At 42.4% G+C, this 230,686-nt stretch carries 198 protein-coding genes, 4 tRNA genes and 3 rRNA genes (2 of these 205 only partly in view); 104 read left to right on the forward strand and 101 right to left on the reverse strand.

The window, feature by feature from the left end; all coding sequences use genetic code 11:
* From D9T12_RS11325 to D9T12_RS11370, 10 genes are all read left to right on the forward strand, one after another.
* A protein-coding gene (locus D9T12_RS11325; RefSeq protein WP_130538273.1) for a TonB-dependent receptor crosses the window boundary here: on the forward strand, positions 1–995 show its end. The gene continues 1,171 nt to the left of window position 1, outside the view; the window shows 995 of its 2,166 coding nt (coding positions 1,172–2,166); the start codon falls outside the window, past its left edge; its stop codon occupies positions 993–995.
* A gap of 58 nt (positions 996–1,053) precedes the next feature.
* Positions 1,054–2,088, forward strand: coding sequence for a CDF family Co(II)/Ni(II) efflux transporter DmeF (gene dmeF, locus D9T12_RS11330; RefSeq protein WP_130538274.1), 1,035 nt, complete (start codon positions 1,054–1,056; stop codon positions 2,086–2,088).
* The gene (locus D9T12_RS11335) at positions 2,078–3,310 is read left to right on the forward strand and encodes an MFS transporter (RefSeq protein ID WP_130538275.1); all 1,233 of its coding nucleotides are present in this window, start codon (positions 2,078–2,080) and stop codon (positions 3,308–3,310) included. The genes dmeF and D9T12_RS11335 overlap by 11 nt, the downstream gene beginning before the upstream one ends.
* Positions 3,303–5,084 (forward strand): ABC transporter ATP-binding protein, encoded by a 1,782-nt coding sequence (locus D9T12_RS11340; RefSeq protein ID WP_130538276.1) that lies wholly within the window; start codon positions 3,303–3,305, stop codon positions 5,082–5,084. Before D9T12_RS11335 ends, D9T12_RS11340 begins: the two co-directional genes overlap by 8 nt.
* Positions 5,084–6,877, forward strand: a complete 1,794-nt coding sequence (locus tag D9T12_RS11345; RefSeq protein WP_130538277.1) for an ABC transporter ATP-binding protein — start codon at positions 5,084–5,086, stop codon at positions 6,875–6,877. Before D9T12_RS11340 ends, D9T12_RS11345 begins: the two co-directional genes overlap by 1 nt.
* 56 nt (positions 6,878–6,933) lie before the next feature.
* Positions 6,934–7,644 (forward strand): class I SAM-dependent methyltransferase, encoded by a 711-nt coding sequence (locus D9T12_RS11350; protein WP_130538278.1) that lies wholly within the window; start codon positions 6,934–6,936, stop codon positions 7,642–7,644.
* Positions 7,645–7,758: 114 nt separating this feature from the next.
* Positions 7,759–8,949 (forward strand): MFS transporter, encoded by a 1,191-nt coding sequence (locus D9T12_RS11355; RefSeq protein ID WP_165395110.1) that lies wholly within the window; start codon positions 7,759–7,761, stop codon positions 8,947–8,949.
* A 123-nt stretch (positions 8,950–9,072) separates the two neighbouring features.
* Positions 9,073–9,201 carry a hypothetical protein gene (locus D9T12_RS12580; protein ID WP_420824247.1) on the forward strand — a complete coding sequence of 43 codons (129 nt, stop codon included), beginning with the start codon at positions 9,073–9,075 and terminating at the stop codon, positions 9,199–9,201.
* A 145-nt stretch (positions 9,202–9,346) separates the two neighbouring features.
* A complete protein-coding gene (locus tag D9T12_RS11365) occupies positions 9,347–9,955 on the forward strand; it encodes a flavin reductase family protein (RefSeq protein ID WP_130538280.1) in 609 nt (202 codons plus the stop codon).
* A gap of 2 nt (positions 9,956–9,957) precedes the next feature.
* Positions 9,958–10,413, forward strand: a complete 456-nt coding sequence (locus D9T12_RS11370; protein WP_130538281.1) for a thioesterase domain-containing protein — start codon at positions 9,958–9,960, stop codon at positions 10,411–10,413.
* A gap of 46 nt (positions 10,414–10,459) precedes the next feature.
* Here D9T12_RS11370 and D9T12_RS11375 read toward each other — a convergent pair whose 3' ends face one another.
* From D9T12_RS11375 to D9T12_RS11400, 6 genes are read right to left on the reverse strand one after another with little or no spacing between them, the layout of a single operon-like run.
* On the reverse strand, positions 10,460–11,290 hold the full coding sequence (locus D9T12_RS11375) for a heme ABC transporter ATP-binding protein (RefSeq protein ID WP_130538282.1): 831 nt from the start codon (positions 11,288–11,290) through the stop codon (positions 10,460–10,462).
* Positions 11,251–12,288, reverse strand: a complete 1,038-nt coding sequence (locus D9T12_RS11380) for a FecCD family ABC transporter permease (RefSeq protein WP_240693186.1) — start codon at positions 12,286–12,288, stop codon at positions 11,251–11,253. The genes D9T12_RS11375 and D9T12_RS11380 overlap by 40 nt, the downstream gene beginning before the upstream one ends.
* Entirely contained in the window at positions 12,285–13,205 is a 921-nt protein-coding gene (locus tag D9T12_RS11385; RefSeq protein ID WP_130538283.1) for a heme/hemin ABC transporter substrate-binding protein, read from the reverse strand. Before D9T12_RS11385 ends, D9T12_RS11380 begins: the two co-directional genes overlap by 4 nt.
* Positions 13,206–13,227: 22 nt before the next feature.
* Positions 13,228–14,262, reverse strand: a complete 1,035-nt coding sequence (locus tag D9T12_RS11390; protein ID WP_130538284.1) for a ChuX/HutX family heme-like substrate-binding protein — start codon at positions 14,260–14,262, stop codon at positions 13,228–13,230.
* 3 nt (positions 14,263–14,265) lie between these two features.
* Complete coding sequence (locus D9T12_RS11395; RefSeq protein ID WP_130538285.1) at positions 14,266–15,423, reverse strand: HmuY family protein; 1,158 nt, start codon at positions 15,421–15,423, stop codon at positions 14,266–14,268.
* A 26-nt stretch (positions 15,424–15,449) separates the two neighbouring features.
* On the reverse strand, positions 15,450–17,462 hold the full coding sequence (locus D9T12_RS11400; RefSeq protein WP_165395112.1) for a TonB-dependent receptor plug domain-containing protein: 2,013 nt from the start codon (positions 17,460–17,462) through the stop codon (positions 15,450–15,452).
* Between the two features lie 77 nt (positions 17,463–17,539).
* Between D9T12_RS11400 and D9T12_RS11405 the strand changes: the two genes are divergently transcribed.
* Positions 17,540–18,061: a HugZ family pyridoxamine 5'-phosphate oxidase gene (locus D9T12_RS11405; RefSeq protein ID WP_130538287.1), complete on the forward strand. Its 522-nt coding sequence runs from the start codon at positions 17,540–17,542 to the stop codon at positions 18,059–18,061.
* 205 nt (positions 18,062–18,266) lie between these two features.
* Here the strand turns inward: D9T12_RS11405 and D9T12_RS11410 are convergent, their stop codons facing one another.
* The 4 genes from D9T12_RS11410 to zigA all read right to left on the reverse strand — a co-directional run bounded on the left by D9T12_RS11410 (position 18,267) and on the right by zigA (position 25,125).
* Entirely contained in the window at positions 18,267–20,327 is a 2,061-nt protein-coding gene (locus D9T12_RS11410) for a methyl-accepting chemotaxis protein (protein WP_130538288.1), read from the reverse strand.
* 217 nt (positions 20,328–20,544) lie between these two features.
* Positions 20,545–22,653, reverse strand: coding sequence for a TonB-dependent receptor (locus D9T12_RS11415; protein ID WP_130538289.1), 2,109 nt, complete (start codon positions 22,651–22,653; stop codon positions 20,545–20,547).
* 111 nt (positions 22,654–22,764) lie between these two features.
* On the reverse strand, positions 22,765–23,820 hold the full coding sequence (locus D9T12_RS11420; RefSeq protein ID WP_130538290.1) for a hypothetical protein: 1,056 nt from the start codon (positions 23,818–23,820) through the stop codon (positions 22,765–22,767).
* 99 nt (positions 23,821–23,919) lie between these two features.
* Complete coding sequence (zigA, locus tag D9T12_RS11425) at positions 23,920–25,125, reverse strand: zinc metallochaperone GTPase ZigA (RefSeq protein WP_130538291.1); 1,206 nt, start codon at positions 25,123–25,125, stop codon at positions 23,920–23,922.
* A 157-nt stretch (positions 25,126–25,282) separates the two neighbouring features.
* Between zigA and D9T12_RS11430 the strand changes: the two genes are divergently transcribed.
* Positions 25,283–26,514, forward strand: a protein-coding gene (locus D9T12_RS11430; RefSeq protein WP_130536334.1) for an IS3 family transposase whose coding sequence is annotated in 2 segments (ribosomal slippage) — positions 25,283–25,637 and positions 25,637–26,514 — 1,233 coding nt in all. Because the reading frame shifts where the segments join, the coding sequence is not laid out codon by codon here.
* A 59-nt stretch (positions 26,515–26,573) separates the two neighbouring features.
* Here the strand turns inward: D9T12_RS11430 and D9T12_RS11435 are convergent.
* A complete protein-coding gene (locus D9T12_RS11435) occupies positions 26,574–27,014 on the reverse strand; it encodes a Fur family transcriptional regulator (protein WP_130538292.1) in 441 nt (146 codons plus the stop codon).
* A gap of 615 nt (positions 27,015–27,629) precedes the next feature.
* Here D9T12_RS11435 and D9T12_RS11440 point away from each other — a divergent pair.
* Together D9T12_RS11440 and D9T12_RS11445 are read left to right on the forward strand one after the other, a co-directional pair.
* The gene (locus D9T12_RS11440) at positions 27,630–27,869 is read left to right on the forward strand and encodes a hypothetical protein (protein ID WP_130538293.1); all 240 of its coding nucleotides are present in this window, start codon (positions 27,630–27,632) and stop codon (positions 27,867–27,869) included.
* Positions 27,870–28,084: 215 nt separating this feature from the next.
* Entirely contained in the window at positions 28,085–28,726 is a 642-nt protein-coding gene (locus D9T12_RS11445) for a peroxiredoxin (RefSeq protein ID WP_130538294.1), read from the forward strand.
* Positions 28,727–28,809: 83 nt separating this feature from the next.
* Here the strand turns inward: D9T12_RS11445 and D9T12_RS11450 are convergent, their stop codons facing one another.
* Positions 28,810–29,313, reverse strand: coding sequence for a ferritin (locus D9T12_RS11450; RefSeq protein WP_240693187.1), 504 nt, complete (start codon positions 29,311–29,313; stop codon positions 28,810–28,812).
* Positions 29,314–29,703: 390 nt separating this feature from the next.
* On the opposite strand from D9T12_RS11450, the gene D9T12_RS11455 reads away from it, so the two are divergent.
* The 6 genes from D9T12_RS11455 (at position 29,704) to D9T12_RS11480 (ending at position 38,366) form a co-directional block, all read left to right on the forward strand.
* Complete coding sequence (locus D9T12_RS11455) at positions 29,704–32,028, forward strand: TonB-dependent receptor (RefSeq protein ID WP_206199102.1); 2,325 nt, start codon at positions 29,704–29,706, stop codon at positions 32,026–32,028.
* Positions 32,029–32,125: 97 nt separating this feature from the next.
* Positions 32,126–33,244, forward strand: a complete 1,119-nt coding sequence (locus tag D9T12_RS11460) for an alpha-hydroxy acid oxidase (protein ID WP_130538296.1) — start codon at positions 32,126–32,128, stop codon at positions 33,242–33,244.
* Positions 33,232–33,912, forward strand: coding sequence for a Fe2+-dependent dioxygenase (locus D9T12_RS11465; RefSeq protein ID WP_130538297.1), 681 nt, complete (start codon positions 33,232–33,234; stop codon positions 33,910–33,912). The genes D9T12_RS11460 and D9T12_RS11465 overlap by 13 nt, the downstream gene beginning before the upstream one ends.
* 205 nt (positions 33,913–34,117) lie before the next feature.
* Positions 34,118–34,324, forward strand: a complete 207-nt coding sequence (locus D9T12_RS11470; RefSeq protein ID WP_130538298.1) for a cold-shock protein — start codon at positions 34,118–34,120, stop codon at positions 34,322–34,324.
* Between the two features lie 443 nt (positions 34,325–34,767).
* Positions 34,768–36,837 carry a TonB-dependent receptor family protein gene (locus tag D9T12_RS11475; protein ID WP_130538299.1) on the forward strand — a complete coding sequence of 690 codons (2,070 nt, stop codon included), beginning with the start codon at positions 34,768–34,770 and terminating at the stop codon, positions 36,835–36,837.
* 170 nt (positions 36,838–37,007) lie between these two features.
* Positions 37,008–38,366 (forward strand): sensor domain-containing diguanylate cyclase, encoded by a 1,359-nt coding sequence (locus D9T12_RS11480; protein ID WP_130538300.1) that lies wholly within the window; start codon positions 37,008–37,010, stop codon positions 38,364–38,366.
* Between the two features lie 104 nt (positions 38,367–38,470).
* Here the strand turns inward: D9T12_RS11480 and D9T12_RS11485 are convergent, their stop codons facing one another.
* The 9 genes from D9T12_RS11485 to D9T12_RS11525 form a co-directional block, all read right to left on the reverse strand.
* The gene (locus D9T12_RS11485) at positions 38,471–39,679 is read right to left on the reverse strand and encodes a molybdopterin molybdotransferase MoeA (protein ID WP_165395113.1); all 1,209 of its coding nucleotides are present in this window, start codon (positions 39,677–39,679) and stop codon (positions 38,471–38,473) included.
* A 286-nt stretch (positions 39,680–39,965) separates the two neighbouring features.
* Complete coding sequence (gene moaE / locus D9T12_RS11490) at positions 39,966–40,442, reverse strand: molybdopterin synthase catalytic subunit MoaE (protein WP_240693188.1); 477 nt, start codon at positions 40,440–40,442, stop codon at positions 39,966–39,968.
* A 3-nt stretch (positions 40,443–40,445) separates the two neighbouring features.
* Positions 40,446–40,697 (reverse strand): molybdopterin converting factor subunit 1, encoded by a 252-nt coding sequence (gene moaD, locus D9T12_RS11495; protein ID WP_130538301.1) that lies wholly within the window; start codon positions 40,695–40,697, stop codon positions 40,446–40,448.
* A 25-nt stretch (positions 40,698–40,722) separates the two neighbouring features.
* A complete protein-coding gene (gene moaA / locus D9T12_RS11500) occupies positions 40,723–41,724 on the reverse strand; it encodes a GTP 3',8-cyclase MoaA (protein WP_130538302.1) in 1,002 nt (333 codons plus the stop codon).
* A 232-nt stretch (positions 41,725–41,956) separates the two neighbouring features.
* Positions 41,957–42,316, reverse strand: a complete 360-nt coding sequence (locus D9T12_RS11505; protein WP_130538303.1) for a DUF6746 family protein — start codon at positions 42,314–42,316, stop codon at positions 41,957–41,959.
* Between the two features lie 135 nt (positions 42,317–42,451).
* Positions 42,452–43,683 (reverse strand): IS3 family transposase gene (locus D9T12_RS11510; RefSeq protein WP_130536334.1). Its coding sequence is split into 2 segments (ribosomal slippage): positions 42,452–43,329 and positions 43,329–43,683, totalling 1,233 coding nucleotides; the frame shifts between segments, so codons are not numbered across the junction.
* A 355-nt stretch (positions 43,684–44,038) separates the two neighbouring features.
* Positions 44,039–45,115, reverse strand: coding sequence for a c-type cytochrome (locus tag D9T12_RS11515; RefSeq protein WP_130538304.1), 1,077 nt, complete (start codon positions 45,113–45,115; stop codon positions 44,039–44,041).
* Positions 45,102–46,463: a sulfite dehydrogenase gene (gene soxC / locus D9T12_RS11520; RefSeq protein WP_130538305.1), complete on the reverse strand. Its 1,362-nt coding sequence runs from the start codon at positions 46,461–46,463 to the stop codon at positions 45,102–45,104. The genes D9T12_RS11515 and soxC overlap by 14 nt, the downstream gene beginning before the upstream one ends.
* 263 nt (positions 46,464–46,726) lie before the next feature.
* Positions 46,727–47,176, reverse strand: coding sequence for a hypothetical protein (locus D9T12_RS11525; protein WP_130538306.1), 450 nt, complete (start codon positions 47,174–47,176; stop codon positions 46,727–46,729).
* A 199-nt stretch (positions 47,177–47,375) separates the two neighbouring features.
* On the opposite strand from D9T12_RS11525, the gene hemB reads away from it, so the two are divergent.
* Together hemB and aroE are read left to right on the forward strand one after the other, a co-directional pair.
* Entirely contained in the window at positions 47,376–48,380 is a 1,005-nt protein-coding gene (gene hemB / locus D9T12_RS11530) for a porphobilinogen synthase (RefSeq protein ID WP_130538307.1), read from the forward strand.
* A 10-nt stretch (positions 48,381–48,390) separates the two neighbouring features.
* On the forward strand, positions 48,391–49,227 hold the full coding sequence (gene aroE, locus D9T12_RS11535; RefSeq protein WP_130538620.1) for a shikimate dehydrogenase: 837 nt from the start codon (positions 48,391–48,393) through the stop codon (positions 49,225–49,227).
* A gap of 154 nt (positions 49,228–49,381) precedes the next feature.
* On the opposite strand, the gene D9T12_RS11540 is transcribed toward aroE, so the two are convergent.
* A complete protein-coding gene (locus D9T12_RS11540; protein ID WP_130538308.1) occupies positions 49,382–50,647 on the reverse strand; it encodes an MgtC/SapB family protein in 1,266 nt (421 codons plus the stop codon).
* A 37-nt stretch (positions 50,648–50,684) separates the two neighbouring features.
* Complete coding sequence (locus tag D9T12_RS11545) at positions 50,685–51,212, reverse strand: gamma carbonic anhydrase family protein (protein ID WP_130538309.1); 528 nt, start codon at positions 51,210–51,212, stop codon at positions 50,685–50,687.
* 242 nt (positions 51,213–51,454) lie between these two features.
* Between D9T12_RS11545 and D9T12_RS11550 the strand changes: the two genes are divergently transcribed.
* The 18 genes from D9T12_RS11550 (at position 51,455) to D9T12_RS11635 (ending at position 72,930) form a co-directional block, all read left to right on the forward strand.
* Positions 51,455–51,832: a PilZ domain-containing protein gene (locus tag D9T12_RS11550; RefSeq protein WP_130538310.1), complete on the forward strand. Its 378-nt coding sequence runs from the start codon at positions 51,455–51,457 to the stop codon at positions 51,830–51,832.
* A 148-nt stretch (positions 51,833–51,980) separates the two neighbouring features.
* On the forward strand, positions 51,981–52,346 hold the full coding sequence (locus D9T12_RS11555; protein WP_130538311.1) for a PilZ domain-containing protein: 366 nt from the start codon (positions 51,981–51,983) through the stop codon (positions 52,344–52,346).
* A gap of 323 nt (positions 52,347–52,669) precedes the next feature.
* Positions 52,670–53,584, forward strand: a complete 915-nt coding sequence (locus D9T12_RS11560) for a helix-turn-helix domain-containing protein (RefSeq protein ID WP_130538312.1) — start codon at positions 52,670–52,672, stop codon at positions 53,582–53,584.
* A 200-nt stretch (positions 53,585–53,784) separates the two neighbouring features.
* Positions 53,785–55,008 carry a TsoY family (seleno)protein gene (locus tag D9T12_RS11565; RefSeq protein WP_130538313.1) on the forward strand — a complete coding sequence of 408 codons (1,224 nt, stop codon included), beginning with the start codon at positions 53,785–53,787 and terminating at the stop codon, positions 55,006–55,008.
* Positions 55,009–55,209: 201 nt separating this feature from the next.
* Positions 55,210–55,698 (forward strand): YeeE/YedE family protein, encoded by a 489-nt coding sequence (locus D9T12_RS11570; RefSeq protein ID WP_130538314.1) that lies wholly within the window; start codon positions 55,210–55,212, stop codon positions 55,696–55,698.
* A 33-nt stretch (positions 55,699–55,731) separates the two neighbouring features.
* Positions 55,732–56,277, forward strand: coding sequence for a DUF6691 family protein (locus tag D9T12_RS11575; RefSeq protein ID WP_130538315.1), 546 nt, complete (start codon positions 55,732–55,734; stop codon positions 56,275–56,277).
* 245 nt (positions 56,278–56,522) lie between these two features.
* Positions 56,523–58,343 carry a translational GTPase TypA gene (gene typA, locus D9T12_RS11580; protein WP_130538316.1) on the forward strand — a complete coding sequence of 607 codons (1,821 nt, stop codon included), beginning with the start codon at positions 56,523–56,525 and terminating at the stop codon, positions 58,341–58,343.
* A 440-nt stretch (positions 58,344–58,783) separates the two neighbouring features.
* Positions 58,784–61,096 carry a TonB-dependent receptor gene (locus D9T12_RS11585; RefSeq protein WP_130538317.1) on the forward strand — a complete coding sequence of 771 codons (2,313 nt, stop codon included), beginning with the start codon at positions 58,784–58,786 and terminating at the stop codon, positions 61,094–61,096.
* Positions 61,097–61,115: 19 nt separating this feature from the next.
* Positions 61,116–65,408 carry a cobaltochelatase subunit CobN gene (gene cobN, locus D9T12_RS11590; RefSeq protein WP_130538318.1) on the forward strand — a complete coding sequence of 1,431 codons (4,293 nt, stop codon included), beginning with the start codon at positions 61,116–61,118 and terminating at the stop codon, positions 65,406–65,408.
* Between the two features lie 3 nt (positions 65,409–65,411).
* Positions 65,412–65,924 (forward strand): MotA/TolQ/ExbB proton channel family protein, encoded by a 513-nt coding sequence (locus D9T12_RS11595; protein ID WP_130538319.1) that lies wholly within the window; start codon positions 65,412–65,414, stop codon positions 65,922–65,924.
* Positions 65,925–65,939: 15 nt separating this feature from the next.
* Positions 65,940–66,266 carry a DUF2149 domain-containing protein gene (locus tag D9T12_RS11600; protein WP_130538320.1) on the forward strand — a complete coding sequence of 109 codons (327 nt, stop codon included), beginning with the start codon at positions 65,940–65,942 and terminating at the stop codon, positions 66,264–66,266.
* Positions 66,267–66,497: 231 nt separating this feature from the next.
* Positions 66,498–67,460, forward strand: coding sequence for a prolyl aminopeptidase (pip, locus tag D9T12_RS11605; protein ID WP_130538321.1), 963 nt, complete (start codon positions 66,498–66,500; stop codon positions 67,458–67,460).
* Positions 67,457–67,894: a D-aminoacyl-tRNA deacylase gene (gene dtd / locus D9T12_RS11610; RefSeq protein ID WP_130538322.1), complete on the forward strand. Its 438-nt coding sequence runs from the start codon at positions 67,457–67,459 to the stop codon at positions 67,892–67,894. The genes pip and dtd overlap by 4 nt, the downstream gene beginning before the upstream one ends.
* Positions 67,895–68,008: 114 nt before the next feature.
* Positions 68,009–70,090, forward strand: a complete 2,082-nt coding sequence (locus D9T12_RS11615) for a two-component system response regulator (protein ID WP_130538323.1) — start codon at positions 68,009–68,011, stop codon at positions 70,088–70,090.
* Positions 70,091–70,146: 56 nt separating this feature from the next.
* The gene (locus D9T12_RS11620; protein ID WP_130538324.1) at positions 70,147–70,488 is read left to right on the forward strand and encodes an Hpt domain-containing protein; all 342 of its coding nucleotides are present in this window, start codon (positions 70,147–70,149) and stop codon (positions 70,486–70,488) included.
* Positions 70,489–70,686: 198 nt separating this feature from the next.
* Positions 70,687–71,289: a hypothetical protein gene (locus D9T12_RS11625; RefSeq protein WP_130538325.1), complete on the forward strand. Its 603-nt coding sequence runs from the start codon at positions 70,687–70,689 to the stop codon at positions 71,287–71,289.
* Positions 71,286–71,945, forward strand: coding sequence for a hypothetical protein (locus D9T12_RS11630; RefSeq protein WP_130538326.1), 660 nt, complete (start codon positions 71,286–71,288; stop codon positions 71,943–71,945). Before D9T12_RS11625 ends, D9T12_RS11630 begins: the two co-directional genes overlap by 4 nt.
* 28 nt (positions 71,946–71,973) lie before the next feature.
* Positions 71,974–72,930 carry a patatin-like phospholipase family protein gene (locus D9T12_RS11635; RefSeq protein WP_130538327.1) on the forward strand — a complete coding sequence of 319 codons (957 nt, stop codon included), beginning with the start codon at positions 71,974–71,976 and terminating at the stop codon, positions 72,928–72,930.
* An 83-nt stretch (positions 72,931–73,013) separates the two neighbouring features.
* Here D9T12_RS11635 and D9T12_RS11640 read toward each other — a convergent pair whose 3' ends face one another.
* Positions 73,014–74,927: a cyclic nucleotide-binding domain-containing protein gene (locus D9T12_RS11640; RefSeq protein ID WP_165395114.1), complete on the reverse strand. Its 1,914-nt coding sequence runs from the start codon at positions 74,925–74,927 to the stop codon at positions 73,014–73,016.
* A gap of 254 nt (positions 74,928–75,181) precedes the next feature.
* Between D9T12_RS11640 and D9T12_RS11645 the strand changes: the two genes are divergently transcribed.
* Positions 75,182–76,228 carry a HAMP domain-containing protein gene (locus D9T12_RS11645; RefSeq protein ID WP_130538329.1) on the forward strand — a complete coding sequence of 349 codons (1,047 nt, stop codon included), beginning with the start codon at positions 75,182–75,184 and terminating at the stop codon, positions 76,226–76,228.
* Positions 76,180–76,989, forward strand: a complete 810-nt coding sequence (locus D9T12_RS11650) for a methyl-accepting chemotaxis protein (protein ID WP_130538330.1) — start codon at positions 76,180–76,182, stop codon at positions 76,987–76,989. Before D9T12_RS11645 ends, D9T12_RS11650 begins: the two co-directional genes overlap by 49 nt.
* 26 nt (positions 76,990–77,015) lie before the next feature.
* Here D9T12_RS11650 and ccoS read toward each other — a convergent pair whose 3' ends face one another.
* The 9 genes from ccoS to ccoN form a co-directional block, all read right to left on the reverse strand.
* The gene (gene ccoS / locus D9T12_RS11655) at positions 77,016–77,213 is read right to left on the reverse strand and encodes a cbb3-type cytochrome oxidase assembly protein CcoS (RefSeq protein WP_130538331.1); all 198 of its coding nucleotides are present in this window, start codon (positions 77,211–77,213) and stop codon (positions 77,016–77,018) included.
* A gap of 11 nt (positions 77,214–77,224) precedes the next feature.
* Positions 77,225–79,756 (reverse strand): heavy metal translocating P-type ATPase, encoded by a 2,532-nt coding sequence (locus D9T12_RS11660; RefSeq protein ID WP_130538332.1) that lies wholly within the window; start codon positions 79,754–79,756, stop codon positions 77,225–77,227.
* Between the two features lie 315 nt (positions 79,757–80,071).
* The gene (locus tag D9T12_RS11665; RefSeq protein WP_130538333.1) at positions 80,072–80,590 is read right to left on the reverse strand and encodes a FixH family protein; all 519 of its coding nucleotides are present in this window, start codon (positions 80,588–80,590) and stop codon (positions 80,072–80,074) included.
* Positions 80,591–80,727: 137 nt separating this feature from the next.
* Entirely contained in the window at positions 80,728–82,200 is a 1,473-nt protein-coding gene (gene ccoG, locus D9T12_RS11670) for a cytochrome c oxidase accessory protein CcoG (RefSeq protein WP_130538334.1), read from the reverse strand.
* Positions 82,201–82,501: 301 nt separating this feature from the next.
* Positions 82,502–82,642 (reverse strand): hypothetical protein, encoded by a 141-nt coding sequence (locus D9T12_RS12455; protein WP_165395115.1) that lies wholly within the window; start codon positions 82,640–82,642, stop codon positions 82,502–82,504.
* Positions 82,643–82,707: 65 nt separating this feature from the next.
* A complete protein-coding gene (gene ccoP, locus D9T12_RS11675) occupies positions 82,708–83,640 on the reverse strand; it encodes a cytochrome-c oxidase, cbb3-type subunit III (protein ID WP_130538335.1) in 933 nt (310 codons plus the stop codon).
* A 49-nt stretch (positions 83,641–83,689) separates the two neighbouring features.
* On the reverse strand, positions 83,690–83,875 hold the full coding sequence (locus tag D9T12_RS11680; protein WP_240693189.1) for a cbb3-type cytochrome c oxidase subunit 3: 186 nt from the start codon (positions 83,873–83,875) through the stop codon (positions 83,690–83,692).
* Positions 83,875–84,705, reverse strand: a complete 831-nt coding sequence (gene ccoO, locus D9T12_RS11685; protein ID WP_130538336.1) for a cytochrome-c oxidase, cbb3-type subunit II — start codon at positions 84,703–84,705, stop codon at positions 83,875–83,877. Before ccoO ends, D9T12_RS11680 begins: the two co-directional genes overlap by 1 nt.
* A 74-nt stretch (positions 84,706–84,779) precedes the next feature.
* On the reverse strand, positions 84,780–86,210 hold the full coding sequence (ccoN, locus tag D9T12_RS11690) for a cytochrome-c oxidase, cbb3-type subunit I (protein ID WP_130538337.1): 1,431 nt from the start codon (positions 86,208–86,210) through the stop codon (positions 84,780–84,782).
* 436 nt (positions 86,211–86,646) lie between these two features.
* Between ccoN and hisB the strand changes: the two genes are divergently transcribed.
* The 11 genes from hisB to D9T12_RS11745 all read left to right on the forward strand — a co-directional run bounded on the left by hisB (position 86,647) and on the right by D9T12_RS11745 (position 95,544).
* The gene (gene hisB / locus D9T12_RS11695) at positions 86,647–87,234 is read left to right on the forward strand and encodes an imidazoleglycerol-phosphate dehydratase HisB (protein ID WP_130538338.1); all 588 of its coding nucleotides are present in this window, start codon (positions 86,647–86,649) and stop codon (positions 87,232–87,234) included.
* On the forward strand, positions 87,234–87,872 hold the full coding sequence (gene hisH / locus D9T12_RS11700) for an imidazole glycerol phosphate synthase subunit HisH (RefSeq protein WP_130538339.1): 639 nt from the start codon (positions 87,234–87,236) through the stop codon (positions 87,870–87,872). The genes hisB and hisH overlap by 1 nt, the downstream gene beginning before the upstream one ends.
* 35 nt (positions 87,873–87,907) lie before the next feature.
* Entirely contained in the window at positions 87,908–88,651 is a 744-nt protein-coding gene (hisA, locus tag D9T12_RS11705; protein ID WP_130538340.1) for a 1-(5-phosphoribosyl)-5-[(5-phosphoribosylamino)methylideneamino]imidazole-4-carboxamide isomerase, read from the forward strand.
* Positions 88,652–88,655: 4 nt separating this feature from the next.
* Positions 88,656–89,429, forward strand: coding sequence for an imidazole glycerol phosphate synthase subunit HisF (hisF, locus tag D9T12_RS11710; RefSeq protein ID WP_130538341.1), 774 nt, complete (start codon positions 88,656–88,658; stop codon positions 89,427–89,429).
* Positions 89,426–89,773, forward strand: coding sequence for a phosphoribosyl-ATP diphosphatase (locus D9T12_RS11715; protein ID WP_130538342.1), 348 nt, complete (start codon positions 89,426–89,428; stop codon positions 89,771–89,773). The genes hisF and D9T12_RS11715 overlap by 4 nt, the downstream gene beginning before the upstream one ends.
* 182 nt (positions 89,774–89,955) lie before the next feature.
* Complete coding sequence (locus tag D9T12_RS11720) at positions 89,956–90,276, forward strand: histidine triad nucleotide-binding protein (RefSeq protein ID WP_130538343.1); 321 nt, start codon at positions 89,956–89,958, stop codon at positions 90,274–90,276.
* A 197-nt stretch (positions 90,277–90,473) separates the two neighbouring features.
* Positions 90,474–90,728: a Sec-independent protein translocase subunit TatA gene (tatA, locus tag D9T12_RS11725; protein ID WP_130538344.1), complete on the forward strand. Its 255-nt coding sequence runs from the start codon at positions 90,474–90,476 to the stop codon at positions 90,726–90,728.
* A gap of 35 nt (positions 90,729–90,763) precedes the next feature.
* Positions 90,764–91,315, forward strand: a complete 552-nt coding sequence (gene tatB / locus D9T12_RS11730; RefSeq protein ID WP_130538345.1) for a Sec-independent protein translocase protein TatB — start codon at positions 90,764–90,766, stop codon at positions 91,313–91,315.
* 27 nt (positions 91,316–91,342) lie between these two features.
* Positions 91,343–92,551, forward strand: a complete 1,209-nt coding sequence (gene tatC / locus D9T12_RS11735) for a twin-arginine translocase subunit TatC (protein WP_130538346.1) — start codon at positions 91,343–91,345, stop codon at positions 92,549–92,551.
* Positions 92,552–93,023: 472 nt separating this feature from the next.
* On the forward strand, positions 93,024–94,754 hold the full coding sequence (locus D9T12_RS11740) for a thioredoxin domain-containing protein (RefSeq protein WP_130538347.1): 1,731 nt from the start codon (positions 93,024–93,026) through the stop codon (positions 94,752–94,754).
* Positions 94,755–94,860: 106 nt separating this feature from the next.
* On the forward strand, positions 94,861–95,544 hold the full coding sequence (locus D9T12_RS11745) for a zinc metallopeptidase (RefSeq protein WP_130538348.1): 684 nt from the start codon (positions 94,861–94,863) through the stop codon (positions 95,542–95,544).
* Positions 95,545–95,611: 67 nt separating this feature from the next.
* Here D9T12_RS11745 and D9T12_RS11750 read toward each other — a convergent pair whose 3' ends face one another.
* The 3 genes from D9T12_RS11750 to D9T12_RS11760 form a co-directional block, all read right to left on the reverse strand.
* Positions 95,612–96,394, reverse strand: coding sequence for a response regulator (locus tag D9T12_RS11750; protein WP_130538349.1), 783 nt, complete (start codon positions 96,392–96,394; stop codon positions 95,612–95,614).
* A gap of 63 nt (positions 96,395–96,457) precedes the next feature.
* Positions 96,458–97,414, reverse strand: a complete 957-nt coding sequence (locus tag D9T12_RS11755) for a cation diffusion facilitator family transporter (protein ID WP_130538350.1) — start codon at positions 97,412–97,414, stop codon at positions 96,458–96,460.
* Positions 97,415–97,432: 18 nt separating this feature from the next.
* The gene (locus D9T12_RS11760) at positions 97,433–98,182 is read right to left on the reverse strand and encodes a ComF family protein (RefSeq protein WP_130538351.1); all 750 of its coding nucleotides are present in this window, start codon (positions 98,180–98,182) and stop codon (positions 97,433–97,435) included.
* A 63-nt stretch (positions 98,183–98,245) separates the two neighbouring features.
* On the opposite strand from D9T12_RS11760, the gene bioB reads away from it, so the two are divergent.
* The 7 genes from bioB to D9T12_RS11795 all read left to right on the forward strand — a co-directional run bounded on the left by bioB (position 98,246) and on the right by D9T12_RS11795 (position 105,678).
* A complete protein-coding gene (gene bioB, locus D9T12_RS11765; RefSeq protein ID WP_130538352.1) occupies positions 98,246–99,247 on the forward strand; it encodes a biotin synthase BioB in 1,002 nt (333 codons plus the stop codon).
* 87 nt (positions 99,248–99,334) lie between these two features.
* Positions 99,335–100,555, forward strand: coding sequence for an 8-amino-7-oxononanoate synthase (gene bioF, locus D9T12_RS11770; protein ID WP_130538353.1), 1,221 nt, complete (start codon positions 99,335–99,337; stop codon positions 100,553–100,555).
* A 153-nt stretch (positions 100,556–100,708) separates the two neighbouring features.
* Positions 100,709–102,163: a circularly permuted type 2 ATP-grasp protein gene (locus tag D9T12_RS11775; RefSeq protein WP_130538354.1), complete on the forward strand. Its 1,455-nt coding sequence runs from the start codon at positions 100,709–100,711 to the stop codon at positions 102,161–102,163.
* Positions 102,163–103,110 (forward strand): alpha-E domain-containing protein, encoded by a 948-nt coding sequence (locus D9T12_RS11780; RefSeq protein ID WP_130538355.1) that lies wholly within the window; start codon positions 102,163–102,165, stop codon positions 103,108–103,110. Before D9T12_RS11775 ends, D9T12_RS11780 begins: the two co-directional genes overlap by 1 nt.
* Before the next feature lie 17 nt (positions 103,111–103,127).
* A complete protein-coding gene (locus D9T12_RS11785; RefSeq protein WP_130538356.1) occupies positions 103,128–104,168 on the forward strand; it encodes a putative zinc-binding metallopeptidase in 1,041 nt (346 codons plus the stop codon).
* Between the two features lie 104 nt (positions 104,169–104,272).
* A complete protein-coding gene (locus D9T12_RS11790) occupies positions 104,273–105,124 on the forward strand; it encodes an HDOD domain-containing protein (RefSeq protein WP_130538357.1) in 852 nt (283 codons plus the stop codon).
* A 29-nt stretch (positions 105,125–105,153) separates the two neighbouring features.
* On the forward strand, positions 105,154–105,678 hold the full coding sequence (locus tag D9T12_RS11795) for a GlcG/HbpS family heme-binding protein (RefSeq protein WP_130538358.1): 525 nt from the start codon (positions 105,154–105,156) through the stop codon (positions 105,676–105,678).
* An 83-nt stretch (positions 105,679–105,761) separates the two neighbouring features.
* Here the strand turns inward: D9T12_RS11795 and D9T12_RS11800 are convergent, their stop codons facing one another.
* The 4 genes from D9T12_RS11800 to cynS form a co-directional block, all read right to left on the reverse strand.
* Positions 105,762–106,934: a GNAT family N-acetyltransferase gene (locus D9T12_RS11800; protein ID WP_130538359.1), complete on the reverse strand. Its 1,173-nt coding sequence runs from the start codon at positions 106,932–106,934 to the stop codon at positions 105,762–105,764.
* A 51-nt stretch (positions 106,935–106,985) separates the two neighbouring features.
* Positions 106,986–107,477 (reverse strand): hypothetical protein, encoded by a 492-nt coding sequence (locus D9T12_RS11805; protein ID WP_130538360.1) that lies wholly within the window; start codon positions 107,475–107,477, stop codon positions 106,986–106,988.
* A 461-nt stretch (positions 107,478–107,938) separates the two neighbouring features.
* Positions 107,939–108,346: a DUF302 domain-containing protein gene (locus D9T12_RS11810; RefSeq protein ID WP_130538361.1), complete on the reverse strand. Its 408-nt coding sequence runs from the start codon at positions 108,344–108,346 to the stop codon at positions 107,939–107,941.
* Between the two features lie 135 nt (positions 108,347–108,481).
* The gene (gene cynS / locus D9T12_RS11815) at positions 108,482–108,925 is read right to left on the reverse strand and encodes a cyanase (RefSeq protein ID WP_130538362.1); all 444 of its coding nucleotides are present in this window, start codon (positions 108,923–108,925) and stop codon (positions 108,482–108,484) included.
* A gap of 350 nt (positions 108,926–109,275) precedes the next feature.
* Between cynS and D9T12_RS11820 the strand changes: the two genes are divergently transcribed.
* Genes D9T12_RS11820 through D9T12_RS11830 form a run of 3 tightly spaced genes read left to right on the forward strand, consistent with a single transcriptional unit; the run spans position 109,276 to position 112,405 of the window.
* Entirely contained in the window at positions 109,276–109,827 is a 552-nt protein-coding gene (locus D9T12_RS11820; RefSeq protein ID WP_130538363.1) for an OsmC family protein, read from the forward strand.
* 56 nt (positions 109,828–109,883) lie between these two features.
* Entirely contained in the window at positions 109,884–110,978 is a 1,095-nt protein-coding gene (locus D9T12_RS11825) for an acyl-CoA dehydrogenase family protein (protein WP_130538364.1), read from the forward strand.
* Positions 110,979–111,016: 38 nt separating this feature from the next.
* Positions 111,017–112,405: an FAD-dependent oxidoreductase gene (locus D9T12_RS11830; protein ID WP_130538365.1), complete on the forward strand. Its 1,389-nt coding sequence runs from the start codon at positions 111,017–111,019 to the stop codon at positions 112,403–112,405.
* A gap of 116 nt (positions 112,406–112,521) precedes the next feature.
* On the opposite strand, the gene D9T12_RS11835 is transcribed toward D9T12_RS11830, so the two are convergent.
* Positions 112,522–114,261, reverse strand: coding sequence for a sigma-54-dependent Fis family transcriptional regulator (locus tag D9T12_RS11835; protein WP_130538366.1), 1,740 nt, complete (start codon positions 114,259–114,261; stop codon positions 112,522–112,524).
* 53 nt (positions 114,262–114,314) lie between these two features.
* On the opposite strand from D9T12_RS11835, the gene D9T12_RS11840 reads away from it, so the two are divergent.
* Entirely contained in the window at positions 114,315–114,530 is a 216-nt protein-coding gene (locus D9T12_RS11840) for a hypothetical protein (RefSeq protein ID WP_130538367.1), read from the forward strand.
* Between the two features lie 186 nt (positions 114,531–114,716).
* On the opposite strand, the gene D9T12_RS11845 is transcribed toward D9T12_RS11840, so the two are convergent.
* The 3 genes from D9T12_RS11845 to D9T12_RS11855 all read right to left on the reverse strand — a co-directional run bounded on the left by D9T12_RS11845 (position 114,717) and on the right by D9T12_RS11855 (position 117,792).
* Complete coding sequence (locus D9T12_RS11845) at positions 114,717–115,550, reverse strand: ABC transporter permease (RefSeq protein WP_130538368.1); 834 nt, start codon at positions 115,548–115,550, stop codon at positions 114,717–114,719.
* On the reverse strand, positions 115,547–116,806 hold the full coding sequence (locus D9T12_RS11850) for an ABC transporter substrate-binding protein (RefSeq protein WP_130538369.1): 1,260 nt from the start codon (positions 116,804–116,806) through the stop codon (positions 115,547–115,549). The genes D9T12_RS11845 and D9T12_RS11850 overlap by 4 nt, the downstream gene beginning before the upstream one ends.
* A gap of 143 nt (positions 116,807–116,949) precedes the next feature.
* On the reverse strand, positions 116,950–117,792 hold the full coding sequence (locus D9T12_RS11855; protein WP_130538370.1) for an ABC transporter ATP-binding protein: 843 nt from the start codon (positions 117,790–117,792) through the stop codon (positions 116,950–116,952).
* Between the two features lie 396 nt (positions 117,793–118,188).
* On the opposite strand from D9T12_RS11855, the gene recC reads away from it, so the two are divergent.
* Genes recC through recD form a run of 3 tightly spaced genes read left to right on the forward strand, consistent with a single transcriptional unit; the run spans position 118,189 to position 126,507 of the window.
* Positions 118,189–121,395, forward strand: coding sequence for an exodeoxyribonuclease V subunit gamma (gene recC, locus D9T12_RS11860; protein WP_130538371.1), 3,207 nt, complete (start codon positions 118,189–118,191; stop codon positions 121,393–121,395).
* Positions 121,395–124,925 (forward strand): exodeoxyribonuclease V subunit beta, encoded by a 3,531-nt coding sequence (gene recB / locus D9T12_RS11865; RefSeq protein ID WP_130538372.1) that lies wholly within the window; start codon positions 121,395–121,397, stop codon positions 124,923–124,925. The genes recC and recB overlap by 1 nt, the downstream gene beginning before the upstream one ends.
* A complete protein-coding gene (recD, locus tag D9T12_RS11870; protein ID WP_130538373.1) occupies positions 124,915–126,507 on the forward strand; it encodes an exodeoxyribonuclease V subunit alpha in 1,593 nt (530 codons plus the stop codon). The genes recB and recD overlap by 11 nt, the downstream gene beginning before the upstream one ends.
* A 17-nt stretch (positions 126,508–126,524) precedes the next feature.
* Here recD and D9T12_RS11875 read toward each other — a convergent pair whose 3' ends face one another.
* The 3 genes from D9T12_RS11875 to D9T12_RS11885 are packed head-to-tail and all read right to left on the reverse strand — an operon-like array spanning position 126,525 to position 129,717.
* Entirely contained in the window at positions 126,525–127,373 is an 849-nt protein-coding gene (locus tag D9T12_RS11875; RefSeq protein WP_130538374.1) for an ABC transporter ATP-binding protein, read from the reverse strand.
* Positions 127,374–127,383: 10 nt separating this feature from the next.
* Positions 127,384–128,214 carry a nitrate ABC transporter permease gene (gene ntrB, locus D9T12_RS11880; protein WP_240693190.1) on the reverse strand — a complete coding sequence of 277 codons (831 nt, stop codon included), beginning with the start codon at positions 128,212–128,214 and terminating at the stop codon, positions 127,384–127,386.
* Positions 128,215–128,232: 18 nt separating this feature from the next.
* The gene (locus D9T12_RS11885) at positions 128,233–129,717 is read right to left on the reverse strand and encodes a CmpA/NrtA family ABC transporter substrate-binding protein (protein ID WP_130538375.1); all 1,485 of its coding nucleotides are present in this window, start codon (positions 129,715–129,717) and stop codon (positions 128,233–128,235) included.
* A 279-nt stretch (positions 129,718–129,996) separates the two neighbouring features.
* Here D9T12_RS11885 and D9T12_RS11890 point away from each other — a divergent pair, with 279 nt between their 5' ends.
* The gene (locus D9T12_RS11890) at positions 129,997–131,898 is read left to right on the forward strand and encodes a sigma 54-interacting transcriptional regulator (protein WP_206199103.1); all 1,902 of its coding nucleotides are present in this window, start codon (positions 129,997–129,999) and stop codon (positions 131,896–131,898) included.
* Positions 131,899–132,057: 159 nt separating this feature from the next.
* Here D9T12_RS11890 and D9T12_RS11895 read toward each other — a convergent pair.
* Positions 132,058–132,141, reverse strand: a tRNA-Leu gene (locus tag D9T12_RS11895).
* Between the two features lie 2 nt (positions 132,142–132,143).
* A tRNA-Phe gene (locus D9T12_RS11900) sits at positions 132,144–132,219 on the reverse strand.
* Between the two features lie 498 nt (positions 132,220–132,717).
* Between D9T12_RS11900 and D9T12_RS11905 the strand changes: the two genes are divergently transcribed.
* The 4 genes from D9T12_RS11905 (at position 132,718) to D9T12_RS11920 (ending at position 136,443) form a co-directional block, all read left to right on the forward strand.
* On the forward strand, positions 132,718–134,082 hold the full coding sequence (locus D9T12_RS11905; protein ID WP_130538376.1) for a DUF2202 domain-containing protein: 1,365 nt from the start codon (positions 132,718–132,720) through the stop codon (positions 134,080–134,082).
* 54 nt (positions 134,083–134,136) lie between these two features.
* A complete protein-coding gene (locus tag D9T12_RS11910) occupies positions 134,137–135,006 on the forward strand; it encodes a DUF6502 family protein (RefSeq protein WP_130538377.1) in 870 nt (289 codons plus the stop codon).
* Positions 135,003–135,854 (forward strand): DUF5666 domain-containing protein, encoded by an 852-nt coding sequence (locus tag D9T12_RS11915; protein ID WP_130538378.1) that lies wholly within the window; start codon positions 135,003–135,005, stop codon positions 135,852–135,854. The genes D9T12_RS11910 and D9T12_RS11915 overlap by 4 nt, the downstream gene beginning before the upstream one ends.
* A 79-nt stretch (positions 135,855–135,933) precedes the next feature.
* Positions 135,934–136,443, forward strand: a complete 510-nt coding sequence (locus D9T12_RS11920) for a helix-turn-helix transcriptional regulator (RefSeq protein WP_206199104.1) — start codon at positions 135,934–135,936, stop codon at positions 136,441–136,443.
* A 24-nt stretch (positions 136,444–136,467) separates the two neighbouring features.
* Here D9T12_RS11920 and D9T12_RS11925 read toward each other — a convergent pair whose 3' ends face one another.
* The 7 genes from D9T12_RS11925 to D9T12_RS11955 all read right to left on the reverse strand — a co-directional run bounded on the left by D9T12_RS11925 (position 136,468) and on the right by D9T12_RS11955 (position 143,121).
* A complete protein-coding gene (locus D9T12_RS11925; RefSeq protein ID WP_130538379.1) occupies positions 136,468–138,108 on the reverse strand; it encodes a phosphoethanolamine transferase in 1,641 nt (546 codons plus the stop codon).
* Positions 138,109–138,146: 38 nt separating this feature from the next.
* On the reverse strand, positions 138,147–139,043 hold the full coding sequence (locus tag D9T12_RS11930) for an FAD:protein FMN transferase (protein WP_130538380.1): 897 nt from the start codon (positions 139,041–139,043) through the stop codon (positions 138,147–138,149).
* Positions 139,043–140,278: a DUF3570 domain-containing protein gene (locus tag D9T12_RS11935; RefSeq protein ID WP_130538381.1), complete on the reverse strand. Its 1,236-nt coding sequence runs from the start codon at positions 140,276–140,278 to the stop codon at positions 139,043–139,045. Before D9T12_RS11935 ends, D9T12_RS11930 begins: the two co-directional genes overlap by 1 nt.
* Entirely contained in the window at positions 140,269–140,502 is a 234-nt protein-coding gene (locus D9T12_RS11940) for a DUF4266 domain-containing protein (protein ID WP_130538382.1), read from the reverse strand. The genes D9T12_RS11935 and D9T12_RS11940 overlap by 10 nt, the downstream gene beginning before the upstream one ends.
* A 6-nt stretch (positions 140,503–140,508) precedes the next feature.
* Positions 140,509–140,997: a TlpA family protein disulfide reductase gene (locus tag D9T12_RS11945; RefSeq protein ID WP_165395116.1), complete on the reverse strand. Its 489-nt coding sequence runs from the start codon at positions 140,995–140,997 to the stop codon at positions 140,509–140,511.
* 286 nt (positions 140,998–141,283) lie between these two features.
* Positions 141,284–142,540: an MFS transporter gene (locus tag D9T12_RS11950; protein WP_130538384.1), complete on the reverse strand. Its 1,257-nt coding sequence runs from the start codon at positions 142,538–142,540 to the stop codon at positions 141,284–141,286.
* 65 nt (positions 142,541–142,605) lie between these two features.
* Positions 142,606–143,121, reverse strand: coding sequence for a chalcone isomerase family protein (locus tag D9T12_RS11955; protein ID WP_165395117.1), 516 nt, complete (start codon positions 143,119–143,121; stop codon positions 142,606–142,608).
* Positions 143,122–143,434: 313 nt separating this feature from the next.
* On the opposite strand from D9T12_RS11955, the gene D9T12_RS11960 reads away from it, so the two are divergent.
* Positions 143,435–146,422, forward strand: coding sequence for a methyl-accepting chemotaxis protein (locus D9T12_RS11960; protein WP_130538386.1), 2,988 nt, complete (start codon positions 143,435–143,437; stop codon positions 146,420–146,422).
* 105 nt (positions 146,423–146,527) lie between these two features.
* Here the strand turns inward: D9T12_RS11960 and D9T12_RS11965 are convergent, their stop codons facing one another.
* The 3 genes from D9T12_RS11965 to D9T12_RS11975 are packed head-to-tail and all read right to left on the reverse strand — an operon-like array spanning position 146,528 to position 155,076.
* A complete protein-coding gene (locus D9T12_RS11965; protein ID WP_130538387.1) occupies positions 146,528–149,656 on the reverse strand; it encodes an ATP-binding protein in 3,129 nt (1,042 codons plus the stop codon).
* A gap of 38 nt (positions 149,657–149,694) precedes the next feature.
* Complete coding sequence (locus D9T12_RS11970) at positions 149,695–153,951, reverse strand: response regulator (protein WP_130538388.1); 4,257 nt, start codon at positions 153,949–153,951, stop codon at positions 149,695–149,697.
* Positions 153,952–153,966: 15 nt separating this feature from the next.
* The gene (locus D9T12_RS11975; RefSeq protein ID WP_130538389.1) at positions 153,967–155,076 is read right to left on the reverse strand and encodes an HD domain-containing phosphohydrolase; all 1,110 of its coding nucleotides are present in this window, start codon (positions 155,074–155,076) and stop codon (positions 153,967–153,969) included.
* A 449-nt stretch (positions 155,077–155,525) separates the two neighbouring features.
* On the opposite strand from D9T12_RS11975, the gene D9T12_RS11980 reads away from it, so the two are divergent.
* The gene (locus D9T12_RS11980) at positions 155,526–156,020 is read left to right on the forward strand and encodes a hypothetical protein (RefSeq protein ID WP_130538390.1); all 495 of its coding nucleotides are present in this window, start codon (positions 155,526–155,528) and stop codon (positions 156,018–156,020) included.
* A gap of 24 nt (positions 156,021–156,044) precedes the next feature.
* On the opposite strand, the gene D9T12_RS11985 is transcribed toward D9T12_RS11980, so the two are convergent.
* Positions 156,045–157,430: a GGDEF domain-containing protein gene (locus D9T12_RS11985; RefSeq protein ID WP_165395118.1), complete on the reverse strand. Its 1,386-nt coding sequence runs from the start codon at positions 157,428–157,430 to the stop codon at positions 156,045–156,047.
* A gap of 203 nt (positions 157,431–157,633) precedes the next feature.
* Here D9T12_RS11985 and purT point away from each other — a divergent pair, with 203 nt between their 5' ends.
* The 6 genes from purT (at position 157,634) to D9T12_RS12015 (ending at position 165,813) form a co-directional block, all read left to right on the forward strand.
* A complete protein-coding gene (gene purT / locus D9T12_RS11990) occupies positions 157,634–158,824 on the forward strand; it encodes a formate-dependent phosphoribosylglycinamide formyltransferase (RefSeq protein ID WP_130538392.1) in 1,191 nt (396 codons plus the stop codon).
* A gap of 517 nt (positions 158,825–159,341) precedes the next feature.
* Entirely contained in the window at positions 159,342–159,770 is a 429-nt protein-coding gene (locus D9T12_RS11995) for a flagellar export chaperone FliS (RefSeq protein ID WP_130538393.1), read from the forward strand.
* A gap of 362 nt (positions 159,771–160,132) precedes the next feature.
* Positions 160,133–160,978 (forward strand): RNA polymerase sigma factor RpoH, encoded by an 846-nt coding sequence (rpoH, locus tag D9T12_RS12000; RefSeq protein WP_420824248.1) that lies wholly within the window; start codon positions 160,133–160,135, stop codon positions 160,976–160,978.
* A 260-nt stretch (positions 160,979–161,238) separates the two neighbouring features.
* Positions 161,239–163,413, forward strand: coding sequence for a 5-histidylcysteine sulfoxide synthase (ovoA, locus tag D9T12_RS12005; protein ID WP_130538394.1), 2,175 nt, complete (start codon positions 161,239–161,241; stop codon positions 163,411–163,413).
* A gap of 166 nt (positions 163,414–163,579) precedes the next feature.
* A complete protein-coding gene (locus D9T12_RS12010) occupies positions 163,580–164,836 on the forward strand; it encodes a MalY/PatB family protein (RefSeq protein WP_130538395.1) in 1,257 nt (418 codons plus the stop codon).
* Entirely contained in the window at positions 164,833–165,813 is a 981-nt protein-coding gene (locus tag D9T12_RS12015; protein ID WP_130538396.1) for an amidoligase family protein, read from the forward strand. The genes D9T12_RS12010 and D9T12_RS12015 overlap by 4 nt, the downstream gene beginning before the upstream one ends.
* A 2-nt stretch (positions 165,814–165,815) precedes the next feature.
* Here the strand turns inward: D9T12_RS12015 and D9T12_RS12020 are convergent, their stop codons facing one another.
* The 4 genes from D9T12_RS12020 to aroK form a co-directional block, all read right to left on the reverse strand.
* The gene (locus D9T12_RS12020) at positions 165,816–166,319 is read right to left on the reverse strand and encodes a hypothetical protein (RefSeq protein WP_240693192.1); all 504 of its coding nucleotides are present in this window, start codon (positions 166,317–166,319) and stop codon (positions 165,816–165,818) included.
* 132 nt (positions 166,320–166,451) lie between these two features.
* Entirely contained in the window at positions 166,452–167,399 is a 948-nt protein-coding gene (locus D9T12_RS12025) for a D-hexose-6-phosphate mutarotase (protein ID WP_165395119.1), read from the reverse strand.
* Between the two features lie 63 nt (positions 167,400–167,462).
* Positions 167,463–168,548, reverse strand: a complete 1,086-nt coding sequence (gene aroB, locus D9T12_RS12030; RefSeq protein ID WP_130538398.1) for a 3-dehydroquinate synthase — start codon at positions 168,546–168,548, stop codon at positions 167,463–167,465.
* A gap of 74 nt (positions 168,549–168,622) precedes the next feature.
* Positions 168,623–169,183 (reverse strand): shikimate kinase AroK, encoded by a 561-nt coding sequence (aroK, locus tag D9T12_RS12035; RefSeq protein WP_476718451.1) that lies wholly within the window; start codon positions 169,181–169,183, stop codon positions 168,623–168,625.
* Positions 169,184–169,381: 198 nt separating this feature from the next.
* Between aroK and gmk the strand changes: the two genes are divergently transcribed.
* The 4 genes from gmk (at position 169,382) to D9T12_RS12055 (ending at position 173,164) form a co-directional block, all read left to right on the forward strand.
* A complete protein-coding gene (gene gmk / locus D9T12_RS12040) occupies positions 169,382–169,996 on the forward strand; it encodes a guanylate kinase (RefSeq protein WP_130538399.1) in 615 nt (204 codons plus the stop codon).
* Between the two features lie 176 nt (positions 169,997–170,172).
* Positions 170,173–170,397: a DNA-directed RNA polymerase subunit omega gene (rpoZ, locus tag D9T12_RS12045; RefSeq protein ID WP_130538400.1), complete on the forward strand. Its 225-nt coding sequence runs from the start codon at positions 170,173–170,175 to the stop codon at positions 170,395–170,397.
* Between the two features lie 131 nt (positions 170,398–170,528).
* The gene (locus D9T12_RS12050; protein ID WP_130538401.1) at positions 170,529–172,673 is read left to right on the forward strand and encodes a RelA/SpoT family protein; all 2,145 of its coding nucleotides are present in this window, start codon (positions 170,529–170,531) and stop codon (positions 172,671–172,673) included.
* Positions 172,674–172,783: 110 nt separating this feature from the next.
* Positions 172,784–173,164: a RidA family protein gene (locus D9T12_RS12055; RefSeq protein WP_130538402.1), complete on the forward strand. Its 381-nt coding sequence runs from the start codon at positions 172,784–172,786 to the stop codon at positions 173,162–173,164.
* Positions 173,165–173,209: 45 nt separating this feature from the next.
* On the opposite strand, the gene D9T12_RS12060 is transcribed toward D9T12_RS12055, so the two are convergent.
* The gene (locus D9T12_RS12060; RefSeq protein ID WP_130538403.1) at positions 173,210–174,007 is read right to left on the reverse strand and encodes an HAD family hydrolase; all 798 of its coding nucleotides are present in this window, start codon (positions 174,005–174,007) and stop codon (positions 173,210–173,212) included.
* 68 nt (positions 174,008–174,075) lie between these two features.
* Between D9T12_RS12060 and D9T12_RS12065 the strand changes: the two genes are divergently transcribed.
* On the forward strand, positions 174,076–174,579 hold the full coding sequence (locus D9T12_RS12065) for a HugZ family pyridoxamine 5'-phosphate oxidase (RefSeq protein WP_165395120.1): 504 nt from the start codon (positions 174,076–174,078) through the stop codon (positions 174,577–174,579).
* A gap of 228 nt (positions 174,580–174,807) precedes the next feature.
* On the opposite strand, the gene D9T12_RS12460 is transcribed toward D9T12_RS12065, so the two are convergent.
* From D9T12_RS12460 to D9T12_RS12075, 3 genes are all read right to left on the reverse strand, one after another.
* Complete coding sequence (locus tag D9T12_RS12460; protein ID WP_165395121.1) at positions 174,808–174,975, reverse strand: hypothetical protein; 168 nt, start codon at positions 174,973–174,975, stop codon at positions 174,808–174,810.
* 15 nt (positions 174,976–174,990) lie between these two features.
* Entirely contained in the window at positions 174,991–176,343 is a 1,353-nt protein-coding gene (locus tag D9T12_RS12070; protein ID WP_130538405.1) for an ammonium transporter, read from the reverse strand.
* A 356-nt stretch (positions 176,344–176,699) separates the two neighbouring features.
* Positions 176,700–179,003 (reverse strand): DUF1989 domain-containing protein, encoded by a 2,304-nt coding sequence (locus D9T12_RS12075; protein WP_130538406.1) that lies wholly within the window; start codon positions 179,001–179,003, stop codon positions 176,700–176,702.
* 321 nt (positions 179,004–179,324) lie between these two features.
* On the opposite strand from D9T12_RS12075, the gene D9T12_RS12080 reads away from it, so the two are divergent.
* The 10 genes from D9T12_RS12080 to recG all read left to right on the forward strand — a co-directional run bounded on the left by D9T12_RS12080 (position 179,325) and on the right by recG (position 190,913).
* Entirely contained in the window at positions 179,325–180,497 is a 1,173-nt protein-coding gene (locus D9T12_RS12080; RefSeq protein WP_130538407.1) for a sensor histidine kinase, read from the forward strand.
* A gap of 1 nt (position 180,498) precedes the next feature.
* Positions 180,499–181,203, forward strand: a complete 705-nt coding sequence (locus D9T12_RS12085; protein WP_130538408.1) for a response regulator — start codon at positions 180,499–180,501, stop codon at positions 181,201–181,203.
* Between the two features lie 65 nt (positions 181,204–181,268).
* The gene (locus D9T12_RS12090) at positions 181,269–181,988 is read left to right on the forward strand and encodes a PAS domain-containing protein (protein ID WP_165395122.1); all 720 of its coding nucleotides are present in this window, start codon (positions 181,269–181,271) and stop codon (positions 181,986–181,988) included.
* 168 nt (positions 181,989–182,156) lie between these two features.
* Positions 182,157–183,554, forward strand: a complete 1,398-nt coding sequence (locus tag D9T12_RS12095; protein ID WP_130538410.1) for an NAD(P)-binding domain-containing protein — start codon at positions 182,157–182,159, stop codon at positions 183,552–183,554.
* 23 nt (positions 183,555–183,577) lie between these two features.
* Positions 183,578–184,153, forward strand: a complete 576-nt coding sequence (locus D9T12_RS12100) for a dimethylamine monooxygenase subunit DmmA family protein (RefSeq protein WP_130538411.1) — start codon at positions 183,578–183,580, stop codon at positions 184,151–184,153.
* Complete coding sequence (locus tag D9T12_RS12105; RefSeq protein ID WP_130538412.1) at positions 184,153–185,103, forward strand: PDR/VanB family oxidoreductase; 951 nt, start codon at positions 184,153–184,155, stop codon at positions 185,101–185,103. The genes D9T12_RS12100 and D9T12_RS12105 overlap by 1 nt, the downstream gene beginning before the upstream one ends.
* Before the next feature lie 12 nt (positions 185,104–185,115).
* Positions 185,116–186,135: a heme-dependent oxidative N-demethylase family protein gene (locus D9T12_RS12110; protein ID WP_130538413.1), complete on the forward strand. Its 1,020-nt coding sequence runs from the start codon at positions 185,116–185,118 to the stop codon at positions 186,133–186,135.
* A gap of 314 nt (positions 186,136–186,449) precedes the next feature.
* The gene (locus D9T12_RS12115) at positions 186,450–187,559 is read left to right on the forward strand and encodes an S-(hydroxymethyl)glutathione dehydrogenase/class III alcohol dehydrogenase (protein WP_130538414.1); all 1,110 of its coding nucleotides are present in this window, start codon (positions 186,450–186,452) and stop codon (positions 187,557–187,559) included.
* 64 nt (positions 187,560–187,623) lie between these two features.
* The gene (gene fghA / locus D9T12_RS12120) at positions 187,624–188,469 is read left to right on the forward strand and encodes an S-formylglutathione hydrolase (RefSeq protein WP_130538415.1); all 846 of its coding nucleotides are present in this window, start codon (positions 187,624–187,626) and stop codon (positions 188,467–188,469) included.
* Positions 188,470–188,669: 200 nt separating this feature from the next.
* Complete coding sequence (gene recG, locus D9T12_RS12125) at positions 188,670–190,913, forward strand: ATP-dependent DNA helicase RecG (protein WP_130538416.1); 2,244 nt, start codon at positions 188,670–188,672, stop codon at positions 190,911–190,913.
* Between the two features lie 105 nt (positions 190,914–191,018).
* Here the strand turns inward: recG and D9T12_RS12130 are convergent, their stop codons facing one another.
* Together D9T12_RS12130 and D9T12_RS12135 are read right to left on the reverse strand one after the other, a co-directional pair.
* The gene (locus tag D9T12_RS12130; protein ID WP_130538417.1) at positions 191,019–191,732 is read right to left on the reverse strand and encodes a hypothetical protein; all 714 of its coding nucleotides are present in this window, start codon (positions 191,730–191,732) and stop codon (positions 191,019–191,021) included.
* Positions 191,722–192,291, reverse strand: coding sequence for an RNA polymerase sigma factor (locus tag D9T12_RS12135; protein ID WP_130538418.1), 570 nt, complete (start codon positions 192,289–192,291; stop codon positions 191,722–191,724). The genes D9T12_RS12130 and D9T12_RS12135 overlap by 11 nt, the downstream gene beginning before the upstream one ends.
* Before the next feature lie 312 nt (positions 192,292–192,603).
* On the opposite strand from D9T12_RS12135, the gene D9T12_RS12140 reads away from it, so the two are divergent.
* Positions 192,604–193,098, forward strand: coding sequence for a DsrE family protein (locus D9T12_RS12140; protein ID WP_130538419.1), 495 nt, complete (start codon positions 192,604–192,606; stop codon positions 193,096–193,098).
* 536 nt (positions 193,099–193,634) lie between these two features.
* A complete protein-coding gene (locus D9T12_RS12145; protein ID WP_130538420.1) occupies positions 193,635–194,192 on the forward strand; it encodes a chorismate--pyruvate lyase family protein in 558 nt (185 codons plus the stop codon).
* A 161-nt stretch (positions 194,193–194,353) separates the two neighbouring features.
* Here the strand turns inward: D9T12_RS12145 and D9T12_RS12150 are convergent, their stop codons facing one another.
* Together D9T12_RS12150 and D9T12_RS12155 are read right to left on the reverse strand one after the other, a co-directional pair.
* Complete coding sequence (locus tag D9T12_RS12150) at positions 194,354–194,665, reverse strand: DUF4282 domain-containing protein (protein ID WP_130538421.1); 312 nt, start codon at positions 194,663–194,665, stop codon at positions 194,354–194,356.
* Positions 194,666–194,671: 6 nt separating this feature from the next.
* Positions 194,672–195,733 (reverse strand): hypothetical protein, encoded by a 1,062-nt coding sequence (locus D9T12_RS12155; RefSeq protein WP_130538422.1) that lies wholly within the window; start codon positions 195,731–195,733, stop codon positions 194,672–194,674.
* On the opposite strand from D9T12_RS12155, the gene D9T12_RS12160 reads away from it, so the two are divergent.
* Positions 195,734–196,243: a hypothetical protein gene (locus D9T12_RS12160; protein ID WP_130538423.1), complete on the forward strand. Its 510-nt coding sequence runs from the start codon at positions 195,734–195,736 to the stop codon at positions 196,241–196,243.
* 23 nt (positions 196,244–196,266) lie between these two features.
* Here the strand turns inward: D9T12_RS12160 and D9T12_RS12165 are convergent, their stop codons facing one another.
* From D9T12_RS12165 to mnmG, 20 genes are all read right to left on the reverse strand, one after another.
* Positions 196,267–197,100, reverse strand: coding sequence for a phosphatase PAP2 family protein (locus D9T12_RS12165; protein ID WP_130538424.1), 834 nt, complete (start codon positions 197,098–197,100; stop codon positions 196,267–196,269).
* A gap of 218 nt (positions 197,101–197,318) precedes the next feature.
* Positions 197,319–198,173: a 4-hydroxybenzoate octaprenyltransferase gene (ubiA, locus tag D9T12_RS12170; RefSeq protein WP_130538425.1), complete on the reverse strand. Its 855-nt coding sequence runs from the start codon at positions 198,171–198,173 to the stop codon at positions 197,319–197,321.
* Between the two features lie 14 nt (positions 198,174–198,187).
* A complete protein-coding gene (locus D9T12_RS12175; RefSeq protein WP_130538426.1) occupies positions 198,188–198,436 on the reverse strand; it encodes a hypothetical protein in 249 nt (82 codons plus the stop codon).
* Positions 198,437–198,512: 76 nt separating this feature from the next.
* Positions 198,513–199,871, reverse strand: a complete 1,359-nt coding sequence (glmU, locus tag D9T12_RS12180) for a bifunctional UDP-N-acetylglucosamine diphosphorylase/glucosamine-1-phosphate N-acetyltransferase GlmU (RefSeq protein ID WP_206199105.1) — start codon at positions 199,869–199,871, stop codon at positions 198,513–198,515.
* Between the two features lie 193 nt (positions 199,872–200,064).
* On the reverse strand, positions 200,065–203,118 hold the full coding sequence (locus tag D9T12_RS12185) for an efflux RND transporter permease subunit (RefSeq protein WP_130538428.1): 3,054 nt from the start codon (positions 203,116–203,118) through the stop codon (positions 200,065–200,067).
* A 13-nt stretch (positions 203,119–203,131) separates the two neighbouring features.
* Positions 203,132–204,112, reverse strand: a complete 981-nt coding sequence (locus D9T12_RS12190; protein WP_130538429.1) for an efflux RND transporter periplasmic adaptor subunit — start codon at positions 204,110–204,112, stop codon at positions 203,132–203,134.
* 116 nt (positions 204,113–204,228) lie between these two features.
* The gene (locus tag D9T12_RS12195) at positions 204,229–204,663 is read right to left on the reverse strand and encodes a F0F1 ATP synthase subunit epsilon (protein ID WP_130538430.1); all 435 of its coding nucleotides are present in this window, start codon (positions 204,661–204,663) and stop codon (positions 204,229–204,231) included.
* 6 nt (positions 204,664–204,669) lie between these two features.
* Positions 204,670–206,052, reverse strand: a complete 1,383-nt coding sequence (gene atpD, locus D9T12_RS12200) for a F0F1 ATP synthase subunit beta (protein ID WP_206199167.1) — start codon at positions 206,050–206,052, stop codon at positions 204,670–204,672.
* Between the two features lie 28 nt (positions 206,053–206,080).
* Positions 206,081–206,944: a F0F1 ATP synthase subunit gamma gene (gene atpG / locus D9T12_RS12205; RefSeq protein ID WP_130538432.1), complete on the reverse strand. Its 864-nt coding sequence runs from the start codon at positions 206,942–206,944 to the stop codon at positions 206,081–206,083.
* A gap of 16 nt (positions 206,945–206,960) precedes the next feature.
* On the reverse strand, positions 206,961–208,502 hold the full coding sequence (atpA, locus tag D9T12_RS12210) for a F0F1 ATP synthase subunit alpha (protein WP_130538433.1): 1,542 nt from the start codon (positions 208,500–208,502) through the stop codon (positions 206,961–206,963).
* Positions 208,503–208,517: 15 nt separating this feature from the next.
* Positions 208,518–209,054 carry a F0F1 ATP synthase subunit delta gene (locus tag D9T12_RS12215; protein ID WP_130538434.1) on the reverse strand — a complete coding sequence of 179 codons (537 nt, stop codon included), beginning with the start codon at positions 209,052–209,054 and terminating at the stop codon, positions 208,518–208,520.
* Between the two features lie 12 nt (positions 209,055–209,066).
* A complete protein-coding gene (locus D9T12_RS12220; RefSeq protein WP_130538435.1) occupies positions 209,067–209,537 on the reverse strand; it encodes a F0F1 ATP synthase subunit B in 471 nt (156 codons plus the stop codon).
* Between the two features lie 67 nt (positions 209,538–209,604).
* Positions 209,605–209,889 carry a F0F1 ATP synthase subunit C gene (gene atpE, locus D9T12_RS12225; protein ID WP_068581171.1) on the reverse strand — a complete coding sequence of 95 codons (285 nt, stop codon included), beginning with the start codon at positions 209,887–209,889 and terminating at the stop codon, positions 209,605–209,607.
* A gap of 144 nt (positions 209,890–210,033) precedes the next feature.
* Entirely contained in the window at positions 210,034–210,834 is an 801-nt protein-coding gene (gene atpB, locus D9T12_RS12230) for a F0F1 ATP synthase subunit A (protein WP_130538628.1), read from the reverse strand.
* 23 nt (positions 210,835–210,857) lie between these two features.
* Positions 210,858–211,223, reverse strand: coding sequence for an ATP synthase subunit I (locus tag D9T12_RS12235; protein ID WP_130538436.1), 366 nt, complete (start codon positions 211,221–211,223; stop codon positions 210,858–210,860).
* The gene (locus tag D9T12_RS12240; protein ID WP_130538437.1) at positions 211,216–211,485 is read right to left on the reverse strand and encodes an AtpZ/AtpI family protein; all 270 of its coding nucleotides are present in this window, start codon (positions 211,483–211,485) and stop codon (positions 211,216–211,218) included. The genes D9T12_RS12235 and D9T12_RS12240 overlap by 8 nt, the downstream gene beginning before the upstream one ends.
* A 287-nt stretch (positions 211,486–211,772) precedes the next feature.
* Positions 211,773–212,654, reverse strand: a complete 882-nt coding sequence (locus tag D9T12_RS12245; protein WP_240693193.1) for a ParB/RepB/Spo0J family partition protein — start codon at positions 212,652–212,654, stop codon at positions 211,773–211,775.
* A 153-nt stretch (positions 212,655–212,807) separates the two neighbouring features.
* Positions 212,808–213,575: a ParA family protein gene (locus tag D9T12_RS12250; RefSeq protein ID WP_130538438.1), complete on the reverse strand. Its 768-nt coding sequence runs from the start codon at positions 213,573–213,575 to the stop codon at positions 212,808–212,810.
* A gap of 2 nt (positions 213,576–213,577) precedes the next feature.
* Complete coding sequence (gene rsmG, locus D9T12_RS12255; RefSeq protein WP_130538439.1) at positions 213,578–214,216, reverse strand: 16S rRNA (guanine(527)-N(7))-methyltransferase RsmG; 639 nt, start codon at positions 214,214–214,216, stop codon at positions 213,578–213,580.
* On the reverse strand, positions 214,216–216,150 hold the full coding sequence (gene mnmG, locus D9T12_RS12260; RefSeq protein WP_130538440.1) for a tRNA uridine-5-carboxymethylaminomethyl(34) synthesis enzyme MnmG: 1,935 nt from the start codon (positions 216,148–216,150) through the stop codon (positions 214,216–214,218). Before mnmG ends, rsmG begins: the two co-directional genes overlap by 1 nt.
* A gap of 157 nt (positions 216,151–216,307) precedes the next feature.
* Here mnmG and D9T12_RS12265 point away from each other — a divergent pair, with 157 nt between their 5' ends.
* The 5 genes from D9T12_RS12265 to proX all read left to right on the forward strand — a co-directional run bounded on the left by D9T12_RS12265 (position 216,308) and on the right by proX (position 221,535).
* A complete protein-coding gene (locus tag D9T12_RS12265; protein ID WP_130538441.1) occupies positions 216,308–216,874 on the forward strand; it encodes a hypothetical protein in 567 nt (188 codons plus the stop codon).
* A 248-nt stretch (positions 216,875–217,122) separates the two neighbouring features.
* Positions 217,123–218,163, forward strand: a complete 1,041-nt coding sequence (locus tag D9T12_RS12270) for a porin (protein ID WP_130538442.1) — start codon at positions 217,123–217,125, stop codon at positions 218,161–218,163.
* Positions 218,114–219,358: a glycine betaine/L-proline ABC transporter ATP-binding protein ProV gene (proV, locus tag D9T12_RS12275; protein WP_338064808.1), complete on the forward strand. Its 1,245-nt coding sequence runs from the start codon at positions 218,114–218,116 to the stop codon at positions 219,356–219,358. The genes D9T12_RS12270 and proV overlap by 50 nt, the downstream gene beginning before the upstream one ends.
* 21 nt (positions 219,359–219,379) lie before the next feature.
* Entirely contained in the window at positions 219,380–220,549 is a 1,170-nt protein-coding gene (gene proW, locus D9T12_RS12280; RefSeq protein ID WP_130538443.1) for a glycine betaine/L-proline ABC transporter permease ProW, read from the forward strand.
* A 5-nt stretch (positions 220,550–220,554) separates the two neighbouring features.
* A complete protein-coding gene (gene proX, locus D9T12_RS12285) occupies positions 220,555–221,535 on the forward strand; it encodes a glycine betaine/L-proline ABC transporter substrate-binding protein ProX (RefSeq protein WP_130538444.1) in 981 nt (326 codons plus the stop codon).
* Positions 221,536–221,596: 61 nt separating this feature from the next.
* Here proX and D9T12_RS12290 read toward each other — a convergent pair whose 3' ends face one another.
* From D9T12_RS12290 to D9T12_RS12325, 8 genes are all read right to left on the reverse strand, one after another.
* A complete protein-coding gene (locus D9T12_RS12290) occupies positions 221,597–221,902 on the reverse strand; it encodes a hypothetical protein (RefSeq protein WP_130538445.1) in 306 nt (101 codons plus the stop codon).
* A 39-nt stretch (positions 221,903–221,941) separates the two neighbouring features.
* Positions 221,942–222,775 carry an NADPH-dependent 7-cyano-7-deazaguanine reductase QueF gene (queF, locus tag D9T12_RS12295; RefSeq protein ID WP_130538446.1) on the reverse strand — a complete coding sequence of 278 codons (834 nt, stop codon included), beginning with the start codon at positions 222,773–222,775 and terminating at the stop codon, positions 221,942–221,944.
* A gap of 1 nt (position 222,776) precedes the next feature.
* Positions 222,777–223,181, reverse strand: coding sequence for a hypothetical protein (locus D9T12_RS12300; RefSeq protein WP_130538447.1), 405 nt, complete (start codon positions 223,179–223,181; stop codon positions 222,777–222,779).
* A 134-nt stretch (positions 223,182–223,315) separates the two neighbouring features.
* Positions 223,316–223,430 (reverse strand): 5S ribosomal RNA (rrf, locus tag D9T12_RS12305).
* Between the two features lie 160 nt (positions 223,431–223,590).
* Positions 223,591–226,437, reverse strand: a 23S ribosomal RNA gene (locus D9T12_RS12310).
* A gap of 344 nt (positions 226,438–226,781) precedes the next feature.
* Positions 226,782–226,858 (reverse strand) — tRNA-Ile (locus tag D9T12_RS12315).
* A 57-nt stretch (positions 226,859–226,915) separates the two neighbouring features.
* Positions 226,916–226,991 (reverse strand) — tRNA-Ala (locus D9T12_RS12320).
* Between the two features lie 63 nt (positions 226,992–227,054).
* Positions 227,055–228,596: ribosomal RNA gene (locus tag D9T12_RS12325) — 16S ribosomal RNA — on the reverse strand.
* Together the 16S, 23S and 5S rRNA genes with 2 tRNA genes alongside form the textbook arrangement of a ribosomal RNA operon.
* A 714-nt stretch (positions 228,597–229,310) precedes the next feature.
* On the opposite strand from D9T12_RS12325, the gene D9T12_RS12330 reads away from it, so the two are divergent.
* On the forward strand, positions 229,311–230,450 hold the full coding sequence (locus D9T12_RS12330; protein WP_130538448.1) for a histone deacetylase family protein: 1,140 nt from the start codon (positions 229,311–229,313) through the stop codon (positions 230,448–230,450).
* 52 nt (positions 230,451–230,502) lie between these two features.
* Here D9T12_RS12330 and D9T12_RS12335 read toward each other — a convergent pair whose 3' ends face one another.
* A protein-coding gene (locus tag D9T12_RS12335) for a YigZ family protein (protein WP_130538449.1) crosses the window boundary here: on the reverse strand, positions 230,503–230,686 show its end. Its footprint extends 419 nt past the window's final position; only the last 184 of its 603 coding nucleotides appear in the window; the start codon falls outside the window, past its right edge; the stop codon is at positions 230,503–230,505.

The raw sequence follows: 230,686 nt of genomic DNA on the forward strand, positions 1-230,686 counted from the left end.
ACGATTCCACTGGCGATGGCACAGCAGATACTTTTTACCAAAATTCTCGTATGAATGCTGAATCGAATACTGACAGCTCCACTCGGGCTGCATTTGGTCAAATCATTTTACCCATTGCGAATAAAACTGAATTGACTTTGGGTGGACGAATTCAACGGATTGAAAAAGAGATTGATTTAAACGTTTATTACCATGAAGTCGGTGCTAGCAAAGGCAGTCCATTCTTTACTTATCAAGATAAACAAACTTGGGATACCTTTCTGCCTAAAGTAGCTCTAAGTCATAAATTAACCGATCAATGGACGACTTACGGCTCTTTCTCTAAAGGTTATATGCCAGGAGGGTTCAACTATTTTGCAAGTAATGGCGGCTCGGAAGAAAACAGTTTCAATCCACAAGTTTCAAAAAACTATGAATTAGGAATTAAAGGTCAGTTTGACGACTTAACACTTTCCGCCAACCTGTTTTATATGGATATTGAAGACACCCATGTTTACAAATCAATTGGCACACTTTATCTAACCGATAATGCAGAAAAATCGCATTCTCAAGGGATTGAACTTGAGGCTAACTGGTTTGCCACCGACAACCTACAATTCACTGGGGCTTTCGGTTACACCAACGCTGAATACGATGATTATGATAACGGTTACACCAACTTAAAAGGTCAAACGGTCTCTAATACACCGCGCCACACAATACGATTAAGTGCCGCCTATAACAGTCCAAATGATTGGTATGGACGAGTTGATTTATACAATGAAGGCAGTGTTTATTATTACAACGATTACCAAAAAAACCTGGTTAAACGAGGCAGTTTTACCACTGTTGATGTTCGAGGTGGCTATCGCATAAACGATTGGGATATTTACGCCTATGCAAAAAATCTAACCGACGAAAAATACATCACTTCTTATATGTCTAATTACAGTAAAGCACAAGCCTCTTTTGGAGAACCTAGAAGCTTTGGCTTAGGTGCTCGTTACCATTTTTAACTTTCAGACTCCTAACACAAGGAGTCTTTTATTTAACTCATTCGTAAAGGGGGTTTATATGGTGATTGACCACAATTCATCGGAATCATGCCCGACTTATATGCAAATTAAGCACGCCCATGATTTCGGTCAAGGACAACTACATTCCGCAGAAAAACGAGCATGGATGGTTGCAGTATTAACCTTAGTCGTTATGTTTGCCGAAGTTATCGCCGGCCTTGTTACAGGCTCTATGGCATTATTAGCTGACGGAATTCATATGGGAGGCCATGCGATTGCTCTCGGTTTGGCAGCATCAGCTTATTACCTGTCAAGACGCTATGCACATGACCGCCGCCTTAGCTTTGGCAGTGGAAAAATCAAAGACCTAGCCGCTTATACCAGCGCTCTACTTTTGGCGCTTTCATCTGTATGGCTTTTAGTCGAATCGATAAATAGACTTCTTAATCCACAGGCTCTTCTAGCCGCAGAGGCAATGATCGTTGCAATCATTGGCTTAGTGGTCAATGGCCTGTCAATTATTTTATTGGCCGGTGGTGAGCATCACCATCATGAACACGGACATACCCATTCACACTGTCATTCAAATAATCATGCAAACGAGCATAATCATGGTCACGATAATAATATGAAGGCAGCGTTATTTCATGTAATTGCTGATGCGGTTACTTCCGTTGCCGCAATTGCTGGACTAGCTGCTGCATGGCTTTGGGGTTGGAATTGGTTGGACCCTGTCATTGCATTGGTCGCGGCTATTTTGATTATCCGCTGGTCTTGGGGATTAATGAAAAACACGGGAACCATTTTACTCGATGCCGAAGCACCACAAGCTCTGCGCGTACAAGTTCAAGAACGCTTACAGTCGGTTGCCGAGGTGAAAATTAACGATCTGCATCTATGGTCAGTCGGTCAGGGTGCTTGGACTTTGGCTGCATCTCTTGTCTCCCACGAACACATTTCACCCACCTGTTTTAAAGATGCTTTAAAGGATATTGAAGGCTTGCATCACCCCATGATTGAACTCCATATTTGCAACAGTTGTTCGTCAATTCAGCCAAGTGTAACAACCAAAGGAGCTTCGCATGTTGACTGACACGATGGCGCCAACCAAAAGCAAAACCAGTATTGAAAATTGGGCTTTACTCACTGCGATTTACATTACCCAGTTTATGCCAATGAGTTTTTTCTTCGTGGCGTTAGTCGCAATCCTGCGTCAACAAGGTACTCCACTAGAACAGCTCAGCCTAATCTATATTATTGGGTTATTCAAAGTATTTAACTTCTTATGGGCACCCTTGGTAGACCGCTTCAATTTTGGACGTTTAGGTCACTACAGAGGTTGGATGTTACTGATGCAAATCAGTACCGTTATCGCACTCTACGAGCTGAGCCAATTAGATATCGCTAACGATTTAGAGCTTATTTTTATACTCTGTATGCTGATTGGCTTGTTTGCTGCAACCCAAGATATTGCAGCGGATGCCTTAGTATATCGACTGGTTCCAAAAGAGGATCGGGGACTTGGGAATAGCATTCAAATTGTAGGCGGAATGGTTGGTAATCTATTCGGTGCAGGAGCTATTCTCATGCTCTATCCAACGATTGGCTGGGAAGGCTGTGTTTTCCTCTTAATGGCAGCCATGTCCATTTCGATTATTTTACTACTACGATTTAAGGAACCAAAATTCGTTTTTGAGCATCCGACCATACCTGAGTCAATGAAACGACTCGGCTCTTTTTGGAAGCGACCTAAAGGTGGGCATTGGTTTGCAATTTTATTGTTATATCCACTAGGTGTAAGTTTAGCTTGGGGAATTATTACGCCAATGCTGGTTGATGCAAACTGGGGCTTGGATAACATCGGTTTTGTTGTGAATGTCATCGGCTCTTCCATCGGAATCCTAGCAGCACTATCCGCTGGTTGGCTTATTAAACATCATGGTCGTAAAAATACCATTCGAGCTTCGGTACTATTTCAATTGCCGGGTATTTTACTTTTAACCCTAATTGCTTTAGGACATACAGACACGCTAACTGTCAGCCTGATCATCGCCTCTTTCTTTCTGACTTACACACCTGTCAGCGCAGTGCTATATACCCTAATGATGGATCATTCTTCCAACGAAAATCCTGCCACGGATGTCGCCCTGCAGTTTAGCGTATACAGTGCAATTGGTTTTGCAGCAGCTGGCGTAGGCACTGCACTTGCAGGACAAATTGGCTACCTATCCGTATTTATTCTAGCTGCATTTGCCGTTCTTATTGCTGCACTTGCAACTTTTACCTATCCGTTTAAGGAGAACAAAAATGTCTGATTCAAATCACGATACGATTACCGCTAAAAGCGGATTATGGGGCGTGATTGTACCAGTAAAAGTTCGTATCAATATTGCGATTGGCTTAGGCGCTTTAAGTAGCCTGCTGGTTCTTGCGGCAATTGTCAGTTTGGCAGTGGTCGTGCACAGTCTTGTCATAAATGATCATCAACATTGGCTCTGGGTCGGATTAGCTTTTATGTTTACCATTTTAGGATTAGCGACAAAATTAGCCGCTTTTACCTTATCTCACCTCGCAGCTTTCAAGCTTGAGGTAATTTTGCGCACCGCATTAGCAGATCATTTAGCAAAACTACCGCTTGGTTTTCTGATTGAGAAAGGTTCCGGCCGTCTAACAAAAGTAATTCAAGACGATGTCAAAGCGCTGCATGCTTTTGCAGCAGACAGCACGCCCTTTTTTGGTCGTTCCTTTGCCATGCCTATTGCAACCTTTATTTTAGTTATGCTAATTGACTGGCGTTTGGGTTTAGTAGCATTCTTCATGTTAGCCATCGGCATGGGAATTATGAGCTTAGCATTTAAAAACCACAAAGAGCTTGCTGATCGCTACGATTCCGAGCGTGAAAAAATTCATCATAGCGTAATTGAATTTGTACAAGCTATGCCTGTGGTACGTACTTTTGATGATGGTAGCCAATCGTTTGGACGCTATATGACAGCGCTTGAAGGTTTCCGTGAAGTGTTTTCCAAATGGATGTCTCAGTCAGGTACTGCTGCAAAAGCGGGGATGTTAGCGCTTAGCCCTCTACCGACCGTCATGGCGCTATTAATTATAGGGGGATATTTTTATATCAACCAACAAATTGAGTTTTCCACTTGGCTAGCAATTCTGCTAATCGGCTCCGGTTTAGTGGAATCGATTATGCCTCTAATGTGGCTGAATCAATTTATTCGCAAGGCACAAACCAGTGCCTTACGAATTCAAAGCCTGCTTGAGGAACCAGTAATGCCCTTAACTGAGACACCACAACAACCAAACGATGCCAGTATTGCTTTTAATCAAGTTGATTTTAATTACGGCACACGAGAACAAAATGCGCTAAAAAAAGTTAGCTTTCAAGTACCGCAAGGAACAGTCGCAGCGTTGGTTGGGCCATCTGGAGCAGGAAAAAGTACCGCTGCTAAACTGATTCCGCGTTTTTGGGATGTCACAAATGGTGCCATCAAAATCGGCGGTGTTGATGTCCGTGACATGTCTCCAGAAACATTAATGAGTAAAGTGTCTTTTGTATTTCAAGACACCTTTTTATTCCATGACAGCTTAGCGAATAATATTCGCTTGGGTATTGACGGTGCAACGCAAGAACAAATTGAGGCTGCGGCCAAATCTGCTCAAGCGCATGATTTTATCCAACGACTTCCGCAAGGTTACAACACCATCGCTGGAGATCGTGGGACTCGATTATCGGGAGGTCAACGCCAACGTATCACCATTGCCCGAGCCATTCTGCAAAACCGCCCGATTGTTGTGCTAGATGAAGCAACGGCTTTTGCCGATCCAGAAAACGAAGCCGCTTTAATTCAAGCTTTAGCAAATCTGATGCAAGGACGGACAGTCATTATTATTGCGCACCGCCTATCAACGATTAAAGATGCCGATCAAATCATTGTATTTGATCAAGGTGAAGTGGTTGAAAAAGGTCAACACTCAGCACTGGTTGAACAGCGAGGTGTGTATGCTCGTTTATGGCGCAATTATGAAAAAGCCCAAGGCTGGTCACTGGGTAAAAACTCAAATAAGGAGGCGAAATAATGAGCACTAAAAACAACCAAACGGCTAAATCAATTCCGTCTCTAAAACAATCTTTTCAACGAATGATTCATGCTGCTGGCGATCAAGGTTCTGCGTTAAAACGCTCTTTTACACTGACAATTGCTTCAGCAATTCTACAAGGTTTAGCTTTTGCTTGCCTCTATCCATTATTCAACGCGTTAGTTACCGAAGGCAATACAGAAAAAGCCATCCAATGGCTTAGCACCATGTTGATCATAAGTTTATTTGAACTGATCTTACGTTGGCAAGCACACAATTTTGGTTATTCTGAAAAACTCTCAGAAGTGACTCACCAGATGCGTGTCAAAATCGGCGCACAACTTCGTAAAATCCCACTGCATGTATTGTCAGACAAGCGTACAGGCGAATTTACGTCAGTTATTGCAGGGAATGTTGATGAAGTCATTACCCCTATGGGGAATGTGGTCGAGATGTTTATACGCAGCCTAATCGTCCCAATAGTCATTGTGATTGCGACAGCGTTTGTTAACTGGCAATTGGCTTTGGCACTGTTGTTGATTTTTCCGATGATGATTCCGATTTACCGCTGGCGTCGAACCGCTTTTGGCAAGGGAATGCGTACCCTAGAAAAGGCACATAAACAAACAAACTCAGAAATTATTGAATACGCTCAAGGTTTGCCGGTTTTACGGGCGGCAAATGCAACCGGGGACAAGGCACAAAAATTGCAACAATCACTAATTCACCTGCAAATGGTGCAACGTAAAGGACAATTAAAAGGTGTTATTCCAAACCTGAGTCTTTGGACTCTAGTTGAAGGCGGTATTATTCTGGTTCTGGCACTGGGTGTCTATTTTATTACCACGCAAAGCCTAACGATTGCAGCTCTAGCAGCGCTTTTAGTGATTAGTGTTCGTTTGTCGGAATCTGTAGCAATTATCACCAATGTATCTGCAGTTCTGGATTATATGGAAACTGGCCTTGAAAAAATTGAAGAATTTTTAGCGATCAAACCACTCGATTTTGATCAGCAACAACCATTGCCCGAGAAGTTTAATCTGGAATTTAAGAATTTACGTTTTGGTTATCAAACTGATAGCACACCAGAACTGGATCAAATCAACTTGAAAATTCCTGAAAAATCAATGACCGCTTTGGTTGGACCTTCCGGTTCCGGCAAGACCACTCTAACACGGATGATAATGCGTTATGCCGATCCGCAAGAAGGTCAGCTACTGCTCAGCAATATCGATTTAAGACGAATTTCCCCTGACCTACTCATGCAGAATATTTCAGTGGTCTTCCAAGATGTTTATCTATTTGATGACACCATCTTGAACAATATTCGCATGGGGAAACCAGATGCATCGGATGAACAAGTTGAAGCCGCTGCAAAATCGGCACACTGCCACGAATTTATTGCCCGACTACCGCATGGTTACCAGACCCGTGTTGGCGAAATCGGCGGCACCTTATCAGGAGGCGAACGCCAACGAATCAGTATAGCCCGTGCGATACTTAAAGATGCGCCGATTGTGATTCTTGATGAGCCTACCGCAGCCTTGGATACTGAAAGCGAACTAGCCGTTCAACAAGCAATTGATGAGTTAGTCCAAAATCGCACCGTGATTGTGATTGCGCATCGTCTGTCCACCATTGTCGGCGCTGATCAGATTGTCGTTTTGGAAGATGGCAAAATCAAACAAATCGGAAAACATGACGAACTGATTTCACAAGATGGTCGCTATCTGTCTATGTGGCAGGCACAACAGAATGTTAAAAATTGGCATTTACACTCTCCAAACAAATAGATCTCTAAAACATCGAGAAACAAGAGAATATTTCAAAAAATACCGGAAATGACAGTATGAATAAAGAAGAGCTAACCAACGCATTCAATCAGCGTGCCTCCGATTATGACAAGGGATGGGAACAATTATCACCTGTTCTCCACGGTCTGTACCATTTACTCAGCTCAATTCTCTCGGAATTACCTCATGATGCAAAAATACTCTGCGTTGGAGCTGGAACTGGTGCCGAGCTATCATACCTAGCGCAAAAAAATCCTAATTGGCACTTCACAGCTGTTGACCCCTCATCCGCAATGTTAGACATTTGCCGCCAGCGCGCAAAGACCGAAGGGTTTTATTCTCGTTGTAGTTTTTACGAAGGCTATCTTGAAACACTTCCCTCTGAAGACAAATATGATGCCGCGACCGCCCTTCTTGTATCCCATTTCATTCTTGAACAACAGGATCGTAAGAAGTTTTTCGGAGAAGTTGCCAATAAGTTAAAGCTAGGAGGGATATTAACCAATGCCGATTTATCAACCGGAAGCAGTCCTCACAACTATGAAGCTCTATTGGATGCTTGGATAAATATAACCTCTAGTACTGACACTTCGAACGAGGATCAAAAACAAATACGGGATATGTATTTTAATGATGTTGCCGTACTACCTCCACGACAAGTCGCATCGCTAATTCAATCGGCAGGTTTTGAGTTACCGGTACAATTTTTCCAATCTGGATTAATTCACGCTTGGTTCTCAAAATGCGCTTTCCACCAAGCAAGTTAACAGCTACTCACGATCCAGATTTGTCGCTCGTCCCAAGACACCAGAAATCAAGACACAAAAATGTCGTTCACTAAAATCGCATGTACTTCAACCGAGACCAAGAAAGACCGAAAAATGAAACAATTAACTCCTCTCGCCATCTCCAATTTTTTAACCGTTGCATCAATGATGGCTTTTACTGTCATCGTCGGACCGCTGATCCGTCAGCTTGAGCTTGAAGAGTGGCATGGCGGTTTAATGGTTGCCGTTGCCGGAATCAGCTGGTTGTTTCTTGCGCGACCTTGGGGGCATGCCAGTGACCTAAAGGGTCGTAAACCGGTACTGCTTTTGGCGATCGGTGGATTTGCCATAATGTATTTATGCCTAGCTGTAATTCTCGAACTGAGTGAACAAGCCCTGTTTTCGGCTTGGATGCTTGTCTTACTACTCACTCTTATTCGCAGTCTGATCGGAAGTTTTTATGCCGGCATTCCGGTAATTATCAATGCTTTTATTGCTGACAATTTTGGCTCGGACAAACGTACTTCAGCCATGGCACTGATAGGCTTTTCAAATGCTTTAGGTATGATTTTTGGCCCTTTCATGGCCGGTTTACTTGTAGTTTACAGTCTAACCACTCCGATTTATCTCGCTACCATTTTACCGCTATTAGCATTATTAGTCGTTTGGTGGAAGCTACCAAATGAAAAGGTAGAAAACGATGCATCGCTACCAAAACCCAAATGGCACGATCAACGGTTGCGCTTACCTATGGCCAGCGGTTTTGTTGCCATGAGCAGCGTAATTGCCGCACAAACGCTGGTGGGCTTTTTTGCGATTGACCGTCTGCAATTGGACTTAAATGAAGCAGCACAAGTCGCCGGTTATGCTCTGACAGCGGTTGGCATCACTTTAGTGCTAGTGCAAGGATTCATTATTAAAAAATCGACTATGCAACCAATCCAAATGGTCATAGTCGGCGCTTTCATTTCGGCGATTGGCTTTTTCTGCCTAGTATGGGTGAGCCAAATCTGGCAATTGATTGCTGGATTTTCGGTAATTGCAATCGGTTTGGGACTGCTTTTTCCCGGCAAACAGGCAATGACGGCAAATGCCGTCGAAGCGTATGAACAGGGAGCCGCCTCTGGAACCGTCTCAGCAACCTATGGGTTAGCGATGATCGTCGCACCAATTATGGCCACACTTCTATATCAACTCAGCAGTGACTTCGCATTTAGCGTCTTTGCAGTGATGCTACTTGCTCTATCAGCCATGGCAATTCGCAAATACAAACACCAGCAAATTGAATTTGAGGGTGCTCTATGACCCCTTGGTGAATTCTAACTCAGGCGATCATTACCGAAACCATCGCCACCAGCGCGCTGAAAAGTTCACAAGAGTTTAAGAGTTTAAGAGTTTACTCGCCCCATTCCGTCGATAATTATCATAATCGGCTACGGACTCTCTTTCTACCTACTTACCCTACCCCTAAGATCTCTACCAATCGGGACAGTTTTACGCAGTTTGGTCAGCCGCTGGTATTGCACTGATTACCCTGATTGGCTAGCGGGTGTTTAAAGAAAAACCCAACACTCCGATGCTGCTTGGCATCGGTTTGATTATTTTAGACATTCTAACCATCCATTTTTTCTCGAAACCTCATACTTAAACATTCTGCATGCTTTACACTTTTAACAATCTTTAGCACTAAAAGAAAAATGATATGCACTTGGATTTTTCCCAATTAACACCAACCGAACGTTATTTCACCATGACGCAAGCGATTATCCCTCGCCCCATTGCTTGGATTCTGACTGAAAACCTCAACGGCAGTCACAATCTAGCGCCCTATTCCTATTTCACACCGATCTGCAGTGATCCACCTTTAGTGTTAATTTCCGCTGGAAAAAAAGCTCAAGGAATTGAAGCAGGTCAACCAAAAGATACCGTACTAAACATTACCGGCCGGGAACATTTTGTTATTCACATACCGACTGCAGAACAAATCAATGCTGTTCAAAAGTCGGCGGCGCTAATGCACTATGGCGAATCTGAGGTGAAACAACTGGGATTAGAGCTGACACAATTCGAAGACTTTCCTTTGCCGAGATTAAAAGACAGCTCAATTGCGTTAGCCTGTCGTTTGCACAGACTAGATGAAATCGGAAATACACCGCAAGCAGTTATTTACGGAGAAATCCTTTCGGTCTATATCGCAGACAATTTGCTTAATGCCCAAAACCGCATCGATCCACTTCTTCTTAACCCGCTTTCCAAACTCGGCGGAGCCAATTACGCACCTTTGGATACCATTATTCAACCGGAACTTTGATTATGTTGGAAGCTTTGCAAAATCGCCTACATGAGGACATCCCGCTAACCAAACATATGGGGATTGAAATCGATAGCTACGATGGAGAAACTCTGTCACTTAAAGCGCCTCTGAATCGAAACATTAATCATAAACAGACGGCTTTCGGCGGCAGTCTTTATTCGGTATCCGTGCTAACCGGCTGGAGTTTGATTTACTTGATCTTGCAGGAAGCGAATCTTGAGGGCCATATTGTCATTCAAAAAACACAAACCCATTTCCTGCTTCCGGTCAGTACAGACCTGATGACCCAATGTCGAATCCCTAATCCACAAGACAAGGCACGTTTTTTAAAGGTTTATCATCGAAAAGGTTTGGCTAGGCTGCACTTGAACGTAGAAATCACAGACGAGAAAGGAAACACCCAGCTCTGCTTTGAAGGCGATTATGTCGTTCATAAACATCCTTTGCCGAACTGAGAAAATAACCAAAATTGAAATGTGGAAAGGCCTCTGCACAACAAAGCTATTGTGAAACCACTAGAGGCCACCCTTTGGGATGCTGCATAATTTCAACGGGGAAATCATACACATAACTTAATAGGCGATTCTGATAGACTTTTTCTATCTTATTTAACGCCTGAACTTTGCCTTGTTTTAATAACAAGGCACGATCACCATATTGAGCTGCAAGATTGAGATCATGCAAAACCGCCACCACTCCAATGCGATGGTATTGAGCGAATTCCTTAACCTTCGCAAAAACCTGATGTTGATGCGATAAATCCAGACTTGATGTGCACTCATCCAAAAACAGATAACGCGGCTCATCACGATGAAACCCACTATACTCCAGCTGAGCTAACACGCGAGACAAATGAACTCGCTGTTTCTCACCACCAGAAAGCGTCAAAAAATTTCGCTCAGCTAAGTGCATAACATCAAAACGTTCCAATGCCTGTAAAGTAACCGTTTCTATATTAGACTTTGAAACGGAACGTAAAGCCATCTGTACCACTTCTTTCACTAAAAAAGGAAAATCCAGATAAATCGACTGAGGCATAACAGCGCGAACCCCCGATAACTGCAAACCTGAAAAATCCTTAATGTTTTTGAAATTTAGCATGACTTTACCGTCGTAGCCAGAATAGTCCCCCGTTAAGCAATTTAACAAGCTCGATTTACCGGCACCATTAGGCCCAAGAATACATAGCAACTCACCGGCTTCAACATCTAAAGAGATGTTGTCTAAAATAGGTTTATTATCGAAGGCAAGACTTAAATTGGTCGCTTGTAACATATCTTCTCCTGAAATCTTTACCAGCCGACTCGACTGCGTCGCTGCAACAAGAGCCATAAAAAGAAAGGCCCACCAAAAGCGGCAATCACCAATCCAATCGGCAATTCTGCTGGTGCTAGAAGAGTTCTTGCGACCATATCTGACCCAAGCACTAACATTGCCCCCATAATGGCACTTCCTGGCAGTAACCAGCGATGATCCGGCCCAAGTAACAGACGAACTAAATGCGGAGCAACCAAGCCAATAAAGCCAATCATTCCACTTACCGCAACCGCAGAACCAACCGCTAAAGCACTTAACACAATCACACCAGTCTTGAGCTGCTTAAGCTTATACCCCATATGATGGCAAACCAACTCCCCCATCAAAAAAGCATTCAAGCTCTTGGCAAAATAAGGCAGTGCACCGATGGCTAAAATGATGGGTAACGAAACCATCAATAAATCTTCGTTTGAAGCACTCGCGATCGAACCCATACTCCAGAAAGTCAAACTACGTAACTCTTCATCTGTTGCATAATAGGTCAAGATCCCAGTCGCTGCGCCTGCAATCGCATTAATCGCAATCCCTGCCAAGAGCATAAGTCCAACATCCGTTCGGCCATTACGAGTGGCAATTTGATAAATGATTAACGTAACAACAAGACCACCTAAAAAAGCAGCTATCGGCAGTGCAAAATAACCTCCCCAAGCGACCCAGCCTGACAGCGAACTACTTCCTAAAACAATCACTGAAACAGCGGCTAAAGCTGCACCGCTTGAAACGCCCACCAAACTGGGATCGGCCAGAGGGTTTCGAAATAAGCCCTGTAAGGCGGCTCCTGCCACTCCCAAAGCGGCTCCAACCAAAATCGCCAGCAAAATTCTCGGAAGCCGAATATCCATCACCACCTTTTCAGTAAAAGGATCTATTTCCGTAATTAAGGCTGCGCTGGCTTTGACCCAATCCGTTTGAATCGCGCCGACAGACAAAGAATAAATCGCCACAACCATCATAAAGAAACTCATCGCAATTAAACCAAAATAAGGATGATCAAAGAGACGAGAGTGGTTCATGGAACGACCTTTGTAAGCAGATCACTGTTTGATAACGTTTGCTTGCCATAGACTTGTTGCGCGAGTTTAAGAATTTCTTCACCAATTCTAGGACCAAAATTGAGAAAACTATTGTCCATTACCACCAAGTTTTTTTGTTGCCCTGCCTTAGTCAGGCTAATAGCAGTGGCATTCAGTATTTTGTCGCGCCCTCCCGAAGACTGCAAACCATGCTGCATCGTGATTAAATAGCTTGGATTAAACAAAATAGCCGATTCAGCGGTTAAAGGCTTGTAGCCCTGAATTAAACCGGCCGGTGGATTTTCAACCCCAGCCAAACGCAACATTTCATCTGCACGTGTACCGCTTCCGGCAACCATCATATTGCCGTTACGCATACCCAGAACAAACATCGCTGTTTTGCCAGATTTACCAGCCATTTTTGCCACTTTGACTTTAGAAATCTCAAGCTCTTTTTTGATTTTTGAAATCAATGCCTCAGCTTGTTCAAGTTTATCCAACGCCTTTCCAATTTCTGTGATTTTGTGAAACACGCCTTCAACAGTAAATCGGTTTTCAATTTGAACAACTTTAATGCCGGCTGCCTTTAACTGCGTAAAGACTTTCTGAGGCTTTGCATCTTTGGTCGTAATCACTAAACTTGGATTCAACGACAATATCCCTTCAGCACTGAGCTGACGCATGTAACCGACACTCGGCAACTTAACGACTTCTGCCGGATAAGTGCTAGTAACATCTCGTCCAACAAGTTGTTTTTCAGCGTTTAATTCATAGAGGATTTCTGTTAAAGATCCATCAATAACGACAATCCTTTCCGCTTGCGCTTTATGAGATAACCCCAGTAATACAAATAGCAAAACAAAACTGGTAATAAAATAACGCGCACTTTTCAACTCGCAGAATAAACAAAGTTTCATTGTGACTTCTCCCTCTACGCTCTCATGATTCTTCAGCAGGTAACTCTGACAATACAGCCAACAAGTCTTGCCATTTATTCATGATGGTTGCATCACCTCGTGCATCGGGGTGTAAATAAAGCATGGCGATAGACTGTTGGGATTTATCAAACCATTCAATCGACTCAATCACCTCTTTTTCACTCGGTTTATACACTCGCCAAACTTGATCAATCTCTGACAAATTAAGGTGCATGTGAAAGTGCTCATCTAAAACATTAAACCAAGGGCCGGTTTCCATAAGATTAGAAATCGTTCCTTGATGAATCTGAGTACAAACCCCATTCGGTGCAAAGATCAAAAGCGGGATGTGCAGACGTGCTAATTGTTCCAACATAAACTTTGCCGCATCGGCGGGAAGTTTTGAAGCAACGGTCTCTAGCCGTTGATAAGCTTGAGGGCGTGTCAACCCATAACGTTTTAACAATGGCCCTACCTGATGCGAGTTCGTCATTTGCTGCCACTGTTTTTCAAATTCAGCCCAGACATCATCGGAAATATGAATGCCTAATAAATCTTTACCGGCCGGTATTTCTGGAACAGGCATCACAAAATCGGCTCGGTACTTTTGGGTCAAGTAATCATAGGCTGCACAATCACTTTGTTCAGTCAGATAAATTTTATGAATCGCACGCCCTTGAACATCGAAGAACTGTAAACTTAGTCGGTCATTTTCGTTTACCGCAAAGCCATACTTCACCTCATTGATTCGTAAGCGTAAATCCACCGGCGGATTCTCTAAAATCATATGAGCATGTCGAAAGCGAGGATTGTGATAATGCCCATGATGCTCAAACACAATGCTATCGTTTCGAGTCAACGCCATTACCTCCCCTAAATTTTGCACAGCAATCAATAAGTCTTGTAGACGGCCGATATCCAATGGAATTGCCTGATTTGGGAAGGATAAAGCCACATATTCGGCCTCACTAATTCCCATCATATTGGCGGCTTCTCTCGCACGAGGTGGACGCTTAGAAGACTGCAACAGCTGTTTTTGTTCGATTAATGCATGCATCTTTTACTCCTGCTCGTCCCAGTTTTCGACAGCAAACGTCAATTTCCCAGAACCAAAATCCGTCACTCTAATGCGAGCATAGTGGTAATCTCCTTCTGCACTCGAGGTAGCCGAGCGCAGAATCCATCCATTACTAGCATCCTCGTGAATGTTCACACTGTGAGTGGCCATATCATAGGTGTACCAATCTTGGAATTGAGATTGCACGGCATCGGTCAACCAATCCGACTCCGAACAATTCTCATATGTGACTGCGTCAAATATCGCGAGAGTATTTTCTGGCGTTTTTGATTCAAATTCGGCTTGCACCGCTGAGCCGTTTTCATCGTATAAAGAGTCATAGCTATGCGCTAGACACCCTAGAACATTTCCATCTCCTGACACGCCACTGTTCGTTTTAAAACCAACATACTTTTGATAAGCCAAATGCCATGTTTGACCTTCAGAAACAACCTGCCCCGTTGCAAGATTCAAATACACTGCTTGGGTGGTATCAGTCGCCGCATCTAATGTGACAAGCTGCGAAGGTTCATTCGCGCCTGCTTGCGCAATTCGCAATCGCAATGTTGCGCTTGGTGCAGTGCCATCCTCACCATAATTACCAATCACTTGAGCTTTGTAATAAGCGCCATTTTCTTCAAATACATAGGTCGCATAGTTTGGCCACATTTTATGCATACCTGCAACGCTGTACTCCAAAGGCCCATAGCCACCAGGTGAAGAAAGCACACCACTGGCGGTATCTTCAAAAAACTTATACACTTGATTTCGGTCGGTTGGATCCGTGATTTCAAACGGGCTCTCCGCCATAATCGCACCGATTGCAGCATCACCACTTCCAGAAGCCCCGCCATTGATTTGAATCACATGTCCATAGCCTTGGCTACTAATCTTCAATTCCCAATCATCTGCTTCGGTAACAATCGAATTAGTCTCCAAATCCCAGTAGATTGGAGCACTGCTGTAATCTAATTCTGGTGTGCTTACTGCTGATTGAAATGCCTTATTTCCTGATGTCTCTTGCCCTGGTGTTTCTGTTTGAGGGTTATCGCCCTCTGAAATGGGTGATTCTGCTGGGCTGGAAGACCCACCACCTCCACCACAAGCGCCAAGCCCCAAGGTTAAAAAAAGCAATGCACTTGATTTAGCTAATTTCTTCATTTTCCATTCTCCTTAATTGATTACTTTTAATACTTATTACGTTGCCAGCGTATCCCAACATAAAGATAACGACCTTCTTCAGGACGATAGTCAGCACCGGTAAATTCTCTTTGCTTATCAAAGGCATTCTTAATGCCTGCGTACCATGCCCAATGCGGTGAAATAGATTGATTAAGACGGAAATCCATTACCGAAAAAGCAGGTGAAGTTTGTAGATTATCGACATCAATGTATTCTTTCGATTGATAACGCCAATCCATATTGAGTTGCAAAGTTTTAACCGGTGAATACTCAGCCCCAAAAGCAACCTCGTGCTCAGGACGATTAACGAGTTTTTTCCCAGTTATTTCATCCTTGGCTTTTAGCCAGTTGTAATGACCGTTCAATTTCATTTTGGGAGAAAGTTTGTGACTAAAACTGACCTCAAGCCCCCGAGTCGAGGTTTTTTCAATATTTTGATAACGATAAATCGCAATGTCTGAGGCTTGAGAATCACTCTCTGAGTAAATGCTTTCAATCAAATCCGTCGCATCGTTAAAGAACACATTTAATTGCACAGAACTGTGCTTGGAGTAATACCACTCTCCACCAAGCTGATAACTTAAAGAGCTTTCTGGTTTTAAATCAGAATTACCTAAAACCATGTAACCCAAATGACTATGATCAAAAATGTAATAACGCTCTTTAAGGTTTGGCACACGATAGCCATTTCCAAAAGACGCACGTAAATTCAAACGACCATAATTTGGAGTTTCTTGCGACCACAGCGCACTGAGCATTGGAGAAATATGACGACCAAAATCCTCATCATGATGCACTCGAACACCCGGTAAAATTTCCAGATGATCGGTCACAAACCAGCTATCTTGTGCATAAAATTCTTGAGAATGTGCTTTCTGATTATCGACTTCTGTGACCCAGCCACTATTAAGCTTATGCTGTCGAACATTTAGGCTCTGTTGCTTAAGCACCACTCCCGTGCGCAAACTATGCTTTGGGTTTAATTCATAGCCATAATCAAAACTTGCCTGATATTCATTAATATCTGTGAGGCGTTTTTGATCTATTGGCAGCGTTGATTGCACATCCTGACGAGACTCATTTTGATAATCCTCTGCCATTAAACGTAACTGCCAACTTCGGTCTTTTTTGGTTTGATTATCAAGAACAGCGGATAACTGATATGAATCGGTAAGCTCAACCTTATCCTTTGGCAAGCTCCCAGTACCCGGTACAAAATTATCGAGCACGGTTGTTAAATCTTCATGGAAGTATCGCGGCTGGACACGTAGACTCAATCCTGGTTCAAATTGATAACCAATGACCCCTGACAAATTGACTCTTTGACCACTTTCACCTTGAGTTGAAGCTTGTGCTGGGTCAATCGTCCAACCATTTGAGTCGTCTAATTTAGCATTGAACTGCCCTTCCCAATCACCGACTCGATTCGATGCTCCAAGTGTCAAAATATGTCGAGCCATAGGACTTCGTTCCACATCTTGACCTTGCCATGATCCCGTCTGAAGGTCTAGATTCAATTGCGGCTTCGGCGGTGTCTTCTGGGTAATGACATTGATAACGCCTCCCATTGCTGAAGTCCCATAAAGTGCTGAAGCTGCGCCTTTGACAATCTCAATGCGTTCGACGCCTGCAACACTCACTTGACTCAAATCCACTGAAGAACCTGTTGAAGCTGGCAAAGGGTTTCCATCAATTAAAACCAAGACACGGTCTGAATCAAACCCTTGCATCCATACACTTTGGCCTGCCTTACCGTGAATTTCTTTAAGCTGAACACCCGGAAAATTTTGCAAAACCTCGGCTAAATTTGTCGCATGTTTTTGATGAATTTCACTTGCTGTGATGACTTGCGTTCGAACCGGCACATCTTTTAAAAAACGTGCCTCTTTACTACTGGTGACAAGTACATCCGCTAACTCAGTGAGATCCGATTTAGGCTCAGCTTGAGCCAAAACACTGGTACACCCAACAAAACATAGCAACGAAGATTTTAAAAATAGTTCTTTTTTAATAAACATGTTAATAACAGTATTGATAAACATTCTCATTATTATTAACATATATCTTTCAATGTCAAATACAAAAAGGAAAAAACATGTCAAAACTATCACTCAATGAAATACATACCGAATTTCATACGTTTATTGATGATAAATACAGTGTCATCCTAGGAACCATAAATAACGATGGGACTCCGGAGGCAAGTTATGCACCTGTTCTGCGAATCAATCATCGCTTCTATGTTTACGTATCTGAATTATCGAAGCACACTGGAAATTTATTGGCTACCTTACAAGCCAGCCTCTTATTTATAGAAGATGAGACCACCAGCAAACAGATCTTTGCCAGACAACGAGCTACGTTAAAAACAAAAGTGAAACCCATTGAAAGAAACAGTGATTTATGGGAAGTCATATTGGACAGTTTTGAAGAAAAGTTTGGCCCAATGATTCCGATGCTTAGGCCATTAGAGGATTTTCATCTATTTGAATTCGCCTCAGAAGAGGCTGGATATGTTCGAGGATTTGCACAAGCTTATCGTCTTGTTGGACAAGAGCTTTCGGAAGTCACTCACAAAAACGATCGTGGGCATGGTCGAGCTAAACAGACTGAGTGACAAAACGTCTATTTCAAAGCTTATTTACCAAAGTAAGCATGAGTCGACAACTATAAACAGGCGTTATCAGCTATTGAATACTTCATTCGCGTGCATAAAACAAGCATCGTTTGATACACAAAATGAACGGCATCGACTCCATTAACCCTAAATCAAATACCTAAAGAGTTTCAAGCAAGTAACGGCTTTTTATAGCCGTTATGCGTTATAAACGAATCGACGAAATCGCCGAACTTAATTCATTGGCCCTTTCCGTCATTGAGTGGCTTAATTGTGCCGTTTGATCGGACAAAGCCGCATTCTCTTGAGTGAACTGATCCAATTGAGAAATGGCTTGGTTAACCTGCTCGACACTGTTCATTTCCTGAGAAGCTGCCGCACTGATTTGTGTAACAATATTTACAAGCTGCATGATATTTTGATTGATTTCGTGGAAAGAGTTCGCCGATTCATCGGTAAGTTTTTGCCCCTGCTCCACCATGGATAGATTTTGTCCTACCAATTGCTTTATTTGATTAGATGCTTCGGCCGATCTTTGTGCCAAAGCTCTTACTTCGCCTGCAACCACTGCAAAACCTCGGCCATGCTCACCAGCTCGAGCCGATTCTACAGAAGCATTCAATGCCAGCAAATTGGTTTGAAAAGCAATACTCTCAATCAACTGAACAATATCGGCAATTTTTTGGCTGGCTTCGCTGATTTGATTCATTGCTGACAGAGTTTGATCGACAATTTCCGACCCTCGTTCAACATGATTTTTTGTTTTTTCACCTAATTGCGTTGCCACAGTAGATTCTTCAGCGGTATTGCGAATAGTCTGCATCAACTCTTCCATACTAGCGGCAGTTTCCTCTATCGAAGCCGCTTGCTGCTGGGTGCGCCCGTTCAAAGTTTGATTATCTTTTTCCATGGTTTGAATGCTTTCTACCACCTCTGAACTGGTGACAGCAGCCTGAGAGATAATCACATGCAAATTATTAACCGCTTGGTTAATATCCAATTTAAGAGTATGCAAATCCCCTTGGTAGTCCCCTTGAATAGTTTGAGTTAAATCACCATTCGAAAACGCATGCATAGTTAAATTAATTTCTTCAAAAGCGACCTGCAAATCGGAAATTGATTGATTCACCATATCCTTAAACCCGTTTAAATCCCCAGGTAAGTCACGCTCAATCCGATGATTTCCAAACTCGCCATTAGACATATAAAAGAGCACTCGACTTACCTCAGCTAATGCACCTTTCAAGGTCAACATTGCTTGAACACTTTTTTCTACCGTTTTTGTCGCTTGCGGTGGCAAATCCTCCGACAAGCTTTGTAACTTGCTCATTAATGAGATATCCACACCAACCACGCCAATTACTTCACCATTGTCTAAGATTGGCATGGAATAAGTCGTAAGCAGTAACTCTTCACCACCAACCGAATACACATAAGGCTCAATAATTTGAGGTGTTTTATTATTTTTCGGCAATAAATAAAAGTCTCCTAGGCCTGGTACTTCATAATCCACCAAAAGTTCAACAACGGGTTGAGTTTCTGAAAAAATACAAATTGGCAAAAATCGCCCGTCTTTATCACACCCAGACTTTGAACGATATTGATCATCTCGGCCATCGTAGGCGTTAGGTTCCCAGCCACACCAGATGGTTTCAAATTCAGGATGTTTTTTCAAATGCGCATCCATTAAATCTATCACTGCTTGTCGAGAAGCTCCCTGCTGTTTAAGTTTGACCACCTCCTGACGAATGGTTTCCATTAAATCATGAGCTTTATCCAATTCATTTTGCGCTCGCTTCAAGCTTAACTGGGTTCCAAAATCAGCCGATTTAACCGATTCAATGACTTCTGTCATCACTTCATTTGCACGTGAATTTTGGGTCAGATAATGTTCGGCTTGCTTAACCACCTCTTCCGACACTCCCTGCCATTGCTGAATATCCACACTGCAACTCCCCGAAGAAAGCTTTGAAATAAAATCCTGTAAAACTTCAGATGCATCTGGCTTGTTAACAAACGCTTCTAGCAATGGCGACAAACCCAAAGGCTCTTTGACCTCCTGCCCAGAGATTAACTGTTGGCAAAAGCGTTCTTGCTGTTCAGCTAACTTTCGATAAAAAAAGCTGAGTGACAGCCATGTTGCAAAAATCATCACAGGAATGATTAGCCAAATCCAATTCGGCTCTGCCTGATTTAATAAAAACAACGTTAAGCCAAAACTGAAAAGAGTATTAATGGATAAAGCAGAAACAAAAATAGCAGACATTCTTTTTTTCCTAAAGGTATAAAAACTTTCTTAAAAAGAAATAAGCAAGAACCGTTCTAAAATGAGAAAAATGAGCATAAAAGAAGAATATCCAGAATAACTTTATGATTTATAAGGAAAAGAAACCACCTTTTTCAGTACATTTGCACCAAAATAGGCAGTTAAAAAACGAATTTTTTTGCCAGTCAGAGTCGTCTAGACAGATCCTAAACACCTTCTAATACTGCCAGCGAATCCCTGCTCTAACACTACGTCCCATTAAAGGTGCAGTGTCTTTTAGGAAAGACAAATGATTTTGCGCGTAGCTATCGAGTAAGTTTTCACCTTTTAACCAAACTCGCCAGTTTCCATATCGACTTTTAACTTTCCAATCTGCATACGCAGATAGCCAAGTGTAGCTGTCCGTTGCCGATTCATATTCCGCTAGCTTATTTGCTTCAAAAACGTGCTTCAAACTAATGTTGGCAGACCAGTTCATCGCTTGATAACCCAATTTCGTTAAATAGCTGTAAGGCGCGGTTCTTGGAAGAGAGTCACCATTATTTTTCTGGGCTAGGCTTGCTTCAAATTGGTTAGTCCAAATAACTGGGCGTTGTTTCCACTGCATCACCTGCCAATCATTGCGCACAGACCCACCGGCAAAAACTGCATCGGTTTGCATGGTTTGCCAAACATCACTTAAGTGAAATGGATCAATCAATGGTTTACCATTTTGATCATAGGCTGAATCTTGGTAGATATAATCCCAGAAGTAATAACCGTAAGTACTGAAGTGCCAATCGGATTGCTCTCCCTCTAAAGCAAGATCCCAATCTAAATTGACCGAGCGCTCTTTTTTCAAATCACGATTACCAAAAACATAACTATCGGTAGCATGATGAAATCCATTCCAATAAAGCTCATCCACACTAGGCAAGCGCTCTAAATAACTGAGGTTCACTTCGGATTGAATGTTCTGAGTCAACGGATGTTTTACACCAGCCGAAATGCTTCCTGCAAACTCGGTTTCATCTTGATAGTAATTGGCATCGACGCGGCTGGGCATCAGCCATGTTTCTTGAATATTACTGGAATCCGCCTGTAAAGCTCGCGCTTCAATATGCGCTCCAATACTCAGATAAACCTCTTCTCCCCATCCTAACAATGGTTTCTCAGCATTTGCACCAAGCATCCAAGTCTGTGTTTCAGTATTCGGCATGGGATGGCCGTGCGAATAAGGCAATCCTGTTGAACTTAGATAGTTCTCTAAAGACGCGCCAACATTGGTATCAATCCCACTTCGACTGGCTGTCGAAAAAGAATCACAAGCACCATGTTCATGACAGACTTTCAACTCATTTGTTCGATAACTGAGTTGCAATTTGCCTAACCAATCATCTAAATAGTAGTCTGCCGAAACAAGAGCTTGTAGCGCTTTTTGTCCAAATAAACCATCTTTGCGACCACCTTCGGTTTCATTATGCAGATAGTCGCTGTAACTCAAATCAAAACTTAGCTTATCAAGCTGTTCGAACAGCTCGGTTTCAGACCAATGCAAACTGTAAATGTCACGTTCCATATCAATACGAGTCGCTCTAGAAGTTTGGTTCGGAATTCCGTAATCTTTATCCAACGTCTCATAACTGACAATCACTTGTGCACTCGGTTTATAACGCCATCCAGCCACTAAGCTCGCCTGTTCCGTCAAAACATCCGAATCTTTTACTAAATTACCATGACCATCCGTGTAATCTTCCGTTTGAATACGATTTGCAGAGATGCCCACCGTAAACTGATCCGATGTAGCGACGGCTTTTCCGCCTAAACTTTGCAGATCGTTATTACTACCAACTTCAGCATCAACTTGTCCTGAAAACCCTTTTTCTGGAAATTGGTGATGTGACTCATTGACTAAGCGCACAGTTCCACCAGCACTGGCTCCATAAACTATAGAAGCAGGCCCCTTAAGCAATTCAATTCGTTCTGAAGCTTTTGGCATGACTCCAACCGCATGATCTTGGCTCATTGCAGAAAGATCATTCATTTCGGTATCATTTTGCAAAATCTTCACACGATAGCCGCTCATGCCACGGACAACAGGACGACCTACCGCAGGACCGTAACTCGCCGATTCCACACTGGCATGTTCCTGCAAATAATCTCCAAGCGTATTACCAGAAGCCTGTTGTTGCAGCAACTCAGAAGCGTTTGACTGCACCTGTCCATTTTGAGCATTGTTAGTTGCTTCAACTTCAACTGTCGGCAAAATTTCGTTGGCAATTGCAGGACAACTACACAGAGACAAAAGCGTAATAAATAGAGGGGGTTTTTTAAAAATAAATGACATACAGATTCCATTGTCTATAAACACAAAAACCACCGTTTGAATTACAACGGTGGTTTACAGTCGGCAAAATTAATTCAACACTTCGGTGCTTTATAATTCCGTTCTTACTTTTTAATGGTCATGTTCTTCATCATGTTCCGCGCCAGCTCCAAGCACAGCTAGCATATCCACATATTCACCGGCCGGTAAAATATCTGCCATATCCCAGACCGAATGTTGATGGTAATCCACGCCATGATTATCAACTAAATACAGTTTTTGAGTATCTGGAATAAACACAATCACACCATCATCACTTGCACGAGCAATGGTTGTTCGAGAACAGTTTGCAATAGACGAAACACCCTCTAAAGCAACAAACCCTTGCGTTGAAACTAAGCTAGAATCACCTTCTTCATAAAAATAGATTCGACCTGTATCCGTCAAAGCAAAGTGAGTTAAGGCTCCATGAGCATGCTCTTCAGCTCCGGCCTCTTCTTGTTCATGCTCAAATTTTTGATAAGGGTCAATATAAGCTCGACATAAGTTTTGCCCTTCCGGTAAAGCTTCAGCGAGTTCTTCGTTCAATTCATTTTGCTCAGCAATATGCGCATTTAAACGCTGCAAACCGTAATAAGCACCGCTACAAGTTCCTGCGTCTAAATCCTCTTGCGCACAATCATCTGCACCATAAAACTCATCACCACTATGCGCCGCTAAATCCGTGTCATGAAAATGCACTAATTGCGAGAAGTCTCCTGGACTTTCAGCCGTACCACCCAAAATAACATCACCCATTTGATAACTCGGCTTCATCAGCAAATATTTACCATCCAACCTTTCTTCATCAAGCAACATTCGAAAATCTGGCCACTGTACAAAAGATCCCAAAGACGACACATCGGTCAGTCGAAGTTTCTGCACAGCAGAATCACCACTACTGTCCGCTAAAGCGTTTAAATCGGTTAATTCATCAGTATCCGTTTGATAAGAATAATAATAAGGTCCTGTTGAATCGATCATTGTCAATGTTAGACCGGCCGGTAAACTTGATGTTTGAGGCATTTCTGAACCATCATCAGAACTTGAAGAACCTCCACCACCGCATCCAGTCAGTAGCAATGAGGCGACTCCAACTGCTGCTGCAAGTTTTCCTAATTTCAAACCATTTTTTATTTTGTGATTCATGATATTTCCCTAAAAAAGCGTTGTTATTTAAAACCATTTAAAACGTTATATCGTAACAAATAAAACGTAATAACATAACAGTTTTGTTTTCATAAAAACTTAAGCTGCAAATGGGTCTCGTATATTTTGCCAATACGAGATTCCTGCGTAGAGCTCATCTTCATCAAGTAAACAATCATCCAGTTGTTGAAGCATCTTTTTTGTATCAAGATCTTGACCGATAAAAACCAGTTCTTGACGCATATCTCCAAAAGGTTCAACCCATTTGGTTTTAATGAATTCTCGGGATTCAGAATCTTTCGGCCACTGCTCTTCAGGGACAGCTTTCCAAAACATTCCGGCCAAGCTATGGTGGGCGATACCGCCGGCCTGTTGCCAAACATTGGCGATTTGCGGTTGTGAGGCTAACCAAAAATAGCCTTTAGAGCGCAGAAGCCTGCCTTGAGGTAAATCTTGGTGCAAAAAGTCCCAAAACTTTTGCGGATGAAAGGGCTTTCGCGCCTTGAAAACAAAACTGCTAATGCCGTATTCTTCGGTTTCCGGCGTATGCTCTCCACGCATTTCTTTTAACCAGCCAGGCGCTTCTTGGGCTTTTTCAAAATTAAATAGACCGGTATTCAACACCTTCTTCAATTCAATTTGCCCTTTGACCATTGGATAAATTTGGGCTTGTGGATTCAATTTAGATAAGGTGGCTTTTAAGGTTTCAACATCCACATCATTCATTAAATCAATTTTTGAAATCAATAGCACATCAGCAAACTCAACCTGATCAATCAACAGATCAGCCACTGAACGCTCATCCTCTTCGCCCAAACTTTCCCCCGCTTCTTGCAACGATTGTGCTAGATGAAAGTCTTTCAGAAAATTCACTCCATCAATAACCGTTACCATTGTGTCCAAATTGGCAACATCTGACAGTGAACGTCCAAATTCATCTGCAAAAGTAAAGGTTTCAGCGACAGGCAAAGGCTCCGAAATCCCTGTCGATTCAATCAACAAATAATCAAAACGTCCTGATTCAGCCAAGTTTGCAACCTCAATCAAAAGGTCTTCTCGCAGAGTACAGCAGATACATCCGTTAGACATTTCGACCATCTTTTCTTGTGATCGGTTTAATTCAACTTCGCCATTCAATAAGTCAGCATCAATATTAACCTCACTCATATCATTGACAATGACAGCAACTCGCAAATCTTCACGGTTATTAAGAATTTGATTTAAAAGCGTCGTTTTACCGGCGCCTAAAAAACCCGATAAAACCGTGACCGGCAAGCGAGATGAAGTTTGTGGTACATTCGTCATAAGCTGAGTTCTCCTTATTTTAACAAAATGTTATAACGTAACATTTAAAAACTCAATAACGAAAAAGAAAGAAAGCGAATTTTTATAGGCTTTATTTAGGTTTGTGACCCGTCCTAAATAAGATTGACACTTTTTCTGAACCGAAAAGGAAAAAGTAATGTCTTCAAACACTAAGCGCACACAGCGCGATTATTCCCTCGCTTTTAAATTGTCCGTTGTAGACCAAGTCGAAAAAGGCGAAATGACTTATAAACAAGCGCAAGCACATTATGGTATCCAAGGACGATCTACCGTTTTAGTTTGGCTTAGAAAGCATGGTAAGTTAAATTGGTCTGACGCCAACGCCATTAACCGACATCTTCGAGGAATCATTATGCCGACGACTAAAGCTGAAAAGACGCCAGAGCAGCGCATTAAAGAGCTTGAACAAGAACTCGCCGAAGAAAAACTCAAAGCCCAATTCTTTGAAGGCGTCGTCAAAGTCATGAAAGAGGACTTTGGAGTTAGCTTGACAAAAAAGCGGTTAGCCGAGTTATCGATCAAAAACAGATCCAAGGGCTCAACATAAGCAATGCTTGTCGATTCTTACAGATAAGCCGTCAGGCTTACTACCAAGGATTACAAAGGCAGCGGCTCAAAGAAAAGCAATACCGGATGATTCTGGATTTTGTACAAGCGATACGTATCAGCCAGCCGCGGATTGGTACCCGAAAGCTACACAACTTGCTATTAGCTAAAGCCCAAGAAGGATTGAAGATTGGACGAGACAAGTTGTTTGACTTGTTACGTTGGCAGCGTTTATTAGTGCCTAATAAGCGAGCCTATCATAAAACCACGCACAGTCATCATCGGTTTTATAAGCACCCCAATCTCATCAAAGAGCAGGGGCAAAGGCGTTTAGCCAAAGCGCCAGAGAAACTCTGGGTTGCAGACATTACCTATTTACCAGTACAACACGGCCAGGCCTATCTCAGCTTAGTCACCGATGCCTGTTCTCGTAAGATCGTTGGCTACCATGTGCACGACACTTTGCATGCTCAACCAGTCCTTCAGGCATTAAAGAACGCAGTGAAAAATAGATTAGGAAAAGGGGCACTCATTCATCACTCGGATAGAGGGATTCAGTACTGTTCAAAACCTTATCAAGTGTTCCATGAAAAACATGGCATTATCTGTTCGATGACGGATGGTTATGATTGCTATCAAAACGCTTTGGCGGAGAGAGTGAACGGGATTCTGAAGAATGAGTTTTTATTAACCAAGCCAAAGGATGTTGATCAGGCTCGACAAATGGTGAAAGAGTCGATTGAAATCTACAATACTCAACGTCCACACTTGGCGTTAAAATACAAAACGCCCGATGAAGTTCATCGAGCGTTTTTTACCTGAAAAAAGTGTCAACTTATTTCAGGACGGGACATTGTAAGCTATTGATTGGTAAAAGAAGGTTACTGACAGCTTCTGCAAAGGCCGTGAATTTCTAAACTGGGTTGTTGAACTTTAAAATGAAGCTTTTCAGCTTGCTCTTGAATTTCATGAAGTAATGCATGAGAGATAAGAGCCTCTTCGACTGCCCCACATTCATCACAAATAAAAAACTGAGTCATATCATTATGCGAACAATGCTCTCCAATATGATCACACACCACAAATTGACGTGTTGAAGCCATGCGATGGATAAGGCCATTCTCTTCCAAAAAACTTAATGCACGATAAATGGTTGGAGGTTGAGCGCCCAGTTGAGCTCCATCACGGTATTTATCAAGAATGTCATAAGCACTCATTGGCTGCGCAGCATTCATAAGAATCGTTAGTACCGCTTCTCTTATCGGCGTAAATTTCTGGCCATTTGCTTGGCAAAGTTTTCTTGCATGTTCAATAGAATTCATTGGATACCTAATGTAATCGTTTCGACAATTATAAAAGACCTTCTTGAGAAATCTACAAACGCTGACACTTATTCGCAAACAATCATGGGCCTTATACGAAATAAACCTTCAGAGCTCCCATTTTTTAATGACAACAATTCTCATTTATTCTTGACTTTTAAATTGAGCTTCTTATCATTTATAAAAAATAACAATCATTATTATTTACATTAACAAATGTGACAAATTTTAGCTTTCTTGAAAAATTAAACATCCGGAACTCTAATTCATGAATCTTTATATCAGAAACAGTCTAAAACCACTGCAAGTCGCGATAATTATGGCAATTAGTAGCGCAACTTCTGCCCAAACAGAACGCTCTATGGTTTCGGTTGAAGATTCACTAACTCAATCTGAATCAAATTACACCCAAACCAATGATGGTCCCCCACCTCTATTCTATGAAAACCGAAGATAGCATATTGGATATATCTGGGGGCCACTTCTTGGTCAGCTTGCTTATGCAGGAACCAAACTCACTTTCTAAACACATTATTAATTAATACAGGAAGCCAAATTCAGATTTTTTTGACATTGGCTTTTACCATAAACGGCGACAAACCTTGAAGAATTACAATGAAAAACCTTACTCGTTTCCAATACTCAATGGAATTAAACCTCAATGAAGTGATTGCAGAAAACAATCAACTTAAAGAAACACTTTCCGCAACACAGAAAGAATTAAGCGTTTTAAAAAGCCAATATGCAGCACTCGAAGAAGACTTTATTCATGCACTAAAATGTGAGAATAAAGCCACCTGTCCCAAATCGAATGTTCCTCAAACCATTCGTAGCCCATCCACTCAGAAAAAATAGTCTCTTTTCCCCTCGGCTGAGTACATCAATTTTTTTGATACCGGCCGGTGGCTCCCATTCAATCGATTAAAAATAATTATTAAAAGGAAATGGTTGTTAGCAAAAAACTATCAATAGTTTAAAAATATTAAATTGGACTAAATGATTAAATCTAACTAACATTATCAACAAGCCAAATGGCTAGATAAACAAAACTAATCAAAAGGAAATTTGACATGGAAAACAACTTCTCTTTCCCACGTTTAAACGAAGCAGCACCAGCATTTGATGCAGTAACAACTCACGGTCGTAAAACTTTGGAAGACTACAAAGGAAAATGGTTAGTCCTATTTTCACACCCTGCAGATTTCACGCCTGTCTGTACCACAGAATTTATCGGCTTCCAAAATCGAAAAGCAGATTTTGATGCGATGAACTGTGAACTTTTGGGGCTTTCAATCGATTCACACCATTCTCATATTGCATGGGAACTAAATATTAAACAAAACTTTGGTGTTGAAATTGAATTCCCGATTATCGCTGACCTTGATATGAAAGTGGCGAAAGCCTACGGCATGGTCCACCCAGGAGCAGCAGATACTTCAGCCGTACGAGCGACCTTCATCATTGATCCAAACGGTGTATTACGTGCGATGGTGTACTACCCAATGAGCAACGGTCGTCAAATTGATGAATTCGTTCGTCTAGTAGAAGCGATGCAAACTTCCGATGAAAATAAAGTCGCTACACCGGAAAATTGGCGCAAAGGTGACCGCGTAATCGTGCCACCAGCGGCAACCGCTGAAGAAGCAAAAGCGCGTATGGAATCGGGTGAGTACGAGTGTAAAGACTTCTACTTCTGCACCAAAGCGCTTTAAGTCTTTTAACTGACTGATATATATGCTTATATCAAATTAGAGTTTTACCCCACAAAGCAATTTGCCTTGTGGGGTTTTGTCTTTTAAGAGTTAGCAGCCAATTGCTTTAGGAAATTATCCATAATTAGTAATTTCTGTCCTTTACTTCCATCAAAGTCTAACATTTCAGCGCGAGCTAAAATTTTTCCAAACAACACTTCTTCCTCATGCTGTTCTGCGATAAACCATTCGATAAAGTTAAACGTCGTATAGTCTTCTTTAGCGAACGCGGTTTTTGCGATGTTTTTAATCATTGCTGTGACTTTTTTCTCATGCTCAAACGCTGCATTAATCACATCCATTAAGTTGTCAAATTCGCGCGGCGCTTTATCAATTGCCTGAATAGTGACCGGAGCACCACACTCAGCCATATAGTTAAAAATTTTATCCATATGACCACGCTCTTCCAAAGAATGGTTACGGAAAAACTCGGAGGCACCTTCTAAGCCTGCACACTCACTCCATGCACACATCTGTAAATAAACATTTGACGCATAAAATTCAGCGTTGACTTGATCGTTTAATAAATTCGCAATTTTCTTATCCATTATTCGATTCTCCTTAATTTCAAAAATTTAGCATGCAACATTTTTGACCAACTAAACAGTACAAAAACACCACGCTTCGTAATCCATACTAAACTCGAATTAAACCATTGAGTAAAGTTTTGTATAAATCATTTTTATCTTACATAAAAATAACAATAACGCGAATCATTATTATTTACTTGTAAATAATTTTTGGTTAACTATAATGCGATTCATTATTATTTACATTTTAAAAATCAACAACAAACACTCTCAACTAAAAAAACAAAATTCTTAACTTAAGAATCACGTCATATGAGAGCAACTGTTTACTCAACTTAACACTGCTTAAGACTTTATCCGGCACGCAAATAAAGTCATTAAGGAAACATCACAACAAAGGATAGAATGATGACCAATAAACCTTTGAACCGACTCAATCAGGAAATGAGCGGTGTCACTTTCAAACCCAAAAGTGTTTTAAACCGAACAACAACTCAAGCCATTACACTGGGTCTTGCTGCGAGCTTAGCCACCTCTGCCTCTTATGCTGAGGAACAGAAGAAAACGATCGACTTAGACCAAGTACAAGTAGAAGGTCAAAAAATTGATGACAACCCTTATGCGGAAAAAGATGCGCCTTACAAAGCGAATTTCTCAGGTGATGCGCGTCGTGTAAAACCGCTTGCTGAAACGCCACAAACCATTCAGGTACTTACCCAAACTCAATTGGAAGAAGCTGGACAAACAGACTTAAAAGATATCGTTCAATCCCAACCGGGTATCACACTAGGCACTGGTGAAAACGGAAATGCCTTTGGGGATCGTTACATTATCCGAGGGCATGAAGCACGTTCTGATGTGTTTGTTGATGGTTTGCGTGATCCTGGAATGACCACTCGTGAAAGCTTTGCAACAGAACAAATTGAAATCACCAAAGGGCCAAGCTCAACCTTTGCCGGCCGAGGCGCAACTGGTGGAGCGGTTAACTCCGTTACCAAACAAGCGAATCTTGGACGTAGCTTTAACAAGCTGTCTGGTGGCTGGGGAACCGATGATTATCACCGCTATACGCTAGACTCCAATATTGTACTGACTGACGACGCAGCCGTTCGTATTAATATTTTGGACGCTTATGAAGAAGCACCAGATCGCGCACCGGTTGACCGTGATCGAGAAGGGCTCGCAGCTTCTCTATTCTGGGCACCAACGGATAAATTAGACTTTACGCTGGATCACTATCATCTAGATGCCGATGACACGCCTGATTTAGGGACTTACCAGAATAGAACATCCGGCCAAATCAACCATAATTTGCCAGCTTATGCGCAAGAACAAGACTTCTTAAAATCGACCATTGATACCACTACTTTAAAAGTAGGCTATCAAGCGGCGAATAACTTGCGACTTGAAAATACCACACGTTACGGTAAAACCGATAATGGTTATGTCGTCAGTGGTGCAAGTGGTACGAGCGCTGTCGATGCTGACGGAAATGCGCTCTACGATACTGTATCCATTAAAAATCCTGCACCTCAGGGCTGGCAGGATGTGGAATATTTCGCCAATGTGTTAAATGCATTTTATGACACTGAAATTGGTGGCATGCAACATCAATTTGTCTTCAGCGGAGAGTACAGCAATCACAAGGTCTTAAACGGTGTCTACAATGTTGAGAACCTTGGTGAAAGCAACTGTCTAGTCAATGGACGCCGCGGAATTAGTGAAGGCTATTGTATTCAAAATGCTGACGGAAGCTACATCAGCAACCTTAACAGCTTTATTGGTCGTTCCATTGCTAAAGGCGACTGGGATTCCGATTGGCAAATGAAAACTACCTCTTTGGCGGCCATGGATACGATTGATGTCACTGATAAACTTTCGGTATTCGCTGGTGTTCGTTTTGACAAAGTAGACCTAAACCTTGAAACTCAAGGACGCTCGGAAGGTGATTACGATTATAGCGACAACCTTTGGAATGGACATTTAGGCTTTGTCTATAAAGTTGCTGAAAATGGTAATATCTATGCAACCTACAGCTCGGCAACGAACGTGAATGGTGGCGAATCAGATGTAGGAACCTCATCTGGTTATGGCGGTTTCTTAGTTGATTCAACGGCTTTGAACGATCCTGATCCAGAAACAACCAACAGTTTTGAATTGGGAACTAAGTGGCAGTTTAATAACAATAAATTACTGGCAACCGCAGCGGTCTTCCAAACGACTAAAAGCGACGTAATGGAAGGTTCTGGATATGATGAAGTCGGTACTTATAATTCAGGTGAAAACCGAGTCCGCGGGATTGAATTAGGATTAGTTGGGAATATCACCAGCAAGTTCAGTGCACAAGTCGCTTTAACAGCAATGGATTCCGAAGTAACGGACTCTTATAACGAGGACAATATCGGTAAATCACTAAGTAACTTTGCCGATAACCAAGCGTTTGCTCAGTTAAGATACCAACTAACACCGAAATTCTCGTTTGGAGGGAATGCAACTTACGTGAGTGAAATGTATGCTGGACAACCAGATACTGCGGCTGGAAATGTCAAAGTACCGAGTTATACAAAATATGACCTGTTTGCCACCTATCGCTTTACCAATAATCTTGATATGCGTGTAAATGTTGGAAACATCACGAATGAAGACTACTACCTAGCGGCTTACCGAAGCGGCGGATTCATGTACAAAGGCGATGCACGCAATGCCTATGTTACGGTGAATTATGAGTTCTAAGACTCCTCCTCAATAAACGAAGGTTTAATTGTTTCCTTCCATGTTTCCTCAGCCAATCTTGTATTGGCTGAGTTTTATTTTTTAAGGCGAAAAAATCATGTTTGATGACTATCAAGAACTACAACGTCACGTTTTGTGTGCGCAAGATTTTGAAGCACTTGCTCAGACCAAACTTGATGAAGCTTTGTTTGCCTATATTTCTGGAGGCAGTGGCCAAGAAATTACCTTACAGCGCAATCGCACAGCATTTGAACAAACGACAATCATGCCAAATAGCCTAGAAGATGTCTCACAAGGCCACTGTCAATGGAGCTATCAAGATCATACTTTTTCCGCGCCTATTTTGCTCGCTCCGGTCGCTCAACAAGCAATGGTGCATGAGCTCGGTGAAGTCGCCAGTGCCCAAGCAGCTGAAGCGATTAATCAAGGTATCGTTTTAAGTACACTTTCTAGCTATGATTTAGAAACCATCTCAGAAAATTCTAGCGGCTGGAAAGCGTTTCAATTGTATGCTCAACCAGAACTAAATGATTCTTTAGATTTAATCCAGCGAGCCAAAGATAGTGGCTATCAAGCGATTGTCATCACGATTGACACCCCGATACAGCAAGTTTCACTCAAAGCCAAACATTTAGGTTTCCAACTGCCAACCTCAGTACCAAACAATCTCAAACCTTACCGGCCGGTAGAACTTGCTAACCTTTCTGAGAAAGACAGTTATGTTTTTCAAGGAATTATGTCCCAGGCATTAAACTGGCAATCACTTGAACAATTAATCACCTATTGCCAGCAATTAGAACTACCTGTTTGGATCAAAGGCGTTATCAATCCGCAACAAGCGTTACGTTTAAAACAGCTCGGTGCAGATGGCTTGATTGTCTCTAATCATGGGGGTCGAGCGCTTGAAGGAATACCAAGCAGTATCGAAGTTTTGCCGCAGATTCGCCAAGCTGTTGGAAGTGAAATGACTCTTTTATTAGACAGCGGCATTCGCAGCGGACAGGATATCTTTAAAGCCTTGGCCATTGGTGCTGACGCGGTTTTAATCGGTCGCCTACAGCTATATGCTTTAGCGGTGGGCGGTGCAATGGGCATCGTACACCTATTGAAACTACTTACCGAAGAGCTGCAAATGACCATGGCTCTTTGCGGTTGTGAAACATTACAAGCGATTTCATCACGACAACTTTGGGAGACTCAGCAATGTTTCAAGTGATTAATCACGTTTTTTCTGCCACAGAATGCGCTGAAATTCGTCAACAATTAGAGCAAGGAAAGTGGATTGACGGCGCTCTTACCGCTGGAACTCTTGCCCAACGCGTCAAGCAAAACCTTCAACTAGATGATCAACAGGAAATCGCACAACAATTAAGTCAGGACGTTGAGCAAAGATTAATCCAAACACCCGAATTTGTCAGTCATGCATTACCCAATATTTTCTATCCACCAAAATTCAACCTCTATCAAAACGGTGGTTTTTATGGCGCACACGTAGATAATGCTATCCTTCAACATCCTTACCGGCCGGTGCAAATGCGAGCAGATTTATCTGCGACTTTATTTTTAAACGATCCGGAAAGTTATGAGGGTGGCGCACTGCAAATTGACACGGGTATGGGCGTACAAGAAATAAAGCTGAATGCGGGTGATATGATTTTATATGACTCAGGGGCACTGCATCAGGTATTACCGGTGACCAAAGGTCAAAGAATTGCCAGTTTCATGTGGATTCAAAGCTTGGTACAAGACTCCAAAAATCGCGCAATGCTTTATCAGCTCGATAACAGCATTCAAACCCTTCGCTTGGAACTGACAGATGAACATGAGCAAGTACAGCAGTTAACAGAGCTTTATCACAACTTATTAAGATGCTGGACCAAGTAAATCTCATTAACTTCATTGCAATTTTGGGTCAATCACCTGAAAATTTTATGAAAATCAGCAATTAAATTAAGTACTTTCCGCCTTTTTGTAAATATCTCTGTATACTGGTAGCTGTTCAATAAGTTATTGAATTTTCAAGACCGACTTCCGGATGGTGATAGGGAGGATCGGCGTAAGTTATTCACCCTATTACATCGAGTATATTATGATCAAAGGTACAGTTAAGTGGTTCAGCGAAGAGAAAGGTTACGGATTTATTACACCAGAGGATGGTAGTAAAGATCTTTTCGTTCACCATTCACAAATTCAAAATGACGGTGGTTTCAGAACTTTGAAAGACGGTCAAGACGTGAGCTATGAAGTTGGTGATGGTCCTAAGGGTCCATGTGCAACAAACGTAAAAGCACACTAAAATTTAAGTCATAAAGCCAGTTTTCGAACTGGCTTTTTTCCCATCTCTCCTATCATTTTTCGCGCCATATTCCAAAATTCTTACCTACAGCCGTCTCTGTAAACTCTAACTTCTCTTTTTCTTAGTCTTTTTTCATGAGCCTTTTAATTTAGTCTCGATTCATGTTTGACCTTTAACAAAACGCTTTGCTCATCTGCATTTCTTAAATTGCCGTGGTCAATTAGTGTTTCAAGAATGCTTCACAGTGCATTATTCTCACCACTAAATACGAATCATTATTATTTCCTTGACATTAATTAATTTATAAATAAAATGCGAATCATTATCAGTTTTATATTTATTAATAAATCATTCTCAAATTATGAAATTTCGTCGTTTCACCAAACCCCAATAACGGAAGTTGAAACAGAAATAGAGACGTGAACCAGTAAAAGGAAAGCAACATGACAGGGACCGTTTTTTCAAAGTCAAACTCAAATAAACCACTCTCCGCAGCGATTTCTTTAATTATTGCGTCAGGCTTTGCAAGCCAAGCAGCGATTGCAGAAACCACCATGCAACTGCCTCGTATCAGCATCATTGATTCAGCCCCACAGGCCGAGCTAGAACAAGCAGGCTCGGTAAAAGTCATCAATAAAGAACAGTTGGAACTTCAACAGCCCTTGTCCACTGAAGACGCACTGAAACGCGTTGCTGGGGTCAACATTAAGGGCGAGGAAGAATCTGCAGTGGTGGCCAATATCGGGCTTCGAGGTTTAAGTGCAGCAGAAACTAAAACCTTAATTTTGGAAGATGGTGTTCCAGTTGCCCCCGGCTTGTTTATTGGCAATGGCCGATATTACAACCCACGTATTCAACACATTGAAAGTATTGAGGTCTTAAAAGGCGCCTCGTCTTTGCGCTATGGCCCATCAACCATTGGTGGGGTGATTAACTATCAATCGAAAACACCTGAAGAAGGTGTCGCTGTTTCTGGCCGAGTTGGGTCATTTGGACTTAAAGAGGCAACCATTGAAGCTGGAGCCGTGTCTAAGTCAGGTGACGGGCAAATGGGAGTCATTTATACCCATGCAGACAGTGATGGTTTCCAAGATAAAGATTATCAAATGGACGACTTGATGATTAAAGGCGGCATGGAACTCAAAAACGATCAGTGGATCGGTGTCAAAGTTGGCTATTATAAAAATGATGCCAATATTTCATACCGAGGGTTGTTCCTCGAAGACTATCTGAAAGGGGCAAGTTATAACCCCGCACCCGATGATTATTATCTAACGGAAAGAAAGTCGGTTGATATCAACCACGAATGGGACATCAATGACAAAGCCTTATTAAAAACAGTCATTTACTGGAGTGAAGTCAGTCGTGATTATTGGCGTTACAGTGTAGACACGGACGCCTCAAACCTTGCCGGCCGATGGGTGTACACCGATGACCTAACCGGTAACAATCGCTCCTTTGAACGTGCCGGTTTTGATTCCAGACTCAGCCTGAATCACAACTTACTTGATATGAACAATGAAGCAGAATTTGGGATTCGCTATTTTGTCGAAAGCTCAAACGATACCCGTATTCGTGCAACGCGTGACCAAGACCGAACTGGAATCAATGACCGTCACCGCCAAGATACAGCGAAGAGTTTTGCTGTGTTTGCACAAAACCGCTTTGACGTAACGGATCGCTTGAGTGTAACACCAGGCCTGCGTATAGAATCCTATGAGCAAACTCGAAAAATCCTGACGGACAATAACGCAGAAGAGTCAACCGACAATACTGAATTACTACCAGGTATCGGTATGACCTATCAATTAACTGACTCTACCCAGATATTTGCGAGTGCTTACAAAGCCTTTTCTCCAGCAGAAAACGCGGCCGCTTTAGATGGTTTAACAGACCAGCAGCTTGATGCCGAACGCTCTAACAATCTTGAGCTAGGGATTCGAGGTCAAAAAGACCAATTAAACTTTGAAGTCGTTGCTTTCCAAATGGATTTCTCAAACCAAGTTGTTGATGGTAACTCTGATCCAAACCTTTCTAAACAAAATGGTGGCTCTACCCTTCACCGTGGTGCAGAATTAGTGCTTGGTTATAACTTTGGCTCCGGCTGGAGAATGGATAGTAACTTTACGTGGATCCCGACTTCTGAGTTTGAAAGTGGCGACAATAAAGGCAATCGCATTAGCTACTCACCTGAAATTCTTGCTAACTTGGAAATCAGCTATCAAAATAATGGCCTAAAAACAGCTCTTGCTGTACACCATTCTGACTCTCAATTCGCTGACAGCTCAAACACTGTCAATTTACCTACTGGTGCCGCGGGTGGAATCTGGGGAGGTAAGTTAGACTCTTATACGACATTAGATTTCCATGCTAGCTATGACGTCAACAAGCAATTTAAAGTGTTTGGTTCGGTGAAAAACCTAACCGATGAACGTTACATTGCTGGCTTGCGTCAAGGGATCTATGCAGGACCAGAGCGTAACTTTGAGTTAGGCGCTAAATATAAATTCTAACTCCCTATCTCATTTCAAGAGTTGCAACCAAAACAATTGTTTTGGTTGCAACTTAAAAAATACATCCCCACCCCCAAAATCAATCTAGCTTACTGATAAATATTTTTTGCACTTGCCTCTCACATTTAACGCTAAAATGCCCGCTGAAATAAAATCAGGACTGGTTATCTATGTTAAATTTTCAGCGTCTTCAAGAAATGGTCACCCTTTCAAGTATTGAATTATTGGAGATTGTTGACTACCACGAGTTTTTGCAAAAAAACACCCACGATTTTGAAAGTGCCATTAAAACCTGGCTAAAAAAATACAATATCAAATGTGATGAAGATACCCTTGAGGTCATGTTGCCGGAGTATTTCACGACCATTATTTCTGGAAGTTACGGCTACGACTTCTACGTCATTCAATACCGCCAAGCAATGCACTGGCGCTTATGTGGACTTACACAATCAAAATCGCTTTTGTTAATAAGTCATATTCGAAAGCTTTTAATCCTCTATTCAGAAAAAGTGGCATCACACAATCTTGCCAAAGGCTTGTGTCACGTTTTAGACATGTCCCAATCAATTGTTGCGACCGTTTATCAAATCTCGGATGAAGTCGAACGTATGCGTTTTCATGCTGAAAATGAACTCAAGCGCATTAAACGTTCTTTTGGCTTACTCTCTATGGAGCCTCCTCAAGCATTGATACAACCTTTTCTTGACCACCTGAATTGGAAATTCAATGCTTTTTCAGCTGCTTTAGGTGAAAGAAACTTCTCTGACGAGATAGAAATTTCTCATACCAAGTGTCGTCTTGCTAAATGGCTAGCTGCAGAGGGTGAAGGCCTTATTCCCGAAAAGGAACTCGATAAATTTCATCACTCACACAAACGTATTCACCAACTCGGCGCCTTAGCCATTGAGCATTCAGATTTAAAACAGCCAGAAAAAGTGGTTGAACTACTCAATGAAATGGAAGTCCACTCCCAAGTCGTCAGTGAAACTTTATTGAATGTGATTGAAGACGAATTTATCCGCCTAGCCACATCGGACGTTTTAACAGGCATGCCCAACAAACGCTCTTTTGAACTCGAGTTCTCTAAAAATATCGCCTTTGCAGAACGGCATAATTACTGGGTTGGACTAGTATTAATCGATGTCGACTATTTTAAAAAAGTTAATGACACCTATGGCCACTTAATTGGCGACAAAGTTTTAAAAGAAATCTCAGAACTGATTACAGAAACCGCTAGAACTGAAGAAACCACCTATCGTTGGGGTGGAGAGGAATTTGCGGTCGTTACACTTGATAAACAACCGGGAGGAGCAGAATCGTTAGCCGAACGCATTCGCAAAGCCGTGGAAATCCATAGCTTCTGCGCTAATAGCAAGCACCCTTTATCACTAAGTGTTAGTTGTGGATCTATTTGCTTTAAACCTCCTTGTAAACAACCCAACCATGAGCTATTTGCTCTAGTTGACAAGCAGCTTTATGAGGCTAAAAATGCAGGCAGAAACTGCATCGTACACAAAACGCTTGATTGAAACTAACCAACTAAAAAACACCCCATCGTTAAATGGGGCGTTTTTTGATACACGTTTAAAGTCTTTTAATAGACCCTAAAGAATTATTATTGGCTAGCGACATGCTACACAAAGGTCGAAAACGGATAAAACGCCACCGTATCACCTTTAGCAATCGTCGTATCCTCTGGAATTACCGCAAACCCTTCTGCCCAGGAAGCAGACATCAAAACCCCTGAACTTTGGTTTGGGAAAATCTCCACCACCGATTCTTGACGCTTATTGGTAATGCGTGCACGCAGAAACTCACGACGAAAATTGGCTTTTGGCCAATCAAAATCGGCTGCCAACCAAATTGGATTGGTTTTGATTTGTGTAGTACCCTGCATTTTCATCAAATACGGACGCGCAAACAGTTTAAAGGTCGCAAAGGCGGACACTGGGTTGCCCGGCAACCCAAAGAACGGCACAACGCCTTTATCCGTTTTCAAACGACCATACGCCAACGGCTTACCTGGTTTCATTTTGACTTTCCAAGTATACAACTCACCGAGCTGTTCAATCGCTGGTTTAATATGGTCTTCTTCACCAACCGACACACCTCCAGTGGTCATAACAATATCAGCCATGTCCGCTGCTTTTTTCATAGCCGATACAGTCGAATCTAATGAGTCTTCCACACGCCCTAAATCAATCAATTCAAAACCAAGCTGAGGAATCAAACCACTCAAAGTGTAGCGATTGGCATTATAGATTTTACCTTCTTCTGCTGCTTCACCCGGTTCAAGCAATTCATCGCCGGTGGTAAAGGTTGCAATTTTCAACGGCTGATAAACTTCAATTTGGCCAATACCAATCGAACTAATCAACCCTAGCTCTTGAGGCCGTAAACGCGTACCAGCTTTGAGAATGGTTTGGCCAGAGGTAATGTCTTCGCCTTTTTTACGAATATACTCACCTGGGGTTGCTTTGACTCTGATCTGAATTTTGCCATCAACTTCTTCGGTGTCTTCTTGCATCACCACTTGATTGGCACCGGCCGGTATTGGTGCACCTGTGAAGATTCTGGCAATCGAACCGTGCTCAAGCTCTTTACCGACTTCACCAGCAGCAATGCGCTGACTCACCGGAAACGTATCCGCATGCTCTAAGTCAAACGAATGTAGAACATAACCGTCCATCTGACTATTGTCATGAGGGGGGACATTCACACTCGAAGTAATATCTTGAGCTAAAATGCGATAAAGCCCATCAGCGACATTAATGGTTTCAGTTTGAGTGGTGACCTGAACATCGTTCAGTAAGGCATAAAGCGTTTCATCAAAAGTTTTCATGTTTTATTTTGCTTTCATTAGATATTTGAAATTATTAGTGATAATTGGAAGGCTCGCACACATAACCTCTCCTTTGAAGGAGATTGGATAGATTCACTTAGCGAACGCATTTTGAAAAAGCGTCGAATTTGTCCGAGCTGGTTTACAAGCGAGTTATGAGACATCAAAATGCAAGCTTAGTGAATTTCCAAGAACGTAGCAGGAGCTGTTTTCTTTCTTGGGTCTTCGACAAGATCTTCGTTTGGTTCATTTCTTTGCTAATACAAAAAAACGAACCATAAAACGATTAATCCCAACGTTTATGAGCTTCAGAATCCGAAATTCTGGCATCTACCCAACGCTCAATTCCATCTGGCAAGGTTTCTTTTTTCCAGAAAGGCGCATTGGTTTTAAGATAGTCCATAATAAAGTGTGCTGCATGAAATGCATTTTCGCGATGACGGCTGGCAACAGCCACCATTACAATCTGATCGCACGGGTACATTTTGCCAATACGATGAATAATCGAACTGGCTTCCAAGCTCCAACGTTCATGAGCTTGCAGACGAATTTTTTCCAACGCCTTTTCAGTCATTCCCGGATAGTGTTCCAACTCTAAAATAGAAACTTCATCACCTTCATTAATGTCTCGTACTGTACCTACAAAAGTCACCACCGCACCAATGTCTTTATGACCTTCGCGTAGCTTGGCCGCCTCAGTCGTCAAATCAAAGTCTTCTTCACAAATACGAATATTTGGAAACATCGGTTCAGGATTACTCACCGATTACCCCCCCGTGACCGGAGGAAAAAAGGCGATTTCATCACCGGCTTTGATTTCTGTATTACGGTTTGCCACATCATGATTCACCGCAATTTGCAGATTTTCATTGTGCGCTAATGCTTGCTGCCAAGCTTCTCCACGCTCTGCCAAGCTATTCAAAAGACAGTTGACGGTTTTAAAGGAATCCGACGGCAATTGTTCTTGCGCTTGACCTAATACTTCTCGAAAACTCGCAAAATACAAAATATTCAACATATTCAATTTCCTCTCAACAGTGAGCTTAACCGCCCAATTGAACCATTTGTCTAAATTCGATATTGTGGACGTTTTCCCTAAAGAAATGACGTTCCGGTTTTTTGGCTATCGCCGCAATAATAATTTGTTCTAACTCTTCATCACTACAACCATCCCGAAGTGGAGTACGCAAGTCGACCGAATCTTCCTGCCCAAGGCATAAGGCCAGCACTCCTCGCGCCGTCAATCGAACACGATTACAACTGTCGCAGAAATGATTGGATACTGCTGAAATCACACCAATGCGCGCATCTGTTCCTGAAATCTTAAAATTGCGCGCCGGCCCTGCATCGGAGCGGTCGGTCGAAGGAATCAAGTCGACTCCAACGTGATCTTTGACGCGTTTTAGAATTTTTTCCGCCGCGTAGTGTTGATCCATCATCGAAACGCCCGCTGGCCCAATGGGCATAGTTTCAATAAAACGAACTTCCACGCCTTTCTCTATACCGTAATCTACCATAGCTTCAATTTCATCGTCATTGGTGCCTTTCATAACGACCATATTGAATTTCACTGGCTTCATCCCCACTTCTAACGCCTTATCCACGCCGGAGAGTACTTTTTCCAGATCGCCACCACGAGTAATTTTGTTAAAGCGTTGTGGGCGTAAAGAATCAATTGAAATATTGCAGCGGTGCACACCCGCTTTGACTAACGCTTCAGCCTCACGACCAAGATGATGAGCATTAGTCGAAAGTGCAATATCTTCCAGACCTTCTAGTGGAGAAATCATTTCCACCAATTCATACAGTCGTTTGCGTACAAGCGGTTCTCCGCCAGTTAAACGGACTTTTGAAACTCCCAGATTGGTAAATGCTTTAATAACTCGCGCGAGTTCTTCATACGAAAGATATTCCGCATGATGGCCGTCTGGGTGCACACCTTGTTCAGGCATGCAGTAACCGCACCGATAGTTACACAAGTCGGTCACCGACACGCGTACATATTCAATTTTGCGTTGGAATGGATCAATTAAAGATTTTTTCATAATGCAGCCTTTTACCGGCCGGTAAAGTTTATATCGTTATCTCCGGCTGGGAATAACGCATTATAAAGAAGCAGACGTAAAAATCAAATTGATATAAGAAAATGCTTATTTATTTTATTAATTAAAGAATAGTGAGAATTTATTCAAGAATTTACACAAAAATTCCTATGTAAATTACGATTGGAATAAAGGGCTTCTAAAAGCCCTTATATCCAAGGGTTAAATCTTGTTTTTAATGAAGAACATCTGAATTATTCAAAAACTGTTGGGCATCTTGAAACACCTGTGCATTCGTACCACGCTCAGACCCTTTATGCACCCGTTCGAGTGTTTCTTGAATCTGTTCAATTTCCTCTTCCATAAACTCCAATGCATTTTCAAGACTATAAGTCAGCTGATGAATTTCTCCCATTTCAACCCTCGAAACGTTTCCATCTGCCAATATCGCTGCCAGCTTGGCTTTACTTTCAACAAGATATTCTTGAGCCTGTTCATAAGTTGTTGGCATCTTGCCTTTAAAGTGTTTGTCGTCACTGGCAACTGAAGCTGTTGCCAAAGCCATTAAGGTAGAAGTTAGAACAATTTTTTTCATTTTTGTGTGCCCTTTCATTTTGTAGCCATACTATTTTAGTTACCGGCCGGTAAAAACACTATTAAGGACCTTTACAAAATACTTAAACAACAACGTTACCTCTATGTCCCGTCCTGAAATAAGTTGACACTTTTTTCAGGTAAAAAACGCTCGATGAACTTCATCGGGCGTTTTGTATTTTAACGCCAAGTGTGGACGTTGAGTATTGTAGATTTCAATCGACTCTTTCACCATTTGTCGAGCCTGATCAACATCCTTTGGCTTGGTTAATAAAAACTCATTCTTCAGAATCCCGTTCACTCTCTCCGCCAAAGCGTTTTGATAGCAATCATAACCATCCGTCATCGAACAGATAATGCCATGTTTTTCATGGAACACTTGATAAGGTTTTGAACAGTACTGAATCCCTCTATCCGAGTGATGAATGAGTGCCCCTTTTCCTAATCTATTTTTCACTGCGTTCTTTAATGCCTGAAGGACTGGTTGAGCATGCAAAGTGTCGTGCACATGGTAGCCAACGATCTTACGAGAACAGGCATCGGTGACTAAGCTGAGATAGGCCTGGCCGTGTTGTACTGGTAAATAGGTAATGTCTGCAACCCAGAGTTTCTCTGGCGCTTTGGCTAAACGCCTTTGCCCCTGCTCTTTGATGAGATTGGGGTGCTTATAAAACCGATGATGACTGTGCGTGGTTTTATGATAGGCTCGCTTATTAGGCACTAATAAACGCTGCCAACGTAACAAGTCAAACAACTTGTCTCGTCCAATCTTCAATCCTTCTTGGGCTTTAGCTAATAGCAAGTTGTGTAGCTTTCGGGTACCAATCCGCGGCTGGCTGATACGTATCGCTTGTACAAAATCCAGAATCATCCGGTATTGCTTTTCTTTGAGCCGCTGCCTTTGTAATCCTTGGTAGTAAGCCTGACGGCTTATCTGTAAGAATCGACAAGCATTGCTTATGTTGAGCCCTTGGATCTGTTTTTGATCGATAACTCGGCTAACCGCTTTTTTGTCAAGCTAACTCCAAAGTCCTCTTTCATGACTTTGACGACGCCTTCAAAGAATTGGGCTTTGAGTTTTTCTTCGGCGAGTTCTTGTTCAAGCTCTTTAATGCGCTGCTCTGGCGTCTTTTCAGCTTTAGTCGTCGGCATAATGATTCCTCGAAGATGTCGGTTAATGGCGTTGGCGTCAGACCAATTTAACTTACCATGCTTTCTAAGCCAAACTAAAACGGTAGATCGTCCTTGGATACCATAATGTGCTTGCGCTTGTTTATAAGTCATTTCGCCTTTTTCGACTTGGTCTACAACGGACAATTTAAAAGCGAGGGAATAATCGCGCTGTGTGCGCTTAGTGTTTGAAGACATTACTTTTTCCTTTTCGGTTCAGAAAAAGTGTCAATCTTATTTAGGACGGGTCACTAAAAACACAAAAAGCCCGATAAGAAAACTTATCGGGCTTTTCTATATGTAATTTGGGTTTTCCAAAACTTTGCACGGTGTTAAGGCAAGGCTGCAATTCTCTAAACTTACAATTTCCAAGCCTTTAAACAACAAAACCCGCAACTTCAAAGAAGTTGCGGGTTTCTAGTAATCTTTTTGACTCTCTTAAGAGTTGCTAGATTTGTGAGATCGAGGCGGGAAATGGGAGCCTAGATTAACTAGGTGACCATTTTCCAACAAAGAGATCACAAAAAATAGCGACTTCTTAAGTTGTCAAAAATTACATACCTGCGTGACCAACACCTGGCGGATCTTCATGCAAACGCTCTGGAACGTTGTACTGAGGAGTACCATCTGGTAGTAGACGTGCTTGACGGTAGTTGTTGATATCACCTTTACCATCACCTACTTGCTCGTCTGCACAGTTTTCCATACAACGAGCGTTGTGGATAACTGGACGGTGATCACAGAAGAAGTTACCTTGGTTCTTCATGAACTTGTTGTTTTTCATCAACAATTCTGAGTTATAGAAGTCATCATCTTCTAACTCAGTTCCGTTCTCATCGATTGGAATGTAGTTAGATTGCATGATGTAACCTGTCATACCCATGTAACCCGCATCACCGATAAATGGTGCATTTGGAGTCCAGAAAGGCATAGTACGACGGATGTAATCGAAGAACGTTACCGCATACGGCCAGTAGTTACCAACAGTTTTCATTGGTGCAGGATCGAAGAAATCAGACGTTACTAGTGATTCTTCAACTGCTAGAGGTAGATAACCTTTCGCACCTTCACCGAATTCACCGTGACACATACCACAGTACTGAACGTAAAGCTTACCACCTTCTTCAACAGTCATACCGACAGAAGGATCTGGTAGGTTGTTACCATCACCATCAACCGTAATGTTCCACTTCGCTTGAACCGCAGATTCTGCGATTGGCGTACCGAAACCACGCGCAACGTAGTCAGAATCGTTGTGGTAGTTTTTCGCTACTTCATCATGTACTTCGATGAATGCTGCTGGAACTTTACATTGAGTGTTACCGTGAGTACCACCATCGATTGAATCATCAACTTCAAACGAGTATGGGTTTGCAGGATCAAGCTTACCAGAAAGACCGTCACGACCGTGCGCAGCGTCTTTACCAAGGATTGCTTCAATCACTTCTTTATCTAGGTATTTACCGTCTGCGGCACGAATGATTTCTTCGTAGTTTGCAGCGTATTTACCATCAATCATTTCACCAGATGCAGCTGTTGAACCGCCATCTGAACCAGACATTGCAAATGCAGAGCCTGTGAATAGAGTCGCAACAGAAGCCGCGATTAAGGTTTTCTTAGTACTGAACATTTTCAATCATGCCTCCGTCTTTGCCGTTGTTCCAAGCGTGTACGCGCCATGTAACCATCGCTGTACGGTGGTAAACGTTGTTCGTACCTTCAAGCTTACGCATTTGTGGCATTGGTGGTTGAACATAGCCTGTTTCATCTGTAACACGGCTCATTAGGAACGCTTCAGAACCATCCCAATCCCATTCGATCTCGAAACGAGTCCAAGCTTTATCAAGAACAGGAGAAGTAAAGTGCGCTTCTTTCCAGTTTTTACCACCGTCGAATGAAATATCAACGTGTGCAACTTTACCACGACCAGACCAAGCAAGACCACGAACGTAGTATTTACCAGGACCTTGCATTTTGAAGTCAGGAGATGGGTAAGTGATAACTGAGTTTGGTTCCATGTACCATGAGAAACGTTGTGCAGTACCATCTGGCATAAGCTCAGTGTATTTAGAAGTTTCTTCACGGTGCTGTGCAGGAACATCATGTACTTGGATACGACGTAGGTATTTAACCCACATGTTCGCTTCACAACCAGGTACAACCAAACGAATTGGGTAACCTTGTTCACGACGAAGCGCTTCACCATTCTGTGCGTAAGCAACAAAACAGTCATCCATTGCGATATCAATTGGAATTGAACGCGTAAGACCTGCAGCATCGGCACCTTCAGGAATTAACCACTTACCTTCTGGTTTAATTCCAGCTTCTTTTAGAAGATCAGATAGACGAACACCTGTGTACTCAACACAAGACATCATACCGTGAGTCCATTGTACTGAGTTCAACTGAACCCCTTTCCATTCCATCGCACCGTTCGCAGGACATTCTACGAAGTGAATACGAGAGATTGATGGGAAACGTTTTAGATCATCCATAGTAAAGATAAGCGGACGCTCAACTAAACCGTGGATTACTAGACGGTGGTCATCAGGATTGATTGTTGGTACACCACCGTGGAAACGTTCAAAATGAAGACCGTTTGGCGTGATGATACCGTGTAGGCTTTGTAATGGAGTCATTGTGATAGACGCCATTGAATCTGGAGTCAACCACTCAAGTGTACGACGTTGTACTTCTTTCTCAAATGGAGAAGGCATACCGTATGGGTATTTACGAACACCGAAACCGAGTGATTTACGAGCAGCACCATCTTGTAGTACTTCTGTGATTTCTTCTTTACCAGCGTATGGGGCTACAGCTTTCTTAGGATCGAAACCTGCACCATCTGCTGCGCTAGCTGCTTTGGTGAACATTACACCACCAGCTACGGCCGCAGTTCCTTTTAGGAACGCACGACGGCCTTGATTGCGACTGTCTTCAGTCTGAACCGCAACCTTGTCTACGTTTGTATCTGTCATTTATTGCTCCTTGACGGCTTTACTGTAATTAACAGCAATACCCCAGATTCAAGAGTTATTTTTTAGTGTGTTTAGTCATGCGAAGTTTAGGCGTCATCGATGACCAATGATTTATTGCTGGCCGATTATAATAAGTTTAGACCCAACCAACTGCAAGCTTTAACTCAATAAAAATTAGGATTTGCTTATATAATTTTTTTATACCCGATAAGGGAAACCTCTATCACCCATCACAAAAATCTGTTATTCCATTGATCAACACACTATATAGTGTTATCAGGCTTCCGAGAACAGATTGGACCTGATTTCGGATTTTCAATATCCTCTGCCACTTGCGCCAAAAAACTTTGTAATTCATCAATACTCAATACTGAAAGAATTTTATTCATAATCTCTGGCTCAATAGCCACTGTGGTAAATTGTCCTGATTGCAATTGCACTTGCACACCACATGCATCCGCCAACGCACCTTGCTCATCATTCCCCTCAATATTCGCCGCCTCTTCGCCAAACAAAAGTTCGCTATAGCACTCTTCAAGCTGTTCTAACAAAGCTTCATCAATCGTATTCAAAAGCTCCACCTGATAAGCTGACTCTCCTGAAAACGTCTCTTCAAACTGAATTCGAGCACGCACCTTAATTTGCTCGCAAAATGCAACAAACTTATCTGCCACCGGCCGGCTAAAAAACGTAAAACCAATATCATCCAACATAAATATGTCCTGCGATTTGAAAACCTATTGCATTATAGAATTGATAACCCAGTTATAAAGAACTTCTTCATCCAATCTCCATGCTCCGAGTTTTTACCGGCCGGTAAAGGATTCAAACACCCCTTCCCCCCTTTACACACTTTGCATTTGCACGTTTCAACGGTATTATGCTTGGCACACAGAATTATTGGAGTTTCTCATGATTAATCGACAATTTCCGATCACCCGTATGCGCCGCATGCGCAAAGATAATTTTTCTCGCCGCCTAATGCGCGAAACCACGCTCACCGCAGACGATTTAATTTTGCCAATGTTTGTTATTGAAGGTGATAACCAGCGAGAAGCCGTTCCCTCTATGCCTGGCGTGGAGCGTTTATCAATTGATCTTTTAGTCAAAGAGGCGCAAGAAGTTTTTGAACTTGGCATTCCAATGATTGCCCTTTTTCCTGTCACACCGTCACATGTTAAATCACTGGATGCTGCAGAAGCTTATAACCCTGATGGACTGGCCCAACGTGCGGTTCGAGCCGTAAAAGAAGCGGTACCAGAACTTGGTATTATGACGGATGTGGCACTAGACCCGTTCACCACCCATGGCCAAGATGGCATTATTGATGAAGACGGTTATGTGTTAAATGACGACACAATTGATGCCCTGATGCAACAAGCCTTATCACATGCCGAAGCGGGCGCTGACGTCATTGGACCATCCGATATGATGGATGGCCGTATTATTGAAATTCGAGAGCTCCTTGAAGATCACGGTCATATTAATACTCGAATCATGGCGTACTCTGCAAAATACGCTTCGAGCTACTATGGTCCTTTCCGTGACGCAGTCGGTTCAGCAGGCAACTTGGGCAAAGGCAACAAACACACTTATCAAATGGACCCTGCGAATCGAAATGAAGCCTTGCACGAAGTCGCACTGGACTTAAACGAAGGTGCCGATATGGTGATGGTTAAACCAGGCGTGCCTTATTTGGATATTGTTCGCGACATCAAAAATGAATTCAAAGCACCTACCTATGTTTATCATGTGAGTGGTGAATACGCGATGCTTAAAGCGGCCGCACAAAACGGCTGGATTGACGAAAAACCCGTGGTGCTAGAAACATTGCTTTCTTGCAAACGAGCCGGAGCGGATGGCATCCTAACTTACTATGCCAAGAACGCAGCAATCTGGTTAAATGAATCGCATTGAGGGCAAAGTAATGACCGATAAATATGCAGTCGTCGGCTATCCAATTGGCCATTCAAAATCGCCTCTCATTCATCGTTTGTTTGCAGAGCAGACTGGGCAAGACCTCACTTATGAGGCGATTCTCATTGATAATGAAGAAACTTCGTTTAAATACGCTATGGCAGATTTGAAAAACCGTGGTTATAAAGGCATTAATATCACTGTGCCTTTTAAGCTCGATGCCTTTGAATATGCCGACAACAAATCCAGCCGCGCCGAGAGTGCACACGCCATCAACACATTTATTTTCAATGACGATGGTACAACCACTGGCGACAATACGGATGGTATCGGGTTAGTAAATGACATAGAAGTAAATGGTCAACGCCCTTTTAAGGATCAGCGTGTTTTGATTTTAGGTGCTGGTGGCGCAGTGCAAGGCATTCTTGAACCGCTTCTGGAAAAGTATCCAGCAAGCATTCACATTGCGAATCGCACTGCCAAACGCGCAGAAGTTTTAGGACAGCGCTTTAAAACGGATATTCCCGTCAGCGGAAGCGGTTGGGATGAAATTCCAATAGATAAAGGCTATGACATTATTATTAATGGTACTTCAGCCAGCCTAGATAATAAGCTACCACCTATTTCGGAACAGGTGTTAAAGCCAGACAGCTTAGTGTATGACATGATGTATGGCAATGAACCAACAATATTTGTGAACTGGGCAAAACAACATCAACCCAATTGTAGTGTAATGGATGGATTGGGAATGCTGGTTGGCCAAGCAGCCGAAGCGTTTTACCTGTGGCGAGGTGTTCGCCCAGAAACACAACCGGTTATCGACCAAGTTCGTAAAGAGATGAAATAACACAAGGGCTTAGTAGGCAAAAACAATCAAAGCTCGCTAGGTCACTGCGAAAAAGTTTTTTTATTCGAGAAACGTAGCGGAGTTTACATTTACGTAAATGAGCAACGTATCACAAAAAAAGCTTTTGCAGCAAGGCATAGCGGAGCTTTGAATGCTAAGCCACCAACACAAACCAACCGGTAAACATAGTGGCTCCACCTAACACACTCAACCAGAATGCTGAATACTTGCCTGCTAAAGGCTCACCCAAAATATAAGCGTACAAAGCTTTTAAGAAATTATTTGAGCCGGCGGCAATCACAATCGCACCGGCTACCGTCATTGCATCCGCTTGATAATTACCATTTAACAGTGATAAAACAAATGGGTCTATATCGGTAAAACCGACAATAATCGATAAATATCGCAATCCCGAATCGCCGAAATATTCATTAACCAACTGAGTAACCACCGCCATCACAATAAACATAAAGGCAAATACAAAAGCGACCTTGAGTTCTAAAGGGTTACCGGCCGGTGTAAAAACCTGTTTTTTCTCTCCAAACCGTTTTTCGATTTGAATATAAACCACCGCAATCACCGCAGTTAAAAGTCCAAATCCGAGTAAATATGGCCACAAAATCATCGCCACTTCCCAGAAAAACACCGCCGCAATCGCCCATAACCGGAAATACATCAAGGCCGTCGCAATCAAAATCGCCGCTGTCATCTGATAACTCAAGCGTGGAACATCTTGAGATTTTTTAGCCAGTACCACAGTGGTTGCCGTGGAAGAATAAATCCCCCCGAAAATACTGGTAATTAAAATACCTTGTTCCTTAAACAGATAACGTTGAGCGATATATCCCAAATAAGACATAGTCGATACCACGACAACTGCCAGCCAAATTTTAAAAGGCGATACAGGCAACATCGGGTGCAAGATTTCACGAGGAAGCAACGGAAGGATAATACCGCTGAGTAAAATCAGTTTTGCAAGTGTTGTAAGTTCTTCGCCAGACACCTTATTTACAAATTGCTTAATACTGTCTTTGGCATTGAGCACCAGCACGATCATGACAAAAATCAGCGCCAATACCCACAATGGCTGAGTCAAAGCCAGTGCGCCATAGGCATACACCAGCAACCACACCCAATACAAAAGCACACTGCCACTTTCACGTTTTAAAGCTTGTGCATAAAACAGTAAAAACAACCCCGTCAACCCAGCAAAACCAACGACAAACATCCAAAAGTCAATCAGGTAAAGTACAAATCCACTAACGGCTGTAAAACTAAAGGTTCTGACTGTACCAAAAAAAATTTCATCTTTACCTTGGTGAAAAGTATTCAGATAGGTTCGCAGCTCTAGCCCGGTTAAAAACCCCAACACCAAAGTAACGATTAACTGTCCCCAAAGACTTTCCACCACAACTTCCATAATCCATCCTCAATCTAATAGAAGCACAAAAGAAATCCTAAGCTTCTTGGTAATCGTTTTTTAATTTTACGTAATGTTGCGCAGAATATTTAAAGAAAGCTTTCTCTTCTTGCGTCAACTCACGAATTTTTTTCACCGGCGAACCCAAATATAAATACCCCGACTCCAATACTTTACCGGCCGGTACCAAACTGTTCGCCCCAACTAAAACATGTGTTTGAACAACAGCATTATCTAACACCACCGCGCCCATGCCGATCAAACACTCATTTTCAAGCACACAACCGTGTAAAACCACATTGTGACCAACAGTCACATCCTCACCTACAATACACTTAGATCCCTTGGAAATATCACTTTCATGAGTAGTGTGTAAAACACAACCGTCTTGAATATTCGAACGCGCTCCAATCTGAATATCATTGACATCGCCCCGCAAAGTGGCATTCGGCCAAACACTGACATCTTCTGCTAACTCACAGCGGCCAATGACAACAGCCGATTCATCAACCCAAGTCGATTCTTGCAAACTTGGAGTAAAACTTTTATACATTCGAACACTCATGAAACTTATCCTCAATTAACTTATTACAAAGAGATTCATAATTATAGAAAAATCACTTGGTATTTTTGACTCTTCTGGCAATGAAACCACTTTCTAAAATTTTATTCTCTGCTATCCTTAGAATTCGGATGGGGACTGTACAGTGATCAATCAAACATTATCAGCAAATAGAACTGGAAAGTTGACACCACTGTTTAGCTTAATAACCCCGCTCGACTTTATTAAGAGGATAGTTGAAAACAATGAGTGAAGTTCAATCCACCTTCAACCGAAGACTTGAGGAACGTATGCCGACACACTTCCCAGGATTTTTATTTAAACCTGGATTTCAAGCGCCCATTAAAGTTGTTGACATTGCGGAACACGGCATTGGTTTTTTCTGTAATGAACGATTACAGATAGGCGATAAGGTGGAAATTGAACTGACCCGAAATGAAAGTAAAACTTTCAAACCTTTCACCATCGAAATCGAAATTCGCAATCGTTTTATCAACGAACAGGTTGATCGTTACGGAGCAAAAATCACCCATTCTCCAGAAGTCTTTTTAGATTTCATTCCTAAAAAACATCCTGCAAAAAGCAAACTGGCTCGATCATTGGGCGGAATTCTTAGCTCCTGATACCCACAAAACTGCCATTTACTTATACGCTACATAAATATTATTGGTTCTTACTCAAGAAAAAGCCCTAAAACGTAAAAGGATATTTTGCGATAATAATACTAAGCTCTTGATTAAATTAGATTTAAAAATCTATTAGGAGACAGGTATGGACATCAATCGTAGAAAAGAACAACGCAAAGAAATCAGAATTCCTTCTATTCTGGAAAAAAACGGTGTGCAAACCAAAATTTTACTTGTCGACCTCTCTCAAAATGGCCTAGGGTTTATCAGTAGCAGTCACCTTGAAGAAGGTGAGGTCATACAAATTATCTTGACGCAAGATGACACCAAGATTATCCATCCTGTTTCGGTACAGGTCAAAATCCAGAACAGTCGACCAGATGAACGACTCAATCGATTCGGAGCGTTGATTACAGACCTCCAAGAAGGCTATCAATCAATCATCGACAAACTCTTCCACCCTATTTATCGCAGTAAATTTGCATCGAAAATGCAAACACTGAAAGCCTAGTCTTGCTCTGCATTACACTGAGACTCTGATTCAAAGCGTACAATTCAAACCCTACAGGCAAAAAAAAGCCCGAATAATTTCGGGCTAAGAATTGGTCATAAAGACCGGGGGAAAATTTTATCAGTGCTAATAACTGTAAGATATTCATATTCTATTGATGCTTGATGAAAGACAACAGGGCGAATTAAAAATAAAAAAAAATCTAAAATGCCTAATCGAAAATACTTAATTCAGGCATAATATTTTTAATAATTTATTAAGAATCATTCAAAGTAGAATGAATCTTGCTTATCTTCCGACTAACTCACACACCAAAGTTGTAGATGTTTCAATTTAATGATTACTTGCGAATATGTCGAGAACATCAAAATTTGACTCAATCGGAGTTAGTCACAGCCCTCTGTGTTTACGACAAAACTTTTGAATCCCTAGATACCAATACACTCAGTCGCTGGGAACGTGGAGTCTCTAAACCGTCTCTTTCCAAACAAACTTTACTCGTTCATTATTTCTCTGAGAGCTTTGACAGGATTTATCCATTTATTGAACAAGCTGAACGCATTGAAATAGAGAAGAGTTTCTGTGCAATCGGATTCTCTAAAATGCTTGGCCGACATAAACTCGTTATGTCATTTCCTTGCCAGCATATGGATAAGTCACGGTTTCTGATCAAGTTAATTCAAGACTCTCATCTCAAACAATCTGCCATCAGTAAAAATCTACTCATCTTCCAAGAGATGTACAATCTGCCACTTTCTTCAGATACGTTGCAAAAAATGGCGAATATTCCCAGCAACCATTTTTCAGTGTGTGAATACGACAGTGAATATTACGGGCATTTTTTTGCCCTCAAACTCAAACCGTCTGTATTTGAGCAGGCAATGAACTTTCTTATTGACTTTAACCAGCTCTCTGAAAACGATATCGCTAAGGAAGATGAATTAGGCAACTATCTATTTTTTGGTTTTTTTGGCATGAGTGATATTGTGATTTCAATCCTCTGGGTTCACTTTTACTCGTGGGTAATCAAACAACAGAGTCATATTCTCGAAATGGGTGCCATCATTACCTCCAAAGAAGGGGAAATGATTGCCAAAAATATGAATACCGAAAAATACGCCTCACTTGAAAGCAAAAACAGGCATTACCAGAGCTTTCGTGCCACCACCAAGCAAATGTTAATTACTGATAATGTGGTCAAAATGCTATTCAACCCTGAAAGCTGCCCTGAAAATTAAAACCATAAAAAACGTTAATTAACACCACATTTCCCACATTTTCATTGCGTTTAATACACAAGCTTCATAATTACTTAACACTTTTCTAATATTTCTATCTTGCTCCTGTCATAAATTAAATATATATTCCCAATCATTCTTTAAATATTAGAATTTTATAATATTAGAAATATATCTAAAATGATAAGGGAGAGTTTCCAATGAGCCAGCCAATGACTCAAAACCAAGATAAACCACAGTTCCAAGTACTGCATATTCTTGCAGCACTTGGCGCAGGAGGCATGACCGCCTCTTTTTTCTTTATTGTCAATTTCTCAACGTTACACCCGGGTGACGTATTTATTAGCTGGGATATACTATGGCGTGATTACATTGGTGGAACCTCTGCCCACCAATTAATTGTTCAGCTTTATATGCTGGGTGCGACTATTTCAGCCATTGTGCACTTTGTTCTATTAAACCGATGGTTTAAAGGGTTTAACCAATTCAAACAAACAGATGCCTATGAAAAACTAAAAAACTCTAATGCAGAAGTCCAACTCATGGCAATTCCGTTAACACTCGCCATGAGCATGAATGTCTTCTTTATTCTGGGAGCGATGTATATTCCAGGCCTGTTTAGTGAAATCACCCTATTTGGCATCACCGCCCAACTGATTGATTTCATGATGGTGGCAGCAGGTATTTACTTCACCGTCATTCTCGTCATGGCTCTCAAGATTTTTTCCGTTTACTGGATGCGCTTAGTCGACGGTAACCTTGACTTCATTCAAAACTCAAATCTTGCACAACTCATTGCCATTTTTTCATTCGGAATGATTGGTGTCAGCTTAGGCGCTTTAAGCATGTCGAAAGTTCCTGAAATTGCACTCTATGGAATGAGCATGGCCTATATTGTCATTACCCTGACGATTTTCCTGGGATTAATCAAACTCATAATAGGTTTCAAATCAATGTTCGAAGAAGGGATTGCCGCGCAATCGACCGTTACATTATTACTGCCAGTGGTGATTACTGGCATGATTGTCGTTGGCCTATTGCGTGCTGACTTTGGCTCAATTCATGCACTCGATTTAACCCGTGATGCCCACTACCATCTTCAGGTTTCCACCATAGGCTTAGGTTTTTCACTGTTTATTGCACTGTTTGCCCTGAGCGTCATGCGCCGTAAAAAGTACTTCAAACTGCTTGACCAAGGAAAACTCGATAGCAGTGCTTTCGCCCTAATTTGCCCAGGATTTGCCTTTGAAGTGCAAATGGTGATGTGGTTAAACATCGGTTTAGTATTCACCGGTTTTGTCACGTTTGGTAGTACCGCCTACTTCGCACTCTGGGCACCAATGATTCTTATTCAAGTGGCAAGCATCTACTTCTTTATGAAATTACTGAAACAACATCATTTCTTAAAATTTGCCACAGCGTAAATTTCTCAAACCTTACCGGCCGGTAACCTTCTTACCGGCCGGTAAGCATTCATAATCTTTCTTGCATCACTTTCTCAAATCCCACAATTTTCGTAGCTTCTATAGAGCCCTCTTATTTGCCCAATAATTATGCTGTTTTGACAGTTGGCCAAGTTTGCCTAAAATCACATTCAAAATAGACGAAAAACAGATGAGGAAACTATGCAAATTGATGTCTGGTCCGGCTACCTTGCCGGAATCGCAATTGGACTATTTGTGATCTTACATTTTTGGCTAGCAGGAAAGCCCGCTGGCTGTTCAACAGGCTATGGCAACGTCTGTGGTTATCTATCCAAAAAAGTACGTTATTACCACGAAGGTGAATATTCCAACAAAAACAATATGAAACTCTGGTTTTTAATTGGTATCCCAATAGGTGGCCTTATCAGTGCCCTCTCCTCGACAGATGTTTGGCACTGGAGCTTTGATATGGGGATGTATGATACCGTTCTTCCGCAAACCGATGCTGCAAAAGCCATTTGGTTAATTTTTGGAGGCATGCTACTGGGCTTTGGAGCGCGACTTGCTGGAGCTTGTACGACTGGTCACGCTCTAGTAGGCGGTGCAATGTTAAACCCACCCAGTTTATTAGCGGGTGCTGTATTTTTCCTAAGCGCATTAATTGCCACACAATTGCTATTTAATACTTAAAAGAAACAATAAAAACTTACCGAGCACCTATGCATGTCAAACAATAATAAAACTCAATCATCACCAGAGAACTCACAAAAAGAGCATTTTCTACCTCGACTTCAAAGTATTCGCCTCACTTTACTGAACTTTTTCTATGCCTATCGATCCAACATCATTGGCCTTTTTACCGGAGTGCTGTTTGGTTTTTTAATGAGTCGCGCCGGAGCAACCACCTTTGATTTTCACGCACAAATGTTTCTCTTTGAAGATATGCAATTAATGAAGGTGATTGGCTCAGCCGTGGTGGTTGCCATGCTTGGGGTATTTTTATTGAAAAAATTTCAAGTAACCGCCGTTCATACAGGACAAGCGGTAGATTTTGTCAAAAAACCTTACCAACAAGGGTTGGTGACAGGTGCATTTCTATTTGGCATCGGTTGGGCAATGACAGCTTCTTGCCCAGGAACGGTTCCTGCAATGATTGCCGAAGGCAAAATCAGTGCAATTTTTACACTTGCTGGTTTATTGATTGGCACGATGGCTTATGGCGTTTTACAAAGTTTTATTGCCAACAATCGAAGTGCTTACACAGAATAATCTTGTGATGGCTTTGTCCACCCTCCATGCAAAGCCCAAGCAACATTTCTCAAAATCGCTCTTTCAATTTAATCAATGCATTAAAAATTTCAGCTAGCGCGATGCTAACCCTATAAATTTCCAACAATTTCATTATAATAGCGGCAATTTTCAATCTTGAAGTCGGCCAAACCTCCTTTTGCAAAATTCCATTTGCGTCTCGGACACGCCTTTTTCATTTCGTTTTTTAAGAGAATCAATTATTTATGAGTACTCAACATATCCGCAATATCGCGATTATTGCCCACGTTGACCACGGTAAAACAACCTTGGTTGATCAACTTTTACGCCAATCAGGAACGCTAGATGAGCGTAAAGACACTGGTGAACGTGTCATGGACTCAAACGATCTTGAAAAAGAGCGTGGGATTACCATCCTGTCAAAAAATACAGCAATCAATTGGAACGACTACCGTATCAATATCGTGGATACTCCGGGACACGCCGACTTCGGTGGTGAAGTAGAGCGAATCTTATCGATGGTCGATTCAGTATTATTGTTGGTCGATTCGGTTGAAGGGCCAATGCCGCAAACACGTTTCGTAACTGAAAAAGCACTACAACAAGGTCTAAAACCAATTGTCGTCATCAACAAAATTGACCGTCCTGGTGCACGTCCTGATTGGGTACTTGACCAAACATTTGATCTTTTCGACCGTCTCGGAGCAACAGATGAACAAATGGATTTTGAAGTATTGTACGCTTCAGGTCTAAACGGTTTTGCAGGTCACGAAGAAGACGTTCGTGACGGCGATATGCAACCTGTATTCCAAACCATCGTTGATAAAGTAGCCCCTCCTGAAGTTGACCTTGAGGGTCCTTTCCAACTGCAATGTATCTCACTTGATTACGATACCTACAAAGGTGTTATCGGGACTGGTCGTATCAAACGTGGTTCGGTTAAAACCAATATGCAGGTTTCAATCATTGATGTTGAAGGCAAGGTTCGTAAAGGTAAATTCAGCGAAATCTTTGGTTACCACGGTCTAGACCGTATCAATGTTGATGAAGCACATGCAGGTGACATCATTGCATTCTCTGGTTTCGACCCTCTGAACATCTCTGATACGATTTGTGATCCTGAAGCCGTTGAAGCGCTAGAACCTCTTTCTGTCGACGAGCCAACCGTTAGCATGACATTCCAAGTCAACGACTCACCGTTTGTCGGTCAAGAAGGTAAACTCCTCACCTCTCGTCAAATCCGTGAGCGTCTAGATAAGGAGCTACTGACTAACGTGGCGCTGCGTGTTGAAGACACAGAAGATGCGAACAAATTCCGTGTTTCAGGTCGTGGTGAACTTCACTTGTCAGTTTTAATTGAAACCATGCGTCGTGAAGGTTTTGAAATGGGCATCTCTCGTCCAGAAGTTATCTTCCGTGAAATCGATGGCGAAATCCAAGAGCCTTATGAAACCCTTACCGTGGATGTTCCAGAAGAGTCTCAAGGTACCATTATGGAAAAACTCGGGATTCGTAAAGCCGAGATGACCGATATGGTTCCAGACGGTCACGGTCGTGTGCGTATCGACTTCATAATTCCATCACGAGGTTTGATTGGTTTCCGTACTGAATTTATGACCGCGACTCAAGGTAACGGTTTGATCTTCTCGAGCTTCTCACACTACGGCCCAACTTTCTCAGGCAAGGTGGGAGAGCGTACAAATGGTGTGTTGATCTCAAACGATAAAGGTAAGGCGCTGTCTTATTCACTCTATAACCTTCAAGATCGTGGTCGTCTATACATCGGTCACGCTGAAGAGGTTTATGAAGGGATGATTATCGGTCTTCACAGTCGTGCGAATGACCTAACGGTAAACCCTCTGAAAGGTAAGCAGCTAACTAACGTTCGTGCCTCAGGTACGGATGAAGCCTTGACGCTTGTACCGCCAGTCCGCTTCTCGCTTGAACAAGCCTTAGAATTCATTGATGATGATGAATTGGTTGAAGTCACGCCTGAAAGCATTCGTATCCGTAAGAAACTTCTGACAGAAAACGAGCGTAAGCGTGCTTCACGTGGTTCGAAGTAATCGACTTTAAAGCTTCAGAACTCTTTAAAACCGCATTCGGATTTTCCAATGCGGTTTTTTTATATCTCTGCGCTAAACACAAAACTAAACCAAAAACATAATGTGCTATTAAAATAAAACAACACAAAATAAACCTTAAAAGTTCATACATAAACAAAACTTTGTCAATCCATTATTTTTTCAGACTCTCGTGATACAGTGTTAACTTTTACCTATATTTGTTCAAACACTTTCAACATTTTTAATCTCATTCAACTCTAGACTCTCTGCCAGTTCCTTAGTGTTGCGAAAAGCACTTTCTAATACTGAAAAGTGTGTTCTAAATATAAAAATCATATATCGACCGGCCGGTAGACTTTCCGACCACACATAACAAATGGTCACGCAATAGCTAAGCAAGTGGAGAAAACAAATTAAAAATTCACTGTTTAGGAGTCGTTATGAGCCATTTTGCTCAGGGTCAATTGCACCCAAATTCTTTTCAATTAAAACCTTTAGCATATGTTGTCTGCACGCTTGCATTGGGGAGTGTTGCAAACACTACTCACGCAGAATCTCACCAACTACAGGTGGTTAAAGTCACCAGCTCTATTATTGAAGATAAATTTGAATCCGATGCCGATATCCCAGCCAGCACGACGGTTATAAAAGGTGAAACAGTAGAAGCAAAACACGCAACCAACCTTATTGAAGTTTTACGTTCGATTCCTGGCATTACAGCAGATGTAGCCGGTGAAGGAGATGGAATCAAAATCAAAATTCGTGGAGTGGATAATCAGCGCTATATGGGAGAAAAGCCCGGTGTCGCGATTGTGATTGATGGTGTGCCGGTTTTTGAGCGAACTGGCAAGGTGAATATTGATCTCGACAATATTGAATCCATTCGAGTTGTTAAAGGCGGAGCTTCTTATCTATTTGGAGAAGACGCACTTGCGGGTGCGGTAATTATCACGACTAAACGAGGTGCTGAAAATGCCGGTGTTACAGTCGAAGCAGATACCGGCTCGCACGGTTACACACGAACCCTAGCCAAAATTGGAATGGCAGAAGACGATTTTGCAGCACATATACAAGTGGCAGACCGTCACAGTGACGGTTATTACCATCTATCTGAAAAAGATGAAGAATCGGTTTCCGGGGCGATTGAATACTATCTTTCCGATACTAGTGAGTTAACCTTAGGTTTTGAAAGCTCCGAGCGTTTCCGCGACAACAGTGGCTCGGTTGCTGGAGTGACCGCAGCAAAAGAAGATCCAAGAGGCGTTTATAGCGGCCGCAGCTATACGCGTATGTTCAATGTGGATTTATCACGTTTTAATTTAACCTATTCAAACGACTTTTCTGACACTGGGAACATTTCCGCAATTGCTTACCAATACAAAGACATTACCGACTTCTGGTCATCGCCGATTCGCTATGACGGCTCTGGCACAGAGGTTGGAGATGAACAAGTCGATATGTATGCAAAGCTCAATGATTATGAGCAAATTCAGCGCGGAGTTAAGCTCGAAGCACGTGATTCTTTTGGCAACTTTGCACTGATGGCTGGAATAGAGCTAAAAAAGAATACCTTTGATGAGCAAACCACGGTTAAAGAAGATTACCGCTCGTACTCCAGAGGGAGTACTGTTCTCGCTGGAACCCTAACTTCTGACTCCTATCGCGAAGAGATTACCAAAGCACTTTATACCGAAGCAAAAACAGCACTCAGTGAAAAGACGACTATGACTGCAAACTATCGTTTTGACCGCATTGAGCTAGATGGTAAAGATCGAATGGATGGTTTAAACGACCAAAATGACTTTAGTGTTCATTCTTGGCGCTTGGGCGCAGACCATGATATTTCTGAACAAACCTCTCTTTATGGATCTGTTTCGACCGGATTTCGCGCTCCGAGCTTAAGTGAATTGTCCACCAACTCAGAACTTGAACCTGAAACAATTATGAATTATGAAATCGGCATGCGTTCAAAATTGAATTTATTTGGCTGGGATACTCATTTAAACAGTTCTTTGTTCTACATCAATCGTAAAGACTTTATTACCAGCTCAATTGGACAATATGTCAATAGTGGCGCTGCCGATGCCAATGAAGATATTGAAAACATGCATGACAACATTGGCCATACCTCCTCTAAAGGTTTGGAATTAGCTCTACAAACTCAGAAAAAGCACAGACTATCATTTGACTTTGCTTACACCTATTTAATCAGCAAGTTTGAACGTTATGACAATTACTTTATGGCGCTTGGTAACCCATATGGCACTTCCGTTGATTCTCTAGAGGATTTAAATGGAGGAACCTATTTGTCACGAGGTCGTCCAGCGACTTGTACGCCAGAAGACTGTGTGTACTTTATGCATTATGACAATACCGGCAACTATGTACCAAGAACGCCAAAACATCTGGTGAACTTCCGTATTAACTGGTTCCCAACCAATACTATTAGAGTCAGTACAGAAATTGATTACCGTGGCGAGAGTTATGCGGATGAAATTAATCAGGAAAAATTACCTTCTCGTACTTTAGTCAACTTAGGCGTTGAGTATAAAGCCAGAGCGAGTCTATTTAGCACTAAGCCAAGCGATTTCAGTATTTTTATGAAAATAGACAATGTGTTTGACGATCAATTTTACATGACTGCCCGCGGCCACCGTGATGGAGATTACAACGGTATTTATAATCAAGAGGACTTGTCAATCAACGTTGACCCAGGCCGTGTCTGGATGGCTGGTATGAAGGTTCAATTCTAAGGTAAAGGGAGAAGTTTTTATGACTAAACTATTCGGAGTTTGGCTTTCTCTCCTAGTCGGGTGGTTGGCAGTTTTACCTGCGCCCGTTTTTGCCTTGGAGAAAGTTGACCATAAAATAACTGAAAGCACGACAACTAACCATAAAGTCACCATCCTTTCGACAGAATTTGTGCTCAGTAAAAAATTTAAATTGATGCAAAAGGCTGCCAAAGAACGCGGTGTTGAATTGGCTTGGGTTCAGGTGGATGCTAAGGACGGATCAGGTGGCAAAGAGAATGTCGTCAAAGCATTGCAAAATGCTGGGTTAGTAATTGTCGATGCGCCGCGTTCCGATGATCAAGCCCAGATTGAAATTCATGCTGGCGAGGCTTTGCGTGCATTAACAGATACACCAGTGGTGCATATTCGTCGAATGACCCGAACTCAAAGAATGCAAGCGGTAAATTTGCCATTAGATATAGCCGCACAAGTGTTCGGTTACTACCTAGCAGGTATGCTCGAAAACCAACATTTGTTATTTGAGTATGCCAAGGCGATTATTGAAAATGGTGATTTAGAGGCAATTCCTCTACCGAATGAAATGCCCAATGGAGGGATTTATCATCCCAATTATCAACATCAAGTGTTTGCAGATTTACCAAGCTACCTGCAGTGGTGGCAAGCGAAGACGAGCGAAGACGGTACGCAAGGTACGGTTATAGCGATGGAAACGACTTCTAGCTATATCGCTGACGGGCAAACACGTCATTTAGACATATTGATTAAAGAAATTGAAAAGCGTGGTGCCATGCCACTATTTTTCTATCGCAATTCGCGCACTTTTCAGAGTATCTTTAAATCCCGTCAATCGGTGGCACGAGCGCAAGCGAAATTGGCACAAGCTAGCACTGGTGATGCCAAATCAAGCGGGCGCCCTACAAGCAACGCTAACCCAAGCAATACAGTACAGGGTAAACCTAGTGGGCGTTCAGCGTCTAGTTGGGGACAAGCCGCCAAGCCAAGCGCTGACGGCAATCCTTTCCCAAATCCAAAAACAGGCCGTCCTTATAAATTTAACGAACCGTTAATTACTTGGCAGGGCAAAGTCTTGCCACAGGTGATGATGGTCAACACCTTTTTGGGCGGCGATGTCGAAGGGCGTAAATTGCGTTATCAGGCGCAAAGCATTCCGGTGATTAATATTCTGCATTACCGCGAAGGCGGGCGCAAAGTTTATCTTGAAGATCTCGCTGGCGTCAGCTCTTTCCGTCTGCCGTTTACTTTAACCAATGCCGAATATATCGGCATTCAAGATCCGGTCATGCTAACGGTGAACCCTGATGGCGAAATGATTCCGCTGCCGGAGCAGGTCGAGCTATTAGTCGGTAAGCTGATGAATTTAGCTAGTCTGCAACAAAAAGCCAATGCCGATAAAAAGCTGGCGTTGATGTTCTGGAACCACCCGCCGGGTGAAAAGAATCAAGGCGCGTCGAATATGAATGTGCCGCGATCGATCGAAAAGTTAGTGCAGGATTTAAAAGCCGAAGGTTATGCCTTAGACGATATTTCTGAGCAGGAGATGATTGATGCAGTGGGCGCGATGTTACGTCCGGCTTATCGCCAAAATGAAGTCGCCAATCTGATGAAAACCGATCTGTGGGGCTTTATGCCATTGGAGAAATATCGTCAATGGTTTGCGACCTTTCCAGAGCATGTGCAACAAGAGATTAACGACAATTGGGGGCGTGACGAAGATAACCAGCGGGTAGTCGAATATCAAGGGCAAAAAGGTTTTGTGATTCCACGAGTGCAATTGGGCAATCTCATTGTCATGCCGCAACCGGGGCGTGGCGGTTCGTCTGCGCAAGAAGACAAAGACCTGTTTCACGATACAAAGCGCCCAATGAATCACTACTATATTGCTACTTATCAATGGGTGCGTGAGCAGTATGGTGCCGATGCGATTATTCACTTTGGTACCCATGGCACCCAAGAATGGCATCCGGGCAAAGAGCGCGGTATGTGGGCCTATGACAGCCCTAATTTAGCGGTGTGGAACACGCCGATTGTCTATCCCTATATTGTCGATAACATTGGCGAAGCGCTACACGTTAAACGTCGTGGCCGAGGGGTGATTGTAAGCTATCAGGTACCGCCATTTTCACCGGCCGGTCTATCCGATGATTTTGTCGCCATCAATGACGCCATTCGCGAGTATCAATCGTTGGATGAAGGCTTGGTGAAATCGAATGCCAAAGAGTTGATTATCGAGCAAGCGGTGAAAATGAATATTCCGCAGGATATGGCTTGGAAAGTCGCGGACTTGCACGCCAATTTCGATAACTTCTTGCGTGATATTGAAGACTATCTGGAAGACCTCGGTTCGGCGATGCAGCCACTAGGTTTACACACCTTTGGACAAACGGCCGAAAACGAGCATTTAGCACTGAATATTATGCTTATGCTGGGTAATGATGTGATGTTGCCGCTCGGTGTCGAAAACAGTCGCGAACTGTTTCGAGCAGACTACAAGCTAATCAAAACCACTGAGCCGTTTAAGTTTGTACTGAATCACATTGTCTTGGAGCAGCCATTAACTGCAGAGCATCAGCAAAATGCCGAGTTGGTTGCAGTGGTCAAACAAGGGATTAAACATGCACGAAATTTACGTGCCGAGTCGGAAACGGCAGGAATCTTGGCGGCATTAAATGCTAAATGGATCGATCCGTCTTATGGCGGTGATCCGGTTCGTAATCCAGATGCTATTCCGACCGGGCGCAATATGTATGGTTTTGATCCATCAAGGGTTCCGACCAAAGCCGCTTATGAAGCCGGTGTGCAAGCGATGAAAGAGATGATTTTGTCGCATCAAGCGACGCACAATGAGTTCCCGAAAAAGCTGACCTTTTCGATGTGGTCCACTGAAACCCTACGTCACTTGGGGATGTTGGAAGCACAGGTTCTCTATGCCATGGGGGTTAAGCCGGTTTGGGACCGTGGCGGTCGTGTGGTTGGCTTGCAAGTGATTCCATTGCAAGAACTTGGGCGTCCACGTATTGATACGGTGATCTCGCTAACCGGTCTGTATCGTGACCAGTTTCCGAATGTGATGGAACGTTTTAATGAAGCGATTGTGATGTTGGCGAATCTCGATGAAGACGTGGAACAAGACCCTATGCAAAACCCGATTCGTGCCAATACGTTGCGGATTGAAAAGGCATTGCTAGAAAAAGGTGTGGAAGCGAAAGCGGCGCGCAATTTTGCCTTAACCCGCGTGTTCGGTACCGAAAGCGGTGACTACGGCACGAAACTGCCCGATGCGACTTTGGCATCCGACCATTGGGAAGAGGACGATGGTAAATTGGCCGAGCTGTACCTTTCGCGTATGTCGTGGGCTTATGGCCCAGATACTTCGCAATGGAGTCAAAAGCTCACCAATGAAAAAGGCGAGCCGGTCAATGTTTATGCTGAACAGTTGAAAGGCACCTCAGCAGCGGTCTTCTCGCGTTCCTCGAATTTGCGCGGGCTATTGGATACCGATCACCCATTTGAGTATTTAGGTGGGATTTCGATGGCGTTGCAACATCTCGAAGGCGAAGCTCCGCAGCTTTATATCTCCAATATGCGTGATCCGAAAAAAGCCAAATTGCAAACTGCCGAGCGTTTCTTAGCCACCGAACTGCGCGCCGTTTACCAGCACCCGAATTGGGTTAAAGAGATGCAAAAAGAGGGCTATGCTGGAACCTTGGAAATGTTGAATACCATTAACAATTTCTGGGGCTGGCAGGTAATGGACCGCAATGTGGTGCGCGATGACCAGTGGCAGGAATTCCACGAGGTGTATATCAAAGATAAATACAATCTGGATATGAAGCAGTGGTTTGAAGAGTCGAATCCAACCGCTATGGCTCAAATCGCGGAAAGAATGCTCGAAGCGATTCGTAAAGACTACTGGGAAGCCAGTGAGCAGACCAAAAAGGAGCTGACTCAGGTGTATCAAGAGCTTGCCGAGAAATACGACGTCCATACTGACAACGAAACTTATAAAGCCTATGTTGCTGAACTATCAGCCGGTTATGGCTTAAGTGCAGCGCCTGCTCCAGATGCTGCAACCTCTGCTGCGCAACCTGCAGCAATGGAAGCACCAGAGCAACCGGAAAACAGCGAGGCTACCAAGCCTGCGCAAGCCTTAGAAACCGTGCAAGGGCAGAAGATGCAACAGCAACAACCAAATGAACAAGACCCAATTGAGCAACCGAAATGGTGGTTGTTATTGCTGACTTTATTCGCATTGGGTGCAGTACGACAAATCTATTTAAGAAAACAAGGATAAGTGATGAATTTTATTGAATTAACCATGGCGGAAATCGCCAGCTTATTTTTAATGCCGGTATTACTGATTTTGGCATTGATGTTTGCCTATGCATTTTATGAACTCGGACGTTTTGGGTTTGAATGGCTAATGCGTTCCGCAGGAAGAAAAGCCGAGCAGCCATTACAGCGTTTTTGGGCGAAAAATCCGCAAGCTGACCAGCAAGAAGTGGAGTTGCAATTACTGCGTCAATTAGAGCCGTTGCGTTTGGTCAGTCGCATTGCGCCGATGCTTGGGCTAGTCGCGACGATGATTCCAATGGGGCCGGCGTTGATGGCAGTGGCGAATGGTAATTTCCAAGAAGTGGCCAGCCAGCTAACGGTTGCTTTTGCAGCGGTGATTATTGCCTTGTTAGCCGCTTCGATGACGTTTATGACTCTTTCAGTTCGCCGTCGTTGGTTATTGGAAGAATTGAAAACATTGGTTAAAGCGAAAGCGGCTCAAGTGCCAAATAAACCTGAATTCAATGCAGTCTAAGAAAAGGATAAGCGTATGAGCCAAATTGATTTAAATATTATTGAAGAAGACGAAGATGATCCGATTCTAAGCGTGGTCAATATGGTCGATTTGTTTTTGGTGGTGATTGCGGTGTTGTTGATTATTGTAATGAGCAACCCAATTAATCCTTTTAATATGTCCGAAAACGTCACGGTAATTAAAAATCCCGGCGAAGAGAATATGGAGATTTTGGTCAAAGAGGGCAACGAACTGCAACAATATCAATCGACCGGTGAAATGGGTGAAGGCAAAGGAGCCAAAGCCGGTGTAACTTACCGTTTAGAAGACGGTAGTTTGATTTATGTACCTGAAAACAAATAGCTTCTATAAATTCGGCCTCGGCTGTTCACGTTTGCGTGATTAGCTCCACTTATCACGCATCTTTTCGCGGTATTTTTTAACAAATCCTGTTTTCAATTACCGCGCTTTTTAACCTTGTTTGCATATCTAGATTTAACTACTCATCATGCTATTTTTACTATTATTTAAAGCACGATTCGTATATCTTTAAACGATATTCATTTTACTGAACAGGCAAAAAGGATTTTCATCGTGAAAACAGGATCACTCTACCCTCCTTCTGAGCCCTACGCTCAACACAGTTTGCAAGTGGATAGCCTTCATCATTTGCACATTGAGGAAAGTGGCAATCCAAACGGCGTGCCCGTTCTGTTCGTTCATGGTGGTCCAGGAGGCGGTTGCAGCCCAATACAACGTCAATTTTTCCACCCAGATTCCTATCGGATTATATTATTTGACCAACGAGGCTGTGGGCGTTCAAGCCCTCATGCATGCTTAACCAATAACACCACCGCGCACCTCATTGAAGACATTGAAAAAATTCGCCAATACTTAAAAATCGACAAATGGCTTTTATTTGGTGGATCATGGGGGTCAACGCTTTCACTTTTATATGCGCAAAGCTACCCTGAACGTGTTTATGGCCTCATTTTACGTGGAATATTTCTCTGTAGAGCCCAAGACATTGAATGGTTCTATCAATCTGGAGCTAACCGTTTTTATGCTGATTATTGGCAAGATTATCTCGCGCCAATTCCAAAATCTAAGCAAAATAACCTTATCGAAGCCTACTATGAAGCTCTAACAAGTAATGATGAGATTTCTCGGATGCGAGCGGCAGAAGCTTGGTCTGTTTGGGAAGGTCGTACAAGCACCCTAAAAGCTGACCCTGAAATTGTTAATCATTTTGGAGACCCTTTCCATGCACTAGCCATGGCACGAATCGAATGTCACTACTTTTATCACCAAGCGTTTATTGAAGACAATCAAATCCTAAAACACTGCAATGCAATCCTTGACATTCCAACTACAATTATTCATGGTCGTTACGATATGGTCTGCCCAGTTAATCAAGCATTCGAACTCAAAGAACAGCTACCACATGCCAAACTTGTTATTTGTGAACATGCTGGCCATAGTGCATTTGAACCGGAAATTACCGAAAAGCTTCTTGATGCGACCGATGATTTTATGAAAGTTTTGGATGCCTCATGATTTGCCTAATCCAACGTGTTTCGCAAGCGCATGTCTCAGTCGAGAACCAGATTATTGGCCAAATTGAGCACGGAATTTTAGCGCTTGTCGGTTTTCAACCAGACGATACATCTGACAAAATTCATAAAATGTTGCACAAATTGCTTCATTATCGAATTTTTGCGGACGAAAATGACAAAATGAACCTAAATGTACAACAAGTATTTGGAGGTTTATTGTTAGTGCCACAATTTACTCTAGCCGCTGACACTCAAAGCGGCTTAAGACCTAGCTTTTCAACAAGCGCTCCACCGGCAATGGCGACCAAACTATTTGATGAGCTGGTTCAAAAAGCTCAACTGAACTATTCAAATATTGCTACCGGTCAATTTGGGGCGGATATGAAAGTTAATCTAACGAATGACGGGCCGGTAACATTTTATTTTGAAATTTAACAAAATTTCGCACAGCTTATTTTTACGCAATTTTGTGGAGACTTTTAGTTTCTCAGTGCAACAAACTGTGATAACTTTAACTCATCCAATTGAACTTGCGTGATAAGACTTCAAATGCCCGTACCAAACAACGATGAAATCAAAATTCTAATTGTTGAAGATGACCAAGTCACTCGGCTGACCCTTGCCAAAGTCCTACAAAAGTCCGGCTATCAAACCCTTTTGGCTGAGAATGGTAAGGTAGGCATTCAAGCGTTTATGGAGCATCATCCCCATTTAGTCTTAATGGACGTGATGATGCCGATTACTCATGGTTTTGAAGCAACACACACCATCCGAGAACTTGAAAAATCTCGTGCGGTTCCGATCCTTATGTTAACCGCACTTGATGATGTCAGCTCCATAGAGGAAGCGTTTGAAGCCGGAGCCACCGACTTTATCACCAAACCGATTAATTGGGGTCTTTTGGTTCAACGCGTAAAGTATTCGCTCAGAACCGCAAACATTGAAGATCAACTGCGATCTAGTCAAGCACAGTTAAGCTATGCTCAAAAGCTTGCTCGGTTGGGTTACTGGGAATGGGATGTCCAAGAAAACTTAGTCACCGCTTCAAACTCCGCTTACAAAATGTTTGCCGTTCCCGCTCAAAATGACATGACATTTGAGCAATTCACACAAAACATTATGGATAAGGATAAACTGATTGTACGTCAAGCCATTGCTGACACACTCAATGGTCAAACTAGCATTCAGGTTAGCTTCCGAGTCATCAATGCAAATGGAGACATTACTCACATAGAATTTTTGGGTGATGCAAACTATAGCAAAAAAGGCGAATTAGAGAAAATCACCGGTTCCGCACAGGATCTAACGCGCCTTCACAAAGCCGAAACGCTTCTTCAATACCAATCAACGCATGATTCTCTAACCTCGCTGGCCAATCGTAACCATTTCCATGAAGTGATTACCAATCATTTGACCGATTTCCCCGAACAAGCGAGTGCAGTCTTGGTCTGCGACATTGATCGTTTCAAACAAATCAACAGTAATCTCGGACAAGAACTTGGCGATCAAGTATTACGCTCGATTGCCCAGCGTTTGAACCGCATTACTAGAGCAAACGATTTTAATGCTCGCTTAGGAAATGATGAATTCGCGATTCTGATTCGCAATTACAAGAATTCAGCCGAACTCAATCAGATGTTAAATCGCCTTCACCAAGATATGGCCACTCCATTTAAGGTGAATCAACAAGAACTTTATATCAGCTTTAGCTCTGGGATTGCGACTTTTCCCGATGATGGAAAAAATGCAGAACAACTTTTAAATAATGCCAATATGGCTCGCGCACAAGCCAAATCTCGTGGTGGAAATCAATATCTATACTATCAAAGTGATATGAACTCCGTGGCTCAGGACGCACTTGAACTGGAAAATGCACTGAGACAAGCCATTAAAAATGACGAAATTCGCGTTTTTTATCAACCACAAGTGGATGTTCAAACAGAAAAACCCACTGGAGCCGAAGCACTCGTTCGTTGGATTCATCCAGAACGTGGAATGATTTCACCGGCTTCATTTATTCCACTTGCAGAAAGCACAGGAATGATCGTTGAAATTGGCGAATATGTTTTACGCGAGTCAATTAAACAAGCGGAGAAGTGGTATCACAAAGGCTACCCCCTTCATATTGGGATCAACCTCTCAGGGCGACAATTTGCTCAATCCGATTTGGTTAACACTGTTCAATCAGCCTTGACGGACTTTAAACTCCCCGCAAACCTCATTGATTTGGAAATCACAGAAAGCTTGGCAATGGGCGAAGGTGAAACCAACATTAACACACTCAAAGCTCTAAAAGCACTGGGTGTTAATATTGCAATCGATGATTTCGGAACTGGCTATTCCTCCCTCGCTTACTTACACAGTTTTCCAATTGACACATTGAAAATTGACCGTTCATTTATCATCAACTTGGAAACAAAAGAAGGTCAGGCAATTACCAATACAATTCTGGCATTAGCCAAAGGACTCAATCTGGAAGTTGTTGCTGAAGGTGTTGAATTAGATGAACAAGTCGAATTTCTTCGCGAGAAAAAATGTGACATTTTCCAAGGTTTTAAATATGGTCGTCCAATGCCTGCCGATGATTTTGACGATTGGTTATTGCAATTTGCAGCCACTTCCAAAAAATGAAATATATGATTCATTGGGAACGCGATTCTCAAAATATTGAAAAAGGAATTTAAACCATGTGCGTAGATCAAGATAATCTGAATATGCTCAAAGAAATCATCGGTGATGACTTAAAAGAAGTATTAGATGCATTTCTCAGCACCAGCCCAAGCCTATTGGAACAGATTGAACGCTCTATTGCCTCAGAAGATGCTGCGGGCGTTCAACTGCACAGTCATACCTTAAAAGGAAGTTCGGCCAATATTGGCGCAACCGAACTACCAAACCTTTGCCTTGAACTAGAAAGTGCAGCGAAAAATGGCGTGGTAACACCTGAGTTTTCACCCATGCTAGCAAAAATTAAAGCGGAAACAATGAATGTAACCGCAGCGTTAGAAGATTTTCTCAAAACATTTTAAGTTCTGCGAAAGCCTTTACCAGTTTAAAACATTACCGGCCGGTTGGAATTCTTCAAACCGGTTTTTTTATTTTGTAACACCTTTACCATTCTTAAACGTTCAACTGAGCCAAACTTGAAAATACCCTGGACAAAATAGTCACCGCTTGAAATTCACCCTATAATAATGCAATTGCAAAATTATCCTAATGAGGTCCCAATGCGCTACGAAGTCACCGCTGAAGATAAGCATAAAGCCAAAAACCCGCACCATATTTTCAATATCAATATTATTTTGACCCACTTGGCCATTTCTCAAGTCTCACTTGAAATTGGGCACGGCAACCCTGCTTACTTTTTATTAGTTCCATTCATTTCGAGCTTATTCTTAGCTTACATTTACTTGCATGGAAAAAAAGTTGCCGCTGAGAACTCTTGGTTTGTTGGCGCTCATTGGATTCTAGCGTGGCGTAGAGGGCGCAATTTATTAATCGCCTATGGCGTCGCCATTATCGTCATCGGACTAGCAACCCTTCTGGGCAACCTATTCGGTGGCGGCCTGATGATGAATGACTTCTCTGAAGAAGGAGGTTCAAGTTCCATTGTTGAAAAAATTGGCTTATTCTTTGGTGCACTCGTTGTTTTCTTTACCGTGCTTTACAACTTCCTACAAACAGGCATATCAGTTTATGAAGCAGGCAGAGGAATTATTGACGCAAAAATCGAAAAATTTCATCCACGAGGTGAACAAGCCAATGCAGAGCTAGGCGAAGGCACCGATGATGAGAAAACCTCTGAAAATGACAACGAGAAACAACAATGAGTGAAAATATCCCTCAGAAAAAACGTCCATTGCCAATGTTCTGGTTGGTCTTTATCAGTTCTTTGATTATTTTTGCGCTCATGTTGCTGTTTCAACCAAACCGTGAAGGCGTAGATGATAAAAACCTTCCTTGGAATGCACATTTCAATGCACAAGGTCAATTGGAAACAATGGGGTTAATCATTGGCCAGTCCACAGTAAATGACGCAATTAAGCTTTACGGTAAAGATGTTGAGGTAAAACTTTTCTCTGACTTAGATGAAAGCAATAAATCCGTCGAAGCCTATTTCCCGGTGATGTACATAGGTTCCATCAAAGCGGCTCTAGCCCTAGGCATTACAGCGCCGGAAGAGCTCAAACAAAAAGCGTTTGATAACGGTAAAAAAATTGTCATGAGTAGCACTGGCGGCCGTGAAATTGAGCTGTATAACGCCGACAAATTATCTTTTATGGATTTGCCAATTTCAAGCGCCACCTTACTACCACGTAAACACTTGACAGAACGCGCGATTCAAATGCGTTTTGGTGAACCTGACCGCAAAGAGACACAATCTGACGGCCTGGAACACTGGTTTTTTAATGCCTTAGGCTTAGAACTGATTATTGACCCAGAAGGCCCTGAAGCTCTGCAATACACCAATCAATCTTATCCTTGAACGCATATCAATAGGCCACGCCAATTCTATGACAACCTCTTCTCAAATCCCTCCTAAAAAAGTCCATCTTGTTCTGGGATCAGGAGGGGCTCGAGGGCTTTGTCATATTGGAGTCATTCGTTATCTAGAGGCAAATGGATTTGAGATTTCTGAAATTACCGGCTGTTCAATGGGAGCTCTGATTGGCGGAATCTATGCTGTAGGAAAACTCGATGACTACCAACAATGGGTAACCAGCATCAGTAAATTAGATGCCATTAAATATTTAGACCTATCTCTCAATTTTAAAAGTGGCGTTATCAAAGGCGACAAGTTAATGCAACAACTGGGTAATTGGATTAAAGATGAAAAGATTCAAACACTTTCCATTCCATTTACAGCCGTCTCAGCCGATTTAAAATCCCAAAGCGAAGTCTGGATCAATAAAGGCCCTCTGCTGGAGGCCATTCGTGCTTCTATTTCTGTACCCGGAATTTTTACGCCAGTCACAAAAAACAACAAGATTTTAGTCGATGGTGGTATTCTCAATCCATTACCAATCCCTCCCAAATCCTTGGAAAAAGATCAAATTACCATTGCAGTGAGTTTATCCGGTCGCCGTCTCAATCAACCTTTAGGCGAAAGTGAAGCACTTAGCCAGACATCCAAAGCCCAAGACTCAGACATCGAATCCAATACAAAACTCCAACTCGCTTGGCAGAAGTTAAACACCTTCTTCCAGTCAGATAGCGCCGAATCCTATTCCTCAAATGAAAACCCACTTTCCATTTCCGAAATCATGATGAGCATGTTCAACACCATGCAAGACACGCTCACACGTTACCAAATCGCTGGAACACCACCAGACATCCTAATTGAGATTCCGACAAACATCTGTAATTCACACGATTTTCATCGTGCTAATGAATTGATACCGGCCGGTGAATACTGGGCTAAAAAAGCCATTGAAGAGCAAGAGCACCTTCTGCACGAAGTGACCTTGTAATATCTTCCTTAACTTTAGCTATGCAGTCGATTCTGAATAACCCGTTTAATTTATGGCAAAGCCAGTTATTCAGAGTCGATTATTTATGGGTTTATCGCCTTAAACATCAAAGCGGTTAAAAAACCCAATAAGGTTACAAAACCGACAATTGACCCCGCCTTTGCAAAAGACTCTGGCAACATCGTTTCAGCAATCACAGTCAACATGGCACCTGCGGCTATTCCACTTACTATAGCGATGTCCGATTCACTTGAACCACTAAAAAACACACTTCCAAACGCGGCGCCCAAACCCGTTAATAGCGTTAACGAAAACCAAGCGATAAAAATACGCCGATGTGAATACCCTTGTGCACGCATACTCGCAGAGCTTGATAAGGCTTCTGGATAGTTTGATAGAAATAATCCCGCAATCAAACTTAAACTCAAAACTCCATGACTAGTGATATGCGCACCAATCGTCAAGGACTCAGGAATCCCGTCCAGAAAAATACCTAACCAAATCGCTAAATACGGCGCAACATGATGTTTTGGTGGCGCATTCAAACCCATTAAGTCAGGCAACTTATGAGCCTCTAATGACTTCACCGCCTGTTTGTGCCAATGAGTCGCTTCAATCTCTGAGACCTTTTTATCTTTTAACAGATAATCTCTGACTTCTTGCGCTTGTAAATAACGCTTTAAACCCTCTGAAATTTTTGGATACTGCACCATTAAACATTCAAAATCATCGCGAGAAATCTGCCAATAACCGACATCTGTTTTAGCAATCGCGGTGCTCAATCGAATGCCTCCAAGCAAAAACGCTCGGCTACTAAAGAAACGACCCGAGCCTAAGTACGCGGGTTCAGCAAGTTTTTCCTGAGGAAAAAATAACTCAACTTCTCCATAATCTAACAAAAACCAGTAATCGCCCATACTATGATTTTTATACAAACATTCGCCTTGTTTACGTAAACGATAATCAAACTGACTCACAATCGCTTGTTTTTCTTTTGGACTTAATTCCTCAAACAGCGTAAAAAGCTGTGATTCAGATTCACTTTTCAGCAACGCAGACTGAAAAAACTCAACATTCAGAGTATTTGTTGGCCCTTTTCGCACGATTCGACCAAGCTGATGATATTGCTGAATATGGTTTTGAACCTTATTTAAATGATGGTCTGCAACATCAATTGACATATTGTGCCGTTGGCAAAGGTAATGCATCATTTCTGAATTACAATCGGTAGCTTGTGGAAGTGCATCGATATAATCAGGCTGTGGTTCTTGATAATACTCTCTAAAAGCCTTTAAAGCCGCCGGTGAACTCTCTAAAAACTGATTAAATGCTTCTCTAGAAATCTTCCAAACTTCAGCATTTTCTCCGACGACTGCTTGCGTAGCATTCGGCATTCGTGTAAAAAATGCCATGCGCCCGAAGACATCGGAGGCTTCCAACTCAATAAACGTTTTTAACTGACGTTGTGGATCTTGAAGACGAATCGTTCCTGAATGAATCAAATAGAACGCATCATGTAAATCACCTTGTTGATACAAAACCGTTTTAGCAGAAAACTCTTCGATTTCAATAAAAGACAGCAGCTTTTGCTTATCCTCTTCGGGTAGTTTTTTTAAAAAGGATAGACGATTAATAGAGGTTAAAAACGCTAACTTTTGGCGCTTCTGCTTTTGCTGCATAAACTGGAGGGTCGTGCCCGTTTTACGCAAAAAGCCTCCCCAACTATTTAAGTGCTGGTTTAAATACAAATATACAAGACTACCTATAACCGCCCCTAAGCTAACCTGCCAATAAAGCGCATTGGCAATCGCAGGAGCAAATAAATCGACTGTCAATGCAAACAATAGCGCCCCTGCACCAAACGCCATTAATAACGCGATGATTCGTGAGGACGGTTGCCAAAAACGAATAGTCAAAGCCCCAAGCGGCAGTGAAATGGCGCTGATAATACCAATCCAAAACGCTAGCCAGAAAGTTGCCTGTATCGATTCCAACATGAGTTTTACCCTTGTCATTTTTACTTAGATCGATTGTACCCTGTCTGCTACAAAACTCAGTGATACATTTATGATAAAGAAACACTCTCGCCATTAAGACTTTAAAAGTTCACTGTTTACTCCGACCTTCTCTAATGGACAAAGCACTCGACAATAAAATCTATCAGGTAATCAAAAATATCGAATTGCCCCCACCATAACCTGCTCCTATAGTAACCAGAATTTTGAATCATCCAACACTTGCGAGGTTTCTGATGATACCTTCCCATTCGTCCATCTGGAGTCGAACTAAAGTCTCGACTCTAAGCAATTTACTGCTAGTTATGATGTTGATTACAGGCATTTTCTTTACCAGTGCTTTTGCCTATCTTGGAAACGCTATTGATGACATTTCCGAGCTATGGCAAACAGTCCAAAGCCAATCTATAGCGAATCAAATGGTTAGCCAAGCTCTAAGCAAAGAAATACAGACCTTACAACAAACCAATATAGTGCTCTTAGGATTTGTACCCATTGCCGCTGGTTTTTTCTTTATTCTTATGTATGCCACACTGATTCATAAAATAGTTAGGCCACTGAAAGGTTTAGAGCAAGGCATTGTTGACATAACCAGCCGTAATGATTTTCACTTGCGAATTGAACAAAAGCACCACGATGAGATTGGCATTGTCATTCAGCGCTTTAATGTGCTCGTTGATTCCTTAGAAAAAAATTTCGACTCTTTTAGCCATGCCTTAGAAAAAGTCAGTAACGGTGATTTTTCACAGCGCTGTCGACTTGAAGCCAGAGGCGACTTGGAAAAGATAAAAGACCGCCTTAATTCAACCTTTGATAGCGTCGAAGTAACTATGACCTCTCTGCAAGACGTTGCGCATGGCATTGCCAATGGAGACTTTAGTGTTCGAGTCGATGAAAGAGTTAAAGGAACGATCCGAGATAAAGTCGATCATGCAATGAATTGTATGTCGACGATCATCGATGAAATCAGTCAATTAATGCAACAGTTAAACCAAGGGGATTTCAGTGGTCAAATCCAGTGCGAAGCCTATGGACAGATGGCTGATTTAAAGCAACATATCAATGAATCTATCGCACACATTGCTATGGCCATACACTCTTTTAGTGAAGTCGTCGCAGCACAAGCTTCGGGAGACCTAACCAAAGAATTACCCAAAGAACGCTTCAAAGGCCAACTGCTCGATTTATCAGACGCAATCAATTATTCCATTTTCAAATTAACGAAGTCGTTGAAATGGTCATTGATACTTCAGAATCCGTTAACCTTTCATCTGACAAAGTAGCACAAGGCTCTTCAGAAATTAACCTTCAAATGCAAGAACAAGCGAAAACAGTTGATAAATCCACAAGCACAATCGAAGACCTCAATCGTTCAGTACAGACCAATATCAGTAATGCCCAAATGACCACACATGAAGCGAATTCTGTCACGCAAAAAGCGCAACAAGGTCATCAGGTAATGCAAAAGACCATTGAGGCCATGCAACGCATTCAAGAATCCAGCAAACAAATTGCTGAAATTGTTACCTTGATTGATAGTATTGCCTTCCAAACAAACCTACTGGCTTTAAATGCAGCTGTCGAAGCCGCCAGAGCTGGCGAACATGGGCGAGGTTTTGCGGTTGTCGCTGGCGAAGTTCGTAACTTAGCGCAAAAGTCGGCAGATGCTGCCCACGACATCAAGCAACTGATTGAATCGAGTGTCAGCCGAATTGACCAAGGGACTGAACTCGTCAGTCAATCAGGAAATGCCTTGGCAGATATTAACCGCTCGATTGAGGAAATCAGTGTTCAAATCGCTAAAATCTCTGTTGCATCCGAGCAACAAGGTCACGGGGTTATTCAAGTACAAGAAGTGATTAATATGGTCAATCATTCAACTAAAACAAATTCTCAAATGATTTCTGAGACCCAGAATGAATCAGAAGAGCTACACAAGTTAGCCAAAAACCTACGTGAATACATCACTTTTTTCACAATTCGGCGTCAAGAAGAAAAAACAGGAACAAACGTCCTCCCTCCTCCAGCAAGAAATAAAACCTAAATTTTCTTAGGGCGGTTCAAGCCATTTTAGCTCTGCTGACTTTTTTCTTTTGGTTCATCCTCTTTTTTTACCGGCCGGTCAAATTCATCGTCATCCATTAAAATACGATGTGCTTGACCATCCATATCATCAAAAAAACCTTTTTTTGCCATCCAAATAAACGCCACGACTACTAAAAATCCAAATATCAAAACAAATGGAATTAAAACGTAAATCACATCCATAACTTATCTTCCTATACAAGGGGAGCTTTTGAACTCCGTGCTGACTCAGAGACCTGGTGAACAGCCTGACGTTTACGCATGGCTTTTTTACTAAAAAAGCTGCGAATTCGCGCAGCATTTCCAATAACCACTAGCGAACTCAATGGCATAGTAATCGCGGCAATTAACGGGGTTAAAGCACCGCTCATCGCCAATGGCACCATGATAATATTGTAAGCAATAGAGCTGGCAATATTCTGCTTCACGGTACGTAAGGTTCGATTTGATAACGCAATCGCCGTATCAACCGACAGCAACTGGTTATTCATTAACACAATATCAGCACTTTCCATCGACACATCGGTTCCAGAGCCTAGAGCGATTCCAACATCAGCACGAACCAAAGCTGGTGCATCATTAATACCATCACCAATCATCACAACTTTTTCACCATTGGATTGTAGTCCTTGAATAGTGGTGTTTTTATCTTCTGGCAAAACTTCAGCAATCACATTCATTCCACCGAGTTTTTCAGCAACTTGCTGCGCAACAACCTGCAGATCTCCACTCAATAAGGTCACTTGCTTGCCTTGAGCTTTCAAACGAGCAATCAATTCAACCGCATCTTCACGAAGTTCATCTTCAAGATATAGAACACCTTGAACTTTGGCGTTCTTAGCCACCCACACGGCAGTTTGCGCTTTTTGAGCTCTCTGTAAAGTGTGCTCTCTCAAATCAAAAGACAATTCAATATCCTCTTCTTCAAACCAGCGAGCTGTACCAATGTGCCATTTTTCGCCTTCCACAGTTCCTGTCACGCCTTTTCCAGGAAAAGCTTTAAAATGCTCAACTTCCTGCAACTGGCTGACACGCAAATCTTCTTGCTGACAAATTGAATCAACTAAAGCTTGAGCCAAGCTGTGTTCTGAACGGTTTTCAATACTGGCAACCGCTTTAAAAGTGGCTTTCTTACCGGCCGGTGACAAATGATTTTCCGCTTCAAACCTAGCTAACTGCATTTTTCCTTTAGTCAACGTTCCAGTTTTATCAAAAACAAAATGGTCCATATCGCGAAGCGTTTCTAAAACCGTGCCATTTTTGACTAAAATCCCATGCCGAGCCGAAACCCCTGAAGCCACAGCAATAGCCATGGGTGTGGCCAAACCAAACGCGCAAGGACAGGTAATAATTAGCACCGCTGTAGCCGTCATAATTGCAAATTCGATATCCGCATTAAACAGCCAAAAGACAAAACTAAAAGCCGCCAAACTTAAAGTTACAGTGACAAACCACGGCATGATTTTATCGGCGGTGCATTGAATCGGGGCTTTGGAGCCTTGAGCTTCTTCTACCATGTGCACAATACGTCCAAGCTGAGTATTTTGTAAAATTGATTCAACCTCAACCATCATGCTGCCATCGACATTCAATGTACCCGCTGCCACTTTTGAACCTGTTTGTTTGCGAACTTCACGTGATTCACCACTGAGCATGGACTCATTCACTAATCCTTCGCCTTTTATGACTTGGCCATCTACAGGAAATTGTTCACCCGGTTTGACTAAGATTTGCATACCCTTAATTAAAGCTCTAACCGGCACAATTTTTTCTTCACCATCTTGCAGGCTTCGGGCAACTTTTGGCTGTAACTCCATTAGTCTTCGAGACGCATCCACCGCCTTGTTTTTGGAAATTGCTTCAAGATAACGCCCTATAAGCAACAAAAACATAAAATCAATTAAGGTATCAAAATACACATCACCAACATTCTCTGGATGAAGAGTGACCCACACCGAATACAAATAGGTCGTCAGCATTCCCAAACTAATCGAGACATCCATTCCAACAGTTCGCCCTTTCAAAGAAGTCATAGCTCCTTGAAAAAACGGTTTTCCAGAATAGGCAAGAGTAATAGTGGCAATGACTAACTGAATCCAATGAAAATAATTTCGGTATTCAGGGTCTTCATTCGCTCCCGTGTAAAGAGCAACAGAGAACCACATCGCATTCATCATTGCAAAACCGGCAAAACCAAGTCGATAGAGCAAATCACGATTAGCCTTTTTAGTGGCCGCTTCACTGACTGATGCATCGTAAGGGGTTGCATCGTAGCCAATACTATTCAAAGTTTTGATAATGTCGGATAACTTTACTTTCGAGTTATCCCAACGCAATTTGATTTGCTTATTGGTAAAGTTCACCCTAGCCATAAGAATGCCATCGGTTTTCGCCAACGTATGTTCAATTAGCCAAACACAAGCAGCACAATGAATCGTCTCCGACATCAAAGTGATTTCACGACGATCACCCAGTTCATTTACATACTGCTCTTGAACTTCGTCATAATCATAAAACTCAATGTCTTTGTTCGGTGCAGGTGGCGGTGAAAGCAACTCACCTTCTGGGGTTCGCTGATAAAAGCTCTGCATACCAGACTCATAAATCACTTCACAAACCGAAGCACAACCATGACAACAGAAAGAGCGTTCTTCGCCCTCAATTGGTTTCAGAATCAAATCCCCTTCAGGAATCGCTTGCCCGCAGTGAAAACAGGTTTGTTGCATAGTTAGTAAACTCTCAAATACAAAAAACGCCGAAATCTCGGCGCTTAAAATTAACGATTGGAACTTATAGGTACTGACAAAAATCGCTAGGGCATTGCGCAAAGGGCTTTAATTGAGAAGCTAAGCACTGCTTCCACAGGGTAAATGAGCAACAACTCATGGTGAAAAGTCTTTTGCAGCCTGCCATATAATCTTTTACAAACTCGCTATGGCACAGCGAAAAAGGCTTTTGTCGAGAAACGTAGCGGAGTTTACATAAAGTAAATGAGCAGCGTATCGCAGAAAAAGTCTTTTGCAGCCTGTCATAGTAGAGTTTTATTCTGGATCCTGAACCATGATTGAACGCCCAATACTATAACGGTTCTCGCCTTGCGTCACTTCCATAATCAAATCCCACTTTCCTTTGGGCGTTAAAGTGAAATCTGCAGTATAAACCCCTTTTTCACCGGCCGGTTGTAAAGGTAGTTCACCATCTAGATCTCGATCTGACGGACGATAGTAATACAGAACGGCTGTCTCAACATCCATGGCATTGCCATCTTTATCCAAAACACTTACCACGACTTTTTGCGGCTTTCCTTCAGACATCAGTGGCAAATCAACATTTAGCTGCCAACCCAAAGTTTCCATCCGTTTTCGTTCAGCAAGAATCTTATCCATATTCTTACCTTTCTCGTAGAAATCCTCAATCACCAGCCCTGGGTTAGTAACAATTGCCATACTGACCATGAAAAAATTGACGGCTAACACAATCGTTAAGATCGTCACCCAAGCTATAACGAATGGGTTCTTCCAAACATTACTCCAATCTCGCTGATCCTTTTTATCAGCCATATTCAATCCTTTAATTTATTGCAGGTACAAAAAAGCCCCACTAATGAAATTTTGATTAGAGGGGCATTATAGCGATTAGCCAGTCAAGCTGTCTTAAAAAACACTGACTTGGCTATAAGCAAATTAAGGGCTTAAACCTAGCGGACTTTTGGCCCAATAAACACACTGTCATAGGTTGTATTAATTTGTGGATTATTTACATCTTCAACATGAATCTGAATCGGTGTATTGGTATCCGTCAGCTGTTTACGGGGAATTTGAACAAACAAGGTCGCAGTTCCAACATTCCCAGGCTGAATTTGAATATTGTCAGCCACATCCACTTTCATACCTTCAGGACCCGTTACATGAACTCGAGCATGCATTATTTCAGCACCTTTGTTCACAATTTTCAAAGTCCATTTATTTTTGATAGAACCATCACTCATTTGCATAAACAGAGGTGAACGTTCATGGAGAGCTTTCACATCAATCGGGCTCATGCTTAAAAGCCCCCATACAATCATAATTGCCGCAAAAGACATAATAAATGAATAAACAATCACACGAGGTCGCTTCCAGATGGCTGGTAGCTTTTTGCCTGTAAACTCTTGCAAAGAAGCGTAGCGAATCAGTCCTTTAGGTTTTTTGATTTTTTCCATGACTGAGTCACAGGCATCAATACAAAGTCCACAAGTGATACAGCCAAACTGCTGCCCACGACGAATATCGACTCCGGTTGGGCAAACAGCTACACATAGATTACAGTCAATACAGTCACCCAATTGCGGAGCCTCTTCTCCAGGCTTAGGTCGTTTCATACGACCACGAGGTTCACCACGGTCTTGATCATAGGTAGGTACCACAGTCTGCGTATCAATCATCGCACCCTGAATTCTTGCATAAGGACAAAAACCAATACAGGTTTGTTCACGCAAAAAACCTGCAAAAAAGTAAGTTGCGAACCCTAAAACAAGAACCGTCGTAGTTTCAACACTGCCCCATTCAAAGGTAAAAAGACGTGCCCATAAATCGATCGCATCGGTAAAGTACGCCACAAAACTGAATGACGTAGCGAAACCAATCAACAACCAAATCAAATGCTTTGGTGCCTTGATACGAATTTTCTCGAAACTCATTGGCGCCTTATCAAGCTTTTGACGTTTGTTTGGCTGTCCTTCAAACTTTTCTTCAATCCAAGTAAACACATCTGTCCAAACCGTATGAAAACAGAAATACCCACACCAAAGTCTACCAGCTATTGCAGTTGAGGCCGCAAGCAGCAACGCAAAGAAAAGCAAAATCATCGCAAGAATCCAAATATCTTGCGGAAGAATTGTCAAACCAAAGATATGGAACTGTCGATTCGCTAAATCCCATAGAATCGCTTGCTGACCGTCCCATCGAAGATAAGGTCCCACAAATAAAATAATCCAGAAGGAAGCCACCAACCATTTAAACTTTCTAAAGTTCCCAGGAATACGTTTGGCATGCACCGTTCCTTCGGTATGAATCGGAAGCAATTCAACCCCGATATTTTCGAGATTTTTATTACTAGTTTCAACGCTTAGCTTATCGAGGACGTTGGAACTCGTACCGTCTTGCGCGGCGTTTTTTTCATTTTCGGACATATCGCAATCCTTGCTTAAAGAGCCAATTGGAATTTAAAAAATTTACTATACCGTTATTTGGACAGCGAAAACTTAACTGGAATTAAATTCCAATGAACTTTCCATGAAATTCGCCAACCACATAAAAGATTCCACATTCTAAACAGGGCTTAGGGGTTTCACGAGATAAAATTATTTATTACAAAGCTTTTAGTCTGTTTATCAAAACATCACAATCAATACCGGCCGGTATTTTATTAAACAAATTTTAAATACAAAAAAACCCGAACAAGTCGGGCTTTAATGTTCAGTGCGTGCAAAATTACTTTTGCTCGTCTTCCTTGTCTTCCATGCCTTCCATACCACGGAAAGCCTTATAACCAAAACCAAGTAGGGCTACGATTGAAAGTACCAGAGCGCCAATTGAACCCCATAGTACCCAGTCATTATTTAAATCACCCATAATCGACTCCTTTTCATTGAGAGTTTGGAACGAATTAAAGGAGGAACCCCCCCTTTATTCATTGCTTACTGGCCACCGCCTAACTGGTGAACATAAACAGATAGACGCTTGATGTTAACATCTGCATCTGGCAAACGTTCTTTGAACGAAGGCATGATTGCTTGGCGAGTTCCTTCAATGTACTTACCATCTTTCTTAACGTTAACACCATAAGTTACTACGTTCTTAACCATCTCTCTGATTTTTTCTTGATCAGTTTCATATGGATTACCGAAACGCCAAATTTGGTCAGTAAGGTTTGCCGCACCTGCAGGTGCAAGAGGCTTACCAGCTGGACCGTGACAGGCTAGACACATGCCTTTTGCATAAACCGCTTTACCGGCAGCAAAAGCAGCATCATTACCCTTACCTTCAGAAAGTGCAACAACGTAATCTGTTACTTGATCAATTTCTTCATCAGTTAGGTTACCCATCATTCCTTTCGCAGGCATATTGCCTACTCGGCCTTGGATTAGAGAGGCTTCGATTTGTTTGACGTTTCCACCCCACAACCAATCATCATCCGCCAGAACGGGGAAGTTAGGGTTACCAGCACCACCAGCACCGTGGCAGGCTGCACAGTAGTCACCAAAGAGTACTTTTGAAGTTGCTACCGCATAATTCTTAAGCTCTTCATCTTTCAAGATTTGATCAACTGACATGGCTGCAAGCTGCTCTTCTTTATCTGCGAACTTCGCAACACGCCAATCTTTAAGAACCTTATAGTCTTCTTTGTACTCTTCAATTTGCGTCCAGCCAGTTAGACCTTTCGTAAATTCACCCGTCTTATCCGTTAATGGAATTACTGGATAATAGAGTGTGTAAAAGATGATCATGATAAAACCAGCGTAGAACGATAGCATCCACCATAGTGGCGGTGGGTTATCTAATTCACGAAGATCTTCATCCCAAATGTGACCAGTATTCCCTTCATCTGGCCATGGGTTATGACTTGCCATTGTTATTTCTCCTCAGAATGATCGGAGCTGTTGAGCTTCCAACAGTCTCCTAGTCGTCATCATTAAGAATTTTATATTTCTGCTCTTCCATCTCTTTACGTTTCGATGGACGCAGGGCTATCCAGAATGTAATTGCCATTCCTAGGAAAACCAAAACCGTAATGATCAATCCAGCCCAATCTTGGCCAGTCATGGCTGACCAGTCAGTGCTGAAATAACGTTCTAAACTACTCATTATTCACGATAAACTTTGCTGTCATCCAGCTTAACCATCGTTCCTAAGACTTGCAGATAAGCAACCATTGCATCCATTTCTGTTTTGCCTTCAATTGCTTTGTCTGCGTTTTCAATTTCTTCATCTGTATATGGAACACCCAGAGTACGCATGACTTCTAAACGTTTTTTCATATCACGTTTCGTGCCGAAGAAATCTTGTGAAACCATGTTGTCTGACAACCAAGGATAGGCTGGCATAACAGATTCTGGTACCAAATCTTGTGGACGAATTAAGTGCATAACATGCCATTCATCCGAGTATTTACCACCAAGACGTGCTAAATCAGGACCTGTACGCTTAGAACCCCATTGCATTGGGTGATCATACATAGACTCAGTTGCTAAAGAGTAGTGACCGTAACGCTCACGCTCATCACGGAACGGACGAATCATTTGCGAGTGACAAATATAACAACCTTCACGAAGATAAAGATCACGACCTGCTAACTCAAGAGGTGTGTATGGACGAACCCCATCACCTGCTTTCCAGTCAACAAGCTTCTCGTTACCGTTTTTATCAATCGTATAAAGTGTTTTGTCAGAGACGATTTTACCGTCTTCTTCCGTAAAGGTACGTTCCCAAACCAATTCTGGGAACTTTTCATTTTTGGCATTACCGTATTTATCGGTTTGTTCTGTATAGTCGACTGCTGATTTCAAATAAAACAGCGGAACGATTTCTACGATCCCTGCGATAGATACTGCCAAAGCGGTAGCAAGAAATAATCCGAAGATATTTCTCTCTAAACCGTCTTGTAAATTCTTAGGCTTATCATCATGGTTTGACATGAGTTTTTGCTCCTCAACTCATTAATTCCGTTTTCTGCACCCCTGTAAAACAGAGGTGCACACTACGTTATGGATTAAGCAGTTGCTTCCACTGGTTTAGACGCTTTCGCGTTTGCCATACGGATTGTCATGACTACGTTATACAACATAACTACCGCACCAGAGAAGAACAACAATCCACCGAAGGCACGCATTGCATAGTAAGGATGCATTGCGGCAACAGATTCAGCGAAAGTATAAGCCAGAGTACCGTACTCATCATAAGCACGCCACATTAGACCTTGCATGATACCTGATACCCACATCGCAACGATGTAGAAAACCGTACCAATTGTCGCCAACCAGAAGTGGAAGTTAATTAACTGCATTGAATACATTTCAGTGTTCCATAGCTTCATAACCATGTGGTAAAGCGCACCGATTGAAACCATTGCAACCCAACCCAAAGCACCAGAGTGAACGTGGCCAACCGTCCAGTCAGTATAGTGAGATAGAGCATTTACAGTTTTCGCCGCCATTACTGGACCTTCAAAGGTCGACATTGCGTAGAAAGCCAAAGCAATAATCAAGAAACGTAAAATGTAGTCCGTACGTAGTCGGTCCCATGCACCTGAAAGTGTCAACATACCGTTAAGCGCACCACCCCATGAAGGGATAATCATTGCAAGTGAGATTACCGCACCCAATGAACCAGTCCAATCTGGAAGCGCTGTATATTGCAAGTGGTGAGCACCCAACCAAACATAACCAAACATCAGTGCCCAGAAATGGATAACTGACAGACGGTAAGAATAGATTGGACGTTGTGCTTGCTTAGGCACGAAGTAGTACATGATTGCAAGGAAACCAGCAGTCAGGAAGAAACCTACCGCATTATGCCCCCACCACCATTGAATCATCGCATCTTGAACACCAGAGAATAGTGAGTAAGAGCGGAACAATGAAACAGGAATTGCAAGGCCGTTAACAACATAAAGGTAAGTGATCGCAATCATCATACCCATGAAGAACCAGTTCGAAACGTAAACGTGAGAATGAGTCTCTTTGTTACGTGACGCGATTGTCATGATGAAGTTAAAGGTATACAAAGTCCAAACAAGCGCGATTGCAATGGCAATCGGCCACTCTTGTTCATGATATTCCTTACCAGTTGTCATCCCTAAAGAGATAGAAACAACGGTCAACAATAGACCAATCGTAAACAAAATTGCAGTCCACCAAGCCATTGAATTACTCCAAAGCTTGACACCGTTAGTACGCTGTACTGTATAGAAGGCAGTTGCCATCAAGGTCATACCACCAAATGCGAAGATTACCGTATTCGTATGCATTACACGCAAACGAGCAAACGTAATTTCAGCAATGTCGAAGTTCAACGCTGGCCATGCAAGCTGTGCTGCGGCAAAAGTACCCATAAAAGTACCCAATACCAAAAACGCAATTGCACCCACCGTTAAATACTTGACTACGCCATTATCATATTGAGGCTTAGCTATCGTATCCATTAGTCGGATTCCCCTATATAGTCTAAAGTTTGTATGCCTGAATTCACTGAAGACAGTAAAAACAGAAAACGTTGCGATTATAACGTTAGCCGCCTCCCCAATCCTCAAAAACGGCGAAAAACTTGCCCAGCATCAATGCTTTATTCAATTTTTCTCAATTTTTGATTCAATGAACGCAGACAAACTGTTCAAAAAAAACTTTCGTATTCTGCCAAAATTCGCCCTAAGTTGCACGCCAAAAATTATTTATAGCCCGATATTACAAAAAGCTTATATTGGCTATCCTGTTGAGCTAATTCAACTTTTTAACACTCCAAATGGTATAAATTTTCTTACCGGCCGGTATATAAAACCTGACACACTGAACGCTTAAGCATGTCAAATCAAGGTTAATTCAGTTATTATATTGCGATTAATTTTCACAGGACTTAGTTAGATGCGCACAGCAACCGTAGAACGTAACACCTTAGAAACCAAAATCAAAATCAGTGTAAATTTAGATGGTGAAGGCACTGCAAAATTCGATACGGGCGTCCCGTTCTTTGAGCATATGCTTGAGCAAATTGCTCGTCATGGCATGATGGATATTGAAATTAACGCTGACGGAGACCTGCATATTGATGACCACCATACAGTGGAAGATGTAGGCATCACCCTTGGTCAAGCAATTGCGCAAGCCATTGGTGACAAAAAAGGCATTACTCGTTACGGCCATGCCTACGTGCCACTTGATGAAGCTCTATCACGTGTCGTGATTGATCTGTCTGGCCGTCCAGGTTTAGAGTTTCATTGCGACTTCACACGTGAACAAATTGGCTCTTTTGAAACCCAACTGGTTCTGGAATTTTTCCAAGGCTTTGTAAACCATGCCAATGCGACACTTCATATCGACAATATCCGTGGTTATAACGCTCACCACCAAGCTGAAACTATTTTTAAAGCATTTGGTCGCGCCCTTCGCATGGCATTATCTGAAGACGCACGCATGGCAGGAAAAATGCCATCAACCAAAGGAAGTCTATAATGAATCAACGCTTAGTCGCCGTGGTTGATTACGGCATGGGCAATCTCCGCTCTGTATCTAAAGCCGCTGAACACATGGCCGATGACCAGACACGCATTGTAGTCACTCAGGATCCACAGGTGATTCACGATGCTGATTCGGTGATTTTCCCAGGCCAAGGTGCAGCCAAAGCCTGTATGCAAGCACTAAATCAGACAGGCATGGCAGAGCCTATCAAGCTAGCAGCCAAGGAAAAGCCATTCTTAGGCATCTGTATGGGATTACAAGTCCTAATGTCACACTCCGATGAAAACAGTGGCATTAATTGTCTGGACATTTTTAAAGGCAATGTCACGCAATTCAATTTAAGTGAACACCCAACCTTAAAGATGCCACACATGGGATGGAATCAAATATCACAGACACAAGACCACCCTCTTTGGCACGGAATTGAACAAGACAGTCGCTTCTATTACGTACACAGCTACTATGTTGTCCCAGAAGACAAAAACACTATTTATGGCGAAACCACTCACGGCCAGACTTTCCCAGCCGTTTTGTGCGATCACAATCTATTTGCCATTCAAGCGCACCCAGAAAAATCTGCTGACGCCGGTCTTCAACTATTTAAGAATTTCTTATCTTGGAACGGTCATTAATCGTTCAAGTATTCAAAGTTTAAAAGGTCTATAAGATGTTATTAATCCCAGCAATTGATTTAAAAGATGGCGAATGTGTTCGCCTACGTCAAGGCGTAATGGAAGATGCCACCGTTTTCTCAGGCGACATTGTCGCAATGGCTAAACGTTGGGTTGACCAAGGTGCACGTCGTTTGCACATGGTTGATTTAAACGGTGCTTTTGATGGCAAACCAGTCAATGACAAAGCAGTTTACCAAGTCCGTGAAGCCTACCCTGACCTACCAATTCAAATAGGCGGCGGTATTCGTGATCTTGAAACCATCGAAGCCTATTTAAAAGCAGGGGTTAGCTACTGCATTATCGGTACTAAAGCCGTTCACAACCCAGAATTCGTTGCAGAAGCTTGTAAAGCTTTCCCTGGACATATTATGGTTGGCTTAGATGCAAAAGACGGCATGGTCGCAATTAATGGCTGGGCAGAAGTCACCGACTACGAAGTTAAATCTTTGGCAAAGCAATTTGAAAACGATGGTGTTGAAGCGATTATCTATACGGATATTGGTCGTGACGGCATGATGCAAGGTGTCAACACCGAAGCGACACAAGCCTTGGCAAAAGCGGTCAATATCCCAATCATCGCGTCAGGCGGCATTACAAACTTGGACGATATTCGCAGCCTTTCAAAAGTTGAAGCTGACGGCGTGACCGGTGCAATTACCGGCCGTGCAATTTATGAAGGCTCTTTAGACTTTAAAGAAGGCCAAACACTTTCTGATGAATTGGCACCAAAGGCATAAATCAATGGGTTTAGCAAAACGTATTATTCCCTGCCTTGATGTTGACAATGGCCGCGTGGTAAAAGGCGTGCAATTTGTTGACATTCGCGACGCAGGAAATCCGGTTGAAGTCGCCAAACGCTACGACGAGCAAGGCGCAGACGAAATCACTTTCTTAGACATTACCGCGACTTCTGACGGTCGAGGCACCACGATTCACATGGTCGAAGAAGTCGCCAGCCAAGTCTTTATTCCACTCACAGTGGGCGGCGGCATTCGTAAAGTTGAAGATATTCGAACCATGCTGAACGCTGGTGCTGACAAGGTCGCGATTAATTCTGCAGCGATCTACAACCCTGAATTCGTAAAAGAAGCCTGCGATGCATTTGGTTCACAATGCATTGTATTGGCAATCGATGCCAAAAAAGTTTCTGCCGAAGGCAAACCCAATAAGTGGGAAATCTTCACTCATGGTGGTCGCAAAGAAACAGGAATTGATGCAGTCGAATGGGCACAAAAAATGGAAGCTTATGGCGCCGGTGAACTGCTGGTCACCTCAATGGATAGAGATGGCACCAAAAGTGGCTTTGACAACGAACTGATGCACGCGATTACCTCAAACGTAAAAATTCCAGTGATTGCTTCCGGCGGTGTCGGCAAACTCGAAGATTTAGTCGATGGCGTCAAAATCGGCGGTGCAGAAGCGGTGTTAGCCGCTTCGATTTTCCATTTTGGAGAACATACAGTACAAGAAGCCAAACAGGCTATGGCCAACCAAGGTATTGAGGTAAGACTGTGAACGATAAAACCATCCTTCAGCAACTTGATGACGTGCTTGAAGCTCGTAAATCAGAAGCAGCCGATAAATCTTATGTCGCAAGTCTTTATGCAAAAGGCACTGAAAAAATCCTGAAAAAAATCCAAGAAGAGTCACTTGAAGTTGCCATGGCAGCAAAAGATCATGACCACTCAAACCTTGAAAAAGATAAAGAGCATCTTATTTATGAAGTAACCGATTTATGGTTCCATAGCTTGGTATTATTGGCACACAAAGATATCTCTTCAGATGCGATTACAGAAGAATTTCAACGTCGTTTTGGTTTATCCGGCCATGACGAAAAAGCCAGCCGAAGTGATTCATAATTCTACTAGAACTTGCTACAAAAGACTTTTATCTGCGATACGTTGCTCATTTACTTATATGTAAACTGCGCTCCGCTTCTCGACAAAAATCTTTTTCGCGTTTGTTCTAGCGAATTCTGAAAACACTTTTCTAAAAAACTTACCGGCCGGTATTATTTACGATTTATAGGAAGGAACCCTCAATGAATCAAGAAAAATCAATTTTTAGCAAAATCATTGACCGCGAAATCCCTGCGGATATTATTCATGAAGATGAAAAGTGCATTGTCATTCACGACATCAACCCACGAGCACGCATACATTTATTAGTGATTCCTAAAAAACCTATACCCACCCTATTTGATTTAGGCCCTGAAGACAAAGACATCATGGCTCACATGATGCTGCTACTTCCTCAGCTGGCAACCGCACAAGGACTCGATGGATTTCGTACACAAATCAATACCGGTGAATCAGGCGGACAAGAAGTTTTCCATATTCATATTCACTTACTTGGAAATTAGATAAACATTGGCGTAATATTCAGTTATAACTATCGCACAATCACTCAATTTAGAGGCTAGCTTTGAAAGAGCAGGGAAAACTTTGAATAGATAAGTTTTTTTTGTGCAAGCGATTTAACGAATTTGCTATCATTAGCGGCCGCTTATATTCAGGATCGACTAACATTAAGATCCTTTACTAACATTTGGAGTAAAAAATGGGAATCAGTATTTGGCAACTTCTAATCATTCTAGCAATCGTACTTGTACTTTTCGGTGCAAAACGTTTACGAAATGTAGGAAGTGATCTTGGCGGTGCAATCAAAGGCTTTAAATCTGCAGTAAAAGATGAAGAAGAGAAAAAAGACGACACTAAGCAAGCAAGCGTAGAAAACAAAACAGACGACAAAGATGGTAATGTTTTCGATGCAAAAGCTGAACAGAAAACACCTGAGAACAAAGACAAAGCATAACTTTTCAGTAAGTTTTTTGGGACTAGGTATACTCCATGTTTGATATCGGCTTTTTAGAAATAATGGTCATTTTGGTGATTACGCTTTTGGTCATAGGACCCGAGCGTATGCCAGAAGTCGCGCGTAAAATCGGCAGTTTTATTGGAAAAATGCGCCGGTTCGTCAATTCGGTCAAAGCCGAAGGAGAAGTAGCGGAAACCATTAATGACTTTAAAAAGTCAATTGACTTGGAAGAGCAAAAAAAACAAATCTCCAGTATTTCGGATGAATTGAACAAAGGTCTGTCTGTTGGCTTGGACAACGTCAACATGGACGAGCTTCAACGACCTTTTGCGCAAAACAAAAACGCAGAGACTGAAGCGGATGAGTCGGAATCGGTTGCATCCAGCCAATTTAACAAGGCACCAATTCAACCACAAATACCGACACAGGCACCAACTTCAGCCCCTCAAAAACCTGAAGAATCGACAACTGATACAACAAAACCTACTGAATCAGTAAATTCTGTGCCTTCTCAAGCAGCAAAAACACCAGCCGCTTCAACTGAAGCCGCTCAGACAAAAGAAACCACTGCAAAAAGCGAATAGCTTGCAATTTTGTAAAGACGGATAACTATGAGCGAATCTGCGCTACCACCAACGGATAAAGAGATGACGCTGGTCCAACATTTGTTGGATCTAAAAACTTCCTTGACCCGTGGTATTTTGGCAATCATTGTATTTTTCTTGGTGTTATTCCCATTTGCCAATGAAATCTATGTCTATATTTCCGAGCCGTTGACTCGCTACTTACCGCCTGAAACCAGCATGATTGCTACAGGTGTTGCGTCCCCGTTCTTAACACCCTTTAAATTAAGTTTCGTACTTGCCATCTACTTGGCAATGCCTTACTTACTGTATCAACTATGGCGCTTTATCGCTCCAGCGCTATACACCCATGAAAAACAACTGATTGGGCCGATTCTATTTTTTAGTTCATTCCTGTTTTATGCTGGTGGAGCTTTCGCTTACTATGTTGTTTTCCCACTGGTATTTGGATTCTTATCCACGGCCGCACCGGATGGCGTGACGGTTGCTACTGATATCGCCGCCTATCTCGATTTTGTTATTAAAATGTTTTTCGCATTTGGGCTCTCTTTTGAAGTCCCTATTATCACGGTTTTGTTAATTCTAACTGGCATGACAAAACCTGAAAAACTCGCTCATGCTCGTCCTTACATCATTGTCGGCGCTTTCATCCTTGGAATGCTACTGACTCCACCCGATATCATCTCGCAAACACTTTTAGCCGTACCAATGTGGCTGCTGTTTGAAGTGGGATTAATCATTGGTGCTTATGTATTGAAAAAACGCGGCATTAAAGATGATGACGAAGATTATGACAAGGATCCAGACCCTTCTCCGAACTCGCCATCACCAAATTCAGGCTCATCCTCTAATGCGGTTTCAATGGCACCAAGTACAGGTTCACCTCAAGAGTTTGCCGCTGCCCATGAAAGTAAAGACAGCTCAAAACCTCAGCCAAATCCTGTACCCGATGATATTGAGTTTGATGACCGCTATGCCGATCAAACTGATGACGATTTGGACTGGGATGACGAGTTCGATAAGATTGATGCGCAAATGAATCAACTTGAGCAAGAATACAAAGAGCGAACTAAAGCCGAAAAAGAAGTGGAAAGAAAAGCTCAAGAAAAAGCCCAGGCTCAGGCGGATGGACTGGATGATGACGATGATTTTGAAGAAAAACCATCGAAAACAACCGAAGAAAAATCTTCTAATTCTGCAGAAGATTCTGAAGAATCTACCAAGTCCAAAAATTAAATTAGTTCTTCCATCCTTTTCTCGCGTGCCCGAGAAAAGGATCAAAAGAGGGGCACCCTTCTACGTTCTTGGAATTCACTAAGCTTGCACTGCTATGACTCACAACTCGCTTGCAAGCAAGCTCAAACAAGTTCATCATCAAACGCAGTGCGGCCGCTAAGTGAATTAACCAATCTCTTCGAAAAGGGTAAATACCTCACCTTTCATTTCAAAAGTAAAAGTTTGTCATAACCTTAAATCTCAATATAAAATTAAGGCTAAGGCCTTTTAACTCCTTGTGCAGAGAACAGTTGTGGCGCTTAACGAAGCCAAAAGTTAAGTAAGCCCGCTGTTTGAGTTCGCTTGGGAACGAGTTCGGGCTTACCTTTTGGCAAGTTTAGCAACACTCTGTAAACGTAACAGGAGCTGTTTTCTTTGGTTCGTTTCTTTGCCAGCGCAAAGAAATGAACAAGAAAAAATTGAAAAATAATTTATGTTTATCCGCCTAAGTATTTTCTTGGTTTTCGCAAAACTTAGTATTTCGTTAAGTTTCGCTCAAAGCCCTTTGCAAAATCACCCCAGTGAATATCTGGCGATGCACGCCAAAGACCCAGTTCAATGGCACCTGTGGAACACTGAAACCCTAATCAAAGCCCAACAACAAAACAAACTCATTCTCGTCTCAAGTGGCTATTTTTCTTGTCATTGGTGTCATGTCACCCAAAAAGAGCTTTATCAAAACTCTGAAATTGCCAACAAGATGAATCAACTTTTCATCAATATCAAAGTTGATCGTGAGTTAACACCCGAAATTGACCGGCAAATGATTGATTTTGCGAAACGCATTGTTGGTGCGGCTGGCTGGCCACAACACGTCATTTATACACCGGCCGGTAAACCTTTCGCCGCCTTTACCTATCTTCCCAAAGACGACTTTACAAACTATTTGCAAAACCTTGAAAACCTCTGGAAAACAGAGCAATCGAAGATTGAGCAACTGGCGAGCCGTCAAAATTCCACAAAAACGACAATTCAACCCAATGCCGCCCAATCAATTACCAACCTATCGGCACAAATCACCGATTCGGTAAAAAAGCATATGGATGATTTCAGTGGTGGAATCAAAGGCTCACATAAATTCCCCAACAGCCCGTTGTTATTAAGCTTACTCAAACAAAAAAACTTACCGGCCGGTATCAAAGAATGGCTCAAACTCACACTCAAACAAATGCAATCTCAACATTTGTTTGATCATGTGTATGGCGGATTTTATCGATATACCGTGGACCCTGAATGGCAAACACCGCACTTTGAAAAAATGCTGTATGACAATGCGCAACTCTTGGAAGTGTATCTACGTGCCGCGATGAAATGGCCTGAAAGTGATTTTTTACAAACTGCAGAAAACACTTTGAATTTTCTTCGCAAACATCTGTTTGATGACAGGCTCAAGCTTTATCTAGGCAGCCAATCTGCCTTGGATCAATTTGGCCAAGAAGGTGGCGACTATCTCTGGACCCAAAATGCCCTTAAAAACCAATTATCGATAGCTGAGTTCGAACTGGTTGAAGCTGAATGGAATCTCAACCACACACCGCCCTATGAACTTGGCTTCCATCCCAAACCGACATCAAAGTATTGGTCATCAATTCAGGCAAAACTTCAGAAACGAAATCATAAACAACCGATACCCACTGACAGCAAGGCGATTGTCGCTTGGAACGCACTGTTACTCTCTGCGCTCAATGTCGCAACGGAAATTTCTCAATCACAAAGCTTACCGGCTGGTGAGTTTCCTAACCTTTCAAAAAGCGCACAATTGACCGAGCAATTAGCCAATCGCTTAGCCGAAATCATTCTCGAATCCAATATTCCACGCGCCCTTGCTTGGCAAAATAAACAAGTTATGTCACTTGCCACCGTAACACTAGAGGAAGTCGCTTATGGTTTAAAAGCATTGGCCAAGCTTCCAGAAAACATTACAAGCCCAGTTCATCAGCAAGCAATACAACAACTGTTACAACAAGCACAGAGCTTTTCAGCAAAAACAGGCTGGCGATTTACAACAACTTCACCCCATTATGAATGGCACATTGCCGACAATGAACTTCCCAGCCCAACCGCAATTCTGAACTGTTATCAAGCCCAATCGCCGGCCCTTAAAACCTTACCGGCCGGCAAAGAAATCTGGCAATTTTCTAGCTACCTTAATCATTACAAATAACAAAACCCTGCTACTTTATCCTATCCCGCCTCTTTAAACGAACCTCAGCTTGGTCATAACAACTCAGTCCATTACAATAAACTTTTCTCAAATTTAGAGCGGTTTTATGGGCTTTTTAATTATTGGTTTTGTGTTGTTGTTTGTGCTCACGACCCTACCAAGTATTTGGACCAAATATATCCTCAACAAGCACCGAAAACCTCACCCAGATATTCCAGGAACAGGTCTACAGTTTGCCGATCATTTGGTAAACAAATTCAACTTGGACGTCAAAGTCGAAGAGACCGATCAAGGCGACCATTATGATCCGATTGATAAAGCGGTTCGAATCTCCAGCGCCAATGCACACTCCAACTCACTTACCGCAATCACTACCGTCGCTCATGAAATCGGCCACGCCTTGCAGCACCAAGAAGGCTACGAACCGCTTATGGAAAGAACCGCACTGGTCGAACGCGCGGCCATTATGCAAAAATTCGCTAGCGGTGCCTTATTGGTCACACCGGTTTTAATCGCCGTGGTTCACACACCTTTGATTGGAATTATCACTTTTGGTGCTGGATTCATTGCGATGGGCGTCCCCGTGATTATTCATCTGAGTACATTGAAAGTAGAGTTTGATGCCAGCTTTGAGCGAGCTTTGCCGCTATTAAAGAAAGGAGAGTATTTAAACCATAGCGATCAACGCAAAGCCAAAAAAATTCTCTTTGCTTGCGCCATGACTTATGTTGCTGCGTCTCTATCGAGCTTATTTAACCTATGGAAATGGCTTAAAGCGATTAAGCGATAGCCTCTAACTGCCAAAGTTTACCGGCCGGTAAACATTGTTGGGATATCATTTAGCGACGTTCAACACCTTAATCCAGTTGAGATAGGTTTTTATCAATACGGATGTAGAACTCTTCAGGCGTAAAATGCAGATTATAAAAATCATTCACACCATACTTCAGTAGCTTCATGGTCACGCGCAGATCCGTTGGACGACCACATAACATAACAGGAAGATAATGACTCGGATAACTTTGACGTAAAACGTCTAGCCACTCAATAAGTCCATGACAATTGGACAAAGTTGCCCCCGTAATCAAAATTAATCTTGGCAAGATTGGCTCAATAAAGCTGTCTTGAAATCCAGAAAGCCCCAGCTCTTGACCAATATTCGAAGTTTTATCAAACACTCGAACTGGAAAACGTTGAGATACAAGTAACGACTTTAGCTTCATTTCACTGAAATGATCATCCAGAGACAAAATCCAAATCGGGCGATCACTATTTTTAACCAAACGACTCGTGACTCTTACCGCGTGCTCAATGGCAGCAGCGGAATCCTGAACAATATATTCTGCAACTGACATATTTCCAATATGTGCATCCACTTCCTCAAGATAACTCTCAGTCATGACTAACACACTAATGGATAAATTCGATAAGAAATTTAAGGTTTCATCTTGGAAGGCATCAGGCAAATTCAAACTACACAATACAATATCGAAGTCTTCCGCTTGCAAACGTAAATGCATTTGCTCAATCGACCCCACCACCTCTAATTCACAATCAACGACTCGGAACAACCCTTGTCGAAACGTATCAATAAAGGCGTGGTTTTGGTCGACTAACAATAGTTTGGCTTTTGGCTGCATCCAAAATTTCCTTAGTTCTCTCTGATTTCTGTGTGATTAACGATAGACTAGCACACTCGTTGCTTAAACATCACCGACTATATTGTCACCATAGGTTTCTAGTTGCAAGGTGACGTGGTGTACCCGATGGGCACTCAGCAGATAATCTTTAATTTCACATAAAGTTTGATCATTAATATGCGACAAATCAGTTTTAGCATGCAACGTCATCATCACCTGATCTTCTGCAATCGCCCATAAATGAACATGGTGAACATCAGCAATGTAAGCAAAATTGGCTTCTAAATCTTGTTTAATTGCTTGGATTTCGTAACCGGCCGGTACACCTTCAAGCAAAATATGCGCAGACTCTCGCATTAATCGATAAGCGCCAATTCCAATAATGATAGCAATTGCTATCGACAAAATCGGATCGATAACAAACCAGCCCGTGTAATAAATAATTATCGCACCCGCAATTACGCCGATTGATGCTAAGGTATCACCCAGGAAATGAAGCGTTGCACCGCGCATATTCATATTGTGTTGATCGCCCGAATGCAAAATCCAAAACACAATCAAATTATTTAACAAACCAATTACCGCAATAATAAACATCTCTTTGCCCATAATGGGTTGCGGTTCCAAAAAACGCTGTACCGCCATAATGACAATTCCACCGACAATCAGTAGCAAAGTAAATCCATTCACAAACGCAGTTAAAATTTGAAACCGCTGAAAACCAAATGTCATTCTTTCGGTCGCGCTTTTCTGGCTCATATGGAAACCCCACCAAGCCACCAACAAAGCCATGGCATCGGTCAACATATGGACACCGTCTGCAACCAATGCGACAGAATTTACCCAGAGCCCACCAATGATTTCCACCAGCATATAAGAGGCGGTCAAGACCGCAGCAATCAGCACTTTTTTCTGATTATTCTTGTTGGGTTTTGAAATATGAGAATGATGATAAGCCACCGGCTGGACCGTTTTGGACTCCACATTCTCTTTAGCTGCCTGAATGGATAACTTTGTCACAATGTTTTCCTCAAAATACTACTCAACTTGAGTTTGTGCAATCGCCCAAACTTCGATCCATTTAATATTGGTCTGTTGACGGATTTGTCGAACCAATTCATTCATAGTCGCACCGGTTGTCACCACATCATCCACCAGAGCGATCCGCTCAAATGATTCCAATAACGAAATATCAATCGCAAAGGCATCTTGTAGATTCTGTTTTCGCTGTTTTGCATCCAGTTGCGCCTGTGGCGGTGTATGGCGAATTCGCCACACAGCCTTATCAATCATTGGAATATCAGACCAATCACTCAACCGTTTTGCCAAACGCTGAGATTGGTTAAACCCTCTTTCTCTATAACGCTGTAAATGAACCGGTACCGGAATCAAAGCCTGCACCCTTTCACTCGACTCGGACATAAACTGCAATTCAAATTTTTGCGTAAACAAATCGGCTAACAATCGGCCTCGTTCAATTTTCGCATAATATTTAAACTCTTGAATCCAATGACTCACCGGCATTTCATAATCAAATGCAATTTTTTGCGCATCCCAATTTTCGGCTAATGTAGCAATGCTTACTTGATGACTATCTTTACCGGCCAGTGCGGCATCTGTTTTTCGCCAATCCACTTCTTCAGATGTCTGCCTCCAAGGCAAAGCCTGTTGTTCAGCAGGCGTTAATTCCAAGTCCTGACAGGCTTTGCCTGACAAAATAGAATCAATTTGAAACACACATTGAATTAACTGAGCAGAGATGGATTGCAAAACATTCACTCGCTTCATCCTGTTTAATTTCTTATGAGCTATAATACGCCTTCACTCACAGGATAGGCATGGAAATTTACAATGTCAGAAAACGCCCAAACCTCCCAAATCGGACAAATTCGCCATGACTGGTCAGTAGAAGAAATTCGCGCCATTATGGATCAACCTTTTAACGATTTAATGTTTCAGGCACAAACTATCCATCGTGAGAACTTTAATCCTAATGAAGTCCAAACCAGCACCTTAGTCAACATCAAATCCGGTGGTTGCGCAGAAGACTGCTCTTACTGCTCACAAAGTTCACGCTACAACACTGGGCTTGAAAAAGAGAAAATGATGGCGTTGCAAGAAGTGGTCGATAAAGCCGTCGCTGCCAAAGAAAAAGGCGCAACACGTTTGTGTATGGGAGCTGCTTGGCGCAACCCAAACAAAAAAGATTTTCCTCTGGTTTTAGACATGGTCAAAATGGTCAAAGGCTTAGGCATGGAGACTTGCCTGACACTTGGAATGCTGGACGATGAACAAGTCAAAATGCTCAAAGACGCTGGCTTAGACTACTACAACCACAATTTAGACACGTCAGAAGCCTACTACCCGAAAGTCATTACCACTCGTACCTTCCAAGACCGACTGGATACCATCGACAAAGTGCAAAAAGCTGGTATCAATGTATGTTCGGGCGGAATTATCGGCATGGGTGAAGCGCATACCGATCGCGCCGAACTGCTTCGCACCTTTGCAAATATGCACCATCATCCAAGCTCAGTGCCAATCAACCTTTTGGTTCCGGTAGAAGGCACACCGCTTGCCCACATGCGAGGCAAAACCGACTCATTTGAATTCATTCGAGTTATTGCAACCGCACGTATCTTAATGCCCCAGTCTTATGTGCGCTTATCCGCCGGCCGAATGGAACTGACCGATGAAGCACAAGCCTTATGTTTCTTAGCCGGCGCAAACTCGATTTTCTATGGTGATAAACTGCTGACCACTGACAACCCAGAATCGGATCATGATGCTGAACTGTTTGCAAAACTTGGCATTAATATGCAAGTGACAAAAGACGCAGTGAAGTCAGCCTAACCCTATAAATGGCGAAGTGCAAAGTGGTAAAAAAGCATCTTTTTCAAGCGCTTTGCACAAATAGCTCCATGCAACTAATGCTTTTTTATGCCCATTGAATCCATTGAACAAAGATTTACCGGCCGGTTAAAACAACGTCAAGACGAACATTTGTATCGTCATAGACCTTTGAGTTTTTCCCCACAACAGCCGCACATGCAAATCAATGGCGTGCACTGTATCAACTTCTGTTCCAACGACTATCTGGGGCTGGCCAATCATCCAAAAATTCAACAACGACTGATTGAAGTTCTACAAAATCAAGAAGTAAGTTACGGTTCTGGTGCTGCTCACTTAGTAACGGGACACCACCTACAACACCATTTGCTGGAAGACGAAATTGCGGATTGGTTAGGCGTCGAACGCGTCCTCTTGTTTTCCACAGGCTTTATGGCAAATTTAGCGGTACTTCAAACCTTTGCACAAAAAGGCGATGTAATTCTTGGCGACAAGCTCAACCATGCTTCATTAATTGATGGCGCTTTACAATCTGAAGCCGATTTCAAACGTTATCCGCATCTTGATACAAAAGGCTTAGAAAAGCGCTTAAAAGCCGCTAAAAGTGCCAAACAACAAGCCATTATTGTCACCGATGGCGTTTTTAGTATGGATGGTGATTTAGCACCGCTGGATAAAATTCAAGAATTAGCCGGCCGGTATAATGCCTGGCTAATTGTCGATGATGCTCATGGATTTGGTGTACTTGGAGAACAAGGTCGAGGCACCTTAAGCCACTTTAAATTAACGCCTGATTTGAACACTTTACAAATCGGTACACTCGGCAAGGCCTTTGGTTGCGGTGGAGCCTTTATTGCAGGTTCCAACACCGCCATTGAAGCTCTTATTCAATTTGCTCGCCCATACATTTACACCACCGCCAGCCCACAACTGAATGCTGTTGCTGTACGCGAAGCATTAAAAATTATTAAACAGGCTGACAATAGCCGTCAAAAGCTGCAAATGCTCATAAAACAGTTCCGAAAAGGCGTAAAAAACTTAGGATTATCGCTCTGGGATTCTCCGACAGCGATTCAGCCAATTCTTCTAGAAAACTCTGAAAAGGCCATTCAATGGTCTGAAGCTCTTAAAAAACAAGGTTTTTGGGTCGCGGCCATTCGCCCACCAACCGTCCCTCAAAACCAAGCGCGGTTGCGAATCACACTCAGTGCAAGCCATACACCTAAACATGTCGAAGCACTTATAGAAGCTTTGAAAAGCTTGGCGAACCAGCTCCCATGCACCTCAACACAACCTGCACCAAAAAAATAAAAAAGCACCAAATAATTCCATATTTTTTCTATAAAAATTTAATGTTTTCTCAAAAATTATCTAAGCAACTGTTTTTAAAATCAAAAAATAAAGTCTCATCAATAATTGCTTACCAATAAGCCACTAGACATCAATCAAGTGGTGAGTAAGCCCATGTTAAAAACACTCGATAACTACTCGGTCAATGGCTTCTTTGATGAAGCAATCATTGACTCTAATCACTCTCGTCCAGCGGCTAAGCCACTGTTTTCACAATTGAAAGATACCCCTTTTAACTCCTTTCAAGAAATGCAAAAAAGTGCGGAGATGGCGATTGCACAAATGGGTATTTCCTTTACGGTCTACAGTGACAAAGGAAATATTGACCGCTTATGGCCATTTGATGCTTTCCCTCGCACAATCGAAGCTGAGGAGTGGAATAGCATCACTAAAGGTTTAAAGCAACGCCTCCAAGCGCTAAACCGCTTTATTGAAGATGTCTATAACGAACAAGAAATTTTTAAGGCAGGCATTGTGCCATTGGAAGTGATTACTTCCTCTAAAGATTTCCGGCCAGAATGTATTGGCATGAAACTTAAGCATAACTCATGGGCTAACATTTGCGGCTCTGATTTGGTGCGCGATGCAGAAGGCAAAGTCTATGTTCTAGAAGACAACCTTCGCGTCCCTTCCGGTGTTTCCTATATGTTAGAAAACCGAGCCGTCATGAAACAGGTCATGCCAGAAGTCTTCAGGGACATGAACATCCTTCCTGTTGACCAATATCCATTACAGTTATTGTCTATGTTGCGTTCACTCTGTCCACAAAATTGCGACAATCCAGAAGTAGTGGTTCTGACACCGGGAATTTACAACTCTGCTTATTACGAACACGCCTACCTTGCCCACGAGATGGGCGCTGAACTAGTGGAAGGCTCAGACTTGGTTGTACTGGAGGACGACTGCGTCTATATGCGAAACATCGAAGGCTTAAAACAGGTTGATGTAATCTATCGTCGAATTGACGATGCCTTCATGGACCCAGAAGTCTTTCGAGCAGATTCAGCGTTAGGTGTTCCGGGATTAATACGCGCTTGGAAAGCTGGAAATGTCGCGATAGCCAATGCGCCCGGTTGTGGAGTCGCAGACGATAAAGTCGTCTATGCTTATGTTCCAGAAATGATTCGCTTCTATCTTGACGAGGAGCCTTTAATTGACAATGTACCGACCTATTTATGTGACCGAGAAGAAGATCGAAACTATGTACTCGACCATTTAAATGAGCTCGTGGTAAAACCGGCGAATGAATCAGGAGGCTATGGACTATTAATCGGCCCCAGAGCCAGCGAAGAAGAGTTGGCCGAATTCCGTGCCCTAATTCTTGACAATCCACGTAATTACATTGCTCAGCCAACCCTTAACTTATCGACTGTTCCTACCGTTTGTGAGGAAACACTCGAACCTCGCCATGTCGATTTACGCCCTTTTATTTTGCAAGGTGAAAAATCCTATGTCACCGCTGGCGGGCTCACGCGCGTTGCGTTAACAAAAGGTTCTCTCGTTGTAAATTCATCACAAGGAGGCGGATCAAAAGACACATGGATCGTTGTAACAGAGGAGAATACCTAATGTTATCTAGAGTTGCCGAACGCGTTTACTGGTTAGCACGCTATATCGAACGCGTTGAAAATACTGCACGGCTCGCAAAAGTTCATTCCCAGCTCATGTTCGATCTCCCCAAATCGATACCTTTTAGTTGGTATGGATTGGTGCAGATCACCAGCAATGAAGAATATTTCAAAGAGACCTATGCCGATATCCGCACCGAGCAAAACTGCATGGCCATGCTGTTAACTGATCGTGACAATGCGGCGTCACTGTTCACCTCTCTTTGGTGGGCTCGAGAAAATATCCGGACAACCAGAGATATCTTACCTCGCGAAGCTTGGGTGCATATCAATGAGCTATACCTCATGGTAAAAGAACAACAACAAGACTTTAATGACCGTACCAAGCGCAATGCCTTATTGTCGAAAATCATCCGCTCTTGCCAAGCCTTCAACGGAATGCTTTCAGGAACTATGAGCCATAATGATACATACCGTTTTTTAAAACTAGGCATGTTGATTGAACGCGCGGATATGACAACCCGGCTCATTGACGAAGGAGGTCTCTATGTTTCCCAGCAAGCCTTCGTAAATGAAGAAGAAGCCCACTTCCACTCTATTCTGTGGGCACACTTACTACGCTCGATTAGTGCCTATTTCATGTACCGCTTAGAATACCAAACCGAAATTTCTGGCCAAGAAGTTCTACAATTCCTCACCCAAGACCAAGCCTTTGCCCGCTCAGTCAGCTACTGCTTAAATGAAATGGATTCACTGGCAAAACAACTGCCCAATGCAAATGCACTGCAAGCTGCAACCCACAGCTTACTTGCTAAAATTCAAGCATCGCACACTTTGGACATTGGTAGCGAGCAACTACACGAGCATTTGGATTGGATTCAAGGTGAACTCTCAGCCATTAATGAGTTACTCTATGACATCTGGTTTAATCCTAAACAGGTTGCCTAAGGAACCACTAATTACCTATGAGACGTTTTTATTGCCACTGCGGTCATGAAATCAATTTTCATGAGCATTTTTGTAAAGCTTGTGGCCGAGATTTAGCCTACGATCCGAAAATTGGTACTCTATGGAGTGGAGAGCTTCGAGACAGCAATCAGTTCTTTGCCCACAGTCAAGGTCATCAAAAAAACCTCTTATTTCAAACCTGCAGCCATCGCCATCATGACGTAGGCTGTAATTGGCTACTCATCCAAGGTGACGACAACTGCCAATGCATTGCCTGCCGAACAACCCGCGTCATTCCAGACCAAACGCATGAAAAAAATGCCAACCGCTGGTTTCGACTAGAACGTTCCAAACGTCAGTTATTTCAAACCTTAATCGATTTACAACTAATTAAAGCCAACCGGCCGGTTGAGTTTTCAGATTTACAATTCGACTTTCTCGAAGATAAACGTAGTAACCCAAATTTAGACTTAGACCACGTTCTCAGTGGCCACTGTGACGGCTTAATCACCATTAATGCGGCAGAAGCCGATGAAAGCTTTTTGCACACCATGAAAGAACAAATGCAAGAACTGTATCGCTCGCTTCTTGGCCACTTTCGCCATGAAATTGGCCATTACTTTTGGCTAAAATTCTTTAATTCGGAAGAAAAAATACAACAATTCCGTGAAGTCTTTGGCGACGAACGCCAAGACTATGCCCAAGCTTTACAAGGCTATTATGATGCCAACAATCAATCCCATTGGCGCAGTCGCTATATCACCCCTTATGCCAGCAGCCACCCTCATGAAGACTGGGCCGAGACTTGGGCCCACTATTTACACATTGTTGACACCCTGCAAACCGCTCAAAGCTTTGGCTTAAGCATTTACGAACCTCAAGCACACAACTTTGATCATTGGTTTAATGAATGGCGACGAGTCTCTCAAGTGATGAATGCTCTGAACCGCAGCATGGGACTCGCGGAGCCTTACCCATTTCGAGTATCTGAAATGGTCGAAGGAAAACTCCGTTTTATTGACGAAACCATTGCTCGCCATACCAAAGAACACAATTAATACCGGCCGGTATTTTTTAAATGCATCCATCAAATCCTTTTGAATCTCAGAGAAAAAGTCTTTGTTAAAATAATTACAATTCAATACCCCTTAGGTATTCATCTATGCCGATTAGTATGCAAACAGGACTGCACAATGCACAAACGATTTTGCACTCCCTTAAATTGGAGAATCTCCCACAAGAAATCTTTGAGCTCCAAGAAGCCATGCTGGTTCTTCATCCTAATTTAGTCACGATTTCAAAAATTATTTCCAAAAACCCAGAGCTTCTTGGAGACTTCCTCGCATTATGCAATCAAATTCTCTATCGAGACGAAACCAATAAAATCCTTGATGCAAAAACGGCTATCAGCCTAATAGGCCTTAAAGAAGTCGAACAACTATTTCTGGCTTGCTACTTAGAAAAAAACTTACCTAAAGCGCCCAGCGACTACAACATCATCAAACGCTGTAAATTCTCAGCCTCCGTTGCATCAGAACTCTCTCACTGGATTACAAACTTAAATCGCACCGAAACTTACCTGATTACCTTTATGCAAGATGTCGGAGCCATTTACCTTAGCCGCTACCACGACCCTTATATTAGCGAACATCTTGGAGAACAGTGCGCCATGCCTTTTAGCGCCTACCATCGAGAGCTTATGCACTACCAAACCGCCCACACTTATCTCGGTAGCTTGATTGCCCATCACTGGAAATTGGGTGATTTAATGAATAAGAGCATTCTTCTGCACCATTCAAAAAACTTGAACGACCTAGAGGCTTATGACACACGATTATCAAACATGGTCGCCCTGATTCAACTATCAAACGCAATGGTCACCGAAGTATTTGCCGATCATTACCAATCTCCAGAGCTCGCCCAAGCAAAAAACAATGCAGAGAGCTTCCTTAAACTCCCTAAAAAGGCCATTCAATCAGGCTATCAAACCTTAAGACAATTCAATAAATCTTAGCTCAAAATCACCGACAAAGGAGTGCTTCAATGTCACCTTCAAAACAACCGTTCTTTAAATCCATCCTTACAAACCTTATCCTAAGCTCAGCCGCGATTGCAACCCTCTCACCAACCGCAAGCCTAGCTGAAGATGTGATTGAAGAAAAAACGATTGGCATGGAACTCGCACGCGATTTAGCAACCGAAGCCATTAAGGCTTGTCGAGAAAAAGGCTATTCAGTAAGTGCAGTAATCGTAGACCGACATGGAAATCAACGAGTGGCCATTCGAGATGACTATGCTTCACGCTTTACCTTGCAAATTGCCGAAGAAAAAGCCAACTCCACCATTATGTCCGGTCTAAAATCAGGGGATTTTCGGGCACAACGCGGTGATATTCGTCCAGAGCTCAACCACGTTAATGGCGTACTCATTATGGTCGGTGCTGTTCCGATTATTCAAGGTGGCATTCGCATTGGCGCTTTAGGTGTAAGCGGAGCTCCAGGAGGAGAAAAAGATGAAGCCTGCGCGCAAGTTGCTTTAGAAAAGCTTGAAGACCGCTTATTATTCTAAGAACCCTCCTGATTCAATCAGAGGTTCCCTAAAATAGATTTACCAATTGTTACCGGCCGGTAAACCTTCAAACTGGCCAGTATTTACCACTTGGAAATGGATTGCGAGGCTTTCAACAAAGCCTCAGTCTCTTGATAAGGCACCGATTGCCAAACCTCTTGGCAATAGGATTGAATCATTCGCTTTTCTTCAGCTAAAAACCCCTGAATCCCCTGCTCAAATGGATTCACACTCAACCAGTGGCTAGACTGCATTTTCACTGGAACAAATCCTCGTGCAACCTTATGCTCACCGCCTGCACCGGGTTCAAACCGTTCCAATCCGTTAGCAATAGCGTAATCAATCCCTTGATAAAAACAGGTTTCAAAATGTAAATGTTTGACCTGCTCAATCGCACCCCAATGACGGCCATACAACACCTTATCCGAACGAAACATTAAAGCCCCTGCAATCGCTTGAGCTTTACGCCTAACCATAACCAATACCAATGATTCAGGCATGGTTTTGGCAATTTCTAAAAAGAAATCCAGATTCAGGGTTGGAGTGGAGAATTTATCCAGAAAAGTTTTGTGATAAAACACATTAAAATCATGCCAATCGTCTTCCGTCGCACTATGTCCATTTAACACATCAAACGTCAAATCCTGCTCGGCAATTGCGCGGCGTTCCTGACGAATATTCTTGCGTTTTTTTGGCTTTAAAGCCGCCAGAAAATCCTCAAAACCCTCATAGCCTTGATTGAACCATTGAAACTGAACATCATGCCGACACAAAATTTCACGATCGTTTACATAATCACTTTGTGCATCATCAAACAAGATATGAAAACCACTGTAACCTTGTTCATCAGTAAAATCTTTTAAGGCCTCTAGGATGGGTTGAATTGTTACCGGCCGGTCGGAAAAATCTGAACGTACAAACAGCCGAGGGCCAACTGCAGGTGTGTATGGCGCAGCACTAACTAACTTTGGATAGTAATTGAGCCCCACACTTTGCCACGCTTGATGCCATGCATGGTCAAATACAAACTCGCCGTAATTGTTATGCTTCTCATACAACGGCATAGCAGCGACCGGCTGCCCTGCCTCAAACGCCACAAAATGCTTCGGAAACCATCCAAAACGCTCAGAAACGCAACCATGTTTTTCTAAAGCGGCCAGAAAAGCATGTTGAACAAAAGGGTTTTTAGAGTGATGTAAGTTATTCCAAACGCTTTCATCAATCTCCAGAATCGAGTCCAGAACTTTAAAATCCATAACGAAATTAACCTCTAAAAACTCTTTCTACAGGCTTATTTAGAAACGCTTTTAAGAAAGTTTTTCCTGCAAAAAGTTATCCACTCGCACACTTTCAATATAACCAGGCAAACGATAATAAGCCTGCATACCCAAAGCATCGCGCTTTTCAATGAAGGCTTGCGGACTCATGCCATCAATGCCATCAGTCGGCATTTCAAAGAAATCTTTGTCAGATTGCTCATCAAACATCGCAGCAATCTCCATCCCCTCTAACTCAAAAAAGCTTTGCGTATGAATATCCCAGGATATCAGTTGAATATCATCCGTAATCACAATGCCGTCCAAGTGTGAATGCATTGGATCGACCCATTCAAATAAATCATTTTTGATTTCCGATAAACCTTGATACTCCGATCTCGGCAAAACGACCAACTTTTGATCATAATTAATTGCATAACGAAACACGTCACTCAAAATTCCCATGGCTTCGAGCAACTCAACACCCTTTTGCATGTGCTCTTCATCTTCGAATACAAAAATTCCTTCAAAAGTTTCTGACATGATTGACCCCTTATCAGCATTCAAATTCACTAGATAGTCGATTCTGAATAACTCGTTTAATTTATGACAAAGCCAGTTTTTAACTCAACAAGGCAGAATGCAGAAATGCTATCTAGATAACATGAGGCATTCTAACGCAGTAGAGTGAAAACTGGCGCAGCCCCTTCGGGTGGGCGTTTAAGCAGATATTCTCGTTGTTGTGAATCTCAATAATGGAATAACCATTATCTTCAATCCACGCCTAGAGCCTATCCACTTAAACATCCCACATAAATCTAAACCAGTTATTCAGAGTCGACTAGATAAGAAAGCATAGCATTTTCTTGAGAATAGGTAAGCATTCAGTGCAATACACTGAGTTAATAGAAATGATTTTTCAGGGCGTTTCATACACCCAAAACAGATAGTAAACCTCTTAAAGACGAGGCTTTTTAGAAAGCAATCAATTTGTAAGATTAGGCTTAATGAGAAGCTTCATTAACAACCGAAATCACTTTTGACAAGACATCTTGTAAACGAGTAACCGACTCATCAACCTCGACATTATGCAATTTCGCTAACTGGGAAATATTGGGGTAACTCAACCAACTCTGACCCGACTCATCTTGCCAAGCCAAAATTTTCAACGGCAATTCAAGACCAATGGTTTGCTGTGCCTGCATCAGCGGCGTCCCCCCTAAAGGGTGACCAAACAAAATTAATTGAGTTGGACGCAAAGGCATATCCACACTCTCAGCACCAGCAGAATGATTAATCCTTGCAAATACATGCATCCCCATATTTTGCACAGCCTGCTCAACGCGATCAATAGCTTCCGTCACAGGTAAATTCGTAACGTGATTAATAAAATGAGAACTTGAACGATTCATGAAGACTCCTAAAATTCAAACCAAATAATTATTGGTACGTAAAAAATCGACCCTAAATATTCAACAGAACCTGCTTGAATTATTCAGAGTCGACTTAACACCTTAGCAAAAGGTGTTTATGGAATTTTCAAAAAATTACCAAGATTTATAAGGAAGAAACTTACCGTTCATCGTAATCACCACACGATCACCGGCTGGGTTTTCTTCTTTTTCAACATGCATTGAATAGTCAATTGCACTCATAATTCCATCACCAAATTTTTCATGGATCACTTCTTTTAACGTTGGCCCATAAACACCAACAATCTCATACAGACGATAAATCAATGGATCTGTTGGTACTAATTTATCCCATGACTTATGAGGAAATGCTTGCAGTGCCTCCGACACATCGGACCCTAACCCCAAAAATTCAGCAACTTTATCCGCAGCGTCTTTATCTAAGTGGTTCATTCCTAAACAGGCCGACGTGGTATACACCTCACTCAAACCAGAAACTTCCGCAATATCTGCCCAACCCACACCTTTTTCACTTTTTGCCAACACAATACTTTCTGTCATAGCTACTTTTGTCAACATATCTTTCTCCTAGTCATAGATAACAATTTAAATTTGTTGCAAATCTCTTATTGCAGTTTCTATGCCAAAAAAACAGAAAAACATATCCTATTGAAATTAAAGGGAATTTATTAAACCCGATTAAACTAAAAACCAAACAAACCTGACAATTTGTGACAAATTAAATAAAAATGGTAAGTTAAAAGCTTAAATGTAATTATTTGTACATATTTGTTAACCTGTAAAACACCATATTTTACATAACACATTGTTTTTAATATCTTTTTTAAATTTTGGTATTCACGACGCTATAAGCACAACATATTTCAAAACACGAAATATCAATAATTGTTAATTTTAGGAGTAATACCATGTCTGAAGTAGTTATCCCATCTTGCATCCGTCCAATCGATACTGACGGCTTAAACAAACTAGGTGAAGCAGGGAAAGCCGATCCAAATGCGATTAAAACAATTAAATCTAAAACCGTTTTAGAAGGTCAATTCAAGAACTATAACTATGTTCGCGACCTACCTGCAATTGTCGTTGATGAGCCACCAGGTCTTTTGGGTGAAGATACCGCACCAAACCCATCAGAAATGGCACTACTTTCTCTTGGTTCTTGTCTATCTGTTGGTGTTCAAGCCAATGCAACGAATCAAGGTATTCCACTTACAAAATTGGAAGTTTCTCTTGAAGCAGACCTAAACATCACTGCAGTCTGGGGAACAGGCGATCTAGATCCTAACAAACCACTTGGTGTGACAGATGTTCGCGCATATTTCACTATTGAATCTCCAGGAACACCAAAAGAGAAATTGGAAGAGCTAGTTGCTCATGCAATGAAATGGTCACCCGTTGCCAACACCTACTTAAACAAAGTAAACATGCTTGGCGAATTGGTTGAAGACACCAAACAATAAACAGCAAATTTACAAAGAGTATCTGTAATGGATACTCTTTCTATGAGGAAAATGTAATGATTGAACAAGTAATTCAAAACACACTCAAACCTCTGACCATTGACATTGATCACGGCACATACACCACCGAAGTTTTGGCGGAATTAGGGAAAGCCGGAGCCTATACGGAAATCGCACCTTCGGTAAGTGGCGGTGATTTGGACTTATTCAAAATCATTCAAAACATGGCGCAAGTTTCTGAAGAGTGCATGTCAACTGGTTTCATGATGTGGGCACATGTTGTTTGCTGCTGGTACATCGAAAACTCGCAGAATGATTGGTTAAAGCAAAACATCCTGCCTAAGATGATTTCAGGCGAAGCCTTTGGGGCAACCTCGCTATCAAATCCTATGAAATATTTTGCAGGCATTGAGCCTCTTAAACTCAACGCAGTCGAAACAGAAGATGGCTATATTATCAACGGTACCTTACCTTGGGTTTCAAACTTGGCTCCAGATTCCTCTGAACACTTTTTTGGCTCCGTTTTCCATGTGGCTAATGAACAAGGTGAAACCCTACGCGATGTCATGGCCATCATCCCATGTGACCTTGAAGGATTCAGCCTAAAACAACAGGTCGAATTTGTCGGTATGGAAGGAACCGGAACTTACGCAATGTTCTTTAAGGATGCGTTTCTACCTAAGAAGTATTTACTCGCTGACCCAGTTCAACCTTACTTGCAAAAAATTAAATCAGGGTTTGTGTTGTTACAAACAGGAATGGCAGCAGGCGTGATTCAAGGCATGATTAACGACATGCACAAATCGAACCTATCACTTAGTGCAATTAACCAATTTTTGGACAACAAACCTGAAGAGTTGCAAGAAGAACTCGATGACGCACTGGCAATGATTGCTAAGCAGTCCTCAGAAATTTACACCCCTGGAGACGATTTCTTCAGAGGTATTTTAGAAGCACGATTACTCGGAGCAGAAATTTGCAAACGCGCAGCCGATTCAGTCATGCAACACGCAGGAGCCAAAGGCTACATCGTCGATGCTGCTGCACAACGTAAATGGCGTGAAGCCTATTTTGTAATTTTGGTTACGCCATCCATCAAACATTTACGCAAAGAAATTCAACGTCTGGAAGTAGGACTGGCTGCCGCTTAAATAAAAAGTCAGCACCAGACGATTTAAGGAGAATCATCATGAGTAACAATAGTCAGGAATATCGAAAATACATCTGCAAAGTCTGTGGACTTATCTACGATGAAGCTGAAGGAGACCTCGATTCAGGTCTAGCCCCTGGAACACGCTTTGAAGATATTCCAGATGATTGGTATTGCCCTCTATGTTTGGTCACAAAAGCAGACTTTATTCCACTAGAAGAAATGACGCATGCCGCTCCCGTTGATGCACAAGCCACCCATAAAGTCAGCGACAAATCCGATGTACTGATTATTGGCTCAGGCTACGCCGGTTGGCAAGTTGCTGAAGCCGTTCGCCAGGAAATGCCCGAGGCTGAAATCACATTGATTACAGCTGATGATGGCATCGTCTATCCAAAACCCTCCTTGTCGATGGCATTGAGACAAGACCGAACCGCTGAAGATTTGAAAGAACTTAGTGCAGCGCAAAAATCGGCTGAACTTAATATTGGTGTCAAAACCCTTACTCGCGTGATGTCTGTCAGTCAGACCTATAAAAAAGTACTGACCACCCGAGGGAATTTTTACTATGACAAATTAATCATTGCCACCGGAGCCAAAGCACTTAAACCGCAAATAGCCGGAGACAGCGCTCACGAAATGGTGACACTCAACGACTTGCCAAGTTATCGTCGTTTCCGCGAAACCATTGAAACCATTGACCACATCACAATTATCGGCGGTGGATTAATTGGAACAGAAATGGCAGAAGATATTGCAGCGGCTGGCAAATCGGTCACACTCATGGTTCGAGAAGACCAATTAATGCCGGGAATGCTCCCTGAACCGATTGCTGAAGATTTAGCCGACAAAATCCGTAAACAAGGTGTCGATATTCAATTTGGTCAGACCGTTGAAATAATGAATGGCTCTCAGGGAGACTACCAATTAACGCTCGGCAACTCAGAAACGATGCAAACCGGAATGGTTTTATCCGCAATCGGGATTGCACCCAACACAGGGCTGGCTGAAAAGCTTGAATTGGAAATTGGACGAGGCATCAAGATTAATGAATTTTGCCAAACCTCAAACCCAGATGTGTATGCGATTGGTGACTGCGCTGAATCCTCGGCAGGCGTTCAAGCCTTTTTAGAACCGATTCGCCGACAAGCCAAAACGATTGCAGCACACCTAAAAGGTCGTAAAGATTTACCTTTCCATGCCGTGTCACCATTGATCAAAACCAAAACATCGACCCTTTCGATTATGTTGAGTTTACCGCTTGGTGCAAACGACCAAGAGTCTTGGGTGACTGAAACGGATATTGGTGAAAACCACAAACTGGTTTACAAAGATAATGAAGATCACTTATTAGGTTTTGCAGTGAGTGGCGCTTTAGTCAATCAAGCAAACAACCTTTATAAAGAAGTCACCGAAAATGCTGCCTAGCATTGACTAAACCCCCTTCAAACAAAAAAGCCCCAGAAATACTCTGGGGCTTTTTACATTATCCATTACTCATTTGAATCACAAGTTTACCGGCCGGTAAACAATCTTAGACTTATTTAAGTTTTATCTAAGCCCAATTTTTTAAAGCGATAATTAAACTGCCTTGGCGTCATGTTTAACATTCTAGCCGCATGGCTTTTATTTCCATGCGCTCGCTCCAATGTCTGCAACAATATGTCCACCTCATTTTCACTGACTTTCCAATAACTTCGTTTCGCGTCTTCTGCAGACCTAGAAACAGTGGCAACTTGACCGGCCGGTAATTGTGCAGCAGGAACCGCTTGCGGCGGCAAAAAACCACTTTCAGGCGCAAATGCTTGCGCACCCGTTTCTTGAGCTGAATTAGCATTAGCAAAACGATTGGCCACATATGGTGGCTCTTGCACCTCTTGCGAATTCAACATCGGTGCAGTCCGAGACTCTCCCGTAAACTGAATCCCACTCTCTTCCGTTAGAATTTTTTGCATTAAAGTTTCATTAATCAAACGGCCATCATCGGCTAACAACACTGCTCGTTTAATGACATTCTCCAACTGACGAATGTTTCCAGGCCACTCGTAGGTTTCTAAAAATGCTAAAGCGCCACGATCAAAAATAACATTCGAACCATACTCTTGGTTCGCTTGGTTTAAGAAATGACGCGCCAATAAACGAATATCACCATCACGATCTCGCAAAGGCGGAAGCTCAATCGGAAACACATTCAAACGATAAAACAAATCCAAACGGAAGTTACCTTCATTGACAGATGTTTGCAGATTTTTATGCGAAGCCACCACAATTCGAACATCTACCGGAATTGGCTTATTAGAGCCCACTCGAGTAATAGAGCGCTCTTCCAATACACGTAACAGCTTAGCCTGCAAGCCCAAATCCAAATCCCCGATTTCATCTAAAAACAGCGTTCCGTGATGAGCCATTTCAAGCTTTCCGATCTTGGTCGCTGTTGCGCCGGTAAACGCACCTTTTTCATGACCAAAAAGTTCTGACTCCAAAAGCTCCAATGGGATTGCGGCACAGTTTATGGCAATAAAAGGGCCATCCTGTCGATTCGATGCCATATGCAACATACGAGAGAACTTCTCTTTACCTGTTCCCGACTCACCTTTTAGCAACACCGTTACAGAAACATTGGCGGCACGCGCCGCTTTATTTAAAGAAGCCATAACCGCAGGGCTCTCACCAATAATTCCGTATTGACTCCCCTGACTTAAAGCAACTGCGCGTAACTGCTCATTCTCCTCCTTCAGGATTTGTGTTTGCTTTTCCAACATGGCATTCACAGACAGAATCTCACTGACAAACAGAGCCATCAACTTCAGCACACTCAAGTCTCGATCCAATGAACGACTACGGTTTTTCAGGCGGTTCACCGCCATCACCCCCACCGCTTTTCCTTTTCGAAGAATCGGTGTAGCAATAAAGGCAACTGGCTCTTGAGGCAATGTGGCACGATCAACCGTTCGACAAAGATAATCATCTTCTAAATCAATATTAGGAATAATCACTGGGGTGGCCATTCGCATGACTTTACCCGTAATCCCTTCATTTACTGCAAATCGACTGCGCGCAATTTCAAGCTCGGTCAACCCAAAGGAATAGGCTGTCGACAATACGGAACTCCCAGGCTCTTTCAATAAAACACGCCCACGATTCAACCCCATTTGTCGAGAGATCAAACTCAAAATTCGACTAATCGCCTCATCAGGTTTATGCGACAATTCAATCTGTTCCGCCGCTTCTTTAATGACGCTATATTCCGAATAATCCGCAATATCCAGTGTGTCTTTTGACATACGCTTTCCTTGTTATGTATGCTTCAGGTTTACCACCAAGAGAGAATTAAATTATGCCCATTGCCTGCGAACTCTATAGCCAACTTGAATTGGCGGCTATGCGCCAAACGTCTATTTTACTCTATTCAAATGACACCTTAGTTTACCAAGGAAAAGTCATTGATCTAGTCTGCTCTCAAGGGGAAGAATACTTAGTCACCCCTGAAAAGCAAAACATCCCATTAAAGGGCGCAAATCGAATTGAGTTTGAACAAGATAGTCAATCTTAATTATCGGTATAGGCACAAAAAAGACCCTCTCTGGCCGCCCTTAGCTTTATACCCGAATGGGTGAAAAGAAGCTTTTTTACCTATACCGATAACTCATTAAATCTATACACCGTAATAAACGACAAAAGGCCTACCTTAATTAAATTAAGATAAGCCTTTGTATTTAAAATACTTTTTGACAATTAATTAACTTGCATGCCATGAGTAACGTTTAATTAAGAACACAGCAATTGCATCCAATAAATAACCAATAACACCAATCACCACAACAATAGCTGCCAAAGTATCGTATTCCAAAACATCGCGCGCATCATTGATGGCATAACCTAGGCCTGAAGTCACCCCCAGATATTCCGCTGGAACTAAGACCACCCAAGCGACACCAATTGCTAAGCGAATTCCCGCAAAAACATCTTGTGCAATTGCCGGCATAATCACTCGACGTAACATTTGAAAACCATCTGCACCCAGATTGCGAGCAACTCGGAACCAGTTTGGATCAATACGTTGCACACCATGTGCCGTACCGAAAACAATTGGCCAAACCGTTGCCATAACAATCAAGAAGATAATCGCAGCATCCCAAGTTTCAAATGCCAGTACCGCAATTGGCATCCAAGCAAGTGGACTAACCATACGCAAAAACTGGAAAGGCATATTTGCTACTTGGCGAACTGCTAGGAAATACCCCATCATCACACCAACAGGAACCCCGATAACAATCCCCCAAAACAGCCCAATCGCTATACGGTACAGACTTGAGTAAATGGTTTCCCAGAGACTACCCGTTTCCAACATATAACCCAGTGCCGAGAACGTTGGACCTGGGGCGAAATCTGCAAATGCCGCCGTATCAGGATTACTGGCAATCGCCAGACCACCAAGCCACCAAAGAAGCAATAAAATCGACATACCCAGCACAGCGTTGGTAAAACTCTGTGCCCACATAGGAAGTTTTTTAAAGTTTTGCGAAAGGCTAGAGAAAAACTCTGCCCCCGCACTCATTTGTGCAGTGCTCATAGCTTAAACACCTCTTCACGAATTGTTGGGTTAGCTGGATCCACACCTTTGACCTTATCCCAAACCTTGTATTTATCCATCGCGTTCTTAACGAACTCATAATCTACTAAATCATTCACCACAAAGTCAGTATCCAGTTCTTTCAAGAAGGTGGTATCACCGGTTACCAATGTCTCTTTTAACTGGTCAATGATAAATTTCGTTGCCGAAGGGTATGGATAAGGGTTGAAATCGATACGACCAACATCCCAATCTTCATGCTTGATCGCATCCGGAGTTTCATAATTCGCCGGGCTATAATCAGTCATTGCTTTTAAGACAACTTTTGCTTTCATCGGCAAGTAGCGCTTGCCTTCACGAGAAAGCATTTTCGCAACCTCTTCTTTGTTCTCTTGTGCATAAACCGCACCGCGAACTACCGCATTCATGACTTTTTGTGACCACGCTTTGCGTTTCTCGGTATGCTCATCATGCATACAAACAACACAACAAGGATGGTTTTTCCAAATATCACCGGTAAAGCGAAGCATCTTACCACCCGCTAAAACCTCACCTGCCGCATTGAATGGCTCCGCAACAATGTATGCATCGATTTTTTTAGCAGCCAATGCAGGAGGCATATCTGGTGGAGGCATAATCTGTAGATTGACTTGATTCGGTTTTAGCGGATCGGTCTGATCTTGAATCACCGGCTCCAAACCTGCGTCTTTCAACGCCATCTGTAGCACGATATTGTGCATTGAATACCAATATGGAACGGCCAACTGCTTTCCACCTAAATCGGCAAACGAATCCGCTTTAACGTGACGACCAACTACAACACCTGAACCGTTGGTATGCGCCCAACCTGTAATTTTTACTGGGAAGTTATTGTTGTAACGCATCCAAACAGGAATAGGCTTTAAGAAGTGCACCAAATTGAATTTATGTGCAGCAAAACCTTCGATTAATGGCGACCAACCGCGAATCAACGTCGGCTTCTCGACTTTAAGCCCTTCATCTTCAAAAAAGCCCATCGCATGCGCAACAAGTAAAGCACTAGCATCAGTGATTGGCAGATAACCGATACGCACCACTTCATCAAACGGCTCATCGGCGGCCATCGCTTGATTAGGCAGAGTTAAACCACCCAACGCTGCAGATAAACCACCAGCAGCAGCCATGGAATCTAAAATAAATTCACGACGGCCTTTTTTCGGGTTAAAAACATAATCGTGGTGAGCTAAAGGATTATCAGGACTACAGTATTGACACATATTCATTCTCCAAAATTTTTAAAGCTGAACATTTATGCGTAACCGGTGACGATATAACAAATGGAGATTCGGCGGCGTTACTTAAAAGTTCAGTTAAAGTTGTATGATTAAAATTAAATAAAAAAGTAGTAATCAAAGAGGGACTAAGATGCTTTGACCGCTTCGGTCAAAACAGGCGGTTCAACCTTAGGTCTAACCACTTCCAAGCGCTCAAAAGGCTTATCTTGTTTGGCTTGGTCGATTTTTTCGAACTCAGCAAACAATTCGTCTTTCAAAACTGTAAATTCAGGGGTATTACGATCTCGTGGATAATCTAAAGGAATCGATTTTTCGCCAACAATTTGGCCTGGGTTATGACTCATAATGACCACTTGATCCGCCATGGCAACTGCCTCTTCAATATCATGCGTAACCAACACCATGGTGATGTTTTGATCATGACAAATTTGAGCCACTTCCGTCTGCAGAGCAGTACGAGTAAAGGCATCCAGAGCTGAAAAAGGCTCATCCAACAACAAAACCTCTGGCTCTGTTGCTAACGAACGCGCCAGAGCAACACGTTGCTGCTGACCACCGGACAAATCTTGAACATTTTTATCTTTATGCTCACTTAAACCGACCATATCCAATAACTCTTCAACACGGTCATACTTTTCTTTGTAAGTCCCTGCAAACACCAAGCCTAAAGCAGCGTTTTCTCTCACCGTCATCCAAGGATAAAGTGAAGGTTTTTGAAACATCATGTTCCATTTCGCACTTGGCTTGGTTACCGTATGAGCTCTTATACGAACAGCTCCCTCGGTTGGTTTCAATAAACCTGCAACCATTTGCAGTAACGTCGATTTACCACAACCACTTCGACCAATTAAGGCAGTGAGCTGACCTTGAGGAATAGATAAGTTAATATCATCCAATGTCGGCATTGTTTGTTGGCGGTTGTAATAATGGGTTAGATCTGTAATCCAAATCGGTGATGCGGTAGACATGAAACTCTCCTAAATTCCGTAACACCTGAGCTATAACACCAATTCAACCAACAACAAATAACCCTTAATTTTCAATAACTTATGAAAAAACATAAAAACATTTAGTTGATAATATTACAAAAACAGTGCAATTCGCACCAAAACACCACCCATTTGTTGCTTTTTGAAGAGTTTTGTTTCTAATTGTTAAACAATGTAAAAAAAGAAGCCAATCATTCGACCTTTTCACGCTCCCACTTATCGGAACAATCAATGGCTTCCAATTCGTTTTACGAAAACACGCGAAAACATTACCGGCCGGTAAAAAACATAGAACCGAGCTTTGCATTAAATTTGCCACGGGCTGTGACTATAATAGTTTCCTGTTGAAATTCTTCTGATAGGATCTGTGTTCACATGTTGACACTCCATACCTCCCACAAAACCGAGTACCTTTTAGCCCATTTAATTCAAGTGATTCACTCTCAACCCTTGCCATCTGCATTTGATCGCGAGGTGTTTTTGATTCAATCTCAAGGTATGGAGCGCTGGCTTTCTCAGGAGCTGGCAAATGAATTTGGCGTGTGGGCAAACGCAGATTTTCTATTTCCATCCAAATTCTTCAACTCGATGGCAAATCTTGTGGATGTCTCCTTGGATGCAGGCCCCTTTGAACGAAACAACCTGATTTGGCAAATTGATGCCTTGCTTCGCAACATAGATAACCAGCCAGTTTTTGCGCCCTTACAAAACTATTTAGAAAAGAACCATGAGAGCAGTGCAGGAAATAGCGCTCTCAGACGCTATGAATTAGCCGAGCAAATTGCGCGTGTTTTCGATGAATACCAGATCATGCGTCCAGATATGCTGGACTTGTGGGCAAGACAGCAACTCGTCACCAACAATTCAGCTGAAACATGGCAAATGGCGCTCTGGAACCAGCTACTGGACAAACTGCAAGACCACACCCAGAAGCTCCGACACCGCGGGCAGATTTGGCAAGCAGCGATTGAACAGCTGACAAATCCTTCAAACCCAAACCTCATTGATCGCCTTCCAAAACGCATCTCGGTATTTGGGATTAGCAGCATGCCACCGCTATTTTTAGAATTTCTGCACGCTTTGGCCACACAAACCGACGTACAACTGTTTTTAATGCAGCCCTGTAAAGACTACTGGGCGGACATTCCTGGGATTCAAGAAACACGTCTAGCCAAACTCACTCGCAACACATTCACTGAAACAGATTTATCACTGGATGAAGCCATTCAAAATCCTTTGCTATCTCTGCTTGGACAACAAGGGCGAGAGTTTCATCAAATGCTTTTGGAACGTGGAGACATTGCATGGACAGTCGACAGTTTCGAGGACTTCTCCTCCGAGGAAAACAGTTCGACCTTAACGCAGTTGCAAGACAGCATTCTGAACAATATTGACCGGCCGGTAAGAGCTCAAGATAATTCCATTAAAGTCGTTGCTTGCCATTCACCCATGCGTGAAATTCAAGTTCTCAAAGATTATTTACTGGAACGACTCAATCAAGATGCACAACTTGAGTTGCGAGACATTGTGGTCATGGCACCCGACATTTCAAACTACGAGCCATTTATTTCCGCTGTGTTTGACGACCCTCGCTTTGCTTATTCGGTTGCTGACCGAAGTATTCGCTCTGCCAATGAAATTCTCGACAGATTCATTGAGCTGTTACAGTTACTTTCAAGTCGCTTCGAATGGGATCGAGTACTGGATTTATTAGAGCAACCAGTGATTTATCAAAAACTCGGACTAGATGAGGAAGCCCTTGATTGGATTCGTACGTGGGTTGCCCAAACACACATTCGCTGGGGAAAAAATGCCGACCACAAATCACAAATGAATTTGCCAGCGCTGGAGCAAAACACTTGGGATGCTGGTTTAAAACGCATGATGGAAGCCTTTATCCAGCGAGGAACCGGCTTTGATATCGAAGGATCAATCACACAAGCCTTAGGCGCATTAGACCATTTTGTTCGCAACATTCTGTTCCGGTTCTCCAAACTCACCACTCAAGAGCGCACCCTCGGGCAATGGCAAAAATCTTTGCTGGCAATTCTTGAAAGCACGTTTGAAGAAAATGCCTTCGGGCATCTGGTGCAGCTGCGTGAATTAATCGGTGACTTACAAACACTTCCTCAAACTCAAAGCTATCCATTAGACGTCATCATTCACTGGCTGGAGTCAAGTGTCGGTGAACAAAAAAGTTCGCAAGGCTTCTTATCGGGACAACTGACTTTTTGCTCAATTCTGCCCATGCGCTCAATTCCCTTCAAAGTGATTTGCCTGATTGGCTTAAACGAAAACGACTTTCCGAAACTTGACCGCAAACCGAGCTTCGACTTAATGGGAGGCCGTGACAATTTCCGAACTGGAGACCGTTCCAACCGAATGGATGACCGTTATCAGTTTTTAGATGCCCTCCTTTCCAGTCGTGATGCTTTCTACTTAAGCTATGTCGGACAATCCATTCAATCCAATCGAGAAATTCCACCTTCCGTGGTCATTAGCGAAGTATTGGACGCTCTTCAACAAGATGAAAAACCAACCCATAAGCATCCCTCTTTGATTGAAGTCCATCCTTTACAACCGTTCTCACAAAAGTATTTCTCTCAACTACAGACTTTCGATGCCATGGCGGCCGAGACAGCCAAAGCGTTTACCAATGGGAAAGTAAAAAATAACATCTGGTGGGACTGGGAAAATCAAACCGCTGAGATTGCATTGAGTGAAACCATTGCGCTACCAGAATTGGTCAGCTTTTTCAAAGACCCACAAAAAACCTTTGTGCAAAAAGTGGCTGAATTACGTTTTGAATCACTGGAAGAAACCGCAGACAATGCCGAGATTTTCACACTGGATGCGCTAGAGAACTTCACCATCAACCACCAAATTTTACATGCCATGTTGGAGAACAGTGAACACTCTCTAATGGAACAATTGAAAACCAATGGTGAATGGATGCAAGGAACTTTGGGAGATGTAAATTTTGCGGCCAAAACCAATGAAATTCGCCCACTGGCTAATCTTATCCAACAGCAACAATCGCAACTCGGCGCACAATTAGACGAGCGATTTATTGAACTCAAATTAAATAGCCATACTCTAGAAGGCTGGCATCGTCATGAATATGAATCTGGCAACCTTTTCTACCGGCCGGGTAAATTGAAGACGAAATATTTACTCGAATTTTGGATTTATCATTTAGTGAATGAAAAACCGACTGTCATAATTGGCTTGAACGAAAAACGACAACCAACAGCTTATCAATTCCCAGTTCTGCCGGAGTTAACACGCATCGAATATCTCAATCGAATGCTTTCGGTTTACATTGATGGGCACAGCCAACCCTCTAACCTTTGGATTGATGCCGCGTGGCAATACCTGAATGCCAAAGAAGATAAACAAATTTCCAACGCACGAACCGCTCTCGACACCACGATTAATGGCGACCATGCGAGCGAAGAAGTTCAACTGCTCACCAGAGGCTATGCCATCGAACATTTCTTAAACGACGAGTTTATTCAGTTAGCGACCGAGATTCTTCGACCAGTAAAAGAAAACCTCATTTTGGTTCAGGAGGCCAAGTAATGGAAAACCTATCCCTGCCAAGCGCTCCAAAAACGCCTGTTAAACCAGAAACATTCGATCTGCTAACGCACACCTTTCAAACAGGAGCTGCTCTGATTGAAGCCAGTGCCGGAACCGGAAAAACCTATTCCATTGCCATGCTCGTTGTACGCTTAGTGGTTGAAAAAGGCATCGCCATTGATGAAACACTGGTTGTCACCTTCACCAAAGCCGCGACCGAAGAACTCAAAGACCGTATCCGTGCCCGTTTCGTTGAAGCGAAAGAACATTTGCAAGGCAAAACTACTGACGATTTACTGGTGCAATGGACGCAAACACTATCAGACAAGGACGAAGCTTTAAAACGCATCGCAGCAGCGCTCGCGAATATCGACCAAGCCGGAATTTTTACTATCCACTCGTTCTGCCAGCGTATTTTGATGGAATACCCTCTAGAAAGTGGACAATCGTTTTCAGGTGAACTCAGTACCAATATCGACCAATACAAAGACCGTGTGTTGCGCGACTTCTGGCGTAGAAACGTTTATTTACGCCCAGCGGAAGAAGTCAACGCTATCTTATACGCGATTAATCAGATGTCGGTGAATGCCACCGTATTCAACCCTCGCTATAAAAATGCACTGCAAAAGCATGGAAGCCACCTTGGAAAACTTGGTTATCTTTTATCTATGGCATCCTCAGAAACTCGACTCGAACCGGAAACCGTGCCGCTTGATGAAATCGTGCAAACCTTTCTCAAAGCGCAAAATGCCATTCATACCTTTTTCGCTGAATTAGAACCAGAATTGTTCAACCTGCTCGACAAAGCCAAAAGCAGTGAATGGATCGCAAAAAACAAAATTGTAAAATGCTTCCGGCTCTATGAAAATCGTCATGTCGAACCGAAAGAGTTTTTTGACTACCTACCTTCTGCGTTTAAAAAAGCGCATATCAGTGAACTGGACCTGTTTTTAGAGGATATCGACACGCCTTTTTCTCTATTTGAGCAAATGAAAACTCTCTCACAGCAACTGCCGGTCGCCATTATTCAAGCGTTGTTGAAAGATTATTTCACCGAACTCTCCTCTCAACTACAAAGCGAAAACGAGATGAGTTTTGACGACTTGATTTTGCAGCTGGCTTTTGCACTCAATCAAGGTGAAAAAAGTCAGTTTTTGCAACGACAAATCAGTGCTCGATTCAAAGCCGCTTTTATTGATGAATTTCAAGACACCGACCGCCATCAATGGCAAATTTTCTCGACGCTGTTCAACCAAAATACGACGTATCTCTATTTGATCGGCGACCCAAAACAAGCGATTTACAAATTTCGAGGTGCCGACATCTATGCCTATCTGCAAGCGAAAAAGGATTGCCAATTTCACTACACACTCGACACAAACTGGCGTTCTACACCACAACTGGTAGAAGCGGTCAACACACTATTCAGTCAAGCTGAAGACCCTTTTTTAACCAAGCCAATCGAGGAGATTGGTGACTTTCCATTTCATCCGGTAAATGCCGGCCGGTCACAAATCGAAAAGCATGCCGCCTTTCATTTCTGGCAAATGCCAGCCGCACCTGAGGAGCTTGGTAAATCAGTCGGTCGAGGAAACGAAAAGCAGATTGTCTGGAAAGCAGACAATGCAGAACAGGTGATTCGACAAAACATCCTGTCACATATCAGCGAGCAACTTCAAAACGGGGAAAAACCCGAATCTTTTGCAATTCTGGTCAGAGGTAACAAAACCGCGGCAAGCTATCAAACCGAATGTCTACGCCATGGAATTCCGGCGGTCATTAACGCCAAAACTTCCGTTTTTGAAACGCCACAAGCCACAGAATTACTCTATGTCATGCGCGCTTTAAGTGAGCCCAGTGATTTGCGAAAAGCGAAACAGGCACTAGCGACAACATGGTTTGGTTTTAATGCTGAAAAGCTCATCGCCTCAGCAGATTCAGGTGAGTTGGAAAATTGGCTGGAAAGTCTGTTTGAGCATCATCAAACTTGGGTAAAAAAAGGTTTTATGGCTGCCATTTACGGTTTGATTGATGACTGGCAAGTGCGAGAAATTCTTGCGCAAACGGAGCATGGCGAGCGCAGCTTGACGAATATTTTTCATATGATGGAGTTGGTTCAAGCCGCCAGCTTAAATGACCACTTAAACATCACCAAAACCATCGCATTTCTGGAACAGCAAATCTTAAATCCACCGGCCGGTGAAGATGAAGTATTGCGCCTAGAAACGGATGAAAACGCCGTGCAGATTGTCACGCTGCACTCCTCCAAAGGCTTGCAGTACAAAACCGTCTATTGTCCCGACTTATGGCGTTTTAAAAGTGATCGAGCAAATCATTTGCTGAGCGTCCATGAATTAGGCGAGACGATCATTGATATGGGCTCCGAAAAGTTTGAGGCACGAGCTAAGCGCATTGAAAACGAAATGCGAGCTGAAGATATGCGCCTCATTTATGTCGCACTGACACGTGCCGAAGAGGAGCTTCATGTGGTGTTTGGCCCTGCTTTGGAAAACTATCTAAAATCTCCGTTTTATGAACTCTTAAAACCTGGACTACCCGATTCAGAAGCGTTTGCAATAACTGAACTCGATATAGCACCTGCTATCCAAAACTATCAAGCTGACCGGCCGGTCATAAATTTTGAAACGGCCGACTTTACGCGCCAAGCAATTAATACTCGTCGGCGGGTCTTTAGCTTTTCAGGATTAGTCAAAAACCGTGCGATTGAAGCGCCCACAGACAAAGGTCAAGAACTTGAAGAGAACCATTCCGCTCTGCAAACCTTAAAGAGCGAAATCTCATTACTTCCCAAAGGTGCAGAATTCGGAAACCTTGTGCATGACCTTTTGGAGAAATGCTCCTTTTCAGGCTTGGCCAAGGGCGTGGATTCGGATATGCGCCAAACCCTATCCGATCAATACGGCGTTAAATGGAGTGAAGCGATTGAACAACAAACTCAGCTGTTTGATGCATTAATTCAAAAGGTTGTCACGACCCCTTTAGACACAGTACAAAGCGACTTTACACTCGCTAATTTGCCAGAACACAAAGTGCTCAAAGAAATGGCTTTTTTCTACGCAATTCATCCAACCCAAACACAACAACTGAATCAAATATTGAGCCAAACCGATATTCCTTATTCTCCGATTGGAGCAGACGCAATTGAAGGGTATTTAAATGGGTTCATTGACTTGGTGGCCGAACATCAAGGTAAGTTTTATGTCATGGATTACAAAACCAACTATTTAGGCAACGATTGTGAGAACTATAGCTTTGAGAACATGCATCAAGAAATGACGCACCATTCTTATGGCTTACAATTCACGCTCTATTCACTTGCACTCCACCAATACCTTAAAAACCGGGTCGTTGAGTATGATTACCAACAACACTTCGGTGGCATAAAATACTTATTTGTTCGAGGAATGAATGGCAAAGACGCGAATTTTGGTGTCTATGATTACCGGCCAAGCTTGGAATTGATTGAATCACTGGAAGCATTAATTAGAGGGGCGAAAGATGCCGCATAATTTTTTAGATCAACAGTTGGCGCAGCACATTGCACCGGAAAACCCAGCCATGCAAACGATTGTCATGCAACTTTCCAATGAACTATCCAAAGGCCATACCTGCATTCAAATAGATGACGAACAGATGCAAGCGGTTCAGTCATTCCAATCACCGGCTTTAGTGCTTGAAGATAACCTGTTATACCTGAAACGCTATGCACAATATGAAACACAATTAGCCATACTTCTCAAAACCATGGCCAAACGTCACACGCCCGATTTAATTGAGGAAGCAGCCCTAAAAAATCATTTTAATGATGATTACCAAGCGCAAGCTGCACAACTTGCATTGCAAAATGATTTAGCCATTATTACCGGCGGCCCTGGGACTGGAAAAACCACCACCGTCGTAAAAATATTGGGGCTACTTAAACAGACAAATCCAAGTCTTACAATTTCACTCTGCGCCCCAACAGGAAAGGCTGCCATGCGGCTGCAAGAATCGATTTCAGGCAGCAAATCCTTTCTAACAGAATTTTCAGATGAAGTCGTTGCACAAATTCCAGAAAACGTCATGACCATTCACCGTTTACTCGGAGCAAGACCTTTTACCACCGATTTTCGCCACGACACAGAAAACCCTTTGCTATCAGACGTGGTGGTAGTCGATGAAGCCTCAATGATTGATTTGGCATTAATGGTGAAGCTGGTCGAAGCACTGAAACCATCTGCCAAATTAATTTTACTTGGGGATAAAGACCAACTGGCCTCAGTGGAATCAGGATCAGTCCTTGCAGATTGCTACCAAGCCTTGCAACAAAACCGAGTGGAATTGCAAAATACTTATCGTTTTAGCGGAAAAATTAAAACCCTCGCCGTCGCAGTGAACCAGCAACAAGAAACTGAGGCCTTATCTGTTTTGAATGAGAGTACAGCAGACGACCCTATTGAGTGGTTTAATCTAGAAAACACTTCCTTAAAAACCTTTACGATAAAACATTACCAGCCTTACTTTGAACAGTTGCAATCCTATAATGAACAAGACAATGCCATGGATCATCACAGATGGATTTCCAACTGTTTTAAATGTTTTAATCAATTCCAAATCTTAGCTGCAACCCGACAGGATGACAAAGGCGTAGAACATTTAAATGAGATGTGTGAAAGTACACTTAGAAAAAACACAGAGCGCTGGTATCTTGGCCGGCCGGTAATGATTTTACGCAACGACAGCAACACCCAATTGTTTAACGGTGACATTGGCCTTTGTTTACCATCACCATTACACAAAAATAAATTGAGAGTCTTTTTTCCAGACGGTAACAATTTCAGAAGTTTTGCCCCAACGCGCCTGCCAGAACATGAAACAGCCTTTGCAATGACGATTCATAAAAGCCAAGGATCAGAATTCAATCATGTATTAATTGTGTTACCAGACACTCTGGATGAACACAATCAACTTGTGACAAAAGAACTACTCTACACCGCCATTACCCGTGGAAAATCCCGAGTCAGCATTCAATCGAATCCAGCCGTCTTGACCGATTGTATCAACACAAAAGTGACTCGTCTTAGTGGTCTTCAGAAAAAGCTCGCTGACTAGCGAGCATACCGTAAAAATCAACTGGCTAAATTGACCTCTAAAGGCGATTGATCGCTTGGTTTCAAAGCCACCGTTTTATCCTCATTCGAGCGGTTCACCAAAAAATCAACCAGATGGTTACGAATCTTGTAGTAATCCTCGTGGTGAACAATATCACTACGCTTACGTGGCCGATCAATGGTAACATTGACCGACTCGGCAACTCGAGCATGTGGACCATTCGTCATTAATAAGATGCGATCTGAAAGCAGTATCGCTTCATCAACATCATGGGTAATCATAAACACGGTCTGTTTAGTTTCCCCCCAAATCTTGATTAACTCTTCTTGAATCACGCCACGAGTCAATGCATCCAATGCACCGAAAGGCTCATCCATTAACAAAAGCTGTGGCTGAGTGGCAAAAGCACGTGCAATACTCACCCTTTGCCGCATACCACCCGAAAGCTGAGACGGCTTTCGATGCTCAGCATCTTTCAATCCGACTAGCTCCAGATACTTCAAACTATGCTCAATGACTTTTTCCTTACTCCACTCTGGCCAGCGAGCCTTAACCCCGAAAGCAACATTTTGTAAGGCCGTTTTCCAAGGTAACAAACTGTAATTCTGGAAGACTACACCCCGCTCTAGGCTTGGACCAGAAATCTCTTTACCATTCATAAAGACAAACCCGTCAGAGGCTTCATCTAATCCAGCAAGTATATTCAAAATCGTTGATTTACCACACCCAGAGTGGCCAATGACGCAAACAAACTCTCCTTTATCAATTGTAAAATTCGCGCCTTCAAAAACTACAAACTCTTGGCCTTTTTCTTTGCCCGGATAACTCTTTTTTAAATTTTCAATTTCGAGAAACGGATGACTCATCATCACTCCTTTATTCTTGATACTCGACCCAGCGTGCCGCATAAGCCAGTAATAAATCCAGAATCATGCCGATAACCCCAATCATGAAAATTGAGAAAATAACACTCGACAGATCTAAATTGTTCCATTCATTCCAGACGTAATAACCAATTCCGGTCCCCCCTACTAACATTTCTGCCGCAACAATCACTAACCACGCAATACCAATGGAAATACGCATGCCAGTCAAGATAGTCGGCGCAGCCGCTGGCAGAATGACTTGCAAAGCAGTTTGAATAGGCGTCAACTGATGCGTTCGAGCAACATTAATCCAATCCTTGCGAACATTGGCGACACCAAATGCCGTATTAATTAACATCGGCCAAATTGAGCAGATAAAAATAACGAAAATCGCCGAAACCTCTGAATCTTTAATGATAAAGAGAGCCAAAGGCATCCAAGCCAACGGTGAAATTGGTCGCAACACCTGAATAAACGGATTCAGAGCGTTGTACATTAACGGCGACATACCAATCAAAAAACCGACTGGAATCGCAATCAATGCGGCTAGAAAAAAGCCGACCAAGACTCGATAAATCGAATAACCAAGCTGAATGCCAATCCCCTTGTCATTCGGCCCAGCATCGTAAAAAGGATTACTCAGCTCTTCCCAGCCCAAAGCAATCACATCAGAAGGCGGCGGTACACGCGCTTCCTGAGAGGCACCCCCCATCAACAATTCATATTCTGTTAGTGGTTTAGTATCAGAAGGCGGTTGATTCGCGCCTTCCCAAATCCCCAATAACAAAACTAGAAGAATGATGGAAAGCAGCGTTGACTTAACTCTAAGTGAATTCAACATAGTGCTTCCCTTCTATTCTCAAGTGCGCTTGATTGCAAAACTTTCAACGTAAGCTTCTGGCTTCGTGTAATCAAACTCTTTGCCCATAATCGTATAGTTTTCATAGGTTTTCGCTGGCGGTTCATAGCCAAGTTCCTTCATGACACGACCCGTCTCTGCCGCGGTATAAACCTCCTCAGCAATCTTCTGATAATCAATATCACCTTTGATGTAGCCCCAACGTTTCATCTGCGTCAGAATCCACACACCCATTGAATGCCAAGGGAACGGGTCAAAGTCAATACGATCCGGAACATCCATAACGCTGCCAAGTCCATCCGCATAACGACCAGTCAAAACTTGTTGTACAACCGGCACAGGCTGGTTCAGATAGTTTTTTGGAGAAATAGCTTCGGCAATCTCTTTACGGTTTTCCGACTTGGCTGAATACTCGGTAGCATCAATAATCGAACGAAGCAGTGCACCATAGGTATTTGGATTTTGAACCGCAAACTCTTTCGAACATGCGAAAGCACAACAAGGATGACCTTCCCAAATATCTTTAGTCAGGGTATGAATAAAACCAACTTTTTCCCAAACTGCTCGTTGATTGAATGGGTCAGGAGACAAATAACCGTCTAAGTTACCGGCACGTAGATTCGCTACCATTTCAGGGGGTGGCACAACTCGAATTTGAATATCCTTATCTGGGTCTAAGCCATGTTCAGCAACATAATAACGAAGCAGGAAGTTATGCATGGAATACTCGAACGGCACACCGAATTTAAAGCCTTTCCAATCTTTTGGATCACGCTTATCTTTGTGATCATTATGAAGAACGATTGCCTGACCATTGATGTTTTCGACTGTTGGCATAATGAAGGGCTTAGCGGTTGAACCCGCTCCCATTGACATTGCCAGCGGCATCGGTGTCAACATGTGTGATGCGTCATACTCTTTAGCTAAAGACTTATCACGTGCCACCGCCCAACCTGCGGTTTTAATTACATCAACATCTAAACCGTTTTTCTCATAAAATCCCATTGGGTGAGCCATAATAATGGGTGTCGCACAGGTAATCGGTACAAAACCAATATTCAGTTTTTTCTTTTCCAAAGGCCCTAACCCCATCGTTTCCTTAATGGCGGCTTTAGCCTCTTCCATAGGGAAAACCGATCCCAACACTGCAGCAGTTGTACCTGCACCAATCATGCTCAAAAACGATCGTCGACTCATATCATTGTGGCCAAATACCGAACGCACCACCGCACTTTCAACCGCACGATCAATGATCTCCTCTTGGCTCTGTAGTGCTGCCTCAGCAGGTGAAATGATTTTTTTCGAGTGCGGTTCGCTTTGTTGGTCTAATTTTTGTTGTAGTGTTTGCTCTATGGACTCTTGCTTATCACGTGCGCTCAAATGTGGCTGATTTTTTTCCAGCAGACACATCGGGCAGTCACAATCAGATTTATGGAGCAAGCTTTTACTGGCATCGAATGGATCACTAAGACTTTTAAATGACATTGGCATCCCCTTTGGATTTAACTTAATGACAAAAATAACTTGATAGGTGAGTTATTCATGCAATAAAAACAGTAATCAAAGTTAATTCAGCAGAGCACATGCCAAACACTATGAAAACCATAACTATATGATTTTCATAAATAAAAAATACAAACCAATACACGCTACGCCTATGAAATTTCGTAATTTCTTTAAATTTCCAAAAAGACGTTATGAAATTTCATAGTTTTGCAAAAAGAAGTTCCATATATCTCTCAACCTTCAAAATTGGACTTTATGATGAAAGACTCAGAAGCTTTATTGTTTTCCCATAGCCCCGAAGCAATAGTTGTTATCGATACGATTAATGGCCAAATTCTGCACATCAATCAAAAAGCCTGTGAACTTTTACAAATAGACAAAAAGAAACATTCTGTTGCAAACACAGACATTAAGAATTTATTTGTAAAAAGTTGGTCAAACTTTGTCACATTCACAGAAGAGGTTTTGCACAAAGGCGAGGCTTGGAGCCATGAGTTAATTCTGAAAACTGCAACCGAAAACATTAAAGTTCGCGCTTCAGGGAAACGAGTACCGAATAAACCACAAATAGTTGTCTTAGAGTTCATACCCCTTAGACAACTAAATTGGCAACAATCGATCAGTGAAATCGATTATTTACAGCGCCAAGGTTTAGCTCACTGGCAAAAAATCCAAATCTTCTTTCGTGAATTTGAACAAACCAATAGTTTAATCTTGAATGCCGTGGGTGAAGGCATATATGGCGTAGATACTAAAGGTATGACAACCTTTATAAACCCTAAAGCTGAGGCGATTCTTGGATGGGAGGCCAGTGAACTCATTGGTCAAAGAATGCATGAACTCATTCATCACAGCCATCAAGACGGGAGCCATTACCACACGAAAGAATGTCACATCTATTCGGCATTTCATGATGGGAAAACCAAACGCGTGACAGATGAGTACTTCTGGCATAAAGATGGATCATCTATTCCCGTTGAATATACAAGCACACCTATTTTTGAGAATGACCAAATTCTTGGAGCAGTTATAGTCTTTCGCGATATTAGCGAACGAAAGCAGTCACAGGAAGCTATGCAAAACGCACTGAACGAGATTAAACAACTTAAGAAAAAACTGGAACAAGAAAACCAATATCTTATCGAGAGTTACAAACAAGAACACCACTTCAATAAAATTATTGGTAAAAGCACAGCCATTAATAAAATCATCCACCAAATAGAAATGGTCGGCTCTACCAATGCGAATGTATTAATAACCGGTGAATCTGGAACCGGCAAAGAACTCATCGCTCAGGCAATTCATGAATGCAGTGACAGAAGAGAGCGAACATTAATCCGTGTGAATTGCGCATCCATTCCTAAAGACCTTTTTGAAAGTGAATTCTTTGGCCACACGAAAGGCGCATTTACGGGTGCGATTAACGATAGAGTTGGAAGGTTTGAATTAGCAGATGGCGGCACCCTATTTTTGGATGAAGTTGGAGAAATCCCAATCGAACTCCAAAGCAAGTTGCTTCGTGTTTTACAAGAACAGCAATTTGAACGAATTGGTGATACAAAAACTCGTAACGTTGACGTGCGAATTATCGCCGCAACCAACCGAAACTTAGAAGATGAAATCAAGAATAAACGTTTTCGTGAAGATCTATATTTCCGATTAAATGTCTTTCCAATTGAGTCACCACCTCTGCGTGAACGCCTTGAAGATGTCCCAATACTTGCAAAACATTTTTTAACCCGATTATGTCAAAAACATAATAAACCACAGCTACAACTAAAGATTAAACACATACAAGCATTGCAAGCTTATCATTGGCCAGGGAATATAAGAGAGCTAGTCCATGTCATAGAACGAGCAGTCATCACCTCAGAAGGTCAACTTTGCTTGGAACTCAACAGTTATAGGCAGAATGGCTTTGAAGAAACAGACAGACAAATTAATGATGAGTCAAAAGTAATACTTAGCTATCCCGAGTTAAAAAATCTAGAACGCCAAAACGTGATTAACGCACTCAAACTCTCAGGAGGAAAAATTTTCGGTGAATCCAGCGCCAGTAAAATACTTCAAATCAACCCAACGACACTTAATTCTAAATTGAAAAAATTGAAGATTAATAAATACGAGTTCAAAGACGGCTCTGAATTTAGCAATACCTAACAACCCTAGGAGGGCAAAATGGGAATATTATGTGTTTTGGCTTAGTGACGTTTTATTTAAATATGTATTAAAGTAAACAAATACAAAACTATATTTACACTATTGCAAATTTCAGGTAATAAAAAACCCCAAGCATATCAATAGCTTAGGGTTTAAATGTGGTGCGAGCGGAGAGACTCGAACTCTCACACCAAAGGCACCAGAACCTAAATCTGGCGTGTCTACCAATTCCACCACGCTCGCAGTGGTGGCCACACCTGGAATCGAACCAGGGACACAAGGATTTTCAATCCTTTGCTCTACCAACTGAGCTATGTGGCCTCCGTGATGTGCGGCGTATTGTATAGACGGGCTTAAAGGCTGTCAAATCTTTTTTTGAAAAAATTAAAAATATTCATGAAAGTCGTGAACACCTCTTTTATTAAGCTGTCGAGAACAATTTAGTGACATCATCTCAGTATCATTTCATTTAGATCGACTCACTTGAAAATGAAAACTCAAGCGAGATACTGATAGATCTATTTTTCTCATCCATTAACTACTCTCCTCGCTGCCCGTCGCAGGATAAAAACACACATCACAACCACTGTATCTTGTATCAAGACATAGATCATTAACGTCAATAAGTCCTTAGCGTTTGACCTTTTGCCAAACCAAGTAATTAAGACTTACCTTTTTACTCATTAAACCCTTTTAGCTTAAAAATGTAAAAAAATCACATTTTTTATTGTGAGTTTGCTTTTTCAGGCGTATGATCTATTCAAGTCAAAAATGTAAAATTATTACATTTTATAGATACAGTGAATTGGGAGAAATCATATGCAAATAAAAAAACGTTTTGAATTGGCTGTTTTAACTACAGCAATTGCACTTTCTTTAAGTGGCTGCGGAGGCTCTTCAACCACTGACTCCATAAATCCGATGGATACTCTAACAACTTCTGAACAAGCCTATGAAATCACAATAGAGCGTGGGCCAGTGCTTTATGCACATGTTATTGACTCATCCGGAATAAAAGCTACCCCTGTTCAAGATGAGAATGGAAAACCAACGAATCGCTATCGGTTCAATCTGACGCCAAACTATCCAATCTCAACTTCCGGTGGTTATATTGACTTAGATACATCTGGAAACTTAAGCGCAGGCGATTTAAAAATGGGAGATCTTCGACTGCAAACATACAATGGCTCAACATTAACCATTGCCAGCACCCTAGCGGATAAACAATTAGATGTGCTTGCGTCTTTAGGATTTAATTACGAACAGCTTACTTCCAAAACACCTTCTACAGACTTAATGATTGCCGCGTTAAGTGATGAAGTGTTTGCCTACGCACTTCGGAATCAAATCACCGACTTATCGCAAATTGATTTGAATCTAATTCGAGATCAAATTGCCACACGCATCAGTCTCTATCAAAGCTCAGGATTATCCGCTATTGAGCAAGAACAAAACTTGATTGATGAGTTGGCTGCAGAATCTATTGTGAAACCAATTGATGCCATAACTGCTGAGACTTTAATCGCTGATGGTAGCTTGGATATTACGCAACAAGGTTTTACTGAAATGACGATTGTTCCTGAGACTCAAGAACTGATTGCCTTCTCATGGAATGAAGAAAAAATGGCCAAGGAATTATACTTAAATATGTATAACGACTTGTTAGCTCGTGGTGTAGAAATCAAATCACTTTACAATGTGGCAACAAATTCTGAAACTAAGCACCAAGAAACAATGCAAAATTTGGCCGAAAAATACGATTTAGATTTAATTACGTTTGCCAATTCTGATGCATCAAGTGTGATCTATGGATATGATGCCGTAGCACTAGCTGCCGTTGAAAACGCCGAATTTATATTGCCCGAAGTGCAAAGCCTGTATGACGGTTTGTGGGCGCACTATCAAGAAGGTAATGCGACCGCAATCAGTGCACTTGAAGCAGCTTGCATGGTCGAAGTGGTCGATGTAAATGACCTGAATACCAGCATTGATGAAGCGAATGCATTGGGTGCTTATGAACTGGAGGCTGCTCTTGAGAGCTTACGCTCAGGAAGCTATAACCATTATTGGGCTTTTGATGGTGCTCTTATTGCGCAAGGCATTCAACAAGGCTGTGGTATTTTAGGTGCTGAGTATGATCAAGATTATCCTCAAGTGACCAAGGGTAATGGTCAAGGGAATTAAGCGTTACAATATCGCGTTGTAATGAAAGATGAACTTTAAGGTTGTATTGGTTTTATGAAAAATGAAGTTTCCAACAATCGCTTTGAGCGAATGCTGAAACGCGTGTTAAAACCATTGGTTAAATTTCTGCTCAAACATGGAATTACTTACACCGCTCTGCAAGAAGCCTTAAAGTCACTTTATGTTGAAGTAACGATTGAGTCAGGTCAACTCGAAACCAAACGGATGACAGACAGTCGTATCAGCTTACTGACAGGCATCCATCGTAAAGAAGTCAAACGTTTACGTGAATATCTGCAACAAGGTGATACACCGTCATTAGGCGAACTACAAGCCAGCTTAAGCGCAGCGGTTATGGCGAAATGGTTATCGTCGCCTGACTATTTAGAGGATACCGGATATCCTCGTCAAATCCCTCGAGCCGGAAAAGCGCCCTCTTTTGAGGCGCTTGTATATAGCGTATCTAAAGACAAACATTATCGAAGCCTTTTAGATGATTGGCTAGCCCAGGAAATTGTCGCCCTTGAAGGTAATGTTCTAATGTTGCAACAACAAGGATTTGTGCCTTCGGAAGACGAAGCCGAAAAGCTTTATTTTGCCGGCAAAAACCTCGGAGCGCATATTGAAACGGTGACGCAAAACTTGCAAACCGATTCATTTCCAATGTTTGAAAGAGCAGTATTCTATCGAGGCTTATCCCAAGAATCTGTCTCAGAAATTGAACAAGAAGCAAAGCGTCGAAATCTTGAAACCTTAACCAAGATTAATGACATGGCAGCAAACGCCAAACAAGCCTTACCGGCCGGTAAAGATTCCAATAATATCTATGGTTTCCACTTAGGCGTTTACTTTCTAAGAGAACTCCAAGAGCCTTCAAAAAACGACCTTAAAATACCTGACGATGCCAATGGAGTCTTAAAATGAAAAGCTTCCTACTTCTTTTAATTTTTGCATTTGGCGCAACTGCCTGTTCAACACCAACCTCAAATACTGCGAAGATAGAAAACCCAATCGAAAATATCGATAATGGATTCGGGGGCACAGGCAAGTCGCTAGCTTATGAAGAAGAATCAGGATTCGGTGGAACCGGCGTTATTGGCACAGTGGAGGCTTTTGGCAGCATTTGGGTGAATGGGCTTCACATCCAATTTGACCATCAACGAAAGGTTACCGCCAATTTATCTGGAAAATTTCCCATTGCGATTGGTCATCAAGTCTTACTCCGAGCCGAGCAAACAGGGCAAACAATCCAAAGCCATGAGTTAGTCCTACACTTCCCTCTGGCAGGAAAAGTCACAGACATCAAACGACAACATTTGTTAGTTAATAACCACTGGGTTCGCTGGAATACAAAAACACAGTTCGATAAAAACTGGCAAGATCCAGAGAAAATTAGGCTTGGAGAATTTGTCATTGTCAGCGGCTATCAATTAGACAGTGGCACTTGGGTCGCAACACGTTTATCTGCAAACCCTCAAAAAACTCAGCATTTTGCACCAGAAATCATTTGGCCATTTCACCAGCGCCCAAACCGGTTTATCATAGAAAATGCGTTAACATCACGCCTATCCCCCAGCTTAAAACAACTTGCTCCGAACCAGCGAATTATGCGCTCAGGTCGTTTTAGCTCAATGGGGCAGCAAAACCAAATACCTTCTACTGCAAATAAAAATATGCACAAAAGCTCAAATGGACACTTCCAAAGCCCGGCTCGACATGGCTCACCAACCATGCAATCGCCAATGATGGGGAGACAAACAGGAAGGTATTAAATAATGAATTGTGCCCGAATAAAAATTTAACCTAGCTCTGTTACACAACAGTTGCTGCAAATAACTCTGGATAAGATTTGTGAAAAAACTCTCAATGACACATTTGACCTTGGTCATTCTACTTTTCGTTTTAGTAACATCGATATTTAATATTGTTGAAGACATCCACGATATGGGCGGCCATTGGAGTGACCATGTGTCTATTGAAGCTTTTCTGGCGATTTTGTGTTTGATTGCTTTAGTGGTTTTATTGAAGTCTGCACGAAACCAAGACGAACACCTCTCTGAAACCTTAGTAAGACTGCATCACACCACTGAAAAGCTCGATGAATATGAATCACGCACTTCTGTTTTGATGCACGAATTCTCACAAATCATTCAACAGCAATTCACAGAATGGAAATTCACTCCGAGCGAGAAAGAAGTCGCGCTACTTTTACTTAAAGGGTTGAGTTTGGATGAAATTGCGGAAGTTCGTGAAACCAAATCGAAAACTGTACGACAGCAAGCATCTAGTTGCTATAAGAAAGCGAATGTTAGTGGGCGCCATGAATTAGCTGCATTTTTCTTTGAAGATTTACTGCTCTAACAATAATGACCTTATTTTCACGGCTTAACGCCCTGTTGGATTGGCAAACCAATCAAGCTCAGCTTGATAGAGTTGCGTATCGACGTCCATAAAACTCAAAATTGAGTGGAACAATGCATCATGATTTGTTGCTAACGCTTGTTTTTGTTGAGCGTTGGCAAACTTTGCATTATTGGTATCGTTCATCCAAACGAGCATTGGGATATCTCTTTGCTCTTGCGGTGCCATAAAGTTAGGTAAACCGTGCAAGTAAATACCATTTTCTCCCAAAGATTCGCCATGATCACTGGCATAAATCATCGCGGTCTCATACTGAGAATAGTTTTTTAGCCAATCAATCGTTTTTTGAAGAAATTCATCTGTGTACAGAATCGCATTATCATAGGTATTCTTTAACTCATCTTGAGTACATTCAGATAACTCGTTCGTATCACATGTAGGAGTAAATCGCCGAAAACTTTCTGGAACACGTTTAAAATATGCCGGCCCATGATTCCCCATTTGGTGAAGCACAACCACCATATCTTTTTGTGGATATTGACCGACAAATTCATCTAGATTGGCAAGCATGCCCTCATCTCGACATTCAACATCGCAGACTGGGTTGATGTCAGAGTTTTTATAAGACTGATAAGCCACCCTATCTGCAACCCCTTTGGAATCCGAATTATTATCAAGCCAAAGCACTTCAATCCCTACCCGTTTAAGCACATCCAAAACATTTTCTTGCTGTTTGGCTTTAGTGGGTGAATAGTCGTCTTCCCCCAAAGCGGAAAACATACAGGGAACAGAATAGGCGGTTGAAGTACCGCAACTGGTCGCCTGTTGAAAACTGATTAAATTTCCAGACTGCATCAACCTTTCAAGGTTTGGAGTAGTAGGCTGAGAGTAACCATTGATTTGCAAGTGATCACCACGAGCGGTTTCTCCAACCACCATGACTAACAATTTAGGCTTGTGAGAGTCAATTGAGGGAATTTTCTTGGCATCCATTGCAATACTTTGAAATGGTGCCGCCTCCGCCTCAAAAGATTGCCCAATAAATTTGGCGCTCGAATAGAGATAAAAGCTTGGATTCGAGAAGTAACGAACCGATTTGTGTTCTCTTAAAAAGCTACTAAATTGCTCACTCGCACTGAAAACAGCAGTTAATGCAATGATCAGACTCACAAAAAATAGACCCATTCTTTGTAATAACGCTTTTTTCCACCCAACAGGTTTGAGCTTCACTGCATAGAGTAAAAACACACTTGGAATAATGCCTAAGAAAAACAGATATCCAAATAACTTCATGTTTAGCAAATCAAAAGCTTCGGCTTGATCCGTTTTAAGAATGTTAGTGATCATATCTTTATCAATCACCGTATGATAACTATCCATAAAATAGGCAGAACTCGCGGTGACCATCAGCAATATGATGATGGTTGCTTTGGAAAACCGATGAAAAACAAACAGCGATAACACCAAAACCAAACTCGCCCAAAGCAACAAACTAACGGCCGCTAAAAAAAGTCCTTCATCGACAGAAAGAGGATAAATTTTGAATAACGCTTGATAAAACGATTGATTGGCAAACATTACCCAGAAACCTGCTAACAAAATCAGAAGCATTGGGTAAGACAATTCAATCGAAAAATTAGAGAGACGTTTAGCAAAGACAGTCATAGTGATTCCAAGAAAATATTAGCAGCGAGTTATTCATTTCACGCGTTTTGAACCCAGTGCAAAACATTTTGATCTTTAAGAAAAGAGGTCGCTTCGCCCCCTTTCAATAACGCAAGACTCGATAAAACGCCGGACAGTAAACATGTTGGCGCTGCAACAGTGGCGCTTCTAGGCGCATCAGGAATAGGCCAGCCTGTTTTTGGGTTAAGCAAATGGCCGTAACGTTTCCCTTGATATTCAATAAAACGATGTTCATCACCACTCGTCGCTATTCCGCCCTGAGAAAGCGCGACTTGAACGGTTGAATTTTCCTTCAGAGGGTCTCGCACGCCGACGCTCCAAGGCTGCCGATTTTTGCGTGGCCCTGATACTCTTAAATCACCTCCGAGGTTAATCAACACTGGTTCATTCAGACTGGCAGCTTGTAACATCGCCAAGGCTTTATCGGCTGCCCATTCTTTTACCAAGCCTCCTAAGTCGAGTTCAAAACCTTTTGGTAGTTTGATTTTGTCAGCCGTTCTTTTCACCTCTCTCCAACCAATAGAGGACAATAAAGGCTCAACTTCTGATTGATCAGGAATTGAATGTTGGCCATCAAAGAGCCAAACACGTCGCAAAATGCCACTCGTGGGATCAAATAAACCATTGCTAAGATCATAAATTTGATCGATAAAATCGAACAGTCCAGCCGTTTCACTATCGAGTGAACACCACTGACCACTTGACTGATTCAGTTGAGACAGCCAAGATTCAGGCTGATAGCGTGAATACTTATCTTGCAAACGCCAGACCTCCTCTGCAACCAAACCACCGATTTGACTAGCAACGGCCCACGAATCGCTCTCAATCAAGACTTCACAATCACTCGCCATAGCAAAGAAACTGGCACGATAACCGGTTTCTGTTTGAGATAGGCACAACTCACGCTTCAGCATTAGAAAGTGAACTTATAACCAAATTGAACGATGGTAGCCGAGAGGTCGGAGCTTTGTGGCAAACTCTCTTGCACGCCCGGAAGGGCATGCTTATCATCCGAGCTTTGTTCGTATTGCTCTAAACGAAGACTGAATTCACTGCCACTTTCTGTTCTGTAAGCGAGCTTTGCTCCCACGGTGAAGGCTGAAAGCTCCGACAAGCGGCTGTCTGAACTTAAGTGATCACCAAATTCTGGCGACTCATCAAGGTGGTGCTGATAAAAATCAGCGGCCGTTTGCTGGTAGTAGCGAACCTTTGGCGTTAGCGAGAATTTCTCATTCCAATTCCAACGATACTTGGTCTCTACGGTATGCGACGTAATCCCCCAGTCATCTGAGGTCAAACGATAAGACGCATCAAAGGTATCGCCCCAAGAAAGGTGACGACGGTAGTTAGTATGTAAGTAGGTTTTTAAACGATTATCAGGCCGGTTTTCATAAAAATAAGCCACAGGACGTCCGTTATCATCCAACTGACTGACAAACTTGTAAGGGTCTGTGTGATAGCCTGAAGAGCTCGCAAGACCCACACTGGCCTGAATGAGACTTCTTTTATCCAATACTTGACTGATTCCAACTCTCGCCTCTGCAGTAGTTCTCTGCTCATCGCCGTCTTTACGCTGTAGAGAGATATCACTGCTGCCAATTGGCGCACCACCCACCGGACGAATCATATCTTGGGTTAGAGAAACACCCCAATTCAAGGTGGTGTTTTTCTGATTAAAATAATGTGTCATTCCGCCATTCAGTGATAAAGATGTAAAATCATATTCACTCGAAACACTGAGACCAAGGTTGTAACGATCACCGGAAGCAAGTGGTGCATCGTAGCTTGCACTGACTTGAGCACGCGTATCTTTGAAGGTGTCATCCAAAGGAATCTCACCGGCCGGTGTGGTATAGCTACCCTTGCCACTCGGTCGGGTGAAGGTTTGCGGCTGATCGGATGCGGTCGCACCATTCGGAGACGCGCCAGTAAGAGCGTCTACGACGACCTTCACACCAATCACAGAACCATCTTCTTGGGTTTTCTTTAAGCTTATCGCCGGCTCAACCGCTGAAACACGATCTTGTTCATCATAAATAAGCATCGCCGAGTCCACTTCCCACTCGGCTTGCACAGCACCACTCGCCCCTAAACAAGTCATTGAAGCAATGGTCAATTGCGAGATAAGATTCGATTTTGTTAATTGCATCCGCAGCCTCCTGCCGCAAAGCCAGAGCCACCACTCGCGGCTTCTTTCGAAAAATAGATATGGTCGTCAAACGCCTGATCCATACTGTTTTCTTGCATTTCAGGTTTCGCCAAAATACCTCTTTCCCAAGGCTTTACGCCAATTTCACTCAGCGCACTACACCCATTTAATGAAAATAGACTTGCAAGCAAAGCCCCGAAGGCAAGGTTTCTTTTCCAGTTCATAGTGAGTCAATTTCCTTGAATTTTTTGTTGGATAAGTTGCTGGATACTTTCAGCGTCTTTCTTTAAGAACCCCTGATGCTGCCAAACAATTTGTCCTTCCGGATTAATCAAATAAGACGTCGGCATGGCTTGGACTTGCAGAGCGCTTGGCAAGGTGCCTTGAGCATCAAAAAGAATTGGGAAACTAGCGGGAGTGGTTTGCAAAAAAATGTCGGCATCTTGCCGGTTTTCATCGACATTAACGGCAACCACAGTAAAATTTTTTGATTGCATTTGTTGATGCAACTGATTCATAAAAGGAAAAGAAGCTTGGCAAGGCGCACACCAAGAAGCCCAAAAATCCAAGTAAATCCACCGGCCGGTATAGTTTTGTAATTCTGGAGAAAGTTTATGCAGTGTTAAGGTTTCAGCATAAGCAAAAGAATTTGGACTCACCCAAATCAGACTGCTGAAAATGACAAGCATTTGAATCAATTTGGTGAGCGTTGAATACATACAAATCCTCATGAATCTCATTGATTGAGTGTTTGAGTAATGTAGCGCCCTAATTAAAAACCGCTATTGGGCATTCGTCGAAAAAACCTGGAAAAATGTCCACCGAACATCTGTACCATATCATTAAGTTACTATTTAACACAAAATAAGTATTCTTCGCATACATTCAAAATCGAATGATGTCTTTATTCGTCTAAAAGAGGACAAGAAAAAAAGGGGTGAAACGACTCTTAAGACGGTAGTTGCCTTCAAACCGTTTTGTTTGATGAGAAAGCACTCAAGAAAATTATCTTCGAGTAATAAAACGCCACAACCAAATTACTGCCAATAACTTAATGATGGAAGGAACCAAAGCATACATCAACGTTAAAGGCTCTGTAGATGCACCACTTGCAACACCAGGTTGATAACCCAAAAACCCCAACACAGGCAAACTGATACCTGTGGCGAGTGCTAACGATGATTTTGTGAAAAAGTTCATGAGGGAAAAGGCTCTGCTCGACAGATTCTGAGTATTGGATTGATGAATATTATCTGCCAGAATCGCTGGCGGCAATGCCAAGTCTGCGCCGAGAGCCAAACCAGACAAAACACAAATAATGGCAAAAGGCACTACATCCCCTTCTTTTAAAGTAAACGCCCAACCAAACACCAAAACGGCAAGCAACATACTCCAAAACCAGACGACTGTTTTCCCATGCACTTTCGACAATCTTTGCCAAAGCGGCATTCCCAACACTCCGCTCATAAAATAGAGTAGTAAAAAGAGACCTATCCATTGTTCAGCCTGCAGATGATCTTTAATAAAGAATAGCACCAAGACACCTGGAATCGCCGCTGCAACATTATTAATCAGATAAATCCCAAAGAAGCTTTTTGCCCAAGAAGTGTTTATGGATTGCCAACTAGAGGGTAAGTTATCCGTATTGCTTACCGGAGAAAGCTTTACTTTGCGAAACCAAAGCCAAAAACTCAAAAAACCCAATGCGAGTAAGGGCAAAAAGATTAGAGTTAACAGGTGAAATCCACCGGCCGGTGAATAATTTTGATTCAGCCAAGTCGGTAATGCGGCAGCAACGATCAATCCTAAAAGTCCAATACCTTCACGCCAACCTGTAATTCTTGTTCGTTCGGCAGGCGAACACTGCCAAAGCCCACCCAAAGATTGGAAATTTATACTCATTACACTAAAGCCTGTTGTGCTTAAAAACACAGCCAGACTGAAATGAAGCATAGGAGCACTTTCAGAAGGGTGAAACAGTAGCCAAAATCCAGCAGCTAATAACCCAGCACCCAAAAGCATAATCGCCAATCTATTTTCAGAATAACGATCACTGAGTGAGCCAATCCAAGGGTCTTGTATGGCATCAATTAAGCGCAATACCAGTAACGCTGTTCCCAAATTGACCAATGATAGCTGAAGTTCTGAAGCATAAAATTCAGGCGCATGCATATACAAAGGCAGACCGACAAAAGCTAAGGGAAAAGCCAATAAACCATATTGAATTAAATGCTTTGATCTTAGTACGTTCGTATCTTGCATGGGAATATCACCAATCAAAGAAGAATTGGCAACGACTGAACAGTGAAGGCACCATAACTCCACATTTAGGATTGTCCCAAAAGTTGTAAGCGCAGCTGAGGAGCCGAAGTATTTTCATCGAGCCAAATCCCAAAAAACCAACGGCTAAACTCAGGATCTTCAATCCTACCAATCGCCTCTCCATCTTTAAAAAAGGCCGTCGAACCTGAGGCCTGTCGAACCCCGGTCAAAGACTCTCCTTCTACCACATCTGGAAATATCTCTAGCATGACTTCCAACCAACTTTTCAGCTTTTGTTCATCTTTAAAACCTAACCCTCGGATTTCCTCTACTGAACGCTGTGCAATCGCTTTGCCTTCAAATTTTCTTAAATAGGTTAAGGTTAATGAATACTCCTGGTTACTCTGCCAAGGACGGCTTGCGGCGAATAGTTCCGCTTGATAAATCTCCCAAAACAGTACGGTGTAAACCCCCTTGCCAACCAAAACCTGATTGGCTGGAACAGCAGACGAACTCCATGAAACCGGAATCAAGGCTAACCAAACCAATCCAACCTTTAGAATTTTCTGAAAAAGATTCACAATTTCCTCCAATTTACCGGCCGATTCTATTTAGTCGACTATTTAATTTAAAGGAAATTCGTCTAACCAAAACCAGAGTTTGATTTTCAAACGGTAACTGACAGGATTGCTTCAGAGTTAGTGTCGAAAGGATGAATCACACCTATCAAATCCACAATATGGCTTTAAGAAAAACTGGTACGAATCTTGTTATAGAGTTTTGTTAATTAGCATCAATAAATTATCTGATAACATAGCCACATGCTGTTTTTCGTATAAAAATGTAAAAATTGCTAAGATAAAAACAATTTCAGGTGTGACCGGGGACAAGCTCATGCGTAATAATCAACCAGTTTCCAACAATGAATACTTGTTAAGTGATGGACTCGTCTTGGTCTCTAAAACCGACCTTCAAGGAACCATCATCTATGCAAATGAAGATTTCATTGAAGCCAGTGGATATAGTTATGACGAAATAATCGGTCAACCCCATAACATCCTGCGCCACCCTGATGTCCCTGAAGCAGTATTTGCCGACCTTTGGGCAACCATTCAAAAAGGACGACCATGGCGACAAGTGGTCAAAAATCGACGCAAAAACGGAGATCATTACTGGGTAATCGCAAATACCTCTCCGATTTATGAAAATGGCAAAATCATTGGTTATTTGAGTGTTCGAAAAGCGGCTTCTGATGAACAAAAGGTAGCCGCCGCAGAAGCTTACAAAGCCATTTCCGAAGAAAAACTTTCTCTTACACACGGTCAAGTCGATAGCTTATGGCGTCGACTAAATCCTTTTGCACACTGGAACCCTTTAGTCACAGTCATCCCAGCGACCTTAGTTGCTATTCTTGCCGGTTTTTCGGTTTTTATATGGGAAGAAATCCCATCATGGTTAAATGCAATCACCGTATTCTTAACCGTCCTATCCACCATTCACATTTTGTATTACCTGCATCGTATTCAAGATGCAATTGGCGCTATCCGCAGTATTCGAGACGGCAATTTTTTCAGCTTTATTGATATTCACGGTGAAAACACTTCTGGTGTCATCAATCGCCAAGTACAAAACCTACAAACGCGCCTAGGCGCTCAAATGAATGAGATCGGCATCAACCTCAAAAGCGCTCAACGACTATCCGCAGGCCTTGATAACCAACAATCCATGATGATGCTCGCCGACCAAAACGGTACGATTACCTACATGAACCAATCTCTAAAAGATTTCTTACTGCCTTTAGAAGAAAACATTCGCCAAGAAGTGCCAGATTTCCAAACTGAAAGTCTAATCAATAAGTCTACCGGCTGCTTGTTTAAACATGACTTGAACCTACTCAATGAAATTCTCACACTTACAGCTCCCAAAAATTTTGAGTTTGAATTTTTTGGCGCCAATGTCGGCCTAACCGTCAGTCCCATTAATATTGATAATCAAAAGCTTGGAACCGCGTTGGAATGGGAAGATATTTACCAAAAACAACATGTTCAAGAAGGTTTTAAAAACATTGTCGCCGATGCTCGCACCGGCCGGTTACATTCTCGAATGAACCCTGAAGGTTTGGATGGCTTTTTCTTAGAGATGGCGGAAGGCATTAATCTATTGATGGACAACCTGCAAGCCACGATGAAAGACATCAGCATCATGATTAATGGCCTCTCTGAAAAAGATTTAAGCATGCAGCCAAAGTTTACGCATTCAGGTCAATTTGACTGGACAGTCAAAAACCTCGTTGATGGCTTTGAATCACTCAGAGCCTCATTTTGTGGTGCATCGGATTTGGCACAAGAAGTCTACCAATCAGCAGAAAGTGTCTCTGCGAGTAATGAAGAACTGTCCGAATCGATTCGTAATCAAGTGAAGGAACTTCAATTAACCACTCAAGCCATGAATGCAATTACTGAGAAAGTTGAAGGTACCTCTCAAGAAGCACATCAAGCAAATGAATTGGCCATAAACACTCAAAAACAGATTGAAACCGGCAATCAGAATATGGCTCAAGCCGTTCAAGCGATGAATGAAATTGAAAAAGTTAGTGAAGAAATTACCGGCATTGTCAGCCTCATTGACAGCATCGCCTTCCAAACTAACCTGTTAGCATTGAATGCTGCGGTTGAAGCCGCTCGTGCGGGTGAGCATGGTAGAGGCTTTGCAGTGGTAGCTGGCGAGGTTCGAAGTCTTGCTCAACGCTCAGCCGATGCCGCTCGAGAAATCAAATCTTTGATAGATCAAACGGCTGAAAAAATCTCATCCGGAACCGAAAAAGTTGTCCGAACCAGTGAAAACCTGTCTGAAATCATTCAGCACGTTCAGGAAATGGCGACACGCATCTCGACAATTTCCAATAATTCGCATGAACAATCCCAAGAAATTATCCAAATTAGTCGTTCTATTCAAGAAATTGACCAGTCGGCCGAAACCAGTGCCGCTCTGGTGATGGAAAATAGTTCACTGTCCAACTACTTACAAGAAGTGGCTGACACAATGGATGATTTGGTGTCATCGTTTGAATTAGGAGATTGTGATCAACTGGTTTCTACTGGTAAGGCTGATCCTAAGAAACCTCGCGTTCTGGTTGTGGATGACAATCTCTCTAACCAAAAAGTCGCAGAGATGGTCTTGAAAAAATTTGGATACCGCGTTCTGAATGCCTCTGACGGCCAAAGCGCGGTTAATAAGGTTTCTCAATACAAACCGGATGCCATCTTAATGGATATTGAAATGCCAAGAATGAATGGTATCGAAGCCACCAAACGTATTTTATCTAATGGAAATCGTACACCAATTTTCGCCTACACTGGCCATAAAGATTCTGATGTTCAAGAGTGTCTAGATATTGGTATGCTTGGCATTCTACATAAACCTCTCAAACCGATGGAACTCAAGCAACTTCTTGAAAAAGCAGGCATTAAAGGGTACATGAGTGAAACTGAAATCTTAGCCGCTAAACGAAATAAAATCCTCAAAAATTCTGCACTTGCCCAGCGCTTTGATGAAATGATTAATGCACACTTGGCATGGAAAAAACGGATTCGTCAATTTATCAGTGGCGCTGAAATTGGCGTGACACAAGAAAATGCGGTTGATCATACCGCATGTGTTCTCGGTAAATGGCTCTACTCAGAAGGTCAAAACATGATAGATTCAAGCATTATGCAAACGCTTGAACCTGCACATGCAAAAATGCATAGTACGATTGGCGTCATCATGGATGCGTTTGAGCAAGACGATTATGACACACTTGAATCTAGCGTTAAGGATCTGGATGAATACAGCGATAAAGTTGTGAAGTTATTGAATCAACTCATTTTGCAACAAGGCTAAGCTGAACTCGCTCAGACCTCCTCTGAGCTATTTCTTCCTAGAGTCAGGAGCTGGGGCTAGCTAAACTAAATAGCCCCACTCTTTCCACCGGCCGGTAAACTTTACTCACAACTTCAACAAGTCTAATTTTACATTTCGAAGCGCTTTATAAAGGTGCTTGGGCACAACAGGCTTCGTGACATAATCCTGCATACCCAATGTCAAACAACGCTCAATCTCATCCCCAAATGCATGAGCAGTCATGGCAATAATTGGCAATTGATCATACTGTATTTGCTTTCGAATTTTCTTGGTTGCCTCATCTCCACTCATCACCGGCATCTGAATATCCATAAGCACGACATCGAAAAAGTCATCTGGTTTGGACTGCAATACATCCAACGCCTCTTGACCATTCTCCGCCAAGAAGACCTCCGCACCTTTGGTGGTTAACAGCTCTGTCGTAATCTCTTGGTTAATAATATTGTCTTCTACCACCAATAATCGCCAGTTGATAAACTCCTTAGAATCCCCTTCCAAGGTTTGAAGTTGCTCCATTGGCAGGCTAACCGGCTTACCAATCGGCAATTCAATCTCAAACCAGAAGGTACTTCCCTGACCAACCTCACTCTCTAATTGAATTTCCCCCCCCATTAACCCAACAAAACGCTGTGAAATTGTTAAACCTAAACCCGTTCCACCAAATTTCCGTGTTGTCGACTGATCGGCCTGAATAAACTCTTCAAATAAATTTTCTTGAATATCTTTAGTGATGCCAATCCCCGTGTCTTTGACCTCGAAACGTAAGACGCATTTTTGGTGTTCTACAACTTCCGCTACGTTGGAAACTTTTAGCTCTACAGACCCTTTTTCAGTAAACTTAATGGCATTTGAGAGCAGGTTCGTCAAAACTTGATTAAGCCGCAATTCATCTCCAAGAAATTCTCGATTATCAGGAATTACGTCATAACTTAACGACAAATCAATAGGTTTAACAACCGTTACTTTTAAAGTTTCAATTAAGTTCCGTACCATTTCTTCTAAATTGAAACTAATCGATTCCAATGCCAATTTACCTGATTCAATTTTCGAGAAATCGAGAATATCATTGATAATACCGAGCAAAGAATGACTGGCACGATCAATCTTTTCAACCTTATCTTTTTGTGTTGAGGTTAATTCTGTTTTCAATAACAGGTGTGTTAAGCCAATAACAGCATTCATTGGTGTGCGGATTTCATGACTCATATTCGCTAAAAAACTCGACTTGGCTTGCGCCGCAATTTCGGCATCTTTTTGAGCTTCTTCAGCTTGGTTTTTCCGTTCTTCCAGCTGCTCAATCAATTCATTCTGAAGTGCATGAAAATGCGCATTTGAAAGCAAAATATTGCAAGTTGATTCCAAAGGTTTTAAAAAACTTTCCAATTCTTGGCTAAAAGGTTCAATACCGGCAAACCCAACCAACCCAAAAACTTCTTGATTTTCACTCAATGGCAAGATGATTTGATGCTCATATGGTAATGGACAAAGAAGTTCATCAAATATAGCTTTTACATAAGGATAATCTCGAGCATGACGAGGAGTGGTAAACAATTCATGTAAGTTAGGGCGGCTGCCTTTAAAAAGCTTTTGATTCCGAGTTTTATTCAGCAAGCTATCTGCAGACGCTTTATCTTTCTGGTGAACCAATCCTTCCAACGCCATATAAGTTTCTTTATCTTCATCCTCATACACTCGGGCAAAAAAACCAAATTCCGCATTCACCAAATCGGTTAAGCTCTCAGTCAATCTCTGCAAATTCTGCGACACTTCAGTCGGATGCGTCACACTGTATTCACTCACGCCTTTAAGCGTATCCAAAAACTGGTTATGCTCAGACACCGAACGACGAGCACGTTTTTGCTCGGTCAAATCGGTGATCAACAAAATAAATTGTTTTTTTGTCCCCACTTGTAACTCAGAAATTCTCATCTCAATTGGAACAGTACTCGCGTCTTTTCGTAGACCTTCAATCTCACGTATTTCAGAGAGTTGATGCGGCGTATCACCTTGCAAGTAAGGTTTCAAAGATTCCTCAATTTCCCGTCGATCAATCACAGGAATCAAGGTTAAAATCGACTGGTGCTCCAACTCCTCAGCAACATACCCAAAAATTTTCTCCGCCTGCCGATTTACCCTGAAAATCTTTCCTTTTCTATCCAATTGGATAATCCCGATAACCGCATCATTCAAAATGGCTTCATTCTGAGCCAACGGCAACAGAGCGGCGTTTCGAATGACAAAAATAACGAAAACTAAGAGAATCAATATCACAAAAGCAATCATCAATTCTGCGATAAAAAGAATCGAGTTCTGGTCATAGACCTGTTTAGATTGCGACTGTATTCTGTCAAATACAGTATTACGAAGCTCATTGGCCATTCGGCTCAGTTGATTTAAAGTCGTTATAGAAACCGGCTTAAGCCAATCTTGACGATCAAATTGCAAAGGCACTACTATCTGCTGACTCAGCTCTTGATAAAGAGACGAAAACTCTAAAAGTTGCTTCCAAAAGACGGGAATCTTTTCAATTAATTTGGTATCGGAGTTAAGATAAATTGAGCTTTCACCAAGTACCAGAGAAAGGTCCAAAATCATTTTCCGCAATGGTTCGGTTGGCTCTTTTTGATAGAGCTCAATATAAGTAAGAAGACGGTGAAATTGGCTTGTCCAGCGCGTTATTTGCTGACTTAAATCTTTTAAGCGTCCTAAATGAGAGTTGAAGGCATAAGATTCCTGATGCTTTTGCAGATCATTTTGCATCATCACCTGTAAATTGTTTTGGCTAATCCCCCATTGCTGAATGTCATATCGACATTTAGGAAATGCTTGCATGCAGCGCTCAAAATCCTGCCTTTGCTGCTGTAGATCACGATACAGTTCTTGATAGATTTGCTGATTAGGAATCAACCCCATCAAGTCCATAAACGCTTTATCTGCCTGTAAAATTTGCAAACGCCTTACGTTTTCAGTCTCTTTTGAGACAACATGATTGAAACGCATGGTGGCAAAAATTTCCTGGTCAATTGAATCCAAAAGATCTAAATACGCATCTGTTTTCTCATTTTGGACAAACCATCGTTTCTGCTCAACTAAATCTTCAGCATCTGAATAAACAATCCAGCCAAATAACAGAACCAAGAAAAGAAGCAATGCACTTGATAGAATATTAACTAGCTTATAAACATCCATCGTCATTCTCTTCTTAATTTGCATAAAACTTCACCGGCCGGTCAAAATTCTCAGCACACCGGCTAGAGATCCTTTGTTGAACTTCCGGCAGAATGACTCTTAAGTTGTTCATCCACTTCTTCAAGTAGACTTTGCGCTTCCATAAAATCAAATTCATCCAGTGCCCGTTGAATTTTATTGAACGTAATTCGTGATAAATATTTTGTAAAAAGCGGTTTATTGTCTTTCCAAACATCCATTGTCTTACCATCAAACTCTGTCAATAACGTCATTAGCTGCTGATAAATTTCAGGCCATTCTGTGGAGTCCAAAATTTCAGTCGTAACCTCTTGCACATTCACATCCCCAGCTTGCTGACAGGCGACTTGTAAAGTTTGCCAAATCTGTTGGTGAAGGTTAACAAAACGTTTGAAAACAAAGTCTGTTGGAGTCGAACCTCTTTCCAGCGCTTTTTCTATTTCCAGCAGCTCTGTTTCCAATTCATAGAACCCCATTGTTCCTGAAAGCCCCTTGAAGGTATGAACATAACGCATCGCTTTTTCATTTTCATCGGTAGAGCCAATCAGTGGCAGCATCTCATCTACGGCATTCTGGTATGTTTCAAAAAATTCACACACCAATTTTTTAAATAATTCTTCATTTCCTGCTAGACGTTCAATCGCTAGATCAATGTGTGCCCCTGAAATTTCACCTAAAACTGTCTTCCAGTCATTCACAGGGCCAGAGGCTTTTGGAAAAATAGTTTTTGGCTTTGTTTCGGTGCGATTCTGGCGACACATTTCGTCGACCTCAATAAAACTTGAAACCGCAAACAACTCTGACAACTTCTGGTAAAGGTTTTCCGGCAAAATAGGTTTGGAAATATGACCATTCATACCGGCTTGCTGACACCGTTCAATTTCTTCTGTAAATGCATGCGCGGTCATGGCAATGATTGGCAACTTCTCAGCTCTATAGCCTTTTTCTTCTCGAAGCACCCTCGTCGCTTCCACACCGCCCATAATTGGCATTTGAAGGTCCATTAAAACCAAGTCAATTGAAGTTTCTGCCTGCTCGATCTGATAAATAGCCTGTTCACCATTCTCAGCAACAATCAATTTTGCATTCGTTGGTTTCAGCAACTCCATTGCAACTTGTTGATTAAGATAATTGTCTTCCACAATTAAAAGCGTTCGTCCTTGCAAGTTTGGAATTTTCAAAGACGGGTTACTGGCCAAGCGATCAATACCCTCTCCTCCTAATAATGCAACAATATGCTGCGGCAAAATCGGCTTGGATAAAAAACGGTCGATTCGATATTGCCCTGCCAACTGCTGAAGTCGACTCCAATCGTAAAAGGACATGAGGACAACTTTCTGAGCAAGCTTTGGATACTCTTTAGAGAGATATTCATAAAGCTCAATTCCATCCTCATCCGGCATCACTAAATCGATAAATACCCAGTCAATCTCTTGCGGATTTAAGGAATGAATTTGATACTTGAACAATTGAGCACTGCGAAAAGTCTGAGAAACAATGCCAAATTCTGATAATACTCCCGAAATCTGCGACACTGCCAAATCATTATCGTCAATCACAATTGCATTCATAGATGCTTCAGGACAGTGAGCTTGGGCTTCCGACAAATCAACTTTAAAGGGCAGACTTAGAGTAAATTCAGAACCCTGACCATAAACACTGTTCACACCTATGTCGCCACCCATTTCTTGAGCCAATCCTTGAGAAATCGATAAACCCAGACCCGATCCGCTATGCTGACGAGTTGTCGAAGCATCTACCTGAGAAAAAGCCTGAAATAGCTTTGCTTGCTGTGCTTTTGTCAAACCAATTCCAGTATCTTGGACATGAAAATCAATCCACCAAACACCCTCGGCCTGTGCCGTAGCTTGTACATTCAACGCAACATAACCGGCTTCTGTAAACTTCACCGCATTCCCAAGTAAATTAATCAATATTTGACTAACACGAACAGGATCTCCATAAATCAGAGGCTGTTGACAGTTGCGTAACTGTTTCGGCAGCTCAACAATCACTTCAAGATTTTTGCTTTGTGCTAAACCGCTGACTGAAACTAAACTGTTCTCAATTAACTCTTCAATCGACAAAGGTAAGTTTTCTAACTCAATCTTTCCAGACTCTACTTTTGAAAAGTCTAAAATGTCGTTGATAATATTCAGGAGACTGTTGGCTGATCGGTGAATCTTTTCAACATAATCGTATTGCTTAGGGTTTAAATCTGAATTCAACGCCAGATATGCCATTCCCAAAATAGCATTCATTGGCGTACGAATTTCATGGCTCATATTGGCGAGAAAATTCGATTTCATCTCAGTGGCTGCTTCGGCCTGTTGTCGGGCTGCCTCTAAATTCACTAAAAGTTTTTGCTGCTCATCTTGCTGACGTAAACCAGCAATCATAACCCCACAAGTGGCATGAAACGGTTCTAGGAATTGTGCTAAAGCTTCGCTATAGCCCTCTTCTCGGTTGGCAATACCATAAACCCCCACCAATTCTGATCCTTGAAAAATCGGCACTCCCATGTATTTATTCAAATCTGGATGGCCTGGAGGCGTGTGTCCTCCTCTGGGGTCATTGTTCACATCATTACTAATGACCAAGCGTTCGGTGTACATAGCTCGACCAATTAATGTTTGATCGCTGCACAACATCATGTCTTGATTTTTAAGTTTGGCAAACAGTTCTCTGGATTGATCATTCCAAGAGATATTCGTCAAAGCATGCAGCTTTAAACAGCGAGTTCCATCTTTATGGTGCAGAACTTCTCCGATAAAGCCATACTCACTATCCGTAATATCTAATAGAGCTCCGAGTAAGTCATCCCAGACATTCTCAGCATTCTCTTCAACTACAAATTTTGCAGTAGCATCTCGCACTGCGGCCAGCAATTTATTTTGTAGTTCAGTTTCTCTTTTCGCCTGTTCTAAATCGGATAAGTCAGAAACCACGCCAATAAAATTAATCTCCCCACCATTTTGCACGCGGCTAATCGCCAAATGCATCGGAAATTCCTGCCCATCAGATCGCAGACCTGTTACTTCCCTACCAGTACCTATAATTCGGTTGATTCCTGTCTCAATTTGAGACTGTATATAGCTGTCATGATGTTGCGCATAAGATTCTGGCATCAGCTTGTTTACATTAAATCCGATTAGATCCGATTCACTGTATTTAAAAATTTCGCTGGCTTTTTTATTAATACGGGTAATGATTCCAAACCGATTTATCTGAATAATTCCTGATGCAGCATTATCCAAAATCGCCTGGTTTTCTTGCAATGGCAATACAATCTGATTGCGGATTCTTCGAAAGGCTAACACGACAACCACCCAAAAAACCAAAACGATTACCATAATTAAGACAAAACTGATTTGAGCGTTTTGAAAATAAGAGCGATAACGCGCCTCAACTAATGCATAATTTTCGTTCAACAGGTTATTGTTTGCTTCCAATAAAGGGAGTGCCACGGAAGAACGAAACGGGTATTCACTGAAAGCCGGAGTTTGTAGTTGTAAAATTGGCTGAATGTATCGCTCATCAAGCTCTTCAAAAGAAATCAACATATCGAATACTTGTTGACGAAACTCAATTGGAAATGAGGTTTCAAACTCGGTTAAAGACTGCTCTAAAACCTGTTTTTTCGCTTGAGTTTTGAAATAGGATTCATACAACAGAGGAATGATATCGGCATTACTGGTCTCTTGAAACGCACGAACCGTAATCAGCGTTTTATGCATAAAATAACGCCAACGATATAATCGATCTAAAAACATCAGCGGACCATAAACTTCGGGGTCAACAACAGGAAGTTGTACAACAATACTTTCTAACCGGCTGGTTAAATCATTATGAATCCAGTCCTGAATCTGCCTTAATTGGCGGATTTCACGCAAGCAACCAGTCTGATCTAAACAGTGTGTTTGCGCATCTCTCAAAATAACAAACAGGTCTAAATTTCGTTCTAAATTTGCTAAAGTTTCAACAGTGTCTTGGCTGCGAAAGGCCTTAAAAAAAGATTCTATCGAACGGTTTGTCAGCTCTTCTAACTGTATAACCTCTTGGTATTGAACAGGGTTTTTAGAAAAATGCAGAGCAACTCTGCGTGCCGTTTCATCAGACAGACGTTGATTCAATTCGATTAGATATGGTGTTTTCGAAAGTGCATTGACAAACTTCGCTTCCGTATAAAGCTTGCTTCCCAAATTAAAAAAGACAACTGCAGAAATCAGAAAGATGAGTAACAAAATCAACCAAAAATCACGTTTCATCATGAAGCTATTTTCACCGCGAATCTTTTTCATCAGCTATCCTTAGCGCTAAATACTATCTTTAAATTTTTCACTCAGCGCTTCAATGTTTTTCTCAATTTTCATAAATGAGTCAACAAGCAATGGGTCAAAATGACTGCCTTTACCTTCGCTGATAATGGCTAAAGATTTTTCATGAGTAAATGATTTTTTATAGGTACGCTCAGACCTCAGAGCATCATAGACATCAACCAGTGCCATTAATCGAGCAGGTAGGGGAATCGCATCACCTGATAGATTCTCTGGATAGCCCTGACCATTCCATTTCTCATGGTGACTTAAAGCGATTTGCTGCGCAACGGATAAGAATTCACCGTAATGTCCCATTTGGTCGGCTGCACGTCGCAAAATGTCGTACCCTTTTTGGGTATGTTGTTTCATAATTTCAAATTCTTCTTCAGTCAACTTTCCAGGCTTGAGTAAAATTTCATCTGGTGTTGTGATTTTGCCAACATCATGCAGTGGTGCACATTTGGAAATAATCGCAATTTGGTTTTCCGTAATGCCTAATTCTGGATAATCTTTTGAAGCCTGTTTAGCGAGAGCCTGTATGTAGAGTTGCGTGCGTTTGATGTGATACCCAGTCTCTTCATCACGAAACTCAGCTAAAGAGACCATTACCGACAAGGTTGCCTCTTGCAATTGAACGGCATCTAACAACGTTTGCTCAAGTTTGAATTCCAAAGCGGAGTTTTCCGAGCGTAAAAAAGCTTGATAATCTTCCAAATGAAGCTGAGTTGAAATGCGAGATAGCAGAACTTCGGGGTTAATAGGCTTAGTAATAAAATCATTGCCACCTACACCTAATGCCATCTTTTCATCTTCAGGAGTGTTTTTTGCCGTAATAAAAATAATAGGTAAAAATTCTGTATGAGGTTGGCTGCGAAGAATCCGACAAACCTCAAACCCATCCATACCGGGCATCATCACATCAAGCAAAACCATGTGGATGTCTTTCGCTTGCTCAGAGGTTTGTAACAACTGTAATGCTTTCTCTCCACTATTAACTAATTTCACTCGGTAGCGTTCTTTAAGACATTCATTGAGCAACATCAAATTCGCGGGCGTGTCATCGACACATAAGATAGTTTTCTTGAATTTGGAATGTGATTCGCTCATAACAATTAAACCTACCGATTTTAGAGGAATAAGTAATAGTGCCCAAGTGTATCTTGTCTAACAAGGGTGGTAAAGAATTTTACTCATTTCGAAAGAATTAACCGGCCGGTAGGGACATTGAACTTATCTTCTCTAATTAAAAACATTAATGGTTAGACTTTCTAAAAATGCCTATTTGATTGAGCAGTTTGTATCCCAATTAGTTGAAAACCATAAACACCTACTTTGATCAACTAAACGATAACTTTTTATGCCCAGTACGATCCGAATATTCAAAACATTCAACAGCTCACGGAAACCACTAAGTATCGTTTTTCATTGATCCCAAAAGAGACCTACGCCACAGCGTTGCAAAAGATGCATGTCCTGAATTCTCACTGTCAGAGCTTTTTTGTTTTTGTCGAAAAAACTATAATTCTCAGAAAATTTTAGTGCTAAAGGGATAACCAATGTGTGGAGGAGTGGAATATCAATGGAATGATCAGGCAATGCGTATCTATTTCCCGACCCCCAATGCACAGTTACCAGTCATTCGAAAAGATGGTCAATTAGAACTCGTGACCTGGGGTCGACGTACTGAGGAAAACACCCCAGAAGCAGAGGGCTTTCCCGTCAATGGCTGGGTTCGGTATGAAAGCTACCTAAACCCTCAATCTTCTTGGCGCAACTTTCGTCATAAAGAGGTAAAAATTGCCGTTCCACATTTTATGGAAAAAGATCAAAATGGGAAGTCCCACTGGTTTAGTTTGCAGTCCAATGAGTATATTCGCGGGCTATTGCTCATTATAGAGAATCGCTGGCGAGTCTATGTTATGACATCGGAACCGCCAGAAGAGGCAACACCTTACCTTCAAGAACAAAGCTTTCATGATGACTTATTCGGAGCGATTCCTACCCGGCCGGTTGAAATCCATCATCGCTGGCCAATGACTGGAAAACTCTAAGAACTGGTATCAAGCCTAGCCTTCTCAGCTTTTAACGGCGGGATACCATACATCTAAATTAAAATTTTTGACCGCCATGTCGAATAGCGTATGAATCGAAGTCGCCTGTTTTGCAAAGGCCTCTGTCACTTCGGCTGGCATCACAAAACCTTGCACATCAAATTGTTCCATCATTGACCAATCTAAGGCCCAAGGGGTTTCTAATTCGCAAATCAACACCAACCCCATTTGATTGAATGTATTTAATTTATCAAGGCCTTGATTTGTGAGAACCTCCCATTCACTTTGCGATAGCATTACCGCCATATTTTCAGATGGATTTGACAAGATACTTGCCGAAAACTCTTCTGAATTCAACAAATCTGCATTCAAGCGCAACACCACTTGATCTTCTTTACCGGCCGGTAATTGATCTAAATAAAATTGTGCGCTGTCCCATAACCATTGGCCGACTGCACGCTTGGGAATACAGTCAGTTTCCAGCAATGCCTTCAAAGCATCTTTTTCAGCCGAATGATCTGCTCTCACCTCAAGCAGCGACGAAGTTTGATTTTCCCAAACCTGAGAAGTCACCTTAAATCCAGTCAAATCCATATCTTCAGGTAAATGGTCTTCTTCTTTCACCTTATTAGGTAGCTGTTGATAGAAAAACGCCTGTTTTTTTCCTAAAGCTTTTGAGTGATACAGCGCCTGATCGGCATAATTAATCAAATCGTTCGCAAATTTAGCGTCATCTGGATAAAGCGCAATACCAATACTGGTCGAAATTCGAATATCCTGATTATCAATCCAGTAAGCACGACTCACCTCAGAAATAATTCGATTGCAGACCACTTTTAAATTTTCAATATGCGTTTCTGGAACAATAATGCAAAACTCATCACCTCCTAAACGGCTGATAAAGTCTTCTTCGCGAACAGCAGACTGCAAACGCGCACTCACCAATTGCAATAGCTCGTCACCCACTTGATGCGAGCAGGTATCATTAACGGCTTTAAATCCATCTAAATCCAAGAACAGTAACGCAAATTCTTCTTGCTTGGAATCCAAAATCGTTTCATGAAGTTTATGCTGAAAATGTGCTCGGTTTGGCAAATGCGTTAAAGCATCAAAATGCGCTTGACGATAATGCGACTGTGATCGCTGCTGTACAACATGATTAATATAGCTTTGAGTATCATGACTGAATGCTGAAATAGCAAGTTCTTCGGACCGAACCTCATCAGACTGGCGGCGTTTAAAACTTAAATCCGCCGAACTTTTCTGCAAGCGTTCTTCATTCAGACAGTTTTTAACATTCATCGCATCAGGACATAACTCAATCAGACGATTAAGGTTGTAAAGATTACCTGTCACTGGTGGAGCAACTTGAATCACATCTGGAAAATCTAACACTTCTAATGCTGACATAACTTTCCCTCTTGGGGTCTGACTACAAAGAAGATTCGTTTTCATTCTTTGCAGTTTTTCTAATCTTTGTCGATTCAGCAACGCGACTTCTTATTTCTTAAGCCTTATAATATTGGGCTTATTTTCCACTTCTGGGAAAGTTTGGCTTGATTTGCGTTCTCGCCAGATCAACACTATAGAAACTACCAAGCAAAGGAGATGCCATGTCGAGCATTGGTACACCATTTTCCCCTACCGCAACCCGTGTTTTATTGTGTGGCTCAGGCGAGCTGGGAAAAGAGGTTGTTATTGAACTACAACGTCTTGGCGTCGAAGTCATCGCAGTTGATGCCTACGAAAACGCGCCAGCCATGCAAGTTGCGGATCGCTCACATGTCGTTTCCATGCTAGATGGAGACGCACTTCGTGCAGTGATTGAGAAGGAACAACCACATTATATTGTTCCAGAAGTCGAAGCCATTGCCACTGATACGCTTGCTGCATTGGAATCAGAAGGCTTTACTGTCATCCCAACCGCACGCGCCACGCAATTAACAATGAACCGCGAAGGGATTCGGCGCCTAGCCGCAGAAGAGCTTGACTTACCGACATCTAGCTACGAGTTCGCAGACAATTTAGAAGATTTCACCTCAGCCATCGAACGAATCGGTATGCCGTGCGTTGTTAAGCCAATTATGAGCTCCTCCGGTAAAGGCCAAAGCATTGTTAAATCGAGAGATGACATTGAAAACTCTTGGAATTATGCACAAGAAGGCGGCCGAGCAGGAAAAGGCCGAGTCATTATTGAAGGCTTTGTCGATTTTGACTATGAAATCACCTTACTCACCGTTCGACATAAAGATGGCATTAGCTTCTGTGCGCCAATTGGACACTATCAAGAAGACGGTGATTATCGAAAATCATGGCAACCTCATCCAATGAGTGACATTGCACTTAAAACTGCGCAGGATACAGCGGTAAAAATTACCGATGCGCTTTGTGGAGAAACCGGTAGAGGTTTATTCGGCGTAGAGCTATTTGTCAAAGGTGATCATGTCTATTTCAGCGAAGTCTCACCTCGTCCTCATGACACAGGATTGGTCACGTTAATCTCGCAAGATTTATCAGAATTTGCATTACATGTGCGGGCAATTTTAGGCTTAAGCATCCCTAATATCACTCAACATGGCCCAAGTGCATCAAGTGTCATTTTACCGACAGGCACCTCAAACCAGATGAATTTCGGTAATTTAGACCAGGCACTCAGCGAACCGGACACTCAAATCCGCCTATTTGGCAAACCGAGCATTAGTGGCCGTCGCCGCATGGGCGTTGCGCTTGCTCGCGGCAGTTCTATTGATGACGCCATTGAAAAGGCTCAGAGAGCTTCGCGTGCTGTTAAAGTAGAACTGTAAACGTCCTTTAGGATAAAACATACCGGCCGGTAATTAGCCTGAAATAGAGGCTTATAACTCAAATAATAGAGCACTACCTTTGCCGGTCTTGCCGCCTTTAAATCCCTACAAAAATTATGGGCGGCAAGAAATTGCCGCATAAGGTATCGGCACACATTCTAAAACCTTTAGTTTTTCCATAAATTCCAGTTTCTTTTACACCGACCTCCACTTAAACCGCCTACAAATCACTTGCTCTTAGAAGATTCGTGCAAGCTCCAATCCAATCAACTAACTCAATTTGGCACACTTGGTGCTGTACGGCAGTTAATACAGAACTTTAGCTGTTTTCTTCAGACTGAAGTCACTAGTAACCTTCTTAAGTTTGCATCAGTGAAAACACTCTCAATTTAGAGTGATTCATTCTTGCCAAGAGGGCCGCTAAACACACAAGGGAATTCGAGAGCGTTATCCACACAAGAAATCATTAAGTCATTTCGTTCTCACGATAATTCACAAGGGATATAAGGAGTCAACTATGACACTGAATAATACTACGCCTGAAGAAGTCAAAGCACCGCTATTGGCAGACTATCAGCGCAATATGGAAGCTGAACAGCACCTAAAAGATAATCCAAAGCAAACAGTACTACTTTTGCTTCAAGGTGCCGTTGATAAAGGTAACTTAGCGAAAGTTTGTCACAAAAGCCAAGCTTGGGTAGAAAAAGGGTTTCACCTTGGACGTATGACAACCATCTTGGATGCCTTGCGTGACCGCCTTCACTTTACTCAAGATACGCCTCTTGCTTATGACTTAGAAGAGCTATATCGTTATTCGGATCAATGCATTCAAGAAGCCGTAACAGAAAAAGATTTGACTTATCTGAATGGCGCAATTGATGTCATGACAGAACTGCGAAACGCTTGGTTAGAGATGCTTGTTCAAACAGGTGAAGTAGAAGAATAAGCCTTTCTCTTTTCCAAAACATTCTACTCAAGCCAGAAAACTTAAGTTTTCTGGCTTTTTTGTTTTGAATCGTAAAAAGTTTCCTTATTATGAAAACAGTCTGTCAAAAAACTTTCTTAATCAACTAACCCAATGGTTTTAAAAGTTTTTTTGTTATAATAAAGGGCTATTGCGAACTTTTCTCAAAAGTTTTATATTTAAAGTATAGGCAGAATCTAATATGATTAAAGGTTCTGAAATTTTACAAACTCGTTTTTAAATTCTTTGTGGAGTTGAATATGTCTGCTGTCATTACTGCAAACAATCAAAGCTTGATGGAAACATCAAACAGCTTGGTGCCAAGCGACTCGGCAAAAAATACTTTGCCTGAGGTCGCGATTAACACGCAACAGCTATCGCCTGGGCAAAATTTAGAAACTTACTTGCGAACAGTTCAAACGATTCATCAATTGAACGCTCAAGAAGAAAAAACGCTTGCTGAACGTTTGTACTATCAAAAAGATTTGGAAGCTGCTCGTCAGTTAATTTTATCTTCGCTACGCTATGTAGTGCCAATTGCACGCACCTACAAAGGCTACGGCTTACCACTAGGTGACATTATCCAAGAAGGAAATGTCGGCCTCATGAAAGCGGTCAAACGCTTTAACCCAGAAGAAAATGTTCGTCTAATGACGTTTGCAGTTCACTGGATCCGTGCTGAAATCAATGAATACGTAATTCGCAATTGGCGTATTGTCAAAACAGCGACCACTAAAGCACAACGCAAATTATTCTTTAAACTACGTAGCACCAAAAAGTCCTTGGAATGGTTTGGTGACAAAGATGCCAGCAAAGTCGCCGATGAACTTGGGGTAACAACTAAAGACGTACTGGAAATGGAATCTCGCCTATACGGCAAAGACATCTCAGTAGATTTACCCGAAGATGATGATAATCAAAACACCACCTTTCCGGTTTTGGTCAGCCAAGAAGCAGATCCAGCATTGCAATTGGAACAGCAAAACTATGCCGACTACCAACTTGGTAAAATGCAGAATGCATTGGCAACACTCGATGAGCGTAGTCGAGATATATTACAAAAACGCTGGTTAACCGATGATAAAATCGGGTTGAAAGAACTCTCAGAAGAATACGGTGTTTCAATGGAACGTATTCGCCAAATTGAAAAACAAGCGATGAACAAACTCAAAACACAGATGATGACTTAAATTAAACCCGCTTTCACTGCGGGTTTTTTATTGTCTAAATAACTCAATCAAGCCTTCCTATTCAAACCCTATACAAAACCTATACAGAACTGTGTTAAAATTTTCCTATTAAAATTCTAATGAATCGCGAGAATGTTTTTCAAAAAACACCAAGTACACATAAATTCAAAATAGAACACCCACTGGATAACCATATTTTTTGAAAACCACTCTGGCAAAGACATAAAACCTAAGCAAAACGACTTCCATAGGATTGGTACATGCAGACTTTCGCAATCGAGACTTTTGATAAAACTCAACCTATCTCACAACAAAAGCAACTGATTAGTCATAACATCATTTTAAACAGGGGAGAGGTGGAAGAAAAACGTGCTGAAATCAAAGCTTATTTTAATCAAACCTTTGATATCTACGAAGCTCTGTTTGAAACTCTTGCCAATGATGATGCCTACTACATGCGACCTTGTAGCCTGCGCCACCCACTGATCTTCTATTTTGGTCACACCGCCACTTTCTTCACCAATAAATTAGTGTTAGCAAAACTGCTCCCGAAGCGCATCAACCCAAAAATCGAATCCATGTGTGCGGTTGGGGTAGATGAAATGTCATGGGATGATCTAAATGAAGCAAATTATGACTGGCCAACCGTTCAAGAAGTGCGCACCTATCGCAACCAAGTTCGCGAAGCAGTGAATGACCTGATTGATTCTGTTGAATTTTCCATGCCAATTGATTGGCAAAGCCCTCTTTGGCCAGTGATGATGGGCATCGAGCATGAGCGTATTCACCTTGAAACTTCATCCGTGCTCATTCGTCAACTACCTATTGATACAGTCTTACCTAGCCCAATCTTTCCAATTTGCCCTGAACAGGACCCGAAAGCGCCAGACAATAGTTTGCTGACAGTTACTGCAGGTGAAGTTGTGATTAACAATCAAGATCCTGCGGAATTTTACGGCTGGGATAATGAATATGGACAACATCACACGTTTGTTGACGAATTCAAAGCTTCAAAATATTTAGTGAGCAATGCCGAATTTTTAGAGTTTGTCGAAGCCGGAGGCTATGAAACAAGTGAGTTTTGGGATGAAGAAGGCAATCGTTGGCGAGATTACTCTCCTGTAAAGCATCCAAGCTTTTGGATTAGAAAAGACGACGATTGGTATCTGCGCTGCATGACCGAAGAAATTGCTATGCCATGGAGCTGGCCTGCAGAAGTCAATTTCCATGAAGCTGCTGCATTTTGTCGCTGGAAATCGAAAATGACCGGCAAATCGATTCGCCTTCCATCTGAAGATGAATGGTTACGTCTGCGGGATTTTTCAGGAGCAATGGCCTATCAAGACCAAGCTAATTGGAATTTGCAGAAATATGCCTCTTCAACCCCTGTAGATGATTCACCGGCCGGTGAATTCTTTGATATCTTAGGAAACGTTTGGCAATGGACTATGACCCCCATTTACCCATTTGATGGCTTTAAAGTTCACCCTCTGTACGATGATTTCACGACACCAACTTACGATAATCGCCACAACATTTTCAAAGGTGGTAGCTGGATTTCAACCGGCAATGAAATCAATGGCCTCTCGCGGTATGCCTTCCGCCGCCATTTTTTCCAACACGCCGGTTTTCGCTACATTGAATCGGATGCCGAAGTACAGACTGAATTTTCAACCTATGAAACCGATGTCACCGTCGCCAGAGCCTGTGATTTCCACTATGGCGAAGAAAAATTTGGCATTGCAAACTTTGCCAAGACTATTGCCGAACTGGCGCAAACAGCGATCTCTGAGGATATCGATCTAGCCAAACGTAATGATATTAAAGCTATTGAGGTCGGCTGTAGCGTGGGTCGAACCAGTTTTGAACTCTCGAAGCACTTTAATGAAGTCACAGGACTGGATTTTACCGCCCGCAATATTCGCATTGCTCACCAGCTACAAACCACCGGTTCGGTACTCTACACCATCGCTCAAGAAGGCGAAGTCATGAACTTTGAAGAGCGTACTTTAAGCGAATATGGTTTAGACAAATTCGCAACCAAATGCGAATTTTTACAGCAAGATGCGAGCAATATGAAACCGATCTTTACCGGTTACGACATAATGGTATCAGCCAACTTGCTGGAAAAGCTCTATGAACCCCAAAAATTCCTAACCGATATCGCTCACCGTTTAAACACTGGTGGTTTACTTCTTTTAGCATCGACGTATGATTGGAGTGAAAAAAACACCCCCAAAGACCGATGGCTAGGCGGCTTAAAAGATCCAAAAACCGGTGAAAACGTTGACAGCTTTGATACGATTGCAAAAATACTCGGTACTGACTTTGAATTAGTGAAAGCTCCGTTTGATATTGAACTTGTGCAACGGCAAACCGCTCGAAAATTCGAACATAGCCTTTCAGAAGTCAGCATCTGGAAAAAACGTTATTAAATCATACAAGCCTTCAACTTGCTGCAAACACAAGCCAAAGCATCACGACTCATAATTGAATTGTGATGCACTTTAAGCGCATAGAAGGACAGAAACAAATTCATGATATCCTTTGGATACACTAACTGAAAATATCAGTTTCATTCATATCAATTTCGGAAAACTCATGGATAATACCGAGTGGCAAATTCCTCTTTCTACCGAGCAAATATCACATGCTCACCTTACCTATTTTGACCGGCCGGTAAATCGAGAAAACACTTTTTCAGAAAAGTATGATCTACGAGAAACGCTATTTGGCACCAAAGACGTGATACCTATGTGGGTCGCGGATATGGACTTGCCGACTGCACCATTTATTATTGATGCTCTCAAACAACGTCTTGACCACTCCCTTCTTGGCTACAACCTCATGCCAAACACAGCCCTTGAAGCGATTATTGACTGGCAAGCACAACACAATTACACAGTGCACACCAAAGAAATCTGTTTCACACACAATGTTGCCAATGGATTTCACCTTGCTGTACAAGCGGTAACGGAACCAAAAGACTCAGTTTTGGTGATGACACCGGTTTACCCCCCTTTTATGCAAGCGGCTGAAAAAACTGGACGAAAAACGGTTTGTTTACCACTTTTAGAGACTCATACTGACAGCGTCATCGACTATCAAATGGATTTTGAAAATCTTGAGAAATCGTTCAGTAGTGACAACATTAAAGCACTGTTATTTTGCCATCCTCACAACCCCGTTGGGCGTGTTTGGAGCAAACAAGAATTGTTAAAACTGAGCCAGCTCTGTTTAGATTATGGCGTGGTAATAATTTCTGATGAAATCCATTCGGACTTAGTTTTGACCGGCCGGCATATTCCTATCGCAAGCCTGAGCGAAGAAGTTGCCCAAAAAACCATTACGTTAAGTTCTCCGGGCAAAACTTTTAATTTGGGCGGCTTGCAAATTGGTTATGCCATTATTGCCAACCCTTACCTTCGCAAACAATTTGAAAAAGCCAGTCAAAGCGTTTCCATTCACGATTTAAACACCTTTGCACTGCACGCCTTAATTGCCGCTTATTCACCGGCCGGTAACAATTGGACTTTGGCTCTTTTAGAGCACATTAAAAACAACTTCAATCAACTTCAAATATTTTTGAAGCAATATGCCCCAGAAATCAAAATCAACCGAGCACAGGCAACTTATCTAGTTTGGTTAGATTTTTCAGCTTGGGGATGGCCACAAAACCAATTGAAAGACTGGCTCGTCAAGGAAGCCAAACTCGGACTAAGCAATGGAGACTCTTTTTTCCCGAAACAAATTCGGGACACCAGCAAGATGCGAATGAATCTCGCAGTCTCAACTGAAACCATGCAAAATGCCCTGAAACAGTTGCAACTGGCACTTGAAAAGAGAACAATCGAATGAAGAACCCTATGGCCGCACAAATCGCTGAACAGTTGGAACAAAGTAAACACTGGGAACCTCTAAATCGCGATACGATGGAATTTCATCGATTCGAAGGCACGAAACCCGAAGCGGAATTTAATCGTGAGCTTTTAGCACATTTAATAACTTTCGACCACTTCTATAAGAGGATTCAACACCGTTACGCCTGCGGTTTTGAAATTGAATTTTATCTAGTTCCAGAACAGATACCCTTTTTAGAGCAAACCATCGCCGCCTTACTTCCCAAATCACAAATGCTGCTGATTGATTTAAACAAGCCGATAAAAACCAATGGTCGGCATTTTTATTTAATGGCCGAAAACACAGGTAAAGCACCAGAAGGACTAAAAAGCTATGAATTAGTAAGCCCGATTCTAGACCCAAAAAGCTTGCCGTATTTTTTAACCACACTCCTAGACACTTTAAACACTCTTCAAGCGCAAGATAATCAACATCTAGGCTTTCATCTCCATATTTCGACTGAAGACCCCGATCCGATTTCACCGATTGCGCTGCTGTTTTTTTTGGATCAAAATCGCTGTTTTGATTGGCCTGAACGCCAGTTCACTCGTGATTTAGTGAGACAGTTTTTTGAGTATCCACCTCAAGACTGGCAACTCATTTTTGAAGAAATTACGCGTAAATGCTATAACTTAAACCTTCTTCATTACCCTGAAAACAATCGAATTGAACTTCGCTCAGTCGGTGGCACAAGCTATCTACAACAAAGCAAAAAAATCATCGAAAATAGCTTAAATGCTTTAATTAGCTTTGAACAAGCAAAAAAAACACCGGTTCTTGAAATTGCTACACAAATCGAAAAGCGCTTTTCCCCGTCGAAAAATATCCAACCTTTAAACCAGGTAGACTACCGAACCTTACTCAAGAGTTGTGACCAATCCAGAACCAAACAAATGTGGTTCTCGACTATCCGGCCTACAACGCATGAAGAGTAAAATTACAGGTCAAGCCTTAACAGATTGCAGCTTTGAAGATCGTCATTGCTGAGCAACCAGATTTGATTAAATGGATGCTGCTTTGGTGTTTCAATGAGATGTAAATGTTCAGCAAACATAGAGGTTTGCCACTTTGGGTTGAGGTTACGAATCACCAACCAGACGCTTTGCGATTCATAATGTTTTTGGGACTTACTGTGCAAAACACGGCTTAACGCTTCAAGCATTCGATGAGTCGGCGGTGTTTTATGCAAATGCTCTAAAGCTTGCAAAGTTTGCCCAGTCAATGACTTGCCTAACAGCTGCTTAGCTTCCTCTGTCGAACCATAAAGGTGTGCAATTTCTAGGTCCAGACGCTTGCCATCCAGATAACAACTCACGTCTGGTTTACGCGGCTCATTATGCCAAATATGACGCATAGGTACGCCAAACATCTGCTCATAGCGACGCATGAAGAGTTTTGCCGCATCGTGTTCTAAACGGATTTTTTCCTCTTCACTGCTCACAGCTGCTTCCCACACTCACTCACAAAACCCAAACGACGCTCAAAAAAGGTTTTAAATAAAACCATTACCACTACAAAGTTACTCGGTTCAAGCAGTCCCGACCATCAACTCTTTGTGGAGCTGTTTCCCTATTTAGAGTCGACTATTATCGAAACAAAAGCTACTTACCGTCATTTTCATTGAATGCGATTGTTTGGCCGAGATAGAAACAGCATTATCCCAAACATTTCCCGCCTCCACACACAAATAGCCTGGCCAAGCATCATCTGGAATATCACTGAAGTCTTTGACAATTTCTGACCCGGGATTCCACACAATAGACGAAGCGCCATTTTTGGCAATCTGGATTCTTCGCTTCCAAGAAGAATCTGTTATTTCAGTTGTTTGTGTTTGATTGACAAATACCGAATCAATAGGTGAATGAATATCCAAAATGTCACCGGCCGGTGATCTTTCAGCCGGCTGTTGCAAAGTATCAATCGCTTCACTGCCAGCGAAACCTTTAACCTGCAAAGAATTAACTTCGCTAACCGCAAAATAAGAGTGTAGTGCTTCCGTAATTTCCATTTTCTTATCTGAACGGTTTTCAGTGATTAACTCCACCGTCAACTCTTTTCCGACTACCACAATCAGTTGCAACGCAAATTCATATGGCCAGATTGCCAGTGTTTGCTCATCTGATTCAATCGAAAACACCAGCTTTGTAACCGTTGTAGCTGAAGTACCGGCCGGTAAAGTTTGAATGGAAGAAATCTGCCAATCACGATTACGCACAAAACCATGCGCTGGATTGCCGTCTGTTTTGGATTGACCAAACCACGGCCAACACACTGGGATCCCACCACGAATTGCTTTTTTACCATCAAATATGGCCGTGGGGCTTTGCCACAAAACCGGCTTTTCACCGACTGGCTGAAACTGCAAAATAGTCGCACCAAATGGGGAAATGGTGGCTTTGCCTAAGGCATTTTCAACCTCTATCAGCACCACTTGGTCTTGTATACGAAAGCTCACACCTTCAACCGAAAACTGCTTTTGCAATGCCGCTAAGCGCAAACCGGAAACATCAAATTCAAACAACTGAAAACCTTTAAAAATAATTGAATAGTTAGGAACCTCTGATTGAATCAGAGCTTCCTAAGCTTATGGTCGATATTCGGCAAGCGTTTTCGTTAGAAAATCGTGAGAATAATCCCCCGTCACATAAGCTTCCCCAATCGTTTTTAAAAGCACCAAACGAATGGTTCCGTTTTGTACTTTTTTATCACCAGCCATTAAGTCCAGATATTTGCCATCAGACATTTCAGCCGAGCTCGGTGGTAGGACAGGAAGCTTTGCCAATTCAAAAATTGCTTGTATACGATCTTGCTCTGCTTGGGAAATGTTGCCCATGAGTTTCGACATATAAACCGCTTGCATGGTTCCAGCACTCACACCTTCACCATGCAACCAAGCACCATAGCCCATACCTGCTTCAATCGCGTGACCAAAGGTATGACCTAAATTAAACAAAGCACGCATTCCCGCTTCTTTTTCATCAAGCGCCACGATACGTGCTTTGTTTGCACAAGAACGCTCTATCGCTTCCGAAAGCGCTTCAGGCTCTCGTGCCAAAAGACGAGGAAGGTTGTCTTCTAACCATTCAAAGAAAGGATAATCGCCAATTAACCCATATTTGATGACTTCGGCCAAACCGGCTGACAACTGGCGATCTTCCAAAGTATCAAGTGTTTTCGTATCAATCACGACGCACTGCGGCTGGTGAAAAGCGCCAATCATGTTTTTACCCAATGGATGATTGACACCGGTTTTTCCGCCAACCGATGAATCGACTTGCGATAAAAGCGTGGTTGGAATTTGGATAAAATTCACACCACGTTGATAAGCTGCTGCCGCAAAACCTGTCATATCACCAATAACACCACCGCCTAAAGCAACCAGCGTACATTTGCGGTCAAAATGATTACCGATCAGTTTGTCGAAAATTTTATTAAGCTCTTCAAGCGTTTTGTATTGCTCTCCATCTTGCAAAATAACCGAGTCGACTTGGAAACCTGCAAAGGCTTGCTGACACTTTTCCAAATACAGAGGCGCAACCGTTGTATTGGTGACAATCAATACCTGCTGGCCTTTGACAAACTCTTTGACCAGCTCTGGATTACCTAATAAATCTTCGCCAATATAAATCGGGTAACTACGATCGCCCAAATCAACGGTTAATGTTTTCATCTTCTCTCTCAATATTTTTTTGCTACGCTCTGCAAGCATTTAACAGACACTTTAAAGCCTTACCAAAAGCAGCTTTAAGCCAAATTCTCTTTTTTCAGCGCTTCAATAATCGTTTTCACCACCTTAAAAACCGAAGCTTGCTGGGTTTCGACGACTAAATCTGCCATTTCTAAATAATGTGGTTCGCGACGCGCCATTAAGTCACGTAACACCTGCTCAGGGTTATCGTTTTGCAATAACGGGCGATTACGATCATGCTTGGTTCGGGCAATCAAATTTTCAACTGGTGACTTCAAATAGACCACAAACCCACGTGAACGCAGATGCTGCCTATTGGATTCACGCTCCACAACACCGCCTCCTGTCGCTAAAACCGTATCATGCAACAGGGTTAACTCATCAACCACCGCTTCTTCACGATCACGAAATCCAGACTCACCCTCAATATCAAAAATCGTTGGGATAGTCGTACCCGTTCGCTCTTCAATAACATGGTCACTATCGACAAACTCAAAGTGCAACTTTTCAGCTAAAAATTTGCCGACTGTCGACTTCCCTGCCCCCATGGGGCCAATTAAAAATATACTTTCTCTATGCATGGCAAACATTGTAATAGATTTGCGAAAAAGCGTCATTCGAATATCCATAACGAATTGCACGAAACAGAGCAAACAACACCGGCCGGTAGAATTTAATCCGAAAAAACCAAGCTTTGTTAGAATACCCTCATTAAACAAGACAGATTTGCTAAAAGTTTGCGTTTGCAACGTCTTATACCAAGCTGTACAACGACGCAGCAATTCTCAAAACAAGAATTAAATGGAGATAGCGTTATGAGTGGTGCCCTTTATATTATTTCCGCGCCATCAGGTGCCGGCAAAACGTCACTGGTCAGCCAATTAATTGAACTGGATAGCCACATTGTGGTTTCAGTTTCCAGTACAACACGACCAATGCGTACCGGCGAGCAAAACGGCGTGAATTATCACTTTTTGACCGTTGAAGAGTTTGAAGTGAAAATTGCTGAAAATGATTTTTTGGAACACGCTAAAGTCTTTGACAACTACTACGGCACATCAAAATCTTCGGTGGAAGAGCAGCTCAGAAAAGGCAAAGACGTCATCCTTGAAATCGATTATCAAGGCGCTCAACAAGTTCGCAAAATTATGCCGGAAGCCACATCAATCTTTATTCTTCCGCCATCAAAAGAAGAGCTAAAACGCCGCCTAACCGGTCGCGGCACAGACAGTGAAGAAGTCATAGCTAAACGTTTAGCAGAATCAATGAATGAAATGTCGCATTACGATGAATTTGACTATTTAGTCATCAACAACCATTTTCAAACCGCGTTGGAAGAGTTGCACAGCATTTTTAAATCTGGTCGTTTGTTGAAAACCGCACAGGTCAATCAACACCAAAACCTGATTCAACAATTATTAGAAAGTTAAACACCAGAAATAATCTAAGCCGACCGGTAGCAATCAAAAATTACCGGCCGGTCAGATTTCCCACTCAATCCACTTACTTTTTCACATTCCACCAATATTTTTAAATTCATAGATGATTTTTGCCTGTTTTTTGTGGTAAATTAATCGTTTAGTTTAAATTTTATGGGTTAATAAATATGGCACGAGTCACAGTTGAAGATTGTTTGACACAAGTTGAGAACCGTTTTGAATTGGTTATTTTAAGCGCAAAGCGTGCGCGTCAAATTTCTCGCGGTGCAGAACCAACGCTTGAATGGGATAAAGACAAGCCAACCGTAATGGCTCTGCGTGAACTTGCTGCGGATACCATTGATGCAAAAACCGTTATGGATGATCCAGACACGCCTCCATTCTTTAATTAAATTTCTGTAAAGCTCAATCGAGCATTCAAATCACGCCGAGACAAATCAAGTTTTCTTCAACTACCCTGTCTCGGCTAGCTGTAATAATTCCCGACTCTTCCGTCATGATTGCTGAGGAACCTTAAAAACACATGGCAACACCAACTTCTACCGATGCGCTAATTGAAAAAGTCAGTACTTACCTAAATGCTGAGCAAGTTGCACGCATTAAACAAGCCTTTGAATTTGGTCGTATTGCTCATGATGGTCAAAAGCGAAAAGCTGGCGGAGACTACATTTGGCACCCCGTCGCAGTCGCTGAAATTCTTGCCGATATTCAACTCGATCAAGACAGCATTATCGCTGCTCTTCTTCACGATGTGATTGAAGACACGCCATACACCAAAGAAGACATTACTGAGCTGTTTGGCGAAAGTGTGGCTGAAATCGTTGAGGGCGTCACCAAGCTGACCAAAATGATGTTTTCCACCCCACAGCAGGCGAAAGCAGAAAACTTCCGTAAAATGATTATGGCGATGTCTCGAGATATTCGCGTTATTCTTATCAAACTTGCTGATCGTCTGCATAACATGCGCACTTTAGGAGTCATGCGCCGAGATAAGCAACGTCGTATTGCCGAAGAGACATTAGAATTTTTCGCGCCTATTGCCGGCCGGTTAGGAATTAACTCCATCCGTATTGAACTTGAAGACCTTTGCTTTAGAATCATTTATCCAATGCGCCATGCTGCTCTCGAAAAAGCTTTGCTTAAAGCTCGCGGTCACCGCAACGAAATCATTGCACAAATCACCCAAACGATTGAACACAGACTGGAACAAGAAAAGATTCCTGGTCGAGTCTTTGGACGTGAAAAGCATTTGTACAGCTTATACAAAAAAATGAAAAACAAAGGTAAGCACTTCGATGAAATTCTCGATATTTTTGCTTTCCGTGTCATTGTTGACTCCCCTGATAGCTGCTATCGCGCATTGGGAGCAATGCACTCGCTTTACAAGCCATTACCAAACCGTTTCAAAGACTATATTGCCATTCCAAAGTCAAACGGCTACCAAGCGCTTCATACAACCTTATTCGGACCTTTCAGCAGTGCTCGTTTAGAAATACAAATTCGTTCCGAACAGATGCATGATGTTGCTGAACATGGAATTGCCGCACACTGGCTATACAAGCAACAAGATGACAATGAAAACAGTGCTTCATCAACCGTAGACCAAAAAGCGCAAGAGTGGGTAAAAAATCTGCTTGAACTGCAAAAAAGCGCTGGGAACTCGCTCGACTTCCTAGAAAACGTCAAAATTGACCTTTTCCCTGACGTTATTTATGTTTTCACCCCAAAAGGTGACATTATCTCCCTGCCTCGTGGCGCTACCGCCCTTGATTTCGCCTATGCGGTGCACACAAATGTTGGACACTCAGCAGTCAGCTGTCATATTGATAATAAGTTACGCCCACTGCGCACAACGCTTCACAGTGGTAATACTGTCGATGTCGTTCGAGGTCGCTTGGAGAAACCAAACCCATCTTGGCTTCAGTTTGTCAAAACCGCGAAAGCGCGCACCCAAATTCGCCACTACATGCGCGACTTAGAGACAGAAGATGCGATCTTACTCGGTAAAGAAATTCTCAAACGCGCTTTACATCGTTTCAATATGCAGCTGGATGGCCTAAGCAATGAGCAAGAAGCAGATATTCTGCAAGCTTTGGAGCATGAAACCCTTAATCAACTATTTGAAGAGTTGGGAACAGGCAAGCGCTTGGCACCGCTAGTTGCTAAACAAATTCACGATATTATTCTTGGTCGGGAAGACACTGTTGAATCAACTGAATACCAACACGGAGAAGCCTTACCCATTACCGGAACGGAAGGTTTTGCAGTGCAGTTTGCCAACTGTTGTCATCCAATTCCCGGTGACGAAATCATTGGCTACCTCAGTGCAGAAAAAGGTTTAATGATTCACCGAGAAAACTGTACAAATATTCGCAAGATTAAAGCCCAGCCGGATAAATTGCTTGATGTTCATTGGGCAGAAGATGTACAAGGAAGCTTCTTGACAGAACTGCAACTTGAAGTGAAAAATGTTCGCGGTAGTTTAGCGACCATTGCCAGTGAGATCGCCTCAACTCAAACAGATATCGACAGTGTTACATCTGAAGATAAAGATGACCAATACAGTCTTATGAACTTTATTTTGCATGTCAGAGACCGCAACCACTTGGCACATATCATTAAAGCCTTAAAGAAAAACAAACTGGTTGAAAAAATTCAACGGATGTAATGTCTTGATTGACTTTATGTTTTGAGAAAATGCATTCATCGTAATGCATGACTGAATTCATAAAACGGTTAAACATTACACCTTCAAAAATCGACTAAATGGATATTGAAATGAAACAAATTATTGCAACAGAAAAAGCCCCTCAAGCAATCGGTACCTATTCTCAAGCAGTTCGTCACGGAGATACAGTCTACCTTTCAGGTCAAATTGCCTTAATTCCTGAAACCATGGAATTGGTTGACGGCGAAATTGATGGACGAATTCACCAAGTCTTTAAAAATCTATCTGCGGTATGTGAAGCAGCTGGAGGAAGTTTGCAAAATATCGCAAAGCTCAACATCTTCCTAACTGACATGAGCCATTTCGCAACCGTAAATGAAATTATGGCACAATATTTTGAACAGCCCTATCCTGCTCGCGCTGCAGTTGCTGTAAAAGAATTACCGAAAGGAACAGATGTTGAAATGGATGGCGTAATGGTCTTAGACTAAAGCTTCCTTCCTTTATTTCAGAAAGTGGGCTTTATCGGCTCGCTTTTATTTGAAATTTTTACAAGATTGCAAATAATGTGCTACACCTTCTTCTGCGTTACTCTTTGCAACCTTCGCATTCGGAACCGATTTTTTGAGCAATGCATGCGCATTCTCCATTACGACAGGATGCCCTACCCACTGCAACATATCAATATCATTCAACCCATCCCCAAACGCCATCACTTCTTTTGATTCTATCCCTTTATTCGCACAAAGTTGTGATAACGCTTTGCCTTTGGAAACCCCAAGATTCATAACTTCAAGATAGATTTCAGTCGTAAAAGTAATGTAAAGCCGTGAACCAAGCGATGCGCGCAATTGATGCTCCAATGGCACGAGCTTGTTGTGTGAGGCATTAAAGTAGAATTTATCAATATGCGTATACTCAATCGCGTCAAAATCCACAACCGAATACTCAAAACCTGAGGCATGATGAATTTCAAGCAATGGAAGATTCGGCTCCTCAACCCACCACATATCTCCCTGATAAATATTTCGATGCACATCGAATTCTTCGGAAATCCTCAAAATCTCACGCGCTGTGTTCTCAGGAATGTGGTTCTCATATAACAACAGGCCTTCAGGGCTATGAATTCGTGCCCCGTTTGAAGTAATCAAGCTAACTGGCACATCCAGCTGTTGGGCCAAACAATAGACATCTTTAAAATGCCGGCCTGTCGCAATCATCAATTCCATCCCTTGATGATGCAATTCCTGTAGAGCCTTTCGAGTCAAATCGCCAATAAGATGCTCACCATTTAACAAAGTGCCATCTAAATCAATCACTACCAATCGAACCATAGTGTTTTTCCAGAACGTTTAGAATGGTCGCAACTTTACCAGAAAAAACGATTACTGAGGAGCGCCCCATGCAATCTGGTTCTTCCAATTCATCACAAACGACTCAGAATATCAATTCACGCTTAACCGATGGCGAAGTGTTTAAGCAAATGCAACAATTAATCGACCAACAAGCGAGTGTGCACATAGCAACCGTAAATTCATCCGGTCAACCTGAAGCGAGTTACGCCCCATTTATTGCACGAGAAAAATCTGTCTATCTTTACTTGTCGAAATTAGCAGCGCATAGCCGAAACTTGCAACAGAATCCAAAAATTAGCTTGTTATTTATTGAGCCCGAAGGCGAGTCTGTAGATGTATTTGCACGCAAAAGGGTAACGTGGAAATGTGAATTAGAGGCCATTCAAAGAGAAAGCGAACTATGGCAGGAAATAATGGATCAATTTGAAGTGAAACATGGAAAAACCGTTCAGCTGATTCGTCAACTTTCAGATTTTACTTTGTATTGTTGCCGACCGGTCAAAGCCAACGTTGTATTAGGTTTCGCAAAAGCCTATACCTTAAGGTTTTAAAATGTCGATACATCCCTTATCGAATTTGATTGAACTCTCACATTGGTAAATATAGCGTGTCTCTATAGATAAAAATAAACTCTTTGCATAATGGAGTTGCTGCTTTTTCTAGGTCATGCGAACAATCTCATTGATGAATATCACTCCTCAATGATAAAAGCCCAAAGATTCAATTAAGTCAATTGAATCTTTGGGCTAGGGATGGGTTAACAATCTACATCAGACCCATTATTGATAATCGATGTAACTATGATTCTCATGATAGAACGAGTACACAATAACACCCAAAGTCACCAAAACCGACAAACCGAATATAATTCCGATCATTAGCGGATTATCTGCGAAAGTAAAGTAAGCCGTAGCACCTTCCCAGCTCGTAATTGGACTTGCATTCATAATGTTTTCTCCTAATTATTTCGATTTAACCATGACAGGGCTTAATTCGCCTTCACTAGCACCATTTTGCGCAGGAACCGATTCCGGATAGGCTTTCATCGGTACTTCAACAATATCCAAGCCAGCAACTTCCGCTTTAGGCGGTACGCGCAACATTCCGAATTTCGCTAAGACAAACGACAGGACATAACCCGGGATAAAACCGAGAAGTGCCATAACAATCGCGCTTTGAAGCTGACCCATGAATGAGACAGCCGGCGCACCTTCTGCAATATTTGGGAAACCACTGAAAACTCCTAACATTAAAATACCAATCACACCACTCGCACCATGCACAGCAAAAGCACCAACAGGATCATCAATTTTGAATTTGGTTGTCATAAACTTATCAACCAGAGGAGCCATAGCTCCACCTAACATAGCGATCATAAATGCTAGAGGCGGATAATAAAGATCAAGACCAGGCGCTGCTGAAACAATACCTGCAACCGCTCCAGAAAGCATCCAAAATGGCTGACGCGTAGTCAAATAAGCACCAATAATCCCACCAGCAATTGCCATAAGCGTATTAAAACTGATTGCTGAAAGAGTGGTTGGATTACCAAAAATCGATGTCCACTGCTCACCCGGCATATAGATAATACAACCACCAAGGAAACCGAAGAAACCAACCACAATCATCATCAGACCAATCATACTCATTGGCGTACTATGCCCTGAAATCGCATAGACTTCGCCATTTTTACCAAAACGACCTATACGAGCTCCGAGATTCAGCACCACACCTAGGGCAAAGAAACCAGCTACCATATGAACCGCGCCTGCCGCACCGAAGTCATGATACCCCCATTCCATAGTTAGCCATCCAGTTGGATGCCATCCCCAAGAAGCCGCTAGAATCCAAATTACCGATCCAAGAATCACAGCCAGAACAAGAAATGAACTCATTCGAATACGCTCAATAACCGCACCCGAAAAGATTGATGCGGTTGTCGCCGCGAACAACACAAATGCACCCCAGAAGATACCTGATGCATTATCAGTCAAGTTCGGCCCCATATACTCGGACCAAGGAAGGCCTGCTGCACCTGCTTCAAAATCAGGGACAAAGCCGTTATACATACTTAGATAAATCCACCATCCTATAAAAAAGAAGGAAGGAACCATAAACGCAAATGCGAGAATATTTTTTACGCCCGATGCTAAAGCATTCTTTAGTCGGGACGCGCCCATTTCATAAGCCAGAAACCCTACATGGATAATGACCATCAAAGCAGTACAGAACCAATAGAAAATTTCCATATTGACTGTATCCGACATCGTAATCATTGTCTGTAAGCTTTCTAATGTAGCTGCTGATTGCTCCATAATTGAAACCTCTTAAAGTTGTAAAAAGTTGAGTAACAAACCCGTTTTTATTACCCGAATAAGCCTTTCGTAACATTTGATAAACATTATTCGAACAAAAGTGAACTAGGTATGTCAGCAACCATTCCAATTCAGAACAATCTCTAAGCATACCCGCTCAAACTATCCTCAAAACAAGGACAAAATCACGCTGCTTGCTTTGTCTTAGGGGGAGACAGACATTGCTTGCAAACGTAAGTCCAAATCACAACGTCCGAAGACATTGCATCCAAATTTCAGCCACTTCTTCTATAAAAGAAAAAGCCACCGAGATATTTGAATTCTGTAAGTAGCACCCAAAAACGCTACAATTAAAATTAACTTCTGACTCGCGTTCTCTGCGGATCGTAAAATGGCAATGAAACCACTTTTGCAGGAATTCGTTTTTGCTGACCGTCCAGCTGCCCGACTTCCAAGTCAGTTCCTATCTCAGTAAAATCTGGCGCCAGACGACATAAAGCAATCTGCTTTTTCAAAACCGGTGAGAAAGTCGCACTGGTTACGACACCGACAGGAAATCGCCCGTGATAGATTTCATCGCCATGATGAACTGGATCATTTGACTTCACCTCTAACCCCATCAATTTATGGCGGCTTTCAGGGGACTGACGTTCAATTGCTTGGCGACCGACAAAATCCTCGTCATTCGTTTTCAATGGCGTTGTAAAACCAATACCGGCTTCAAACGGGTTCGTGCGAGGACAAAATTCATGTTCGGCAAAAATCAATCCTGCTTCAATTCGTAACTTATCCAATGCATCAAATCCCATTGGAGCAATACCGTATTTCTGTCCGGTCTCCCAAATTAAATCCCACAAATCACCAGCATCATCTGGGTGACACCAGACTTCAAATCCAAGCTCACCTGTATAACCGGTTCTCGATACCATAATCGGGAAACCTGTTGCTTCCTGAACACGACCAATCGTAAAGTGGAACCAAGCCAGTTCTTCAACGGAGGTCTGATGCTCTGGCGTCCATACAATCTCTTGCAAAAGAGCACGACTATTCGGGCCTTGAACGGCAATATTATGAAGTTGGTCGGTCGACTCACGAACCTTAACGTTATGGCCTGTTTTCGCCGCCAATTCTCTTAGCCACTTACCTGTATAAGGGTCACCACACACCCAACGGTATGCCTGATCGCTCATTTTGAATAATGTTCCGTCGTCAATCATTCCGCCGGTTTCATTACAAATTGCAGAATAAACAATCTCTCCAATAGACATACGTCGAACATTTCGAGTCACAGCGTATTGCATAAACACTTCGGCATCAGGACCAACAACCTCAAATTTACGAAGCGGAGTCAGATCAATCATCGCCACCTTTTCACGGCAAGCCAAATATTCTGTATTTGCTCCCCAGCCCTCATATTCAGTGGCAACCCAATAGCCATGATATTCGGCAAAATGTTTGGTTAATTTCGTTGTCCGGCTATGGAAGCCGCTCTGTTTAGTCATTCGAGATAACTCCTCCGGTATGGTTCGATAAGCGATAGAACGAGGAAAAGATTCGCTGTCGTCATAAATTCGGACATGAATATCTGTTGGCTGCCAGCCATTGGCGGGATCAATGTCATCAGGGCAAGCTGAAGAAGCACACAGTAAATCCCGATTCGCACGCAAAAGCACATAATCTCCTGGGCGAGACCAAGGTTCGGCAAATCCGATCGTTCCACAGGGCTCTGCATAGGTATTAAAAAAGAAATTAATCGCTGGCCAGCCGGAACGTGGCGCTATTCCATAGGCTCTCAAGGCATTATTGAAATTTTCGGTACAACTAACATGGCCGAAATAACCCTGATCCTCATAATATTTAGGACTACAAGCAAACAAAAAGCTGTCATGGCGGCCAACAGTATCCTGAACCACCTCCAACATCGTCTGCTGGGACTGATCCAGGAACTTCGAAAACAACCCTGGTTGAGGTAACGTCAACCCCATAACCGTTCGAGTTGCCGTACCATCAATCATCACCTCTTGTCCGTCTTTCAACTGAGCTTTATCAAACGCGATAAAATCAGAACTTTGCTTGCCCTGAACATCGATAATTTGAATCCATTGACCAGCCTTAACTTCATAAGTTCTGGCACTGCTATGTGGAACTCGAATTTCCTGAACAGGTTTAGCCAAAGGTTCCGGCAAACCACTCGAAGCATGAGCGTAATGAACCAAGTTCAACTCTGTAGGTGGTTGATGCTCATCAACAGCCATATTTTCTGCGGCAGCAACCATAACAATGACCGCATCCTGTAGAAAGGTCACTCCTGTGGGCAGGATTTCAGATGAAAAACAATAGGCGTTTTCCAACACCTTTTCGCCAACTTGCCAACGTTGCAAATTTTGCTTAAATTTGGCTCCTGCCTGTCCATCACTGTTTAACAGCTTTATTGATTGAATAGCTTGTGTCGGTAAAACATCAATGTTGGAAGAATCTATGACAAACAAAGGTGCTTCAGGGTCAACCTGCGATACAACTAGCAACTCTCCCGATTGACAGCCATCTATGGAGTTCACAGAAATAAACTCACCCTCTGCGACTTTTAAGCGTAAAGCCTCTTGGCCTGAAATTCGGTATTCGTTTATAAACTTAGTTGCTGTTTTTAACGATTCATACATGATTTAGTTGCCTTGTTTAAAGAAACAGCACCCAAACATCCATTTTGGTGCATATTCTCTTATTTGCTTAATTTCAGTGCAAAAATAAGCCGTATTATAGAAACAGACAGTCTCACTATTTGATATACGGCTTTATATATTTATTCTTTACAAGAAATAAAATTTACTGATATGATTTATTATTCAAGCACTTAACACAATACTTCATTGGCAGTATCTCCAAAGGAGTAACACTTAGTTAAAGCCAACGGCATAGTTGATGCTTAAAGATCTGTGTTGGGTATAGATTGAATAATTGTTGAAATAACAGGGCGGCTAAAAGTGCTAAATCTAGATCACTTTTTATCGATTAACGTTTTTGCTTACTTTGGCAAGTTCAAGCGTTCTTGGTGTAAAACTGTCGCTGCAGAAATTGACTATTCTGAAATAGCGTTTACGCTTGCCCAAAGCGACTCAATTTCTGAATCCCTCTCCTCTGTGCTAGCGCAACCCAAACTCCATAAAGCAGGCCAACAAGTCTTTCCCAACTTTCAAGAGTTGTTTGTGTTAATGACAGAATCAAGCGATAAATATGTTATTCATTGCGCAGGTTCTGTTCGATCAACCTCCCCTGTAAAAAATCATCTCAGTGCTTTTCAAATCAATGTCGACACGATGAATAATATTCAGCCTTTTTTGCAAAAAATTGATGACAGCAACTTCCTTTTTTGCCCTGTTTTCAATGAAAACCAAGACGCTATGGCTTACTTGGTAATCGCCTTTAAGGGCCATATCAAAGATCAGACTCAAGTCGATTTTTACACCTCCTCACTAACCCGAGCGATTCAAAGAGGACTTCAGGCCTACCAAAAAAGGCATGCAGATTTAAAGCGAGCCATTAATAACGAACGCATGTCGCAAGCAGCAGACTTACATGACTCGATTGCTCAAGTACTAAGCTATCTGAAATTACGCTCATCGAGCTTGAAAGCCTACCTTTATGAAACAGATACCGTAGCCGATGACACTATGTTGAAATTTGCCAATGAAATCGACAATCAGGTTGGTTTTGCACACCGACTTATTCGAGAGCTCATCACCTCCTCACGACTCAGTTTTTTACAAACTGACCTTGCCGATGCTATTCAAAATTCTATGCAAGAATTCGAACAGCTTTCCGGTGTAGTTTTTGACCTTGATAACCGAGCAAATGAAGCCTTAAAAAAACTGCCTTATCAAAGTGAGATTCTTTTCATTATCCGAGAATCACTCTGTAACTTAGTCCGTCATTCTCATGCGAGCCATGCTCGAATAGTCATCACTCAACAAAGTCAAAATCTACAAGTTTTAATAGAAGATAACGGTATAGGCATTCAGCCGGAAAGCAAACGCCCAGACAGTTTTGGACTCTGCATTATGGAAGAACGTGCGCGAAAAATGGATGCAGAACTCATAGTCGAAAACAGAAAACAGGGCGGTACCCGCGTACAACTGTCCATTCCAAGAGAACATTAACATGGCAAATTCAAAAGTCGTTAAAGCCGTTGTGGTTGACGATCACCCTCTTTTTCGACGAGGAGTCGTTGAACTACTGAACGAAAGCGCACAGTTTGAGGTGATAAAATCTTTTGGCTCTGCTGAAGAGCTGCTGAAATCACTTCCAACGCCTCCGCCAGATTTGATTCTGCTTGATCTTCAAATGCCTAAAATAACTGGAGTTGATGCCTTGAAAAAGCTTCGCCCACAGTGGGTCGAAACGAAGTTTGTCATTTTGACTTTTTCAATGGATTCAAAAAACTTGATGGATGCTATCAGTTACGGCGTAGATGGTTTTTTGCTTAAAGACAGCTCATCCGAACAGATTCTTTCACAGCTGATTTCGGTAATGCAAGGCAAAATAACGATTAACGAATCAGGCATCACTTTATTAGCAGAAACAATCCGAACTCAGGGCATTCCTAGCGAAAAATCCTCACTCTCAGACAACTCAACCAAACAAAATACGATTTTTGATGATTTAACTGAACGTGAAAAACAGACTCTGGAATTAATTTCTAAAGGACTCAGTAATAAACTGATTGCTCGAGAACTAGGTATCAGTGATGGTACTGTTAAGGTGTATGTCAAAAGCCTTTTGCGAAAACTGGAATTGAATTCTAGACTTGAACTAGCCGCTTGGAGCCACACTCACCATGCTTTCAGCTCGGATGAAAATGCATGAAATGGTTAAACAATATAATTGCAACATGGTTTCAATCACGACTGCCTATCAAAGCAAATCGTATTATGAACAGTTTGAGCGATGCAATTATTATCGTCGAAAAAGGCAATCGCCTTAAGTTTGCCAATCATCATTGGACCGAACTCACTGGCTATCCACTAAAAAGCAGTTACCAAAAAACGTTTCTTGACTTTATTCACCCTGAAGACCGTATCTCTTGGCAAGAGGCTTTTCAAAAGTTTTACCATTCTAATCACACTCAGCTACTGTGGCTGCGCTTACTTGATCAAAAAGAAATGGTGCATTGGTGCGAAATACGCGTGCAACCGGTTTTTAAAAATCGATCTTTTCCAGTCAGTGCAACCTTATGTGACATTACGCCACAAATTCGCTCTGACCAGATTAAAGAAGCACGATATCGTAGCTTAAATAGTTTAATCAACCGTGTTCCGGGAATGCTTTATCGCTCACGCAACAATATCAACTGGACCATGGAATATGTCAGTGAAGGTTGCAAAGAATTAACGGGATATAAACCCGATAAAATGATTAATAATGCTGAACTTTCTTATGGCTCTCTTATTCATATAGATGACCAAGCAGACGTCTGGCGTAATGTTCAAGCGGCGATACAATCTAATCAAAGCTTTGAAATCTCCTATCGACTGATACATGCCAGCGGTGAAATTCGACAAGTGCATGAAAAAGGCTGCGCAATCTATTCCGACACCGGTGCCATTCTTGGTATAGAAGGCATTATTTTTACACTAAACCTACCTATTTAACCCAATACTTTACCCCCACCGCTTAGAAACTACCCTTTTAGGGTTACTAACTCTTAGGAATACCCAAAACGGCGAAAATACTTTAACTTACCCCTAACAATTTAAGAAAAAAAAGTTCTTATTAGGAAACTTAGTAAGGTTTCAAATATATAGTTAGGAGATCGCAACATGACGCAAACAAATTTAACTCCGCGAGTAGCCATTTTAGGAGCAGGACCAAGCGGTTTAGCACAACTACGCGCCTTCCAATCTGCTCAAGCCAAAGGAGCGGCAATTCCCAAATTAGTCTGTTTTGAAAAACAAAGTGATTGGGGTGGACTTTGGAACTATACCTGGAGAACGGGTCTGGATGAAAATGGCGAACCAGTTCATGGAAGTATGTACCGCTACCTTTGGTCAAACGGACCGAAGGAGTGTTTGGAGTTCGCAGACTATACCTTTGAAGAACATTTCGGGAAACCAATTGCTTCCTATCCTCCTCGAGAAGTTCTTTGGGACTACATTAAGGGGCGTGTTGAAAAGGCTGGCGTTCGCGACTATATCCGCTTTAGTACAGCTGTTCGCAATGTCTCTTATGATGAAGTAACCGACACCTTTACCGTAACCGTTCACGACCATAAAGAAGACAAAATCTATTCCGAAGAGTTCGACTATGTCATAACTGCTACCGGACACTTCTCAACGCCAAAAGTACCCGAATTTGAAGGCTTCAAAACGTTTGGAGGCCGCATTCTTCACGCTCATGACTTTCGAGATGCGCTTGAATTCAAAGACAAAGATATCCTATTGGTCGGCGCTAGCTACTCTGCTGAAGATATTGGTTCGCAATGTTATAAATATGGTGCAAAGAGCATTACCAGCTGTTATCGCACCAACCCAATGGGCTTTAAATGGCCTGAAAACTGGGATGAAAAGCCGAACCTACTGAGAGTTGACACTGATCATGCATATTTTGCAGATGGTAGTTCTAAAAAAATTGATGCCATTATTCTGTGTACGGGTTACTTGCATCACTTCCCATTTCTAAATGATTCACTGCGCTTGGTAACAGACAATCGTCTATGGCCACTGGATTTATATAAAGGCGTCGTGTGGGAAAACAACCCAAAACTCTTCTATCTTGGTATGCAAGATCAATGGTATACCTTCAACATGTTCGACGCGCAAGCTTGGTATGTTCGAGACATCATTCTTGGACGCATCGCTCTGCCAGAAAAAGAAGAAATGACCGCTCATTCCATGGAATGGCGTGAAAGAGAGCTGGCTTTAGTGACCGCGGAAGAGATGTACACCTACCAAGGCGATTACATTCAGGAACTGATTGATGCGACCGACTACCCGAGCTTCAATATTCCGGAAGTTAATAAAACTTTCCTAGAATGGAAACATCACAAGAAAGAAAACATCATGACTTTCCGAGACCATTCATACCGCTCAATCATGACGGGCACCATGTCACCAAAACATCATACCCCTTGGATTGATGCACTGGATGATTCTCTTGAAGCCTACCTTTCGGAATCATCAGAAACTATTAACGATATGAAAATGGCCGCCAATCAGTAAGAGCTCTGACAAGGAAATTCTTTATGCAAGCAGAACCTACAACCAAAAGCCGACCAATCTACCCGCCGGTAGAAATCGATAAGGATGTAGCACAGCACCTGTTCATTGCTGAAACCGGTGCTTTCTCCGCCTTATCCAAACTTTACGAATCCTGTTCATCGGAACGCTCTTGCTGGATTGTCGGAGAACCAGAAGCCAATAGCTTAGGCAAATACCCGAAAGGTTGTCACTTTGTCCGACCAGCGGATATGTCAGATGTTTTCAGTAAGCTATTCTCTGAGTTGCCCATTTCTAGCAGTCTATACCTGAGTGCTTTCAGAGAGTCTTTTATATGGGATATGCATAATCTGGCCATCAAAGCAGGAATGGCGGACGAACAGATCAAAAAACTTAAACCTTTAAGTAATGAACGTCGACTTTTCTGCACGCACTGTTACACCCTCACAGAAGGCGTGACCCACACACCATTCCAGTGCCCCGGTTGCGACCGTCTGCTCTTGGTGAGAGATCATTTTTCTCGAAACCATGGTGCTTATGTCGGTGTACAGATTAATGCAGAAGACCCGAACGACATTCCGGAAACGCAGGAGTTAAACTAATGAGTCAGACTGCAATAACCGTTAAAGTGAGCAACATTCGGAAAGTTGCTCCTACCATTCGCGAATTCACCTTGACACCAGTTGACGGAGATTTCTTTCCTTTTTCACCCGGGTCGCACGTGGTAGTTGAAATGCCTGCCGAAGGTAAAAAAATCCGCAACGCATATTCACTTTTAAGTGATCCTCGAGATCCACAAAGCTACCGCATTGCTGTGCGCTTACAGCCAGAGTCTCGAGGCGGTTCAATTTACATGCACGAAAAGGTTCAACTCGGTGACGAGTTAATTATCACACCGCCATCAAACCTGTTCGCACCAGACTGGCGAGCAAAAAAACATCTGTTTTTTGCTGGTGGTGTCGGCATTACCCCATTTATGTCCTATATACCGGAAATGCTTCGCCAAAATGCAGATTTTGAGCTTTACTACATGTATCGAAGTACACAAACCGGTGCCTATATCAATGAACTAAAAGAAATGTTGAGCAATCGACTTCACGCTTATGATTCCGCTGTATCTAACCGCGCCGATATTGCAAAAATCATGGCCGAGTGCCCACAAGGAACCCATATTTATATCTGCGGCCCAGAATCTTTGATTGAAACAATTCTTAAGATTGGCGAAAAAACCGGCTGGCCTAAATCTCACATTCATTATGAAGCTTTTGCGGCTCCAAAACCTGGAAAACCATTCGTTGCGGAACTCAAGAAATCAGGTAAGACCGTCTATGTCAGCGAAGACCAATCGTTGCTTGAAGCACTTGAAGCAAACGACGTCGAAATCCCTAACCTTTGCCGAGGCGGAGTCTGTGGTCAATGTATGTCAACCGTTATCGATGGAGAAGTAGAACATCGAGACAACTTTCTATCGGCGGAAGAAAAGGCTAGCAATTGCTGCATCATGCCTTGTGTTTCCAGATCTAAAACGGGCCGCTTAAACCTAGATATTTAAAAGGAATTAACGATGAGAATCGCTCCAAAACCTATAGAGACTTTTCGAGATACATTCACCTACACTAACAGCGATGAAGCCATACAACGTTTTCCATTTCCCTTTCCGGAAGATGAGTATATGTATTCGGTCAATATCGAACCGCACACACTACCTGGACCAGAAGGAAGCATTTACGAACACCTTTTCGACATCGACGAGCATTACCTGTCCGAAATGGCCGAACGAAAAATCGTACTTGAGGAAAATCCAAAACGCTGTATAGCGATGGAACACATGGACTTGGCCTGCTGGGATTTTATTGACCGTGCGATGAGCACTCTCTCTGTCGATTATCCAGATTATTTTTCACTGCAAAAAGACGGTGACACTTGGTCATGGGAAAACAAACTACTCGGCATTAAGGACACTTTCACCTTTGGCGATAGTAGCACTCTGCCACAGCCGCCAATGGAATATATGGGATGTCAGGTACAAGGCGATATCGCTTTGCTCGATCAACGGGATAATGATCTGTTTTTAGATGCAGGAGTTGTGACTTGTCCGGCTGACTGGTCTTTGGCATTTGATGCAGGAATGAGTTTCTCGCAATGGCACGGGCCTGTTCCACTTGCGCATGAAGCTGGAATTTTTGATCGTGCTTTAAAGTATCTTACAGCTATTCCTGTTGGTCAGCCGGTTCGACGCCTTAATTGGACCTTAACCATTAACGCTCGAATGGATACCTCACCAGAAACCTATCCAGACTGGGGGCATGAACGTGACACAGTGACAGAAGAAAATGTCGGTGAAAAAGTTTACTTAAGAGTGGAATTACAGGTTCTTGATCGTATGCCTCGAAGTAATGCGCTCATGTTCAGTATCCGTACCTTCCTAATCAGCATGGATGACCTAGTCAAAAATAAAGATTGGGCTCGTCGCATGCATCGCGTTATGAAAACATTGCCAGAAGAGTTGATTGAATATAAAGGGCTATCACGTTACCACCCAACCTTGGTGACCTGGCTCAAACAATTTGATCCAGAGAATTAAATTATAGCCTTTCCATTAGCGAGGAAATTTCCTCGCTTTTTTAATCTGATGATATTACACAAACTAAAATCTGTTCTGATTCTCAAACGCCCATCTATTGTCAGTTATTTTGTTTTTCGTTATTCCCTCCATTCAAAGTTTACATGTAACACCGCATGTAGAAATCCATTTAGAGGTACTCCTTTAGAGGAATGGTTTTTCTTGAGGTTTTGTCGAAAATACCGGACACAATCAGCGAGTAAGGACTATTGTTTTATACACTTTTAAGATAGCATGTCCCCTCCCTGCTCCACTATTAAAAAGGACTTAAAACTATGAAATGCAAAGCAGCCGTCGCTTGGGCACCAAAACAACCTTTAGAAATTGAAGAAGTGGAGGTTGAAGGTCCAAAAGAAGGAGAGGTCTTACTAAAAGTTATTGCATCAGGAGTTTGTCATACCGATGCTTTTACCTTGTCTGGAGATGATCCAGAAGGCGTTTTTCCAGCGATATTAGGGCATGAAGGTGGCTGTGAAGTAGTCGAATGTGGACCAGGTGTAAAAGATTTAAAACCTGGCGATCACGTCATTCCTCTCTATATTCCAGAATGTGGTGATTGCGAATACTGTAACTCAACCAAAAGTAATCTATGCCAATCGATTGCCGGCACAGTTTGGACTGGCTACATGCCTGACGGTACACGTCGTTTTTCTAAAAATGGCAAACCAATTTATCATTACATGGGCTGTTCGACCTTTTCTGAATACACCGTAGTACCTGAGATTGCCTTAGCTAAAATCAACAAAGCAGCACCACTCGATAAAGTCTGCTTACTAGGTTGCGGTGTCACAACAGGCATTGGTGCAGTTTTAAACACTGCCAAAGTTGAGCCAGGATCAACTGTAGCGGTGTTTGGTTTAGGCGGAATCGGTCTATCATGTATTCAAGGTGCTGTAATGGCAAAAGCTTCGCGTATTATTGCCGTAGATTTAAACCCAGCGAAATGGGAAATGGCCAAAGCACTCGGTGCAACCGACTTTGTCAACCCAAGAGCTGTAGATGGCAAAGTTAGCGAGTACATTTCGGAACTAACTAAAGGTGGCGTTGATTACTCCTTTGAATGCATTGGTAATGTTGAAGTTATGCGTGATGCACTTGAATGTACCCGCATGGGCTGGGGGGTTTCGACAGTCATTGGAGTGGCTGGAGCGGGTCAAGAGATTTCCACGCGTCCATTTAACTTGGTTGTTGGCCGAACTTGGAAAGGTAGTGCATTTGGTGGCGTAAAAGGTCGCACTGAATTACCTGGCTATGTAGATCGTTACATGAATGGCGAAATTGAACTGGATGCGTTTGTCACCCACACAATGGGATTGGAAGACATCAACAAAGCATTTGATTTAATGCATAGTGGCGAAAGTATCCGCTCAGTCATTATTTTCTAACCACTTTGTTTACAACTGCTTGTTAAACAGAAAACAAATTGAAAAACACGAAGTGAATGAAACCATGAAACAAATAGAAAGCATTAAAGAGTTTGGCGGATTTCTCAACCGCTACACTCACTTCTCGGATGCCTGCCAATGTGAAATGACATTCTCAGTCTACTTACCGCCACAAGCAGAAACACAGTCCGTCCCAGCTTTATATTGGCTATCTGGATTAACCTGCACGGATGATAACGTCAGAGTGAAAGCTGGTGCGCAACGTTATGCGGCTGAACATGGTATTGCATTAGTCATGCCAGATACCAGTCCACGCGGAGAAGAAGTGTCTGATGAACCTGATCGTTATGATTTAGGAAAAGGCGCTGGGTTTTATGTGAACGCTACACAAGAACCTTGGAGCAAACATTATCAGATGTTCGACTATGTGACCATTGAATTGCCAAATCTAATTGAACAAAACTTGCCGGTACTGGCTGGAGTCAAGTCTATTAGCGGCCATTCAATGGGGGGACATGGTGCTTTAATTTGCGCTCTCAAAAACCCAGAGGATTTTCGATCGGTATCGGCATTTTCTCCGATTTGTCATCCAACGCAATGTGGCTGGGGACAAGGTTGTTTCTCAGCTTATTTAGGCGAAAACAACCAACAGGACTGGGCAACTTATGATGCCGTTGAGCTCATTGCCAATGGCGCTTATTTCGAGCAGATTTTAGTTGACCAAGGTACTGCGGATGAATTTTTAACCGAAGGCCAATTACAACCAGAAAGCCTTCAAAAAGCTTGTGATGATAAAGGAATTCGCTTGCAACTTCGAATGCAAGAAGGCTATGACCATAGCTATCACTTTATCGCCACCTTTATTGGTGAACATATCGCCTACCACGCGAAGGCGCTTTTACAAAAATAACTAGCATCCACCTGGCAGAGTTAATTTACAAAATCGACTCTGCCCCATCTGCTCACTGATTTTCCCTCTTATCGAACAATCTTCCATCAAAACTTAACCGGCCGGTAAACCTTTGATAAAATTTGCATTCTCGATCAACTAATTTGAGCTACGTTAAGGTCTGTTAAAAATTCAAAAATGGCTTTAGCAGATACTAACTTATGAAGTTTCAACAGCCCCTAGAAACCACTACCATCGACTCGCTGAAAGGCGTTGGCCCTAAAATGTTAGAAAAGTTAGCCAAATTACATTTACATAATTTGGGAGACTTACTACTTCATTTGCCGCTTCGCTATCAGGATAAAACTCGCATTGCCCCAATTGATTCACTGTTGGTGGGTGTCGAAGCGCAAACCGAAGGGACAATTATTTCTCAAACCATGACCCGTGGCGGTCGTAATAGTTTATTAGTGGTGATTCAATCCGACAGTGGCGCTTGCATTACTTTGCGTTTTTTCCATTACCACTTCCGTCAAGCGCAAAGCTTCACTCGCGGCAAAACCTTACGCGTTTTCGGCGAAGTTCGTTCAGGTCCAAACGGACTAGAAATGGTTCATCCAAGCTACCAATTTGTAAATTTGGAAAAACCTCCAGCACTGGAAACCACTCTAACGCCTGTTTACCCAACCACTGAAGGCTTAGGACAAGCCAGCCTCATTAAATTAATCGACCAAGCGTTAAAATCACTGGAAATAAATCCTTTACCCGAAATGTTACCGGCCGGTCTTTTAGATGAAGTGCAATTACCCAGCCTTCAAGATGCCATCCGAACGTTGCATCAACCGCAAGCTTCTGACGATTTAGTTGCCATCAAACAGTTCAAACATCCTGCGCAACAACGATTGATTCTAGAAGAACTTATCAGTCAACAGATTGGCCTGCAACAGCTCAGACAACAAGAACAAAAATGCCTAGCGCCGAAATTTCCATCCAGCCAAAAGGTCAATGAGTTGCTTGCTAGCTTACCGTTTTCACTGACCGGCGCTCAACAACGAGTTTTAGCTGAAATCCAGCAAGACCTTCAGCAAACGCATCCCATGCAACGTCTGGTTCAAGGAGATGTCGGCTCCGGTAAAACAGTCGTGGCAGCAATCGCTGCAATTCAAGCAGCTGAAGCAGGCTTTCAGGTCGCAGTTATGGCACCCACAGAAATCCTCGCCGAGCAGCATTTGCATGCATTTCAAGAGTGGCTTGAGCCATTAGAAATTTCTGTCTCTTGGCTTAATGGTCGAATGAAAGCCGCTGAACGCCGTTTTCGGCTGGCTGAAATTGCCAATGGCGAAGCCAAGATTATTGTTGGCACCCACGCCCTATTCCAAGAGGCTGTGAATTTCAATAATTTGGGGTTGGTGATTATTGACGAACAACACAGATTTGGGGTACACCAAAGGCTCGCTCTTCAACAAAAAGGCCAAAGCATAGTTCTTGAAGGTGAAGAAAATATTGACACGAATCCAGACGAAACTAATTTGCTAGAGTCCGAGACTCTTGATGGAGCCGAAGCGCAGTTGGCTGATAGTGCCAATGGGTATCGAAAGCCTGGGAGCAACAAAGAAATCGAGCAAAATAGACTGTCTGAAGTGCATCCACACCAATTGATTATGACCGCGACGCCTATTCCCAGGACTTTAGCAATGACCGCTTACGGCGATTTGGATTTATCTATTATCGACGAGCTACCACCTGGCCGAAAACCGATTGAAACCGCTGTCATGAGCAATAGCAAACGATTTGAGCTCATGGAACACTTGTATGCTAAATGCAAGCAAGGGGTACAAGCCTACTGGGTCTGTCCGTTAATTGAAGAATCCGAACTGTTGCATGCACAAGCGTCTGAAGTCACCGCTACCCAGTTTACCGACCACTGGCCGGATTTGCGTGTCGGGCTAGTACATGGACGACTCAATGGTGAAGACAAAGCCAGAGTGATGAATGCGTTTAAAAATCATGAATTGGATTTATTGGTAGCGACCACGGTGATTGAAGTTGGCGTCAATGTCCCCAATTCAAGTTTAATGATTATTGAAAATGCAGAACGTTTGGGATTAGCGCAACTTCACCAACTCCGAGGACGAGTCGGCCGAGGTGATAAACAGAGCCATTGCGTATTACTTTACCAATCGCCACTTTCTGCAACAGGTAAAGCGCGTTTGAATATCATGCGAGAAACTAATGATGGTTTTGTAATTGCTGAAGAAGATATGAAAATCCGCGGACCTGGTGAAATCCTAGGCACGCGCCAAACAGGCGGTTTACAATTGCGCATTGCCGATCTTCAACGCGATGCCCAGTGGATACCCCTTGCTCAAGAATGGGCAGAGAAGCTTTTAAATTCTACACCGAACGTCGTGGATACCTTACAGCAGCGCTGGATTGGAGAAAAAGCAGAATATCGTAAAGCTTAATCAACTTAAAGCTCAATCTATCAAAGACACTATTCATAAAATGGCCGGAATTCTTCCTCTTTTCCTAACCAACTCTTTAGAAGTAACCCACCTAATTAACGATTTCTAAAACTTTTTGTAACCCCAGCCTTGCTGCATTTTTTCCACGATAATATCCAAAGCCAGTCGGTCAGACGCGACAGCTGGAATTAATTTTACGGCTTTGCCCTGTTCCTGCTTTCTTTCAATTGCTCGACTACAGGCAATCAATTTGACATTATCGTAGCGTGAAAGTAGCGCAAGAATTTCTTCTTTATGAGGATTATTTTCAGCAAAAAATTCAATACCTAGGTCATTGGTAATAATTTCAAGCGTCTTAGGTCCAAGCTCGGGAGAAAGGGAGCTTTGCTCTAAAAGCAAACGTGCTTCTTGCAATAATCTCTCGCCTCGCTCTTCCTGATTAGTATCCAGATGCAGTACAACATTCTTTCCAGATTTTGTCTGCTGAGAAGCGGCGGCTGTCTGTTGCTGAGAGGTGTATGCAGAGGAATCAGTCATAGAGTGCCCGCCCCAAAAGCCTACAATGACTGCCAAAAATAAACTGGCGGCATAAACCGTTGATTTAAAACTCCCTGTACGGCTGACAGAAACAGACGACTTAGGAGGTGCAGGAATCGACTTGTAATAGCGCTGTATATCCTGTTTAACTCGAGCCATTGCATTAAGTTCTTCGGCTAATTCCTTATCCTGTTTTAAGGCCGCTTCAAACGTACGCTGATCAGATTTGGATAATTCTCCGTCAAGATACAAATGTAGATACTGTTTAGGATCAAATACCATGAGCTTTAAACTCCACCACTTTGGAAGTACCGAGATTGGCTTCACTTCTTTCTATTAATTGACGAATATGTTTCCGTGCCCGAGACAAACGACTCATAACAGTTCCAATCGGAACCTGCAAAATATCGGAAACTTCTTGGTAACTATAACCTTCCAAGTCAACCAATAGGATGACTTGCCGATATTCGACCGATAAACGGCCAATCGCCTGATGAACATTCTCGCAAGTTTGATGAAGAATATAAACCTGTTCGACACAGGTAGAACACAGATCAACTTCCTGGTCGAGCACGTCCATTTCTACCCACTTTTTATTTTGACGAAGATAGTCAAGAAACTGATTATGCATGATCTTAAACAACCAACGATCTGCCCCTTCAAAGTTGTGAAGTTGATGGCTTTTTTCTAGTGCCTTCACCACTGTATCTTGCACTAAATCTAGCGCCACATGTCGACTTTGAGACCAACCATAAGCAACACGATAAAGAGTGTCGTACTGAGTTTCCAAAACCGCCTTCACTTTTTTCTGCTGGCATAAGCCAGACCATTTTTTAAACATAAAAAACTCCTTTTTTCCATAATAAAGGTATTTTTCAAATCTTTGCAAGTGATTGTTGTATAAGGATTTTCTTAAATAAACACAGCCTATAAAGAGATAAAAACTTTATCCAAAGAAAATGGGAATAAAACCGGAGGCTATTTCGTTTAAAGATTAAGTAAGCGATTACGACATAGACATATTAAATGTCGCGGTAATCTAAATTTTAAAAATGCAAAACAGGAATATAAACCTAAAACAATTCCCACTAGAACAATTCTGCTCACAAGAAAAATAAGCTACAAAGCCTTAATCACAATTGGAGAAAGTACAATGAAACATTTCGCTCATACAATAACTTTACTAACAACCGCTTGCTTACTGATGGCAAGTGCTTTTCAAACGGTACAGGCCAAAAGCGAACGCTACGCCGAACAAAAAGTGGTTTATCACATTAACTACGACGACCCTAGCAAACAATCTAGCACGCTTAGAAACATCCAAAACCATGTTAACGCTCTGGGTGCCGATCACGTTAACATTAAAGTCATTCTTCACGGAAACGGTCTTTCTTTATTGCTAAAACCCGAAGCCCTCGCTAATGTTCCAAAATTCAAAACTGGAAATGCCGACACCTCTCTTCAACAAAAAATAGACAGCTTGAGAATGCAGGGAGTACAGTTCAATGTTTGCTCCAATACCGTTAAAGGACGAAACGTAAACATTGACAGAGATTTATATGAAGTGGAAAAAAACGACGTTGTGCCAAGCGGTGTTGCAGAGCTCACTTACCTTCAACAAAAAGGTTACCTATATTTGAGACCTTAAGATTTCACACTTAAGTAACAGAGGAACAGATAGATTCCTCTTGAACCAAACCTATTTTTTGGAAGTTCCCAACAATGGGGACTCCCTCTAATTATTTTTGCTAAGGCAAAATACCTTCTCTCCTCAAGAGGCCTGTTAATTCGGTTTGACAAGTAATGAAGCACAGAGACTTTCATTTTCCAGACGGAAAGCGTTATCTCTCGACCTCATTACTTGTCGAGTCGGATTAACACTTTTACTTTATCTCAATCGTCAACAAGTTACATTTTTCAAAAGAAACCCTAGCCTAGGGTTGAACTTTGGATCATTTTCAATAATCACTCAATCTTCAAACAAACTTAATTGAACAGCATTTAGCAGTGTTCTTTACGCCCTCAATGCTAAAGCTTTATAATTCTCATAGCATTTTTAAATAAACCAGCAATACAACGATAGAGATAGTCTTACGAGCCGGAGAAATACCATATTAAAAAACTGAGCGAACTAAGAAAGACAGTCTCTTTTCCACCGAAATTTTATAACCGATACAATCTTCAATGACCATTCAATGGAAACCAGAAAAGTTGATTCACCGTATTCATCCAGATAGAGCTATTCAAATCTGGTTGAAAGACGATCAATCATTAACTGCAAAGCTTCGCTGCTTTTGCCCTGGAATAAATGTGGAAATTCTAAACGAAGCCATTGAAAAACCCCTGAAAAGCGAAGCTGACTACCTTGGTTTAACAAAAACTCAAAAAGTCTGGGTACGTAGTATCGTTCTGAAATGCCATGAAATACCCTTAATTTATGCGCGCACTGTCATTCCTTACCTAGATGAAAATAATCCTTGGCATAACTTGCAAAACCTTGGCACAAAACCTCTAGGAGAAATCCTTTTTGATCCCAAACAACCTGCTATTCGACGCTTGCCATTTCGTTTCGCAAGAACAAAACTTTCCCAATTGCCCTATTTGTTGAAACAATTCCCGAATATTCAAGAAGGTTTTGGCCTTGCTCGCCAATCAGTCTTTTTACAACATCAAGCGCCTTTACTGCTGACGGAAGTTTTCCTGCCTGATTTTTGCACCTACCCTAAAGAGAACATTAACTAACAAGTAAGTGCATTTCTAACTGCATCAGTAAAGCTGGATGTGGCTTACTGAATACTTTAGAACCCAAACAAACATCGATTTTGGAAAATTGAAAGAAACAAAAGAGATTAAAATTTTGGTCATTGTAGGCATCAATAGCTCACAAGAATCCCCCAAAACTTTCAGCTTATAACCAAAGCATCTCGGATCTGCATAAAAGCGATTAGAAATTCAAACAGCATTCGCCAGAAGAGTTCCATCAACAAAAAAATCACCACAAACATCAAACCTAATTTTAAGCGTGAAGAAAAACTCAAACGGGCACTTAATTGCGCCTGCGTAATCGTTAAAAACGCTTGCAAACTTGGAGATACTCGAACCAATTTTCGCATGGATAAAAATAGAAAAATAGGCATGATCACCGCGCCCAAATAGTAAAAGACAATCAGAGCTTGCTGACTAATTAAAGTTTGAAAACTGAGGAACTCGAACATAATCCTTTACCGGTAAAAATGCATTTCTAACTGAAGCAGTAAGGCCGGATGCGGCTTACTGAACCCCTCCGAATTATAGCCAGTAATTCTTGGCTCAAATTCAGCAAACAAGCGTTCTTTGTAGAGTTTCTCTCGCCAGTTAAAACCAATCGCTGCATTTTCAATGGTTTGATGACGACTATCCAAGCGCCAATCTCCATCAATAAAATAAGCATAAAAACGATGGTCTGAAATTTTGTCAAACCAAGTAAAACGTTGGTTAATGATGTAATCTTTATCCCTATGCATCCAAGTACCGGTTGTCTGACTTCTCAAAAGATCGCCCTTGTTTAAGGGCTTGGAAAACGTTTGGCGTGATTCCAACATAAACCCACGTACATGCTCAAAAATCGCATTATTCGTGGTGGTACTTAACCATGATTCTCCAAATCGAGCGTTCACTTGATAGTTCAGCAAAACATAAGGATTGGGCTTCACCAATTGCTGAAATTTCAAACCGCTTTTTAATTTCAACACCTGGTTGGTTTCTTTTAAAAACTCTTTTTGCAAACTAAAAGAAACTTCTGTATTGGCCTCTCGATTCTCATCTGATTGTTCAAATTCTTTGAGCTGAGTACCGGGAGTCCGGTTATCGGGCGAATCGATCGAAGTCTCATCAAACGACGAAATCATTAACTGCCAGCGATCCTTACTTCGAGGTAGGTCAATCGATGCCCTAAATTTCAAACTACTTTTCGAGTTTCCAGCCTTTTCGAAGGTCGATGGAAAATACAAAATAAACCGACTCTGCTTTCGCTTCACCTCTTCTTCAGATCCGCCTAGAAACCGGTCAAGATTGTCGACATAACCATCTAAAGTAGCACCAAATTCACTTTGCCAGGCCTCAAGCGCTTTTAAACCGTTATGCAACGGGCCACTTTGCACATCTTCAAAAAAGAATTGTTTGTTTTGTTGCGAAACATCCTGAGACTCAGCGGAAGCATTTAACGCTGCGCTTAACAACAAGCCAATTGACAAGCTTTGATACAATATCGACTGACAAAATAGAGAAGTGCGACTAATAAACATATGAGCAACCAAATTAACCAAATCCAAGCAAGTTTTGATGCTGTGGAAGACAGAATACTCCTAAAATTCAAAACCAACAACGGGGATGTTTACCTAACATGGCTCAGTAGACGCTATTGCAAACTGTTGATTCCGGTCCTACATGGCAGGCATCCTAAATCTGGAGAGCAGTTATTAACCGATGAAACCTCAATTGAAAAGCAATTTGAAAAAGAGAAGGCTCAATTGGAAGGTGACTATAGCAGCCCCTATGAAAAGCCTGAAAACCCCCAGTACCCTCTTGGAGAAGAGCCCATATTACTGGCACAAATTAGTTTTAAAAACATGAATACAGATGCTCCCTCTATCAGTCTTGAACCGAATAAAGGGCCTGGCGTATTACTGCCTTATCATCCACAGCTATTAGGCCCTATGCTAAAAATTATAACCACTGCGATAGAAAAGACAGATTGGAATTTAGGCGATGAGATCTTATTTCAATTGCCGGGTTCTGAAACAGCCATTCACTGACAAACTTTACCGGCCGGTAAAGTTTATGATTGCCGAATCTTACCTTTGAACGTTCTGGATTCGGCTTGTTTGAATAAATTGCCATGTAAAACCATTTTCTGAATCAATAAAATGCACAGCCATGCCCAAATCATACTGGTTAGGGTGTGGCTAAAAAAGTGGTCACCAATAAGCATTTTGTAGATACCAAGTGTCCACCCCAAACCTAACGCAAAACTCAAAGCTAACCACTGTTGTTTTCGCCCAGAAAATAAAAAGAACAACGACAATAAAGCAAACGCTCCGCTAGCATGACCAGCCGGATAACAGCGAATATTTGTATTTTGCGAAAAGTTAGCAGGATAATCGTTAAGTAGCGTTTTATGAGGATATGTTCCTTCAAATGTTTGCAGGTTTTTAGGACAAGGAATGTGAGTACTTGCTTTTAAACCATTGACGGTTAGAGGAACTACGATGCAAGACAAAATCACAATACTTATTTTTTGTCGAAGAAAATGTGTTTCTTTAAATTTGAAACTAAAAAGCCACAATGCGATTAACGAAAGTAAGAAAATCCCAAAAACGACTTTCACACCATTATAAAAAACCAGCTTAGTCAGCGCATCGTTTCGATCTAGCCACCACTGATGACTTTGGAAATCGTACAGCGGTGTTTGAATCCAAAAATCTAAAGCCGACCATTCAAACAAACTTACACTGACCAGTAATGCACAGAGAGTAAAGAACAAACTCTTCATAAACGCTATGTTTGCAGGCGGCTTGTTCAATTTATGAAAAAAAGAACCTTTCGATGCATCGGTAGCTTGAGAGCCGGCCTTTGCAGTTACCGAAGATTTAGGGGGGATGACTGTAAACATGGACTTCTCCTTTCGAAGAAGTATGGTGCTATCAAGTTATCAACGCATCGGACATTTGCCCGAATAGTCCACAATCATTAACAAATGCGGCACGCTTAAGGGGGGTAGAACAATTGACCGATTTAATTTTTACTGAATCGTCACTAAGCCACTCATTTAAATTTTCTCAGCTCTTTGCCGAATTCTTTCTCTGGCTAAACCAAAAAACAACCTAGTTTTTAAATCACGTAATGGGCAATTATCCCCAATAAAACAATGGCGCCAATCCAATGATTATCTAAAAAAACTTTAAATGCTTGTTCAGGACAGCCTGTGGCGATTTTCTCAAGATCGCGAGCAAACCACCAACCGACAACCAAAAGACTTAAATAGTAAGGCGCTTGCAATTCGAATGCCCAGCCCATCGCAATCAGCAAGCTCAGCATAACGAGCTGGAAAAATGCAATCCAGCCTACAATCTTGTCACCAAACAAAATCGCTGTCGACTTAATTCCCGCCTTCAAGTCGTCCGGCTTATCACCTACCGCATAGGCAGTGTCATAAATCAAAGACCAAACCATAGTAGCCGCAAACACAAGCCAAGCTGCGGCAGGTAAAGTTCCGGTAACCGCAGTAAAGCCCATTGGAACCGCCCATGCAAAGGCAGCACCCAAAAATGCTTGTGGCCAATGAGTGTGACGCTTCATAAATGGATAAAGTGCAGCTAAAAATAATGCACCGAGAGATAAGGCAATTGTTTGCCAGTTCAGCATTAAAACTAAGCCAAAAGAAATAAGACACAAAATACCAAAAAAGACGAGTGCTTCTTTTTCAGTTAAAACACCCGTTGCTAAAGGCCGACAACAGGTTCGAGCCACTTGGCCATCAAAGTGGCGATCCGCATAATCATTAATGACGCAACCCGCAGAGCGCATAAGCACCGCACCGGCAATAAAGACCCCAAGAACCCATAACTCTGGCACACCTTCAGCAGCAATCCACAGAGCCCAAAGTGCTGGCCAAAGTACTAGATAGATTCCAATCGGCCGGTTAATTCGTGTTAAATCAATGTAAGCTTGAATTTTGGAAAGCATAAAACCGCTAACAATTAAGCCGCTAAAAACGTATCAATTTCTGATCTGGCCGCAGGCGAGAGTTCAAGGTTAGCCATCTCTTTGCCTTGACGATCTTCATAGTGTAAATGCACTTTTTGATCTTCTTTCGCCCAGTGAATCACATAGCCATAGCCACACAGTTCGGTTTGGCCGACATCTTGGTGTTTAAGCTCCCAACCGTTTTCTGTCATAAAGGTACGCAAAGCCTCGCACTTTGCCGGATCCATTTGTAAATATTGCATTGTTTTTTCCTTTTATTGAAATCATCGCCGATATTTCGTGTGTCTTTGAAAAGACACACGAAAACATTGCGGACTATTATTTCTTATCCGGTTTTTGCCAACCTTTCATGGTCACTTGCTTTGAACGCGATAGTGTTAATTCACCGGCCGGTGAATCTTTGGTAATGGTCGACCCCGCCCCAATTGTCGCACCATCACCAATTTCAACTGGGGCGACAAGTTGACTATCTGAACCAACAAACACCTTATTTCCAATTACAGTCTGGTGTTTATTCACACCATCGTAATTACAGGTAATGCTGCCAGCCCCAATATTACAACCCTCACCCATCAGAGTATCGCCAATATAACTCAAATGATTCACTTTTGAACCAATACCGATTTTGGCTTTTTTAGTTTCAACAAAGTTACCAATACGAACGCTATCAGCCAACTCTGTCCCAGGACGCAAGCGAGCATAGGGCCCAATATTGGCATTTTGTCCAACCACACAATCTTCCAAATGACTAAACGGGTGAATTTGCGTACCTGTAGCTATGATGACATTTTTCAAAATGCAGTTAGCACCCACTTTCACACCATCGGCCAACTTCACTGCTCCTTCAAGAATCACATTCACATCGATTTCCACATCCTGACCAACCTCAACCGATCCTCGAATATCCAAACGCGATGCATCGATAACCGTCGCCCCCTGAACCATTAATTCATTCGCCAATTGCATCTGATAATCACGTTCCAGACTTTGCAGTTGGCACTTATCATTGACCCCCAACACTTCAATCTCTGCTTGCGGTTGTGTGGTTTGCACAGCAAAGCCATCTGCGACGCACATGGCAATAATATCCGTCAGATAAAATTCACCTTGTGCGTTGTTGGATTCAAGTCGAGATAACCAACCTTTAAGTTTCGCACCTTTGGCAGCTAAAATTCCGGTATTCACCTCAGTGATTTTGAGCTGTTCAGGATTTGCATCTTTTTGCTCAACAATCGCCTGCACTGCCAAATGCTGGTCTCGAATGATACGCCCATAACCGCTTGGGTTATCCAAATTAATCGTTAATAACCCCAAAGGGTGCTCATCGGAAACTAAATTCAACAAATCATCCAAAGTGGATTTCGCAGTTAAAGGTACATCTCCATACAACACTAGCACTGTGTCATTATCGGTAATCTCAGGAATTGCCTGTTGCACCGCATGACCTGTTCCTAGCTGTTCAGTTTGGGCGACAAAATCGACACCTTGATCAATCATCGCCTCTTCAATCAAATGAGACTGATGGCCTACAACCGTTAAAATTTGCTCAGCATTGAGTTCCTTCGCCGTATCCACCACATGCTGTAATAGGGTTTTACCAGCTAATGGCTGCAGAACCTTCGGTAAACTGGAACGCATACGAGTGCCTTTACCGGCCGCTAAAATCACAACTTTCATAACTTTCCTTTTAGAAGCACGATTAATCTCGCTTCTATTCATTCTTTAGCCTTGCTATTGAACTTAGCTCAAAACTCGCTAGGGCGTTAGCGAAAAAGGCTTTTTTCGAGAAGTGTAGCGCAGTTTACACGAAGTAAATGAGCAACGCATCGCAGAAAAAAACCTTTTGCAGTTTGCCATAATAGAGTTTTGATCAAGTTCTGACACTTAGACGATATAGCAATGGGATTGTGAAGAGTGTCAACAGAGTTGACACAAAAATTCCCCAAACAATCGCTGTCGCCACAGGGCTAAACATAAGTGAATGACCACCTGATCCCAATGCCAAAGCCATTAAGCCGGACATCGTTGTAGTGGCAGTAATAATAATCGGTGTTAAGCGGCGGCGAGCGGCATAGACAATGGAGTGCAAAATACTCATCCCTTGAATACGACGCTCATTAGCTGCCGCAATCAACACAATTGCTGAATTCACTGCAATTCCAGACAGCGCCACCACCCCATAAAGAGTGTAAAGACTCAGCGGATTATTACTCAACCACAATCCGTAAGCCACACCGGTAAACGCCATTGGAATGGTTACCAAAATGATGAGAGGCTGAAGATAACTATTAAACTGCGCTCCCAAAATCAGATACATAATCCCAATACCTAGAATAAAGAGATATTGCATTGCCTCAAGCGATTCGTTGATTTCATCTAGTTCGCCCGAAAAATCCAAATTAATCCCCGGATGCTGCGACTGAATTTTCGCCCATTCATCCTGTAGAATTTGGTTAGCAACTAATGTATCGGTTTGCGTTTTATCCAAATCGGCTTCTAAGGTAATAGCTCGACTAAAGTTGTGGTGCTTCAAGGTCACAAAGCCTTGCCGCACTTCAGCTTCTAGCAACTCCGATAAGCTAACCACCCCTTTTGGGGTCGCGATTGGCGTGTTCAACCAGGTATCGATATCCGAGCTGGAACGTGTGTCGCTTTGGATTCGTAAGTCCACCTCTTGGCCATCATTATTCAATTGCGCGACCACTTCACCATCCGCCATAAGACGTAAGGTTCTAACCACAGTTAAAGGATCTAACCCTGTTGCACGTATCGCAGGCATGTCCAAATGAGTAATCAGTTGTTGCGACCCTAGACTCGCATCATTGGTAATATCCGTTGCGCCGGGAATCTGTTCAAGAATTTGAGTTAAATCGCCAATGGCTGCCAGAATTGTTTCGTAATCTTCACCACGCACTTTTACACTAATCGGCTTGGAACTGGGCGGCCCACCTGACATTTTCAACAAACTGACTTTTGCACCGGCCGGTGCAATTTGTGGAAGCTTCTCTCGCAGAACTTCAATTATCTGATTCACATCGGTGGAGTTTTCAGTAGGCTCCGCCAAACTGACAAACAACTGACCATATTGATCACCTAGCTTGGGTTCGGTTTCCGTAAACATCTGTCCTGAATAAGCAGTAATGGAACGAATATCTTCAGGCTTGGTCAGGCCGCGTACTTGATGCTCTACCTCCTTGACCTTTTGCAAAGTGGCTTCGAGTTCAGTGCCGGATGGCATTTCAACATTGACATAAAAAATACGCAAAGTATCGCTGGCAAAGAAGTTGGTTTCGATTTTTCCAGAAGCCATTAGCCAAACCGAAGAGCCGACTGCACTCAATAAAAATCCGATGGTTAACACTGGGTGTCGAAAACTTTTAATCAGAAGTTTGCCATAAGTATTACGCAACTTCATAAGCAAGCGTTCACGCGGTGAAGTGAGATGATGACTTTGCGATAAGCTCAGGTGCAATAAATGCGTTTGTGATGGCAAAATCCAAAAAGCTTGAATTAAGCTAATGGTTAACGCAATCGCTACAACCAGAGGCACCACTCGCATGAAATCGCCCAAAATCCCCGGCATTAACATCAGCGGTAAAAAGGCAGCAATCGTGGTTAACACTGCGGCAAAAATCGGCCAACCAATCTCTTTCATAGCTTCCAATGCTGCATCAATGGTATTTAACCCCTGATGCAATCGATACAGCATCGCCTCCACCATAACTACCGCAACATCGACCAACATACCTAATGCAATCACCACACCGAGCAATACAGTCAAATTCAGCGTATCACCACTAAAATATAACACTGAAAACACGCCAGCCAGTGCAAATGGGATGGCCAAGCCAACTAAAAGTCCTACACGCCATCCCAAAAATAGCCAACTAACCAACAGAACTAAAATCAATCCCTGCAAAGCATTGTTTTCCATTAACGAAATTGCGTTTTTCGTCGGTAGAGTTTGATCGTCTGCCAAAATGGCAGTGACACCTTCGACACTACTCTGTGCGTTGTAGATTTCTAAATAGCTGTCAATCTCTTGAATCAATTCAATGGTATTACTTCGGTCTTTTTTCATCACTGCCAGCAACACCGCTGGTTGATCTTCAAAAGAGACCTGCTGTGCAGCACGCTCTTGACCAAATGTAATTTGAGCAACTTGCGATAAGGATAATTCGGTTTCTCCTAATGGAATCTTTAAATGCGCCAAGTCTTCCGGCGCAATACTTTGCCCTAAATGACGCACCAACCAGTTTTTTTCTGCAATCGAGATTTTCCCAGCGGCGGTATCCTGCCATTGCGAGGCGACAATATCGGCCAACTGTGCAGGAGTGAGCCCATGATTCGCCAAAGCGGCTGAGTCAATGGTGACTTGTAGCTCAGGATCATTCAGGCCGACCGTATCGACGCGATCAATGCCTTCAATTCGTTCAAGTTCACGTTGCAAAAGATACGAATTTGCACGCAAGATTTCATCATAAGCTTGACCCTTAAGCACTACCATTGCACTTGGATAAGCATTCGCACTCGTGATTTCAAGAATAGTGGGGTCAATGGTATCTTCGGGCAATTCGGATTGTTTATTTTGAATTTCTCGACGAAGGTCGTTAACCCTTTTATCAAAGGTTCGAGTATCAATATCCTCAAAGCGCAATAAGATGTTCGACAAACCGACACGGGACGTTGATGAGACGAAATTAACATCTCGCACTTTTCTCAGTGCATCTTCCAATGGTTGGGTCACTCTCTTTTCGATATCTTCTGCACTTGCACCAGGTAAAGCTGTAACAATCACAATCCAATTGAAGTTAATCGTAGGGTCTTGCTGGCGTGGCATATTTTGATAGGAGAACAACCCAATCGCTAGCACTAGAACAAATACTAAATTAGTAAGAACCGTGTTGGAAAGTAATGCTCGCATCAAATTTACCTATTTATTCAATCCGATCGCCATCTTGCAGACCCAGCTGACCTTCCACCACGATATTCAATGATTGCCAACCGGCTGGCAGTTTTGCAGCTCGTCCAATCTGAGCGACTTCAATTACTTTAAATTTAGCAACCTGATTTTCAACGACAAATACCCCGACTTGCTTATGCCTTTGCACTAAAACATCTGCAGGTAAATATGAAATCGATTCTTGAACCAGCACTACGCCTTGTTGGCCTAATAATAAATCTTCAGGTGCCTTATACCAAACGTGTAGCATTTTTGACTGGGGATCAAGGGCTTTTGATTGTCTAAGAAGTCTTAGCCTAGTGGTTGAGTCGTCGATATTTAGCCAAACGGCATTGGATAAAGTTTTTACATTGTTAATAGCCAATGGAATGCGTACTTCAATTTCTGCCTGTTCCAGCTGTTTTATTGAAACAATAGGCGAACCGGGGTTGAGCCAACTGCCTACGCCAGTCATTTTTTCAACAATCACACCTTTAAAAGGTGCTTTGATTGTGCAACGTTCAATGTTACGTTTGTGCATTCGTTGCTGTAGTTCCAAGGAATTAAGTTGTGCTTCCAGAACTTGTTTCCGAGCAAGTGCTTCATCTCTAGACGCGTCTGAAGTCAAACTACGGTTTTGTAAGTTTTTTAATCGCTCATACTGCAACTCAGCCAAATGTAAATTTGCCAATAATTCATTTCGAGAAATTTTAGTTAACGCTAATTGGTCTTCAAAATCACGACAATCCAATCTCGCAATAACTTTACCGGCCGGTAAAACTTCACCTTCCTTAATAGACAACTCTTTCAATTGGGCACTCAACTGAGAACTAATTTGACTTGTTGATTGTGAAATGACTTCAGCGCTAAATTCATACACAGGAAAAAATACTAGGTCTTGAATTGGCCGTGTTTGAACGCTTTGAGAAAAGCTTAAAGACGAGTAGAAAAAAGAAAGTAATAGCAACCAACGCATCGCTTTAACCCTTTGAAGAGGAAATCTTATTGTAGCGATTGATGAGTGTCTTAAAAGAAAATTTAGGGCATAAAAAAAGCGAGCCGAAGCTCGCTTTTTCAGTACAGGGGTAACAATTAAGCCATCCCAGTCTTTTGTAGGCGATCACGCAACTTAGTCAGTGCTTGAATTTGACCTACGGCTTCGGCTAATTCAATCTGAGCACGAGCGATGTCGGTTTCTGATTGTGCATTTTCCATAGCCTCTTCAGCTGCACGTTTTGCTTCTTCGGCTTGTGCTTCATCCAAATCCGCTGCACGAATTGCTGTATCCGCAAGGATAGTGACAACTGATGGTTGGATTTCGATAATGCCACCGTTGACGTAGAAGATACCTTCTTCGTCACCAGAAACAACGCGAACTGCGCCCGGTTTTAGCGAGCTTAAAAACTGGGTGTGGTGAGGTAGGATGCCTACTTCACCATCGGCAGCCTGTGCGAAAACTTGCTCTGCTTTACCAGAGAAGATTGAACCTTCCGCACTTACAACATCTACTTGCATTGTGACTGCCATAATAAATTACCCTTGATATTTTTTCGCGTTCTCTAGAACTTCGTCGATGTCCCCAGCGTACATAAACGCTTTTTCAGGAATATCGTCTAGCTCACCAGATGCGATCATTTTGAATCCACGAATCGTTTCTTTCAGTGGAACATAACGACCATCTTCACCAGTGAAGACTTTCGCTACGAAGTAAGGCTGAGAGAAGAAACGTTGCATCTTACGAGCACGCGCAACTAAGTTACGGTCTTCTTCAGAAAGCTCGTCCATACCAAGGATCGCGATGATGTCTTTCAACTCTTTGTAACGTTGTAGCGTTTGCTGAACGTTACGTGCAACATCATAGTGCTCTTGACCAACAACTTGTGGGTCTAGCTGACGTGACGTAGAGTCTAGAGGATCGATTGCTGGGTAGATACCTTGTTCCGCGATACCACGGTTAAGTACTACTGTTGCATCCAAGTGAGCAAACGTTGTTGCTGGAGCAGGGTCAGTCAAGTCATCCGCAGGAACGTAAACGGCCTGGATAGATGTGATAGAACCTGTCTTAGTTGACGTGATACGCTCTTGAACCTGACCCATCTCTTCAGCTAGGTTAGGTTGGTAACCTACCGCAGAAGGTAGACGACCTAGAAGTGCAGATACCTCAGTACCCGCTAGCGTGTAACGGTAGATGTTATCTACGAAGAATAGAACATCACGACCTTCATCACGGAAGAACTCAGCCATTGTTAGACCAGTCAACGCAACACGTAGACGGTTACCTGGTGGCTCATTCATCTGACCGTAAACTAGGGCAACTTTGTCAAGTACGTCTGACTCTTCCATTTCATAGTAGAAGTCGTTACCTTCACGAGTACGCTCACCAACACCTGCGAATACAGAGTAACCACTGTGCTCGATAGCGATGTTACGGATAAGCTCCATCATGTTTACGGTTTTACCAACACCGGCACCACCGAATAGACCAACTTTACCACCTTTCGCGAAAGGACAAATCAAGTCAATTACTTTAACACCTGTTTCTAGTAGATCTTGAGAAGCTGCTAGCTCATCAAATGCTGGAGCTTGACGGTGGATAACCATTTTTTGCTCAGCTTCTACTGGACCAGCCATATCAATCGCGTTACCAAGAACGTCGAAAATACGACCTAGTGTTGCTTTACCTACTGGTACAGAGATTGGCTCACCAGTATTTGTTACTGCCATGCCACGCTTAAGACCGTCAGATGAACCCATCGCGATACCGCGAACTGTGTTATCACCGACCTGCTGTTGCACTTCGATCGTTAGATCCGTTGCATCAACTTTTAACGCGTCATAGATTTTTGGTAAATCAGCACCTTTGAATTCGACGTCAACAACCGCGCCGATTACTTGTACTATTTTTCCACTCATAATCTTTAACCTTTTATTGAAACTTTCAAACTTATACAGCCGCTGTACCAGCAACGATTTCTGAAATTTCAGCTGTGATCGCAGCTTGACGCGCCTTGTTGTAAGACAACTTCAATTCATTGATCATTTCACCCGCATTGTCAGTCGCGTTCTTCATCGCAATCATACGAGCACCTTGCTCACACGCTGCGTTTTCAACGACTGCACCAAATACAGTTGCTTCAACATAACGACGCATTAATAAGTCCAGTGCCGTTGGAGCATCTGGCTCATATAGGTAATCCCAATGCGTTTCGTCAGTTTTATCATCAGCTTGTAATGGAACCAGTTGGGAAACAGTTGGATCTTGAGACATTGTGTTTACAAACACGTTTGATGCGATATGAACTTCGTCCAAATCACCGGCATCAAATTTATCTAGAACAACTTTTACTGTACCGACTAGGTCCTCAATGTGTGGAGTATCACCAAGATCAGAAACAGAAGCGGCAACATTACCACCGTATGAACGGAAGAATGTTTTTGCTTTGTTTCCAACCAATGCTAGTTCTACTTCTACACCAGCTTCTTGCCAAGCTTTCATCTTCGGCAAGATCTTACGGAATAAGTTTGAGTTTAAACCACCACAAAGACCTCGATCAGAAGAGACGACAATTAAGCCAACGCGTTTGACGCTGTCACGCACTTGAGTATAAGGATGCTTATACTCAGGGTGAGCACCGGCTACGTGACCAATGACTCTCTTCACTTTTTCGACGTATGGCTGAGTCGCTTCCATGCGAGCTTGCGCTTTACGCATTTTAGACGCCGCAACCATTTCCATGGCTTTGGTGATTTTTTTGGTATTCGTTACGGACTTAATTTTCGCCCGTATTTCTTTACTACCGCCTGCCATGGCCTACTCCTTACTCTTAGTAAACGCCGTTTGCTTTGAACTCTTCAATAGCTGCTTTCATGTCTGCAGCAATATCATCGTTCCACTTACCACCATCATTGATGGTTGCAACTAGGTCAGTTTTACTTGAGTTTAGGAAAGCATGCATAGCAGCTTCGAAATCTAGTACTTTTTCAACTTCGATATCGTCTAGGAAACCTTCGTTAGCAGAGAACAAAGAAGCAGCCATCTCAGCGATTGTTAGCGGAGAGAATTGCTTTTGCTTCATTAGCTCAGTGACACGCTTACCACGTTCCAACTGTGCTTTAGTTGCTGCATCTAGATCAGAAGCAAACTGTGCGAAGGCCGCAAGTTCACGGTACTGAGCTAGGTCAAGACGGATACCACCACCAAGTTTCTTGATCGCTTTAGTCTGAGCTGCACCACCAACACGCGATACAGAAAGACCAGCGTTAACCGCAGGACGGATACCTTGAGAGAACATTGCTGTTTCAAGGAAGATCTGACCATCAGTGATCGAGATAACGTTAGTTGGAACGAAAGCTGATACGTCACCGGCTTGAGTTTCAATAATTGGAAGAGCAGTCAATGAACCAGTCTTACCTTTTACTTCACCGTTAGTGAAACGCTCTACATAGTCCTCAGATACACGAGCAGCACGCTCAAGTAGACGAGAATGAAGATAGAAGATGTCACCTGGGAATGCTTCACGACCTGGTGGACGACGAAGTAGTAGTGAAATCTGACGGTAAGCTTGCGCTTGCTTAGATAAATCATCATAAATGATCAAAGCATCTTCACCACGGTCACGGAAATACTCACCCATCGCACAACCAGCGTAAGCCGCTAGGTATTGTAGTGCTGCTGGATCAGATGCATTCGCTGCAACAATAACCGTGTTATCCATCGCACCAGTTTCTTCTAGTTTACGACGAACGTTGTTAACAGTAGATGCTTTTTGACCCATCGCTACGTAAACACACTTAACACCAGTGTCTTTTTGAGAGATGATTGCGTCGATTGCAATAGCTGTTTTACCAGTCTGACGGTCACCGATGATCAACTCACGCTGACCACGACCTACAGGAATCATTGAGTCGATAGACTTAATACCTGTCATCATCGGCTGATCAACTGATTTACGATCGATTACACCAGGAGCGATACGCTCGATTGGTGAAGTAACCTTAGTGTCGATTGGACCTTTACCGTCGATTGCACGGCCTAGACCGTCAACAACACGACCCATCATTTCTGGACCGACTGGTACTTCAAGAATTTTTCCAGTACAAGTAACTTTTGCACCTTCAGAGATGTGCTTGTATTCACCAAGAATTACCACACCGATTGAATCACGCTCTAGGTTAAGCGCCATACCGAATGTAGTTTCATCAAATTGAACCATCTCACCATACATTACGTCTGAGACACCGTGAACACGTGCGATACCATCAGCGATGCTAACGACTGTCCCTTCGCTGCCAGACTCAGCCGCACCGTCAAAACCGGCAATGCGGTCTTTAATTAGGCTGCTGATTTCAGAGGCATTCAATTGCATGTTTGTTCCTCTCCATTATTGGGCGATTGCTGCGCCAAGTTTATTCAGTTGGGATTGTGCTGAGCCATCTAGCGCCCAGTCACCGACCATAATCTTAATGCCGCCGACCAATGAAGCATCTACTTCATATGTGATCTCTACTTCGGCATCAAACTTAGCATTTAAAGCAGCACTTAATTTATTCTTCTGCTCATCCGTTACGTCAAAAGCGGATACAACCGTTGCACGCACACGTTTTTCTTCTTCGGCCTTCAAAGCTTCATATTGCCCTGATACTTCAGTTAGTGCTTGTAAACGTTTGTTTTCTGCCATTGCAGCTAACAGGTTTTTACCTTGTGTGGTCAGTTTGTCACCCATCACCGCTTCAAATACAGAAAGAATTTCTGCTTGGCTGCGTGAAGGATCATCCATTAAAACTTGCATAGCTTGATCTGCAGCAATTGCAGATAAGTTTGCAAGTTGGTCTGACCAAGCTGCTAGGCTTTGCTCTTCTTTCGCAAGAGCAAAAACTGCTTCAGCGTAAGGTCTTGCAATTTTCATTAATTCTGCCATAGAGTCTTACCCTTAGATTTGTTTTACTAGGGCTTCTAGCATGTCGTTATGCGCAGCAGCGTTAACTTCTTTTCCTAGAATCTTCTCTGCACCAGAGACTGCAATTGTCGCCACTTCTTGACGTAATTGCTCTCTTGCACGACTTACTTCTTGCTCTATTTCTGCTTGGGCGGAAGCTTTGATACGTTCTGCTTCTTCGGTTGCTTTTACTTTCGCATCTTCTACGATTTCAGAACCGCGCTTTTCAGCTTGACTTAGAACGTTTTGAGCTTGAGCTTTAGCATCTTTAAGCACATCTTTGGCTTTTTGTTCAGCTAGCTCTAACTCATGCTTACCTTTCTCAGCAGCCGAAAGACCATCAGCAATTTTCTTCTGACGCTCTTCCATTAACTTCGAAAGTGGCCCCCACAGCACTTTGTTCACAAACCAGATCAATAGCACAAATGCAATAATCTGGATGAGAAGCGTTGCGTTAATACTCACAGTGGTTACCTCGCCATTCGTTAGTAATTATTTAATCAATAATATGGTTACAAGTTACTACTTGGGATTAAGCACCCATTGCAGCTTGCATTGCACCAACGAATGGGTTAGCGAATAGGAACCACATTGCGAAAGCTAGGATAATGAATGGGAAAGATTCCATAAGACCAGCGAAGATGAACATGTTAGTCATCAAAGCAGGACGCATTTCAGGTTGACGTGCGATACCTTCTAGAGTCTTAGAACAGATTAGACCCCAACCGATAGCTGAACCCAGACCAGCAGCAGCCAAGATTACACCAACACCGATTGCTGTAGCAGCATAAATATCCGCAATAAATTGAGCTTCCATTTAGATTACTCCTTAAAGTTTAAAGTTAAAGTTAAAAAAAGCTTTTTACTCAGGCATTCCTAAGAACGCTTAAGTAGGTGCGCTTAAACCCTTTTAAAGCCCCTCCGAAAAGGAGCTTTAGATTTCATATTGTTTATCGAGGGATTAGTGACCTTCGTCGTGTGCCATTCCAAGATAAACAATGGTGAGCACCATAAAGATGAATGCTTGTAGCGTGATGACCAACAAGTGGAAGATCAACCAGCCTAGATCAAGCACAACTTGTAGTGGCGCCCAGAATAGGGCAGCGGCACCCACTGCTAGAGTTCCACCGATCAAAGCGATCAGCAGGAATACCAATTCCCCTGCGAACATGTTACCGAACAAACGCAGAGCAAGAGATAGAGGTTTAGAAACTTCTTCGATCAACGTCATAACGATGTTGAATGGCACGAAGAACTTCCCGAATGGGTGGAATAGGAACATCTTAGTGAAGCCCCAAACACCTTTAATTTTAATGTTGTAGTACAGGATCAATGCAAACACTGTGAATGCCATCGCCAGAGTCGTATTCAAGTCCGTTGTCGGAACGACTTTTAAATAGGCGTGAGAATCACCTGTGATGATTTGGAACAACCAAGGGAGTAGATCGACTGGAATCAAATCCATAAAGTTCATTAGCCAAACCCATAAGAAAATGGTCAATGCTAATGGAGCGATTAGAGGATTGTGACCTGGGAAGGCATCACGAACATTGGTCGCGACAAAATCTAAAATTGATTCCACAAAGTTTTGGAAGCCACCTGGGGTTCCGCTTTCAAGCTGTTTACCCAAACGAGCTGCAACAAAAATAATCAGCGCACCTAGTAAAAAACTTACCACAATTGTATCCATGTTGAAGGTCCAGAAACCTTCCCCGATGGTGTTATTGGTCAAGTGGTGTTGGATATACTCGACCGTTCCCATTTTCTCAGCCAATGGTCTACTCCTTAGTCAGTCAAACGTCTTTTCCCTTTCAGGTTGAAAAGTTGTCCAATTTGCATCAATACAAAGGTAATGATGACTGGAAACGCTTCACTCTGATCGAGATAAGACAGCCCTAAAACAAACAACACAGCCAACAAAATAAATCTGATGACTGCACTCGTATATAAAATCAGCATGCCCGCTTTTGGATCCTCTGCGGCTTTTTTGTTTGCTCGGGCAAATGTCCATTGCAACATTGCAATATTTACCAAACCAACAAAAAAACCGTAGCCGGATGCCAAAGCTTGGCCTTGCGTCGTATAAAAAACGACGACTAAAATTCCAATAATGCCTTGAACTTTATAGGCTGTATCCAGATTTTTAATCATCTTTCTTCTCTGGTTCGTAATGATCTAAACGTTGAGTCACACGAATCACTTTCTGGATACCACCAATAAAGCCCAACAATGCACACGCCAACATAAAGATCGGGCGTGTGTCAAAAACTTCATCCAGTGCATAACCGACTAAAAAGCCAGCAACGATCATCGAAGTAAAAATGGAACCGGCGCTTAGCATAAGATAATTTGCTGCTGGGCCTGGCGCACCGTTTGGTTTCTTTTCGTTTGATGAACCTTCCGGTGTTGACATCCAAATTCCTCGGCTAGTCGTTATATTTCATGCACAGTATTACGTAGGTCATTTTGATTTCTAACCTAAACGGTCGCATATGTTAATGTTTTATTCGAATAATTGCTAGCTGTATCGGGCTGATTTTTAAGCTTTTTTAAAGCCTGGCATTTCCACCTAATTCCGTTCTAGTAGTCAGCTAACGCATCAAAAACTATTTGTTGTGATTTTATGCATGGAAATCACTATATAAGCTTTTTATATCGACATATATTAGCTTTTACTTATTCTTTACCGGCAGGTGACATTTAGGATTGTAAGTAATTTAAAACTTTTAAAAATTCATTTTGATCTTGGAATCGGATCTCAATTTTTCCTTTCCCATCTGCCTTCTGAGAAATTTTCACTTTTGAACCGATCAAACTGTGTAAATGTTTTTGCTGGGTATTAATATATTCTTTTTGCTGTTCACTCAATTCATCTGGCTTTGATGTCTCAGCTGATTCTTCAATCTGTAAGACTTTTTGCGCAGCCTCTTCCATTTGACGCACAGACCATGAATTTTCAATGGCTTTAGAAATCAGGTCTGTTTGCAGATCTTCTGGAAAGCTAATTACGCATCGCGCATGCCCCATTGAAATTTGACCGTTGTGAAGTGCATCTTGGATAGATTGGGGAAGTTTGAGAAGGCGCAATAGATTAGAAACGGCAGAACGTGAGCGACCCACGGCTTCAGCAACCGCTTGCTGGGTTAAATCAAATTCTTTAATTAAACGTTTTAAACCTAGTGCGGTTTCAATTGGATTTAAATCTTCACGTTGAATATTTTCAATCAACGACATGGCCAATGTTGTTTGTGCATCTGTGGTACGAATAATGACGGGAACTTTTTCTAGTCCTGCCAATTTTGACGCACGCCAGCGACGTTCACCAGCAATAATTTCATACTTATCTTCATCAATTTCACGCACAATAATCGGCTGAACGAGACCTTGAGCTTGAATGGAGTCCGCTAGCTCTTGAAGCGCGCCATCATCAAAGGTTTGACGAGGTTGATATTCACCGGGTTGTAGTTGGCGAATCGAGAGCTTATCAACACGCTGTTCATTTTGGCTGTTTTGACTTTTCTGCTTAGCGCCAAGCATGGCCTGAATACCACGACCACCCATTCCTGAACGTTTTTTTACCACGGTTGAATCCTCGTTTAATTTGGTAATTTGTTTTTATTGAAAATCACCCAACTCTTTAATCAAAAGCGTTTAAATCCTTGAATGGCCGACTAGAGCAATCTTGGAGTTTAAATCACGTTTTTTGCAAGAACTTAGATGACTAAAAACAGCCGATTAGACTTTAGTTTTCCGAATAATTTCATTGGCGAGTGCCAAATAAGCAATCGCACCATTAGACGCGATGTCATATTCCAAAATCGGCTCTCCGTAACTCGGTGCTTCTGCAAGGCGCACATTTCGCGGTACAATCGTTTGCAACACTTGCATTCCAAAATGACTGACTAACTGGTTTGAGACATCATTTGCTAAATTGTTACGGCGGTCATGCATAGTACGAAGAAGACCATCAATTTGTAATTTGCCATTCAATTGCTCTTGAACCGTTTCAATCGTATCCATTAAGGCCGACAAACCTTCCAAAGCAAAAAACTCACACTGAACCGGCACAACAATTCCGTCTGATGCCGTCAGAGCATTGATGGTCAACATGTTCAAAGTCGGAGGGCAATCAATCAAAATCACGTCATATTGCGTTCTGACTTTCTTTAGAGATTTACGTAGACGCTTTGGCCCCATATCCTCTTCAAGCAAAGCTACTTCGGCTGCGGTCAAGTCAGCATTCGCTGGTAACAAATCCAGATCCGATGCTTCAACATGCAGCACACATTCTTTAAAACGTGCTTCACCAATGAGTAGCTCAAAAACAGAAATAGGCAGTTGTTCTTTATCCACGCCAACCGAAACGGTCGCATTGCCTTGTGGGTCAAGATCCACCAATAAAACCTTCTTTTTTAAGCGCGCCAAGGCAGCGGCTAAATTGACTGCGGTAGTTGTTTTGCCAACGCCCCCTTTTTGATTGGCAACTGCAATGACTCTGCCCACTATTAACCCTTTGTGTTTTCGGTTTTTATTAGTTTTATCAAACGTCGCTCAGCATTTAATCCTGGAACGTTTAATTCAATTTGTTCATCCAGCTTTGCATTTTGCGGCAAAATATCCAAAGGTTCAAAATCTTTTTGTGCTTTCATCGCCCACCAAACCCCACCGGCCGGTAACAAATCATTGGTCCAATAAAGCATATCTTCTAAAGCCGCAAATGCTCTAGAAATCACCGCATCATAAAGAGGTTCAGGATGATGCTCTTCAACGCGACCATGAATCACTTGGGTATTCACCAACCCTAATTCGGCTTTGGCTTGAATCAAAAAACGGGTTTTCTTACTATTACTGTCCAGCAAATCAATTTGCGCATCTGGGTAACAAATCGCTAAAGGAATTCCTGGCAATCCGCCCCCAGTACCAACATCAATTAACCGTGTCGGTTGAATATGAGGCACCACCGCCAAAGAGTCTAATAAGTGCTTTACGAGCATTTCTTGCGGATCTCGAATGGCTGTGAGGTTATAGACCTTATTCCACTTCTGTAAAAGTTCAAGATATTGCAACAGCTTGGTAACTTTTTCATTCGCCAATTCCAAGCCTAATTGCTTTAAACCATCTCTAAGCTGATTCTCTAAACTCATTATGCCAATTTCTCCGCCTGACTCTGCGGCTGCCCCTGAGTTTGGCCTTTCGTAGAACGATGCTTTTTAATCTCAATCAGCAAAATCGAAATTGCTGCCGGCGTAATTCCTTGAATACGACTCGCCATACCCAAATTCGCCGGCCGGTGATCGCGTAACTTCTGCTTGACCTCATTCGATAATCCAGAAATTTTATCCAAATCCAAGTCCTCAGGAATTTCGACTTTTTCGGAACGCTGAACCTTTTCAATCTGTTCCATTTGACGAGCAATGTACCCAGAGTATTTAGCATCAATTTCGACTAATTCAACCACCTGCGGACTTTTTAATCCGTCACCAAACACTTCGAGTTCTGACATGGCGGTATAGCTGACTTTTGGACGCTTCAATAAATCATAAAGCGTTTGCTCTTTGGATAAAGGCAGTTCCATTAACTCTTCCGCGCGCTTAGCATCTTTGTGCGCGGGATAAATCCACGTTTCTTTTAAGCGCTGCAACTCTTGTTCCAACGCTTCATATTTCGCCTCAAAAGTCGCCCAACGAACATCATCAATTAGCCCCATTTCTCGTGCTTTAGGCGTTAAACGCTGATCGGCATTATCTTCACGCAACATCAAACGGTATTCCGCACGCGAAGTAAACATTCGATAAGGTTCATTGGTTCCCATGGTAATCAAGTCATCAGCCAATACGCCCAAATACGCTTTGTCACGAGTTGGATACCACTGTTCATTGTCTTGCGCACGACGCGCGGCATTCATCCCCGCAAGCAATCCTTGCGCAGCGGCTTCTTCATAGCCAGTAGTGCCATTGATTTGACCGGCAAAAAACAGACCGTTAATTGCGCGTGTTTCCAACGTCGGTTTTAAGCCGCGTGGGTCAAAGTAATCGTATTCAATTGCATAACCTGGACGCATAATGCGCGCATTTTCCAAACCATCCATTGAACGAACAATTTGCATTTGCGTTTCAAATGGCAAACTGGTGGAAATCCCGTTTGGATAAAGTTCAGTGGTGTTCAAACCTTCTGGCTCAATAAACACTTGATGCTTGTCTTTATCCGCGAACCGCATGACCTTGTCTTCAATCGATGGGCAATAGCGCGGGCCAACTGAATCAATCTCACCTTGATCAGAATACATCGGCGACTGATCCAGTGAATTCATAATCGCTTCGTGGGTTTTCGGATTCGTGTAAGTTATGTAGCAAGGAATCTGCTCTGGGTGCATATCACGATTCCCCATATAGGAAAATACTGGTGCCGGATTATCTCCCGGTTGCGCCTGCATTTTTGAGAAATCAACCGTCTTAGCATCAATCCGTGGCGGTGTTCCGGTTTTTAAACGTCCAACCGGTAAGTCGAGCTCTCGCAACTTCGCAGCCAAACGATTGGCTGGTTCATCTCCTGCACGACCGCCTTCGTAGTTTTGCAAACCAATATGAATCCGGCCGGCTAAAAAAGTTCCTGCCGTTAACACCACATTTTGCGAATAGAACTTTAAGCCCATTTTGGTGACCACACCACTGACCTGTTCACCTTCTAGCAGAATATCTTCTACCGGCTGCTGGAATAACGTTAGATTCGGTTGATGCTGCAGAGTTTCTAAAATCGCTGCTTTATACAACAAACGATCGGCTTGCGCCCGCGTTGCCCGAACCGCTGGGCCTTTGGATGCGTTCAGGGTACGAAATTGAATTCCAGCCTTGTCAGTTGCCAGTGCCATTGCACCACCCATTGCATCGACTTCTTTTACCAAATGGCCTTTACCAATACCACCAATGGCTGGGTTACAAGACATCTGCCCAAGCGTGTCAATATTGTGGCTCAATAATAGCGTCTTTTGACCCATTCGCGCTGCCGCCAAGGCCGCTTCAGTTCCTGCGTGGCCACCGCCAACAACAATCACATCATAATGTGTAAACTGATTATCCATACTCAACACTCTTACCCTGCTCATTACAGACTTTTCGCTAGAAAAATCTTACCATTGGTCGCATAATTGACGTTCTACAACCTTGTTGTATAAAACTCAGCAAACGTACTATTTTACCATAGACAATTTTTTTACAGCCATGCTCTGGAGGTTTTCCATGCATAAAACCAAATTTTTTAGTGGGCTAATTACCAGTCTTGCAATCATAGGTTTGTTTAGCGCCTGTTCAAGTGCTCCGCCAAGTCACATGATGAATATCAAACAAGGACAAACTTTTGAGCTCAAAGTGCCAATTGATATTCCAGCAGGAAGTGCAAAAACATATATACAATTTGGCAAAGTTACCGGCCGGTCCTTTAACCAAACTGAGCAACATTGTCGAATTGAAATTAATGAACTGCAAAATCAAACCACCACAATTCAACCTGAGCAATTCAAAATTTCAAATGTAGAGATTGGCGAAGAACAAATTGCCGCAAAAACTTTACCGGCCGGTGGAATTCAATTGGCGTTTGTTGGCAACGCGATGGCTTTTGGCGATAATCAACGCCCAGAAACCATGGATTATGTTCATTTTTACTTAGACTCAACTCAGCAGCCAAATGTTTTAAGACTGACCTGCTCTGGAGCGCTCAGTAATGGTAACCCATTTGATGAGCCTAGAAGCCATCGACCACAAAGAGAACAAATCAATCAAATCCTTGGGACAATTGGTCAAATGTAGCATTTTCACCAAGTAAAAATACTTCACCTCAAGAAACTACTACAAATTTGCTTTTCCTGAATCATGCTCCAGAGCCTATAAAAATAGTCGCTGGAGCAATCTTCAAGCCTCTAATCCTCTAAAAACCGTCCTTGAATCCCTTTTCCCGCCTGTGGTAGGGTTAAAAACAACTTAATTTTACGTTGTTGTCCGATTATCTGTATGAGAAACCAGAATCTCTCAAAATAGTCGCTTCCAAGGAGTTTGTTTTGAAAAAACTATTACCACTGTCTATTGCTGCCATCATTGCGCCTGGAACAGTAATGGCCGAATTAACTATAGATGCTTACGGTTCATTACGTGTTCAAGCGGAATCAGTATCCGTTGATCGACTCAGCGCCACCTCTCAAAGCTTGGGAGACGACGACAGCTATACAGGCATTAGAGATGCCTATTCTCGCTTTGGAGTTTCGGCGAACTACCCTCTAAACAATGGAACTACCCTTGGTGCAAACATTGAAATCCCCTTCAACTCAGCAGAATTGAAAATCAATGATCCAACAGGGTTTGCCGCCTATTACAAAGAGCCAAATTCATTGGATAATAACTATCCTCGACTTTACACTCTCACGGCTTCTGGTGATTGGGGTTCAGTTGCGATTGGTAAACAGTGGCTCACCTTCTACAACTATGTCGCCTACCCAGTCGATTACTTCAGTTCTTTCTACTCAGGTTGGTCAACTTATGCCTATTTCCGCCGTGAAGCCGTTACCTATACCTCCCCTAGCTTTTCTGGATTTAGCTTTGCCGCTTCAGCCGTCGACATCAGCGACTCTCGAGACTCAAGTTATCTAGACACCATGCAGTATGCTCTATCTTATTCCGCGGATGGGTTCACTATTTCCGCAGCAATGGAAGATAAAGAAGAAGAAATTGGTGGCGCCCAAACCTACGGTCTTTCTGCCTCTTATACAACAGGTCCTTGGCGCTTCGCTACGAAATACGAAGAAACTGAACACAACGTTTCTATTTACAACCTTTATGGCTCTTACAACATGGGGAAATACACTTTCAGAGCTCATGTATCTGAAGGTGATGAGGGAGGTTATGCGCCAGGCACAGTAATTCATTTAGGAACTGACTACCAATACACGAAAAACCTTAAAGTATTTGTAGAATATTTCTCTGAAGATACTGGTTATGCAGTCCTACCTGACAAAGACATTGGTGACTACTTAGCTGACAATGGCTACGCTTCCTATGGTAGAGACACTCAGGCCATTGCAATCGGTGCACGTTACGACTTCTAGTATTGATATGAAACCTGCAAAATTAAAAGTCGAAAACGTTTTCAAAGTTTTCGGCGATAATCCCAAGGGCGCTCTTGATCTTGTGGCAAAAGGTCTTAACAAAGATGAAATCTTTGCTAAAACCGGCCATACAATTGGTGTAAACAATGCCTCATTTGAGGTTTTTAAGGGCGAAATTTTTGTCATTATGGGGCTATCTGGCTCAGGAAAATCGACTCTTGTCCGACTTCTTAACCGCCTGATTGAACCCACAACTGGTGATATTTTTATCGACAATGAAAATATTACACTAATCTCTGAAAAACAGCTTCGACAAACTCGTCGAGAAAAAATCTCGATGGTATTTCAGTCATTTGCCTTACTTCCTCACATGTCGGTAGTGGAAAATGCAGCTTTTGGATTAACACTCGATGGCTACGACAAAAAAGAATCGCAACAAAAAGCACTCGATGCACTGGAGCAAGTCGGGCTTGAAGCCTATGCGGATTCTTATCCTTCCGAACTATCAGGCGGAATGCAACAGCGTGTCGGAATAGCCCGAGCATTAGCGACCGGCTCTGAAATTATGCTAATGGATGAAGCCTTTTCTGCACTAGACCCTTTAATTCGCACGGAAATGCAGGATGAATTAATCAAACTGCAAGAAAAAGCCCAGCGCACCATTATTTTTATCTCGCATGATTTAGATGAAGCAATGCGTATTGGTGATCGAATTGCCATTATGGAGCAAGGCAATATTGTCCAAATTGGGACACCTGAAGAAATCCTTCGTAACCCTGAAACAGAATATGTTGAATCCTTCTTTAAAGGCGTCTCAATCAGCGAAGTGCTCTCTGCCAAACACATCATCAACCGCAAATTCTTTACGATTTCAAAAAAAGACAGTCAAGGAATTAAAACCATTAGCCGCTTACTGGATGATTCTGACTATGACTATGCTTTTATAACAAACAGTGATAAGCAATTTATAGGGGTTGCCACTATGGAAACCCTGCAAACAGCCAGTAAAACGACCGATAAAGTCGAGGACGCTTATTTATCTAATGTTTCAACAATTGATTATGAAACGCCACTCAATGAGCTCATAGGGTTAATGGCAGAGGCTCCATGCCCTTTACCAGTGGTAAATGAACATAAGCAGATGATTGGGGTTATGACTCGTGCTAAGTTACTCAAAGCTCTGGATCCAACGTAATGCCCAAATTAGGAAATTTCTATGTCAAATTCTAATCCTTGGGCTGCTGCCTCAGAGCCCGAAACGCAAACTTCACCGGCCGGTGAAACATCAACCTCCAATCCTTGGGGTGCGACTCAATCAAATGATTCAATCGAATCGGCTTCAAATCCTTGGGGTTCTGCAACTACTGACAGCACCGAATCAACCGTAGCCGGAGATACACCCACCACTACAAACGATTGGCTTTCAGAGGCCGGAAAAGCCGATACCACTCAAACCGACTTTTCACTCGCGGACCCGTTTGCGGAAAAGTTAATCCCCTTCGACACCTGGGTTGAAGATGGACTGGACTGGCTAGTGGGTAACTTTCGTGAAGTTTTCCAAGCCATTCGCGTCCCTGTTGATATAACCCTTAGCTCTTTAGAGACCTTTCTGCTGAGTTTAAATCCTTGGGTAGTTCTAATATTTTTCACCTTGTTTGCATGGCAAATCGGTGGGCGAAAACTCGGAATTTTAAGCGCTGTTTCTTTACTCATTATTGGTTTTCTCGGTGCTTGGTCGGAAACTATGGTGACATTAGCTTTAGTCTTTACAGCCGTTCTATTTAGTATGTTAATTGGGATACCTCTAGGAATCTGGATGGGAAAATCAGACAGGGTAAAATCGGTACTGATGCCCATACTGGATGCAATGCAAACCACACCTGCATTCGTCTACTTAATCCCAATCGTTATGCTTTTTGGTATAGGAAATGTTCCCGGAGTGGTTGTGACCATTATCTTTGCACTACCACCTTTGGTTCGTTTAACCAGTTTAGGAATTCGTCAAGTACCGACAGATCTCATTGAAGCTGGGCATGCATTTGGTGCGAGTCCCTTACAAATGCTCTTCAAGATCGAATTGCCCGTTGCTAAAGCCACCATCATGGCTGGGGTTAATCAGAACTTGATGCTATCGCTATCAATGGTAGTTATTGCATCGATGATTGCTGTTGGCGGGCTTGGACAAATGGTGCTTCGGGGTATTGGTCGTTTGGATATGGGATTAGCCGCAATTGGAGGCCTCGCAATTGTATTGCTCGCTATTATGCTTGACCGAATTACTCAAGCCATGGGGCAAGCTCCCAAACATGAGACAACGCATTGGTATCAACGTGAACCACTTTCATGGATTCTTAAAATCTTTCCTTCAAATCAAAACAGAGGATAACTCTAATGAAGAAAACAGACATCTTATTTACTTCTATTCTTGCTACAGCTATGACATCATCGTCTGCATTTGCTGCAAAAGTCACCCCATTCCAAAGTGCCATTGCTGAAGAAACTTTTCAAACGGAAATCGTGAACCGTGCACTCGAAGCTTTAGGACATAATGTAGGCAAAATTAATGAAGTGGACTATGCAGTTGCCTACAAACAAATTTCTCAAGAAGCCAACTCAGACGATATTAGCTTTATGGCAGTGAACTGGGCGCCTTTGCATGAAAATATGTATCAAAAAGCCGGTGGGGATAAGGTTTTCTACCGAAAAGGCGATTATATTGAAGGCTGTGCGCAAGGTTACTTGATTGACAAAAAAACCGCTGATAAACACAACATCAAATACATTAACGATTTGAAGAAACCAGAAATCGCCAAGCTATTTGATAACGATGGTGATGGCAAAGCAGACTTAGCAGGCTGTACACCTGGCTGGGGTTGTGAGAAAGTGATTGAGCACCAACTAGATGCTTATGGCCTTCGTGATACCGTCGAACATAACCAAGGCTCCTATTCTGCCGTTATTTCTGAAACGATTACTAATTACAAACAAGGTAAGCCTGTGGTTTATTACACTTGGACACCTTATTGGGTTTCAGGAATTTTAAAGCCTGGCAAAGACGTCACTTGGCTACAAGTGACGCATACTGCTCACCCCGTTACAAAAGATACCACACTACCTAATGGTGCTAACTATGGTTTTAATGTGAACTCTATGCGTATAGTGGCTAACAAATCGGTTGGTGAAAAGCATCCAGAAGTTGCTAAATTGTTTTCAATTATGAAACTGTCTGTGAACGATGTTTCAGCACAAAACCAATTAATTAAAGATGGTCAAAGCCAACCTTCTGACATTAAACGTCATGTTGATTCATGGATTAAAGCGAATCAACGCACCTTTGATGGTTGGATTTCAACAGCCAAAGCAGCGAAGTAGAGAGAACATATAAACTAAAAAAGGGAGCCAAAAGCTCCCTTTTCCTAAAATTATCTCAATATTAATATTTGGGATAAATCGTCAACAAACACTCAACCTCTTCACGACAACAGCCCAATTCAAATGAAATTTTCGCTAGACGTTGTGCACGATCATTCAAAGATTCCATTGTTTCACCTTTTTCTAAAGCTTCCTGTAGCCATGCAGACAATGTAGAAAGCTCTTTCATCTTGAACTCCATCATGGAAGGCTCAATCCCTTCTTTTTCAAGCAGTTCAATATTCGCATCAAAACGTGCAAGCGCTTCTTCTGCACTAATATTTGTGTCAGCAACAATATTCTTAAAATTTCCATTTCCCGGTAACATATTCTTTTCCTTATCAATTTTGGCGTTATTTTAGTGGAACTACTGTCGCTGCGTACGAGAAATATCAAACTCTTCTTCAAAGTTTGAACGATATGGATTGATATCCAACCCTCCACGACGGACATAACGCGCATAGACCGTTAAGTTTACCGGCCGGCAAACTTTCATAATATCAGTAAAGATTCGCTCGACACACTGCTCATGAAACTCGTTATGCTCACGGAAAGAAATGATATATTTCAACAGGGAAGCTTCATCAATCTTTTTCCCTGAATACCGGACGACTACTGATCCCCAATCCGGTTGACAAGTCACAAGACAGTTAGACTTTAAAAGATGGCTATTAAGCGTTTCCTCATCAACCTCTTCATCCAATGTTTTTAAAAGCGAAGTATCGACCTGGTACTCATTAATTTCAATATCCAGATCATCAATATTTTCACCGGGTAAGTCACCAAATAAGAGTTCATGACCTTCCAATGTTTTAAAATCAACAACAACAGGCGCTCCAGAAGCATCTGATAAATCTTTTTCCATTAACTCAATCACATCCTGTTCAGACTCGAAACGGGTGCCATTAAAACTGTTTAAGTAAAGTTTAAAAGATTTTGATTCTATCAAGTTCGGTGAACTAACCTGAAAGGCAAATTCCGCAATGCGAACAACAGGCTTTCCCTTGGTATTAAGCCAAGATATTTCAAATGCTGTCCAAATATCCAAACCATTAAACGGTAAAGAATTGGCTTTAATACCTAATTCATCACGTTTTTCCTGGCGAGGGATTGGGAATAACAAAGAAGGATCGTACTCAGAACAGTATGGCGTATGTTGGCCTAACTGACTATGACTAGCTGTACCAATGTTAGAAGACATATTACTTACCTACATCAAAGTTACGTAGTGCTGATCGAAAAGCGTTTAATGGATTGATAACTGCATCTGCAATTATCACAGCAAGCCCAATCCAATGATAAAAAGTCGGATCACGACCTTCTACAAAATACAGATAAGCAATTAATCCTGATGCCAACGCAACACAAATGATTGCCCAAAGTTGATCCCAAAAAAAACCTAAAGGTGATAAATCCATTGCTTTAAAGGTTTCTACAAAAAGAATCACAACCACGCCACCAACAAATATAAAACCAGGTGTACCAGTCATTTCAATTCCAAGCTGTTCCACAACAATCAAATAAACAATTACAAGCATCATCCAAGGGAACTTAGAGATTACTCCGACTAAACCATTAACTGGTTTAGAATCAACAGAAACACCCACAAAATACTCCTTTTACAAAAGAGACATCAATGTATGTCATATGAGGTTAAAAATCAAAATATAAAAAAATGAAAAATAATAGACAAAAAAAAAGCTGCTTACCCAACGAAGGATAAGCAGCTTTTAGGATATAAGCTTGGCGATGACCTACTCTCACATGGGAACTCCCACACTACCATCGGCGCTAAGACGTTTCACTTCTGAGTTCGAGAAGGGATCAGGTGGTTCCATCTTGCTATTGTCACCAAGCAATTCGGTGTGCTGTGCTGGTTCACCTAGGTGTTCCAACACTGCAAATTTGGATAACGATTTTTTATGCTTTGTATTCGGTAATACTTAATTGCGCTTACTCAAGGTATTTGCGTCTTTGCTCTGACTTTGCTTTCACTCAAAGTTCACTTTGAGTTGTATAGTTAAGCCTCACGGGTAATTAGTACTGATTAGCTTCATACATTACTGCACTTCCACACTCAGCCTATCAACGTCGTAGTCTCCAACGGCCCTTCAGAAGACTTATAGTCTAGGGAGAACTTATCTTGATGCAGGTTTCCCGCTTAGATGCTTTCAGCGGTTATCCTTTCCGATCATAGCTACCCAGCAATGCCATTGGCATGACAACTGGAACACCAGCGGATCGTCCACTCCGGTCCTCTCGTACTAGGAGCAGCCCATCTCAATTCTCCAACGCCCACGGCAGATAGGGACCGAACTGTCTCACGACGTTCTAAACCCAGCTCGCGTACCACTTTAAATGGCGAACAGCCATACCCTTGGGACCGACTTCAGCCCCAGGATGTGATGAGCCGACATCGAGGTGCCAAACACCGCCGTCGATATGAACTCTTGGGCGGTATCAGCCTGTTATCCCCGGAGTACCTTTTATCCGTTGAGCGATGGCCCTTCCACACAGAACCACCGGATCACTAGAACCTACTTTCGTACCTGCTCGACGTGTCTGTCTCGCAGTCAATCACCCTTATACTCTTGCGCTCAATGCACGATGTCCGACCGTGCTGAGGGTAACTTCGCGCTCCTCCGTTACACTTTGGGAGGAGACCGCCCCAGTCAAACTACCCACCATACACTGTCCCTGACCAGGATTCACTGGTCGAGGTTAGAACCTCAACATTACCAGGGTGGTATTTCAAGGATGGCTCCACTGCAACTGGCGTCACAGTTTCAAAGCCTCCCACCTATCCTACACAAGTAAGGTCAAAGTCCAGTGCAAAGCTGTAGTAAAGGTTCACGGGGTCTTTCCGTCTAGCCGCGGGTACGCAGCATCTTAACTGCGAGTTCAATTTCGCTGAGTCTCGGGTGGAGACAGTGTGGCCATCATTACGCCATTCGTGCAGGTCGGAACTTACCCGACAAGGAATTTCGCTACCTTAGGACCGTTATAGTTACGGCCGCCGTTTACCGGGGCTTCGATCAAGAGCTTCGCATAAGCTAACCCCATCAATTAACCTTCCGGCACCGGGCAGGCGTCACACCGTATACGTCATCTTTCGATTTTGCACAGTGCTATGTTTTTAGTAAACAGTTGCAGCCACCTGGTCTCTGCGACCCTCAACAGCTATTCACCGTCGAGGGCATACCTTCTCCCGAAGTTACGGTATCATTTTGCCTAGTTCCTTCACCCGAGTTCTCTCAAGCGCCTTGGAATTCTCATCCTGACCACCTGTGTTGGTTTGGGGTACGATTCTTTATGACCTGAAGCTTAGAAGCTTTTCTTGGAAGCATGGCATCAACCACTTCGTCCAAAAGAGGACTCGTCGTCACGTTTCAGAATTAAGAGTCCGGATTTACCTAAACTCTCTTCCTAAGCGCTTAAACTTGCAACCATCAGCAAGCTGGCCTAGCCTTCTCCGTCCCTCCATCGCAGTCATAAAAAGTGCAGGAATATTAACCTGCTTCCCATCGATTACGCCTATCGGCCTCATCTTAGGGGTCGACTAACCCTACGTCGATTAGCGTTGCGTAGGAAACCTTGGTCTTTCGGCGAGGGAGCTTTTCACTCCCTTTATCGCTACTTATGTCAGCATTCGCACTTCTGATACCTCCAGGACACTTTACAATGCCCCTTCGCAGGCTTACAGAACGCTCCTCTACCATGCGTAAAAACGCATCCGCAGCTTCGGTATACTACTTAGCCCCGTTAAATCTTCGGCGCAGGCCGACTCGAACAGTGAGCTATTACGCTTTCTTTAAAGGGTGGCTGCTTCTAAGCCAACCTCCTGTCTGTCTGTGCCTTCCCACATCCTTTCCCACTGAGTAGTATTTAGGGACCTTAGCTGGCGGTCTGGGTTGTTTCCCTCTTGACTACGGACGTTAGCACCCGCAGTCTGTCTCCCATGATTGTACTTGCTGGTATTCGGAGTTTGCAATGGGCTGCTAACCCTTGACGGGCCGCTAGACCATAACAGTGCTCTACCCCCAGCAGTAAGACATGAGGCTCTACCTAAATAGATTTCGAGGAGAACCAGCTATCTCCGGGCTTGATTAGCCTTTCACTCCGATCCACAACTCATCCCCGCATTTTTCAACATACGTGGGTTCGGTCCTCCAGTACCTGTTACGGCACCTTCAACCTGGCCATGGATAGATCGCCCGGTTTCGGGTCTACGCCCTGCAACTATTCGCCCAGTTAAGACTCGGTTTCCCTACGGCTCCCCTATTCGGTTAACCTTGCTACAGAACGTAAGTCGCTGACCCATTATACAAAAGGTACGCAGTCACCCCTAAGGGCTCCCACTGCTTGTACGTACACGGTTTCAGGTTCTATTTCACTCCCCTCCAGGGGTTCTTTTCGCCTTTCCCTCACGGTACTGGTTCACTATCGGTCGGTAGAGAGTATTTAGCCTTGGAGGGTGGTCCCCCCATGTTCAGACAGAATTTCACGTGTTCCGTCCTACTCGATTTCACAATGAATACATTTTCGTATACGGGACTATCACCCTGTATCGTTAGACTTTCCAGACTATTCTACTAATGTAATCATTGCTTAAGGGCTGGTCCCATTTCGCTCGCCGCTACTTTGGAAATCTCGGTTGATTTCTTTTCCTCCGGGTACTTAGATGTTTCAGTTCTCCGGGTTAGCTTCCTGCAAGCAGGATATCCATAAAGGATGGGTTTTCCCATTCGGAAATCGACGGGTCATAGGGTATTTGCCACCTCACCGTCGCTTATCGCAGGCTATCACGTCCTTCATCGCCTTCTACCGCCTAGGCATCCACCGTGTACGCTTAGTCACTTAACTATACAACTCAAAATATACTCTGAGTGTATGCAACTAAAATCATTTACGCTGACACAAATACGCTTGAGTAATCTCAATTAAGTATTGCGTTACCTATTACTTGAAGTGTTTAAAACACTCCAGCAATGCGAGTTGATATTGAAGTTGTATCAACTCTTATTGATATGACAAGTCGGCGTCATATCAATCGTTATCCAATTTTTTAAAGAACTTCAGTTTCGAAAAACTTAGAAGCGGAATTATATCATCTGCTTCAAAATTTCAAAATAAAACTGTTAATAAATTTTCATTTAAAAACAACTTGTCATTTTTAAACAAAACCTATTAACAGGTTTACTTTAAAGTGGTGGGTCTGGGTGGATTTGAACCACCGACCTCACCCTTATCAGGGGTGCGCTCTAACCAACTGAGCTACAGACCCAATATATGAATATGTCTCAATGAAAGTTTAAAACTTAACTCAAACACATTCAGTAATTGGTGGAGCTATGCGGGATCGAACCGCAGACCTCCTGCGTGCAAAGCAGGCGCTCTCCCAGCTGAGCTATAGCCCCTAATAGTGTAATTCAGAAAGAATTTATGTGAAAACTAACTTAAGCTCGTAACGCTTTTATCTTAAAGGAGGTGATCCAGCCCCAGCTTCCGCTAGGGCTACCTTGTTACGACTTCACCCCAGTCATGAACCACAAAGTGGTAAGCGCCCTCCGAAGTTAGGCTACCTACTTCTTTTGCAATCCACTCCCATGGTGTGACGGGCGGTGTGTACAAGGCCCGGGAACGTATTCACCGCGACATTCTGATTCGCGATTACTAGCGATTCCGACTTCATGGAGTCGAGTTGCAGACTCCAATCCGGACTACGAGAGGTTTTTTGAGATTCGCGCACTATTGCTAGCTGGCTGCTCTTTGTACCCCCCATTGTAGCACGTGTGTAGCCCATCCCATAAGGGCCATGATGACTTGACGTCGTCCCCGCCTTCCTCCGGTTTATCACCGGCAGTCTCATTAGAGTTCTCAACTAAATGGTAGCAACTAATGATAAGGGTTGCGCTCGTTGCGGGACTTAACCCAACATCTCACGACACGAGCTGACGACAGCCATGCAGCACCTGTCACTGCGTTCCCGAAGGCACCAATCTATCTCTAGAAAGTTCGCAGGATGTCAAGGGATGGTAAGGTTCTTCGCGTTGCATCGAATTAAACCACATGCTCCACCGCTTGTGCGGGCCCCCGTCAATTCCTTTGAGTTTTAATCTTGCGACCGTACTCCCCAGGCGGTCAACTTATCGCGTTAGCTACGTTACGAAACATTTTAATATGCCCCACAACTAGTTGACATCGTTTACGGCGTGGACTACCGGGGTATCTAATCCCGTTCGCTACCCACGCTTTCGCACCTCAGCGTCAGTTTTAAGCCAGGAAGGCGCCTTCGCCACTGATGTTCCTCCTAATATCTACGCATTTCACTGCTACACTAGGAATTCCCCTTCCCTCTCTTAAACTCTAGATTGCCAGTATCGGATGCAGTTCCCAGGTTGAGCCCAGGGCTTTCACAACCGACTTAACAGTCCGCCTACGCGCGCTTTACGCCCAGTAATTCCGAATAACGCTTGCACCCTCTGTATTACCGCGGCTGCTGGCACAGAGTTAGCCGGTGCTTCTTCTAAAGGTAACGTCAAGCAATATCGATATTAGCGATACTACCTTCCTCCCAATTGAAAGTGCTTTACAACCCTCGGGCCTTCTTCACACACGCGGCATGGCTGCATCAAGGTTTCCCTCATTGTGCAATATTCCCCACTGCTGCCTCCCGTAGGAGTCTGGGCCGTGTCTCAGTCCCAGTGTGGCTGATCATCCTCTCAAACCAGCTAGAGATCGTCGCCTTGGTAAGCTTTTACCTTACCAACAAGCTAATCTCACTTAGGCTCATCCAATAGCGATAGCTTACAAGTAGAGGCCACCTTTACTCCGTAGAGCACATTCGGTATTAGCATGCGTTTCCACATGTTGTCCCCAACTATTGGGTAGATTCCTAAGCATTACTCACCCGTCCGCCACTCGACGCCTAGAGAGCAAGCTCTCTATCGTTTCCGTCCGACTTGCATGTGTTAGGCCTGCCGCCAGCGTTCATTCTGAGCCAGGATCAAACTCTTCAGTTTAATCTTGCTAGATATATTTAAATTCCGTCTCCGGATATAAACACTCGGAATTGACAAGTTTGCATGATAAATAAATAAATTTATTACCAGTTACATATTTGTCAGTTTTCGAGATTTTTTATGCGTACTCACTTAAGAAGTTTCCACATAAATTATCTCTGAATTACCATATTTTTAAAGAACTTATCCACAACCTAATCACTGTTGATTTCAAACCGTGACTCGTTGGTAGGCCGCGTATTCTAGAGAAGCTAAAATCTTTTGTCAAATGTTTTTTCAAACTTTTTTCAAAAAATTTTCATCACATTCAAACCAGAATCGCGATGGTTAACTGCTTGCTTTTAAAATTCAATCAAGAAACAAAATCCTCAATCAAATCAAACAATTAACACCAAATTTTTTTCATCTCTGAGAAGGCTTTGTTTCCGCTGCCCCTCAAGACAGGTGCGTATTCTAGGGATTTCTAAAATGAACGCAAGTCTTTTTTTACAAAAAATTGAAAAAAGTTTAAATTAATTTCAACTCCTTTACTTACCCACAAAAACAGCCTCTTTATACAAACTTATCCACAAAGTTATTCACAAAATGCTTATTCGTTCGATTTTTTTAATCTATCAATAACCAAACTGAATATGACTTTCTATCTAAGGTCTGAATAATTGAAGCTAGCAACAGATAATTTACTAGGTATTTATCTATTTGGAGATCTTTAATATGAACAGTCGTCGCCAATTTATTCAAAACAGTCTTGCTCTGCTATTGGGAAGTACTACACCTGCCTTTGCTCTTCAGCAGCCACAATTCCAATCCTCCTACAAAGTCGGTGTAGTTTTAGATCCTCTTTTTCTTAAGCATGATTTAAAAGGCCATCCTGAAAACGCGAATCGTTTACGTGCTATTGATAAAGAACTCACTAATCGCGATTACTGGAAATATTTCTCAGCCATCCAAAGTAGATTTGCAACCGACGAAGAGTTAGCGTGGGTACATCAATCAGGCTATCTATTCGAAATTGAAAATTTAAGTGAATCAGGCGGAGGCTATTTTGATCCAAATAGTCAAGATACCTATTTAAATGAATTCAGCTTTGATGCTGCAAAAATGGCCACTGGGGGAAACATAGAATTGAACTTAGCAGTTTATGATCGAAAGGTCGATTATGGCTTTGGGCTACTTCGTCCACCTGGGCATCATGCTAGACATAATCAGGCAATGGGATTCTGTTTATTGAATAGCGATGTGCTTGCCGCAAAGGCTCTTCAGAAATACCGTGGTGTCAAACGCATCGCGATTCTAGATTTTGATGTGCATCACGGTAATGGGACTCAAGATTTAACCATTGATGACCCTTCGATTATGGCTATATCCATTCATCAGCATCCATTCTGGCCAATGACCGGATTTGACAGTATGACGGGAGAAGGTAAAGCTAAAGGCACAAATGTTAATCTTTCTTTTCGACAAGGTGCTGGTGATCAAACCTATCTAGCGAGCTTTGATAAAGTCATTGCGCCAAAACTTCGGGAGTTTCAACCTGAACATATAATAGTGTTCGCTGGTTACGATGGCCACTGGCAAGATCCATTAGCCGGTCATCAAGTTACTGTTGCTGGTTACAATCAGTTTACTAAACGCTGCATGGCCATTGCCGATGAGCTTTGCGAAGGCCGCTTGAGTTTTTCTTTAGGAGGTGGCTATAAACTGAATCCACTTGCTCAATGTGTTGCAGGAAGTCTTCACTCACTACTTGGATTAACTGAAGATTTTGAAGATGTCATTGGCAGTGATGAAAAAATAGAAGCCGATTATTCAAAAGAAATTGAAGAATTAGTAAAGCTTCACCTAAACACTTAATCGTAAAGAGTTACCGGCCGGTGAAAAGGAATCCAGATAATACCGGCCGGTATTATTTTTTTTCGACTTTATACTCACAACGATTTGCTTCAAGCAATGATTGAAATTCTTCCAAGGCCACCTCCGGCACATTTAACACCATCTCCACCAAACTAGAATAGTTCACCTCAATAACTTGAGCCTCAAATTGTGTACAGCAATGCCTGACCCATTGCTCTTGTGAAAAGTCACACTTT

Origin of the sequence: Thiomicrorhabdus indica, from assembly GCF_004293625.1 — a bacterium.
Classification (GTDB): Bacteria; Pseudomonadota; Gammaproteobacteria; order Thiomicrospirales; family Thiomicrospiraceae; genus Thiomicrorhabdus; species Thiomicrorhabdus indica.

Coding starts and splice junctions, on each gene's coding strand:
- dmeF (WP_130538274.1), top strand. CDS start 1,054: ATGGTGATTGACCACAATTCATCGGAATCATGCCCGACTTATATGCAA.
- D9T12_RS11335 (WP_130538275.1), top strand. CDS start 2,078: ATGTTGACTGACACGATGGCGCCAACCAAAAGCAAAACCAGTATTGAA.
- D9T12_RS11340 (WP_130538276.1), top strand. CDS start 3,303: ATGTCTGATTCAAATCACGATACGATTACCGCTAAAAGCGGATTATGG.
- D9T12_RS11345 (WP_130538277.1), top strand. CDS start 5,084: ATGAGCACTAAAAACAACCAAACGGCTAAATCAATTCCGTCTCTAAAA.
- D9T12_RS11350 (WP_130538278.1), top strand. CDS start 6,934: ATGAATAAAGAAGAGCTAACCAACGCATTCAATCAGCGTGCCTCCGAT.
- D9T12_RS11355 (WP_165395110.1), top strand. CDS start 7,759: ATGAAACAATTAACTCCTCTCGCCATCTCCAATTTTTTAACCGTTGCA.
- D9T12_RS11365 (WP_130538280.1), top strand. CDS start 9,347: ATGCACTTGGATTTTTCCCAATTAACACCAACCGAACGTTATTTCACC.
- D9T12_RS11370 (WP_130538281.1), top strand. CDS start 9,958: ATGTTGGAAGCTTTGCAAAATCGCCTACATGAGGACATCCCGCTAACC.
- D9T12_RS11375 (WP_130538282.1), bottom strand. CDS start 11,290: ATGGCTCTTGTTGCAGCGACGCAGTCGAGTCGGCTGGTAAAGATTTCA.
- D9T12_RS11380 (WP_240693186.1), bottom strand. CDS start 12,288: ATGAACCACTCTCGTCTCTTTGATCATCCTTATTTTGGTTTAATTGCG.
- D9T12_RS11385 (WP_130538283.1), bottom strand. CDS start 13,205: ATGAAACTTTGTTTATTCTGCGAGTTGAAAAGTGCGCGTTATTTTATT.
- D9T12_RS11390 (WP_130538284.1), bottom strand. CDS start 14,262: ATGCATGCATTAATCGAACAAAAACAGCTGTTGCAGTCTTCTAAGCGT.
- D9T12_RS11395 (WP_130538285.1), bottom strand. CDS start 15,423: ATGAAGAAATTAGCTAAATCAAGTGCATTGCTTTTTTTAACCTTGGGG.
- D9T12_RS11400 (WP_165395112.1), bottom strand. CDS start 17,462: ATGTTTATTAAAAAAGAACTATTTTTAAAATCTTCGTTGCTATGTTTT.
- D9T12_RS11405 (WP_130538287.1), top strand. CDS start 17,540: ATGTCAAAACTATCACTCAATGAAATACATACCGAATTTCATACGTTT.
- D9T12_RS11410 (WP_130538288.1), bottom strand. CDS start 20,327: ATGTCTGCTATTTTTGTTTCTGCTTTATCCATTAATACTCTTTTCAGT.
- D9T12_RS11415 (WP_130538289.1), bottom strand. CDS start 22,653: ATGTCATTTATTTTTAAAAAACCCCCTCTATTTATTACGCTTTTGTCT.
- D9T12_RS11420 (WP_130538290.1), bottom strand. CDS start 23,820: ATGAATCACAAAATAAAAAATGGTTTGAAATTAGGAAAACTTGCAGCA.
- zigA (WP_130538291.1), bottom strand. CDS start 25,125: ATGACGAATGTACCACAAACTTCATCTCGCTTGCCGGTCACGGTTTTA.
- D9T12_RS11435 (WP_130538292.1), bottom strand. CDS start 27,014: ATGAATTCTATTGAACATGCAAGAAAACTTTGCCAAGCAAATGGCCAG.
- D9T12_RS11440 (WP_130538293.1), top strand. CDS start 27,630: ATGAAAAACCTTACTCGTTTCCAATACTCAATGGAATTAAACCTCAAT.
- D9T12_RS11445 (WP_130538294.1), top strand. CDS start 28,085: ATGGAAAACAACTTCTCTTTCCCACGTTTAAACGAAGCAGCACCAGCA.
- D9T12_RS11450 (WP_240693187.1), bottom strand. CDS start 29,313: ATGGATAAGAAAATTGCGAATTTATTAAACGATCAAGTCAACGCTGAA.
- D9T12_RS11455 (WP_206199102.1), top strand. CDS start 29,704: ATGACCAATAAACCTTTGAACCGACTCAATCAGGAAATGAGCGGTGTC.
- D9T12_RS11460 (WP_130538296.1), top strand. CDS start 32,126: ATGTTTGATGACTATCAAGAACTACAACGTCACGTTTTGTGTGCGCAA.
- D9T12_RS11465 (WP_130538297.1), top strand. CDS start 33,232: ATGTTTCAAGTGATTAATCACGTTTTTTCTGCCACAGAATGCGCTGAA.
- D9T12_RS11470 (WP_130538298.1), top strand. CDS start 34,118: ATGATCAAAGGTACAGTTAAGTGGTTCAGCGAAGAGAAAGGTTACGGA.
- D9T12_RS11475 (WP_130538299.1), top strand. CDS start 34,768: ATGACAGGGACCGTTTTTTCAAAGTCAAACTCAAATAAACCACTCTCC.
- D9T12_RS11480 (WP_130538300.1), top strand. CDS start 37,008: ATGTTAAATTTTCAGCGTCTTCAAGAAATGGTCACCCTTTCAAGTATT.
- D9T12_RS11485 (WP_165395113.1), bottom strand. CDS start 39,679: ATGAAAACTTTTGATGAAACGCTTTATGCCTTACTGAACGATGTTCAG.
- moaD (WP_130538301.1), bottom strand. CDS start 40,697: ATGTTGAATATTTTGTATTTTGCGAGTTTTCGAGAAGTATTAGGTCAA.
- moaA (WP_130538302.1), bottom strand. CDS start 41,724: ATGAAAAAATCTTTAATTGATCCATTCCAACGCAAAATTGAATATGTA.
- D9T12_RS11505 (WP_130538303.1), bottom strand. CDS start 42,316: ATGAAAAAAATTGTTCTAACTTCTACCTTAATGGCTTTGGCAACAGCT.
- D9T12_RS11515 (WP_130538304.1), bottom strand. CDS start 45,115: ATGTTCAGTACTAAGAAAACCTTAATCGCGGCTTCTGTTGCGACTCTA.
- soxC (WP_130538305.1), bottom strand. CDS start 46,463: ATGACAGATACAAACGTAGACAAGGTTGCGGTTCAGACTGAAGACAGT.
- D9T12_RS11525 (WP_130538306.1), bottom strand. CDS start 47,176: ATGTTGGATGATATTGGTTTTACGTTTTTTAGCCGGCCGGTGGCAGAT.
- hemB (WP_130538307.1), top strand. CDS start 47,376: ATGATTAATCGACAATTTCCGATCACCCGTATGCGCCGCATGCGCAAA.
- aroE (WP_130538620.1), top strand. CDS start 48,391: ATGACCGATAAATATGCAGTCGTCGGCTATCCAATTGGCCATTCAAAA.
- D9T12_RS11540 (WP_130538308.1), bottom strand. CDS start 50,647: ATGGAAGTTGTGGTGGAAAGTCTTTGGGGACAGTTAATCGTTACTTTG.
- D9T12_RS11545 (WP_130538309.1), bottom strand. CDS start 51,212: ATGAGTGTTCGAATGTATAAAAGTTTTACTCCAAGTTTGCAAGAATCG.
- D9T12_RS11550 (WP_130538310.1), top strand. CDS start 51,455: ATGAGTGAAGTTCAATCCACCTTCAACCGAAGACTTGAGGAACGTATG.
- D9T12_RS11555 (WP_130538311.1), top strand. CDS start 51,981: ATGGACATCAATCGTAGAAAAGAACAACGCAAAGAAATCAGAATTCCT.
- D9T12_RS11560 (WP_130538312.1), top strand. CDS start 52,670: ATGTTTCAATTTAATGATTACTTGCGAATATGTCGAGAACATCAAAAT.
- D9T12_RS11565 (WP_130538313.1), top strand. CDS start 53,785: ATGAGCCAGCCAATGACTCAAAACCAAGATAAACCACAGTTCCAAGTA.
- D9T12_RS11570 (WP_130538314.1), top strand. CDS start 55,210: ATGCAAATTGATGTCTGGTCCGGCTACCTTGCCGGAATCGCAATTGGA.
- D9T12_RS11575 (WP_130538315.1), top strand. CDS start 55,732: ATGTCAAACAATAATAAAACTCAATCATCACCAGAGAACTCACAAAAA.
- typA (WP_130538316.1), top strand. CDS start 56,523: ATGAGTACTCAACATATCCGCAATATCGCGATTATTGCCCACGTTGAC.
- D9T12_RS11585 (WP_130538317.1), top strand. CDS start 58,784: ATGAGCCATTTTGCTCAGGGTCAATTGCACCCAAATTCTTTTCAATTA.
- cobN (WP_130538318.1), top strand. CDS start 61,116: ATGACTAAACTATTCGGAGTTTGGCTTTCTCTCCTAGTCGGGTGGTTG.
- D9T12_RS11595 (WP_130538319.1), top strand. CDS start 65,412: ATGAATTTTATTGAATTAACCATGGCGGAAATCGCCAGCTTATTTTTA.
- D9T12_RS11600 (WP_130538320.1), top strand. CDS start 65,940: ATGAGCCAAATTGATTTAAATATTATTGAAGAAGACGAAGATGATCCG.
- dtd (WP_130538322.1), top strand. CDS start 67,457: ATGATTTGCCTAATCCAACGTGTTTCGCAAGCGCATGTCTCAGTCGAG.
- D9T12_RS11615 (WP_130538323.1), top strand. CDS start 68,009: ATGCCCGTACCAAACAACGATGAAATCAAAATTCTAATTGTTGAAGAT.
- D9T12_RS11620 (WP_130538324.1), top strand. CDS start 70,147: ATGTGCGTAGATCAAGATAATCTGAATATGCTCAAAGAAATCATCGGT.
- D9T12_RS11625 (WP_130538325.1), top strand. CDS start 70,687: ATGCGCTACGAAGTCACCGCTGAAGATAAGCATAAAGCCAAAAACCCG.
- D9T12_RS11630 (WP_130538326.1), top strand. CDS start 71,286: ATGAGTGAAAATATCCCTCAGAAAAAACGTCCATTGCCAATGTTCTGG.
- D9T12_RS11635 (WP_130538327.1), top strand. CDS start 71,974: ATGACAACCTCTTCTCAAATCCCTCCTAAAAAAGTCCATCTTGTTCTG.
- D9T12_RS11640 (WP_165395114.1), bottom strand. CDS start 74,927: ATGTTGGAATCGATACAGGCAACTTTCTGGCTAGCGTTTTGGATTGGT.
- D9T12_RS11645 (WP_130538329.1), top strand. CDS start 75,182: ATGATACCTTCCCATTCGTCCATCTGGAGTCGAACTAAAGTCTCGACT.
- D9T12_RS11650 (WP_130538330.1), top strand. CDS start 76,180: ATGGTCATTGATACTTCAGAATCCGTTAACCTTTCATCTGACAAAGTA.
- ccoS (WP_130538331.1), bottom strand. CDS start 77,213: ATGGATGTGATTTACGTTTTAATTCCATTTGTTTTGATATTTGGATTT.
- D9T12_RS11660 (WP_130538332.1), bottom strand. CDS start 79,756: ATGCAACAAACCTGTTTTCACTGCGGGCAAGCGATTCCTGAAGGGGAT.
- D9T12_RS11665 (WP_130538333.1), bottom strand. CDS start 80,590: ATGGCTGATAAAAAGGATCAGCGAGATTGGAGTAATGTTTGGAAGAAC.
- ccoG (WP_130538334.1), bottom strand. CDS start 82,200: ATGTCCGAAAATGAAAAAAACGCCGCGCAAGACGGTACGAGTTCCAAC.
- D9T12_RS12455 (WP_165395115.1), bottom strand. CDS start 82,642: ATGGGTGATTTAAATAATGACTGGGTACTATGGGGTTCAATTGGCGCT.
- ccoP (WP_130538335.1), bottom strand. CDS start 83,640: ATGGCAAGTCATAACCCATGGCCAGATGAAGGGAATACTGGTCACATT.
- D9T12_RS11680 (WP_240693189.1), bottom strand. CDS start 83,875: ATGAGTAGTTTAGAACGTTATTTCAGCACTGACTGGTCAGCCATGACT.
- ccoO (WP_130538336.1), bottom strand. CDS start 84,705: ATGTCAAACCATGATGATAAGCCTAAGAATTTACAAGACGGTTTAGAG.
- ccoN (WP_130538337.1), bottom strand. CDS start 86,210: ATGGATACGATAGCTAAGCCTCAATATGATAATGGCGTAGTCAAGTAT.
- hisB (WP_130538338.1), top strand. CDS start 86,647: ATGCGCACAGCAACCGTAGAACGTAACACCTTAGAAACCAAAATCAAA.
- hisH (WP_130538339.1), top strand. CDS start 87,234: ATGAATCAACGCTTAGTCGCCGTGGTTGATTACGGCATGGGCAATCTC.
- hisA (WP_130538340.1), top strand. CDS start 87,908: ATGTTATTAATCCCAGCAATTGATTTAAAAGATGGCGAATGTGTTCGC.
- hisF (WP_130538341.1), top strand. CDS start 88,656: ATGGGTTTAGCAAAACGTATTATTCCCTGCCTTGATGTTGACAATGGC.
- D9T12_RS11720 (WP_130538343.1), top strand. CDS start 89,956: ATGAATCAAGAAAAATCAATTTTTAGCAAAATCATTGACCGCGAAATC.
- tatA (WP_130538344.1), top strand. CDS start 90,474: ATGGGAATCAGTATTTGGCAACTTCTAATCATTCTAGCAATCGTACTT.
- tatB (WP_130538345.1), top strand. CDS start 90,764: ATGTTTGATATCGGCTTTTTAGAAATAATGGTCATTTTGGTGATTACG.
- tatC (WP_130538346.1), top strand. CDS start 91,343: ATGAGCGAATCTGCGCTACCACCAACGGATAAAGAGATGACGCTGGTC.
- D9T12_RS11740 (WP_130538347.1), top strand. CDS start 93,024: ATGTTTATCCGCCTAAGTATTTTCTTGGTTTTCGCAAAACTTAGTATT.
- D9T12_RS11745 (WP_130538348.1), top strand. CDS start 94,861: ATGGGCTTTTTAATTATTGGTTTTGTGTTGTTGTTTGTGCTCACGACC.
- D9T12_RS11750 (WP_130538349.1), bottom strand. CDS start 96,394: ATGCAGCCAAAAGCCAAACTATTGTTAGTCGACCAAAACCACGCCTTT.
- D9T12_RS11760 (WP_130538351.1), bottom strand. CDS start 98,182: ATGAAGCGAGTGAATGTTTTGCAATCCATCTCTGCTCAGTTAATTCAA.
- bioB (WP_130538352.1), top strand. CDS start 98,246: ATGTCAGAAAACGCCCAAACCTCCCAAATCGGACAAATTCGCCATGAC.
- bioF (WP_130538353.1), top strand. CDS start 99,335: ATGCCCATTGAATCCATTGAACAAAGATTTACCGGCCGGTTAAAACAA.
- D9T12_RS11775 (WP_130538354.1), top strand. CDS start 100,709: ATGTTAAAAACACTCGATAACTACTCGGTCAATGGCTTCTTTGATGAA.
- D9T12_RS11780 (WP_130538355.1), top strand. CDS start 102,163: ATGTTATCTAGAGTTGCCGAACGCGTTTACTGGTTAGCACGCTATATC.
- D9T12_RS11785 (WP_130538356.1), top strand. CDS start 103,128: ATGAGACGTTTTTATTGCCACTGCGGTCATGAAATCAATTTTCATGAG.
- D9T12_RS11790 (WP_130538357.1), top strand. CDS start 104,273: ATGCCGATTAGTATGCAAACAGGACTGCACAATGCACAAACGATTTTG.
- D9T12_RS11795 (WP_130538358.1), top strand. CDS start 105,154: ATGTCACCTTCAAAACAACCGTTCTTTAAATCCATCCTTACAAACCTT.
- D9T12_RS11800 (WP_130538359.1), bottom strand. CDS start 106,934: ATGGATTTTAAAGTTCTGGACTCGATTCTGGAGATTGATGAAAGCGTT.
- D9T12_RS11805 (WP_130538360.1), bottom strand. CDS start 107,477: ATGTCAGAAACTTTTGAAGGAATTTTTGTATTCGAAGATGAAGAGCAC.
- D9T12_RS11810 (WP_130538361.1), bottom strand. CDS start 108,346: ATGAATCGTTCAAGTTCTCATTTTATTAATCACGTTACGAATTTACCT.
- cynS (WP_130538362.1), bottom strand. CDS start 108,925: ATGTTGACAAAAGTAGCTATGACAGAAAGTATTGTGTTGGCAAAAAGT.
- D9T12_RS11820 (WP_130538363.1), top strand. CDS start 109,276: ATGTCTGAAGTAGTTATCCCATCTTGCATCCGTCCAATCGATACTGAC.
- D9T12_RS11825 (WP_130538364.1), top strand. CDS start 109,884: ATGATTGAACAAGTAATTCAAAACACACTCAAACCTCTGACCATTGAC.
- D9T12_RS11830 (WP_130538365.1), top strand. CDS start 111,017: ATGAGTAACAATAGTCAGGAATATCGAAAATACATCTGCAAAGTCTGT.
- D9T12_RS11835 (WP_130538366.1), bottom strand. CDS start 114,261: ATGTCAAAAGACACACTGGATATTGCGGATTATTCGGAATATAGCGTC.
- D9T12_RS11840 (WP_130538367.1), top strand. CDS start 114,315: ATGCCCATTGCCTGCGAACTCTATAGCCAACTTGAATTGGCGGCTATG.
- D9T12_RS11845 (WP_130538368.1), bottom strand. CDS start 115,550: ATGAGCACTGCACAAATGAGTGCGGGGGCAGAGTTTTTCTCTAGCCTT.
- D9T12_RS11850 (WP_130538369.1), bottom strand. CDS start 116,806: ATGTGTCAATACTGTAGTCCTGATAATCCTTTAGCTCACCACGATTAT.
- D9T12_RS11855 (WP_130538370.1), bottom strand. CDS start 117,792: ATGTCTACCGCATCACCGATTTGGATTACAGATCTAACCCATTATTAC.
- recC (WP_130538371.1), top strand. CDS start 118,189: ATGTTGACACTCCATACCTCCCACAAAACCGAGTACCTTTTAGCCCAT.
- recB (WP_130538372.1), top strand. CDS start 121,395: ATGGAAAACCTATCCCTGCCAAGCGCTCCAAAAACGCCTGTTAAACCA.
- recD (WP_130538373.1), top strand. CDS start 124,915: ATGCCGCATAATTTTTTAGATCAACAGTTGGCGCAGCACATTGCACCG.
- D9T12_RS11875 (WP_130538374.1), bottom strand. CDS start 127,373: ATGAGTCATCCGTTTCTCGAAATTGAAAATTTAAAAAAGAGTTATCCG.
- ntrB (WP_240693190.1), bottom strand. CDS start 128,214: ATGTTGAATTCACTTAGAGTTAAGTCAACGCTGCTTTCCATCATTCTT.
- D9T12_RS11885 (WP_130538375.1), bottom strand. CDS start 129,717: ATGTCATTTAAAAGTCTTAGTGATCCATTCGATGCCAGTAAAAGCTTG.
- D9T12_RS11890 (WP_206199103.1), top strand. CDS start 129,997: ATGAAAGACTCAGAAGCTTTATTGTTTTCCCATAGCCCCGAAGCAATA.
- D9T12_RS11905 (WP_130538376.1), top strand. CDS start 132,718: ATGCAAATAAAAAAACGTTTTGAATTGGCTGTTTTAACTACAGCAATT.
- D9T12_RS11910 (WP_130538377.1), top strand. CDS start 134,137: ATGAAAAATGAAGTTTCCAACAATCGCTTTGAGCGAATGCTGAAACGC.
- D9T12_RS11915 (WP_130538378.1), top strand. CDS start 135,003: ATGAAAAGCTTCCTACTTCTTTTAATTTTTGCATTTGGCGCAACTGCC.
- D9T12_RS11925 (WP_130538379.1), bottom strand. CDS start 138,108: ATGACTGTCTTTGCTAAACGTCTCTCTAATTTTTCGATTGAATTGTCT.
- D9T12_RS11930 (WP_130538380.1), bottom strand. CDS start 139,043: ATGCTGAAGCGTGAGTTGTGCCTATCTCAAACAGAAACCGGTTATCGT.
- D9T12_RS11935 (WP_130538381.1), bottom strand. CDS start 140,278: ATGCAATTAACAAAATCGAATCTTATCTCGCAATTGACCATTGCTTCA.
- D9T12_RS11940 (WP_130538382.1), bottom strand. CDS start 140,502: ATGAACTGGAAAAGAAACCTTGCCTTCGGGGCTTTGCTTGCAAGTCTA.
- D9T12_RS11945 (WP_165395116.1), bottom strand. CDS start 140,997: ATGTATTCAACGCTCACCAAATTGATTCAAATGCTTGTCATTTTCAGC.
- D9T12_RS11950 (WP_130538384.1), bottom strand. CDS start 142,540: ATGCAAGATACGAACGTACTAAGATCAAAGCATTTAATTCAATATGGT.
- D9T12_RS11960 (WP_130538386.1), top strand. CDS start 143,435: ATGCGTAATAATCAACCAGTTTCCAACAATGAATACTTGTTAAGTGAT.
- D9T12_RS11965 (WP_130538387.1), bottom strand. CDS start 149,656: ATGCAAATTAAGAAGAGAATGACGATGGATGTTTATAAGCTAGTTAAT.
- D9T12_RS11970 (WP_130538388.1), bottom strand. CDS start 153,951: ATGAAAAAGATTCGCGGTGAAAATAGCTTCATGATGAAACGTGATTTT.
- D9T12_RS11975 (WP_130538389.1), bottom strand. CDS start 155,076: ATGAGCGAATCACATTCCAAATTCAAGAAAACTATCTTATGTGTCGAT.
- D9T12_RS11980 (WP_130538390.1), top strand. CDS start 155,526: ATGTGTGGAGGAGTGGAATATCAATGGAATGATCAGGCAATGCGTATC.
- D9T12_RS11985 (WP_165395118.1), bottom strand. CDS start 157,430: ATGTCAGCATTAGAAGTGTTAGATTTTCCAGATGTGATTCAAGTTGCT.
- purT (WP_130538392.1), top strand. CDS start 157,634: ATGTCGAGCATTGGTACACCATTTTCCCCTACCGCAACCCGTGTTTTA.
- D9T12_RS11995 (WP_130538393.1), top strand. CDS start 159,342: ATGACACTGAATAATACTACGCCTGAAGAAGTCAAAGCACCGCTATTG.
- ovoA (WP_130538394.1), top strand. CDS start 161,239: ATGCAGACTTTCGCAATCGAGACTTTTGATAAAACTCAACCTATCTCA.
- D9T12_RS12010 (WP_130538395.1), top strand. CDS start 163,580: ATGGATAATACCGAGTGGCAAATTCCTCTTTCTACCGAGCAAATATCA.
- D9T12_RS12015 (WP_130538396.1), top strand. CDS start 164,833: ATGAAGAACCCTATGGCCGCACAAATCGCTGAACAGTTGGAACAAAGT.
- aroB (WP_130538398.1), bottom strand. CDS start 168,548: ATGAAAACATTAACCGTTGATTTGGGCGATCGTAGTTACCCGATTTAT.
- aroK (WP_476718451.1), bottom strand. CDS start 169,183: ATGACGCTTTTTCGCAAATCTATTACAATGTTTGCCATGCATAGAGAA.
- gmk (WP_130538399.1), top strand. CDS start 169,382: ATGAGTGGTGCCCTTTATATTATTTCCGCGCCATCAGGTGCCGGCAAA.
- rpoZ (WP_130538400.1), top strand. CDS start 170,173: ATGGCACGAGTCACAGTTGAAGATTGTTTGACACAAGTTGAGAACCGT.
- D9T12_RS12050 (WP_130538401.1), top strand. CDS start 170,529: ATGGCAACACCAACTTCTACCGATGCGCTAATTGAAAAAGTCAGTACT.
- D9T12_RS12055 (WP_130538402.1), top strand. CDS start 172,784: ATGAAACAAATTATTGCAACAGAAAAAGCCCCTCAAGCAATCGGTACC.
- D9T12_RS12060 (WP_130538403.1), bottom strand. CDS start 174,007: ATGGTTCGATTGGTAGTGATTGATTTAGATGGCACTTTGTTAAATGGT.
- D9T12_RS12065 (WP_165395120.1), top strand. CDS start 174,076: ATGCAATCTGGTTCTTCCAATTCATCACAAACGACTCAGAATATCAAT.
- D9T12_RS12460 (WP_165395121.1), bottom strand. CDS start 174,975: ATGAATGCAAGTCCAATTACGAGCTGGGAAGGTGCTACGGCTTACTTT.
- D9T12_RS12070 (WP_130538405.1), bottom strand. CDS start 176,343: ATGGAGCAATCAGCAGCTACATTAGAAAGCTTACAGACAATGATTACG.
- D9T12_RS12075 (WP_130538406.1), bottom strand. CDS start 179,003: ATGTATGAATCGTTAAAAACAGCAACTAAGTTTATAAACGAATACCGA.
- D9T12_RS12085 (WP_130538408.1), top strand. CDS start 180,499: ATGGCAAATTCAAAAGTCGTTAAAGCCGTTGTGGTTGACGATCACCCT.
- D9T12_RS12090 (WP_165395122.1), top strand. CDS start 181,269: ATGAACAGTTTGAGCGATGCAATTATTATCGTCGAAAAAGGCAATCGC.
- D9T12_RS12095 (WP_130538410.1), top strand. CDS start 182,157: ATGACGCAAACAAATTTAACTCCGCGAGTAGCCATTTTAGGAGCAGGA.
- D9T12_RS12100 (WP_130538411.1), top strand. CDS start 183,578: ATGCAAGCAGAACCTACAACCAAAAGCCGACCAATCTACCCGCCGGTA.
- D9T12_RS12105 (WP_130538412.1), top strand. CDS start 184,153: ATGAGTCAGACTGCAATAACCGTTAAAGTGAGCAACATTCGGAAAGTT.
- D9T12_RS12110 (WP_130538413.1), top strand. CDS start 185,116: ATGAGAATCGCTCCAAAACCTATAGAGACTTTTCGAGATACATTCACC.
- D9T12_RS12115 (WP_130538414.1), top strand. CDS start 186,450: ATGAAATGCAAAGCAGCCGTCGCTTGGGCACCAAAACAACCTTTAGAA.
- fghA (WP_130538415.1), top strand. CDS start 187,624: ATGAAACAAATAGAAAGCATTAAAGAGTTTGGCGGATTTCTCAACCGC.
- recG (WP_130538416.1), top strand. CDS start 188,670: ATGAAGTTTCAACAGCCCCTAGAAACCACTACCATCGACTCGCTGAAA.
- D9T12_RS12130 (WP_130538417.1), bottom strand. CDS start 191,732: ATGGTATTTGATCCTAAACAGTATCTACATTTGTATCTTGACGGAGAA.
- D9T12_RS12135 (WP_130538418.1), bottom strand. CDS start 192,291: ATGTTTAAAAAATGGTCTGGCTTATGCCAGCAGAAAAAAGTGAAGGCG.
- D9T12_RS12140 (WP_130538419.1), top strand. CDS start 192,604: ATGAAACATTTCGCTCATACAATAACTTTACTAACAACCGCTTGCTTA.
- D9T12_RS12145 (WP_130538420.1), top strand. CDS start 193,635: ATGACCATTCAATGGAAACCAGAAAAGTTGATTCACCGTATTCATCCA.
- D9T12_RS12150 (WP_130538421.1), bottom strand. CDS start 194,665: ATGTTCGAGTTCCTCAGTTTTCAAACTTTAATTAGTCAGCAAGCTCTG.
- D9T12_RS12155 (WP_130538422.1), bottom strand. CDS start 195,733: ATGTTTATTAGTCGCACTTCTCTATTTTGTCAGTCGATATTGTATCAA.
- D9T12_RS12160 (WP_130538423.1), top strand. CDS start 195,734: ATGAGCAACCAAATTAACCAAATCCAAGCAAGTTTTGATGCTGTGGAA.
- D9T12_RS12165 (WP_130538424.1), bottom strand. CDS start 197,100: ATGTTTACAGTCATCCCCCCTAAATCTTCGGTAACTGCAAAGGCCGGC.
- ubiA (WP_130538425.1), bottom strand. CDS start 198,173: ATGCTTTCCAAAATTCAAGCTTACATTGATTTAACACGAATTAACCGG.
- D9T12_RS12175 (WP_130538426.1), bottom strand. CDS start 198,436: ATGCAATATTTACAAATGGATCCGGCAAAGTGCGAGGCTTTGCGTACC.
- glmU (WP_206199105.1), bottom strand. CDS start 199,871: ATGAAAGTTGTGATTTTAGCGGCCGGTAAAGGCACTCGTATGCGTTCC.
- D9T12_RS12185 (WP_130538428.1), bottom strand. CDS start 203,118: ATGCGAGCATTACTTTCCAACACGGTTCTTACTAATTTAGTATTTGTT.
- D9T12_RS12190 (WP_130538429.1), bottom strand. CDS start 204,112: ATGCGTTGGTTGCTATTACTTTCTTTTTTCTACTCGTCTTTAAGCTTT.
- D9T12_RS12195 (WP_130538430.1), bottom strand. CDS start 204,663: ATGGCAGTCACAATGCAAGTAGATGTTGTAAGTGCGGAAGGTTCAATC.
- atpG (WP_130538432.1), bottom strand. CDS start 206,944: ATGGCAGGCGGTAGTAAAGAAATACGGGCGAAAATTAAGTCCGTAACG.
- atpA (WP_130538433.1), bottom strand. CDS start 208,502: ATGCAATTGAATGCCTCTGAAATCAGCAGCCTAATTAAAGACCGCATT.
- D9T12_RS12215 (WP_130538434.1), bottom strand. CDS start 209,054: ATGGCAGAATTAATGAAAATTGCAAGACCTTACGCTGAAGCAGTTTTT.
- atpE (WP_068581171.1), bottom strand. CDS start 209,889: ATGGAAGCTCAATTTATTGCGGATATTTATGCTGCTACAGCAATCGGT.
- atpB (WP_130538628.1), bottom strand. CDS start 210,834: ATGGGAACGGTCGAGTATATCCAACACCACTTGACCAATAACACCATC.
- D9T12_RS12235 (WP_130538436.1), bottom strand. CDS start 211,223: ATGATTAAAAATCTGGATACAGCCTATAAAGTTCAAGGCATTATTGGA.
- D9T12_RS12240 (WP_130538437.1), bottom strand. CDS start 211,485: ATGTCAACACCGGAAGGTTCATCAAACGAAAAGAAACCAAACGGTGCG.
- rsmG (WP_130538439.1), bottom strand. CDS start 214,216: ATGAGTTTAGAGAATCAGCTTAGAGATGGTTTAAAGCAATTAGGCTTG.
- mnmG (WP_130538440.1), bottom strand. CDS start 216,150: ATGGATAATCAGTTTACACATTATGATGTGATTGTTGTTGGCGGTGGC.
- D9T12_RS12265 (WP_130538441.1), top strand. CDS start 216,308: ATGCATAAAACCAAATTTTTTAGTGGGCTAATTACCAGTCTTGCAATC.
- proV (WP_338064808.1), top strand. CDS start 218,114: ATGGTAGAGACACTCAGGCCATTGCAATCGGTGCACGTTACGACTTCT.
- proW (WP_130538443.1), top strand. CDS start 219,380: ATGTCAAATTCTAATCCTTGGGCTGCTGCCTCAGAGCCCGAAACGCAA.
- proX (WP_130538444.1), top strand. CDS start 220,555: ATGAAGAAAACAGACATCTTATTTACTTCTATTCTTGCTACAGCTATG.
- D9T12_RS12290 (WP_130538445.1), bottom strand. CDS start 221,902: ATGTTACCGGGAAATGGAAATTTTAAGAATATTGTTGCTGACACAAAT.
- queF (WP_130538446.1), bottom strand. CDS start 222,775: ATGTCTTCTAACATTGGTACAGCTAGTCATAGTCAGTTAGGCCAACAT.
- D9T12_RS12330 (WP_130538448.1), top strand. CDS start 229,311: ATGAACAGTCGTCGCCAATTTATTCAAAACAGTCTTGCTCTGCTATTG.